This window comes from Dyella nitratireducens, assembly GCF_014642835.1.
In the GTDB taxonomy this organism is placed as follows: Bacteria; Pseudomonadota; Gammaproteobacteria; order Xanthomonadales; family Rhodanobacteraceae; genus Dyella_B; species Dyella_B nitratireducens.
Map to the genome: position 1 here is coordinate 1,535,267 of NZ_BMJA01000001.1, position 230,686 is coordinate 1,765,952.

The following is a 230,686-nucleotide window of genomic DNA, read 5'->3' on the forward strand; positions in this document are numbered from 1 at the left end:
AAGTCGCCTGCTGTGCGAATCATGCAAACGTGTTGTCCCTCAAGTGCTCGTTACTTTTTTCGCAAAATTTCCCCGGATAGCAGTGCGCGAAAGCGGGAATGACGGGCCTGAGGTGTTTGGTAACGTTTTGACATGTGCATGTAAGCAAGGTGCTCAAGGTATGCACCTACATCACGCATAGGTCCTATTTTCGTATCTGTCTGAAAGCATTGCACTGAAAACACCGAGAAAATCGACTCCACAAAACATCTTTAACTTTTGTTGGAGTTCGCAATGGAAATGCTGCACCGTTCGAGGAAGTCGCCCGCTATTCGTTTTCTAACTGCTCTGCTGGGACTCGCCGCCGCACCGGCCTTTGCTACAGACGACTCACCGTATCTGTTCGGCGACTGGAACGGCGAACGCACACGTCTCACCGAAAAAGGCATCACCTTCGACTTCGGCTACACCGGCGAAGCCGCGCACAACGCCAGCGGCGGCACGCGACAGGCCACGCGTTACGCCGATCAATGGTCATTCGGCAGCACGCTCGATCTGGACAAGCTGTGGGGTTGGCGCGGCGGCGAATTCCAGCTGGTGATTACCAACCGTAACGGTCGCAATCTCAGCGACGACGCCGGCCTCGGCGTATACCAACAAGTCCAGGAAGTGTATGGCCGCGGCCAAACCTGGCATCTGACGCTCTTCGCGCTGACGCAGACATTTTTCAACGGCAAGCTCGAATGGCGTGTGGGCCGACTGCCGGTAGGCACGGACTTCGACAGTCTTCCTTGCGACTTCCAGAACCTCACCTTCTGCGGCTCGCAGCCCGGCAACATCGTGGGCGACTACTGGATCAACTGGCCGGTCAGCCAATGGGCCACCACCGTGAAGTGGAACACCACCGACCAGACCTACGTAAAGCTGGGTGCCTATCAGCTCAACCCGAGTTATGTCGACAACACCTGGGCGCGCAGCAACGGCTGGAAGCTCGGCTTCCCCGGCGGCACCACGGGTGCGCTGCTGCCGCTTGAATTCGGCTGGACGCCAACCCTCAACGGTTTGCCGGGCCATTACAAACTGGGCGGCTGGTACAACAACGCCGGCGGCGAGCATCTTTATTACGACGTGAACAACCAGCCGATCGCACTCACCGGTGCAGCACCCTTGCAGGAAAGCGCGCGCCATGGTGGCTACGTTTCGCTTCAACAACAAGTGACCGGTGAGGCAGATGGCAAAGGCCTCAGCCTGTTCTTCAACGCCACCATGGCAGACAGCAGCACGTCGGCGGTGGATCGGCAGTTTGCGTTGGGCGCGATGTTCAACGGCCCCTTCAACCGCAGCAAAGACAGGATCGGCGTTGCCGTGGGCAGCACGCATGGCAGTAACGAACTGATCCGCTATGCACGGCTTTATAACCAGCTCCAACCCGATGCACGCATGCCAGTGGCGGATACGTACGAACTCGCCAGCGAAGCGTTCTACGACTGGCGCCCGATTCCTTCGCTCAGCCTGCGGCCGAATCTGCAGTATGTGGTCAATCCTGGCGGCATCACGCAAAACCGCAATGCCTTTGTGCTCGGCTTGAAGACCAGCATGGCGTTCTGATGAAGAAAAGGCAGGGCTGTCATCACGACAGCCCTGCCCACTTCCAACATGCTTCCCTGCACGCCCCGTTAAGCGCTATTGGGCGTTCAACTTGACCTCACCGAGCACAAACGAGGTTTCGTTGCCATTCGTGCCTTTCTGCGTACCGGTGAACTTCAAGGTGAAGGTCTTGCCGATCAGCGAACTGACGTTCACCGAATAGCCCGTGTAGGCCGAGTTGGCATTGAGGTTGGAATACGTCGCGAGCGTGGTGGTGGTACCGCCGCTGGTGGCCGTCACTTTCAACGTATCGATGGCCGATGACGACGTCTGCGTGGTATCGATGTGCAGCTGATAGGTCAAGGTCGCCGTGGTATGCCCGGACGGAACCGTCACGGACTGCGACACCGTATCCGTGTGCGCCACCGTATAGCCATCCAGCCACATGAACCAGCTGCCGGTGTAGGGATTCTCACCCGTGCAGTAATCCGCACTGCTGGAATCGCTGCTGCAGAGCACACCCGAGCTGGCCGTCCATGACGTGCCGTTGGTGAAGTCCGGGTTGGCAATCACCTGCACCGATCCACCACCGCCGCCGCTGCTCACCGTTACCGAGTGGCTGATGCTGTTGGTAGCACCGGTGTTGTCGGTCACCTTCAGCGTGACGGTATAGGTACCCGCGGTGGTATAGGTGTGGCTGGGGCTTGCACTGGCCGAGGTGCTGCCGTCACCGAAGGTCCAGGAATACGCGTTGATGGTGCCACCGCTGTCCGTGGAGGTATTGGTGAAGTTCACGGCCAGGCCGCTCACGCTGTCGGTGAAGCCGGCGACAGGATTGCCGCCCGTGCCACCGCCGCCGCCCGTGGCCAAGCTGGCCAGCTGGTTGACGATCACGCTGCCCCAGCCCGTGGTGTAGTCCCAACCGGTACCGGCGTTCTCGCCACTGTTATTGCCGGAGGTAACGTCGTGGAAAGCAGCCGCGTAGTTGCTCGATGACGACGCAACCTTGTAGATCACCGGCGCGGCAAAACCAAGGCTCGTGCCATCGGCTTGCAGCACATGTGCCCACATGCCTACGGCCAGCGGTGCGGCCAGGCTGGTGCCGCCGATCTGCTGGTTGGCCTGGCCATCCACATACACCAGCGCACCGCTGACCGGGCTGGCGTCGAAGGCGATGTCTGGCACGCCACGATAGGTCTGGTTGGTGATACCGGCGACGCCCTGCTGCCAGCTCGGTATGGGCTCGAAGGTGCTGGGGCTGCCGCCCGTGGCGCCTTCGTTCGAGCTGAGGTTGTTCCACACTGTTTCGCTTTGCCAGGTGGTGTTGGGACTGGTGTACAGCTCAGTGCCGCCCACCGATGTCACGTACTGCGAGCTGGCCGGCCAGCTCGGCGTGACGCCACCGTTGCCGCATTCATCAGCGCCGGAGTCGCCGGCCGACACGAAGAACGTCTGGCCTTGTGCAACCGCCTGCTTGAACGTGGTGTCGTTCGACGCCGCGGCACCGCTCGACTGCGCGGAGGTTTCGCATTCACCCAGCGACACATCGATCGCCTTGAGCAGGTTGTCGGATACGACGTCGTTGTAAACGGTCTGCAGATCCGCATCGCTCAGCGAATTGGCGTTGTAGAAGTAGTACTGCGATACGCCGGTAAAAGCGATGATGTCCTGGCTGTCCAAATCCCATTCGCCATCGCCGCTGGTGCTGCTGCCGGCATTGGGACCCTTGATGTTGACCGTCACGTTCGGGTAGGTCGCTTGCAAGTCGCTCTGGATGTTGCTCAAGCTACCCGACGAGACCGAGCCTACCGGCACGGAGGTGACGTTCGCCATGCCGCTGGCGCCATAGATCGCAGGGAAATCGGAAGGCGCATGGCCGACTGCCGAACCCGTCGCGAATGGCTGCACGTTATTGCCATGTACGACGTTGGGATTCAGCCGCTTGGCGAAAACATGCGAGATGCTGACGTTCTGCATGCCGAGTACGGCGTTGACGGTACCTTGCAAGTTGGCAGGAATGTGTACGGGGCTGTTGTTGGCAAACGCATCACGGCCATCATGCGTTTTCACGTGCACGAAGCTGGTATTGAAGGCCGCCTGGGCCGTATCGGCATGACCATCCGCCTCCACCTGCGCGCGATTGGCTGCGATATGCACGTTGGTGAATCCGGCACGGGTCAGGTAATCGGCTACCGCCTGTGCTTGTTCCGCGGTGGGCGCGTACAGCGCGTTGAACTGCGCGGAGGTCAACGGCTTGAAGCCGGGCTTGGCAAGGTATTGGTCCAGCTGCTGCTCATTGCGCAGTTTGAGTGTCACAACGACGTGCATCGGATGCGAAAACGCAAGGGCGCCTACGACCTGGTCATCACTACGCAAATTGACTGCAGGATGGATCGCCACCATGGCGGAACTGCTTGCCGATACCGCATTGCCAGCGGTCGGCAACGGGCTTGCTTCCACGTAGACGGCACTCATCGAAACAAGGCCCAATGCAACAAGCATGGCCTTCATACGAAAACGGCTAGACATTAGCTCACTCCCCAGGAATGTTGAGGACGCACGTACCCACTGAGGTCGCGCGTACCCCATGACAGTGAAGTCGCGCTTGCACGCGACGCCGTTTGAAACCATGGACGCCTGCGATTCCCGAGCGTCGGCGTGCTGCTGCTCCCCCTGCGCCACCATGGCAGGCAGTGCCGACTGCAGCGCTCGAACGACGCGTCCCCTTGCAGCGTGCGTCGTTAGGAATCATTCGCCGCGCCATTCCTTGCGGCGAATACATTTGAAAGTATCGGGCGCAAAAATTATCGTCAAGCAAACGACGGCGTGAAACCTCACGAAAATCGCGCACACGATAAATTCACGATGCTTAATTGGTTTTTTCAATCGTGCGGTACGCATCGTTTCGCTCAACAAGCACGATCGCTTTTTGCCGCGCCTCGCGAAACTGGCGGTGGCACGCGACTTTGCATCGTTCGCGTGGCCATGCCAGCGATGACTCGCGCATGTTTCTCCTCACGGCGAGCCATTGTTTGATAGATCGCAATGATCGCCGCACGCGCAACGTAAGCCAGTCGCAAGCAAGCGGCCATCATTCACTCACCGCAATTTCACGTTCGCACGATCCAATCATTCGTGCGTTCACGCGATAGGCGTTAACGCGTACTGACAAGCATGAATGCCAGCTGACGTGTGCTCGTATCAGTGCTCGATGCGCACACCCAGTTCGGCGAGCCGGCGCCATCCATCCGGCGTCGGCAACAAGGCACGATTGCGTTGCGCACGACGCAACCAACCAGCGTCAAGCATGGCGCTGGTGATGGCAACACCGAGCGGGCCACCCAGGTGCAGGCGGCGTTCGGTCCAATCCAGGCAACCACGTCCGCGCAGAAGCAGCAGCGAGTGCATCGATGCCGATGGCCAACCTGCATGCACCAGCGCATCCGCCGCAGCCGGCAGCAACAGCATGCCGTCGCTTTCCGCACGCAACCAGCCACGCTGCAGCCATGCTTCACAGAGTGCAACCCCCAGCTGTCCGGCCAGATGCCGGTAACAGGTGCGTGCACGGCATAGCATGGCGTCACGCGCTCCCGGCTTGGGTGTCACGCGCGTTGCGCTTGGCAAGGCCATGGATTCCAGCCATGCCGCGACGTCATCGTTGGCCAGCCGGTAGTAACGGTGCCGCCCCTGCTCGTGCAGAGCAAGCAGGCCACCGTCAAGCAGCCGCTTGAGATGAGCGCTGGCGGTGGCTGCGCTGACGCCGGCGATGGCCGCCAATTCACCCGCGGGACGCATGGTGCCATCCATCAGTGCCAGCAGAATGGCGGCACGTGCCGGCTCGGCCAGCAGGGCGCCCAGTTCGGCCAATTGGTAACGATTGATGAGGCTGGCGTCTGTCATGGATACAGTCTAGCCAGCGCGGAAAATCAACGTTTCGCCGGTGCTCGAAGCATGGGCGAGCGGTTGGGCTTTGCCTTCGGTGACGCGGTGGTGCCGGCGTACTCGCTCAAGGCCACAGCAAGATGGTCATACAGCGCACGCATCAGTGCACTGCGGCGCAGATCCTCGTGCATCACGACCCACGTCTCCATGACCAGCTGGAAGCCGTCCAGAACACGCACCAGCGCAGCATCGCGCTGCGCAACGCCGCACTGGCAGAAACAGATGCCATAACCTGCACGCAAGGCGGCCATGGCCGCGAGGTCATTATCCGTACGCAGTGCGAAATGCTCACGCGTATAAGGCACACCAGCCGGACGCATCGCGCGGATATAAGGCGTTTCATGATCGAAGCCGATCAAGGCATGCGATGCCAGATCCGCCATCGTCTTCGGATGGCCATGCGCTTTTAGATAGCGCTTGTGCGCGTACAAACCCAACGCGATGCTCCCCACGTGCCGCGCGACAAGCGCCTCCTGGGTGGGGCGCCCCATGCGGATCGCGATATCGGCATCGCGGCGCAGCAGGTTTTCCACCTGGCTGGACAACGACAGTTCGATCACCACACCCGGATGGCGTTGCCGGAACGCGGCCAGCATCGCCGGCAGAACCTCCACGCCGATCACCTCGCTGGCGGCGATGCGTACCACGCCGGACATCGCGTCGTGACGCGTGCTGGCCGCACGGCGCAAGGCCATCGAGGCCGATGCCATGGCTTGCGCATGCGGCAGCAGGGCGTGCGCCAGCTCGGTGGGTGACAGGCCCTGCGGGGAGCGAGCGAACAGGGATACGCCCAGTGTTTCCTCCAGCTCGCGGATATGCCGGCCGAGGCTCGGCTGGGTCATGCCCAGCATGCGCGCTGCGCCGGACAAGCTCCCTTCGCGCATGACGGCGAGGAAGGATCGATACAACTCCCAACCAGGTTCTTTGCTAGTCATGCATATTTGTATAGCAGATCTACGTTATTAGGCAATTTTCTTTTAGCTTGGCCGGGACCAGACTTTGTCCATCCCAACGGAGGACCCACGTCATGAGCACATCAAAAACAGCATTGGTGATCGGCGGAAACGGCGGCATTGGCCGGGAGGCCTGCCTGGCGTTGAAACGGCATGGATGGCAGGTACGCGCCCTGGTTCGTCGCGTGCCTGCCGAACGCGATGGCATCGAATGGTTCCAGGGCGACGCCATGCAGCACGCCGACGTACTCGCTGCTGCCCAAGGCGCAGACGTGATCGTGCACGCGGTCAATCCGCCTGGTTACAAGAACTGGGACACGCAGGTATTGCCGATGCTGGACAACACCATCGCTGCCGCCAAGGCAGCGGGCGCACGCATCGTTTTGCCCGGCACGGTGTACAACTTCGGCCCCGATGCTTTCCCCGTGCTGCATGAGGATTCACCGCAGCATCCGCGCACGCAAAAAGGTGAGATCCGCGCGGAGATGGAGCAGCGTCTGGCTGACGCATCACGCGAGGGCGTGCGCACATTGATCCTGCGCTGTGGCGACTTTGTTGGCCCGCATGCCGGCAACAACTGGTTTTCGCAAGGACTGCTCAGCCCGGGCAAACCGGTCACGCAGCTTCGCTATCCCGCCGATTACACGCACCAGCATGCCTGGGCTTATCTGCCGGATGTCGCCGAAACGATGGTACGCCTGCTGGAAAGCGAGCAACGGCTGGCCGATTTCGAAGTGTTCAATTTTGGCGGTTATTGGCTGGATGGCTATGCGTTGGCGGATGCCGTACGCCGCGCTGCCGGGAACCCGCAGATGACGTTGCGCCGCTTTCCCTGGTGGCTTGTAGCCGTTGCTGCACCGTTTATGGAAACGCTGCGGGAGATGCGCAAGATGCGGTATTTATGGAAGGAAACCATCCAGCTTGATGACACAAAGCTGGTAGCCCGTCTTGGCGGGAAGCCTTATACGCCGATTGATAACGCGCTACGCGAGACGCTGACGGCGCTTGGCTGCATGAAGTGACGCCGCTGCCAATCGTAGGTTGGGTTAGCGCAGCGTAACCCAACACGTTCGGTGCGACATGGTTGGGTTACGCTGCGCTAACCCAACCTACAAAACCGCCATCACGCGAATTATGTCCCCCGCGGCTTCGCGCGATGCGTCGGCGTCGCCGTCCAGGGATCATCCGGCCATGGGTGCTTCGGATAACGCCCTTTCAGTTCCTTCTTCACCTCTGGATACGTGCGCTCCCAAAAACCGTGCAGGTCCTGCGTCACCTGGATCGGACGTCCTGCAGGTGACAGCAAATGCAGCGTTACGGGAATCCGCCCTCCCGCAACGCGCGGTGTGTCAACCAAACCAAACAACTCCTGCAGCTTCACGGCCAGGACCGGCGGCTCGCCGGGACTGTATTCGAGACGGCGCGTCTGGCCGCTGGGTACGGTGAGACTATCCGGCGCCTGTGCATCCAACTGCTTGCGCTGCTCATAGTCGAACAAGGCGGCGAGCGCGTGCGAAAGATCTTCTTCGGATAGCGCATCGAGCTTGCGCTTGTTTTGCAGGTAAGGAGCAAGCCAGTCTTCCAGTGTCGCCAACAGTTGCGTGTCAGACACATCCGGCAGCCCCTGTTCCGGCATCCATTCGCGCAACGACTGCATGCGCAAACGCAGGCGGCGCGCAGACTCGCTCCATGGCAACGCATCCAGCCCACGCTGGCGAATGGCGGCGAGCAAGGCAGGAACGGCATCTTCCGATTGCACCGGCACACTGCGGCGCTCAAGCACGATGGCGCCGAAGCGACGTTCCTCGAACGCTTCCACCGCCGCACGCTCTTCGTTCCAGCGCACGTTGCGCACACGCTGGAACTGCGCCGGATAGTCTTGTTCCAGCACGCGTGGATCGAGTGGTGCCGCGGAGAGAATCAGGCTATCGCGCGATTCGTGACGCAGATCCAGCACCACCAGCCAAGGCTCGCCCATCAGCGCCGTCTGCTCGTGCAAGCGCGCACCGCGCCCATTCGCCAAGGTGTAGCGCAACGGATTGCCTTCATCCTGGCGCGCGATGCGATCAGGGAAGGCATGCAGCAGCAAATCGCCTACTGCGTGGCTGTGCGGTACGCCGCTGGCCGCGCTGCGCAGGCCCAAACGCTGGCGCCAACCTTTGCTGGCTTGTTCGATCGCCGCCAACGCGCCCGCATCGGCGCCGTAGCTGGAGCCGGTGGCGCTGCGTCGGTCGCGCCATGCGTGCAGCGCTGAAACGCGCGCACGAAAATCATCGCTGCGCGCCTGCTCGCCGCGTAGCGGGGAACGCGCTTCCATCAGGGCAAGCAGATCGGCAATCAGTGCATGCAGCGTTTCCGGTGCACGCAGCGCGGCCGCACCAAGACGTGGCGTGGCGCCGAGTTCCAGCATGCGGCGTCCCAAGGCGGTGATGCGCTGCTGCGTATCGAGTGCACCCAGGCGCGTCAGCAGTTCGCGCGCCTGGGCCAGTGCACCAGCTGGCGGCGGATCGAGCCATGGCAGTTCCGCGCTGCCCCAAGCCGCCAGTTCCAGCGCCAGGCCGGACAATTCCGCCTGCATGATTTCCGCCGTCCGCGACACATCCAGCCGGCGGCTTTGCGGCCATAACCGGTATGCCGTGCCTGCTGCCACACGACCCGCGCGGCCTGCGCGCTGATCGGCCGAGGCCTGCGAAATGTTCACCGCTTCCAGCCGTGTAAAACCCGAGTTGGGATCAAAACGCGGTTCGCGCGCAAGCCCCGTATCGATCACCGCGCGAATGCCGGGCAAGGTGACGCTGGATTCGGCCACGTTGGTGGCGAGCACGATGCGTCGCATACCCTCTTCCGCCGGCGCCAAGGCCAGCTGCTGCTCGGCGAGCGAGAGCTCGCCATGCAGCGCCACCACTTCCAGATCGTCCCGTTGCAGGGCTTGCAGCATGCCTTGCACGCGTGCGATTTCGCGGCGGCCCGGCAGGAACGTCAACAGGTCGCCAGGGTTTTCGTCCAGCGCCTGCCGCACGATACGTACCAGGTGCTGCTCCATGTTTTCCTGCGTACGCGCAGGCGGATATTCGATCCGCACCGGAAAGCTGCGACCCGGGCTGCTAAGCCGCGGCGCATCCAGCCATGGCGCGATGCGTTCGCCATCCAGCGTGGCCGACATCACCACGATGCGCAGATCCGGCCGCAAGGTGTGCTGGATGTCCAACGTCAGCGCGGCACCAAGATCGCCGGCCAGATGACGCTCGTGGAATTCGTCGAACAGGATCGCGCCGATGCCGGTGAGTTCGGGATCGTCCTGGATCAAGCGCGTGAGGATGCCTTCGGTGACCACCTCGATGCGCGTGGCGGCGCTGACTTTCGATTCGAAGCGGATGCGGTAGCCGACCGTCTGTCCGATCGGCTCGCCCAGTTGCTGCGCCATGAACTGGGCGGCAGCACGCGCGGCAATGCGGCGCGGTTCCAGCATCACGATCTTCTTGCCGTCGAGCCAGGCTTCGTCACGCAGCGCCAGCGGCACCTGCGTGGTCTTGCCGGCGCCGGGCGGCGCTTCCAGCACCAGACGCGACTGCCTGGCCAGTGCGTTGCGGATGTCGGGCAGTAAGGGGGTGATGGGAAAAGGCGGTGCGCTCATGCACGCCATGATAGTGGCAGTATCGCCCCGCTCGGCAGATCTTCGTCGCATTGCAAAAATCGCGTTCGTGCTTATTGCATCGAGAAATATTCTTTTGCAGGCGGAGGCAATTAGCGCAGCGCACCATCAAATGGTGCAGCCACGTACGCGCGTTTTGCAACGATCGCGCCCCATGCCTTGCGGCCTATATCTGCGCGTTGAACTTGCCAGGTGGAAGCTTCTCGGATAGCGTAATGATAGCGCTAACATTTTGTCTGCCCATTTGGCCTTGTCGACACGGAATGAAAAACCTCATGAGTGCTCCTTTCATTGGAAAACGCGAATACTTCCCAGGCATCGGCCGCATTCCATTCGAAGGCCGCGAGTCGGATAACCCGCTTGCGTTCAAGCACTACGAGGCTGACCGGAAGATCGGCGAGAAAACCATGGCCGAGCACCTGCGCTTCGCGGTGTGCTACTGGCACAGCTTCGGTAACGCCGGCCACGATCCATTCGGCCCTGGCACGCGCAACTATCCATGGGATGCCGGGAGTTCGCCGATCGCGCGCGCCGAAGCCAAGCTCGACGCAGCCTTCGAGTTCTTCACCAAGCTGGGTGTGCCCTATTACTGCTTCCACGACATCGACCTTGCGCCGGATGCAGACGACGTCATCGAGTACGAGAAACATCTCCAGCACATGGTGGCGTTGGCCAAGATGCGCCAGCAGGCCAGCGGCATCAAACTGCTATGGGGCACGGCCAATCTGTTCAGCCATCCACGCTACATGAATGGCGCGGCGACCAACCCCGATTTCGCCGTGGTCGCGCGCGCGGCGGTGCAGATCAAGGCTGCGCTGGAAGCCACGGTGGAGCTCGGCGGCGAGAACTACGTGTTCTGGGGTGGACGCGAAGGCTATGCGTCGCTGCACAACACCCACATGAAGCGCGAGCTGGATCACTTCGCGCGTTTCCTCACGATGGCGCGCGACTACGGCCGCAGCATCGGCTTCAAGGGCAACCTCCTGATCGAGCCCAAGCCGATGGAACCGATGAAGCATCAATACGACTTCGACTCCGCCACGGTTGCCGGTTTCTTGCACAAGCATGGCTTGGACAAGGACTTCAAACTCAACATCGAAGCCAACCACGCCACCTTGTCAGGCCATACGTTCGAACACGACCTGCAGGTGGCATCCGACCACGGCCTGCTGGGCAGCATCGACGCCAACCGCGGCAATGCACAGAACGGCTGGGATACCGATCAATTTCCGACCGATCTCTACGACACGGTCGGCGCGATGATGGTGGTGCTGCGCCAGGGCGGCCTGGCGCCCGGCGGCTTGAACTTCGACGCCAAGGTACGCCGCGAATCCACCGATGCGGATGATCTGTTCCTGGCGCATATCGGCGGCATGGACGCATTTGCGCGCGGCCTGGAGGTTGCACATGCGCTGCTGGCGCGTTCGCCCTGGGAAACCTGGCGCGCCGAGCGCTATGCCAGCTTTGACAAAGGCGCGGGGAAAGATTTCGAACAGGGCAAGTTGAGTCTTGCCGACTTGCGCGAACTCGCTGCCCAGCAAGGCGAGCCCGCCAAGCGCAGCGGCAAGCAGGAGCGTTACGAGAACCTGATCAACCAATACCTGATGCGCTGACATGCGCGATCAGCCATTCGCCTCATCGCACCGCTTCGCCGTCAAACGGCGAACGGTGGCGAGCCTAGGATTTTTTGCCCGAGGCCGTGTGAGGCGGAGCGACCGAGTCGCGCAACACCAGTTGATGCGCGGCCACTTGATGCACCACCACGCGCGGCTCGCTTTCCTTGCGGCGGATGGCGCGCAGCAGGATGTCGATGGCCGCGTCCGCCATCGCCAAAATCGGCTGGCGGATGGTGGTGAGCTCGGGCCATATCGTGGTGGCCGCCGAACTGTCGTCGAAGCCGACGACCGACAGATCGCGAGGCACATCGATGCCGCGCCGATGCGCCACCGACACCGCCGCGGCAGCCATGTCGTCGTTGCCGGCGAAGATGGCCGTGGGCGGCTTGCGCAAGGCCAGCAACTCCTCCGCCACCGGCAACCCGGAGCGGTAGGTGAAGTAACCCTGCCGAACCAACGCCGTATCCAACGGAATACCTGCTTCCTTCAAGGCGGCCTGATAGCCCTCGAAACGGCGCGTGCTGGCGCTTTGGCTGGGGTTGCCCTTGATACAGGCGATGCGGGTGTGCCCCATCTTGATGAGATAGCTGGTGATTTCCTTGCCCGCCAGGAAATCGTCGATGCGCACACTGGAAATATCGGGATCGAAACGCCCCGCTGCGATCGCTACCACGTGTACGCCCGCTTTCACCAGTTCGTCGATCACCGTCTTCGATTCGCACAAGGGCGGCGGCAGGATGACGCCGGCCACCTTGCGCGCCAGCGCACGCGCCGCCTTGCGCTCGGTACCTACGCCAAGCTCGTCCCAGTCGGCGATGACCAGCTGCGCAGCCGAGCGCGCCGCACCGTGCAACGTGCCCATCAACAGTTCGCGCAGATAGGCGCCGCTGGGATCGGTGTAGATCAGCGCGATACGCGCGTCTTGCGCCGCCGCCAGCGAGCTTGCCGCCGCGTTGGGGACGTAGCCCAGTTTGTTGACGGCCGCCATCACCTTCTCGCGCGTGGTGTCACGCACCTTGCTGTGGCCGTTGATGACGCGCGACACCGTCATCGGCGACACCTTGGCGAGCGCGGCCACTTCATCGATGGTGACGGCACCGCCCTTGCGGCGCACCGATTTCTTGTCTGTCCTCTTCAATGTCGGTTCCTTTCAGGCGAATCCACCACGGTCAACTCACCACTCTCAAAAGCAACGCAATTGGAGCTGACATCGTCGTCGGTCATTTCAAAGCGGATATGAGCGTATTTTTGCATATGTTAGCGATAACAGCAGTGCCCAGCGAAAGGGTTGCGAGGCATAAGGGAGCCGCCATGGCGCTGTTTTTCCGAACGATCGCCGGTGTCATGCTGATGCTCGCCGCGTCGCTGGGCATGGCGCCGGCGCATGCCGAAGACGGCTATGAGCTGTGGTTGCGGTATCACCCGCTCGCGGCCCAGCAGGCTCAATATGACCGAAGCCGTGCTTCGCAACTGGTCGCCGATGCCGCCACGCCGACGCGCGCCGCGGCCCGTGCAGAACTGTTGCGTGGCCTGCGCGGCTTGTTGGGTGCCGCACCGCCGCTTTCGGATACGGTAACGCGCAGCGGCGCGATCATAGCCGGCACAACGGCGTCATCCCCGCTCATCGCCGAGCTTCACCTGGATACCTCCAAGCTGGGCAAGGAAGGCTATGTCATCCGCAGCGTCACGTTGCATGGCCACGCCGCCATCGCCATCGTCGGCAATGACGATATCGGCGTGCTGTACGGCAGCTTCCATTTCCTGCGTCTGCTGCAAACCGGGCAACCTCTCGATCACCTTGCCATCACCGAGGTACCACGCGTCAAACTGCGCGTGCTCGATCACTGGGACAACCTCAATGGCAGCGTCGAGCGTGGTTATGCCGGCACCTCGATCTGGGACTGGTGGAAGCTGCCGGACTGGGTGTCGCCGCGCTACACCGACTACGCTCGCGCCAACGCTTCGATCGGCATCAACGGCGTGGTGCTCAACAACGTCAATGCGGATGCCTTGATCCTTACGCCTGCGTATTTGCAGAAAGCAGCCGCCCTGGCGGCCGTATTTCGTCCTTACGGTATCCATGTCTATCTCAGCGTTCGCTTCAGTGCACCGATCGAAATAGGCGGCTTGAAAACCGCCGATCCGCTCGATCCGGAGGTGCAACGCTGGTGGCGGCAGAAGACCGACGAGATCTACAAACTGATGCCGGATTTCGGCGGCTTCCTGGTCAAGGCCAATTCCGAAGGCCAGCCGGGTCCGCAGGATTACAAACGCACGCACGCGGACGGCGCCAATCTGTTCGCCGACGTGCTTGCGCCGCATGGCGGCGTGGTGATGTGGCGTGCGTTCGTCTATTCGCAAAGCAGTGCGGACGACCGGGCCAAGCAGGCATACAGCGAATTCAAGCCGCTCGATGGCCGCTTCCATGCGAATGTGCTGTTGCAGGTGAAGAACGGCCCGATCGATTTCCAGCCGAGGGAACCGTTCAGCCCTCTCTTCGGCGCGATGCCGAAAACGCCGTTGATGATGGAATTCCAGATCACCAAGGAATACCTGGGCTTTGCCACGCACCTGGTCTACCTCGGCCCGTTGTACGAAGAAGTGCTGTCGTCCGACACGATGGCACAAGGCAAAGGGTCCACCGTGGCAACGGTAATCGATGGTTCGCTGGATGGGCATGCGCTGAGCGGGATGGCCGGCATCGCCAACATCGGCACCGATCGCGACTGGTGCGGCTCCGATTTCAACCAGGCCAACTGGTACGTGTTTGGCCGTCTCGCCTGGAATCCAGCGCTCTCCACGCGTGCGATCGCGGAAGAATGGATCCGCATGACCTTCAGCAACGACGAAGCCTTCGTCAAACCCGTGGTCGACATGATGATGGGTTCGCGCGAAGCGGCCGTCGATTACATGACACCGCTTGGTCTGGCTCATCTGATGGGGCCTGGTCATCACTACGGCCCCGCGCCCTGGGATACAAGCCTGCCGCGTGCCGACTGGCGCCCGCCCTACTACCACCGCGCCGATCATCAGGGCATCGGTTTCGATCGCACCCGCACTGGCAGCGATGCAGCCGACCAATATGCACCGCCCATCGCAGCGTCATTCAACGACGTCAAGCAAACGCCGGAAACGCTGCTGCTGTGGTTCCACCACGTGCCGTGGGATTACCGCATGCGCTCCGGACACACGCTGTGGTACGAACTGGTGGCGCATTACACCCAGGGCGTCACCGACGTGAAACGGATGCGCGAAACCTGGCAGCACCTTGACGGCTACATCGACGCCGACCGCTACCGCAAAACCGCCGCCTTCCTCAGCATCCAGGAACGAGAAGCGCAATGGTGGCGTGACGCCTGCATCGCCTATTTCCAACAGATGTCCGGCCTTCCACTGCCGCCCGGCTTCGCGCCGCCGCAGCATCCGCTGTCGTACTACGAATCGCTTTCATTCCATAACGTGCCGGGACAATCGTCATGGTGAGCCAGTTGCCGCCGTTCAAACGACACACTGTTTTCGCAGCGCTGCTCGCGCTCCTGGGCGCGCACGCCGTGCAAGCCGCGGACGCGAGCACCCCACTGTTGAATCCGCTCTTCCAGGATCACGCCGTGCTACAGCGCGACCAGGCCGATCCGGTCTGGGGGCACGCCAAGCCTCACGAGGCGGTAACCATCTCATTCGCCGGCCAGGACATCCACGCTCAGGCCGACGCCCATGGACGCTGGGAAGCCTCCCTTCCCGCGCGCGCCGCCGGTGGACCTTATACGCTCACCGCCACGACGGCCGATGGCGCCACGCAAACCATTCATGACGTACTGGTCGGCGACGTGTGGTTGTGCTCCGGCCAATCCAACATGGTGCTCCAGGTGAAGCGCGCATTGGATGCGCGTGCCGAAGTGCAGGACGCATCGAACGACCGCATTCGCGTGCTGACGGTGGACAACGTCAGCAGCGTCGCGCTGCAGGAAAGCATTCCGGCCTCCGATCATTGGTTGAAGACGACGCCGGATACCGTGGCCGAGTTCTCGGCTACTTGCTATTTCTTTGCGCGTGAGCTGCAGAAAGACGTACCGGTGCCGATGGGCCTGATCGTTGCCGCCTGGGGCGGCTCGCGCATCGAACCCTGGATGAGCGACGCCGCGCTGCGCAAGGTCGGTGGTTACGATGCGTCGCTGGATCTGCTTGCCGAGTACCGTAAGAACCCGGCACATGCCGGCGAGCCATGGAGCCGCCTGTGGCAGGCCTGGTGGCGTTCCCGTCCTGGCATCGCGAAGAACGATGAGCCATGGAATCCCGCGGACGTCACCGACACCGGCTGGCTCACCGCACCCATCGAGCGTGGCGCGTGGCAACACTGGGGCAAGCCGGAACTCGCCAACTTCACCGGCATGCTGTGGTATCGCACCACCGTGACCTTGACCAAGGCGCAAGCGGCGCAGCACGCCACACTGAATTTTACCGCCAACGAAATCGACCAGACCTGGGTGAATGGCCGTTGGGTTGGCACCGGTTATGGCGGCGGCGATTTGCGCGCCTACGCAATACCGCCAGGCGTGCTGCACGAAGGCAAAAACCTGATCGCGGTGAATGTGCTCAATACCTATCGCGACGGCGGCATCTATGGCCCGGCATCGCAGCGTGCGCTGCACCTTGCCGACGGTTCCAGCGTGCCGCTGGACCCATGGCAATATCAGACGGTTCCTTCGGCCTATGGCGCACCGCCGAACGTGCCTTGGCAATCGACATCCGGCCTCACCATGCTCTACAACGGCATGATCGCACCGCTTGGCCACTACGCTTTCCGCGGCGAGCTTTGGTACCAGGGTGAATCGAATACCGGCGATGCAGGCAGCTATCGCAAACTGCTGGAAGCGTGGCGCACGGACGAACGCGCACGTTTCGGCGCCCATCTGCCGCTGCTGATCGCGCAACTGTCGAGTTTTGGCCCCGCGTCGACGCATCCGGGTGAAAGTGGCTGGGCCGATGTGCGCGAAGCACAGCGTTTGGTCGCGGCGGAAGATCCTCGCTCCGCACTTGCCGTGTCCGTGGATATTGGTGAACGCTACGACATTCATCCGGCCAACAAGCAGGAACTCGGACGCCGCCTTGCACGTGCGGCACGCCACGTCGTCTATGGCGAGACATTGGCACCCTCCGGTCCTACACCGGTGTCAGCACAACAAAACGGCGATACGGTCACGCTCAGCTTCGACCATGTCGATGGGCATCTGGTCGCCTACAGCGCCGACCACCCGATCGGTTTCGAACTGTGTGGCGCCAAAGCGGGCTCGTGCTATTACGCCTTGGCTGATATTCACGGCACGCAGATCGTCCTGCATGCGCACCCCTCCGCAGACAGCGTGACTCGCGTACGTTATTGCTGGGCCGACAGTCCAATCTGCACGCTTTACGACCAGGCCGGCCTGCCAGCCAGCCCGTTCCAGCTCACCATCACGCCGACACTCTCTCATCCGTGAATACCGCCATGAATGCTTCCTCTTCGTCTGAAACAACGTCGCACGGTTCCCATCGCGATCGCGAGATCGTCGACGCCCGCGTCATCGTCACCTGCCCTGGGCGCAACTTCGTCACGCTGAAGATCGAAACACGTTCCGGCATCACCGGCCTGGGCGATGCCACGCTCAACGGACGCGAGCTTGCGGTCGCCTCCTACTTGCAGGATCACGTCGTGCCGAACCTGATCGGCCGCGACGCGGGCCGCATCGAGGACATCTGGCAATTCCTCTATCGCGGTGCGTATTGGCGTCGCGGGCCGGTAACCATGACAGCCATCGCCGCGGTGGATGTGGCGCTGTGGGACATCCTCGGCAAGCTTGCCGGCATGCCGATCTATCAACTGCTCGGTGGACGTTCGCGCGAAGGTGCGCTGGTGTACGGCCATGCCAATGGGCGCGACGTCGCCGAGGCCAGCGATGCAGTGGGCCGCTTCATCGAACAGGGTTTTCTTGCGGTGCGCGCGCAATGCGGCGTGCCAGGCGTGAAGAAAGCCTATGGCATCTCCAGCGGCAAAGCCTATGAGCCTGCGGAAAGCGAGCTGCCGCTCGAAACCGTATGGTCGACGCCCCAATACCTCGATATCGTGCCGCAGCTGTTCGAACGCCTGCGCGCCGACCACGGCAACGACGTGCATCTACTGCACGACGTCCATCACCGCCTCACGCCGATCGAGGCGGCGCGGCTCGCCCGCAGCGTGGAGCCCTATCGCCTGTTCTGGCTGGAAGATGCCACACCGGCAGAAAACCAGAAATCATTCGAGCTGATTCGGCAGCATTCCACCACGCCACTGGCCGTGGGCGAGGTGTTCAACTCGATCTGGGATTGCAAGCACCTGATCGAGAACCAGCTGATTGACTACATTCGCACCACCATCGTGCATGGCGGCGGCATCACGCATCTGCGCCGCATGGCTGATTTCGCAGCCTTGCACCAGGTGCGTACCGGCTTTCATGGCGCCACCGATCTGTCACCGGTCTGCATGGGTGCTGCATTGCACTTCGATACATGGGTGCCGAATTTCGGCATCCAGGAATACATGTTCCATGCCGACGAGACCAATGAGGTATTTCCGCATGACTACGCGTTCCACGATGGCCGGCTGCATTGCGGCGAAGCGCCGGGGCATGGGGTGAGCATCGATGAAAAGCTGGCTGCGCGGTTTCCGTATTCGCCGAAGCAGTTGCCGGTTGCCAGGCTTGAAGATGGAACGATGTGGGACTGGTAATGCAAGCACCGATGTCGATGTCCACGTCCATGCCGTTTCAAAGCGCCATGTCATTCCGGCGAAAGCCGGAATCCAGTCAAGGATGACGTGCGCAGCACACGACATAAAAAGGGTTTTGCGTGCTTCGCACGACGCACTCAAACTGGATTCCGGCTTTCGCCGGAATGACGTCCGGCAGAACAATGCTTTATCGACATATGACATATGCCGACAAAAAGGTTTCCCGTGAACAAGCCACGCTTCAACGCCATCTTCGCCGCCATCATGCTGACCCTGAGCGCATCGGCATGGCCGCAGACGGATGCCTACAAGGATCCCAAACTAAGCTTCGAGCAACGCGCAGCCGATCTGGTCTCGCGCATGACACTCGAAGAAAAAGTCTCGCAAATGCAAAACGCCGCGCCCGCGATCCCGCGCCTCGGCATCCCTGCGTATGACTGGTGGAACGAAGGCCTGCATGGCGTCGCCCGTGCCGGCCAGGCGACCGTGTTTCCGCAAGCCATCGGCCTTGCCGCCACGTTCGACACGACACTGATGCACCAGGTCGCCACCACCATCAGCGACGAAGCACGCGCCAAATACAACGACTTCGAGCGGCGCGGCATGCATGCACGCTATGAAGGCCTGACGTTCTGGTCGCCCAACATCAACATCTTCCGCGATCCACGCTGGGGCCGCGGCCAGGAAACCTATGGCGAAGATCCGTTCCTGACCTCGCGCATGGGCGTGGCCTTCGTGCGCGGCATGCAAGGCGACGATCCGAAGTACCGCAAGCTCGACGCCACCGCCAAGCACTACGCCGTGCACAGCGGCCCGGAATCGGAACGCCATCGTTTCGACGTGCATCCGAGCGAACGCGACCTCTACGAGACCTACCTGCCCGCCTTCCAGGCGCTGGTGCAGGAGGGCAAGGTCGATGCGGTGATGGGCGCGTACAACCGCGTCGATGGCGAATCGGCATCCGCCAGTCCGCGTCTGCTGCAAGACATCCTGCGCAAGCAATGGGGTTTCGACGGCTACACCGTGTCCGATTGCGATGCCGTGGAAGACATCTACAAAAATCACAAGATCGTACAGTCTGCCGAACAGGCCGCCGCGCTGGCGCTGAAGAGCGGCATGGACCTCAACTGCGGCACGACCTACGCCGCACTTACCCAGGCGGTGCACGATGGCCTGGTCTCCGAAAGCGACATCGACCACGCGCTGAAGCCGTTGATGATGGCGCGCTTCCGGCTGGGCATGTTCGATCCACCGCAGCTCGTGCCCTGGTCGCGCCTGCCCTATGCGGTCAATCAATCACCGCAGCATGACGAACTGGCACGTCGCGCGGCGGACGAGTCGATGGTGTTGCTCAAGAACAACGGCGTGCTGCCCTTGTCGCCCAACCTGCATCGCATCGCCGTGATCGGGCCGACGGCCGACGATGTCGCGCCGTTGCTGGGCAACTACCACGGCACACCCAAAGCACCGGTAACGATCCTGCAAGGCATCCGCGATGCCGCGCCCAACGCGCAGGTGATCTATGTGCATGGTGCGGACCTGGTCGAAGGTATCCACGGCTCCGGCGCCGCGAGTCCGGCCGAGTCGTACAGGCAAGCACTGGATGCGGCGCAAAAGGCCGACGTCGTGATCTTCGCCGGCGGCCTCACCGCCGATCTGGAAGGCGAGGAAATGAAGGTGCATTACCCCGGCTTTGCCGGCGGCGACCGCACCGATCTGCGCTTGCCGGCCACGCAAGAAAAACTGCTGGAGTCGCTACAGGCCACCGGCAAGCCCGTGGTGCTGGTGCTCACAACGGGATCAGCGCTGGCCATCGACTGGGCCAAGCAACATCTGCCGGCCATCCTGCTGGCCTGGTATCCCGGCCAGCGCGGCGGCACGGCAGTGGCGGATGCCTTGTTCGGCCGCACCGATCCGGCCGGCCGTCTGCCCGTCACCTTCTACAAGGCCGACGAAAAGCTGCCGCCGTTCAATGATTACCGCATGGAAGGCCGCACCTATCGTTACTTCAAGGGCGAAACGCTCTATCCCTTCGGCTACGGATTGTCGTACACGCGCTTCGCCTATTCGGATCTTCAGCTTGACCGCACCAAGGTCGCCCCTGGCGACCACATCAAGATCACGCTGAAGGTGAAAAACACGGGCGAGCGCGCCGGTGACGAAGTGGTGCAGCTTTACCTGAAACCGCTGCATGCAGTGCACGCACGTGTGAACGAAGCGTTGCGCGGCTTCCAGCGCATGCCGTTGCAACCGGGCGAAGAACAAACCGTCTCCTTCGACATCTCGCCTGCAACGGATCTGAAGTATTACGACGACGTGCATCACGCATACGCCGTCGATCCAGGCAGCTACCGGGTACAGATCGGCGCATCCAGCGCGGATATTCGACTCGCGCAAGATTTCGTGGTCGGGCAATGACAAGCATGAGCAGGCCTACGCAAGCACAAACTGACGGGTGTCGCATCGTCTTCTTCGGCGAATTGCTGATGCGGCTGTCACCACCCGGCTGCGAACTACCGCTGCAATCGCCACGCTTCAACGTGCACTTCGGCGGTGCGGAGGCGAACGTGGCCGCGTCACTGGCCATTCTCGGCCATCGCAGCGTGATGATCAGCGCACTGCCGGACAACATGCTCGGCCGCGCCTGTGCCAGTGAGTTGCGCAAGCACGGCGTGGATACCGGCAGCATCCGTCATGCGGAAGGACGCATGGGCGTGTACTACCTCTCGCCGGGTGCAATGCATCGTCCTTCGGAGGTGTTGTACGACCGTGCGGATTCCGTGTTCGCCCGTATGCCAGCCGACGCCTACGATTGGCCGTCTTTGTTGGCTGGCGCGCAGTGGTTGCATCTGTCGGGCATCAATCTTGCGCTGGGTGAAACGACGGCTCGCGCTGCACTCGCTGCGGTACATGCGGCGCGCGCCGCCAATGTGTCGATCTCCTTCGATTGCAATTACCGCAGCAAGTTGTGGGGTTCGCGCGCCGCCCAAGCACCGGCGTTGCTGCGCGACATCGTCAGCGAAGCCGACCTGTTGTTCGGCAATGATCGCGATATCGCGCTGATGCTCGACATGGATTTTCCGCATGCCAGTGCCATGGATCGCTTTCGCGCCGCAGCCGAGGCTGCCTTCGCGACGTGGCCGCGCCTGCAACGTATGGCCGCGACGGAGCGCCTGCACCGCAACGTAGACGACCAGGATCTCTTTGGCCTGATGGCCACTCGCGATCGCATGCTGACCACGGCCACGCACACACTCGCCAATATCGTCGACCGCATCGGTGGCGGTGACGCCTTTGCCGCCGGCCTGGTGCATGGCTTATTCCGCAATATGCCGGACCAAACCATGCTTGATTTCGCCATCACGGCCGCGTGCCTGAAACACTCGATTCCCGGTGACGTGAATCTATTGCGCGAAGCCGACATGCTGGCGTTCCTGACGCAAGGCGGGTTTGAGGTGAGACGCTGATGAGCGGCATGGCCCACGATTCGCAACGGCTATCCACGCAGACGCTGCACGATCTGCCCGCGATCGTGACCAGGCCGGGCTACCGGCTTGATGATGCGCGCATCGGTGTCGTGCATATCGGTGCCGGCGCATTCCACCGCGCACATCAAGCCGTCTATATCGACGATCTGCTGGCGACGCATCCTGATTGGGCGATCTGCGGCGTATCTCTGCACAGCACCGAGGTACGCGACGCGCTGCGCCCGCAACAAGGCCTGTACACCTTGCTGATGCTGGGAGAGCAGACCCAGCTGCGTGTGATTGGTTCCATGCGCGAACTTCTCAGTGCGCGCGATCAATCCGCGGCCGTCCTCGCACGCCTGGCTGATCCTGCCGTGCGGCTGGTGACGTTGACCATCACCGAGAAGGGCTATTGCCTGGCCGGCCAGGATCTCGACACCGCCCATCCGGATATCGTGCACGACCTCCATGCGCCGGACGCACCGCGCAGCGCCATCGGTTACATCGTCGCCGGCCTGCGCCAGCGCTGGAAGCTCGGGCTTGTCCCCTACACCGTGCTCAGTTGCGACAACCTCGCTGACAACGGCCACCGTCTGCGCCGCGCGGTATTGCAATACGCACGGCGAGTCGATGAAGCACTGGCGCGATGGATCGAAGCCGAGGTGAGCTTTCCCTGCTCCATGGTCGACAGCATCACGCCGGCCACGGACGATGCCTTGCGCGAGCGCGTTCGTGGCGAACTGGGTTGCATGGATGCATGGCCGATTCAGCGCGAAACGTATGCGCAATGGGTGATCGAGGACCGCTTCTGCAACGAACGGCCACCGTTCGAGCTGGCCGGCGTCACCATGAGCCACGACATCGCCGGCTACGATCGCGCGAAACTGCGCCTGCTCAACGGCGCACATTCCACACTGGCCTATCTCGGCTCGCTGATGAACCTGGAGACGGTCGCCGAGGCGATGAACCAGCCGCTGCTCGCCGGCTTTGTGGAACGCCTGATGCGTGGAGCCATTGCACCGGTGATCGCGTTGCCGCAGAACCTGGACGCATCCGCGTATATCGATGCGATTCTCGCACGCTTCCGCAACCCCGCCATCCGCCATCGCCTGGCGCAAATTGCATGGGATGGTTCGCAGAAATTGCCGGTGCGGCTGCTCAGCACGATGGCCGAGGCGCTCGTTGCGAATCAATCGATCGACGCGCTGTGTCTTTCTATTGCGGCGTGGATGCAGTTCGTCCGCCGGCAAGCCCGCCTCGGCGTGGCGTTGGCCGATCCACTCAATGATGTATTGACGGCCATAGGCCGCGCTTGCACCGGCGATGCTGCCTGCGACGTGAATGCCTTCCTGCAACGGGATACGGTCTTCGCCCCACCGTTGTCGCGGGATGCGCGATTCATTCACGCCTTGCAAGCCGCGTATGCCGCGCTCGCGGACGGCTCGCCGGCATCGATCTCACAAGCATTGACCGCAGTGATGAATGGGGACACATGATGAAACGCGTTCTGGCCGCCCTGGCTTTGCTCGCACTGCTGACCGCTCCGGCCATAGCCACGGAGCTGCCGAAGATCGTGATGGAAAACGGCGCCAGCCAGCTGATCGTGCACGGCAAGCCGTATCTCATTCTTGGTGGTGAACTCGGCAATTCATCCGCAGGCACCGCTGCACAGGCGGAGTCGATCCTGCCCCGCCTGGCTGGGCTGCACGTGAACACGGTACTGATGCCGGTGGCCTGGGAGCAGATCGAACCGGCGGAAGGCCAGTTCGATTTCCATCTGCTCGATCATTGGATCGACGTGGCCAGGAAAAACCGGATGCATCTGGTCCTGCTGTGGTTTGGCAGCTGGAAGAACGGCTTTTCCGACTACGCACCGGCCTGGGTGAAAGCCGATACGCGGCGCTTTCCCCGCGCACGCGCGATCGACGGCGCGCCGCTGGATATCCTCTCGACCTTCGGTGAAGAAACCCTGCGCCTGGACAGCCGCGCGTTTGCCGGGCTGATGGCACATCTGCGAACGAAAGATCCCGAGCAGACCGTGCTGATGGTGCAAGTGGAAAACGAGGTAGGCCTGGTCGGAGATCGCAGGGATCGCTCCGCGGAAGCCGACCGCGCGTTCGCCGGCGACTTACCGCCAGCGTTGATACAGGCCCTGCTGGCGAAACGCGCGACGTTGACGCCGGAACTCGCCGCGCACTTCAATCCGCAAGGACATACCTGGAAGGACGTCTTCGGCGACGCCGCGGACGAAGCGTTCATGGTCTGGCGCTACGCCACGTATGCCGACACGGTTGCGCGTGCCGGCAAGCAACAGTACGCACTGCCCATGTACATGAACGCCCAGTTGCCGGCGCCACTCGAGCGCGCCGGCGAATATCCCAGCGGCGCCTCGTATCCCTATTACCAGCAGATCTACCAGGCGATCGCCACGCATATCGACTTCTATGCGCCGGACATCTATTGGCCCGAATTTGCGCACTGGGTGCAGCGTTACCAGGCCCTGGGCAACCCGGTGTTCGTGCCGGAAGCGAAAATCGATAGCGCGCCGTACAACGCTTTATTTCTCTACGGCGAAGCCAAGGGCTTCGGTTTCTGTCCGTTCGGTATCGACAGCCTGGTTCCGCCTAAAGACAAAGCCGATCCGATGCCATTGGTGATGCAGGTCTATGCTGCACTCGATCAACTTGGTGACCAGCTCGTTCAAGCGCAGGCGGCGGGCCGCACGCGCGGCCTGGTGCTGCATGCAACGAGTCCACGGCCGACGCAGACGGTTTCGCTAGGTGGTTATCTTTTTACGGCGACGCTGGCGCGCTCCTGGCCGGAGAAGCGCTTGTTGACCAACGATGGCGCCATGCTCGTGCTCGAATCCGGACCTGACGAGTTTTATGTCGTGGGCAGTGGGCTGACCGTCACCATGACGCGCGATCCGGATACGGATGCCCGCGTCGCCGGCATTGCAAGCATTGAAGAAGTGTCGCGGTCGAGTGGTGCGGATTGGAAGGTCGAGCGGCGCTTGAATGGGGACCAGAGCAATCAGGGCAGACAGCTCAGCATGGATGCCAGCCAGATGCACATCTATCGTGTGCGTTTGTATGCAGCGGAGCGGTAGTTTCGTCACTTGCCGTGATCAGCCCCCTCCCCTGCGGCAGTAGGGGAGGGTTGGGGTGGGGTTGCTTGTGCTTTAGCGTTTAGCCCAATGTCGCCAGGATATGTCTTATAGCGGCGTACAGTCCCCGCCGCTCGCTTCGCTCGCACCCCACCCTGCCCTCCCCTACTATCGCAGGGGAGGGGACACTCTCAAGACATCACAACTTGTACGCCCGCTTCGGCAAGTTGTACGCAAGCTCGACCGCCAACTCCGCCGCCTCATCCTCATCCAGGCGATGCTCGGCCACCAGTTTGGCAAGAAACGCGCAATCCACACGACGCGCCACGTCATGGCGGGCCGGAATCGATAGAAACGCACGCGTGTCGTCGTTGAAGCCAACCGTGTTGTAGAACCCGGCACTGCTCAACGTCCATTCGCGAAACCGCCACATGCCCTCCGGCGCATCGTGGAACCACCATGCGGGCCCCAGGTACAACGCCGGGTAATGCCCAGCCATGGGTGCCAGTTCGCGGCTATAGGTGCTCTCGTCCAGGGTGAAAAGAATCAGCTTGAAGTTCGGCTCGTTGCCGAACCGATCGAGCAAAGGCTTCAGCGCATGGACGTAATCGGTGCGCAGTGGAAGGTCCGCCCCTCTGTCGCGTCCATAGCGTTCGAACAGGCCGCGATTGTGGTTGCGGAAGCATCCAGGGTGAAGCTGCATGACAAGCCCGTCTTCCAGACTCATCGCGGCCATCTCGGTGAGCATTTGCGCGCGGAACAGCTCGGCATCGTCCGTGCTTCCCTTGCCGCGCACGATCCGATCGAACAGCTTGCCGGCCTCGGCCGCGGAAAGGTTCGCGGTCGCCGCGGTGGGATGCCCATGATCCGTAGAAGTCGCGCCGTTTTCGGCAAAAAAAGCGCGACGCTTGCGGTGCGCCCGCAGATACCCGCGCCAGTCGTACACATCCTCGCCGGTGATCTCACCGAACGTCTGCAGCGCCGACGGAAACTGTTCGTGTTCGGGGTCAATCACGAGATCGGGTCGATATGCCGTGATCACCCGCCCGCTCCATCCGCTGGCGCGAATGGCGGCGTGGTGTTGCAACGAATCGATCGGTGATTCGGTCGTTGCCAGCACCTCGATGCGGAAGCGTTCGAACAACGCGCGTGGACGGAACTCCGGCCGTCCCAGGGCGGCTGTGATGTGGTCGTAATACATATCCGCCGTTCGCCCTTCCAGCCGTATACGCAAGCCGAACACGTCGTGGAAGACATGGTTCAGCCACATGTACGACGGCGTGCCGCGAAACAGATGGAAGTTTTGTGCAAACACCCGCCACGCGGCGCGGGGATCGACGCTGGCGCGCGAGCCGTCGCGGCGCGGAATGCCCAGGGTGTCGAGCGAAATGCCCTGGCTGTAGAGCATGCGGAACACGTAGTGATCCGGCACCAGCAGCAATTCGGTGGCATTGGCGAACGGTGCGTTGTCCGCGAACCACGCCGGATCGGTATGGCCATGCGGACTGATGATCGGCAAGCCGGCGACCTGCGCATACAACTGGCGGGCGATCGCACGCTGCGTGGCATCAGACGGAAAAAGACGATCCTGATGCAGCTTGAAAGGAAGCATCGCGAGTTTCATAGCGTAGGAAAATTCCAGGAAGTGATAGGTCGAATCAGCCGGCTCATAACAATGCTCTTACTCACCAGAGTTGTCGGTATGGCTCACAGGAATAGGTGGTAATTCCAGCACCACGGGCCGCAACCGCGGCGCCAGCGCATGCACCACGGCAAGCGCGATCAGGTAAGCCGAACCCGCCAGCATGAACACCGGCACATAACTGCCAGTGGCCTGCAGCAAGAGCCCAATGACGGTAGATATCAGCATGCCGCCGACGGCCCCCGCGAACCCGCCCATACCCACTACCGAGGCAACGGCACGGCGCGGAAACATGTCCGACGCCAGCGTATAGACGTTGGCCGACCAGCCCTGATGCCCGGCCGTCGCCATGCCGATGAGCGCGACGGCTAGCCAAAGATGACTGGCTTTTGCCGCAAAGACGACCGGCATGATCAGCCATACACAGACAAACATGGCGCCTTTGCGTGCGCGGTTCGCGCTCCAGCCGAGCCTGATGAGCCGGCCGGCCAGCCAGCCTCCGGCGATGCTGCCCAGATCGGCAAGCAGAAAGATGGCGATCAGCGGCAAGCCAAGTTCCATCAAGCTCAAGCCATATCGCGCATGCAGAAATTTCGGCAACCAGAACAGGAAAAACCACCAGATCGGATCGGTGATGAATTTGGCGGCGACCAACGTCCAAGCTTGACGATGCTGCAACAGTTGCGACCACGGCACGCGTATCCCAGTGGACGGCTCATGCCCGATGTATGCCCGCTCGGCAGCGGACAGCCTGGGTTGTTCGCCCGGCGTTCGATACGTGCGCAGCCACATCACCAGCCATATGGCACTTAGCGCGCTGGTGCAAAGAAAAGCCGCCTGCCAACCCCAGCGTACTGCAACGACCGGCACCAGCATCGGCGCAACGATCGCGCCAACGTTCGAACCGGAATTGAAGATGCCGGCGGCCAGCGCACGCTCCCGCTGTGGAAACCATTCGGCCACCGCCTTGATCGCTGCCGGAAAATTGCCGGATTCCCCCAGGCCCAGCGCAAAGCGCGCCACAGCGAAACTGACGACGCCAGTAGCCAGCGAATGGCCGGCTGCGGCAAGGCTCCACATGCCAATCGACAACGCGTAGCCGATACGGGTACCGAACTTGTCGATGATCGCCCCGGCACCGAGCAGGCCAATCGCATAGGCCGCCTGGAATGCGGTGACGATGTAGCTGTACTGGAGTTCGTTCCAGCCGATTTGTTGTTGCAGGAACGGCGCCAGCACGCCCAGCACCTGGCGGTCGGTGTAGTTGATGGTGGTTGCCAGCAACAGCATGGCGCACACGCGCCAGCGGTACGTGCCGACTTTCGCAACGGGCGATGACGTTATGCTTGTTTCGCCTGGTTTATCCATGTCGGGTATAGCCCCACTCGCATTCGGCCATTTTCCAGCCCTTCATCGCACATCGGCGTGCCCGGCCCGGGGGCGCCCTTGTCGGCGCGCCGTTTCTTGTGCCCACGGCGACACCAATTGTTAGCGCTATCATTATCACAGGCAAACGCAAAAGCCACCTTGCATAGCCGCAACACGCCTTTTCCCGGATGGAATCAGGCCTTTAATCGCCGTTTTCGCGGCCATTTTCCTCAGCCACGGCGATCGAAAGCGCTTCATGCTGCCCTGCAGCGTGCCAGTCAAAAATGTTAGCGCTACCTTTCATTACCCGGAGCGACCGGCATGGCAGGCAGCCATCACGCCACAAGACTTCACCGGACGTTCGACGGCACAACCAAAGCCATAAGAATTTGGAGGGAGGGGAGTACGGTGCAAAAGCTAGTTGCAAGAACCATGTTGTCGCGTGCGTTGACGCTTGCCCTGCTTGGCGCAGCAAGTGCGGCCTATGCACAGGACACATCGACATCATCGCCGGCGCCTGCGCAAAACCAGGCACCCGCAAACACGAAGAACCAGGCGCAGCCATCGTCTTCGACGCAGCCCAAACAGCTCGCAACCGTCAACGTCAGCGGCGGCTATCGCAACAGTATCGAGTTCTCGACCAACGCCAAGCGTGATGCGACGAACGTCGTGGATACCGTGTATGCGGAAGACATCGGCAAGTTTCCCGATTTGAACATTGCCGAATCGCTGAATCGCGTACCAGGCGTGCAGCTGACGCGTGACGTCGATGGCGAAGGCAAGAACATCCAGATTCGTGGCCTTGGTACCGACTTCACCAAGATCCTGCTCAACGGCAACCAGATCTCCGTGGCATCTGCCGGCACGCTCAATGCGCAGAACCAGAACCGCGAGGTGGATCTTGACCTGCTGCCCACCGAGTTCTTCACGCAGCTGACGGTGAACAAGACGCCGCAAGCCGACATGACGGAGGGCGGCGTTGCCGGCGTGGTCGACATGCGTACGACGCGCCCGTTCGACAATCCAGGCACGCATCTGACGTATTCCGCGCAAGCCAGCTATGGCTCCGTCGGCAAGGACGTCAAACCGCGTGGCGCGATCATCGGCAGCTGGACCAATGCATCCAATACGTTCGGCGTACTGGTCGGTCTGCAAGCTTCGCAGAACGACTACGACGTACGCGGGTTCGAAACCGTCGGCTGGACCACGCCGCATCTGAGCGCGGCGCAATGCGGTATCGCATCAGGTTCTTGCAGCCCGGCAGGCAGTAGTTGGTTTGTTCCGGGCACGGTACCGGCCGGTGCCGGTGCCGGGCTGACGGCGGGCCAGACCATCGACAACGCCTGGTTGCTGGCCCACAACCCGGGCCTCAATACCGAACAGATTGCCAATGCGCTGATTCCGCGCCTGGCACGCCAGTCGTACATCCAAGGTATCGACGACCACCAGTCCGGACTGCTGTCGTTCGAGTTCCGTCCGGACGAACGCGCGCATTTCTATTTCGATTCGTTGTTCTCCAAGAAGGAAAACGACTTCAACCGCCTGGACATGGATCTGGTCGGCCGCAATGGCGCGATGATTCCCGTGAACATGCAGGTGGACAAGAACAACGTGGTGACCAGTGCCACGTTTGCGAACGCGCAGTACTTCCTGGAAGCCGAACCCTATTCGGAACACCTGAAGTTCTACAACCTCAATCCGGGTGGCGAGCTGCTATTCGGCAGCGACGAGAACATCAAGCTGGATTTTCAGGGTTACGTGCAGCGCAGCTGGTATCTGGCCCAGAAGCCGTCGTTTCTGGTGCAGACGCCGCTGGGCCAAGGCACCACGGTCAGCTACAGCGACAATGGCGGCAATTACCCGATCATTACGCCGAGCGTCAATCTCAACAACCCGAACCTCGGCTGGCAGTACTACCGTGTCAACGTGCAGAACGAAGCGCGTGTCACCACCAATAAGGGCACGCGCGAAGATCTGCAGATCGGCGAAGACGACAGCAACATCAGAGTCGGCATTGCGTACGATGACATCGCGCGCAACATCACGGCGTTCGACAACAGCACCGCTTATGGCAATGAGGTCCAGGCCAAGATTCCGAACGGTGCGTGGTCGCAGTATCTGTCGCCCGGTCCCTACGGCTTCATCCAGGCCAACTACCCGGCGCTGATGAATGCCACGAATTACGGCTATTACTACGCCACCGCACCGCTCACCACCGCCGCGGCGTCGGGCGCCAACACGTCCTTCCTGGAAGAGAGCAGCTGGGCGTGGTATCTGGAAGGCAACCACAAGTTCGATCTATGGGGTCACGACCTGCGCGCCAACGTGGGCATACGCCATGCCTACACTGACCAGACCATCGCCGGTCCCTCGTCCATCGGCGGCCAGCTGCAGTATGTGAACCTGAAGCACGATTACGGCGCGTATTTGCCGTCGTTCAACCTGGCATACAACGCTACCGACAACGTGATACTGCGTCTGGCGGGCTCGCGTTCGCTGACGCGCCCCGACCCCAGCGCGATGGTGCCGAACACCAACTTCAGTGATCCCTCGGCGGAAACCGCGACCCAGGGCAATCCGAAGCTGGCGCCCTATATTTCCACCAACCTGGATTTCGGCGGCGAGTGGTACACCGGTAGCGAGGGTTACGTCGCGCTGGATCTGTTCGGCAAGCGTATCAACGGCTTCACGGTCAACGGTGTCAACCTGATTCCCTTCACCCAGCTTGGCGTGCCGTATGCAAGCCTGACGCCGCAGCAGCAAGTCGCCATCCAACAGCGTGGCGGCCCCAATGCAGCGGTCGTGCAGGTGCAGCAGCAGGTCAACGCCGACGGCACGCTGTTCCTGAGAGGCGCCGAAGCCACCTGGGTGCAGCCGCTGGATTTCATCTACAAAGGCCTGGGAATACAGACCAACTACACGGTGGTGTCGCAGCGGAACATCGGTAGCGGCGTACCGGCGCAGGCAGTGGGTATCTCACCGCATACCTATAATCTGACCGGCTATTGGGAAGGATACGGCACGACGGTTCGCGTGTCGTATACCTGGAACTCGGATGCCATCGCCTCGACGCTGAATCAGAATGGCCTTCCATTCGGCCAGATCAAGCAGGATGCACGCGGCCAATTGGATATGTCGGCCAGTTACGAGTTCGCACACTTGCCGTCGAAGCCGATGGTGACGTTGAATTTCATCAATATGACCAAGGCTTCGTTACGCCAGACGTTTACGTACAGCAATGCCACGTATACCTACTACTCCCCGGGCTATACGATTCTGCTCGGCGTACGCGGCAGCTTCTGATCGTCACGCAGGCTCATGACGTATCGCGGCCCGTCAGGAGTCTTTCGGACTTGAGTGGTCGAGGCGAAAATTCGACTGTGCGAGGACAGATTTTCGCCGATTCGCCGACCCATAGTGGTTCTATGGGTCAAGAATCGACGGAAATATGGACCGCACAGGCGGATTTGCAGCCCGGCCAACTCAAGTCCGAAAGACTCCCGGAGCTGCCAGACGGGCTGCATCGCATCCGGAACCTTCAGGACGCATGAAAAAAACACATCCAACGCTCTCGGTGATTGAAAAAATCGGCTACAGCCTGGGCGACCTTGCTGCGAACCTGATTTTCCAGACGCTGGTGACGTTCCTCGCTTTCTTCTACACCGACGTATTCCGGATTCCTGCCGGCACGGCGGCGACCATCATTTTCATTGTCGGCATGCTCGGCGCGTTCGTGTTTACACCGGTGATGGGATTGATTGCCGACCGCACCCATACACGCTGGGGCAAGTTCCGCCCGTGGGTGCTATGGACGGCCATACCCTTCGGTGCGCTCTCTCTGCTCGCCTTCACCACGCCCTCGCTTGGCGGGCACGCAAAGGTCACTTACGCGCTGGTGACGTATTCGTTGCTGGTCGCCGTCTATGTCGCCAACAACTTGCCCTATTCCGCACTGAGCGGCGTACTGACCGGCAGCATGGCCGAGCGCAACAGTCTTTCCTCCTATCGCTTTGTGGCGGTGATGGTGGCGCAGTTCATCATCCAGGTGCTGTTGCTGCCGTTGGTGCTGATACTTGGCGGCGGCGACAAAGCGCGCGGATTTCATGGCGCGATGACGTTGTTCGCCATCGTTGGCACGGTGTTCTTCCTGATGACCTTTTTCACGACCAGGGAGCGCATCGTCCCGCACCGCGAGCAAGCATCGAGCATTCGTGAAGACCTGGTTGATCTGCTGCGCAACCGGCCGTGGCAAATCATGCTGGCCGTGACCATCCTGGTGTTCATCAATCTCGCACTGAAAGGCGGGATGTATATCTACTACTTCAAGTATTACCTCAGCGATGCGCAGCTTTCTTCATTTCTCGACGGCATCGGTTTCGACGGTTTCATCGCTGGCTTGAACCGGTTGCTTGCAGCGCTTGGCTTGACCGAATTCCGCTGGCCGAAAGATGCGCCGACGTCGGCGTTCAGCCTGTTCAATGCGCTCGGCATCATATTCATGATCGTCGGCATCGGCTTTTCCAAACGGCTGGCAGACCGGTTCGGCAAGCGCAACGTGTTCAGTGGCGCACTGTTGGCGTCCACCCTTTTCCTGCTTGCTTTCTACTTCTATCCGCCGAACGCGGTGGCCGCGGTTGTTGTTTCTTACATTTTTCACGGCTTTTTCTATGGCATCACCATACCGCTGCTGTGGGCGATGATCGCCGATGTGGCGGACTACTCCGAGTGGAAAAACCGCCGCCGCGCCACGGCCATCATCTTCTCCGCCATGTTGTGCGGATTGAAAGTGGGACTCAGTGTCGGCGGCGCCCTGGTGGCGGGCATTCTCGCTTTCTATGGTTACCACGCCGATGCGCCGGCGCAGTCCGCCGATGCCGTGACCGGCATTCGCCTGGCGGTGAGCGTGCTGTGCTGCATACCTTTCCTGGCCGCTGTGGCGCTGATGCTCCTGTACGAGATCGACAAGCCCCTGGAGCTGCGTATCGAGCGGGAGCTGGACGCGCGCCGGCTTGAGGCTGCCCAGCCGACCTGAATTCCACAACAACTTTCTCGATGGATTTGTTCGATGTCCGACGAAACGGAAAAGCGCGACTTGCCCACGCTGGCCGCCAGCGCCATCTCATCGCCACTGGTCACACACCTGTATACCGCCGATCCCTCCGCGCATGTATTCAACGGCACGCTCTACATCTATCCCTCGCACGATATCGAGGGCGGCACGCCCTTCAACGATAACGGCGATCATTTCTGCATGGAGGACTACCACGTCTTCCGCATGGATTCACCCGACAGCAAAGCCGTCGATTGCGGCGTAGCGCTGCACGTGAACGACGTGCCCTGGGCGGCGCGGCAAATGTGGGCGCCGGATGCCGCCAGCAAGGATGGGCGTTACTACCTTTATTTTCCCGCCAAGCGCGCAGACGGCATTTTCCAGATCGGCGTCGCGATGTCGGAACGTCCGGAAGGGCCATTCATCGCGGAGCCGGAACCTATTCGCGGCAGCTATTCGATCGATCCTGCGGTTTACGAAGATGACGATGGCGCCCATTACATGTATTTCGGCGGCATCTGGGGCGGGCAGCTGCAGAAGTATCGCGACAACGTGTATGCCTCGATCAACGAGGAGCCCATGGCGGACGAGCCTGCGCTGGGGCCACGTATCGCGCGGCTAAGCGATGACATGCGGCAGTTTGCCGAAGCGTCGCGCGAAGTCGTCATCGTCGATCAGAACGGACAGCCGCTGCGGGCAGGCGATCATGCTCGCCGCTTCTTCGAAGCACCGTGGCTGCACAAGCATCAGGGCACGTATTACTTCTCCTACTCCACCGGCGATACGCATTTCATCTGCTACGCCACCGGCGACAATCCCTATGGTCCATTTACCTACCAGGGACAGATCTTGAGCGAGGTCGTTGGCTGGACCACACATCACTCGATTTGCAAGTTTGCAGGCAAGTGGTATCTGTTCTACCACGACTCCATTTTGTCGGGCGGCGCGACGCATCTGCGCTCGATAAAGATGACGGAGTTGCGTCATGATGCGCAGGGACGAATCCTGCGCATTGATCCCTATGGACGCTGACCCTACTCGCATTCCTCCACATGACCCCGCCCAGGCACCCTTGGCGCCCGGCTCTCGCCTACAGATTCGCCACGGCGAATTGGTCGTCGACATGGCGCCGGAAGCCGGCGGGCGCATCGCACAGATCACCCGCAACGGCATGCCATGGCTGGTCGATTACGATGCGGAGCATGCAGCGATGATCGCCTGGGGCTCCTATCCCATGGTGCCCTGGGCTGGCCGCATTCGGCGTGGTCGGTTTCGCTTTGAGGGGCAGGATTACCAGCTGCCGATCAATCTTGGCGACCACGCCATCCATGGTGTTGCCTTAGCCATGCCATGGCAGGTCGACGTGCAGGCGTTCTCGCATGTCGAACTTTCACTTGCGCTACCCACGGATGAGCGCTGGCCGTTTGGTGGCTCTGTCCATCAACGTATTGAAGTGCACGAGGATCAGGTACGGATGACGCTAACGGTACGGGCCGGCAAGCGCGCGATGCCAGCGACGATCGGATGGCATCCATGGTTTCAAAAGCCTGATCGCGTCGATATCCATCCTGGCCAGGTCTATCCGCGCGATGCGGAAGGTATTGCCACCCTGCCCTTGGCCGAGCCACCGCCTGGGCCTTGGGACGATTGCTTTCTCAATGATCGGCCCGTGCTCATGCATAGGCTTGGTCAAAGCGTTCGACTCACGTCGGATTGCAATCATCTGGTGGTCTATGACGAACCAACGCACGCTACGTGCATCGAGCCGCAAAGCGGTCCGCCCGATGCGTTCAACCTTGCACGTGCGGCGCACTTGCCACCGCATTCGTCTCTTTCGGCATGGTTGCTGCTGGAATGGCTGAAATAGCGCGGCGCGGAGTTGGGCGTCGCAAATAACTCGCGCCCTGAAAGCAGGTGTTCCTGCTGGCCATCATTCCCGCAAAAGCGGGAATATATTTTGCTCTGACGCATCCCCGAACATGGATTCCCGCTTTCGCGGGAATGACGGCCTTGCGAGTGGAAGTTTGTAGGTTGAGATGGCAATCCCGGCATCACCATGCATCTAGCTTGCGATACTGGGATTTGCGTTGCTCATCCCAGTCTGCATTTCATCGCCGCAACGGATATTCCAGCGGAGGAGCTTTCTCGCCGCGCAACGGTGCAAGCGACTGGAATTTCTCCTCATATTCGTCAGTGATCTGCTTGGCATCGTCGCTGTTGGAGATCACGCGTGGCGTGATCAACACGACCAATTCCGTACGAGTCTTGTTCTTATCCGTCGATCCGAACAACTTGCCAAGAATGGGAATACGACTCAAGAACGGAACACCAACATCGGTATTAGTATCCTGCTGCTGGATGAGGCCACCGAGCAACACGGTCTGACCATTCTGTACGCTTAGCTGAGTAGCTATCTGGCGTTGCGCGATGGTGTAATTGCCCTGCGAATTGGCACTAGCACTGGGCGTGCTGACCTGCTGATCAATATTGAGATAAATCAGACCACCCGGGTTCACCCGCGGCTGCACATCCAGGATGACGCCGGTACTGATGTATTGCACCTCACCAACCGTGCTTCCCGTTGTCGTACCCCCCAAGCCGGTGTAGTAGGTCTGGTTTACGGGTATCTGGTCACCTACCGTGATGTGTGCAATTTGATTATTGAGCACGACCAGTGACGGTGCAGAAAGCGTCTTGGTATTGGTACTGGTTTCCAGTGCATTGAGTGCAACTTGGAACTTTCCGTTCGAGCTCAGGAATGAATAAAAGAAAGGCTGTCCCCCGTAGGTATTAGACGCAGTGCTGCCATTCCCAATGCCGCCACCTAAGCCAATCATACGGTGCGCATAAGGATTGCCAGGCGTATACGATGAAACGCCGCTGCTGTTGGTGGTGCTCTGCCCGCCAGCAAGGCCCTGCAAATACCACTGCACACCAAACTGGAAGTCGCCCGTCAACGCGACCTCAAACACCCTCGTCTCGATTTGCACCTGCAATGGCGCAACGTCGAGTTGTTTGATCACACTAAGCATTTCCAGCCACTGCGCAGGGCGCACGCGCACCAGCAGTTGATTGTTGCCGCTAACCGAACCAATACGGATGCTGCCGTCTTTCGAGCTGTAGCCTTGATCCTGGCTTTGGTTGTTGGCCAATCCACCATTCATACCGACACCACTTACGCCAGTACTACCGCCAGTGCCTCCGATCGACGAGGAACCAAAGCCACTACCACTGGAGTACGAATTGCTGCCGGTACTAGTGCTACCCAGGCCGCTGGAAAGCCCACCGGTGCCGGTGGTGGAACTACCAAAGCCACCCGCCGTACTGCCCATGCCACTGCTATTGCCACCGGCATTGTTGCCTATACCGAGAGTGGTAGCGCCACCAGCACCCGGTGCGACTGAACCACCACGGTCGGAGCTGCCGCTGGCGTTGTCGGTATAGATCTGTGCCAGATAGTGCGCCAAATCGGCGGCGGCAATGTTGCGCACGTCGTACACATACAGCTGCGGCTCGTTACCGCCGCCCAGATCGATCTTGGCAATCCAGTCGCGGATTTCGCTGAGGTAGCTCGGCTGCGTACTGATCACCACCAGCGCATTGGTGCGCTTGATCGGAATGAAGCGGAACATGCCGGCCAACGGTGTATCGCCCTTGGGACCGAACATGCCATCGAGCTGCGGCATCAATTCTTCGACGTTGGCATGCTGCAGGTTGAACACGCCGACTGACATGCCATGCAGCCAGTCCACATCGAAGGTGTGGATGGTGCGGCTGTAGTTGTCGAGTTCGTCAGGCGTACCGGAGACAACGATGACGTTGCGTGCGTTGTCGACCAGCAGGATGGAATCTGCACGCGCGAACGGCTTCAGCAGCTTTTGCATCTGATCCGCGGCAACGTAGTGCAGCGGGAACAGGCGCGCCTGCAGGCCGCCGGCGGGTGCTGCCGCGCCGAGGCTTGGTGCGACATTGCCTGCCACGGCGTCCTTGTCCGACATCACGACATAGCGGCCGTCGGTTTTCACCAGTGCGTTGTGTGTCCACGACAACAGCGTTTCCAGAATCGGCATCGCCTGGCTGCTGTCTACCGGTTCGGAGGTGGAGAAAGAGATGTTGCCTTGCACGCCTGGCACGATGGTGTAGTTCTCGTGCAGCAGATCGCCGAGGATCGCCTTGACCACCGCCTGCACGGGCTGGTTTTCGAAATTGAACGTCACCGCGCCAGCGCCCGAGGCGGGACGGCGCGGCGTGGCAAGCTCAGTCGGCCGAACGAACTGGCCAGTACCTGACTTGATGCTGGCCACGGCCGGTGCCGCCGGCGTGTTGTTGAGGTTGTTGTTCAGCGGCTCCGGCTGTGGCGCAGGCTTTTCAGTGCCGGCCACTGCTTCACGTTCCAGCTCATGGTTGTCCTGCACCATCGGCTTGTTGGCCGCACAGCCGCTCAGGAAGACCGCCAGCGCGATGGCGCCGATGCGCAAGGCATGGCGAGAGTTAAGTTGCATGCGCGTGTGTGACATGTATCAGTGTTCTCCCTGATTCCCTTGTTGCTGTTGGGAACGCTGCTTAAGGATGGCGGCCCTGAGTTTCTGCAAGCGCTCCGCCTGCGCATTGTTGGGTGGCGGCGGTGGCGGTGGGGTCTGGCGCATCATCTCGCCATTTTGTGGTTGCGGTGTTCCCGGTCCTGGTCCTGGTGGCGGGTTCATCGGCACCGCGCCCTGCGGTGCATTGGACGTACCGGCCGGCTGATCTATAGGAGCGCCGGCAGGCAGCTTCAGTTCCGTGCGTCCGCTGGGCGAGGTGAAAATGGCCGAGCGAGGTAATACCTGGAGGAGCTTCCAGTTGCTATCGGGCAAAGTCGCGCCCTCGCGTACGCTGACCTGTTTGTCGTCGTCGCCCTTGCCGTTGACGGGGCCGAGCAGGGCCATGCGCAGCTTGGGCGTCAGAATGATGCCAGTGAGCTGCAGATCGCCCAGGCTTACCCCTTCGCTGCCGCCGCCCTGGGTGACGATCGGCTTGCGATCGGCGCTGAACAAGGGGTGGTCCCAGGTTTGCGCATAGCTCGGCAGCGGTGGCGGGGTAGGTAGCGGGACGGCGCGCGCGGCAGGCAGCGGCGGCACCGGGCGTGGAGAATCCCAGCTTACGCCGCGGCCTGCGCCGATCAGCAGCGATGCCAGTGCGATGCCAAGCACCGCGACGGCAACGCCAAAAACAGGGGTGAGACGACGCTGGGCGGCGGCATTCATTCGTCGTCCCCTCCGGCGGGTTGTTCCGTCGGCCCGGATGCATTGGACGGTGCACCGGATGTATTGGACGACCGCACGTAGCCGGCCAGCGTGAACTGCACTTCCAGCGGCGCGACATTCTTTTGCTGGTTCACCAGCGGATTGCGGTACACGCTGAAATCCTGCACGAACAAATACGGCTTGCTTTTCTCGAGCGTGTACAGCAATCCGACCAGCGGTTGCATGTCGCAATGAAGGCTGATGCTGACGACGACCTTCTGATAAGGGTCGTTCGATGTCGTGCCCGGATTGTTCACCGGCATCTTCTGGCTGACTTCGCAGCTGCCTTCTTGCGCAAACTTGGCAGCATCGTCCACCACACGCTGCATCAGCCCCGCAGAGGCCGCGTTGGGATCGTTCTCCGGCAGGAAGGTGCTGCTGTCGGTCTGGTTGTGGCCGAGCTCTTCGATGCGCTTGAGCAATTGCGGCTTTTCGGCAATGGCCGCGGCATAGCGGCCTTGCGTGTCGCGCAGGTCATCCATCTGGCTGTCGATGTCGCGTAGCGGCGCAACGAACCACCAATGCAGCAGCAGGAAATACGCAAGCACCAGCACGAGCACGAGCAAGCCGATTGCGGCAATGCGGCTTTCCGCCGGTTTCATGGTGCGCATCTTCATGGCTTGCCTCCCGCGCTGCTGCTCGCGGCGGGCTTGCCGGCGGAGGGTTTGTGCAGTTGCGCATCCATGAAGAAGCGTTCTTTGTTGGTGGCCGGATCGCGCTGGATCACGCCCTGGAAGTTCGCACCGGTAAGCAGCTTGCTGCCCTGCAGGACATCGATCAACGATGCCGCTTTCGCGCTCTGACCCTGGATGCCGACGCGGCCGGAACTATCGACCGTGAAGCGCTCCAGCCAGGTGTCGTCCGGAATGCGCGCCGTGAGGTCTTGCAGCACATCCACGACTGCCACGGAATCGGTCTTGCGCTTGGCCAGGAAGCCGGCGGCGCCGGTGCTGTCCTCTAATTGCTTGCGCAGCTGCGCAATCTTCTGCGCGTCGGCGCGCATGTCGTCGACCTGGCTTTGCATGGCAGCCAGCGCTTCCTGACGGTTGTGCAGGTATTGGCCAAGGCACCACACCAGCAGCAGCACCGCGGTGACGATAAGGGAAAGATTGAGCCGGCGGCGCGGATCGCGATGCGCACGCGCCATCTCCGGCGGCAGCAGGTTCACGCCGAGTCGTGCGTCGCCATTGCACAAATCCACGGCATCGATCGCAATGCCTGCATTGCGCAGATGTTCAAGCTTGGCATCGATCGCGCCGCGCGTGACCACCACGAGTTCAGCGGCGATGCGCCCGGCGGGTGCGGGGCCTGGCAGTTCGCGCAGGTCGTAATACACCTGGTCGACGCGGAACGGGGTTTGCCGATCCATTTCGAACGCGCCGATCTGGCGCAGGTTGTCGCGCGCGGCCTCGGGCAGCATCAGGCGCCGGCGCAACACGGCTTCTTGCGGCAAGCACAACGCCAGGCGTAGATCCTGACGATCAACATCAGCTACGGCGGTATTCAACAGGGCTTGCTGCTCGGGCGCATCCAGCGTATCGCTCCACGGCGCCGACGTTTGCGGCTGGCCGCTGCGGCGCACAGACCACTCGCCATCGTGATGATGCAACAGGCACCACACGTTGCCGCCGCTGAAAAACGTCTGCCAGCGTGCGGGCAGCAGCGTGCGCAACTCGCCCCACCACCAGGTGAAAAAGGCCGGCAACGGCGAGCCGCGCCATGCACGGCGTGCACGTTCAAGCTGCGGTCGCAGTGTCTGCGTAGCGGAATTCACTCCCCATCTCCCTCTTGCCAGCGCAGCACCGCAAAAGCCTGCGAACCGGGCCGATATCCTTGCAAGCGTACCGTGACACGCAAAATCGCGCGCGTGCCGTCGGCGAGCTCGGCCTCTGAACGAATACTATGCGTGATGCCATTGTTGGCGACCAGCCCCGCGGCGGCGTTGGCACCTGCCGAAGAAGTTGGACGCGCGGCGATGATCGCTGCGGCATGTTGCAGATCCATGCCAGGAACCGAAGCCAGTGCGAGCAGCGGCGCCGTATTCGGGTCGGGACTGGCGCGGCCGGACCAAATCGTGACGTAGGGCGCAATGTTTGCGTAGATATCGGGCGTGACGCCAAGCACCATTTGCAGCTCTTCCACGCTGGCAAACGGACCGTTACGCGGACCGTAGTCGCGGCCGGCCGCCGTGTAAGCCGCCTTGCGCTGAGCGATCTGTTGCGGCGAAATCGGAAAGCTGCGCCAATCCACGATGGCCTGCGTAATCTCGCTGGCATGCGGGGCATCGACGCCTGCGTTCTGGAACAGGCGGGTAAGCACATCGGGCGACGCGGCATTCAGATCCACCTTGCCGCTTTCCGAGGTGACCGACACGCCGACCTTGGCATGCTCGAATTCGAACGGATAGACACGGCCATCGCCGATCCAACGATCGTTGACGTTGGGTGCCTGCAACGCATAGATCGCACGCATCACACCAGCCTCCGCGGCGTAATGCGCTTGTGCCTGCTGGAATTGATAGCTCGACTGCAAACCTTCCGTGTGCGCGAGCACCGCGTAGCCGCCGAGCAGGATGGCGAGCAAGGTGCATGCCCACATCACCAGCAGCAGGGCCACGCCACGTTGGTGTTTACCAAGCGTGCGCGTCATGGCCCGACTCCCGGCCCTCGCAAACCGCGCAGCAAGTTGCCCGGTCCCTGCATCGCTGCTGCATTGACGCGCAAGGGCACGCTCAACATCGGCCACGGACGATCCTGGTCGAGCGCCAGTTTGATCGTGACCAGGTTCGGCATGGTGGCGGGAGCATTCCAATCGCCCTGCCAATCCATCGGCTGGCCTTGCTGATTCAGGCCGCGATAGCTGAAGCTGCCGTCGATCACGCCATCCAGCAATACCTGCGGCTCGCCCACCGGCTTTGGCGCGCTACCGTCCGGCGGAAGTACGGCAAGACTCGCCACCAACTGCTTGCCGTGCTCACCGTTGACCAGTTTCAGCTCAATGAGCTGCGGCCCCATACGGCCGAGATAGCCCGGCAGCGGCGCGACGAAACGCATGCTGTCGCCGCTGCCGACGAAGAAGATGCCGTTGCCGTCGTTGTCATGACCCATCGGCTGCGCCATCGCCTGCGCGAGTTCGCGGCCCAGGAACTGTTGCGCGGAGCGTATTTCATCGAGTTGCTCGATCTTCACCGAACCGGCCTGCACGGTGTGCGTGGCTGAGCGCACGCCGGAATACACGCCGAGCAGCAGAAGCGCGAGCAAGGCCATGGCGCCGAGGACTTCGAGCAGGGTGAAGCCCTTGGCGGAACTTGCGAAACGTGCGTAGGTTGGGGTGCAAACCCCAACATCGATATGTATGCGTGCATAGGAAGGTTGGGGTTTGCACCCCAACCTACGTGCTTCACGGCGATGCTGGCGCATGAAGTGTGTCATTGCGCGTTGCTGCCAATTCGCAGCGTACTGAAATGCGCGGTGTGCTCGAACGGCGCCGAACCCCACATCACGTCAAGATCGAGCTTGTACATCCGGAAGGCATAGGGCGTAGTCGGCGGCGCTGAGTTCGGTACCGTCCACGGTGTCACCTGCAAGCGCCAGCGATAGCGATTGTCGAAATTCCCCTGCGTCACACCGGGCTGCAACGGCTCCAACACGAAGCGCGTATCAAGCGCCGAGCGAGCCCATAGCGCTGCTTGCGTATAGTCGGATGCTTTCTGCGTGAGCCGGATCGAACCACCCGCCACCTCCATCAACGCGCCGAAGGCGATCGCCAACAGCATGATGGCGGCAATCACTTCCAGCAGGCTGAAACCGTGTGCATGGCGAAGCGAATGATTCACGTGTGCTTCGCCGTATCGAAAATAGTGATGGCGCCCGTGAGCCACGATACGTTGACGTGCCATTCGCGCTGACCGCTGCGCAAAGTGATACGCCCGCCGGTGGAGCTGCCATCCGGAAAGAAACGAATACGTGCGATTTGACCGCTGGATTGGTCGCTGGCCGCGCTGGTGACCGAAAGCTCCAAGCCTTTCGGCAAGCGTATGTCGCGCTTGTCCGCACCACGATAGGTGCCGCCGCTGGTATCCACTTCGAACACGCTCTGTTGCGCGTGCACGATGGCCTGCGTACGCGTAGCACGCAGCGATGCGGCAAGCTCACCCGCCGCCGCATTGATACGTGCGCTGGCCAAGCCGTGCGACACCGAGATGGATACCGCTACGGCGGCGATACCGATGAGAATGATGACGGCGAGCATTTCAAGCAGCGTGAAACCGCGCGTGCTGTTTGCTCTCGTCGCCCCGGCGAACGCCGGGGCCCAGCGCCTTGATGGCCCCATAAAGTCGCCAGGTCCCGGCGTTCGCCGGGGCGACGAGGCTAGGGCTTTTCCGCAAGCTTGCCGGGGATCGGCACCAAAGCTCGCCTTGAAACTCATGAAAACATGCTTCGAACCGCTCTTATCGCAAGAGCGGCTCTTCACCCTAACCTTTCCCCGGTTGGAGAAAAGGAATCGGGCGCGTACATCTATCACTGCCAATTCCCCACATCCGCGTCATAGCCCTCCCCACCAGGCTTGCCATCGCGTCCGTAGAAAATCAGGTCGTAGTTGCCGTGCTCACCCGGATACTTGTAGCCAAAGTCGTGGCCCCACGGATCCTTGAGCTGCGACGGCTTGACGTACGGCCCCTGCCAGTTGGTGGCGTTGGAGGGCTTGCTGACCAGATCCGGCAACTGCGCAGGCGGCGAACCGTTGTCCAGGGAGTAGGCGTCGATGGCCTGGCTCAGGGTGGTGAGCTGGGCTTTGCCGGCGCCGTATTTGCCCTTGTCCACGCTGCTGCCAACCTGGCGTACCACGATCGCACCGACGATGCCGATCAGCACGATCACGGCCAGCATTTCCAGCAACGTAAAACCCGCGCTGCGATGGGGGTGGCGAAGCTGCCGGGTCCGTGGATATCTGTACTGCATAGGTTGGTTTCTCCGTATCGAAGCGTGAAATAAAAAGCTATGAAAGTCGGACAACGGCGATCATTGGATGTTGCTGGTGAGACTGAGCAGCGGCAGCAGGATGGCCGCCATGATGATGGCCACAAAGAAGGTCATCACGATGGTAAGCGTGGGCACCAGCGCGGCCAGCAGGCGATCGATGGAGCGCCGGCTTTCCAGCTCGAACGTGTCGGCGACTTTCAGCAGCATGGTGTCGAGCTGCCCGGCCTCCTCGCCCACCTGCACCATCTGGATCGCCAGGCGAGGGAAGCGCTGCGATTGACCTAGCGCAAGGCTCAGGCCATTACCGCCTTTCACCATGTCGGTGGCCTGCACCAGCGATTCATCCAGCGCGCGATTGGACGTCACCATGCGCGCAATGCTCAAAGCAGAAAGCAGTGGCACACCGTTTTTCACCAAAGTGCCCAACGTGCGCGCGAGACGTGCGGTTTCCACCTTCAACACCAGCGGACCGACCAGGCGCATCTTCAACAGACGCTCGTGCCATGCCAGGCGCAGCGCCGGATCGCGCATGCGCGAACGCCACAGCATGAAGCCCCCGATGACGATCACCAGAATCAGCCACCACCAGTTCTGCATCGTCGTACCCAGCGCAAGTACGGCGCGGGTAATCCAGGGAATCGGCACCTGCATGTCCTGGAAAATCGGCACGAACTGCGGCACGACGTAGGTGAGCAGCAACAGCAGCGAGCCAAACACGCCGACCATCAGGAACGCCGGGTAGATCAGCGCATTGATGATGCTGCCGCGCAGCTCCTGCGTGCGTTCCAGGTAATCGGCCAGACGGCGCAGCGTATCTTCCAGCGAACCACCGACTTCACCCGCGCGCACCAGCGCGATATAGAGCTTGGGGAAGACGCCGTGCTCCTCATCCATCGCTTGCGACAACGGCGTACCGCCGCGCACACGATCGCGCACGCGTTCGATCAATTTTTTGGCGTGCTCGCCTTCGGGCAGATCCATCAGAATGCCGAGCGCGCGATCCAGCGGCTGCCCTGCGCCAAGCAAGGTGGCCAGCTGATGCGTGAATTGCGCCAATTGGTCGCCGCTGAACGGACCGCGCTTGAACAGGCCGGCAAATCCGCTGCTGGCACCCTCCGCATTGGCGGGCTTGGCCTCCAGCGGCGTGTGGCCCTGATCCTGCAGGCGCACGATCACTTCATCAAGGCTTGCGGCCTCCATCTGTCCTTGCACGATTTCGCCGGAGGCACTGATGGCGCGGTAACGGAACTGGCTCATAAACCAGTCTCCTCCCCCTGCATGCAGGGGGAGGTTGGGAGGGGGTTGCGCGAGCTTGCGGCGATACACGAATTCACGGCAAAAGTGGGGACTTCACCCCACCCCGACCCGCCCCTACTGCACGTAGACGAGGGAGTAAATCGTGGAAGTTTGCAGCACCTAACCCTCCTGCGTAACACGCAACACCTCCTCGATGGTGGTGATGCCCGCTACAGCTTTGGCGATGCCGTCCTCGTACATCGTGCGCATACCTTCGGCGCGTGCCTGGCGTTCGATTTCACTGGCATCGGCACGCTGCATCACCAGGCGGCGCAGAGCATCGCTCATCACCAGAAACTCCATGATGGCGCGACGGCCACGGTAACCGGTGGGATTGGACGCGCTGCTGCCTGGTTTCCACAAGCGAATCGGTCGCTCGTTGGTGTATTTCTCCAACTCGAATTCTTTGATGACTTCCGGTGGCGGCTCGTAGGGGGTGGCGGTTTCCGGATCGAGCCGGCGCACCAGGCGCTGCGCGAGAATGCCGTTGACGGTGGAGCCGAGCAGGTAATCCTCCACCCCCATGTCGAGCAGGCGTGTGACGCCGCCCGATGCGCTGTTGGTGTGCAAGGTGGACAGCACCAAGTGGCCGGTCAGCGCGGACTGGATGGCGATGCGGCAGGTTTCCAGGTCGCGCATTTCGCCGATCATGATCACGTCCGGATCCTGGCGCATGATCGAGCGCAACGCGTTGGCGAAGTCCAGGCCGATCTGCGGCTTCACCTGGATCTGGTTGATGCCTTCGAGCTGGTATTCCACCGGGTCTTCCACGGTGATGATCTTCACGCCCGGCGTGTTGATCTTCGACAGCGCGGTGTAGAGCGTGGTGGTTTTACCCGAACCAGTCGGACCAGTAACGAGCAGGATGCCGTGCGGACGCTCCAACACGTCGATGAAACGCTGCTGAAAACTGTCGGTAAAGCCCAGCGATGCGAAATCGAACACCACCGTTTCGCGATCGAGAATACGCATCACCACCGACTCGCCGAAGCTGGTCGGCACGGTGGATACGCGCAGGTCCAATTCTTTACCTTGCACGCGCAACTGGATGCGTCCGTCCTGTGGCAGGCGGCGCTCGGCAATATTGAGCTTGGCCATGATCTTCACGCGGCTGATCACCGCCGCGGTGGAGCTGGAAGGCGGTGCTTCCACTTCGTGCAATACACCGTCGATGCGGTAACGCACTTTCAAACGATTCTCGAACGGCTCGATGTGCACGTCCGATGCGCGTTGCTCGACCGCGCGCTGCAGGATCAGGTTCACCAGGCGGATCACCGGCGCTTCGGACGCCAGATCGCGCAAGTGCTCCACGTCTTCCTCTTCCGAGCTACTGCCGTCGAGGTTCTCCACGATGGTGCCCATCGCAGAACGGCCCTGGCCGTAATAGCGCTCGATCAGATCATCGATTTCCGAGCGGATGCCGATGCACAGCGATACCGGCTTGCCCGACGCGAGTTGCACGGCGTGCAGCGGATAGGAGTCGGCAGGATCGGCAACGATCAGCGCGATGCCGTCCTCGCCTGCACGCACCGGCACCACGTGCTGCTGCTTGAGAAAACGGATGGATACATCCAGGTCGGCCGGCGGCATGTCCGGTGCGTCGCGCGCCGCCAGGAGCGGTGCATGCAGGCGCTCGGCCCAGGCTTCGGCCAGGTCGCGTTCGGATACCAGGCCCAACCGGGCGAGCAAAGCAGTAAGCGTACCCTCGGGAGCCTCCTCGTGCAGGCGTTTGGCACGTGCCAAATCGTTATCCTTCAAGCGCCCACGCGCGACCAGCAGCGCGCATACGGCTGCTTCGTGGTCTTCTTCCGTGGCTTGGATCGTCCCGAGAGACGCCGGCTTCAAGGCTGCCGACATGGTTCCACCCCGTTAGGTTTTACTCTTAAGTGTCATCGCCTGCCCACGTCCCCAACACGTCGAAAGGCGAATCCCATTGGTAACACATCCCCGAAGGGGCTGGCGAGCCTAACTTCACGACAGCGTTCACGTGCTAAGAGACTGTGAAGACGCATGCGACGGCGTGGATCAGGCCGTTCATGGATGAGACAATCGAAGTTTTGAAGGGTTCGCCATGCAGCTCGTCGATATCGGTGCCAACCTCACCCACGAATCTTTCCGGCATGACTTCGATACCGTGCTGCAGCGCGCACTGACGCATGGGGTGATTCAAATGGTGGTCACCGGTGCGTCACACAGCGGTAGTGATCACGCACTGGAACTGGCCCGACGACATCCGGGTGTGCTGTATGCCACCGCAGGTGTGCATCCGCATCATGCAGTTGATTACAGTGATTTGACTGATGCGCACCTGCGCGAACTGGCGCACATGCCGGAAGTGCGTGCGGTGGGCGAAACCGGATTGGACTACAACCGCAATTACTCGCCGCGGGACGTGCAGTTGGACGTATTCGAGCGTCAGCTGCAGATTGCCGCCGATGTCGGCAAGCCGCTGTTTCTCCACCAGCGTGATGCGCATCACGATTTCCTGGCCCTACTCAAGCGCTACCGCGACAAGGTGCCGGCCGCGGTGGTGCATTGCTTTACGGATACTCGCGAAGCGCTCCGCGACTATCTCGCACTGGATTGCCACATCGGCATCACGGGCTGGATCTGCGACGAACGGCGCGGCACGCACTTGCGCGAGTTCGTGCGCGAGATTCCAGCCAATCGCCTGCTGATTGAAACGGACGCGCCCTATCTATTGCCGCGCACGGTGCGCCCGCAGCCGAGTCATCGGCGCAATGAGCCGATGTATCTGAAGCATATCTGCGAGGAGATTGCCCGGGATCGCGGTGAGTCGGCGGAAGATACCGCGGCGAATAGCACAGCGGCGGCGCGGGCATTCTTCCGCCTTTGATGTTGGTAGGTTGGGGTGCAAACCCCAACATCGTCGTATACATGTGGATGGCAACGTTGGGGTTTGCACCCCAACCTACGAAAGCACGCGTATTTCGCCGGGCACCAATCCATCCAACGCGTAATCGCCAATCTTCACCCGTATCAACCGCAACGTCGGAAAGCCTACCGCAGCCGTCATCCTGCGCACCTGACGATTGCGTCCCTCACGTAACGTGATCGACAGCCAACTGGTGGGAATACTTTTGCGGAAGCGCACCGGCGGATCGCGCGGCCACAACCATGCCGGCTCTTGCGCATGCTCGGCCACGGCCGGCAAGGTCGGGCCGTCGTTCAACACGACGCCACGGCGCAACGCCTGCACTGCTTCATCGCTAAGCGCACCGTCCACCTGCACGAGATACGTTTTCGGCTGCTTATGTTTGGGGTCGGTAAGACGATGCGCCAGCGCGCCATCGTCCGTCAGCAGCAACAGACCTTCGCTGTCGTGATCCAGGCGACCGGCGGGATAGATATCTTTCTGTCGCACGTAATCGGCCAACGTCGGACGGCCATCGCTGGCGGTGAACTGGCACAGCACACCGTACGGCTTATTCAGTGCAATGAGCATGGTGTACGGAGTGTCGTCGGCTGGGATGACCATCCCAGCTTTGCTCATAGGTTTCCGATGCTGGGATGGTCATCCCAGCCGACTCGCTTCAATGACTGGCTGTGCTGTTCGAGGCAGGCGTTGCCGGCGCCTTGTTGACGCCGGTTTTTACGAACCGCAGCGTCATGCGGTCGGATTCGCCAATAGCCAGATACTTGTCGCGGTCTTTATCACCCAGGGTCAACGTCGGCGGCAGCGTCCACACGCCTTTGGGATAGTTCTTGGTGTCCTTGGGATTGGCGTTGATCTCGCTCTGCCCATCCAGCTTGAAGCCGGCGTCGGTGGCGAGCTTGATCACGTAGTCGGTGGGCAGATAACCGCTCTCCTTCACCGAGTCCAGTGTCGCGCCCGGGGCGGCGCGATGATCCACCACACCCAGCGTGCCACCGGTCTTCAGCACGGCATAGAACGCCTTGAACGTAGCCTCGGCATTGCCCGCCATCGTCCAGTTGTGCACGTTGCGGAAGGTCAGCACCATGTCCGCCGAACCCGGCGGGCCGAACACCGGCGCCTTGGGATTGAAGATGACGATGCCGGCCTTGCCGTATTCGGCGGGGTCGGCCTTGAACTTGGTGCGCAGCGCATCGGCGTCCTGCTTGTCCTCACCACTCTTGCCGCCGGATACCGCAGCGACGTAGTGGCCGTTGTCGCGCAGCAGCGGCGCCAGGATCTCGGTATACCAGCCGCCGCCAGGGGTGATTTCGATCACCGTCTTGTCCGGCTGCAGGCCAAAGAACTGCAGGGTGGCCTTGGGGTGGCGGTAGACGTCACGCGCCTTGTTGTGCTCGGAACGCCAGGAGCCCGCCAGCACGGCATCGAGCTGGCCCGAGGTGAAATCGCTGGCGCTGGTCGGCGGCACCAGGTCGCCGGCGGGCTGATCCTGCGCCGCTTGCTGTGCGTGGGCCACGCCGGCGAACAACAGGGCAACAGACAATCCGAAGGCGAACCGGGTCTTCATGACGACTCCTCAATTAGCGTTGCGCGGCAAGCCTGCCGCAATCCCCGTACAGCGAGCGTGGACATTTTACGATTAGTTTACGAATCGCGCACTGTCTGGTGTGTGCGGGCCGCCTGCAGGATGGTTGCCCATGCCCATGGCTGCGTCATCCCCGCAAAGGGGGATGCGTGACGGCCTCAGCCTACAGCCGCAGCGTTACACCATCTTAAAAGGGTCGCGGACACACCGACTGCAGGCCATCGATGTGCTCATGCAGATCGGGTGCAATGCCCTGCCACATCGGATCGAGAATGAAATCGATGCCTTCGTAACGAGCCAACTTCGCCGCCGGAATGAAATCGGCGTCACCCGCCACCAGGACAATCTGATCCACCTGTTTCTTGTAGGACAGCGCGGCGATGTCGATGCCGATTTTCATGTCGACCTGGGTCTGGCGCATGTCCGGCTCGAAGTGCTCGTCGGTGAGCTCGTCCCAGTACAACGATTCGTCGCGCAGTTGCTGATAGGCCTGATGCCTGAGCTTCCACTCGCCGCGGTCGGTGAGCCGGCCCAAGCGCAGCGCCATCTTGCGCTGGCGGCGCAGTTGGTCGTGCAGATCGCGGCGGAAGGCTGCGGCGCCGGTGCGCGAATAATCGATGCTTTCGCCGCTGATCGGCTTGATCAGCACTTTTTCCAGCGGCGGGCAGTCGTAGAAGAAGATGCGGTAAAGCGCTTCGCGTGGACGGTCCAGCGCCTTGAGATGTTCCAGTGCCATGCCGAACAGTGTTTTGGCGACGGTGCGTGCGTCATTGGCATCGCGATCGCCCCACACTTTGCGGTAGCGGGCAAGAAAGAAAGCGCCGTCGACGAGGATGGCGGTGCTTGGCATAGGGAATCCTTATGAGTGCCACGAGAACGGGATGTATGGCCGATCGATAATGTTCGGCGATCGCCAGTTTACGGCATGTGTAAGGATCACGTAACCATTCGCCAGGTTATTGGCTTGTCTTGAAAGGCCACCAGGCATTTGGCCGGCTATACTCGATCGCAACTTGCAAGGGGATGGCAGATGAAACGATGGATGACAGTAGTGCTGTGCATGCTGATGGCCTATGTCGCATCGGCCCATGCCGGCGATGTACGCAAGACCGCCGAAGCGACCATGCTGGTGACGGGATCGATCGAAGTCATGCCGGATGGCACCGTTCACGATTACAGCATCGATCGCCCTGAAAAGATTCCGCCGTTGGTCCTCGACCTGATTAAAAACAACGTACCGAACTGGAAATTTCGGCGCGATGATCATCTGGAAGCGATCTTCAAGGCCAAGATGAATCTGCGCATCGTTGCCAAGCGTGTCGATGACCAGCACGACTCGATTACCATCTCCAGCGCCAGCTTCGGCGATGCCGACGCCGCGCACACAGACCAGGTTTCCGCGAAAAACCCGCGCCTTCCTCATTACCCGCTCGATGCCATCAAGGCCCGAGTGAGCGGCACGGTATTCCTGTCCATGCGCGTTGGAAGAACAGGCCAGGTCGAAAACATCGCCATAGAACAAGTAAATTTGAATATGTACGGTAACGACGCGCAAATGCGTCATTACCGTGAAGTACTAGGCGATGCGGCGCTCGATGCACTCAAGACCTGGACGTTCAATCTGCCCACGACAGGCAAGCACGTCACGGATCCCTATTGGGATGTGCGCATGCCCGTCGCATTCGACCTCAACGTCCTTGGCCAATCCGCCGAAGACACTTATGGCAAGTGGAAAACCTATATCCCTGGTCCGCGCGAATCGATTCCATGGGCGAAGAGCAGCAAGCTCTCTTCGTCGTCCGATGCCATTCCCGAAGGGAGCGTCTCGCAAGTCGATCAACCGCTGCAACTGATGACTGCGCTCGATGGCGCCTGACCGATCGCTAAGCCGCAGCCTCATCCCGCTGCGGCTGCGGCATCTCACGACAGTACGCATCAGCCTCTTCATGCAACCACGCCCGGAACGTCGCCATGCCGCGATGATCTTCCGAGCGCGGCGGATATACGAGGTGATACGCCTCGGGCACCGGCAGGTAGCGATCGCCCAGCACCACCAACCGGCCCGCGTCGATCCATGACTTGGTCGTGACCATGCGTCCAAGCGCTACGCCCAGACCTTCCAGCGCAGCTTGGCGCAACGCATCGATCGTATCCACGTGTGCGATGTAGCGGTGCGGCGGCTCGCCGCCGTAGTGCGCAAACCAATCCATCCAGCGATTGGCGCGATTGGGATCGCCGATCAGCGGCCATTGCGTGAGATCCAGCGGATCGGCGCCGGCCATGCGCTCGACCAGCGAGGGTGCCGCCACCGGTGCGATCCATTCGCCGAACAGATACTCGCTACGCAAACCTTCCCACTCACCCTTGCCATAACGCACGGCGGCATCGACCGCTTCGCGCTCGAAGTTCACCAGCAAGTTGGTGGATTGCAGATTGAGTTCCAGCTCCGGATGCGCGGCCAGCAGCCGCGGCAAACGTGGCATCAGCCAGCTGGAAATGATCCCCGGGCTGGCACTCAGCGTGAGCGCATCATGGCGACGCACGCGGTAGCGTGACAGCGCATGTTCGATACCGTCGAAATGCTCGCCGACTGCTTCGAGCAGACTGCAGCCTTCCACCGTCAAGGTGACGCCGCGCGGACCACGTTCGAACAGGCGGCGCTCCAGGCGCTCCTCCAACTGGCGCATCTGATGGCTCAATGCGCTCACCGTGAGGTTCGCCTGCTCGGCAGCGCGCGAGAGATTGCCCAATCGCGCCACCTGCACGAATTGCTGCAAAAGACTGAGCGGTACCCGGCTCATGTTGAACGCCTCTCAACCCTGGCTTGTGAATATATCGCTTTTTCTTGTGGACTCACCCCATTACCTTGCGCCTATCCATTCGATCAGGAATCCGCTGCCATGCGTTCGCCATGGGTCGATTTGCTGTTCCTTCACGGCCATATCACTCCATCCAATCTGAGCTGGCACGTCGATGCGCCGCCTGGCGACTGCAAGACCAGACCCGCAGCCATCGACGTGGACGTGGCGCAGCTCCCACTGCCTGCCCAGCCGCGCGACAACGCTCCCTGCTGTGCTTGATTAACGCGCGCCCGCACCCAACTCGGCAGAGATTGCACGCCGCCGCAAGGCGGACGGTTTGTCTCTCTGCCGAGGATCGTTTTCATGCAACTGCGCCAACTGGGCCGTTCCACGCTTTCCGTCGCTCCGCTTGCCCTGGGCGGCAACGTGTTCGGATGGAGTACCGATGAGCAACGTTCGTTCGATGTGCTCGATGCGTTCGTCGATGCCGGCCTCAATCTGATCGATACCGCCGATGTGTATTCAGCGTGGGTGCCGGGCAACCGCGGCGGCGAGTCGGAAACCATCATCGGCAAGTGGCTCAAGCGCAGCGGCAAGCGCGACAAGGTGCTGATCGCCACCAAGGTTGCCAAATGGGTAGAGCATCGCGGCCTGTCGCCTATGAACATTCGCGAAGCGGTCGAAGGTTCGTTGCAGCGCCTGCAGACCGATCATATCGACCTGTACCAGGCACACGAAGACGATGCCACTGTGCCGCTTAGCGAGACCCTGGGCGCCTTCGCCAAGCTGATCGAGGAGGGCAAGGTGCGCGTGATCGGTGCTTCCAATTATGGCGCCGATCGTTTTGCCGAAGCCTTGAAGATTTCCAGTGAGCACAGGCTTCCGCGCTACGAAAGCTTGCAACCCGAATACAACCTGGTCAGCCGCGCCGGCTACGAGCGGGAACTGGAGCCGCTGATTCGCCAGGAGAACATCGGCGTGATCAACTACTACGCGCTGGCCAGCGGCTTCCTTAGCGGCAAATATCGCAGCGACGCTGATCTTGCGAAGAGCAAGGCGCGCGGCGGCGCCGTGAAGAAGTACCTCACGCCGCAAGGTTTGAAAGTGCTGGCTGCGCTGGATGAAGTCGCTGCTGCACACAAGGCGACCCCATCTCAAGTTGCATTGGCGTGGCAGATAGCGCGTCCTGGCGTTACGGCACCCATTGTCAGTGCCACATCGGTGGCGCAATGGGAAGAACTTGCTGGCGCAGTGCAGCTTTCGCTGACGGCGCAGGAAATCGCCAGCTTGAATGACGCCAGCGCGAACTATTGAGCACCGCCTTCACAGCTTGGGGTGCAAACCCTGAGATATCCCCACGTTTTTTGCGTTGTCCAAGCGAAAAAGTGGGAGTTCAGGTCAATGTTGTTTCAGAGCGAACCGTCATTCCGGCGAAGGCCCACTGCTGTCCGGGGAAATTTTGCGAAAAAAGTAACGAGCACTTGAGGGACAACACGTTTGCATGATTCGCGCAGCAAGCGACTTAAAAAAGCCTGCTCAACGCGATATCCACGAGTGAACCGGAAACGGCCCCCTCCCCTGCGTGCAGGGGAGGGTTGGGGTGGGGTAAGGCGGGCGAAGCTCGCTTCCCGCTACGCGGAAATGAGCGTGAGACATCAACGGAACCTCTCGCGAGGTTGCTTCACCCCACCCCAACCCTCCCCTACTACACGTAGGGGAGGGGGCGATCCGGCAAGCTAAAAGTTTCCCGGACAGCAGTGCGCCTTCGCCGGAATGACGACTGGCTTCGAAACAAACTTCATGCAAACCCGGGACTTCTCCGGCATAACGAGCAAAAAACGCGGGGATATCTCAGGGTGCAAACACCAATCTGTGAATCCGCCGTGTTACTCGGGCGCTTCGACGGTATACCCGCGCGCCTGCAACTGCGCCAGATAGCCATCCGACGCCAGCACCTGCTCCATCGGCAGCACGGCAAAGGTTTGCGTGTTGTTCGCCAGCGCAGCTTCCGCCGCCTGCAGCCATGCCTGCTCCATGCGCTTGGGAAGGTCGTGCAAACCCAACTGTTCGGCGAACTCCGCATTGATCACCGCGATCAGACAGGATTGATAGCGGTCGTTCACGGTAAAGCCGCGCAACGCTTGGATATCACCGGTCGACCAGGCATTGGCGCGCTGGGTCAGGCTGCCCATATCGTTCTGCACCGTATCCAGCGTCTGGTTGAAACAACTGATGTCGTGCAGATTGGTCTGCTTGATGGCATCCAGTGCTGCGCGCGGATGCTCCACCACCAGCTTGTATGTCACCGGCACCCGTTTCACGCCGTGCTTATCGGCCAGATTGAACACCAGCTGGTTGATGTCGTTGCGCTGCGTGAGGCCTGCCTTATCCAACGCTTTCCTGTACAGCTTCAACGCCACCAGGATCGGCCGCCAGGATTCAACGCTGCGATCATTGCCAAAATATTCGGGCTTCACGGTCTCCCAGCGCGCATACATTTGCGGCGGCAGAATCTGCTGCAGCGTGGCACCACCTGGATTCTTGCGCGCGCTGTAAACCGACGGCATCAGCAACAGCTTGCCGAAGAAGCCGACATCCGCTTTGACCTCGGCCTTGGGCGCCTCCAACACCTCCTGCGAGTGCGCCAAAGTGTCCTCCACCTCCGTGGAATGCCACTCCATGCCCCTGGGCAAAGGCGTCAAGGTACCGAGCACCCACATCACGTGGTCGCCCTTGCTTACTTTCCACAGGCCTGGGCCGGGTTGCTCGCCGGTGACGGTCACCGCGGGCAGTACCGTGGTATTGGCATGTGAAGCCGCACTGCCGGACGAAGCAGGCGTTGATTGAGGCGACGCTTGCGCCGCCACAACGAAAGCCAGGCACCCGACTGCCAAGGAAACACGCATGGTGAGAGTTCCCGCATTGATCATCCGCGGCGATTCTAATGCTTCATCGCGTCGGACTATGTTTCAGGTGCCCTATGAAAAAGGGGCCCGAAGGCCCCTTCCCATATCAAGCATGACTTAGAGCGCCGCCAGCGCCTGATTGAACGTCTCACTCGGCCGCATCGCCTTGCTCACCAGCGCGAGATCCGGGTGGTAGTAGCCATGGATATCCACCGCGTTACCCTGCGCTCCGTTGAGTTCGCCAACGATCTTGGCTTCGTTCTCGGTCAACGCCTTCGCCAGCGGTGCGAACTTTGCCTTGAGCGCAGCATCATCGTTCTGCTCGGCCAAGGCCTGTGCCCAGTACAGCGCAAGGTAGAAATGGCTGCCGCGATTGTCGAGCTCGCCGACTTTGCGTGCCGGTGACTTGTTGTTGTCGAGGAACTTGCCGTTGGCCTGGTCCAGCGTCTTGGCGAGCACACCGGCCGCCTTGTTGTGGTAACGGTTGCTGAGGTGTTCCAGCGACGCGGCCATGGCCAGGAATTCGCCCAGCGAATCCCAGCGCAGGCAATTCTCTTCCAGGAACTGCTGCACGTGCTTGGGTGCGGAACCGCCGGCACCGGTTTCGAACAGTCCGCCACCCGCCATCAACGGCACGATGGAGAGCATCTTCGCACTGGTGCCCAGTTCCATGATCGGGAACAGGTCGGTGAGGTAATCGCGCAGCACGTTGCCGGTCACCGAGATGGTGTCCTGGCCCTTGCGGATGCGTTCCAGCGAGAACTTGGTGGCATCCACCGGCGCGAGCGTGCGGATGTCCAGGCCGCTGAGGTCGTGATCCTTGAGGTAGCGCTCCACCTTCTTGATCAGCTGTGCATCGTGCGCGCGATTCGCATCCAGCCAGAACACGGCCGGCGTGTTGCTGAGGCGTGCGCGGGTCACGGCGAGCTTCACCCAGTCCTGGACCGGCGCATCCTTGGTCTGGCACATGCGCCAGATGTCGCCGGCTTCCACGTTGTGCTCCAGCAACACCTTGCCATTCGCATCGGTGACGCGCACCACGCCGTCACCGGCGATCTGGAAGGTCTTGTCGTGCGAACCGTATTCTTCCGCCGCCTGCGCCATCAGGCCCACGTTGGGCACGCTGCCCATGGTGGTGGGATCGTAGGCGCCATGCGCCTTGCAGTCCTCGATCACGGCCTGGTACACGCCGGCGTAGCTGCGATCCGGAATCACCGCCTTGGTATCCTGCAGCTTGCCTTCGGCATTCCACATCTTGCCGGAGTCGCGGATCATCGCCGGCATCGAGGCGTCGATGATCACGTCGCTGGGTACGTGCAGGTTGGTGATGCCCTTGTCGGAGTTCACCATCGCCATGTGCGGACGCTTGGTGTATTCGGCGTCCACGTCCGCCTTGATCTCGGCCTGCTTGTCGGCCGGCAGCGAACCCATGCGTGCGTACAGATCGCCGATGCCGTTGTTCGGATTGAAGCCGATGCTCTTGAGCGTGTCGGCGTGCTTGGCGAGCACGTCCTTGTAGAACTCGGTGACCACCTGGCCGAACATGATGGGGTCGGAGACCTTCATCATCGTGGCCTTCAGATGCAGGGAGAACAGCACGCCCTGCTTCTTGGCGTCTTCAATCTGCGCATCGATGAAACTGGCGAGCGCCTTCTTGCTCATGAGGGCGGCGTCGATGATCTCGCCGGCCGTGAGGCTGGTCTTTTCCTTCAGGACCGTCGTGCTGCCGTCCTTGCCCACCCACTCGATCTTGGCCACCGTGGCCTGCTCGAGCATGGTGGATTTTTCGCTGCCGTAGAAATCGCCGCCGCTCATGTGCGCCACGTGCGTGTTCGAATCCGCGCTCCACGCGCCCATCTTGTGCGGATGCTTGCGCGCGTAGTTTTTCACCGAGAGCGGGGCGCGGCGGTCGGAGTTGCCCTCGCGCAGCACCGGATTCACCGCACTGCCTTTCACCTTGTCGTAGCGGGCGCGGATATTCCAGTCGCTCACATCCTTGGGCTCTTCCGGATAATCGGGCAAGGCATAGCCCTGGGACTGCAATTCCTTGATCGCCGCCTTAAGCTGCGGCATCGAGGCGCTGATGTTCGGCAGCTTGATGATGTTGGCCTCCGGCGTGGTGGCCAGCTGGCCCAGCTCGGTGAGGTCGTCGGAGACTTTCTGGCCGTCTTTCAGCGTGTCCGAGAACTGCGCCAGGATGCGGCCCGCCAGCGAAATATCGCGCGTCTCCACCTCGATGCCCGCCGTGGCGGTATACGCCTTGATGATGGGCAGTAGGGACTGGGTGGCAAGGTACGGGGCTTCATCCGTCAGCGTGTAAATGATCTTCGGCGTCTGGGACATGGGTCGGGCAACCTCTCTGGCTACGGCGTAGTGCGTAAGGGGAAACGCCGCAAAGCCAGGACGGGACATGCGGCGCGCCCCACGCTAGTGGCGTCGGATCCGCCGAAATCAACCATGGTGGTGATGGCCAGATCCATGAAAGTCGCCCATTGTCGCGTTTTCCTGGTGCTTGCGGAAGCGCGAGCGCCATCCTCAATGACCGGTATCTGTGCCTCACTAAGACCAGCCGGATTGCCGCGGGGATCTCACACGCACAATCCGCTTGCCACTACCATTCGCCACCTTCATGCCCGCAGAGGATTCCGCATGGCAGGACTGAGCCAACGCATCGTCGATTACATCGCCGAACTGACGCCGCTGTACACCTTTCAGTTTGCCGATGGTCACGACTGCGCGCTGTCGCTGACGGACGGCACGTTATACGTTATATATGCCGGTCGACGAATCGGATCATGAAATGGAAGAAGGCTGGGTGGCTGTGCTTTGGCAAGGCGATGCACGCAAACGTTCGGAGCTGCCAGGCCCGCTGCTTGCGTACCAAGCTGCATTGCGTTGCGCGGAATTGCGGGGTGTGGGGCGTCCGCTTTCCGAAGTAGCGGCGTACCGGGAGATCTTGCTCGCGCGCTTGAATGCTATTTGCGGCGACCTTCCACAGGTCGAAACGATCATGCGTTCTGATAAATAATCCAAGCCCAAATCTGAAGCCGGAAACATCCAGGAGCTATACCTTCGGTTTCGTGTACAGCCCGAATTGGCTGACCGGCTTCAACATCAACGCGAACTACTACCGCATCCGCGTGGACAACGTCATCACTCTGCCAGCGGCGAACAGCATCCTCACCAACTGCTACGTATTAGGTTAAACCGACCAGTGCAACCCATTCCGGCGCAATGCCGCTGGTCAGGTCATCAACCTGCTGCAGGCGGTGACCAACGACGGAGGAGGGTTTTCTTTGCCGCATGAACCAGCTCACCGCGCACGCTCAGGGTGGCGAAAAACTGCCGTGGCAAGTTTCCATGCATCGCGCGACGTTGCTGGCGCGCTTACGGAAAATCCGCGGCAACCTTCCGCATGTGGAAAACATGCCGTGTTCCCTAGAAGTAATTCAGAATGCGCAACGCATTCATAATTTTTCGGAACTCAATGTTGTTTATATATAAGACGTCAGTTTTTATGCGCGCGCGCTTTTATGTGCACTCATCCCTGCGTTCTGAAAGCTCGTATATGTGCCATTTATGATGCCGCGCCGCAAACTGACGCATAACTGACAAATTACTGCGCACATCAATTTCGCGCAGCCGCACGAAGCATTGCGGCATGCACTGCCCATCTGTTAACAAGCAGGCCATTTTTTTGAAAAAAAGCCTGAAATTGGCGCTCGATTTCCTATGCGGACGCGGGTATGTGGCTAATCATGCATTGATCTGCGAGTGCACCGTTGATGCAAAACTTACGCACAAATTTGCGAACGTTTTTCCATTCGCAATAACACGCGCATTACGAAGGCTATATGCCGACAACACAATTTTCATCTAAGCTCGAATAGCCAAGCGTGCGGGAACCCCACTCCATTGCAGCTTAGCGGGGAAAGTCGAATACAGGCGAGGAGACGCCTGCATGAACTGGGTTCACTCATAACGACAAGGGGATTTAAACGTGAAACTGCAACATCAAAACATCGCATTGGCGATACGCATCGCTTTGGTATTGGGAAGCGGCACACTGGCAACCGTGGCTGCCGCACAAGACAACGCTACGCCACCGCCGGCAACCACAGGCCAGGCGACGCAGGGCAACACGCCGCAGTCATCGACCGCAACGCCGCAACAGAACAATTCGAAAACCTTGCAAACCGTTACGGTCACCGGCTCGCTGATTCGCAGCGTGGACGTGGAGACGGCACAGCCAGTCACTGCGATCACGCATGAAGCGCTGCAGCAACAAGGTTTCGTCAGCGTCGGCCAGATCCTGCAGAACGTTCCTTCGGTAGGCTCTTCCGGCACCAGCACCCAAAGCTCATTGGGCGGCATCGTCGGCCAATACGCCAGCTTGCGCGGCCTGGGCGCGCCCCGCACGTTGATCCTGGTTGACGGCGAGCGCTACACCACTGACATTTTCGGCCAGACCGACCTCAGCACAATCCCCAGTTCGCTGATCGACAGCGTGGATATTTTGCAGGACGGTGCATCGTCGATTTATGGCTCGGACGCCATTGCCGGTGTGATCAACATCCACACCAAAAATGTAAACGGCCTGTATCTCGATACGTACAACAGCACTTACTCCCCCGGTAACTACGGCAAGCAAAGCCAGTTCAGCCTGACCGGTGGTCATAAATTCTCGCGTGGTTCGTTCACCTTCAATATATCGATTCAGAACCTGAATCAGATCATGGCGAACCAGACTTGGTTTAGCAAAAACGGTTACTTCAGCTTTCCAGAGTATCCACAGTCCGTACAGGCATCCAACTACGGCACGATTCTGGGTGCCACGGGTCCGGCCGGCTCAGCCTATACCTTCCCGCTGACGGTCAACGCGGGCCAGAACGGCCAGAACATCGCCAACTACCACCCCAACACGTTTGGCGTGATCTATCCCACGCCCTATTACAGCAACGACTACGCGAATCAGGCGGCGTACGAAACGCTGATCCCGAACAACCGCTTGAAGTCGTACACGCTGAAGGGTGACTACAAGATCACCGACAACATCAAGGCCGTATTCACCGGGACCTATAACAGCAACGACGCCACCGATTACATCGGCGGCTATCCGCTGAGTTCGTTGACGCCAGCCAATGGCGCGAACCTGGCCAAGGCGCTCGGTTTGCCTGCAGGCAGTCTTGGTGCTGCATGGTTCCCGATGCTCTCGCCAAACAGTTACTACAACCCGCTCCCGGGCAACACCTTGGCGTTCAGTCTGCCGCTGTATGAACCCAATCGCTACACGGTCAACAACATCAAGCAGTACGGGTTCCGTACGGGCCTGGAGGGCGAGTTCACGCTGGGCGAGAACGAGTTCAACTGGAACGCGGGCTACAGTCTCTATCGCTACATCCAGGATATGGGTGGCCCAGGCAACCTGAACCTGGTGCATTTGTACAACGCCATTGGACCATCCTTCCTGGCTTCCAACGGCCAGGTTGAATGCGGCACGCCCACCAACGTGATCGCTGGCTGCGTACCGCTCAATCCATTCTCCGGTTCGGGCGGACTGACACCGGCCGAGCTCAATTACCTCAACTACAACTACTTCACGCACTCCTGGAGCCAGACGCGCAACATCGAGGCCAATTTGAGCGGCGACATGTTCACCTTGCCGCAATCGATAGGCGCCGGTGATGTGACCTTCGCCGTAGGCGGCGATCACCGCGATATCTCCGGTGGCGTCACCCCGGACTTCTATACGCAGCAAGGCATCAACACGAACCTGCAGCAGAATCCGGGCCGTGGTTCGTATGGCATCAACGAAGCGTATGCCGAAATCAACATTCCCCTGCTGAAGGATCTGCCGGGCGCGCAGCTTCTGAATTTCGACGTGTCGCATCGCTTCTCGCACTACAGCAACTTCGGCGATACCAACAACAACTCCTACAAGCTCTCCTGGCAGCCGATCACCGACTTGCTGGTCCGCGCCAGCTACGGCACCGGCTTCCGTGCACCGTCGATTTCCAATTTGTATGGCGGCACCATGCAGAGCTTCACGAATTACACGGATCCTTGCGACATCAACTTCGGCTTGACCGCCAATCCGGTGGTGGCGCAACGCTGCCTCAACGGCTTTGCCGGCCTGCCCGCCGTCGGTCCAGGCTTCACTCAGCTCACCACAACCGGCGTGCCGGTAACCGGACCGAACACCACCAGCACCACGCCTTACTACACCGGCGCCAACGCGGCGCTCAAGCCTGAGACCTCCAAGAACTACACCGCGGGCATCGTGTACAGCCCAAGCTGGCTGACGGGCTTCAACGTCACATTGGATGCGTACCGTATCCGTGTCGACAACATCATCACCCTGCCGTCTGCCGACAGCATCCTGAGCAACTGTTACCTGCTGGGCGAGACACAGCAGTGCTCGCAATTCCAGCGCTCGGCGACGAACGGCCAGGTCATCAACTTGCTGCAGGCGCTGGTCAACGAAGGCTTCGTGGATGAGCGTGGCACCGACGTGACGTTGAGCTACCTGTTCCCCGATACACCTGTCGGCAAGTTCAAGATCGACACCAGCGGTACGTATATCAGTTCGCTGAAAGAACAGGCAGTCACCGGTGGTCCGGTGGTCGGCTACAACGTCGGCACATACGATCCGATCCTTGGCCCGGTATGGCGCTTCCGCGACACCACCAACATCAACTGGTCGTGGGGCAACTTCGGTGCGACGTGGACCGTCCGCTACTTCTCGGCATTGAAGGAACCTTGCCGTCCGGACGCTACAAACCTGCAAGAGTACTTCCCCTGCAACAATCCGAACTCTTATGTGCAGGGTCAGCTCGGCGCGTATCGCCAGGGCGCATTGGCCTTCAACGATCTGCAGTTCAGCTGGAAGGCGCCGTGGCATGGCCAGATCTCCGTGGGTGCCACCAACGTCTTCAATCGTCGCGCGCCGCTCAGCTACAACGGCACGTTCAGCGTGATCGGTCCGTTGGGCCCAACCGGTACGGACGGCTATTCGCAGTTCCCGTACAACCCGCAGTATGACTTCGCTCGCGTGGTGTATCTGAAATACGAACAGAAGTTGTTCTAAGACAAGACGCTTTGGACAGTGTCTGAGCAAGCCCCTCTCTTACAGGAGAGGGGCTTTTTTATGACTGATGAACCAATAAGCGCCCTTACGCGCACGTCACGCTGCGCAGCGCCCACCGAAATAATCACCAAAATCTGTAAGCCGCCAATCTGCGCAAAATCCCTCATGCACAAGCTCTTCTATAGCCTGCAGAACTCGCGTGAAACCTGCGAATAATTGCGAACGCATTTTTATGCGCGGCAATTTATTCACATCGTCTTATCGCATCGTCACGCCGCCTACATGACCACTATGTTTCATCTAAGGCTAACAAGCCAACCAGATACGCAGGCCATCAGGTTTGCACTGGGCGGAAAAGTTTAGCGTGGGCGGAGAAGCCTGCAGGCACTGGGTCCATAGTGAGAGCGGGGATGAACGTGAACGTGCAGCATCAAAACATCGCACTGGCGATACGTATCGCATTGGCACTGGGAGGGGGCGCACTGGCAACCGTCGCCACCGCGCAAACCACCACACCGCTACCAGCATCAAGTCAGTCGGCGCCTTCCAGTCAGGCAGCACCTGTCGACACACAACCACCATCGACAGCAATGCCACAACAAAACAATGCGCCGCCGCAGTCGACAGCAGCACCACAGCAGAACAATTCGAAGACCTTGCAAACCGTCACCGTCACCGGATCGCTGATTCGCAGCGTGGACGTGGAGACGGCGCAACCGGTTACAGCCATTTCGCATGAAGCCATCCAGCAACAGGGCTTCGTCAGCGTGGGACAGATCCTGCAGAACGTTTCTTCGGTAGGCTCTCCCGGCACCAGCAATCAGAGCTCACTAGGCGATATCGTCGGCAGCTACGCCAGCTTGCGCGGCCTGGGCGCACCCCGCACGCTGATCCTGGTGGATGGACAACGCTACACCACCGATATCTTTGGCCAGACCGATCTCAGCACGATCCCAAGCTCGCTGATCGACAGCGTGGATATCCTGCAGGATGGCGCGTCGTCGATCTACGGTTCGGACGCCATTGCCGGTGTGATCAATATCCACACCAAGAATGTGGATGGTCTGTATCTCGATACGTACAACAGCACCTACGCACCCGGTAACTATGGCAAGCAAAGCCAGTTCAGCCTGACCGGCGGCCACAAGTTCTCGCGTGGTTCGTTCACCTTCAACGTGTCGATCCAAAACCAGAATCAGATCATGGCGCCGCAGACCTGGCTCAGCAGATACGGTTACGGCAGTTTTCCACAGTATCCGCAATCCGTTCAGCCCTCCAATTACGGCACGATCGTCGGTGCCACCAATGCGCTGACCGGCGCAGCCGTGAACCTTCCATTCCCGCTTACCGTGAATGCAGGCCAGGACGGCACGAATATCGCCAATTACCATCCCAATACCTTTGGCGTGGTGTATCCCACTCCTTATTTCGCGAACGATTACGCCAACCAGGCGGCATACGAAACGTTTATCCCAAACAGCCGTCTGAAGTCGTACACGTTGAAAGGTGATTTCAAGCTCACCGACCATATCAAGGCCGTGTTCACTGGCACCTATAACAGCAACAGCGCCACCGATTACATCGGCGGTTATCCGCTGAGCCAGCTGACGCCTGCCAATGGCGCGAACCTGGCCAATGCGCTCGGCCTGCCCTCCGGCAGCCTACCCGCCACGTGGTTCCCGGTGCTCTCGCCCAACGCGTATTACAACCCGCTTCCAGGCAACAACGTGCAATTCTCCTTGCCGCTGTATGAGCCCAATCGTGTTGTGAATAACAACATCAAGCAGTATGGCTTCCGCACCGGCCTGGAAGGCGATTTCTCGCTGGGACAGAACGAGTTCAACTGGAACGTGGGCTACAGCCTCTATCGCTATATCGAGGACACGGGTGGCCCCGGCAACTTGAATCTGGTGCATTTGTATAACGCGATCGGGCCGTCGTTCTTGGCTAGCAATGGTCAGGTTGAATGCGGTACGCCCACCAATGTGATCGCCGGTTGCGTACCGCTCAATCCGTTCTCCGGTTCGGGTGGGCTGACGCCGGCCGAGCTGAGTTACCTCAACTACAACTACTTCACGCACGCATGGAGTCAGACACGCAACATCGAAGCCAATTTGAGCGGCGACATGTTCACGCTGCCGCAATCGATGGGCGAAGGCGATGCAAGCTTCGCCGTGGGCGCCGACCATCGCGATATCTCCGGTGGCGTCACGCCGGATCTCTATACACAGGAAGGCCTCAACACGAACCTGCAACAGAATCCCGGCCGTGGCTCGTATGGCATCAACGAAGCCTATGCCGAAATCAACATTCCACTGCTCAAGGATCTGCCGGGCGCGCAGTTGCTGAATGTCGACGTGTCGCACCGCTTCTCGCGCTACACCAACTTTGGCGATACCAACAACAATTCCTACAAAATCGCCTACCAGCCGATCAATGACTTGTTGATCCGTGCCAGTTATGGCACTGGTTTCCGCGCGCCGTCCATCTCCGATCTGTACGGCGGCACGATGCAGAGCTTTACAAGCCTTACCGACCCCTGTGACGTCAACTTCGGCTTGACCGGCAACCCTGTGGTGGCCCAGCGTTGCCTCAACGGCTTTGCCGGCTTGCCCGCCGTCGGCCCAGGCTTCACGCAACTTACGACGACTGGGGTGCCAGTCAGCGGCCCCAACAGCGGCAGCACCACGCCCTACTACACCGGTGCCAATGCGGCACTACGGCCCGAAACCTCGAAGAACTACACCGCCGGCATCGTCTACAGCCCAAGCTGGTTGACCGGCTTCAACCTCACGCTCGACTACTACCGTATCCGCGTCGACAACATCATCACCTTGCCGTCTGCCACCAGCATTCTGGACAACTGCTATCTGCTGGGTGAAACGCAACAGTGCGCACAGTTCCAGCGCTCGCCCAGCAACGGCCAAGTCATCAATTTGCTGCAAGCCCTGGTCAACGAAGGCTTCGTGGACGAACGCGGCGCCGATGTGTCGCTGAGCTATCTGTTCCCCGAAACGCCGGTCGGCAAGTTCAAGATCGACACTACCGGTACCTATATCAATTCATTGAAGGAGCAGACCGTTGCCGGCGGCCCTGTGGTCGGCTGGAACGTGGGCGCGTACGACTCGATCCTCGGCCCGGTGTGGCGCTTCCGCGACGTCAGCAACATCAATTGGTCGTGGGGTAATTTTGGTGCGACCTGGACCGTTCGCTACTTCTCGTCGTTGAAGGAACCCTGCCGTCTGAATAACACCAGCTTGCAAGAGTACTTTCCTTGCAACGAGCCCAACTCCTTCGTGCAAGGTCAGCTGGGTGCGTATCGCCAGGGTGCGCTCGCTTTCAACGATCTGCAGTTCAGTTGGAAGGCGCCGTGGCACGGGCAGATTTCCGTGGGTGCCACCAACCTCTTCAATCGCCACGCGCCGCTTAGCTACAACGGTGTGCAGAACGTCATCGGCCCGCTGGGTCCGACCGGTACGGACGGCTTTACGCAATATGCGTACAACCCGCAGTACGACTTCGGCCGGGTGGTGTATCTGAAGTACGACCAGAAACTGTTTTGAGGGAATGTTCCCTCGCTGCTAGTGAGAGTGAAGTGCGTGTTCTCTCACGGCCGTCATTCCCGCGAAAGCGGGAATCCATTTTGCTTTGATGCAAAGGCGAACATGGATTCCCGCTTTCGCGGGAATGACGGCCTCATGGATAATTTCAAGATTCGCGTGCAAGCAAACGCCGCCTACTCATCTTTCGTTCCCGCCCACGCGCACGCCATGCTGCCCAGCGCTCGCTGAGGCAGGAGAAGATCACATACAGCGCCGGCGTACTAAGCAGTGTCAGGCTCTGCGAAATCAGCAGACCGCCGATCAGCGCGATACCTAACGGACGGCGCAAGTCAGAACCTTCGCCGAGGCCGATCGCGATCGGCAGCGCGGCGAGAATCGCCACCATCGTGGTCATCATGATCGGACGGAAGCGCACCAGGCTCGCTTCGCGCGCAGCCTCCAGAGGCGTCTTGCCGTGCTCGCGCTGCGCGACCAGTGCAAAGTCGATCATCATGATCGCATTCTTCTTCACGATACCGATCAACAGCACCAGCGCGATCTGCGCAATCACCGACATATCCGTATTGGTGAACCACAAGGCGATCAAGGCACCGACACCCGCGGCCGGCAAGGTGGAGAGAATGGTCACCGGATGGATCAGGCTTTCATAAAGAATGCCCAGCACGATGTACACCGTGAGGATGGCACCCAGGATCAGCCAAAGGCCGCCGCTCTGCGATTCCTGGAAGCGGCGGAAGTCGCCGCCTACGTCCAGCTTGATATCGCCGGGCATGCGCATGTTGTTCGCCGTGGCCTGCACGATCTGCAAGGCCTGGCCCATGCTCACATCAGGCGCGAGATTGAAGCTCAGGCTCATGGTGGTGTACTGGTTCATGTGCGACACCTGGGTCGGCGCCAGACCAGGTTCCTGATGCGCGAACGCGGACAGGCGCACCATTTTGCCATTGCTCGAACGTACCAGGATATCGTCGATGGACTGCGGCGTAGCCGTCTGCCCGGGCACTGCGTTGACCACCACCTTGTATTGGTTGAGATCCGAGTAGATGTTGCTTACCTGGCGCTGACCGAACGAGTCGTAGATGGCCGAATCGATGTTGCCGACATTCACTTGCAAGCGTGAGGCCTTGTCGCGATCGATGACGATGTTCTGTTGCAGGCCGGCATCATCCAGGTCGCTGCCCACGTCGCGCAGCTTGGGGTTCTTTCGCAACTCGTCGACCAGCTTCGGCAGCCATAGCTGCAGTTTGGCCGTATCGTCGCTTTGCAGCGAGATTTGGTATTGCGCACCCTGACTGGTGCCACCGCCACCGAAGCTGGGTAGATCCTGGATGGCGCGCAGGCGTACGTTGAGATCGGGATACCGCGCGGCTTTCTTGCTGAGCCGCGTCAACGCCGCGAACGTATCGTCTTTGCGTCCCTGCGCATGCGTCTTGAGCTCGATGTCGAACGTACCGGCCGTACCTGTGCGCGTACTGCCCAGACGCGATCCCACCACAGCCACGTCGTGATCCCGCAACAGCATGTCGATCAAGCGTTGCTGGCGCGCCACCGCGTCCTGAAAGGAGACGGTGGCGCCGGAGGTCGCGCGGCCACGAATCAGGCCTGTGTCCTGCATGGGGAACAGGCTGCTCTTGATCTGCCCGGACATCACGATCATCACCGTCAGGCCGATCAGGAACAATGGCGTGAGTGACAGCAGCAAGGCATGGCGCAGCGAGAAGTCCAGCGCGTCCTCGTACAGCTTCACCATGCGCTCATGCATGCGATCGATGGCTCGACCTAGTTTTGAACTCGCCTGCGCATCGCGATGGCCTTGCAGGAACAGTCCGCATAACGACGGTGTAAGTGTGAGCGACACCAAGGCCGAGATGACGATCGCGCCCACCAGCGTCAGCGTGAATTCCTTGAAGAACATGCCGGTAATGCCGGGCATGAAAAGCAGCGGAATGAATACAGCCACCAGCGATGCAGTGATCGAAACGATGGTGAAGCCGATTTCGCGCGCACCGGTCAAGGCCGCTTCCATGCGCGTCATGCCCTGGTCGATATGGCGGATGACGTTTTCGATCACCACGATCGCATCGTCCACCACAAAGCCAATCGCGATCACCCCGGCGAGCAAGGTGAGATTGTTCAGCGTGAATCCCATCGCGTACATGATCACGGCCGCACCGGCCAGCGAAAGCGGCACGGCCACGGCAGCGATCAGCGTTGGCGCCAGCCGGCGCAGGAACAGCGCCATCACCAGCACCACCATGGCCAGGCTGATCAGCAGCGTGACCTGCACTTCATGCAGCGAGGCACGAATGGTGGGTGTGCCGTCGAAGTACGGCACCAGCGTCGTACCCGGTTGCAGGTAGCTGCTCAGCAGCGGCACTTCCGCCTTGACGCGATCGGTGACGTCGATGATGTTGGCATTCGACTGCCGGTATACATACATCAGGATCGCCGGCTTGCCCTGGAACCACGCGGCCTGGTACGCGTCCTGCTGGCCGTCGTACACACGAGCCACATCCTTGAGCCGGACCTGCGCGCCCTTGCCGTTGTTGGAAATCACCAGATTCGCGAAATCAGCCGCTGTATGCAGGGCATCATCGGCCTCCACCGCCATGGTGGTGTTACCGTCGGAGAGAAATCCCTTCGGCTGGAACACGTTGGCGGCAGTCAGTGCATTGCGCAGCTGATCGGGCGACAGTCCCATCGCGTTGAGCGCACGCAGATTGACGTCGATGCGCACGGCCGGCGTCGCGGCACCGAGAATATCCACCTCCGACACGCCGGGCAGTTGGCGTAGGCGCTGCGCCAATAGCGAATCCGCCACGTCGTAGAGATCGCGTGCGGACTGGGTTTCAGACGTGAGTGCAAAGGCGATGATCGGGTCGTCATTCGGATTCGCTTTCTCGTAGCTCGGCGGAGCGCTAAGGCCGGAAGGCAGATCCGCTTGCGCCGCATTGATCGCCGCCTGCACGTCGCGCGCGGCATCATCGATGTTGCGGCTGCCGTCGAATATCAGGAACACCAGCGTGCTCCCAAGCGAACTCACCGAGCGCATGGTGTCGATGCCAGGCACTTGGCCCAGATGACGCTCCAGCGGTGCGGCGACCGTGGCCGCCATGTTTTCGGCGCTCGCACCGGCCTGGCTGGCGCTCACGAAAATTACCGGGAATTGCATGTTCGGCAAGGCCGCCACGCCGAGCAGTGAATAGCAGAGCGCGCCGATCACGAACACACCCATCGCCAGCAGGGAGGTACCAATGGGGCGACGGATGAAGGGAGCGGAGATGTTCATGAAGCTAGAAGCACGTGGCGAAGAGTGAAGAGCGAGAGGGATGTGACGCGATCAAAGCAGAAATGAGGAGTGAGCGATGTAAAGAAGAGCAAAGCCCAGCCGTGACATGCTCTGCTCTCATGCCTCACTCCCCTCTTCACTCACTCCTCGCTCAGGCACGCTGCGCGTTTCTGAGAGCACGCCGCTCTCTCCGCGCCTGCAGCCACTCCGAGAATCGCTCCATGTACAGATAGATCACCGGCGTGGTGTATAGCGTCACCAGTTGCGACAGCAGCAAACCGCCAACGATCGACACACCCAGCGGGCGACGCAACTCGGCGCCGATGCCGGTACCCAGCGCCAGCGGCAGCGCACCCAGCATGGCGGCGGCGGTGGTCATCATGATCGGGCGGAAACGCAAGAGACAGGCGCGGTGAATGGCTTCACGCGGCTTCATGCCGGTGCGCTGCGCCTCGATCGCGAAGTCGATCATCATGATCGCGTTCTTCTTCACGATACCGATCAGCAGCACGATGCCCACGATGCCGTCCACCGAGAGGCTCATGTTGCACAGGATCAGCGCCAGCAACGCACCCACGCCGGCCGGCGGCAGGGTGGAGATGATGGTGATCGGATGGATGTAGCTCTCGTACAGTACGCCCAGCACGATGTAGATCACGATGATCGAAGCGAGCAGCAGCAGTGCTTCATTGCCCAGCGAGGAGGAGAACTCCGCCGCCTTGCCGATGAATTGCCCGCGAACCTGCGGCGGGACATTGAGCTGCTTCTCCACGTTGTGGATGGCATCCACCGCCTCGGACAGGGAATAACCCGGCGCCAGATTGAACGAGATCGTCACCGCCGGCAGCTGTTGCTGGTGGCTGATCACCAGCGGCGAGGTGGTCACTTGCGCATTCACCAACGAAGCCAGCGGAATCGTGCCACCCGCGCCGATGATGATGCCGGTGTTGGCGACGCTGATGCCGGTAGTGGTGGAAGAATTGCTCGACGAAGCCTGGCCGAATGTAGTGGCGTTGCTGCCGGTGAGCGCACCGCTACCGTTGCTCTTCACCGTGAGCTGGTTGAGCAGCGATGTGCTGGTGCGGAACTGCGGCTCCACTTCCAGCACCACGCGGTACTGGTTCAACTGCGTGAAGATGGTGGATATCTGGCGCTGGCCGAATGAGTCGTACAGCGTGTCGTCGATGGTCTGCACCGGCACGCCCAGCGTGCTCGCCTTGTCGCGATCGATGGTGAGCTTCAGTGCCGTGCCCTGGTCGGCCAGGTTGTTGTCCACGTCCGCCAGTTCAGGCAGCTGACGCAAGGCCTGCGTCATCTGCGTGGCGTACTGCGAGAGCTCCTGCGAATTCACGTCGGACATCGAGTACTGATACTCGGTGGCCGCCACGCGCGTATCCAGCGTCACGTCCTGCACCGGCTTCAGGTACAGCGCCACACCCGGAATGTTGGCAGCATCGTTCTGCAGGCTCTGCACCACCTCATCCAGGCCGCCGCGCTTGTTGCGGTCCTTCAGCACGATGCTGAGCTGGCCCTGGTTGAGCGTGGGGTTGATCGAGCCAGCACCAATGAACGAGGCAACACCGGCCACATTGGGATTTTTCTGCAGCGCATCGGCCACGGCCTTGGTGCGCTGTTCCATCTGCGGGAAGGCGACGTTCTGATCGGCCTGTACCACGCCGGTAATCAAACCAGTGTCCTGCTCGGGCAGCAGACCCTTTGGAATCACGATGTAGAGGAACACCGTCACTGCCACGGCAACCACGGCGACCATCATGGTCATGCGCTGGTGATCAAGCACCCAGTCCAGCGTGCTTTCGTACACACCCACGGTGCGCGCCCACACCGTGCGCTTGCCGGCGGCGAGATGGCGCTCGTGTGCATCCTCACCCTCCGGCAGTGCGTCGGGTTTCAGCAGATAGGCGCACATCATCGGCGTCAGCGTCAGCGACACCAGCATGGAGATCACCACGGCCGTGGCAAGCACCCAGGCGAATTCATGGAACAGACGGCCCGTGACGCCGGGCATCAAGAGCAGCGGCAGGAATACCGCGATCAGCGACACCGTCAACGACAGCACGGTGAAGCCGATTTCCTTCGCGCCGAGTTCTGCCGCCTCCTTGCCGTCCTTGCCCTGCTCGATGTAGCGCACGATGTTTTCGATCATCACGATCGCATCGTCCACCACGAAACCGGTGGCCACGGTGAGCGCCATCAGCGAGAGGTTGTCCAGCGACATGCCGGCGAAGGACATCACGCCGAACGTGCCCAGCAAGGAGAGCGGCACCGCCACCGACGGGATCACCGTCGCCCATAGGCGGCGCAGGAAGACGAAGATCACCCCGACCACCAGGAAGATGGTGAGCACGAGCGTGAACTGCACATCTTCCACCGAGGCGCGGATGGTGATGGTGCGGTCGGCGAACACATCCAGGTGTACGTCTGCCGGCAGCACGCTGCGCAGCTGCGGCAAGATGTCGCGGATATGCTGCACCGTCTCCACGATGTTCGCGCCGGGCTGGCGGCGGATATCCAGCAGCACCGCCGGCTTGCCGTTGGCCCAGGCGGCGAGCTGGTCGTTCTCGACGCCGTCGACCACCTTCGCAACGTCGGACAAGCGCACCGGCGCGTTGTTGGTGCTGTTGTAGGAAATGATGGTGTCTTTGTATTCGGCTGCGGTCGCCAGCTGGTCGTTGGTGGAAATGGTGTACGACTGCGTGGTGCCGTTGAGCGTGCCCTTGGGCGCGTTGACGTTGGCCTCGGTCAGCGCATTGCGCACGTCTTCCATGGTGAGACCGAGGTTGGCCAGCTGCGCCGGGTTCACCTGGATGCGCACCGCCGGCCGCACGTTGCCGGCGATCGACACCAGGCCCACGCCCTGCACCTGCGACAGCTTCTGCGCGAGGATCGAATCGGCCAGATCGTTCACGTCGCGCAGCTGACGGCTGTCGGAAGTGAGCATCAGCGTCATGATCGGCGCATCCGCGGGATTCACGCGGTTGTACACCGGCGGATACGGCAGTGTGCTGGGCAGCGTGCCACGCGCCTGGTTGAGTGCTGCCTGCACGTCTTGCGCCGCGATGTCGATGTCGCGGTTCATGTTGAACTGCAACACGATGGTGGACAGACCCGCGGACGAGTCGGACGTCATCATGTCCAGGCCGGAGATCTGGCCAAGCTGACGTTCCAGCGGCGTCGTGACCAGGAAGGCCATGGTGGAAGCGCTGGCACCCGGATAGGTGGTGGTGACCACCAGGCTGGGGGCTTCGATTTCCGGTAGCGCGGAGACGGGCAGCTCGCGATAGCCGAGCACGCCGAGCAGCATCACCGCCACCATCAGAAGCGAGGTGGCGATGGGGCGGCGAATGAAGAGGGTCGAGAATCCCATAGTCGTCGGACTATCCGTGATCTAGCGTGGTGAAAGTCCCTCTCCTTCCGGGAGAGGGAAGTAAATGGCGCTTGGCTTGATCAGCCGGCGCTGGCACGGCGCTTACCACCCTGCTTGCCCTTGTTGCCGTCCGCGGTGACTTGCACCGCCGGTACTTCGCCTGGCTTCAACGCTTTTACCTTGCTGCCGGGCTTGAGGCGGAACTGGCCTTCGGTCACCACCTGGTCGCCATCGTCCAGGCCGCTGCTCACCATCACGTGACTGTCACCGACCTCGCCCGCCACATGCACCGGTTGCATCGCCACCGTTTGATCCTGTTGCAGCTTGTAGACGAAATCGCCGTCGGGACCACGCTGCACCGCCTGCGCCGGAATCACCAGACCGCCCTGCACGGTCCGCACGCGCAGGCGCACGTTCACGAACTGGCCCGGCCACAGCGTGCTGGTGGGATTGTTGAAAATCGCACGCAGCTTGAAGGTGCCCGTGGTGGTATCGATCTGGTTGTCCACCACCTGCAGCGCGCCGGTGGTATCGAGCGGATGCGCATCGGCGCGATCCAGCGCGATCACTTCCAGCTTGTCGGCGCCGTTCTGGAACGAATTGCGCACCGCTTCGAGATTCTGCTCGGGCAGATTGAAGATGATGTAGATCGGGTGGATTTGCGTGAGCGTGACGATGTTGGTGGTGGTGCTCACGATATTGCCCGGGTCGACCTGGCGAATACCCGCCACGCCGTCGATCGGCGAAATGATCTTGGTGAAATCCAACTGCACCTTGGCCGAGCGTACGGCTGCCGCGTCCGCAATCACGGTTGCCTTGAGCTGGTCGACATTGTTGCGGTAGGTGTCGATGTTCAACGCGGCTACGTAGCCATTGGCGACCAGCTTCTGGTTGCGGTCCAGCGTGCTGATGGCTGTGGCCAGCGAGGCTTCGTCCTGCTTCTGCTTGGCCACGGCCTGATCATAGGCCGCCTGGTAGGTGCGCGGATCGATTTCGGCGATCACCTCGCCCTTCTTCACCGCCTGGCCTTCCTGGAAGTTGATCGTCATCAACTGCTGGCCGCTGATCTGCGGATTGACGGTCACGGTGTTGAGCGCCGTCACCGTGCCGAGCGCCGTGAGATAGACCGGCACGTTCTGCTTGACCGTCGGCTCCACCGTCACCGGCACCGGCGAGTTGTCCTGGCCGTTGGCGCCTTGCGCACCCGGCGCCCCACCATTCTGAGCGGACTGCCTGTGATGACCACCAGCCCCAGGCTCCGCTCCGGGTTTATGCAGCAAGCGGAAGGCGACTCCACCCACCACGAGCACGGCGACCACGATCAACGCGATCTTCCAAAAACGCGACATGTAAAACTCCTGGATTGAACGGCGGAACCACCCGACTCCGCTCGATGCGAACGATGCACGCTTGACCTGACAACTTGCGAACAAGCATAGGAGCTGCCTAACGAGCTTGGACAATGCCAGTTGACACAGGTGCCTTATGACCGATGGCACGGTCCTTGGGGCACAGCGTATCAGCCGGGTTGTGACCATATGCCTGCAGGCAACAACCCACGCACTTTACTAAAGTCCTCGGACAAATCGCCGCGGCATGGCACTGACGATCCCGTGAGCTGCTATCTCAACTTGCTGCGAGCTTCGTCTATACTCCGGGCTTATTGTCCGCGGCGACCCGATCCATCTGATCTGCCACGGCATGGTCGCCAGGGGCGCCAAGGTACGTCACGGGGGAAAACGTGGCGGCTTTCCAGACTAATCATTCGATGACTGGAGTACTTGCGTGAGCGGTTCCATGAGCAAATCCGACCAGAGTTTCCTGCGTCAGTTCTCGCTGCTTATCGCCGGCCTCGGCGTACTGACCCTGGTGCTGATCTTCACCGCATGGACGATCTACGAGCACGAGCCGAAGGAAACCGATCCCAACGTCGCGCAGCAGCTTTCCGCCAGGCTTGCCCCCAACGGCTCCGTCTACGCGGGCAACACCGGCCGTGCCGCGATGCTGGCCGCGCAGGAAGCCGCCGCCAAGGCTGCTGCCGCGCAAGTCGCTTACGGCGGCACCACCGATGGCAAGACCATCTACGACAACCTTTGCCATAGCTGCCATACCGCGGGCGTGGCTGGTGCGCCGGTGTTGGGCAACAAGGCGATGTGGGCGCCACGCATTGCCGAAGGCCTGGATACGTTGGTCAAACACGCCATCGATGGCTATCACGGCCCCGACGGCAACACCATGCCGGCGAAGGGCGGCAATCCGGCGCTGACCGATGCGCAAGTGAAGGCCGCAGTGACGTGGATTGTGGATCAGGCGAAATAATTTTCGACTCAGTCTGCCCATGACGCCGCCTTCGGGCGGCGTTTTCGTTTCAGCTTCTCTCGCCTCGGGAGAGGGAGCGCGTCATCCAGCGCATGCAGAAAACGCCTGACCGCTATCATTAGCCGCATGACCCAGGCTGCCCCCTCTCCCGATCCGTCCGTTTTCCCGGACGCCCTCACTGAATTCACCCTGCAAGGTCCTGTCGGCCCTCTGGAAGCCATGAGTGACGTGGCCGAGCGCCCCGGTGCGCGCCGTGCGGTGGCGGTGATCTGCCACCCCAACTCCAAGGACGGCGGCACCATGCGCAACAAAGTGGTGACCATGCTGGAACGCAGCCTGCGCGAATGCGGGATCGACACGCTGCGCTTCAACTTCCGCAGCGCCGGTGAATCGGCGGGCGAATACGACAACGGCCGCGGCGAGAGCGACGACCTGGCTGCCGCCGTGGCATGGGCGCGCAAGATGCGTCCCGATGATCAACTGTGGCTGGCCGGCTTTTCGTTCGGCAGCTACGTCACGTTGCGCAATGCGGTGAAGCTGAAGGCTGATGCGCTGATCAGCATTGCTCCGCCGGTCGGCCGCTGGTCGCACGAGACGCTCGCTCTGCCCACGTGCCCGTGGCTGGTGGTGATGGGCGAAGAAGACGAAATCGTGGAACCGCAGGCGGTATTCGATTGGATCGACAGCCTCGAGGAGCCGCCCGAACTGGTGCGCATGCCCGAGACCGGGCATTTCTTCCACCGTCGCTTGATGGATTTGCGCGGGTCAGTGAAACATTGGGTGCAGGATTATTTGCCGCCTGTGCGTGAGTAGCCACGTAGGTTGGGGTGCAAACCCCAGCGTCGCCATGGTTTGTCATCACGCCATGTTGGGGTTTGCACCCCAACCTACGTGACTGACGTTACCGATCAACAGCTAAGCAAGATTGTTTCTTCCATGACCGAACTCTCCCCCAGCGCCCGTTACCACGAAGGTGTCGCCGCCCACCGCTGGAACACCGATCCCGCGCAGCTTGCCGTACTGCCGGAATTCGATCGCATGCAAGCTGCGTTATGCGCACGCGGCAACGGCAACGGGAACGGCCTGTTCGATCGCTTGAAATCCTTGCTCGGCGGCGAAGAGCGCCAAGCCGTACCCGGCCTTTACCTGTGGGGCAGCGTCGGTCGCGGCAAGACGTTTCTGATGGATCTGTTCGCGGCCAGTCTGCCGCATGGCGTTGCGCTGCGACGTCACTTTCATCGCTTCATGGGCGAAGTGCACGAGCATCTGCGCGACCTTGGTGAACGGCAGAATCCACTCGTCGATGTAGCCGAACGTATCGCGCAGCGCTGCCGCGTGTTGTGCCTGGACGAGTTCCTGGTCAACGACATCGGCGATGCGATGATCCTGGCCAATCTGCTGGAAGCACTGTTCGCACGCGGCGTCACGCTGGTGACGACGTCCAACACGGCGCCGGACAATCTCTACAAGGATGGCCTGCAACGCGCACGCTTTCTGCCGGCGATCGCGTCGATCACGCAGCACTGCCACGTGGTGGAAATGATCTCTCCGCACGACTGGCGCCTGCGCGCACTCACCCATGCACCGGTGTACCACACGCCGCCGGGTGCGGAAGCGGAGCGTGAACTCTCGCGCATCTTTGCCAGCCAGGCGCAGGGCGAGGTCATCGATGGTGGCGAGATCGTGATCAACGACCGCCCCATTCCGGTACGCAAACGTGCCCCCAATATTCTCTGGTTCGACTTTGCCGCGCTATGCGATGGCCCCCGCGCCGTGGCCGATTACATTGCGCTGGCGAAAACGGCGCCGGCCATCATCGTCTCCAATGTGCCGCAATTCACCCTCTACAGCGAAGATCCGGCCAAGCGCTTCGTGCAGCTGGTCGACGAGTTCTACGACCGCCACGTGAAGCTGATTCTTTCCGCCGCCGCACCGATCACCGAGTTGTACGACGGTGAACGTTTGCGTGCCGAGTTTGGACGTACCGAGTCGCGCCTGATCGAGATGCAGAGCCAGGAATATCTGGCGCTGGAGCATCGACCGTAATCCGTAGGTTGGGGTGCAAACCCCAACGTTGCCATGTCTATGTGAACGGGAATGCTGGGGTTTGCACCCCAACCTACACAACTTCACGCTCACGCATCGCCAACACTTTATCGATACGCCTTCCATCCGTATCCACCACTTCCAACCGCCATCCCTGATACACGAAAAACTCACCCACCTGCGGTATGTGCGCCATCTGCGCCAGCACGAATCCCGCTGCCGTGTGATAACCCTTCTCCGACGGTTGCCGCCATCCCAACCGCTCGAACATCTGGAATACCGGACACGCGCCGTCAATCAGCAGACTGCCATCCTCGCGCTCCACGATATCCGGTGCATCGCTTTCGCTTTCCGGCAAATGGCCAACCATCGCTTCGAGCAAATCCGTCTGCGTGACGATGCCTTCCAAGCCACCGTATTCGTCGAGCACGATGACTAGCCGCACGGGCGCGGAGCGAAAGCGTTCCAGCACCTTGAAGATCGGCGTCGATTCGTGAATTGCCGGTGGCGTCGTTAGTGCTGCCAGCGGATCCAATTCATGACCATCGAGCAGTTGGTCAAGCAGATCTTGTTTCGCCACCATGCCAAGCGGTTCGCCGATGTCGCTCCGCCCTACCAGCATATACTGATGGCGGCATTCGCGTAGCGTGCGCAGGATGTCTTCGCGCGGGTTGTCCATATCCAGCCAAACGAGATCGGTGCGCGGCGTCATGATGTCGCCGATGCGGCGATCACCAATATTGAAAACGCGCTCCACCACTTCCTGCTGCGCACGCTGCAGCAGGCCGGCCTCCTGACTGGCGGACACCAGCAGCTTGAGCTCCTCCGCCGAATGCAACATGTCTTCACCGGCGCCGGGACGCAATCCCACCACGCGCAGCACAAGATTGCCCAGGCCATTGAGCAGCACGATGGCCGGGCGGAACACGAACAGGAACACATTCAGCGGACGCACCACCCACAACGCCGTGCCTTCACTGCGCTGCAAGGCCAAGCTCTTTGGCGCCAGTTCGCCAAGCACGATATGCAAGGCCGTGATGATGCAGAAGGCGATCGCTATGGCGACGACATCCGCACCCACTCCTGCATATTTGCCGGCCCACGTTTCCAGCAACGGCTCGATCAGATGCGCCAGGGCCGGCTCTCCCACCCAGCCCAACGCCAGCGAAGACAGCGTGATGCCCAACTGTGTGGCGGCCAGGCTGGCATCGAGGCGATCGACGGTGCGCAGCAAAACGTATGCGTTACGCCGCCCCTGTGAAACCAGTTCCGCAACGCGGCTGCGGCGCACGGCGACCAGCGCGAATTCAGCCGCAACAAAAAAGCCGTTGGCGGCAACCAGAAGGAATACTGCCAATATGCCTATCCATCCCGTCATGGCGGCGCCTTACGTTAGTGCAGACATCGTATGGTAAAGGCAGCGCGCAACGCGTTGGACCCGCTTCACCAACCGCCGCATCTGCTGCTACGGTGCGCGCTCCGCTTTATCTCGGAGTTGCCGCCATGCTGACCATCATCGCTGCCGCGCTGCTTGCCGGCGCCCAACTCACGGTGGCGCCGGATACCTTCGACGCACGCGTACATCGCGCCAAGATGATCGAAGCAGGCACCACGGGGCCGGTTTATCAGAAGCAGTTCTGGGCCAAGACCGGCAATCCGATGACCGATGCACTGAAGAGCTGCCTGGCAAGCAACGCACCGGCGGACAAGTCGCCCTTCACGCTGGTTGCCGATATCTCGCCCGACGGGCATCCACTGAACGTTGAAGTTCGCGCACCCACACCGGTCGCGAAATGTCTTGCCGGGCAATTCTCGGCATGGACGTTTCCTGTTCCGCCCAAGTTGTCCGATTCGGTCAACTATCCCATCGAGATCGACATCAGCATGTAGGCGCCCTACGTTGCGCTACGATCCGCCCGTTGTCTTCGCGGAGCCTTTCGCATGCGCGCACCCACCGGCTCGGTCGTCGGGCTCTGCTCCGCCTCCGCCACGATGTCGGCGATGGGCATGGCCTTTCTCGGTTACTGGGGCGTGCACGAGCCCACCCCCTGGAACGCGCGTGACATCGTGGTGGTGTGCCTAGCCTTTCTCAGCTTCTTTGCCCTTGGCGCGACGATCTGGATCGCCACCACGCCGGTCGCGGAAGACGCCGTCGAACGGATCGCGCCCGCTCGCCGCAGCTTCGCCGCCGGGCTGGTGTTGATGTGGGTGGGGATCATCGTCGCGATCACGCGCTAGTCGAAAAAAACTGGCCCAGCCGGCAAGCCGCATGGCGGCTGGACTCGCGCCGCTTATCCACTGGCTTATCCACAAATTATTGGGTTGACCGGCAGGAGCGACCCCGATATGTTGTGCTCCGTCGGTCGCCGTCTCAGATTATTTCGAGGTGGCTCGGGAATCCGGTGCGAATCCGGAACTGCCCCGCAGCGGTAAGCGGAGACGAAAACCCAGATCGCACTGGCCTTCAAGGCCGGGAAGCGGGGCGAGTAGGCGGGTCGCCAGACCCACATCCGCAAGTCCGAAGACCTGCCGACACGGCATGGCCGGAGTGCCATGCCGCCGGTGACGGCCGGAGAGCCTGACTAATGCCTCTACATGATTCGCGCCGGGTCTGTTTGCCCGCAAAACAAGGAGGAGCGAGGGCGCGTATGCCGATACGCAACCGAGCGAGGACGCAGGATTGCGGGCAAACAGACCCGGCCCTCCGGGTTGCGTCTGAGCGGCCGCCATGCGGCAGCGCACGGCTTGATCAGACGGCCAGTCTGGCCTGCGCCGTGCACTACCACCTGACGACCGCTCAGACGCAACGCGAACCATGTAGAGGCATTAGTCAGGCTCTTCGGGAGAGGCGTACGCACGACGTGGAAGTCACACGTATCGGGCGCACGACCGCGGTACCGCCACCTCAGCCCTGCGCGCGGGAGCAGGTGGTTGAGTCCAAGGAATCTGTCCGCACGAACCGGCTCTCGCCGGCCGGACCGATTCCGCAGCCCGGAGCGTCCGACATGCAGCCTATCGATACCGAATCGCGCGAGCGCTCTGCCGACCGCGCGGAGTCCGCCGTCTTCTCTGCCGACGCCAGCGCGCCGGCCCTAGCCAACCCTGTGACGATGTCCGCAACCGCCGAAGCACCTTTCACCCTGACCCCTCCGCACAACCCGGGCCAGATGCGCGTCACCAAGCGCAGCGGCCGGCACGAAGTGGTCGACGTCAACAAGATCGTCCGCGCGGTCACGCGCAGCGCCGAAGGCCTGCATGCGGTGGACCCGCTGCGCGTCGCGCTGAAGACCATCGGCGGCCTGTATGACGGCGCCACCACGCAAGAGCTGGACCAGCTCTCCATCCGCACGGCGGCGGCGCTGACGGCTGAAGAACCGGAATACGGCCAGCTTGCCGCGCGGCTGCTCAACGCTTTCATCGACAAGGAAGTGAGCGGGCAGGAAATCCAGAGCTTCTCGCAATCCATTGCACGCGGTGCCGAACTGGGCATCGTCAATGCGCGCCTGCGCGATTTCGTGACCGAGAACGCACGCAAGCTTAACGATGCGATCGATCCGCTGGCTTCACGCCGTTTCGAATACTTCGGTCTGCGCACGGTGTACGACCGCTATCTGCTGCGTCATCCGCAGCTGCGCAAGGTGGTTGAGACGCCGCAGTATTTCTTCATGCGCATTGCTTGCGCATTGGGTGGCAACGAGATCGGTGAAACGCTGGAGCTGTATCGCCTGCTCTCCTCGCTGGAATACATCGCCAGTTCGCCGACGCTATTCAACGCCGGCACGGCGCACGAACAGCTCAGCTCCTGCTTCCTGCTCGACTCGCCACAGGATTCGCTGGAGTCCATCTACGAGAAATACGGCGACGTGGCCAAGCTCAGCAAATTCGCTGGAGGCATCGGCCTGGCTTATTCGCGCGTGCGTTCGCGCGGTTCGCTGATCAAAGGCACCAACGGTCATTCCAATGGCTTGGTGCCGTGGCTGAAAACGCTGGATGCCTCCGTCGCCGCGGTGAACCAGGGCGGCAAACGCAAAGGCGCGGCCTGCGTGTATCTGGAACCGTGGCATGCGGATATCGAGGAGTTCCTCGAACTGCGCGACAACACCGGCGACGAAGCACGCCGCACGCACAACCTCAACCTCGCCAACTGGATTCCCGACGAATTCATGCGCCGCGTGGAGCACGACGGCAACTGGTCGCTGTTCGATCCCAAGATCGTGCCGCACTTCGTCGACACCTGGGGCGAAACCTTCGAGCGCGCCTATCACAAGGCCGAAGCCGAAGGCCTGGCAGTGAAAACCGTGAAGGCACGCGAGCTGTACGCGCGCATGCTGCGTACGCTGGCGCAGACCGGCAACGGCTGGATGACCTTCAAGGACCGCAGCAACGCGACCAGCAACCAGACGGCCAAAGCGGAAAACGTCATCCACCTCTCGAACCTGTGCACCGAGATTCTGGAAGTCACCAACGCCGGCGAAACGGCCGTATGCAACCTGGGTTCGATCAACCTCGCTCGCCACGTCGTCGACGGCGCGTTCGATTTCGCAAAGCTCGCCACCACCGTGCGCACGGCGGTACGCCAGCTGGATCGCGTGATCGACCTGAACTTCTACCCGATCGACACCGCCGCCACCGCCAACCGCAAATGGCGCCCGGTGGGCCTGGGCGTGATGGGCCTGCAGGACGTTTTCTTCAAGTTGCGCCTGCCGTTTGATTCGGCGGAAGCCTTGGCGCTGTCCACGCGTATTGCCGAAGAGATCTATTACAACGCGCTGGTGCAGTCGAACGCACTGGCCGAGCAGCACGGCGCGCATCCTGGCTTTGCGGAAAGCCGTGCGTCGAATGGCGAGCTGCAATTCGACTATTGGCCGAACGCGAAACAACACGACACCGCACGCTGGGATGCACTGCGCGAGGCGATCAAGGCGAAGGGTCTTCGCAACTCGCTGCTGATCGCGATCGCGCCCACCGCGACCATCGCCTCCATCGCCGGCTGCTACGAGTGCATCGAGCCGCAGGTCAGCAACCTGTTCAAGCGTGAAACGCTTTCCGGCGACTTCCTGGTGGTGAATCGCCACTTGGTGGAAGAGCTGAAGGCACTGGGTCTGTGGACCTCGGAAATCCGTGATGCGATCAAGCTGGCGGAGGGTTCGATCCAGGGCATCACGGCCATTCCGGAACGCCTGCGCTTGATCTATCGCACGGTGTGGGAACTGCCGCAGAAGGTGCTGATCGATCTTGCCGCGGCACGCGGCGCGTACATCGACCAGAGCCAGTCGCTGAACCTGTTCATGGAGAACCCGAACATCGGGCAGCTCAGCTCCATGTACATGTATGCGTGGAAGGCGGGTGTCAAAACCACCTACTACCTGCGCTCGCGTCCGGCGACCAAGATTGCGAAGACGACGGTGACGGCGACAGCAGTTGCAGCGCCTGCACCTGACGCGCAAGAGGAAGCCACAGCTGCAGTCTTTTGCTCGCTGGAGAATCCGGAGTACTGCGAGGCTTGCCAGTAACTAGAGGTCCGTCGCCCCGGCGAAAGCCGGGGCCCAGTGTCTTTCGCTCTTCACACCCCAAAGTCGCTGGGCCCCGGCTTTCGCCGGGGCGACGGGGTTTAAAGCAAGGTTGGGTAGAGGTCGTTCCAGTAAGGATTAGTGGTCTCAACGAGTTCCAACTTCCATTGGCGGCGCCACTTCTTCAGTAATTTCTCTCGCTCTATCGCCGACTCCATGAAGTCATGCAGTTCATACCAGACAAGGTTATACGCGGCATGCTCTCTCGTGAAACTGGAAACAAAGCCGGAACGATGCTGCCAGACTCGCTGAATAAGATCCGCCGTTACACCAACATACAAAACGCCGTTACGTTTGTTGGCCAGCATGTAAACACAGGGCTGTCGAGACCTCATGATGTCGATCTTCACTCAAGCTTGGCGCTCGGCAAATCAGCCCTCATCCCTCAAACCCGTCATCCCGGCGAACGCCGGGACCCAGTGACTTTCCAGCCCCATGCTCCAAAGGCTCCAAAGGCTCCACAGTGAATACACCGGCAATCCGTTACACGCTTCACCCTGACATCCAGCTTTGTTGACACCATGTCGAGAATGAAGCCCTATCGCAATCGCACCGGCCGCTCGGGCGTGAGCGCCTATGCGATCGGCAAAGGCTTCATCCTGGTGCATTTCATTCGCCATGGTACTTACGAATACACCGATGCCAAACCCGGCCGCCTGCACGTACGCAACATGCAGGCGCTGGCCAAGGCGGGTATCGGCCTTTCCACCTATATCAGCCGTTTCGTGCGCGGCAAGTACGCGCGCAAACTCGACTAAGTACTGAGGAACATCCATGTCCGAGCACATCCTCGATCCCGGTTTCGAACTCACGCTGCGCCCGATGCGCTATCCCGAGTTCTACGAGATGTATCGCAACGCGATCAAGAACACATGGACGGTGGAGGAAGTGGATTTCTCGCTCGACGTCACCGACCTCAAGTCGAAGATGACGGACGCGGATCGACACCTGATTCATCGCCTGGTCGCTTTCTTCGCCACCGGCGACACCATCGTGGCGAACAACCTGGTGTTGAATCTGTACCAGCACATCAATGCGCCGGAAGCGCGCATGTATCTGTCGCGCCAGTTGTTCGAGGAAGCGCTGCACGTGCAGTTCTATCTCACCCTGCTCGACACCTATATTCCCGACCCGAACGAACGCAACAAAGCCTTTGCCGCGATCGAGAACATCCCTTCGATCCAGCAGAAAGGCGCCTTCTGCTTCAAGTGGATCGATTCCATCCAGAATCTGCAGAGGCTGGAAACACGGGAGCAGCGCCGGCAATTCCTGCTCAACCTGATCTGCTTCGCTGCCTGCATCGAAGGCCTGTTCTTCTTCGCGGCTTTTGCCTACGTGTACTTCCTGCGCTCGCGCGGCCTGCTGCATGGCTTGGCCTCCGGCACCAACTGGGTTTTCCGCGATGAATCCGGCCACATGGGCTTTGCCTTCGCCGTCGTGCGTACCGTGCGTGCGCAAGAGCCGGAACTGTTCGACGACGCTATGCGCGCTCAGGTGGAAGCCATGCTGGAAGAAGCCATCGCCTGCGAAACGCAATTCGCTGAAGACGTACTTTCTGGTGGTGTCGCCGGACTGTCGGTGAAGGACATGCGCCAGTATCTCGAATACTGCGCAGACCAGCGCCTGGCCCAGCTCGATCTGCCAAAGAAGTACGGCGCGAAGAACCCGTTCGACTTCATGGATCTGCAGGACGTACAGGAAGTCACCAACTTCTTCGAACGTCGCGTGTCGGCGTACCAGGTCGGCGTGGAAGGCGAAGTCGCCTTCGACATGGCGTTCTAAGCACCTGCTCGACATTGCATAATCCGCGGCTATGAACTCGCCGCCTATCGTTCTTACCGACGCCCCCACTGCCGATGAGCTGGGGGCGATTCGTCGCCCGCTCGATCAGTTCAACCTCGACGCCTGCGGTATCGCTGACCAGCGCCCGCTGGCGCTGCTGGTGCGAAATCCCATGACCCATGAAGTGGTGGGTGGCCTCAACGGACGCACGTCGCGCGGCATATTGTTCATCGACGTGTTTTTCCTGCCCGAGTCGATGCGCGGCAATGGCCTTGGCAGCAGGCTGTTGCGCATGGCTGAAGAAGAAGGTCTTCGCCGCGGTTGCCTTACCGGCATCTTGTACACGAACAATTTTCAGGCACCCGGGTTTTACAAGAAACATGGCTGGCGCGAGTTCGGCAGGTTTCCCAGTATTCCGCCAGGTACCAGTCGGATCTTTCTCACTAAAGAACTGACATAGCTTGCTTGCAAGGTACGGTAAGGTTCAAACGATCTGCGAAAGTGCTGCGCACCGATCCGGAAACGCTTGCAATAGTTTCTTGTCCATCGTTACCAGCTTTGTATTCAACTTCAAGGCAAGCGCAACGAATTCGCAGTCGTAAGCCGTACAGTTGCTGTCGCGGACCAGCTCGAGAATAGCTTGCGACGCCACGTCGTATTCGCCTCCTGCCAGGAGGCTTTCTGCTTCTTGCTGCAGCTTGCAAGCCTGATCGAAACGAATGGTTCCGCGTCGCAGATAGCCGGCAAGTATGTTGCGAAACTCGCTCCGCCACAGTGATGGCGCTACCCAATCAGGGTCTTGCTGAAACAGGGTCTCCGCCGCTGCCGTGTATTCACCAGGCAAGTGCAGGTAAGCCAGTACATTGGAGTCCACGACAATCATCGACGGCCTTCGCGTTTCATGGCGTCGATATCCCGCGCAGAAAACGCACCCTTCGGTAACGCGCCGCGTAACTCACGGACTCGCTTCAATCGCTCGGCGGGACTTACCTTTTCCGGCATCAGCGCCGCTTCCAGGCACACGATGGCTTCGCTGTTCATGCTGCGGCGATGGGCCTCGGCCGAGCGTTTCAGCTGCTCATAGACAGCATCGGGAATGTTTTTCAGGGTCAGGGTTGCAGGCATAGGAATGACACCATTTTGGAACCATTATGGTTTCAAACCATACGACCTGCCTGCAACCTAAGTCAACAAGCTGCGGCTCACACTTGCCCTCCACCCTGCCTCCCTACCCCCAAGGGAAGGGAGGCACTGCAGCAGGATTACGTCCAGCTGTTGTCGTCGTCAAAGCTGCCGCTATCGAAATTCGCATCGTCGAAATCGTTGTTGGATGCGAAATCCTGGTCTCCACCACTCGGCAAGTTGTTGTTGCCGTCGTCGTAGAAGTTGTTCTCGGTGACGTTCTCGATCACTTCCGGCTGACCACCAAAACCGCCACCGAAGAAACCGCCGCCATGATGGCCGCCGAGCAGGCTTTCGATGCCGTCGAACAGGAACATGCCACCAGCGACACCGGCCGCGGTGGTGGCTGCGTTGGCGAAGAAGCTGGAACCGCCGCTCTGCTGTGGTGCGGCCGGTGCGCTGCTGCCGAACAGACGCTCGCGCCAGGTCGGTGCAGCAGCCGGGGCTGCCTGCTGTTGCGGCGGGAACGGCGGTGGGTTCTGGCCCCACGCAGACTGCTGCGGTTGGCCGCCAAGGAAGCTGCCGCCGCCCTGCTGTTGCGCTTGCAACTGCGCAATCTGCGCCTTCGCCGCATCCAACGCGTGCTGTTGCAGCAGGCAGCGTTGCACCAGTAAATAAACCGCGTCGGGCTGGTTGGCCAGGCGCTGGTGGATCAGCGCATCGGCCTGTGCGTCCTTGTTGACGCCGCTTACGGCGGCCAGGCGCTGGAGGAAATCGTCGAGGAGGAGTTGTTCCTGGGGAGTCATGGGTTCTCCGGGGTTGCTGATGCCGGCCTGGTGCCGGCGAAGATGAAAGTATGCGCAGGATGTGTGACCTCAAGAGTGCCGGTCGTACTGCCTCTGGCCGTCGGTTCACGATTCCTTGCACATTGGCCTATTGACTACAGCTGTAGTCAGAGAGTAGCGTGACTACACGTGTAGTCATCGGTTCTACTGCCATGCCCAAGCCATCCATCGGGGACCAGGAGCTGGCGCTCCTGCACTACCTGGCCGAACACGAAAACACCACCGTAGGCGAAGTCGCCGCCGATTTCGGCGAAGCGCGCGACCTGGCGCGTTCCACCGTGCTCACCATGATGGAGCGCCTGCGCAGCAAGGGATATTTGAAGCGCCGCCACGTCGAGGGCGTGTATCGCTACCACACCGCCACCGGCCCGAACGAAGCATTGAACAACGCGGTGGGCCAGTTTGTGGAAAAGACCTTGTCCGGCTCGCTCTCGCCGTTCGTGGCGTGGATGTCGCAAAAAGCAGACGTCAGCGACAACGAGCTGGCTGAGCTGGAAGCGCTGGTGGCGAAATTGCAATCGCAGCGCAAGGAGAGCTGACATGGATACGCTGAGTACATTCGCTGATGCGCTGCTGTCGCGGCTTGCCTGGACCAGCGTTCAGGCCGTTCTGCTGATCGCAGCACTGTGGCTGATCATGCGCTACGTGCCGCGCCTTTCGCCGGCCGTGCGCTGCATGCTGTGGTGGCTGGTGAGTGCACAGCTGGTGCTGGGCATGACGCTCAGCACGCCGGTGCAGTTGCATTGGTTGAAGCCGGTCGAGCAGAAGCCATTCACGGTGCCGCATGACGTCGTCATGCACATCAGCGCCGACACGACCGCCGCCATCGTGGCGGCGCAAGCCACGGCCATCCCATCGCCGACAAGCCACTGGAACGGGTCATGGTCCGAAGCCGTACTGTTGTTGTGGCTGTCGATCATCCTGTTGCAAGTGATCTTTGCGATACGGCATTGGCTGGAAGCTCAAGCGTTGTTGCGCGAAGCACGCCCGGCCACCAGCACCACCTTGCAATCGCTGTGCATGCAGCAAGCCAGGGCATTGGGCATGCGCCGCATTCCGGTATTGCGCGTCTCCGATGCGATCGTGTCACCGCAAGTAACCGGCCTTTGGCGTCCCGTCGTGCTGATGCCGGCCGAACAAACCTTGTCGCAAGACGAACTGGCCATGGCGATCGCGCATGAACTCGCGCACATCCATCGCGGCGACCTGTGGCTGGGTTGGATTCCCGCACTGGCACAGCGGCTGTTCTTCTTCCATCCGCTAGTGAACTGGGCAATGCGCGAGTACGCCATCTACCGCGAAGCCGCCTGCGACGCGCAGGTACTGCAACGCCACGACGCCACGCCTCAGCATTACGGCCATCTGCTGGTTCGTCTGGGTGTGGTCAATCCCGTGCATTCCAGTCTTGCCGGCGCGTCCTCGACCTTCCTCCACTTGAAGAGGCGACTGATCATGTTGCAGCAAAGCGTCAACGACACCACACCAGGTTTGCGCAGCTGGCTGCTGGTCGCGGCTATTGCGTTGGTCGGCGTTCTGCCCTATCGCGTTACGGCCAGCGACGTGACGTCGCAAACCCATGCCGCGCCCGTCTCCATTGAAAGCATCCCGGCAACTCCGGCCATACCACCAGCACCGCCTGCCCCTGCCGTAGCAGCCACATCATCTGTGCCACCGATACCGCCTGCTCCCGATGCACCGCCGACACCTCCCGCACCGCCAGCAGCACTCGGCTTCAACGCCAGCCGCACGCAAATCCATACGCATGACAATGCAACGCGAAGCCTCCTGCTTTACGACGGCGACACCTTGATCGTGGACGGCAAGGACAGCGACGTCGCCGCTATCGAGCGCATGCATAAGTCAGGCTCGCCGCTGCTCTGGTTCCGCCGCAATGGCCGGGCTTACGTCAGTCACGACGCCAACCTGATACGCGAGGCCCAAGACGCCTATGTATCTTTCGATGTGCCGACACGTGGCGAACAACAGCTTGTCGCCAAACAAAGCGAACTGGCCGCGCAAGAAAGTGCCCTGGTTTCACGCGACAGCGCGCTAGCCGGCCGTGAAGCGGAACTGGCAAGCCGAAGTGTAAGCCTCGATTCGCAACGCCTTGCGCTACAGAGCCTGCCGCTGCAGGAAAAATACATCCAGGAAGCCTCTCTGCAAGGCCAGCAACAGGGCGTACGCGCAACCCAGGTGGAAATAGACCGCGAGCATCACGTGCTAAGCCAAGCAACCCAGAACTTGGCTAAGCAGGAGGCAGAGCTGGCGGCACGCGAAGCCATCATGTCGCAACAGCAAATAGCGGGCACAAGACAGGCGAATCAGCAGTTGGACAAGCTGTTGGACGAAGCCGTGGCAAGAGGACTGGCAAAGCCCGCGGATCGCTGAGTGTGACGGCATAGCCGGGTAACAAGGTTTCCTCACGTAGATCAACGAACACCCGCATGGCGGGTGTCAGGGGCTTGTGCGTCTCATTCATGCAAGGAAAGTTCATCATGTTCCGCTACTACCTTTTGCTTGCCGCCTACAGCTTCAAGCGCAGCCGCTTGCTTACTGCATTGATGATACTGGCCATCGGCCTAGGTATCGGTGCCAGCATGACCATGATCACCGTGCTGCACGTGATGTCCGGCGATCCGCTACCCGGACGCAGCGCACAACTGTATGTGCCGGTGATCGATCCGCATCCGGTCAGCAACACCAAACCCAAGAACACGATCGTCGACGGCAACATGACCTGGACGGATGCGATGTATCTGCTGCACGCTGCCCGCGCGGATCGACAGGCGGCAATGGCCGCAGGTGCCCTGCCCGTTCGGCCGGCGCAGGCATCGCTGCGGCCTTTTTTCGAGTCGGGACACTATGTCACCGCTGATTTCTTTCCCATGTTTGGCACGCCGTTTCGCACCGGTGCCGGATGGAGTGCGCAGGATGATGAAAACCATGTACGCGTAGTCGTACTCAATGCCGATTTGAATCGCAAGCTGTTCGGCAACACGCCCAGCATCGGCCGCAACGTACGTTTGAAGAACACCGATTTCCGCGTGATCGGCGTACTGGACGACTGGCAACCGCAACCCACCTTCTACGCGCAGATCGACAACGCCGCCTTCGGCAGCACCGATCAATTTTTCATACCATTGCAAACAGCGCAGGAACTGAACTTCGAGATCAGCGGCCGCATGTGGTGCTGGGGCAACGGCGGCGACGGACGCGCGAGTGGTGATTGCAGCTGGTTGCAGTTCTGGGTTGAACTGGACAGTGCCGGGAAGGCGCATGCCTACCAGAATTTTCTTGCCGACTATTGGCGCGACCAGCAGGCACACGGCCGCTTTCCGCGTCCGGTGAATGCACAGCTCTACGGCCTGATGGACTGGCTGAGCAACCAGCACGTGGTGCCTGGCGACCTGCGCCTGCAGCTGTGGTTGGCACTAGGTTTTCTGGGCGTCTGCATGCTCAACATCGTTGGCTTGCTGCTGGCCAAATTCCTGCGCCGCGGCGGCGAGATCAGTGTGCGGCGTGCATTGGGCGCACGGCGGCGCGACGTGTTTTTGCAATTGGGCATCGAAGCCGGTGCGATCGGAATTGCCGGTGGCGCGCTCGGCTTAGGTATCGCCGAGCTTGGCTTGTGGAGCGTGCGCCAGCGTCCAGATGGCTATGCACATCTGGCGCAGATGGATATCACCATGCTGCTGGGTACTTTCCTGCTGGCGATTGTCGCCGGCGTATGCGCTGGCCTGGTACCGGCCTGGCGCGCCTGCAACGTTACGCCTGCCCTGCAGCTCAAAACCCAATGAGGCGAACCATGCCACTACCACCCATCGTCGCCAGTCTTACCCGCCACAAGCTCACCGCGCTGCTGCTGATGCTGCAGGTCAGCCTGACTTGCGCCATCGTGTGCAACGTCGCCTTCATGATCGTCGATCGCGTGCAGCAACTGCACCACCCCAGCGGCGTGGCTGAAAACGAACTGGTGATGATCGAGAGCACCGACCTGGATCAAAACGCCCAACCGCTGGTTCGCCATGCCACCGACCTCACAGCTTTGCGCGCCATCCCGGGCGTGACATCGGTGGCCGTGGTGGACGCGATGCCTTTCAATCATTACGACTGGAGCAATGGTATCGCCCTGATGCAAGACGGACCCGCCCGCGCCACGGCCACTGCATTCAACGGCACACCCGGAGAACTCACCACTCTCGGCCTGCACCTGGTCGAAGGGCGCGATTTTCTACCGAACGAATACGTGCCGCTGGGCAGTGCGCATGACTGGAACGGCATCGACCAGGTACCTGTCACCATCGTCACGCGTGCCTTGGCCGACAAACTTTTTCCAGGCCAGGACCCGCTCGGCAAGGCCATCTATCCGGACGAGAAACCGGTGCGCATCGTCGGCGTGATCGATCACCTGCTGCGCCCGCAAGCGCACGAGAGCGCCGATAGCGACGATGCCACTGTGTTTCCCATGTTGCCCGACGGCAACGACGTGACGTACGTGCTGCGCACCGCCCCGCAAGACCGCGAACGTGTACTGAAGCAAGCCGCCGAGGTGCTCGATCATTTGCATGACAATCGCATCCTTCGGCATGCACAGACCTTCGAGCAGTTGCGCGCGGATTTCTTTCACCGCAGCCGCACGATGATCGCTCTATTGATGGCGGCGGCGCTGGGCCTGCTGGTCGTCACCGCGCTGGGCATTGCAGGACTGGCCAGTTTCTGGGTGCAACAGCGCAGGCGTTCCATCGGCATTCGTCGTGCGGTGGGCGCGACGCGGCGGGATATCCTGCGTTATTTCCAGTTGGAGAACTTCCTGATCGTGGGTGCTGGCGTCACGCTCGGCACCTTGCTGGCTTATGGTCTGAACATGCTATTGATGCAGCACTACGAGCAACCACGATTGCCGCTGCTTTATCTCGCTGTCGGCGCTTTGGCGCTGTGGCTGCTCGGGCAGCTTGCCGTGCTCGGTCCTGCGTTGCGCGCTGCCTCGGTGCCACCGGTGGTGGCGACACGCGGTGCATGAACGTAGCTTGCGATAATTCTGTTTCAGAGCGAGTCGTCATTCCGGCGAAGGCCGGAATCCATCGCCAATACGAAGCATGGATTCCGGCCTTCGCCGGAATGACGTCGAGGCAAGATCGACTTTCTTCGCTGCGAACGATGCTTCAATCGCCAAAAACTTTGGGAATATATAAGGCGATCTACGCGCTGATCTGCTGCAACGCCGCCATCACCTGCGCTTCGGCTTGCGCCGGCGACCACGCAGCCATCTGTGCCAGCGTATACGTGCGACGCAGGTAGCGAATCACTTGCAGGCCCAACCAATAACCGCTGCGATTGGGCAAACCTTGCTGATACGGCTTGGGCGCCGCATTGAACCAGCGCTTGAAGATTTCCGGATGTTCGGCATCGATCGCCTTGCTGCGCGCATCGGCGAGGAAGCGCCGGGCGATGTCCGGCAGCTTATTTGCGGGAATGGCGCCAAGCTCATCCTCCAGCAACAGTTCGCCATCCGTATGCCCCGGCGCAAGCTCGCCACTCACATAGGTGGCCAAGCCTTCCTCGAACAACGGCAAGGTCAGCGGCGCATCCGGCATCACGCCGTCGTTGCGAATACCTGCGTGCTGCGCGTGATAAAGGTGAAAGAGTTCGTGCGGCACCACGATGTCGAGTTGAGCGTGCTCCAGCAGCAGGGAATCGGCTGCGAATGCCAGCACGGGTTTGCCACTGGAGAGAACACCGCTCTTGGCATCGAAGTTTGGCGCAAGCAGGATGGTGATCGGCGGATGCGTGTCGGCATCAGGGAATAACATCTTGAAGCGTACCGATTGCTTGGCAACGGCATCCTGCACGGCGTGCACTTCGGCAGGAATATCCGCTGCCAGAGCCGGGTATTTCGCAAAGCGCGCCTTCAACCAAATCTGCCGGCGCGCCTGCCAATAGGGATCCTGCTGTTTTTCCCATACCACCGAATCGTAGATATCGCGACGTGTCGCTTCGATGGTGCGGTTCCACGCGTGCTCCTGCTGCAGGAAAGGCTGGCCTTTCGCTGCAGTCCAGAATTCGTTGAACGACGTGGTAATCGATGGCGCCTCTGCCCCCGACGTAGGCGCAATGCTTGCGAGCAGCAGCACCAGGCACAGTGCTTTGCTGCTGCTCACCTTCATCACATCAGCGCCACGGCCAGGGCTTGAGCGCGTATTCCTTCGGCGGCGTGTCACCGGCGAGGTTCTGCACGAAGTAATCCCAACGGCGGCGCGTGACGTACGGCGTGTCGACCGCATAGCCATGATGCATGTTGGGCAGGATCAGCATGTCGAAATCTTTGTTCGCCTTGATCAGCGCATCCACCACCAGGAAGGTGCTGTACGGCGGCACGTTGTCGTCGATCGAACCGTGTACCAGCATCAGCTTGCCCTTGAGGTTCTTGGCGAGCAGCTGATTGGCCTGGTTGTCGTAATTGGTCGTGCCGTCCTTGTTGGTGACCAGCAGGCCCTGCCACTTTTCGCCCCAATCGTCTTCGTACTCGCGGTTGTCATGGTTGCCGCTTTCGGCCCAACCCACCTTGAAGAAATCGGGATAGCGGAACATGGCATCCGCCGTGGTATTGCCACCACCGGAGTGGCCCCAGATGCCGACGCGATCGAGATCAATCCACGGATAACGCTGCGCAAGTTGCTTGATGGCCGTGACCTGGTCCGGCAACGTGTTGTCGCCCATGCTGCCGAACCACGCATCGTGGAATGCCTTGGAGCGCCACGGCGTGCCCATGCCGTCAATCGCTACGACGATAAAGCCGAGTTCTGCCAGCGACTGGTTGTCGTATTCGGAGGGCGCAAAGCCAAAGGTCCTCACCGAGCCAGTCTGCGGGCCGGGGTAGACGTAATCGACGATCGGATATTTCTTCGCCGGGTCGAAATGCGTGGGCTTGAACATCAACCCGTACAGATCCGTCTTGCCGTCGCGCGCCTTCACTACGATCTGTTCCGGCGGCTGCCAGCCGGTGGCCAGCAGGCGCTTGATGTCGGCCGTGGCCACCGTCGCAACACTGCGGCCATCATTGGCATCGCGCAGCACGGTGACGGTCGGTTTCGACGTGGTGGAATAGCTGTCGACGAAATACTTGCCGTCGTCGGACAGGGTGATGGTGTGATCGGCAGGCTCCGGCGTGAGCAGCACCGGCTCGCCGCCATCCAGGCTTACCTTCCAGAATTGCTGGTAATACGGATTGACGCCGGGTGTGCGCCCCACGCCACGGAACCAGACGGTGCGGGTCTTCGCATCAACCTTCAGCACTTCAGTGACGTTGCCCTCGCCAGTGGTGATGGCGCGCTTGGGCTGGCCGTTATTGAGATCGTAAAGATACAGATTGCCCCAGTTATTGCGCTCACTGAACCAGATCGCCTCGTTCGTCTCCGGCAGGTAGCGCCAGTTCACCGCGCCGTTGCCGCTTTCGTAATAGGTGGCGACGTCTTCATGGAACACGGTGCGCACGTTGCCGTTTGCCGCGTCGGCGATACGGAAGGTCTCGTGCTTGTGGTCACGCGACGTGGAAACGAAGGCGAGCGTCTTGCTGTCCGGCGCCCACTTCACGTCGTCCCAGCCGCCGTCCTCGCCGCAGCTCACGTCGTCGCACAAGCTGGAACGGTGCTGATCCGGCGGCATCTTCAGGCGCACGACTTTGTGTGCGGGCACGTCGATGATCACCCGCTCGATCATCGTGACGTCTTTGTCGCCTGCCAGCGGATACTTCCACGCCTGCAGTTCCGGATGGCCCAGCTTGGTGACGACCAGGTACATGTCACCGGTTTTGCGCTGGTCCTGCTGGAAGGTCGCGATATGCTTGGAATCCGGCGACCATTCGAGGATGGCGTTGTCGGTATGTTTCCAGCCGGCGTTGTCGGTGGCGTAACCGAAGTTTTCCACGCCGTCGGTGGTGAGTTGGGTTTCCTTGCCGGTGGCGACGTCACGCACCCACAAGTTCCAGTTGCGGATAAAGGCTTCCTGCTTGCGGTCGGGCGAGAGCACGCCGGGCTCTTTGCCGGTTTTCACGACGGTGGCCTTGTCCACGCATTCGCCGGCTGCTTTCAGATTGCACAGATAATGCGTGCCGCCGATCGTGATCTCGTCACGTCCATCGGCAGCGACGCGGTAATCGCTGATGCTCAGCTTGTCCGCCTTGATGTCATGCTTCCCGGCCTTGTCCAGTGCGGCGGCAAGCTTGGCCTGGTCCAGCAGTGACTCCGCCTTGCCGGTGGCGGCATCCATGCGCAGGTAATGATCGCCGCTGGCGTCGTGGTCGACGTACCAGAAATGCGTGCCGTCCAGCCAATGCACGGTGCTCACCATGTGATCGACCAACGGCATGGTGTTGTACGGCATGTAGCGCTCGGCCTGCGCATAATCCTGCGCGGTAAGCGTACGGTCCGCAGCGATCGCGCCGCCCGCGGAACCCAGGGCCAGTAGCCCACACATCAGTGCGCCATGCAGACGCGATGTGCCGAAGATTGAACGCATGTTTGCTCCCCATGAAAAAGCGGAACCAGTGGCTCCGGGCATGACTTTTCATCGTATAGGCACCTGCTGTCGCACACCCCTGCCAAAGGTCTGGGGTGCGGTGTTGTGCGACGCAACAGGCAAGATTATCGTGTAGGGCATTTCCCTCACTTGATGACACAGTCCGCTTATGTCGACTGCCCTCGAAACCGACTCGACAACGACCACGCTACCGGAAGCCCGTTTGCTGGAAATGGTGTTTCCCGATCACACCAATCACCTGCGCACCCTGTTCGGCGGCCAGGCGTTGGCCTGGATGGACAAGGCCGCCTTCATCGTCGCGTCGCGCCATGCGCGGCGCATCGTGGTCACCGCTCGCTCGGAGGAAGTGAACTTCCGCGTGCCGGTGCGCGAAGGTCAATTGGTCGAACTGGTAGCGCGACTGGTGAGCGTCGGCCGCAGCTCGATGACGGTGGAAGTAGAAATGACGGCAGAAGATCCGCTCACCGGCGACCGCCGCGTCTGCACCACGGGTCGGTTCGTTATGATCGCGCTGGATTCCAACGGCTCGCCCACGCAGGTGCCACCGTTGCACGAGGGGTAAACGCATGTCGCAGCACTACACCGTCATCGGCAACTACATTTCTCCGTACGTTCGCAAAGTGCTTGCCTGCCTGGAGCTGAAAGGGCTGGATTACGAGATCGATCCGATCACACCCTTTATCGGCAACGATGATTTCAGCCGGTTCAGCCCCTTGCGGCGCATTCCCGTGTTGATTGACGGTGAGCTGGTGCTCAACGACTCGTCGGTGATCTGCCAATACCTGGAAGACAAGCATCCGCAACCATCGCTGTATCCGGCCGATATCGCTCGCCGCGCCAAGGCGCGCTGGTTGGAAGAGTATGCCGACACGTACTTGGCGGACGTGTTGATCTGGCGCCTGTTCTATCAACTGGCGGTGCGCAAGCATGTGTTCCACGAGCCCACGGACGAGGCCGTCGTCCGGCAGGCACGCGAGGTGGAAATTCCTGCGGCGCTCGATTATCTGGAAACGCAATTGCCGGCCGAGGGCTTCATCTTTGGCCAGCTGTCGATCGCCGATATCAGCATCGCCGGGTATTTCCGCACGGCGTCGTTCGTGCGTTATGCGGTGGATGCAGCGCGGTGGCCGCGCACGGCCGCATTCGTACAACGCATGCAAGCGTTGCCGGCGTTCCAGAAACTGGCGCGGCTGGAAGATGGCGTGCTGCGCATTCCTGTTACCGAGCAGCGTGAAGCGCTGATGGCGATGGGAGCGCCGATAACGCGGGAGACGATGGGGAGTGATGTGCCGAGGCATGGGTTGCCACGCGGGTAATTGGTCGTGCATGCGGTGCTTGCGATTTCGTAGGTTGGGGTGCAAACCCCAACATCACGCTCTCGACCGACATGGCGATGTTGGGGTTTGCACCCCAACCTACGACGCAACGATCAAAGCTGCTTACCCATCACCTCTACCAGCCAATCCACAAACACGCGCAAGCGTGCCGGCATCTGCCGATGCGGCGGATACAACACGGTGATCGGCAAGGATGGCGGTGGCGTCGAAGGCAGAATGTCCCTGAGTTGTCCGCTCGCCAGCGCATCCGTCAGGTGATAACGCGGAAATTGCGCAATGCCCAACCCTGCCTCGCAACAACCCCGATAGGCTTCCACGCCACTGACGGTGATGCGCCCAGGCAGGCTTACTTCCCGCAGCTTGCGGCCCACCATGAATTCCAGCGGTTCCACGCGATGCGTGGTGGGCGATGCCCAATTCACCGCGTAGTGGCCGTCCTGCAAATCCGCCAGGTTGCGCGGCATGCCATGCCGGCGCACGTAATCGGCGCTGGCGACGGTGGCTTGCTCCAATGCACCAACACGCCGCCCGACCAGGCCGGAATCGGACAAGTTGCCGACGCGCAAGACGCAATCAACACCTTCGCGCAATAGATCCACAAAGTGATCGCCGGTGCCGATATCCAATTCCAACAAGGGATAGCGCGCGAAGAAGGCAGGCAGCGCCGGAATCACCCACAGTCTCGCCAATTGCGTCGGCAGATCCACGCGCAATCGTCCCCGCGGTTGCACCGCGGCCTGGCGAAAATCCGCTTCCACCGCATCCACATCGGCGAGCAGCCGCACGCAATGGCGGTAATACGCTTCGCCATCGCGGCTGGTGCGTACACGCCGAGTGGTTCGTTGCAGCAGTTGCGTGCCGAGGCGGGCTTCCAGCCGTTTGATGGTGTGGGTAACGGTGGCACGCGGCAGATTCAGGTCGTCGGCTGCGGCGGTAAAACTCGCCAGTTCGACGATCCGCTTGAACAGGCGCATGGCATCGAGGCGGTCCATGGATTGTTGATTCCCATGAAATAGTGAAGCTCATTATTGAGCATTTATCACGGAGCCGCATCGGCCGATGATGCTTGAGTTCCCCCTCCCCCAACCGCGAGATAACCATCATGCAGACACGTACACTCGGCAAGAACGGTCCCAAGGTTTCCGCCATCGGCCTCGGTTGCATGGGTATGAGCGAGTTCTATGGCGCAGCGGATGACGCCGAATCCATCGCCACCATCCATCACGCGCTGGACCGTGGCATGAACTTGCTGGACACCGCCAACGTCTATGGTCCGCACACCAATGAGGAACTAGTCGGCAAAGCCATCAAGGGACGCCGCGAGCAGGTGTTTCTGGCGACCAAGTTCGGCATCGTGCGCGATCCGTCGAACCCGGGCTTCCGTGATGTCAACGGCCGCCCGGAATACGTGCACGCCAGCTGCGACGCGAGCCTGAAACGTCTGGGCGTGGATCACGTCGACCTGTATTACCAGCACCGCGTGGATCCGAATGTGCCGATCGAGGAAACCGTGGGTGCCATGGCCGAGCTGGTCAAGGCCGGCAAGGTACGGTACCTGGGCTTGTCGGAAGCTGCGCCGCAAACGATCGAGCGTGCGGCCAAGGTGCACACCATCACTGCGCTGCAAAACGAACTCTCGTTGTGGACACGCGATGTGGAAGAAAACGACACGCTGGCAACCTGCCGCAAGCTGGGCATCACGCTGGTGGCGTATTCGCCGCTGGGCCGCGGTTTTCTTACCGGCGCGATCACGACGCCCGACGATTTCGAGGAAGGCGATTTCCGCCGCAATAACCCTCGCTTCCAGGGCGAAAACTTCGCACGCAACCTGCAACTGGTGAAGCAGGTGGAAACGCTCGCTGCGGAGAAAGGCTGCACACCGGCACAACTCGCCTTGGCCTGGGTGCTTGCGCAAGGACAGGACATCGTGCCGATTCCGGGTACGCGCCGGCGTTCGCGTCTGGATGAAAACATCGGTGCACTCGATGTGGCGCTGAGCAAGGAAGAGCTGGAATCGATCGATCGCATCTTCCCGCCGGAGGCCGTGGCCGGCGCACGCTACGCCCCCACCGGCATGACGCATATCGGGCGGTAAGCAGAGAATGACAACGTAGGTTGGGGTGCAACCCCAACATGCCTGCCATAGCGACATGTTGGGGTTTGCACCCCAACCTACGGCTCCCCTGACCTTGTACCCGCACGCATTACAATGTGCGCATGACCACCCCCGAACACTCCCCCCTCGGCAAGCACACCGTCTACGCCGACCGCTACGACCCTTCCCTGCTGTTCCCGATGCCTCGCCAGGCCAAGCGCGACGAAATCGGCGTGAGCGAGCCGCTGCCATTCCACGGCGTGGATATCTGGAATGCCTATGAGCTGTCCTGGCTGGACATGCACGGCAAGCCGATGGTGGGCGTGGCGGAATTCCACGTGCCGGCGCATTCGCCGAACATCATCGAATCCAAGTCGTTCAAGCTGTACCTCAACGGTTTCGCGCAGGAGCCGCTGGCGAATGTCGCGGCACTGAGCGCGCTGTTGCAGCAGGACCTCACGCGTGCAGCCGGTGCGGTGGTGACGGTGACGATTCGCCCGCCGCATGTCGCGCAACACACGTTTGCCGATCTGGAAGGCGAGTCGATCGACAACCTGCCAGTGACCATCGATCACTACGGCCCGCCCCGACCCGATTATCTGCACACCGATGCGCAGGCCGGCATCGTCGAAGAAATACTCGTTTCCGATCTGCTGCGTTCCAACTGTCCCGTCACCGGACAGCCCGACTGGGGCAGCGTGCAGATCGCCTACCGCGGCACGCCGATCGACCGCGAAGGCCTGCTGCGCTACCTGGTTTCGTTCCGCACCCACAACGAGTTCCATGAACAATGCGTGGAGCGCATCTTCATCGACCTGATGAAGCACTGCGTACCCGAGCGGCTCAGCGTGTACGCACGCTACACGCGCCGCGGCGGACTGGACATCAACCCGTTCCGCAGCACGGACAAGACCCTGCCGGGCAACGTCCGCGGAGTGCGTCAATAACGTAGACTCTGCGCCCCGGTGCCCCCGGTCATCGGCACTTCAGATCGCTGGCGCTAGCCTTGACAGTTGCCCCGATACCGCCGGTTTACCGGTAACGTTTTTTATCATTTTCGGAATCCCGCACATGAAACTTTCCGCACGTTCCGCCGCCTTTTACTGCGTGACACTGGCTGGCCTGCTGGCCCTCAGCGCCTGCGGCAAGAACGAGCAGCAGTCCGCCAACCAGCCGGCTGCCTCCAGCACTGCACCCGCCCCCGCCAGCACCGCCGCGCATCCGGCGCCGAGCACCACGGCTGCCGCGCCGGCCCATTCGGCTACCGCGCCTGCACCGGCCGCGCCGGCTCCGGCAAGCACCGCAGCTGCCGCACCGGCCGCCGCCGAGGGCTTTCAAGTAAGCACCATCACCCTGGGCGACGCCGTCAACGCCGATCACAAAGTGAAGAAGGACATGACCACCTTCTCGCCGACCCAGAAGACCATCTACGTAAGCGTCGACACCACCGGCAATACGCCGGGCGCCACGATCAACGCCAAGTGGACCTATCTGGACAAGGACCAGATGATCGTCAGCACCAGCCAGTCGATCATCGCCGACAGTCCGAGCACCACCACCTTCAGCATGAAGAACCCGGATCTGTGGCCGGAAGGCAAATACAAGGTGGATATCTCGGTGGATGGCAAGCAGGTCTCGAGCAAGACTTTCGAAGTCAAGAAGAGCTGAGGCTCGCCGACGTGATGTATCCGGGGCGCTCCCATCGGAGCGCCCTTTGTTTTGATGGGAACGTGTCGCCAACACGTCCGCGACGGCAGGCCGCAAGTTACTGCCTGTCATGCCATGTATGGCACCATCGGCGTCTGGGGAATCGAGAGGCAGTAGCGTGGAGCAGCAAGGCGGGGCCGAAGTCCTTAGCCAAGAAGACGCCCTGAACCGCACCGGTCCGGTGTGGCTGCGTCGATTCGCCGGCCCGGTATTGTCGGTACTGATGCTGTGCCTGGCGCTGTGGGCGCTGTATCGGCTGGCGGGCGAGGTGAGCTATCACCAGGTGGGCGAGTACATGCATCGCCTGCGCCGCGGACGCATCGGCCAGGCCATCGTGCTGACGGCACTCGGCTATGCGGTGATGCCGTTGTATGACTTGTTCGCGCTGAATTCGATCGGCCGCTCGTTGCCGAAACCGCGCGTAGCGCTGATCTCCTTCATCAGCTATGCCTTCAGCAACACGCTGGGCATGGCGATGCTGGTGTCCGGCTCGATCCGTTATCGCTTCTACATCCAGGCCGGCCTGTCGACGCTCGACGTGGCAAAAGTGGTGCTGTTTTGCACGATCAGCTTCTGGCTGGGCCTGTGCGCGATCACCGGCGTGACGCTGTTGCTGGTGCCGATTCCCCTGGGTTTGCCGCTGGCCCATTGGCACCTGCTGCTGGGCATCGTGCTATGCCTGATTCCCTTGCTGTGGCTGGCGGGTGGCGTGCTGTTTCGCCGGCCTATCAAGCTGTGGCGTTGGGAAGTGCGCTTGCCGCCGCTGTCGGTGGGACTGCGACAAGTGTTCGTCGGCGCGCTTGATTGGGGCTTGGCCGCAGCCGTGTTGTATGCGCTGATGCCGGATTCGCTGGCCCTGCATTTCGGCTCATTCCTGGCGATCTTCGCATTAGGGCAGATCGCCGGCTTGATCAGCCATGTGCCCGGTGGCCTGGGCGTATTTGAAGCGGTGATGCTGGCGGGCTTCGGCGCCACCGGCAACCAGGCGTTATCCGCACCGATTCTGGGTGCGCTCGCTGCCTATCGCGGCGTCTACTACTTGCTGCCGCTGTGCGCGGCCACCGTGGCAGTGGTGATCCGCGAAGCACGCGGGCTGCGTCAAGCCGCGCTGCTTACGCCATGGTTCAACGGCATCCTGCCGCCCTTCTTCGCCGGACTCACGCTGGTATCCGGCGCAGTGCTGCTGTTCTCGGGCGCCACCGCCGTGCTGCCGGGCCGATTGGAACTGTTGAGCGATCTGTTGCCGCTGCCGGTGATGGAGATCTCGCATTTCCTCAACAGCGTGATCGGCATGTCGCTGTTGATTCTGGCGCGTGGCCTGCAGCGCCGGCTCGATGCGGCGTATTGGTTGACCTTGGTACTCCTACTGGCCGGTGCCGTGGCCTCGCTGCTCAAGGGCATCGACTACGAAGAAGCGGGATTGCTGGTTTTGCTGGCAATTGCACTCGCACCTGCGCATCGTTTGTTCTATCGGCGCGCATCCCTGTTCGACATCACGTTCTCGTTCGGCTGGCTACTCGCCTGCGCGACGGTGCTGGGCTGCACCGTGTGGCTGGTGTTTTTCAGCTACCAGCACGTGGAATACCGCAACGATCTGTGGTGGCAATTCAGCTTCTACCACGGCAATGCGCCACGCGCGCTGCGTGCGCTAGTCGGCGCGACCGGCGTGGCGTTTCTGTTCGCTCTCACCACGTTGATCCGCTCGGCGCGCTCGCGCCCCACGCTGCCCGACGACGCGGAACTGGCGCGGGCCATGCCGCTGATCAAGCACTACCATTCCGCCCAGGCGCACCTCGCACTGATGTCAGACAAGAGCCTGCTGTTCGATCCGGATGGCCAGGCCTTCATCATGTACGGCATCGAAGGACGCAGTTGGGTGGCAATGGGTGATCCGGTCGGCCGCAACGATCGTGCACGGCAGGAACTGGTCTGGACCTTCCGCGAACGCTGCGAGCGTGGCGGCGGCTGGCCAGTGTTCTACCAAGTAAACCCGGACGACCTGGATCTCTATCTCGAAGTCGGCATGAGCCTGTTGAAGATCGGCGAAGAAGCACGCGTGCGATTGGAGCAGTTCAATCTCGACGGCAAATCGAAGAAGGTGCTGCGCAATACCGTGAACAAACTCGCACGTGATGGCGTGCGCTTGGAGATCGTGCCGCAGGAGCAAGTACCCGCGCTGCTGCCGCAGCTTAAGCCGATCTCCGACGCATGGCTGCGCGAAAAACGCGTACGCGAGAAGGGCTTCTCCCTCGGCGCGTTCGACGAGCGCTATCTCTCGCGCACGCCGATGGCGGTCGTGTGGCAGAACGACAAGATGGTGGCCTTCGCCAACATGCTCCTCACCGAAAGCATGGAAGAAGCCTCGGTCGACCTGATGCGCTACCTGCCCGATGCGCCACCGGGCCTGATGGATTACCTGTTCGTGGAATTGATGCAATGGTCCAAGGCGCAAGGCTACCGCTGGTTCAACCTCGGCATGGCACCGCTGTCGGGCCTGCAGAGCCGCCGCCAGGCACCGCTGTGGAATCGCTTCGGCGCGCTCATCTTCGGTCGCGGCGAGCGCTTCTATAATTTCCAGGGCCTGCACCGCTACAAGGACAAGTTTGATCCGGAATGGGAACCGCGGTACCTGGCAGCCCCGGGCGGCATTGCGTTGCCGGTGGTGCTCACCAATGTCGCCAGCCTAATCTCGGGTGGCCTTAGTGGAGTCGTGCGTCGATGAAGTTGCGTATTGCGGTGGTGGTTGTCGTGCTGGCGACCATTGCGGCCCTGGCCATCTGGAAACCTTTTCCGCATCCCAGCCTGGAAGATGCCACCGTCAAACTGATGCCCACGGCGCCAGCACCGGCCGGCCATGACGATGTGGTGGCCATCTTCTATTCCGGCGATGGCGGCTGGCGCGATCTGGACCAGGAACTTGGCAAGCGCCTGCAGGCGCACGGCGTGCCCGTGCTCGGCATCAGCTGTCTGGATTACTACTGGCGCATGCGTTCGCCGGAGGAATCGGCTCGCGATCTCGATGCACTGATCAGCCAATACACCACGCAATGGCACAAGCAGAAGGTGTGGCTGATCGGCTTCTCGTTCGGCGCCGATGTGCTGCCAACCATCGTCAACAAGCTCAGCCCGGCGAACCGTGCGCGCATCACGCAAATGGTGCTGCTCTCGCCCAGCCAGGACGTGAACTTCGAGATCGAAATGGAAGGCTACATCATGGTGCGCGAGAACTGGTTGAAGACGCACCTGCAGGAAGCCAAGCAGTGGATCAATCCGGTGCCGCACTATCCGGCCCTGCCACCCATCGTGTCGCTGCAGAACAAGCCGCCGCTGGCCTGTTATTACGGACGCGACGATGGCGACGACACGGTGTGCAACGACCCCAAGCTGCCAACCTGGGTGAAGGTGTACGTGAAGCCGGGCGACCACCACTTCGATTACAACTACGACGGGCTGGCGATGCAGATGATTGGCGATTTGCCGAAGGATTCGCCCTCGCCGTAGGTTGGGGTGCAAGCCCCAACATCGCCATGTCCATGCATACCACTATGTTGGGGTTTGCACCCCAACCTACGATGCCGACCTCAGCAGCGTCTTCTACCGCGAAAAAGTCAGTCTTGCCTCGACGTCATTCCGGCGAAAGCCCACTGCTGTCCGGGGAAGTTTCGTAGTACCTCACCGTCATTCCGGCGAAGGCCGGAATCCATGGCAAGTACGAAGCATGGATTCCGGCCTTCGCCGGAATGACAACTCGCTCTGAAACAGCATCAATGCGAACTTCGGTTGTTGCCGGAATAGCGGGAGCGCATAAGATTTGCACCAAAACCTGCGATGCTTCACTGAATAACAGCGAACCTTACACACCCTGCGCACACGCCTTAGGCATTCCCTTCATCTGCATGAATCACGCAACCGCTACGTACACCACACGTACGTACCATTCACGGTCGCATTGATCGAATCGATAACGCCGAACGCCTCATCGCGCCCGGCTACTCAATCGATCCGGATGGAGATTGCCATGCTTTACTGGGCCGCCGTATTTTTCATCATCGCCATCATCGCCGCCGTGTTCGGTTTCGGCGGCATTGCCGCTGGGGCAGCGAGTATTGCGAAGATTCTGTTCATCGTGTTCGTCATTCTGTTCGTGCTGTCGCTGATCTTTGGCGGCATACGTCGAGGACCGCGTCCGTAACAGAAAAAAACACCATCAAGCAAAGCGATTCATGCCGCAGCAGCGTGAGTGCTGCGGCATTTTTCGCTGCCGTTTTTAAACAGGCGCATAGGCTGGCGCCGCGCAAGCAAAGCTTTAGCGGCTGCGAAACAATGTGGCACATCGAGGGTCACAAGCGTCATCTGTCGCCAGCCATGGCTCTCTGCCTATCACCTCGGTGCAAGGCCCCAATGTGCACAACCGAATCGCACGGCTCTTTGCTTCACGCTCCAGCATGTTCAGCACCGTACGCAACATCGTGCCGGTGAACGGCGTATACAGATAAAACACCGTACCCTCCGACAACTGCGCCTGCCGTACGTCCTGCGCGATAAACGTCGCGTTGCGCAGATTCAACGCCTGCGCGCATTGCTTCGCAGTCGCCACATAAGCACGCTGCCATTCGATGCCCAGGCAGCGTGCCGGCGTGCAGATAGCCGTTAGCAACGTGACATGCCCCAAACCGGAGCCAAGATCGATGACGGTGTCGTGCTCATCGATCGAGGCACGCGCGATGAAGTCGAAGATATGGCGTGCCGGCGTCGGCTGGTAGAACACCATCTCCGCTTCAAGTGCGGGTACATCGCCAGGCTCAGCAAGATCGAGCACGCCACTGACCAGGGCATCGAGCGGATCGTAACTTTCTTCCTCGCCATCGTGAGGCATCGTCGTTGCCCATTGCAGCAGGCTGGCTGCTCCTCGACCTTGTCGTATGTCTTCGCGAACGGATTGGTAGAGATGCTGGTTGATCGTTTCCAACTCGAGCATCAGGGCCTCAATACGCTCTTTAAGCGCCGGCTCCCCGGCATCGCCATGATGGACAAGCCAGGTTTCGCATTGCTCCAGCATGTCGATGCGTCGACCTAGTTGATCCGGTTGATGCCACGATCGATCCTGTAGCATGCCGTCGAGCAGGTTTTGCAAGTTGATGACCATCCATCCATCCGGGAATACCGCATGACCAAGCCCTTCGCGATCAGGCCGGCAAGGAAGGCGGATTTTTCCGCATGGTTGCCGTTATGGGAAGGCTACAACGCCTTCTACGGCAGAAGTGGTTCCATCGCCCTGCCGATGCACATCACGCAAACAACATGGCAACGCTTCTTCGACGCCTACGAACCCGTACACGCGCTGGTTGCCGAACAAGACGGCAACTTGCTTGGCTTGGCGCACTACCTGTTTCATCGCAGCACCATCCAGCTCGAGCCAAGCTGCTACCTGCAGGATCTTTTTACCAACGAGTCGGCTCGTGGCAAGGGCGTGGGCCGGGCGCTGATCGAGGCGGTTTACCAAGCTGCGTCAGAGGCCGGCTGCCAACGCGTGTACTGGCAAACCCACGAAACGAATGCCACCGCCATGCAGCTGTACGACAAGGTGGCGGAGAAATCGGGCTTTATCGTTTACCGCAAATTCGTCTGAATCCTCGTCCATCCTTTTCACACGCGCGTGCGCCGCAGCCAGTCGAGCAATTGCGCCAACACCTGACGCCGCCCTGTTTCTGTTTCGTTGAACAGCTCATGGAACAAGGTATCGAAGAACCGGCTGGTAAGGTGTTTTGTTGCCCACGCATTATTTGAAAATTCGCGGCTGCCGGAAGGGTCCACCAGTCGATCGCTGCCGGCGGCCAGCAACAAGGTCGGCACGCGCAGGCGCCATCCATCGGCGATGCTCGACGCACCGGCGCGGAAAATGAAATCAGCCAGGCGCGGTGTCACCGAGCGCATGCACAGTGGATCGTTGCGGTAGGCGTCGAGCACGTTCGTATCGTGCGACAAGCCGTCCAGCGGCAAGCCGTTGCGCAGCGGCAGATTCGGCAACGTCCGCGTGAGCACGGCCGCTAGGCGATGCAGCCACGGTGCTTCATAGGAGCGCAACGCCGGTGACGAAAGCACCAGTCTGGGCGGTTCTACACGACCGTCGAGCACCGCCCGCACCGCAACCAGGCCACCCATGCTATGGCCAAGCAGCAATGGCGGCGTTCCCAGGCTAGTCGCGTAGTGCTCGTAAACCGTGGCCAGGTCACTCAGCAGATCGTCGCTACGCCGTAAAGCACCACGTTGACCCGGCGAGCGCCCATGCCCGCGCTGATCGTAGCTGCGCACCGCATAACCGTGCGCCAGAAACCACTGCGCCAACGCTTCGTAACGCCCGCTGTGCTCACCCAGCCCATGCACGATCAACACCGCATCGTGCGCACGCTGCCCTGGCCAATCGCGCAGGAAAAGCCGCTGCCCATCGGCCATGGTCAGCCATAGCGCACCATCTTCCCGCTTTTCACTGCTCGCCATCCGCTCTGCCCCTGCCTGTCGTTCCATAACAGCCCCTTGTTCGCCTGCGTACATTAGCCCTTGGCAGTCAGTATGAGAACTCCTGGAGCCTGTCCGGACATGTCCGCGCTCAAGGGGATGGAGCACGGGGACAAGTCGCATTCGGCTGCCTGGCAGCCACTCCACTCAGGGCATCCAGTTCGCCGTCCGAGGATGGGCGGCCCATACCCGCCACTTTTCGACATTCAAGCCAACAAAGGTGAGCCACAAGGCCAGCGAGCCCTCACCAGGCAGGCATGGAAAAAGCAGATAGGGCAGCAACCGCTCCTGCAGCGAGGGTGCGATGAAGCTGAGAAATCCATCGGTGAAATAACAGAATCCGGAAAGGGCGAGCAGCAGGCCGATAATCCGTGGCAAAAAGCCGGACCGGAAAATCAAATAACCGGCGAGCATTTCATCCAACCCATAAAACGCGAAGGAAATAAGCAGACCCGTGTCCTGCAGCTGCAACGACAGGTAAGACAGCGCCTGCAACTGCGCCGGATTGAATGCAAGCATGGCGCCACTCTCGGCCGCCAGCTTCAACGGCACGTACGCGTTGATCATGTCGAGACCTTCGATCGCCGTACCAATCAGGCCGCAACCCATCGCAATGGCTGCCACTACACCGTTTACCCGCCGGAACAGGATGAAGCTGATGACTTCATCCGGTACGTTGCATAACAACAGCACGATGTGGGCAGTGAAACCTAGCCGGAACAGCGTTTCGTGCGTAGCAATGTTGTGCACGGTGGCCGCAGCATCGCCAGGCACGATCAAGGCGCTGCGAACGTAGCCGATGTCGAATGCCCCGGTGACGATGCCAATCAGCGATACGACGCCGACGATTCTCGCCAGGACGAGCGGAGAAAAACGTTCCGAACCGATATTCGCCATGAAGCCCCCGAAGCTTGTGCGACAACGAACCGGAAAGCTTGCCGAGGTTCAGTATGCGCGCATGCGGTCGACGCTCCGCGTGCCGGAAGTACTTCCAGGCGCGTTATAAGGTGCCCCATCAGGGCGGGTTTTTCGGCACATAGAGATCAAGACCCTGGCCAAGCGCGTATCGCCGGGTATCCGCCGGTAAAGGCTCGGTCTGTTCGTGCACGCTTACCCGCCGATCTTTGGTCGCCACCCACAAATCGGCGTTGATGCGATAGATAAGCTCTTTCTTGGTATGCGCAGCACGGTATGCGCCAAGGCGCTTTTCAAGCGTCAATACGTGATCGACCACGGCGAGTTTCCCGCACTCCGCATAGTTGGCATGCAACAGGGTTTGTACGCGCGTGGCGATGGCATCCTGCGCCGCCATGGCGGCGGCGCCGAACGCCGGCTCAAAGGCGCCAAGCATGCATAACGCGATGACGAGGCGCTTGCCGGTGCGCATGTCAGGCACCTCTCTTGGCGTTGGCTTCGCCGAGTTTTTGCGCGCATTCCTCGCAGCACACTTCCACCACACGGCCACCGATGGTGACCTGGATGACGGTATCGTCCAGCGCGCAATCGCACGCTGCACAGGTTTTTTCGCTCATGACTTTCTCCTGGTGTGGCCCGTCAACGGGCACGCTCAGGAAATCATCCGATGTAGTTGGGCGCTGTCGAATTCTTTAGCTATTGCGACGAGCGACGGAAGTCGGCCGGCGAGTGGCCGTAGGCTTGCCGGAATGCGCTGGCGAAATGGCTATGGCTCGAAAAACCCAGCTCCAAAGCCAAGGCAGAGAGATCATCGTAGTGCTTGATGAGATCGAGCGAACGCGCCAGGCGCAACTGCAATTGATAGCGGTACAAGGGCATGCCCTCGACTTGCCGGAACACCTGCGTGAGGTAGACCGGCGAACTGCCGATTTCCTTGCCGATCTCGGCTAGCGTCCAGCGTCGCGAAAGGTCGCTGGCGAGCAACACCTTTACACGGTCGGCAAGCCGGCGGCGCGCATGTGTCGACGCCGGCTGCCGCGATGTGCGTGGCCCCAGGCTGCGGCAAACCAGGGTGAGCACCAAGGCTTCCGCTTCCAATGGCTCGATGCTGCCGTTCTCCAGGCTATGACGCAGCAGCGCCACCAGCGCCTGCGCGCGTGCATCGATGCGCTGCGATTGCGCACGGAAGGCTACGCCGGCGTGGGCTTGCAACAACGCCTTCGGCGCCAGCTCCGCCAGCAATGCCTGGTCCAGTTTCAGGGACAGGCAGGCGTCTCCGCCATCCAGCGGATGGCTGACCTGATAGCCCTCCTCCGCATTGAAGAACAGCACATGGTTGGCATCCGCCACTGCCTGGTCTTTTCCCACATGACGCAAGTAAAGGCCGCGATACGGGAAAACCAGCTGCGTGGTGGACGCACACTCCTCCGCACTGCGATGACGGCATGTGCCGGTGCAGTGGACGTTTCGCAACGTCAACGACTCCGTCGACAGCAGGACTTGGGAGCGGAGCTCCGACATGGCGGCACGCCAGTGGTGTTCTTCACAGGAGGCTTGAGCTTAGCAAGCTCGCGCCGGCTTTGGCCTGTGCCACGAGGCAACGACTAAAGATTCTGACAGCGCGGCCAGGCCTCCAAATGGTCTGCTTCACTCACCCGGTCGGCGGGTGTGGATACAGGCCAAGTGCATGAATCGCGAGCAGAAAGAACGCGCGGAATACTTTCACCAGCTGCATACCGGCCCGGCGCCGCTGGTGCTGCCCAATGCATGGGATGTCGCCAGTGCACGCGTCATTGAGAACGCTGGCAGCAAGGCCATTGCCACCACCAGCGCGGGCATGGCGTGGTCGCTGGGCTACGCCGATGGCGAGAAGATGCCCGTGCAGGAGTTGCTGGCCGCGTGCAAGCGAACCTGCCGAGCCGTGAGGGTGCCGGTCAGCGTGGATATCGAGCGCGGTTACGGCCGTGATGCACAGGATACCGGCGGCCTGGTGGGCGCACTGATCCAGCTTGGCGTGGTGGGCATCAACATTGAGGACGGTACGGTGCCGGGCACGCAAACGCTGGCGCACCCAGCTGTGCTTTGCGAACGCATCGCCTGCGTGCGAACGGTTGCACGTCACCACGACCTGCGGCTCTTCATCAATGCGCGCATTGACACGTATTGCACCAAAGAGCTGTCAGCCGCCGCGAGGCTGGAAGAAACACGCGTGCGTGCACTCGCGTATATCGATGCAGGAGCTGACGGCATTTTCGTACCCGGTCTGGCCGATCTGCAGGAAATCGCCACACTAGCCCGAGCGCTGCCCGTGCCGCTCAACATCTATGCAGGCTATCCAGGCGCGCCTGCCTCGCAGGCACTTGGCAAACTTGGGGTGCGCAGGATAAGCCTGGGCTGCGGCCCCATGCAGGCGACACTGGCCCATCTGTCGAACATGGCATCCGAAGCCATCGACGAAGGTCGCTACGACACGATGGGTAGCGCGATGCTGACGACGGCGCAGGCGAACGGTTTGTTCGCAGCTGTCGATAGCCACCGCGTACGCGATGTGCCTTATGTTGGCATGGGCGATGGCCCCGTCGCCCTGCTGCTTGCCCAGCCGAACAAGCACATGCATGACGTCGAATTGACGACACGCAATGGCACCACCGAGCACGCGCATGGGCACGAAGACCCGCCGGCATGGCGACGGCTGTTCGCTTCCGTACTTGGCGAGAACAAAGGCAGCGCAGGGGTACGCAGCCGATGACGTGCAAGCATGCGCGGTGGCCGCTTGCCGTGGTCATGTTGGCAACACTGGTTTACGTCATACCCAACCCAGTTTCGGCCTCCGATGCAGATCAACAGTCGCTTGGTGAAGCCTGGTGGACCGGACCGATGATGGCCAACTCGGCAGCCGCCTTGCCGAAAGGCCACTTCCTGATTGAACCGTATCTCTACGACGTACGCTCACCGCACGTGGATAGCTTCGGTTCCTTGACATACATGGAGTACGGTGTCACGAACCGGCTGATGCTTGGAGTCATCCCCACGTTCACCTACAACCGCGCAACGAACGGAACGAGTAGCGCAGGCGTGGGCGATGCGAGCATCCTGGCGCAGTACAGCTTGACGTCGTTCCGGGAAGGAAGCGCCATACCCGCCATGGCGCTGATGGTGCAGGAAACCCTGCCGACGGGTCGATACGATCAGTTACGCAACCCTCTGGTGGATGCACAAGGCAGTGGTGCTTACACCACGACCGTGCAGTTGAATACCCAAACCTATTTCTGGATGCCGAATGGACGCATCCTGCGTATGCGATTCAACCTGGGTGGTTCCTTCTCCCGCCAAACGCAAGTGGACAACCTCAGCATCTACGGCACGCCCGAAGGTTTCCACGGCGACGCCAAGCCTGGGCGCGCATTCAACGTCGACGCCGCCTGGGAATACAGCATCACACAGCGCTGGGTATTGGCGCTCGACCTGGCGTATCACTACGCCGAAGGTGCGCGCGTAACAGGCGTTGCAGATTCGACACGCGTGGCTTATCGCTCCCCTTCGAGCGCCTATGTCGGATTTGCGCCTGCCCTCGAATACAACTGGCGAAACAATCTCGGTGTACTGGTCGGCGTTCGCGTTTTTACGGGCGGGCACAACAGCGCAACGACTGTCACACCAGCGATTGCGTTGAATTATGTGCATTAGGGAATCTCCGATTCATTCCGCGCGACCGGGTGCCCGTGTAGGCTGGGATGAAATCCCAGCACTTGGAACTGCAAGAAAGCTGGGATTCCATCCCAGCCTACGCGTTTCAATCGACCCTGATTGAATAAATCGGAGGCTCCTTGGCTTTCCAGCACGCAGATGTTGGCGGTGACGCATGTCATCGCCAACACTCGCTGGACAACGCTGTACTCGCCCGTCAGTTCTGATACGCGCCGCGATCAATCAAGCCACTGTTGGTATCGCGTGATGAACCTGCGTAATCGTAGGCTCCCTCGCTCGCCAAGCCGAGATTCACGCCGCTACCAATGGCTGGTGATCCGGCGGAAAGCTGCAAGCTGGGCGTGGACGTGCTGATGAATAGCGGATCGGCGAGCAAACCACTGGACTCACTCTGGCTGGCCTGCTGGAAGCTGCCCAAATCGGTGTAGGACTGGTTGTTCCAAACCCAATTCGCAGACGCTCCGTCATCGCTTGTATAGAACAGATCATTTTCCAGCGTCACCGGCGCCGTACTCGATGTCACGAAACTGTTCACCAGCAAACCCTGGCCATTGGCATACAGGATGTTGTTGGCGAATACGTTATGGCTGGCGTGGTATTGGACCTGGAATTCGCCGGTGCCCGACTGCGTGGTGTCGTTCTCGAACAAGGTGTTGTTGACGATGGTGCAGTGATCCGTGCCGCCCACCGACGACGAGTAGCCGCCGATGGAGATGCCAACGACGTTACTGTAGAACACCAGGTTGTTGCGCGCGGTGACGTAGCTGGTGTCATGCCCGGAGTGTTCACTGGCCAGTTCGATCCCCAGGTCCGCCGCCTGCACGCTGTTCTGCTCGATGGTGATATGCGTACCGCCATCCACATAAATGCCATCGGCGCCCGGCTGATCGTTGTAGGCCGGATTGGTGGTAGAGGTGATGTTGTAAACCGTGTTGCCCGCGATCCATCCTTGGCGGGCCTGGTCCAGACTGGTCGTGGGCGCGGTGCCTTCGAAGCCAATCGCATCGATACCGATGTTGTCGTTATCGTGCACACGGTTATTGGTCACCTGCCAGTTCTGTACGTTGCCGTTCACCGTCAATGATTCGCTGTAGCCAGTGGTGAGATGATCCAGCTCATTGCCGTCGATGATGAGGTTGCTGATCGGCGTGGTCGCAGTGCCGTAGACCGCCAGGCCGAACGCATCGCCCGACGATGTCTTCACCGTGGTAACGATGTTGTGGATATGGTTGTTGCGTATCTCGATATGGTCGCCCGACCCCTCGATGAAAAGGCCCGCCGGCACCAGGTTCGACGAGTTGGAGGTGTAGTTCTGCAATTGCAGGCCGATCACGCGCACGTAGCTGGCGTTTTGCAGCGTGATCAAACCTTGCTGGCCTTGCGGCACGCCAAGACCCGTGCCATCGATGGTGGCGAGTTGTCCCGGCGCGGACATCAACGTGATGTAGCCGGCCGTAGCGGTGCCGGAACGGGTGATGGTCACCAGCTCGTTGTAGGTACCGCCTGCCACTTGCACCGTCGCGCCGGCAGGTACGGTATTCATGGCGTGTTGGATGGTGCGCCAAGGCGTGGTGGCGCCGCCGCTAGCACTGTCACTGCCGGTGGTTGCGACGTAGTACGTAGAGCCGCCATACGTCGACGCCGCCACTGCTACCGATGCTCTGCTGGTAGCGAGCGGCGCTGCGTCAGTCTGCGCCGTAACGGTGGCGGTAAATGATGCCGGCGCACCCGCTGGCGCGGTGTAAACGCCGCTCGCGGAAATAGTGCCAAGGCTCGGTGCACCGCCCGGCACACCATTGACCAGCCAGGTGACGTTTTGATCACTGCTGCCGGACACCGTCGCCGTGAATGGCTGCGTGCCATTGGCAGAAAGTGAAACCTGCGTGGGTGATACGGCCACCGTGACGGCAGCAGCAGAGGTTGCCGCGAAGCATGACGAAGCCATCATCACGACCAGCATGGCCGTGTGCATCTTGGGGAACGTGCGCATACTTTCCATATCCTTACGAAAGAGTCGTCAGTGACGACGGGGATGGGACAGCCCGCGAACTATGGCGCAGGCTGTTATCGCAAAAATGCGATGGCATTCGCAGGACGGTGGTAACTCAGAAAACCTTTTGCAGCATGCTGATTTTCATAAAACGAACGTCATGGATTTCATGCAGCGTTGAACGCTCAAAAAAATTTGTACCGCGCTCGCTTTGATCAATGCATGACTGCTCTAACAACGCTTCTGGTGATCTCCGCGTATAAGGCATCTCTTTCTGCCTTGTCCGCTCGAGAGGCCGTGAGGAAGGCAGCGACGATAACCGTGTGGCCGTTTGGCCAGGTCATGATGCCAATATCGTTGTAAGCAGCTGTTTCCCCTTCAAACGACACAGAGGTGCCGCATTTGTCGGCCAGACGCACACCGTTGGGCAAACCGGCTCGCAGGCGATGGGGCACAGTTTGGTCATACATGAGTTGCAACAAGTGTTGCGTGGAGACTGACGACAGCAGCTGACCTTTCCAAAGCTGCTTCAGGAGCTCTGCAGCGGCATCGGGTGTCGTCCGGTTACGTGGATCGCTCAGATAATCACGGTAACCACGACGGCGGCGCGCAAGCGTTTCCTGTGCTGTTTCGTTAGCAGGAATCTGCTCGCCATGATCCGTCCCTTGGAAGATCCGGTCAACGCCGGCCTCATCCAGATCCACGCGCATACCTTCCATGCCATGCGAACGCAAGAATGCAGTGATTACCTTGGGACCACCCACCAAACGCACCAAGGCATCAGCAGCGGTGTTGTCGCTTTCGCTTACTGCGGCGCTCAACAGTTCATTGACCGTGAACGCCATGCTATCGCCATGGAAGTGGGCGCCGATGGACGGAACGGCGGATCCATCCACGATATCAGCGCGAGTCAGGGTTACTTTTTGTTCCAGCGAGAGATGCCCAGCGTCGACCTGCGCAAGCACGGTAGCCGCAACGGAGGCCTTGAATACACTCATCATGGGATAAGCACGATCAGCACGTATCCGTACCTGTGCACCGGTATTCAGATCAAGCACGGTGATGCCAAGCAAGCCGGGACGAGCGCGTACTGCAAGCTCGGTCAATGATTGTTGAAGCGATGTTTTTTCGCTGCTATCGAGAGGAAAGGCCGGAGCGGTTTGCCACACACAAACCAAAAACAACAACGCGAAGCAAGTAAGGAAACGCCATCTGCTGATCATTCATACCATCCATTAGTTGATCTGATTAAGCGAACTAATTGTGACGTAATACCCGTCCAGATCTCGCAGCGAGAACTCCATCGTTCCAGTATTGGGATTCATGTGCGGCTCCTCTTCAAACCGGGCGGCGAGCTCACGCGCCCTCGCCAGAGCCATGTCGAAGTCATCCACCCGGAAGAACAGAAGCAAACCGTTGCCCGGCATGCCGCTATCAGGACTGGTCAACGACGGATGGTCGTGAGCGCCCCACTGATGGAGGCAGAGCAACACCGTGCCGTCCGCGTCGAGGACTTGCCCAAAATAGGTATGCGCGGGAGAGGCTATCGGCTGTCCAAACAGCGACTGGTACCAATGAAAGCTTGCGGCCACATCGCTCACCGCAATGATCGTCCACGTGCGTTTCATTTGCTCACCTTTTGCCTAGCTCGCTGTGGTTTTGACGAGCGCATCTCATGACGCACAAGGAACCATGCTGAGTCAGAGAAAATGGCGCGCCCGGAGGGATTCGAACCCCCGACCAATGGCTTCGGAAGCCACTACTCTATCCGGCTGAGCTACGGGCGCATGGTGAATGCTGGCGCGATGGATCCCAAGGGGATGGGCGCCGAGCGGACGGGAAGTATAGCGGAGGTGGGTGGGGATGCCCATCGGCTCCGGTGAGCCTTCCGCTAGATGGAGGGCTTCACCCCACCCCAGCCCTCCCCTGCTGCATGCAGGGGAGGGAGCAGGTCACGGCTTGTCGCAAGCAATCGCAATGATCACTTCGCCTTGATGAGCTGACTCAAGGTATCCGGCTTGCTGGTATCACGCTCCAGATGCGGATACTTCAGGCCGCCGTGATAGTCGATGCGCACGGTCTTGTACTGGTCGAAGTTCTTCATCAGCAACTCGATCGGCTGGCTGCTGTCTTTCGCGGCGGCAGTCACTGCATCCTTGAGCGTATCCGGGTCGTAGCTGTGGCCATTGACGGCGACGATGGTCATGCCGGGCGAGATGCCGGCATTGAAAGCGGGGCTGTCCCACAGTACGTCCATGAGGGCGCCTTCCTTGCCGACTGACATACCGAGCGAATACATGAAATCCGCCGACTTGCGGAATGCTTCGACCGCCTTGATCGCATCGGAGGGCTTGTCGTTGTAGACCAGCTTCCAGCCGTGCGATTCGAGACCGCCGATGAGCGGGCCATGGCCGTCGAGGCGCGTGCGCAGGTAGCTGCTCCAGTCATACGGCGCGATGTTGTTGAGGGTCTTCACGACATCGTCGAAGGTGTACGTATCGACATCCCACGCGCCTGGATTCACACCGAAGAAGGCCTTGCCGAAATCGTCGATGGTCTTCTTGTTGCCGGTGAGTTCGCGCAGTTTGCCGTCTACGTCCAGCCAGATCATCTGGCCGGCGGAGTAGTAATCCTCGCTACCCTGATAGTTGCGGTACGGCAGCGGGCGACGCAGGGCGATGGTGGGATCGTTGGTGGTGTCCTGCACGTTGCGCCAGCTGGCCAGGCCCGGGCGACCCTTGTCATAGTTCGCGGCGACGGCGGCGATCATTTCCTCGAACTGCTTGTCGCTCCACAAGCCGGAACGCGCAGCCATTACCTGTCCCCAGAACTGCGTCTGGCCTTCGTACACCCACAGCAGCGAATCGCCCATCGGCACGTTGAAATTCGGCGTGGCCAGATCGAAGCCGCGGCGGTACTTGCCGTCCCAGGAATGGTTGAATTCGTGCGAGAGCAGGTCGCGCATCACCCAGGTCTTGTCCCAGTCGGTGAAGTAGCCGCTGGGCGTGCCGTCTTCGCTGGAGCGGTGATGCTCCAGGCCGTTGCCGCTCATCTTGTCGCTGAGCGAGAACAGGAAGTCGTAGTGGTTGTAGTGATGCGCGCCGTACAGCTTGTACATCTGCTGCACCAGGGCCTGGTGGGCTTTCAGCTGCTCAGGCTTGATCTCCAGATACTTCGGATCATCCGCCACGAGGTCCATGTGCACGGGCGTGCTTGCGCCCGGATCGAGATCGACGCGCTTGAAGTATTTGCCGGCATAGATCGGCGAGTCGACCAGGTCGTCGTAGTTGATCGGCTTGAAGTGCACGGTGCCGCCGTCTTGCGAGGCGACTTCCAGAGCAGAACCGAACTGCCAGCCGGCCGGCAGCGTGACGCTTGGCTCGGTCTGGATCTGGCGCGCGAAATAGCCGGCTGGATAGAGCGTGACGGTGTTCCATTGCAGATCGAGCATTTCCGGCGTCATCACCACGCGGCCCTGGCGGGTGTCCTGCGGCGAGAGGAACTGGAAGTCCACCTCCACGCTGCCGGCGCCTTGGGGCACATCGACGTTGAACGCGTACACGTTGTACTCGTCACGCGTCCACGGCAGCACCTTGCCATTGGCCTTCACGGTGAGGCCGGCGAATTTGTCGATCGGGCCGGTGGGCGAGTGGTTGCCCGGAATCCACTCCGGGTACAGCAACGTCAGCTTGCCGGCCGCCGCAACCGGGATCGTTTCGTGCACGCGGAACACACGGTGGGCGATATCGGAGGCGTCCACGTCGATCTTGATCGTGCCGGCGCTGTAGGGAACGTTCTGCGGGGCGGGCACATCGTCGGCATGAACGACGAGGGCGGTGCATCCCAGCACGGTGGCAAGGATGGCGGTGGCAAGCGGGGTGCGTTTCAAGGGCGTCTCCTGGTGCGCGAGGCCGCCAACATGAACGTGAAGGCGGCGTAAGGCCACGATCCTAGCCATGTGCGCATACCCTGCTCCCCTGCCAGAGGTCACGCGCAGGCGTTGTGCCGCCTCGATTTCGGACTCGCATGAAATTGCTGCCGCGCAGCGGCAAAACTGAACAGCGCGCGCGCCGTGAAACACCCGGAAAAGCTTTGTTCAGGACTATTGTTACAAACTTGTTACGTCGTGTATCCCCGCACGGCCCCTCGCCGCGACTTCCCCATCGCGCCGACGGCACATAAGAAAGAGATGGAGTCCTCCATGAATAAGCTAGTCCTCTCGGCCGCCGTGGCCGCGCTTGCCCTGTCCCCCGTGCTGAGCCAGGCCGCTCATGCGGACGACGCCAGCACCCCTACCTACGGCGCCAACGTCAACCCCAACTGGCAAGACAACTTCTTCGTTGACGGCCAGCTTGGCCAGACCCAGGCCCGCACCAGCCTGCTCGACCACAACAACAGCGTGTTCCAGAACGTGCGCTTCGGCTGGCGCTGGAACGGCATCGTTGGTCCGGAAATCGGTTATGCCTACCTGGGTCGCCCCAAGGCTGATATCGGCGACGGCTTTGCCTCGCTTTCCACCAAGGCCCGTGCCGTCACCATCGGCGTGAACGGCAAGTACAACGTGTATGAGAACTGGTTCGTTACCGCGCACGCCGGCTACCTGCGTTCGCAGACCAAGTTCGACCTCGCCTCCGGCGGCTTCGGCACCAACTACACGACCTACAACAACGGTCTGTATGCGGGTCTGGGCGTGGGTTATGACCTGACCAGGCATTTCAGCGTCGGTCTGAACTACGACAACTACCGCATCAACACCGGCAACAGCACCAGCGAGAACTACGTTGGCGTCGGTCGTAACCGCACGAACGTGGCGGCCTATTCCGCTTCGGTGGAATACCGCTTCTGATAGATCGCCGCACGCAAGTGTGAGCTGCCCGAAAACCCCCGGCTTGCCGGGGGTTTTCTTTTGAGTCTTCGGGGAATGCAGGCGTCCCTAAAGTTTGTCCCGCCCAGGTCGATAACCCTTTCCGACTGCTGTTTCGACGTATACGCCCTTTTTCCCCCTAAGGACTCATCCATGAAGACCGTACTCGCCGCGACCCTGCTGCTGGTCGCTCCCATCGCTGCCCACGCCTGTGCCGCTGGCGATTTCGCCATCCAGGACGTCAAAGTCTCCGCAGTCGGCACGGGTGTCGCCACCCGTCTGAGCGTCAAGGGCAAGCTGGTCAACAATTGCTCCGCTGCCGCCGCTGCCCAGGTTCGCCTGGATGCGAAGGACGGCTCCGGCAACGTGCTCGCCTCCAAGGTGGGCTGGCCCGCCGGCACCACCAACGTCAGCCCCGGCCAGTCGGTGGAATTCGACCTGGGCCGCCTGCTGCATTACCAGTCGGACATGCAGAGCTACTCGCTCAGCGTGGTCGACGTGAAAGCCTGGTAAGACACGCCAGCATTACCAGTTCGTTGCGAATCTGCCGACGGCGTTTGCCGTCGGCTTTTTTTGCGACCGAAACCATCCTCGTTGTTGCAATACGCTGCATGCATGCGGCGCGCTGACGCGTGCGCGAATGGAATCCGAACGCCTCTAAAGTTTCGTCCCACTCAGGCCGATAGTGATTACAAGCCGTGCTCTTGGCGATTCGACCCTGAGGACTGACACATGAAGACCGTGCTCGCCGCGACCTTGCTGCTGGTCGCCCCCATCGCCGCCCATGCGGCCTGTGCAGCTACCGATTTCGCGATTCAGGACGTCAAAGTCACCGCGGTGGGTACGGGCATTGCCACCCGCCTCAGCGTGAAGGGCAAGCTGGTCAACAACTGCGCCGCGGCCGCGGCCGCGCAGGTGCGTGTGGATGCGAAGGACGGTTCCGGCAACGTACTCGCTACCAAGACCGGCTGGCCCGCCGGCACCACCAACATCAGCCCCGGCCAGTCGGTGGATTTCGACCTGGGCCGCCTGCTGCATTACCAGTCGGACATGCAGAGCTACTCGCTCACCGTGGTCGACGTGAAAGCCTGGTAAGACGCTTCAACAATTCAAAACTTGCGTGTGAACCTGCCGACAGTGCTAGCCCACACTGTCGGTTTTTTTGTGCGGTATGGAAAAATGCAGCCAGCTATTTCGGCGGCTTGGTGGACTTGAGCACCCAGAAGCGCACCTTGTCGAACTTCGGCCCGGCCCAGGCATCCCACACCGTCTTGTCGCCATCGCTCTTGGCGCCCGGCCAATTGATCAGCGAACGCGACATCGAACGCGCATACAGCCCATGCGAGCGCATGATCAGCGTCTTGCCGTTGTACGAGTAGGCGTAGCCGCCAGAGTCTTTCACATCCCCCGGATACACCACGAGCACGTGTCCGTTGGGATGATCTTCGCTGCCACCCACCACCAATGCTCCCGCCTTGGCGAGATCGGCCATCGTGCGGCTGTCGTTGGGATCCAGCTCTTCCCAATCCGAGCTTCGCGCAAGAAATTTCACCAGATCGTTGGCGACCATGTAGGGCTGATCCGGCACATAGCCTTGAATCGCGTGCCAAACGAAATTGCTGCACGAATGCAGCGAGTCGGGCATGTTGTACGCGGCGTCCAGTACGGCTTTCAATTCCGGCATGTCATGTCGTCCTTGGTGTATTCATCGGTCGCGTTCTGCGCGATGTATGCATGCTGCGTGGGTGTCCAGCGCAACACGGGCAAGTCGTAATCCCCACCTGCGGCTGGGTTGCTGACATGCACGCGGATTTCGCCCGGCATGCCGCCCAGCGACGATCCATAGCGCAAGCTCAGGGTGCGCGGTTCATCGAACGGAAACAGTTCCGGCAGACGCGCCAAGCAGTGGCCGTCGGCGGTGACGAGCAAAGGACGGGGAAAATTCGGCCATGCCGTTTCCCCGGGATGGTCATCCAGATAAGGCTGCGCGAATACCGTCAGCAACCACAGCTGGGCCGGCGCTTTCGCCGAAGCTCCCAGGGGGCAGGCTCTTACATAGGGTTTATAGGCATCCCAATCTGCCGCCAATGGGCCGTCATAGCCGGCTTTGGACGGCGGCGCGCATTGCGCCGGGGACAAGGTGCGAAACGAGGATGTTGCCGGATGAGGCGATGCCAGGGCGCATGCCGTCAACGCCGCTCCCCATATCGCCAAGCATCCCTTCATCGCGCCTGATCTGACAAGCTGCCAGCACATGCCATGGTCCTTCACGTTATGCAGGCCTACAACTTTATCCGATAACCCTGCCCTCCGCGCAAGATCTCGCACAACGTAAACAGCCAGTAGGTTGGTGTGCCAACCCCAACATCGCCGCGATCACAGGCGTCCCGACGTTGAGGTTTGCGCCCTGAGCTATCCCCACGTTTTCTGCTTGATGATCTGAACAAAATCAGCAAGCTGGCCAATATCTATTAAATGACCGAGCCGTCATTCCGGCGAAGGCCGAGGAGCTTTACAACAGCGAAGCTGGTCAATCCACGCTTCGCATTCACCATGGATTCCGGCCTTCGCCCATTGTTGTCCGGGGAAGATTTTTCCGAAGCTCAGAAAACTGCCGTTCCATAGGCACTTTTTGCAAAGGAATGCAGTGAGCAACTTGTTCTCACCGTAGCCTTCAACCTTACCTCACCGTCATTCCGGCGAAGGCCGGAATCCATCGCCAGTACGAAGCATGGATTCCGGCCTTCGCCGGAATGACGGTGAGGTATTACGGAACTTCCCCGGACAGCAGTGGGCCTTCGCCGGAATGACGCCGAGGTAAAAATGCTAAGGATTGGCCGCGAAAAAGCCCATCCTTGAACAGCTCGAAAAACGTGGGGATAAATCAGGGTTTTCACCCCAACCTACAGATCGACGGCTGCACGTCAGTGCAAGGTAAACAACTTATCAAACCCTGCTACGCGCAGCGTTCCACGCAACGCACTGCTCGCATTGACGATACGGATCTCCGCACGATCGCCACCGGCGTGCTCACGCAGCAGCAGCAGCATGCCCAGCGCAGAACTGTCCATGCTCTCCACTTCGCCCAGATCGATCACGTAGCTACGCGACTTGCGTTCGCCCAGGCACGCTTCATGAAAGCTTCGATGCACGCTGAAGTCGAAGCGGTTGCTGAATTGCAGGGTGAGGCAATCCTGCTCGGTGTCATGTTGAACATTGAGATTCATGACGTCGACTCCTTAGAACAATTCGATTTCGCCAGCGTCCATGCTGCTCTGCAAGGCCGGGCCGCGCGAACGGATGCGTGCTTTTTCGCGCTGCATGGCAAGGCGTTCGCGTACGCGGTCGGAATGTTGGCGCAGCACCTGCGCATCGAAGGTCTCGCAGGCCAGCGTTTCGATGTCGCGCGTGGTTTCGGAGGCAATGCCCTGCAATTCCACCAGGCGCGTACGCGTCTGATTCAGCAGCTGGCTCAGGATGTCTTCGAACTGCAGCGAGCGAATGGTGGTGGATACGTCGGAGCCCAGGCCGCGATTGATCTCGACCACCTTGTCAGCGACCGCAGTAGTACGCGCATCGCTTTCGGTCACGTGCGCCATCATGGCGTCGATGCCGCCTTTGGCGGACAACGCCACGTTCAGATCCTGCGACGCCAATTCACCGACCAGGCCGCGTACTTGCTCCATCGCAATGCGCGCACGCTCCACGTGGCTGCCGATTTGCTCGTTGAACTGGTTGGAATGGCTGGCGAGATTGCGGATTTCGCCCGCCACCACGGCGAAGCCGCGGCCCGCCTCGCCCGCACGCGCAGCTTCGATCGCCGCATTCAGCGCCAGCAAGTTGGTTTCTTCCGCGATGGTGTTGACGTTCTTCAGCAGGGCGAACACCGCATCCATTTCCTTCGACATGCCGTCGATGCGATAGACGATGCGCAGGCTTTCGCGCGAGAGCTGCACGATCAGGCCAACGAAATGCTCCAGCAGGTCACCCGTGCGCGCCGCGAAGTCCTGCACGGACACGCCGCCATTCTGCACGTCGATGATCTGTTTCAGCAGCGATTGCTGCAAACCGGTTTTCTGCGACAGTCCGTCAAAACCGCCGCCCAGTTCGGATACTGCATCACGCAGCAGATCCAGCGCCTGGTGCAGTTCGCGCGATGCATGACCGAGTTCATCGACCAGCGCGCCACGCACGTCTTCCAGTGCTTCGCGCACCGGTGCGTGGTCGGGCTCCGGCGCGACGTCCACGACAACAGAGGGAGCAGAAAGGCGGCGGCATTCGAAGATCCACACCGCGCAAACGGCGGTGACCAACACCGGCGCCATCCATACCGGATTCCAGATCAGGCACAGCAGCAGGGCGACGAGGCTCGCGCCGATGCCGACGAGAGGGCGTGGAGCGGTGGCGGAAAGAATAGCGGACATAGGCGATTCCAATACATCAGGATGCGGCGCGTCGTGCACCGGCGATGGGTTGTTGCGCCAGCACCAGGAGCCGTGCGGCGATGTCTTCGAGCGGGAGTTTTTCATCGGCGGCACCGAGCTTCCACGCGGCACCGGGCATGCCCCACACCACGGAACTTGCTTCGTCCTGCACCAGCGTCGGGGCGCCGTTTTCGCGCATCTCCAGCAGGCCACGCGCACCGTCGTCGCCCATGCCGGTAAGCAGCACACCGATGGCAGCGGCGCCGATACTGGCGGCGGTGGAGCGGAACAACACATCCACGCTGGGTTTGTGGCGATTCACTTGCGGACCGTCATGCAGACGGCAAACGTGCTTGGCGCCATCCCACATCACCAGCAGATGCTCGCCACCGGGTGCTATGTAGGCATGGCCGGGCTGGATCGGCTGGCCATCGCGCGCTTCACACACGCGCATCGCCGAACAGTTGTTCATGCGTGTGGCGAACGGGCCGCTGAAAGCCGCGGGAATGTGCTGGGTGATGACGATCGGCGGCGCATCCGGCGGCATCGCTTCCAGCAGCACACGAATCGCTTCGGTACCGCCGGTGGATGCGCCCACCGCGATGATGCGCGTGCTGCCGCGCGTGCCCGGCGATTGCGAGCGCGGCAATACCGCGTCGGCGGAAAGGCGCGGCGGCACATCGATTTTCTGCACTTGCGTGTAAGGGCGTGGACGCGTGCGCGCCGCCATTTTTACCTTGGCGCAGATTTCCTGCGCGCTTTCGGCAAAGCAGTTGGCGAGATCGCTCGACGGCTTGGTGAAGAAATCCACCGCGCCGATTTCCAGCGCACGCAGCGTCACTTCCGCGCCGCGCTCGGTCAGCGACGACACCATCACCACCGGCATCGGCCGCAGGCGCATCAGGTTTTCGAGAAAGGTCAGCCCATCCATGCGCGGCATTTCCACGTCGAGCGTGAGCACATCGGGATTGAGCTGCTTGATCTTGTCACGCGCGATCAGCGGGTCGGCGGCCACGCCGACGACCTCGATACCGGGATCGGAATCGAGCATGGCCGACAGGAGCTTGCGCACCAGTGCGGAATCGTCAACCACCAGGACACGGACTTTTTCCATTACCGCCTTCTCGCTCAATGCTTCAACCAGGGAGGAGCTTCAGAACAGCTCCACCTCTCCCTTTATCGGATCGTTCGCCAAACGCTTGAGGTAGCGCTGCTCGTTGGCGGCCAGCTCGGCATCGCGCTGGCTGCGCAGCTGCCTCACGCGAACCCGTCCGCTGTTCGGGAAAAACTGCAGCTGGCGCGGGTAGATATCGCCCACGTCTTCGGCCACGATCGGCAGATGCTCGGTTTCCAGATAGCGCTTCACGAATGCGATGTTGCGCTGGCCCACGTCGGTCATCTGCGCCAGCACGCGGCCGCCGCCGAAGATTTTCACGCTGAGCGCTTCGCGCCGGCCACCGGCTTTCAGCACGGCGTTGATCAGCTGCTCCATCGCGTCACTGCCGTAGCGTGCCGCGCGGCCTACCGCCGACGACCAGTCGTTGCGCTCGCCGCTCATCGGCTCCGGCAGCATGAAATGGTTCATGCCGCCGATGCGGCGCTCAGCATCGCGAACGCAGGCTGAAACACATGAACCGAGCACGGTGGAGATCATTTCCTCCTGCGTGCTTACGTAGTACTCGCCGGGCAGCACTTTCACGGTCATGCAGCCATGCGTGGGATCCCAGAATCGGCGCATGTGCTCGAAGCCGGGCAATACGGGCTCGCTGGTAGTAGGCGCAACGGCGACGCCTCGCACCGGTGCTGTCATGACACTTTCTTCTTATAGACCGTACGACCGACCAATTCGAACGAATCGCTGAGGCCGTACATCGATTCGGAATGACCCAGGAACAAATAGCCGCCCGGTTCGAGCAAGCCAGCGTAGCGATCGAACAGGCGCTGCTTGGTCGGCTTGTCGAAATAGATCACCACGTTGCGGCAGAAAATGGCATCGAACGGCCCATGCATGGGCCAGTCATGCAAAAGATTGAGCGGCTGGATGGTGACGAGCTCGCGCAAGCGCGGATGCACGCAGGCAGCGCCTTCATAGCGGCCCTCGCCGCGCAGGAACCAACGTCGGCGGCGTTCGTCGCTGATGCCACCCATGCGTTCCAGCGTGTACACACCGCCACGCGCATGCTCCAGCGCCTGAGGCGAGAGATCGGTCGCGAGGATGCGCGCATCGACTTTGCTGCCGGTACGCTCAAGCGCTTCGGCCAGCACCATCGCGAGAGCGTAAGGCTCTTCGCCGGTTGCGCAGCCGGCGGACCATATGCGCAGGCGTCCGCCATGTTTCTTCGCTTCCAACCAGCGCGGCAGCAGCTCGCCGACCAACAAGTCGTAATGATGCATCTCGCGGAAGAACGAGGTGACGTTCGTGCTGATCGCGCTGGCGAGTTCGCCCAGCTCGCCCTCGGGATCGCGGCGCAGCACCTCGCAATAGCCGGCAAAATCTTTCAATCCCAATGCACGCAGGCGGCGCAGCAGGCGACCCTGCACGAGCTGGCGCTTCTGTTCACTCAGCGCAATACCGCATTGCTTGTAGACAAAATCACGCAGGAACTGGAACTCGACATCACCGAGCAGCGGGCCACCCGCGCTGGTCATCGCCGCATGGAAATCGGAAACGGTTGCCGTGCTCATGACTCGGCACCTCGTCCACTCGGTTGCTGTGGCGAAGGCGGGTATGGGCTTGCAGAAGATGTCCAGTTCCCCAGAGTCACGATGACTACCTCGTCTCATTGTGTAAGCGGATGACACCGCTCGAATGTGAGTGATGCACGCTCTCCGGTTGCGCCGATGTCACTCCTTTCGCTGCCGGCTTCGTCCCCAGGAAGCCGGCACATTCAACCTGATGTCACGACTCCCGCCTCTGCATGCCGCACAGGCGGAAGCCTCATCAAAATTCCTTCCACACGTCGCTGTCGGTCGTCGCCGGTACTGGACGGCGCGATGCGGCAGCCGGCGGCGCGGACTGGCGCACGGCGGCGAAAACCGCTTCCGTTTCAGCCATGATTTCCGCCGCCTTCGGCTTGGCCGGCGCGGCGGCTGCCGCCTCCTCACCGATACGGAAGAAGCCCACCTGCCGCGACAATTCGCCGGCCTGTTCGTGCATGGCGCGAGCGGCAGCGGAAGCTTCTTCCACCAGCGCGGCGTTCTGCTGCGTCATCTCGTCCATCTGCGACACGGCGTTGTTGACCTGGTCGATGCCGGCCGATTGTTCCTGGCTGGCGGCGGCGATCTCGGCCACGATGTCGGTCACCTTCTTCACGCTGTCGACGATGTCGGCCAGCGCTTTGCCGGATTGGTCCACCAGTTCCGTACCTGCGCGCACCTTGTCGGCGCTGTCGTTGATCAGCAGCTTGATTTCCTTCGCCGCACCCGCGCTGCGCTGCGCGAGGTTGCGCACTTCCGTCGCCACCACCGCGAAGCCGCGGCCTTGTTCGCCGGCACGTGCCGCTTCCACAGCGGCGTTCAACGCGAGCAGGTTGGTCTGGAAGGCAATCTCGTCGATCAGGCTGACGATGTCGGAAATCTTGCGGCTCGACGTGTTGATCTCGCGCATCGCGGTCACCGCCTGCGCCGCCACTTCACCACCGCGCTCGGCCTGTTCGCGCGCACCGCGTGCAAGCTGGTTGGCGTGGCTGGCGTTTTCGGCGTTCTGCTTCACGGTGGAAGTCATTTCTTCCATTGACGAGGCGGTTTCTTCCAGGCTGGAGGCCTGTTCCTGCGTGCGTTGGCTCAGGTCGTCATTGCCGCGTGCGATCTGCTGCGCTGCCGTGCTGACCGCATCGGAGCCATTGCGCACTTCGGCGACGATGTCCACCAGGCGCTGGTCCATCGTGCGCAGCGCGGTGAGCAGTTGTGCCAGCTCGTCCGTGCCTTTCACGTCGATGGCGTGGCCGAGTTTGCCGCCCGCGATTTCGTTGGCCACCTTCATGGCGTAGCCCAGGGCATGCGAGATCGAACGGATCAGCAAGACCGAACGCAGCGCCGCGAACAACAGGCCGGCAAGCAGTGCGACCAACGTGATCATGCGGATGCGCTGATAGCTCTTGATCTGCGCATCGAAAATCTGGCCGGCTTCGTCGCTCTGCACCTTCACCAGCTTGGCCAACGCATCCTGGCGCTGCATCAGCAGCGGACGCAGCTCCATTTCCACCAGGTCGGAAGCGCCGTTGTCGGATTGCTTGATGGCGTCGAGCACGTCCTGCTTGGCCTGCTCATAGTCCTTGTCGCTGGAGTGCCAATCCTTGACGGCAGCCGCCACCGCGGGGCTCAGCTGGAGCTTGCTGAAGCGGCCAAGATAGTCATTCATCTCGGCCTGATAGCGCTCGAACTCCGCCATCTTCTGCTTCACCTGATCGGCTTTGCCGACCAGCGCCGCCGCTTCGCTGAGCGTGAGGAACGACTTGAGCGAGTCGCTGCGTACCTGGTCCAGGTACTGGCTGGGTACCAGACCGCTTTCGTAGATACGCTGCGTGCCGGCGTTCTGCTGCGACATGGAATACAGCCCGATGGCCGCACCAGCCAGCAACATGACGCCAAGCAGGCCGACCAGCATGACCAGCCGCGCCCGTACCGTGAGTGATTTGAACTTGAATGTCGGGAAACGCAATTTCATGGGTGTTGTCCTTCAGGCAACGGCTTTCACATCGCTGGCCGCGTTGAGGGCGGCGTCGAGCATCTGGGCATCCTGCGGCTGCAACAGCTTGTCTGCGTCGAGCAGCAGCACCATGCGGTCGCCGACGGAGGTCAGTCCTTTCAGGTATTCGGTATCCACGGTGGTGCCCATGTCAGGCACCGGGCGAAGCGCATCGCTGGCGACGTCAAGCACGTCGGATACGGCATCCACCACCACGCCGAACTGGCGGCCGGCCACGGTGATGATCACGGTGACGGTGGTGGCGTTGTATTCCTCGCGCGTGAGGCCAAAGCGCAGGCGCAGATCGATCACCGGCACGATGGCGCCGCGCAGGTTCAACACGCCGAGCACGTAGTGCGGCGATTGCGGAATGCGCGTCACGGGCGTCCACCCGCGAATCTCGCGCACGGCCAGGATGTCGATACCGTATTCCTCGTGGGCAAGGTTGACGGTGAGGTATTGCGCTTGGTCAGACATGTTTCGCCTCGTGGGTAGGAGCGTGTCCAGGCGGCGCTCCCGTTCGTAAGAGGAATCGGCGGTTGGGGGGAAAACTTGAGGTGGGAACCGGCGCCTAATGAGGCATCGGCGTGCTGAAAAACCCAGTTCCGCGCTACCTGCTCCCTCCCCTACGTGTAGTAGGGGAGGGCTGGGGTGGGGTGAAGCAACCTCGCGCTGAATTCCCGGTGTGCGGCAAGCCCACGCAACCCCACCCCGGCCCTCCCCTGCCGATGCAGGGGAGGGAGCGTGTCGGCGAGACCGAATAAAATCGGATCAATGTGTCGCCGCAGCCAGGGCACCCACCGCCGGCTTGCGCGCAGGGTTCTTCACTCCGGCATGCACCACCCCATGCACCCGGAAATACCCCATCTGCGCATTCAGCCGGTCCGCCTGTTCCTGCATGGCGCGCGCCGCGGCCGCCGCCTCTTCAACGAGTGCGGCGTTCTGCTGGGTGGCCTGGTCCATCTGCATCATGGCCCGGTTCACCTGCTCGATGCCGCCGGATTGCTCCTGGCTGGCCGCGGCGATCTCGTCCACGATGTCGACCACCTTCTTCACGCTGGTGATGATCCCGGCCAAGGCCAGGCCGGATTCATCCACCAGTTGCGCGCCAGCCTGCACCTTCTCGGTGCTGTCGCCGATCAGCGTCTTGATTTCCCTGGCGGCGCGGGCACTGCGCTGGGCCAGGTTGCGTACCTCGTCGGCGACGACCGCAAAGCCGCGGCCCTGCTCACCGGCATGCGCGGCTTCCACCGCTGCGTTCAGCGCCAGCAAGTTGGTCTGGAAGGCAATTTCATCGATCAGGCCGACGATCTCGGCGATCTGCCCGCTGGCCTGCTGGATGTCCTGCATCGCCGCGCTGGCGCGTGCGGCGACATCGCCGCCGCGCTCTGCCTGCGTGCGCATGGCGACGGCAAGCTGGCTGGCGTGCTGGGCGTTGTCCGCGCTCTGCTTTACCGTGGCGGTCATTTCCTCCATCGACGCGGCGGTTTCCTCCAAGCTGGAAGCCTGTTCCTGCGTGCGATAGCTCAGGTCGTCATTGCCATGCGCGATCTGTTGCGCGGCCGCGGTGACCGTGTGTGCGCCCTGCTGCACTTCACCCACCACGTCGGTCAGTTTGCCGCGCATGCGACCCAGGGCATCCAGCAAACTGCCTGATGCCGCGGCGGATACATCCTCATCGCGCAAATCGCCATCGGCAATGCGCGCCGCCAGGGCCAACGCAGTCCTCGGTTCGCCGCCGATGCTTTGCCGGATGCTGCGCATCGATTCCCACACCACCAGGATCACCAGCAACCCGGCCAGTCCCGCGCGCAGCAGGCTGCCTACCAGCATTTGGCGAAACTGCGCGTCGATGTCGACGAAATACGCGCCCGCGGCTACATGCAGGTCCCACGGCTTGTAGTAGGCCGTGTAGGTCATTTTCAGCTTGTTACCCTTGCTGCCCGGCATCGGCCACATGTATTCGGTCAAGCCGTGACCATCACGCTGATCAGCCGCGAGCATCTCGCGATACATGTACTTGCCGGTGGCATCGCTGTCGTCGCGGATGCTTTTGCCTACACGTTTGGGCATGACCGGATGCATGCGCATGGTCAGGTTCGAATCGAACACGTAGACGTAGCCGGTGCCGTCGTTCCAACGCAGTGCGGACAGCGCATTCAACGCGCGGCGTTGTGCTTCCGGCTCGCTGAATTCGCCTTTCGCAGCGCGGTCATGGTAGCTCTGCATCAGCGACGTTGCCGTGGCGACTTCATCGCCCAGTGCACGCTCACGCGCCTGCATCTGCAAGCTGCGGCTGTCGACGGCCGACATCACGGTCAACGCCAGCAACCCCACGACGACGATGGCGATGACCAGCCACACCCGCGCCGAGAGGCTGAGGTGTTCGAGCATTTTGAGTGGGGACATCATGACGGCAAACCTTCAGTAGCATGGAAACACGGGGCGCATGGCCCCACCGCGTCCATGCACGGCCGCGCGCTGTTCGCGCGAGTCATTCGGAAAACGGAGCCCTTCCCCCGGCTCCGCCGTTATTACGCCGCCTTGCGGCGCGATTGCAGGCGAATCAAACCGGCCACGTCGACGATCAAGGCCACTGAACCGTCGGCCAGAATGGTCGCGCCGGAAATACCATCCACGCGGCGATAATTGGCTTCCAGCGATTTGACGACCGCTTGTTGTTGACCGACCAGTTCATCGACGAACAGGCCAATTTGCGTGCCATCCGCTTCGACCACGATGACCAGGCCGTCTTCGATGTTTTGTCGTGCGTTGGCGCAACCGAACTGCTGATGCAGGCGCACGATCGGCCGGTATTCGCCGCGGAAGCGGAACAGCTCGCCGCCACCGGTCACGCTGCGCACGGCATCGGCACGCAATTGCACCGATTCCACGATCGACACCAGCGGCACGATGTAGCACTCGCCACCCACGGCCGCGCGCAGGCCGTCGATGATCGCCAGCGTCAACGGCAAGGTGATGGTGAACGTGGTGCCCTGCCCCGCGCGGCTCTTGATGGCGACGTTGCCGCCCAGATCCACCACGTTGCGGCGAACCACGTCCATGCCCACGCCACGGCCGGAAAGATCCGTGGTAACGGCAGCGGTAGAGAAACCCGGCTGGAAAATCAGTTCGCCGACCGCTTCATCACTCAGGTCGTCGCCGCTCTTGATCAAGCCCTTCTGCAACGCCTTGGCGATGATCGCATCGCGATTGAGGCCGGCACCGTCATCGGAAATTTCCACCACGATCGAGCCGCCACGATGGAACGCTTCCAGGCGCAGCGTGCCTACTTCGTTCTTGCCGGCAGCACGACGCTTTTCCGGCATTTCCAGGCCATGGTCGATCGCATTGCGCACCAGGTGCACGAGCGGATCGCCGATTTTTTCCAGCACGGTCTTGTCGAGCTCGGTGTGTTCGCCGACCAGATCCAGCTTCACCTGCTTGCCCAGCTTCTGGCTGAGGTCGCGCACCAGGCGCGGGAAGCGGTTGAACACCGAGCCGATCGGCAGCATGCGGATGCCCATCACGCTTTCCTGCAGCGAACGCGTGTGGCGGGCCAGTTGCGCCAGGCCGTGCTGCAGCATCGCCAGACGCGAAGGATCGAATTCCTCACGGAACTGATCGAGCATCGCCTGGGTGATGACCAGTTCGCCAACCAGGTCGATCAGGCCGTCGATCTTGTCGATCGCCACGCGCACGGAGCCGGCGTCGTTGCTGCTCGCCGCCGCGCGCGTCGTTCCTGCCGCGGCGCCCGCACCAGCTGCCGGTGTTGCTACGGCTTCGACGGCTGGCGCGGGCGGTGGCGCGACGGCAACGAGCGGCTCGATGGTCAGATCGCATTCGTCTTCGACCCACTCGAACACCGTCTTGATCGCGTCCTGGCTGACCGCGCCAGTCAATTCGATGCGCCAACCAAGATGGCATTCGGAAGGGTCGAGCGCGTCCAGCGTGGGCACACGATCCAACTGTGCCTCGACGACCAGCTGACCGAGCGCAGCCAGTTCACGCAATAGACGCAACGGGTCGTTGCCGCCGGCCAACATGCCAGCGTGGGGACGGAACTGAATGATCCAGCCGCTGGATGCGGCCGGTTTTGCAGCAGCCTTGTTCGCGGCGGCAGGCACGTTGTTACCGGCTGCCACAGCAAGCTGCTGCTTGAGGTTTTCACTGTCCGCATCGGCCAGCGGCTGGCCGTTCTGCGCGCGATCGAACATGCCGCGCAGGCAGTCCACCGTGCGCAGCATCAGTTCGATGATGGACTTGTCGATCGCACGGCGACCATCGCGTACCTGGTCGAGCAGCGATTCGGCTTCATGCGTCAGCGCCGCCATGTCCGGAAAACCGAACGTGGCCGAGCCGCCTTTGATCGAGTGCGCCGCGCGGAAAATGCTGTGCACCAGCTCCGCATCGCCGCCTTCGTCGAGCGCCAGCAGCGCCGCTTCCATGGCATCGAGGCCTTCCAGGCTTTCCTCGAAGAAGACTTTGTGGAATTGCGCGATGCTGATGTTGCTCATAAGAAAGAGAATCCTGGATTAACCCTGCTACCAGTCGATGCCTCACCGTCATTCCGGCGAACGCCGGAATCCAGTCTAAATACGCGTCCGAAGGACACAAAAACTAGTGCTGAGTGCTTCGCACAACGTGTTTGAACTGGATTCCGGCGTTCGCCGGAATGACGGCTGGGTAAGTTCAGCCAAGCACACGCTTCACGGTCGCCAGCAACTGCTCCGGATCGAACGGCTTCACCAGCCAACCCGTCGCGCCCGCCGCCTTGCCTTCCATCTTCTTGTCCGTATTGGACTCGGTGGTCAGCATCAGGATCGGCACGCCCTTGTATTCGGCACGCGTACGCAGCTCGCGCACCATGCTGATGCCATCCATCACCGGCATGTTCACGTCGGCGAGTACCAGATCGAACTTCGAGGATGCCGCCGTATCCAGCGCCATCTGTCCGTTCTCCGCCTCGCTCACGTCATAGCCGGCGCTGCGCAGCGTAAATGCCACCATGCCGCGCATCGACGCCGAATCGTCCACCGCAAGAATCTTCGCCATCTTCCACCTCGAGTTCAGGCCGGCTTCTTCGCCGGCAATGCCAATGCTTCCGTCAAACCCAACTGGCTCGCCGCGTCATACAGCGGCGCGCTCACGCCCGCCCACTGCAGCTGGCGCTCGCGCTGCTTTGCTTCGCGCTGGAACACCACCAGCAACTGCAGCGCGGCCGTATCGACGCGGTCCACCGTGGTGCCGTCCAGGACGATCTGCGAGGATTCCAGGGCGCCACGCAGCTGCGTGTACAGCACGCCGACCTCGGCGATACGGCAGTCCGCAGGCATGCTGACCCGCGCTTCGCTTTTGCTTTTGCCGCCCATGGTGGTCACCTCGCTGGGTTGGTCTGTTGCGAGATTTATCGGCGGGAAGTGGAACGGCTTTAGGTAGTTCGTAGGTTGGGGTGCAAACCCCAACATTGCGATGTATGCACGCACGGCAGTGTTGGGGTTTGCACCCCAACCTACGAAGCCAAGTCCCGGCGCCGGGACGGCTCTCTCTAAACTCTCCCTAAAGTTTCGCCACGAGGGGCCGATACCTACCTCGAAGGTTCGCGAACAACGTGCCCACCAGCGCGTCGCTGGCCAAGGAGCCAAGCGTGATCATCCAGCCAACCAGCGTTGCCGCACTGACCTGGCTCGGTGCCGCCGCAGGCGCCAGCTCTGAAGGCTGGCGCATTGGCAACGTGTTGTCCGCGCGTCCCCTCGGCGTCAACGAACAGGGGCTGCTGGTGCTGCAGATCGGCGCGCTTACGGTCGAGGCCGAAGCGCCGGGCACCAAGCTGCCACCGCAATTCCAGGTCCGTGTGCTCAGTGTGGGTGCGCAACCGCAGTTGGAAATTCTTGGGGTCGATACCCATCCCGACAGCACCGTCCACCAGGCGCTGCGCGAGCGTCTGCCGCAACAGAACGGTTATGCGCCGCTGCTTGCCACGGTGGGTGCACTGTCGCAGTGGTCCATCGCCAAGCAACTGCCGCCTTACGTGCGTTCGGCCCTCGCATTGCTCGAACACAGCATGAGCACGCCACGCGAACTGGCCACCGCCGATGGCTTGCGCCAGGCGGTGAATCGCAGTGGATTGTTTCTCGAAGCGCAGCTCGCGCAAGCGCCAGCCAGCGATGCCACCACCGCGCACGACGACATGAAAGGCTCGCTGCTGCGCCTGGTCGCCATCCTGAAAGGCCAGGCCATGCTCGGGGAAAGCAGCGACAGCGAAGTCGACCCGCCGTTGCTGTATCGCGGCGTGGTACCGCAAGGGCGTATACCGCTGCCACTGGAATTGGCCAATACCACGGATGCCACCGAACTGTTGCCACGCCTTTACACCGACGTGCAAGCAGCCCTGGCACGTCTGGAAGTGGCGCAGTTGCAAGCCAATCCCAATCATTGGATCGTCGAGATTCCAGTGCAGGATGAGGACGGCGCCGACGTGCTGCAGCTCTCGCTCAAGCACGAGCCGGAAGCCGAACAAGACTGGACCATGGGCTTTTCGCTGGACCTTCCGTCGCTCGGTCCCATCGTCGGCGAACTGCATTTGCGCGGCCTGCGCTTGTCGGTGCGGCTGTGGGCGCAACATCGCGATACGGTGGATCTGCTGGAAAACCAGTTCGAAGACTTGCGCCAGCGTCTCGGCGCCACTGGGTTGTTCCTGGACCAATTGAGCTGCCAGTTCGGCCTGCCGCAAGCCGGCAGCAGCATGAGCGCGGTGTTCCTGAAGGCAACGGTATGAGCACGCCTGCACTGCCCGCGCCGCAACGCAAAGTAGTGCTACGCCTTCCGGGTGCGGCCGAAGGCAACCAGGCGTCGTCCGGCGTTACGACGCATGACGTGGAGAACCTGCTCAAGCATGCGAATGCGCTTGGCTTGCCCGTGCATCACGATCCGCAGATCGCTGCGCTATTGGTGTCACTGCGCATGAGCGCGGATGTACCGCCGTTGTTGTACGCGGCGGCGGCGGCGGTGTTGGCGAGTATCTATGAGATTTCGCGCAAACCCTGAGTCTGCCTTGGCATCATGCCGGCGAAGACTGGAATTCCGTTGCGGTTAAGCGGCTTCCTTGGTGCCGCGTTCCAGCCGGCAAAGCTTCGCCACATCCAGCAACGCCACGAATCCGCCCTGCCAGCCCATCACCGCCTGCACCGGATCATCCACGCGGCCGGAACGCATCGGTGGGAGTTCGATCGCCTCGGGTTTGGGTTGCAGCAACTCGCCTACGGCATCCACACGCACGCCGACGCGATGCGTTTCATGCGTGCAGACCACGATTCGGCTGGAAGCCGAATCCACCGCCGTCGTCGTGTTCAAACCCAGCCGGCGGCGCCCATCCATCACCGGCACGATGTTGCCGCGCAGATGGCAGATGCCGAGCAGATCGCTGGCTGCACCGGGTACCGGCGTGGGGGCGCTGTCGCGGATCACCTCGCTTACGCGGCTCAGCAGTACCGCGTAATGCTGGCCGTCCAATTGGAAGGTCAGCCACGGTTCGCGGGCGATGGCTTCGGGGTTGGGAACGAGGCTCATGCGTTATCCCTTGTTGTCGGGCGTGATTGCATGCGGCGCCTCGGGCGTGGTGATCAGCGACGCAATGGGAGTGATGACTTGCGGCGCGGGCAGCGTGGCCGGCGGTGTAACGACGAGCGGTGCCGTCTGCACGGGAGCGGCCGGTTGCGCGGCAACGGACGGTGCCGGTGAAGCGGGTGCATTCGAATCGTCCGTCGCATCGCCGTTCGTATCGGCCGTCTGATTGATCTGGTCGCTATTGGTATAGAAGCGGCGCGGTGCCGCCTTGTCGCTCAACACCACCACCAGCACGCGGCGGTTCTTGTTGCGGCCATCGATGCTGGTGTTGTCTGCCGCGGGGCGATATTGCCCCCAGCCGACGATGCCCAGCCGCTCCGGATCGACGCCGTGCTCCGCAAACAGACGCGCCACGCTCGCGGCACGCGCTGCGGAAAGCTCCCAGTTGGAAGGATAGACGGCCGTATTGATCGGCATATCGTCGGTATAGCCTTCCACGCGCAAGGGATTGCCGAACGGCGCCAGGATGTCGCCGAGGCTGGTCAGGATCTGCGTGGCCGAAGGCGACAAGGTTGCTACGCCACTGGGAAACAGAATGTCCGTGCGAATCTCGATTTCCAGCCAGTTAGGCGTACGCCGCACCACTACCAGGTTCTTGTCGATCAGCGGCTGCAGTGCGTGCTCCACCTCATTGCGGATGCGCTCGAGGTTCTGCTGCTCTTCGCTGAGCTTGGTCTTGTTCTGGTCGGTCGGCGTGCCTGGCGATGCATTGGGTGCAGCGATGTGCTGCGTAAGCACCGGCAAAAGGATTTGTGCGAGCGGCGTGCGCGGAATCGGCGCCGGTTTGTTGGTCGGCACCGGCGTGCTCGATTGTGGCGAGTTCGGCGTCACCGGCTGGATCACCGCGCGCGAACCGTTGAACGCTGCCGAGATCGCCTGCGCCAGTGCGCGGTATTTGGTGGTGTTGACGCTCGACATCGCATACAGCACCACGAACAACGCCAGCAGCAACGTGAGCAGATCCGCGTACGGAATCACCCAGGCTTCGTGGTTGGCATGCTCTTCGTGCTTGTGCCGGCGTCTCATACGAGATAGCCCTGCAGTTTGCTTTCGATCTGCCGCGGGTTGTCGCCTTCCGCGATCGAGATCAAACCTTCGATCAGGATTTCACGCACCTGCGTCTGCTTGTTGATCAGCGCCTTCAGCCGTGCGCCGATCGGCAGCAACAGCAGGTTGGCCAGGCTGATGCCATAGATGGTGGCAACGAACGCCGCCGCGATGCCGTGGCCAAGCTTGGCCGGATCGGTAAGATCGCGCATCACCGCCATCAGCCCCAGCACCGCGCCGATGATGCCCATGGTCGGCGAATACACACCGCCCTGCTCATACACTTTGGCGGCCTGCAGATCCGCGTGTTCGCGCGTAGCTACTTCCAATTCCAGCGTGGTGCGAATGGCTTCAGGCTCGCTGCCGTCGACCAGCAACTGCAAACCCTTCTTCACCAGCGGATCATCTTCCGCATCGATATGCGGCTCCAGGCCGAGCAAGCCCTGGCGACGCGAGATTTCACTCCAGCCGATCACGCGGCTGATCAAGTCGGACGGATGCAGTTCCGGCGGCTGGTACACCATCTTCAACATGCCCGCCGCGCGCTTGAGCACCTTGCCCTGCGTGTGCAACAGCAAGGCGGAGATGGTGCCGATGAACACGATCACGAACGCCGCCGGATTCCACAGCGCGGAGACGTCGGTGCCCTTGAGGATCGCGCCGACAATCAGCACGACGAAGGCGAGGATGGTGCCGATGATGCTTACGACGTCCATGTTTGTGTCTCGCGGTAAATCTTCAGCCCGTCGCCCCGGCGAACGCCGGGGCCTAGTGTCTTTGTTGCAGCGAAGTCGCTGGGTCCCGGCGTGCGCCGGGACGACGAGTTCAAGGTGTCATTGAAAATTTTCATCACGCCGACACCTTCAGTGAGGGCAACAAGCGCCCGTCGTCCTGCGACAACGCTGCGAGATCCAATACCAAGGCAAGACGTCCGTCGCCGGTAACCGTCGCGCCAGCAACGCCAGGCACGCCTTCAAATAGCGGTCCCAGCGGCTTCACCATCACGTCTTCGCGACCAATGACCTCGTGCACCAAGCAACCGAGGTGCATGTGGCCGACATGCAACACCACCACGTGACGTCCACCCGGACCCGGCACAGCCGCCCAATCACCGAGATCGCCCAGCACCAGCGCACGGCCGCGATGCGCGGCGACGCGGCGGCCGTCGAGCATGTGATCGTGCTGCGGGCTGAGTTCAAATACTTCGCTGACGTTGCCCAGCGGCAGCGCGAACAGGCGATCGCCCACGCGCACCATCAGCACACGCAGAATCGCCAGCGTCAGCGGCACGGTGAGTTCCAGCGTGCTGCCGTGGCCCAGGCGCGAATACACCTGCAGCGTGCCGCCGAGTTCGGCCACGCGGGTCTTCACCACGTCCATGCCGACGCCGCGGCCGGAGATGTCGGAAATCTGCGCGGCGGTGCTGAAGCCAGGGCGGAAAATCAGTTCATAGCATTCGACTTCGGACAGGCGCGCGGCCTGCGTCGCGTCGATGACACCTTTCTCCACCGCCTTGCGGCGGAGCACTTCCGGATCCATGCCACGGCCATCGTCGCTCACGGAAATCACGATGCGTTCGCCGCGCTGGCTGGCCGAGAGCTTCACCTTGCCCTTGCGCGGTTTGCCGGCACGTTCGCGTCCCGCGGGATCTTCCAGGCCATGGTCGACCGCATTGCGCAGCAAGTGAATCAGCGGATCGGCCAGCGCTTCGACCAGGCTGCGGTCGAGGTCGGTCTCTTCGCCTTCGGTAATCAGTTCGATGTCTTTGCCGAGCTGGCGCGCGAGATCGCGCACGATGCGTGGAAAGCGCTGGAACAGCCGACCGACCGGCTGCATGCGCATGCCAAGCACGGCGTTCTGCAGATCGTCGGAGACGCGATCGAGATCGCCGGCCATGGCTGCCAGCGTTTCGTTGTCGCTGCGCGATGCCAGGCTCAGCAAGCGGTTGCGCAACAGCACCAATTCACCGGCACGGCTGACCAGGGTATCCAGGCGCGTCGTGTCGACACGCACCGTGTTTTCGGCTGTCGATGTTTTTGCAGCACCGGCCGGACGTGCCGGTTCCGCTGCAACAGGAGCCGGTACGGGTATAGGCGCAGATGATGGCACCGCCACCGCAGCAGCTTGGCCCGGGGCACTGCCTTTGCCATGCAGATTGTCCAGCAGGGCCTCGAATTCGTCGTCGCTGATTTCTTTCTTTTCCGGCTCAGCCGCTTTCGCCGCACCCGGCGCAGCACCCTTGCCATGCAAGGTATCGAGCAGGCTTTCGAATTCGTCGTCGTTGATGTCGTTGGAAACGTGTTTGGTCGCGCCCGGCGCGCCGCCCTGGCCGTACAACGTGTCGAGCAGGGCTTCGAATTCCGCTTCGATGGGATCGGCGGAACGCACAGGCTTGGCCGGTTCGGCAGCCGCTACGGCGCTTTCTGCGGCGGGCTGCAGCTTTTCGAGCAAGGCCGCAGGCGGCGGCGACATCGCGTCGCCATTCGCCAAGGCGGCCATCATCCCGTTGAGCAGGTCCAGCGCTTCCAGCAACGCATCCATATGCGTCGAGTTGAGCACCAGCCTGCCGTTGCGCGCGTCGTTGAGCAGTTCCTCGGCGCAATGGCACAGCTGCACCATCGGCTCGATACCGAGAAAGCCCGCGCCGCCCTTCACCGTGTGGAAGACGCGGAACACGGCATTGAGCAATTCGCGATCGTGCGGCGAGGCTTCCAGCTCGATCAGCTGTTCACCTAGCCGTTGCACCAATTCCCCAGCCTCGACCAGGAAATCGTCACGCAGCTCGCTGTCGAGGTTAGCGTCCATCAATGTGCATCCTCGCGAACCACAACACGATGCAGGGCTGTGCCCCCTCCCCTGCGCGCAGGGGAGGGCTGGGGTGGGGTTGTCCGAGCTTGCCGTGGAGCATAAACACGCCGCGAGGCTGGGGGCTTCACCCCACCCCGACCCTCCCCTACTGCACGTAGGGGAGGGAGTTGTTCACGGCAAGTCATCTGCAGCATGCTCAGAACCCAAACTCGCTAAGCAGACGATCCACTTCGTCCTGGCTATGCACCTTCGCCACTTCCACCGGCGCTTCGCGTCCGGCCAGCGCACCCGTCAGGCGCACCAGTTCCAGCAGCGACGATTCCACGCTTTCGATAAAGCCCACGACTTTCTTCACGCGCTGGCCGGCCAGGTCTTGCCAGGACTGCACCAGCACCATGTCGTTGAGGCCTTCGCTGCATGCATTGGCGAATACCTGCGCCTGGCGTGCGAGCACCGCGGCCGGATCGCTTTCGCCATTGTTGAAATCGAGCACGGCCTTGGCGTTGCTGGAAAGCGCGTCGGCTTCCGGTCGGATGCGATCGACGAAGTCCAGGCTGCGGTGCGCGGCCTGCGCGCTCATTTCCAGCACTTCGGCCAGATAGTTGCGCGCATCGACCATGCTGTCGGGCACGCCTTCGTTGGCCAGGTCGCTGCCGAGACGGGACACGGCGCCATGCAGGTCGCGCGCCAGCACGCCGAGTGCGCGGAACAGATGCTGTTCGCGCTGGCGCACCATCGTGTCGAGCGCCTGCTCGAACGCAGCGCCGTCCTTGCTGTTGAGCAAATCGATGACTTCGGGCGGAAGACTCTCGTTGACGGGAACGGTCACGGCATTCATGCGGAAGCTCCACTGGCGGCCAGGCGCTCGAAGATCTTGTCCAGCTTTTCCTTGAGCGTGTTCGCCGTAAAAGGTTTGACGATGTAGCCGTTCACGCCGGCCTGGGCGGCGGCGATGATCTGCTCGCGGTTGTTCTCGGCGGTGACCATCAATACCGGCAAGCCTTTCAGCTTGGGCTCGGCGCGGATCGCCTGCAGCAGCTCGATGCCGGTCATGTTCGGCATGTTCCAGTCGGTCACGACCATGTCGAAGCTGTTGGCCTTGAGCATCGCCATGGCGTTATGGCCGTCGTCGGCTTCCTGGATGAGCGGGTTGCTGAAACCCAGTTCGACCAGCAGGTTGCGAACGATTCGCCGCATGGTGGAAAAATCGTCCACCACCAGAATTTTCATGTTCTTGTCCAAACACGTTCTCCAGAGGCTTTGAAAACGAGGGGGAATTGAGAAACGAGTGAGGTGCGAACCGTCGGTGTTTCTTCTGTCCTTCGGAAGAAGGTCTCGCGGGGTTTTCGGTCAGCCAAGCCAGGACGCGCTGCCAAACCGTGTTTGCCCGGAAGCCCTCTTCCGAAGAAAGAGGCATGCACCCGCCGGTTGCGGAATGCGTGTGTTGAGGATCTGAAACTCGTTGCCTGCTCCTTCTCGTTCGTTGTTGCTAACCGCGCCAGTCGCCCATGCGTGCACGCAGCCGCACCAGTGCCTGGCCGTGGATCTGGCACACGCGCGATTCCGTCACGCCGAGCACCATGCCGATTTCTTTCAGGTTCATCTCCTGCTCGTAGTACAGGGACATCACCAGTTGTTCGCGTTCCGGCAGCGTGCCGATCGCCTCGGCCAGCGCTTCGCTCAGGTTCTCCTGCTCGAAGCTGTCCTGCGGCCCCAGGCTGTCGTGATCGACCACATCCAGCGCGCCGGCCTCGCCGCCTTCGCCGTCATCCGGCGCCGTCAGGCTCAGCAACCGCGCGCTGGTCGCGTCGGTCAGCACCTGGTGATACTCCTCGGCAGTCATGCCGAGCCGCTTCATCACCTCGGCGGTATCCGCATCGGCACCGGTTTCGTTTTCGATCTGGCGCGTCACTTCCGCGACTTCGCGCACCTTGCGATGCACCGAACGCGGGGTCCAATCGGTGCGCCGGAGTTCGTCCAGCATCGCGCCACGGATGCGGATGCCCGCATACGTTTCGAAGCTGGCCGCGCGATCGGTCGTAAAGTTTCGCGCCGCCTCCAGCAAGCCGATCATCCCCGCCTGCATCAAATCTCCTACGTCAACGCTCGGCGGCAGGCGGCCCATCAAGTGGTAGGCGATGCGCCGCACGAGCGGCGCATGCTTGCGCACCAGTTGGTCCGCGTCCTCGCGTTGCAGCTGCAGATATCCCGAAGCCACATTCATGTCACCACCCCGCAGCCGGCAGGCCCTGCCCGCTGAAAAAGGCAATTCGGCCAAGGTCCGGGTACGCGGGTTTTCCCCATGTATCGACCGCACCTGCCAATTGCTTGAATCCCACCGCTGCGCGGCTGGAAGGCCACAGGTCGACCACCGCGCCCTGGCGCCGGATCGCCTGCCGCAACCATTCGTCGTGCGGCACCATGCCCATGTAGTCGAGCGCTACGTCGAGAAAGCGCCCGCAGACACGCGCGAGTTTTTCGAACAGTTTCTTGGCGTCGCCGGCCTGGCGGACCATGTTGGCGACGATGTGGAAGCGCCGCACGCCGAACTCGTGGGCGAGAATCTTGATCAACGCATACGCATCGGTGAGCGAAGCAAGTTCATCGCACACCACGATCAACACATCATCGGAAGCAGCGGCGAACATGGCGACGTTGTCGGCCACGCCCGCCGCGGTATCCACCACCAGAAATTCCGGCGGCTGCCGCAACTCATCGAACGCGCGGATCACGGCAGCGTGTTCACCGTTGCCCATCTTGGCCAGGCGGCGCACGCCCGAACCGCCCGGCACCACTTTCAAACCATGCTGCGCTGGCATGACCAGGTCCTGCAGCGTGCACAGGCCTTCCAGCATGTGCCCCATGTGGCGGATCGGGCTGAGGCCGAGCTGTACGTCGACGTTGGCCACGCCCATGTCGGCATCCAGCAGCATCACGTCGCGACCTGCCATGGCCATGGCCATCGCCAGATTGACGGCGACCGTGGTCTTGCCCACGCCGCCCTTGCCGCCCGCTACCGCGATGGTGCGGGTGATGCGCGAGCGAGGCACGACCGGCCGCAGACTTGCCGCCTGGTGGAACACGTCGAGTTCTTCCTGCTGGCTGGTGCGAGCGGCGGAGAACAGATTGTGCAAGCCGGCTGCTTGATTCACTTCCAAAGCCTCGTTCGTAGTTGAGCCTGTCTCACCGCTCCGCGTAGCCCGCGTTGCGTCTGAGCGGTCGTCAGGTGGTAGTGCGTGGCGCAGCGCCAGACTGGTTGTCTGGTCAAGCCGCGCGCTGCCGCATGGCGGCCGCTCAGACGCAACCCGAAGGGCCAGGTCTGTATGCACGCCATTCGGCGTCCTCGTTCGGTTACGTATCGACATACGCGCCCTCTCTCCTCCTTGACTGGCGTGCATACAGACCTGGCGCGGGCCACGCGGAGCGGTGAGACAGGCTCATAGTCCTGCCACCGCCATGCCGAAACGCTCGGCCATGTCGAGGTCATCGCCCCCGAAACCGAGCTTGCGCTGCTGCTGCGCGGCGCGGCACACCAGCACGCGCGCGTCGGCGGCGCTGATGTCTTCGGGAACGCGCTGACCATCGGTGGTGCAGTCCAACGGAATGCGGTGACGGATCAATACGGAAAGCAAACCACCCAGGCTCGGTGCTTCGTCGAGCTTGGTGGCGATACAGACGCTGGGTTTCAGTGGCAGGTAGGCGCGCACCGAATCGTCCAGCGCGGACGCCTGCGCATTCGCGGCCAGCACCAGGCCGGCGCGCAAACTGGCGGCGCCATGTGCGGTGGCTTCGCGCAGCACGTCCATCTGTTGCTGCAGGCGTGGATCGTTGCCGCCGACGCCGGCGGTGTCGACCAGTACGGTGTGGTGATCGCGCAGCAAGTGCAGCGTCTGCGCCAGACCGACGGCATCGTAAGCGGGGTACACACGTACACCGAGCAGACGGCCGTAATGTTCAAGCTGCGCAGCGGCGCCGATGCGGTAGTGATCGGTGCTGACCAGCGCGACCTTATTGGGGCCGTGATGCATCACCGCACACGCGGCAAGCTTGGCAATGGTGGTGGTCTTGCCCACGCCGGTCGGGCCGACCAGCGCGGTGACACCACACACATCGGCAAGGCCACGGCCGCTGACTTTCAGGCTACGGCTGAGCAAACCCAGCGGCAGGTAGCGCGCCTGGTCGGCGTTGATTTCTTCCGGCAATTCATCGATCAGTTGGCGTGCGACGTCGGTATCGATACCGAGGCGCGACATGTCGCGCAACACGCGGGCGCGCATCGGGCTGCGGCGCTCCATGTCGTTCCACGCAAGGCTGGAAAGCTGCTGTTCGAGCAACTGGCGCAAGCCACCGAGTTCGGTGCGCATGCGCGCGGTTTCCAGCGCATGCTGTTCGATCATCGGCTGCAGTGCGGCCAGCTCGGTGGTGGGCAAAGGCATCGGCGGGGGAGGAGGCGGCGGCGGGATGGCGGCGCGCGTTTCCTTGGCCGGCTCCTTCGATGCTTCCCTGGCGATTTCTTTGAGACGTTCTTTCGGCGTTTCTTTCACCGCTTCCTTTACCGGCGGCTTGCTCGGTGCAGGCGCGGGTGCTGGAGCTGCTGTCGGCGGCGTGTTGACGCGTACCGCTTCGCGCATCAGCGCTTCGTCGTAGTCGACGGCAGCGATGATTTCGATGCCTTCTTCGAGACGGCGCGTGGAAAGGATCACGGCATCGGCACCTTGCTCCGTGCGTACGTCGCGCATCGCCTGGCGCATATCGGGGGCGAGGAAGCGTTTGATCTTCACGCTGGCATCTCCGCGCTATGTGAGTACGCGCAAATACCTAATCTTGCGTCGTCGTCATTCCGGCGAAAGCCGGAATCCAGTGCAAGCACGATGTGCGCAGCACTCAACAAAAAAAATGTCGTGTCCTTCGGACGCATGTTCGACTGGATTCCGGCTTTCGCCGGAATGACGGTGAGGCAAGAACGTACTTGCTCGTTTCCTTGCTGGCGTCCAGCAAAGAAAGAAAGCAAAGCTCGCAGCTTCAATGTCATCGCTTGCCTCACCATCTCACCCCTCTCCCATCTCTCAACGTCCAATCGCCTGCACCAATCGCACACGGCGGTTGTCCGGAACTTCGTTGTAGGCCAACACATGCAGGTTCTGAGCCACGTGGCGCGTGAAGCGCGAGAGCCACGGACGCAGTTGCGGTTGCACCAACATCACCGCGGGTTCGCCGTTCGCCTCCTGCCGCCGCGCCGCTTCAGCGACGCTTTGCTGCAGGCGATCGGCAAGCCCAGGCTCTACGGCTGCGCCAGCTGCACCGCTGCTCGAGAGTGATCCGAGCAAGATCTGTTCCAACTCCGGGGCGAGCGTCAATACCGGGATTTCTGTGCCCAAACCTGCGATCTCCTGCACAATTTGACGGCCAAGTGCGACACGCACATACGCCGTCAAAGCGCCAGGATCCTGACTTTGGCCGGCGTGCTCCGCCAAAGACTCGACAATGGTGCGCATATTGCGCACCGGCACCCGCTCGGCCAGCAGGTTTTGCAGCACTTTCACCACCACGCCCAGCGAAAGGCGCTTGGGTACCAGGTCTTCCACCAGCTTGGGCGCGGTCTGCGCCAGGCGGTCCAAGAGCTGCTGCGCGTCCTGGTGGCTGAGCAGCTCATGCGCGTGGTTCTGCAGGATGTGCGAGAGGTGCGTGGCGATCACCGTGGCCGGATCGACCACCGTGTAACCCAGCGCCTGCGCATGGTCGCGCTGGTTGTTGTCGATCCACACCGCTTCCAGCCCGAATGCCGGATCGCGCGTGGGAACGCCTTGCAGCGTGCCATGCACGCGGCCGGGATTGATGGCCAGATGGCGCTCGGTATACACCTCCGCCTCGCCCATCGGCACACCCATCAGCGAGACGCGGTAGGTATTGGGGCCCAGGTCCAGGTTGTCGCGGATATGCACGGCCGCGACGAGGAAACCCAATTCCTGCGAAAGCTTGCGCCGCACTGATTTGATGCGCGACATCAGCTCGCCGCCCTGGTTCTTGTCCACCAGCGGAATCAGTCGATAGCCCACTTCCAGGCCGACCGGGTCGACGCTGGCGACGTCTTCCCAGCCCAACTCCAGGCGCTCGGTAGCAGCCGGCGCGGGCAAGGCTTCGGTGGCCGCCTTGGCCAGGCGTTCCTTGGTTTCTTTCTCGCGCTTGACCATCAGCCACGCCGCGCCGCCGCACACGGCGCCCAGCATCAGGAAGGCGAGGTTCGGCATGCCGGGGATCAGGCCCATCGTGCCCAGCACCACACCGGCCACGGCCAGCGCGCGCGGCTGCGCGAACACCTGGCCGACCACCTGCTTGCCCATGTCGTGCGATTTGGATACGCGCGTGACGATCACCGCGGTAGCGATCGACAGCATCAGCGCCGGCACCTGCGCGACCAGGCCGTCGCCGATGGTCAGCAATGTGTACGTACGCGCTGCTTCGCCTGCGGAAAGGCCATGCTGCAACATGCCGACGAAAAAACCGCCGACGATGTTGATGAAGAGGATCAGGATGCCGGCGGTCGCGTCACCGCGCACGAATTTGGATGCACCATCCATCGAGCCGTAGAAATCCGCTTCCTCGCGCACTTCCTGGCGACGCTCGCGCGCCTGTTCCTGTGTAAGCAAGCCGGCATTGAGGTCGGCGTCGATCGCCATCTGCTTGCCGGGCATCGAATCCAAGGTGAAGCGCGCGGTCACTTCCGACACGCGTGTCGCGCCCTTGGTGACCACCACAAAGTTGATGATGGTGAGGATGGCGAACACCACCAGGCCGACCGCGAAATTGCCGCCGATCACGAACTCGCCGAACGCCTCGATCACCTTGCCCGCCGCACCGGCACCATCGTGGCCGTGCAACAGGATCACGCGGCTGGACGCGATATTGAGCGCCAGACGCAACAACGTGCCCAGCAGCACCACGGTGGGAAACGCCGCGAATTCCAGCGGACGCATCACGTACACCACCGCCAGCAGGATCACCAGCGACAACGCGATGTTGAAGCTGAAAAGAATATCCAGCACGAACGGCGGCAGCGGCAGCATCAGCATCGCCAGCATGGCGAGCATCACGATCGGCGCGGCGGCGCCACGGCGGCTGACCTGCTTGAAAGTGTCGAGAACGCTTGCGGTTGCCATGCGTGTCGCCTTGAGTATGGGTTACTGCCGGTAACGGCCTTGCAACTCCGGATCGATATCCGGGTGCGGCACATCGGGAATCGGGCCGCCGCGTTCGGTGGCCTGCTTGAGCTGGTAGACGTAGGCGAGAATCTGCGCGACCGCGACGTACAGCGCGGACGGAATCTCGTGACCGATTTCGGTGGTGGCGTACAGCGCACGCGCCAGCGGCGGCGCCTCCACCAGTGGAATGCGATGCGCGTCGGCCACCAGGCGAATCTGCATGGCGAGCACGTCCAGGCCCTTGGCGACCACACGTGGCGCGCGCATGCGCGCATCGTCGTAACGCAGGGCGACGGCAAAGTGCGTGGGGTTCACCACCACCACGTCGGCCTTGGGCACGTCCTGGATCATGCGGCGGCGCGCGATCTGCTGCTGCATCTGACGGATGCGGCCCTTCAGGTGCGGATCACCCTCGCTTTCCTTGTGCTCGTCCTTCAGCTCCTGCTTGGACATGCGATGCTTGCGGTCGTAATCGAAACGCTGCCACATCGCGTCGAGGCCGCCGATCACGCCGAGCAGCACGGCGAACAACAGCGCCGCATGCGCCACCAGCGACAGCGCATGCGCTACGCCCGCGCCAATCGCTTCATGGCCGGTTGCCATCACAGCGCTTTCGTCGTGACGCAGCAGCGCGACCAAGGCAACGCCGATAAAGGCGACTTTCAACAGCGACTTGGCCAGTTCGATCAGGCCGTTGAGCGAGACCAGCCGTCCCAATCCGGAGATCGGATCAAGCCGCTGGAAGTTCGGCACCAGCGCTTGCGAGCTGAAACTCAAGCCGCCGATCAACACGGACGAACCTACCGCGGAGATCAGCGTTGCAGCGAACACCGGCATCAGCACACCCAGCATGTCGCCCAGTGCCGCGTGCAGTGCGCGCGACATCAATTCATCGCTGAACAAGGCATCGCGCGAATAATCCAGACCCAGCGCGTAGATGTGCTGCATCCGCGCATACATGCTGGAGCCATACGAAAGCAGGATGCTCGCACCCGCCAACACCACCATGGCGCCGGAGAGATCGCGCGAGCGGGGAATATCGCCTTTTTCACGGGCTTCCTGAAGGCGTTTGTCTGACGCTCGTTCGGTGCGGTCTTCATTTTCGGTCTCGGCCATGGCCTAGCCCTCCAGCGCCATGGCGCAACTGCGACACGTAGGTTGGGGTGCAAACCCCAACATCGCCATGTTTGTAGCGCGCGCCATGTTGGGGTTTGCACCCCAACCTACGATATGTCGGCACGGGTGTGGCATATCAAAGCCCCGCCAGATGCCGCATCACATCCCAACCCGCGGACTGCAGCGCCGAATACGCGCCGGCCATGCCGCGCATGGCCAGCCACAAAGCGATGAAGCCCATGCAGATGCTGATCGGAAAACCTACCGCGAAGAGATTCATCGCGGGCGATGCACGGCTGGTCGCAGCAAAACCGATATTCACCAGCAGCAGCGCCGTCATCGCCGGCAAGGCCACGCGCAACGCGCCGGAAAACAGATCGCCGCCGGCCATCACCAGCACCCACAACGATTGGGTATCCATACCAGTCACGCCAGGTGGCAGGCTACGGAAACTATCGGCGAGCAGCTCGATCACTTGCAGATGTCCATCCATCGCCAGGAACAGCATGCTCACCATCACCATGTAGAACTGCCCCAGCACCGGCGCACTGGTGTTGCTCATCGGGCTGATCAATTCGGCGAAGCCCAGGCCCATGCTCTGGCCGATCAGAACACCGCCATACGAAACCGCCTGAAAAACCAGCTGCAGGACGAAGCCGATGCCGGCGCCGATCAGCATCTGCATAGCCATCGTCGCCACACCGGATGCACTGAGCAGATCCATTTGCGTCGGCGCCAACGGCGCCAGCACCAGCGTGAGCACGATGATGAGCGCGGCGCGAATGCGCGCCGGCATCACCGTGGCATTGAAGACCGGTGCCGCCATGCAGAAGCCGCCCACGCGACCCAGTGCCCAGAACATGCCGGACAACCAATGGATCAGCGCGGCCAGCTCGATCGTCACTTGATCGCCTCCGGCAGCCCCACAATGATGTCGTGCGTGAACTGCACCAGCGTGCGCAGCATCCACGGCCCGGCGATCAACCCCACCGCCGCCATCGCCAACAGCTTCGGAATGAAGCTGAGCGTCATTTCATGGATCTGCGTGGCGGCCTGGATCACGCCGACGAGCAGGCCGACCAGCAACGCAGTAAGCAGTAAAGGCGCGGCAACGAGCATGCCGATGTAGAGCGCATGCTGGCCGAAGTGAATGACCCACTCGGGCGTCATGCTACGTACTCCACCGGGATATTTCCGCTCGTCATTCCGGCGAACGCCGGAATCCAGTTAAATACGTCGTGCGAAGCACTCAAAACCAGTGATGTGTGCTGCGCACGCGTACCGGACTGGATTCCGGCGTTCGCCGGAATGACGATGAGGCAAGTGAACGCATTGCAGGATTTCATGTGTAGAAACTCCCCGCCAGGGTGCCTACAAGCAACGACCAGCCATCCACCATCACGAACAACATGATCTTGAACGGCAGCGAGATGATCGACGGCGACACCATCGCCATGCCCATCGACATCAACACGCTCGCCACCACCACGTCGATCACCAGGAAGGGAATGAACAGCAGAAAGCCCATCTGGAACGCGGTCTTCAATTCACTGGTGACGAAGGCCGGCATGGCCACGCGGAACGGTACGTCGTCCTTGCTGGCATAAGGCTGTTCCTTGGCCAGGCGCGTGAACAGCTGCAGGTCCGCGTCGCGCGTCTGATCCAGCATGAAATGCTTGAACGGCGCGGCGGCAGCGGGAATTGCATCCTCCGCGCTGATCTTGTGATCCATATAAGGCTTTACACCATCCTCGTAGGCGCGGTTGAGCACCGGCGACATCACGAAGAAGGTCAAGAACAACGCCAGCCCGAGCAGCACCTGGTTTGGCGGCGTGGATTGGGTGGACAGTGCCTGGCGCAGAAAACTCAGCACGATGATGATGCGCGTGAACGAGGTCATCATCAGCAGCACGGCGGGCAGCAGGGTGAGCACCGTCATCAGTGCTACCACTTGCAACGACAGGCTCCAGTTCTGGCCGCCGCCGGCATTCTGCACCGTCAGCACGGGGATGCCGGCTGATTGCGAGATCGGTGCAATGGGTGCGATCGGCGCAACCGCCGTTGTCGACGTGGTCGTTGCGGCATGCACTCCGCATGAAACCAGTGCAAACAGCAGCGTCAGCATCAAACCGACCAGGATTTTCCCTATCCCGTCGCCCCGGCGAACGCCGGGGCCCAGCGTCTTTGCTCCGGAAAAGTCACTGGGCCCCGGCGTTCGCCGGGGCGACGGTGCATGGAACTTATCGAACGCGGCACTATTCATGACTTACGCCCCAACCGGCCCAACAACTCCGCAAAGGGCGGCAGCGGTGCAGGCGCCGGCGCGGCTTCCATCGGCGCCGTGCCTTCGTACACATGCAGTGTGCGAATACCTCCGGCACCCACGCCCACCAGCAGGCGTTTGCCATCGGCTTCGATCAGCATCACGCGTTCGCGCGTGCTGATCGGCATCGTCTCGATGCAACGTAGGCGGCGTCCGCCGCCGATCTGCCGCGATTGCAGGCGGCGCGTGAGCCAGCCTGCCGCGAAGATCAGTGCCACGATCGCGCCCAGGCTCAACATCACGCGGATCAATTCGCCGGTCACGTTGATATCGGGCACGCTCGCCACCGGCGCGCGCGCCAATAGGTGCGATGCCATGTTCATCTCAGTTTGCGCACCCGTTCGGCAGGGCTGATCACGTCGGTCAGGCGGATGCCGAACTTCTCGTTGATCACGACCACTTCGCCATGCGCCACCAGGGTGCCGTTGACGAATACGTCCAGCGGCTCACCCGCCGCGCGATCCAGTTCCACCACCGAGCCCTGGTTGAGCTGCAGCAGGTTGCGAATGCTGATGCGCGTGCGGCCCACTTCCATCGCCAACGTCACCGGCACATCCAGGATCATGTCCAGGCTGACGTCGGACTTGTCGCCACCCGCGCCATTCAGCGCATCGAACTCCATGCGCTGTTCGCCGTTCTGGCCCTGTGCGGTATCGAAATTCTGGCTCATGCGATTTTTTCCGGAGCAAAGTCGAAATTGGGAATCGGCGCGCGGCGCCCCGCCGCGGTCTTGTAGCGAACGGCGTAGCGGCCATTGGTCTGGCCGTATTCGCCACGAAAAATCGGTACGTCTTCCGCAAACACGGTCGTGACGTCAGGCAGGCTGATCGGAATCACGTCGCCGATGCGCAGGCTGAGGAATTCGCCGATGCTGACCTCGGTTTCCAGCAGCAGCGAAGTGAGCTCGACCTCGGCATCCATCACTTCATCGTGCAGGCAATGGATCCAGCGTTCGTCGCGTTCACCCATGCGGTCGCTCTGCACGCCGGCATCGAGCATGGTGCGGATCGGCTCCACCATCGCGTAAGGCAAGGTGAGATGCACTTCGCCGCCACCGCCATCGAGTTCCACATGAAAGCGCGACACCACTACCGTTTCGGTGGGGCTGACGATATTGGCGAACTGCGGATTGATTTCCGAATTGATGAATTCGAACTGCACCTGCATCGCCGGTGCCCACGCCTCGGTCATCGCAACGAAGACCTCGGCGAGCAGAATCTGGATGACGCGGTTTTCGGTCGGCGTGAAATCGCGGCCTTCGATGCGCGCGTGATAACGCCCGTCGCCGCCAAAGAAATTGTCGATCACGGTGAACACCAGCCGCGGCTCCATCACCGCCAGGGCGGTGCCACGCAGCGGCTTCACCTTGATCAGGTTGAGATTGCTCGGCACGTTCAAGCCGTGCACGTATTCGCTGAACTTCTGCATCTTCACGCCGAGCACCGACACCTCGCAGGTCTTGCGCAGCACGCCGAACAGCTGGGTGCGGAAGAAGCGCGCGAAACGGTCGTTGATCATTTCCAGCGTGGGCAGGCGGCCACGCACGATGCGGTCCTGCTGGGTGAAGTCGAAATCCAGCACCGTGCCCGCCGGCGGCGGCATGTCGCTTTCGGTTTCGATCTGGCCACCGTCGACGCCGTTGAGCAGGGCGTCGATTTCTTCTTGGGTAAGCAGGTCGCTCATCGGCGCAGTCCCCTTACTGCATCACGAAACTGGTGAAATAAATGGCGTCCACATCCGGCTTGCCGATCTTGTCGGCCACGATCTTGCGCACGGCATCCAGCGCCTCGGCCTGCAGCTTTTTCTTGCCGTTGATGTCGCTCAGCCCCACGTAGGTCTGGCTGCTGAACAACATCACCAGCGCATTGCGGATGACCGGATCGCTGTCCTTCATGGCCTGCACGGCAGCCGGATCATGCGTCATCACGGTCACACCGACCTGCAGATAACGCGTGGCGTCCTGATCCTGGAAATTCACCACGAAGGCGGGATCCAGCGGCAGGAACAATTCTGGCGCCTTGGGCGGCGTGACCGCGGCTTGCGCGCCGTGACCACGCGTGTACAGGTATCCGCCACCGCCGAGCAGCAGCAGCGCCGCGATGCCGGCAAACATCATCCCGCGACCGCCTTTCTTCTTCGGCGGCGCGACAGAGACTTCATCTTCCATATCTTCGGCGTTAGCCATGAACAACCCCATTCCATACAAGACGTGATGCCGCGCTTCGAAAGCGAAGCGGGCTTGGCTACAGGGGTTTTAGCAAGCGGCGTGCCACGGTTTAAAAGCGCGTAGTGGCGCGGTTTGTGGGATTTGTGAAGACGCGGGACGGCGTTTTATTGACGCGTGTCGGGATGTAGTCGGTGGCGCGGAGTGGTGATTTCGTCAGTGCGCGCGAAGGTCGAATTTGATGCGCTCGCGGTAATCCTTTACGGCCGCCATTCCGGCAAGAATCAAAATTCGCGCTAATGCTGTTTCAGAGCGAATCGTCATTCCGGCGAAGGCCGGAATCCATGGCAAGTACAGCGCATGGATTCCGGCCTTCGCCGGAATGACGTCGAGGCAAGACTGATTTTTCGCGGCGAACGACACTTCGCCTACAGCTCAGGCGAACGCGTCAACCAAACCGATGGCAACACGCGCAGCCGTCGCAATCGGCGTATCCGCAACATCGTCGCCGGCGTTACCCGTTGCTTGCGCCTGCTGCCCCTGCTGTCCCGCAAACTGCTGCTGCCCATGCTGCCCCACGGTAGCGTGCCCGAGCGACAAACCCTGCCCGCCCAGCATCTGGTGGAGCTGGCCAAGGCTCTGTTGCACGGCTGCGGTGGTATCCGGATGTTGCGTCACGAAGCTCACGTCCACGCGGCCGTGTTCCACGCTGACTTTCACATCGAGCGGACCGAGGTTCTGCGGGTTGAGGCGAATCTGCGCCTGCTTCACATCCTGGCCGCTAAGCCAGGTGATCTGCTGGCCGAGCTCCTTGGCGAAACCGGAAGAACCGACGGGAGCATTTGCCGTCAAGCTGTGCGTACCGGTCGTGCCTGAGGGTAATGCCGGTGCAGTGGCCGTGAGATTGCCGAGCGCGGTGATATCGGCGGTGCTGCCAGGCGACGTATTGTCCGCGGTGAAGGCCGTGGCTGCTGGAAGCGCAGCATGACCGGCCGAGGCCAAACTGCCGGCGAGGGCTTGCGTGTTGTCGGTGATGCCTTGCGTCACGCTGCTGGTATCTGCAGACCCATTCGTTCCCGACGCGCTTGAGTCACTGGCTGAAAGACCATCGTCGCCCCTGAGATCCAGCGACGATTTGGACGATGAGCCGCTGGCGATGCCGCCGACTAGCGCATTGCCGGCTTGCGATGCATTCGTGTTCGATCCGGTCGTTGTCGCCACCGGCGCGATGGCAGGCAGCGGCATCGGCACGATGCCTGCGGTGACGGATGATTGCGCATCGGTCGCTTGTCGCTTCGTGCCGGTGGATGGTTTGGCGGTACCGTCGGCAGCCGGCTTGGCATCGCCGTGTGTGTCACTGGTCGCATGATCGATCAGGCTGAGCACGGCACTGGCCAGCGTACCGACGCCACCAGTGAGATCGATGCCGGGGCCGTTGTCGTTCGCCGCATTCTTCTGCGTGTCATTGGCATCGGCGCCCGGCTTGCTGGTGTTGTCCGATGCGCTGCTGGCTTGCGTGCTGGTGTTCTGCGCGTCGTTGCCGTTCTGCCCTTGATCATTGTTTTGCGAGTCAGCCTGGCTGGCGTCCTGCGACGCCTGCTGCGCGGACCGCAGATGCGAGTTGAAGCTCGTATCGCTGTGCTGGTTACGGTTGGCCGTCGACGGCGCCGGCTGCGCGGGTGTCGGGGTAACCGGAAGGGCGGGTAACGGACTGGCACTCATACTCGGATGCTCGTCGTAGAAATAAGCATGAAACAGGCAAGAAACAGGCCAGCGTAGGTGGGTGTGCAAACCCCAACGTCGGGCGTTTCGCAGACATGGCGATGTTGGGGTTTGCACCCCAACCTACACGGCGTCACGGCGGACCCGCCCGGCGGCCGCGGTGCTGCATCCGCTCATCCACTTCCGCCTGCTCCAGCCGCTGCTCACGCTGGTTTTCCTGCTTGCGCAGACGTTCCACCACGTTATCGAGGGCGTTCTCGCGCGCATGCGCCTGCAGCCAGCGTTCGCGCGCGCCGTCGAGTTGGCGTTGCAGGCGTTCGATCAACTTGCCCTGCTGCACGATGGCCTGGTCGATGCGGTCGACGAATTGTTGACGGTTGAGCAGTGCACTCACCGTCAGCCCACCGTCGCCGAGGCTGTAATCGCGCCGGTAGCGTTGCAGCTCTTCCAGCTGTTGCTCGGCCTGAGCAAGTTTCTGCTGCTGATCGGCCAGACGCTGCAGCGCATCTTTCTGGCGGCGCTGGGCCTGGTCCACGGCGGGTTGCAGTCGATCCGAACGCGATGGCATGGCTTAGTCAGGTCTCTGCTGTGATAGAGGCGAGCCGTTCCTGCGCCGCGCGCAGCTCGACCGGCTCATCGACTTCCTGCTGCAGGAACCGGGTCAGGCGCGGGTACATGGCGATAGCATGGTCGACCTGCGGATCGGAACCTTTTTGATACGCACCCACCGCAATCAGATCCTGGCGCTGGCGATAGGCGGAGTAGATCTGGCGAAAGCGTTGCGCGGCTCGCATCTGCTCTTTCGCCACCACGGCCGGCATCACGCGGCTGATCGATGCTTCGATATCGATGGCCGGGTAATGGCCCGCTTCGGCGAGATCACGCGACAGCACGATATGGCCGTCAAGAATGGCGCGCGCCGCATCGGCAATCGGATCGTGGCGATGATCGTCGCCTTCGGTAAGCACGGTGTAGAACGCGGTAATCGACCCGCGTCCTTCGGCATCGTTGCCGGCACGCTCGACCAGTGCGGGCAGCATGGCAAATACCGACGGCGGATAACCCTTGGTGGCCGGCGGCTCGCCGATCGCCAGCGCAATCTCACGCTGTGCCTGCGCATAGCGCGTCAATGAATCCATCAGCAACAGTACACGCTGGCCGCGATCGCGGAACCATTCCGCAATGGCGGTGGCGTACTGCGCACCGCGCAAGCGCTTCAAGGGCGGCGCGTCAGCGGGCGCAGCCACGATCACGGCGCGCTCGCGGCCTTCATGCCCCAGCGTCTGCTCGACGAATTCTTTCACTTCACGACCGCGTTCGCCGATCAGCCCGACCACGACGACGTCTGCGTCGGTGTAACGCGTCATCATGCCGAGCAAGGTGGATTTGCCCACGCCGGAGCCCGCAAACAAGCCGATACGCTGGCCACGCCCGACGGTCAACAAGGCGTTGATGGCGCACACCCCGGTGTCGAGCGGCATGTCGATCGGCTTGCGCGCCATGGGATTGATCGGCTCGCGCTTGAGCTCCGCGTGATGCTCCGCGTACAGCGGACCTTCGCCATCCAGCGGCAAACCATCCGCGCCCACCACGCGGCCCAGCAAAGCCTCGCCGACCGGCAAACCGCCCATGCGCGCACAAGGACGCACGCGCGCATTCGGCAGCACGCCATGCATTTCGGTCACCGGCATCAGCAGCAGGCGTTCGTCGGCAAAGCCGACTACTTCGGTATCCAGTTCACTGCCGTCGGCGGCATCCACCAGGCAGCGCGCGCCGAGCGCGGCTTCGCAGCCTTCGGCTTCCAAGGTCAATCCGACCACGCGACGCAGGCGGCCTTCCACCGTCAACATCTGCGCGGACTGCGCATAGCGTCCGCGCACCGCGAGTTGCTTGCGCCAGCGCTGATCACGACCTGGCGCAGCGCCGCTCATGCAGAGACCTCGTCCGCACCGTCGTCCAGGTCATCGCCGATGACGGCATCGACTACAGCCGCCAGGCGTGTGGCGACGCGTGCATCGAGCCGCGAGCGTTCGCTTTCCAATACGCAATCGCCACGCTGTAGCGCCGGATTCGCGCCGAAGCGCCAATGCGGCTCGGCCGCGCCAAGTTCGCGCAGCAGATCCATGTCGCCGGGGTTGACCCATACGCGCAGTTCGCGCGTGGCGGACGGCAACGCCGCCGCAGCTTCGCGCACGGCGCGTTCGATCAACGCGGGATCGAGCTGCAATTCGCGCGTGACGACGCGGCGGGCGATGACGGTCGCGAGCAACGCCAATTCACGCTCGACGGCATCATCCAGTTCGGCGAGCGGACGCGCGGCGGCGGTGCAGATGGCGTCGAGGCGAACGAGACGGTCGTCGAGTTCTTTCTTTGCCGCCGCGCGCCCTTCGGCCAGGCCCGCGGCATAGCCTTCTTCGCGTGCCTGGCGTTCGATTTCTTCCAGTTCGTAGACGGTGGGACCGGGCGGTGCGGCAGGTTCGGCGGCGGCGTGGTCAGCGCCGACCGAAGGCGGTTCCCAGCGGTCGAAGCCGGCGACGGTTTCGCGGGAAAGGATGCCGCCCATTAAGACACCTCGCGCAACAGCTCCCTCCCCTGCGTGCAGGGGAGGGTTGGGGTGGGGTTGCACGCGCTTGCCGCACAGCTTGGACCTGCCGCAAGGATGGAGACTTCACCCCACCCCGCCCCTCCCCTACTGCACGTAGGGGAGGGAGTCGATGCATCGCTTCCTGACAAGAACAAATTGCCCATCACACAAACTCATCGCCGCCAGCCGACAGACTGATCTGCCCCGCATCCGCCAACTTGCGCGCCATCTGCAGCACTTCTTTCTGCGCGGCATCGACTTCGCTGAGCTTCACAGGGCCCTTCACTTCCAGATCATCGCGCAGCATGTCAGCGGCACGCTTGGACATATTGGCGAAAATCTTTTCGCGCACTGACGGTTCCGAGCCCTTCAGCGCGACGATCAAGCGCGCGGACGGTACTTCGCGCAGCAAGGTCTGCATGCTGCGGTCGTCGATATCGGCCAGGTCGTCGAACACGAACATCAGTTCTTCGATCTTGGTACTGAGGCCGGCGTCGTGGCCGCGGATCGCGCTCATCAGTTCGGCTTCGCGCGAAGTTTCCATCGCGTTGAGAATGTCGGCGGCGGCCTTCAAACCACCCACGGTAGCCGACTTCAACTTGGTGGACGTGCCGGAGAACTGGCGCTCCATGATCTCGTCCAGTTCGTTCAACGCTTGCGGTTGCACGCCGTCGAGGTTGGCGATGCGCATCACGGCGTCACTGCGCACGCGCTGCGGCAAATAGCCGATCACTTCGGCGGCCTGGTCCGGCTCCAGATGCGCCAGCACCAGCGCGATGATCTGCGGATGCTCCATGCCGATCATCTCGGCAATGGCGCGGCTTTCCATCCACTTCAACGATTCCAGGCCCTTGGTGGAGCGGCCCAGCAAAATGCGGTCGATCAGGCTGCCGGCCTTGGTTTCGCCCAGCGCACTGACCAGCACCTTGCGTATGTATTCCTCGGTGCCGACGCCGAGCGCCGTCTGGCGGCCGATGTCGTCGTTGAGGCGATTGAGCACGTGCTCGACCTGATCGCGCGAGATGTTGCTGAGCGTGGCCATGGCGGTGCCGACCGCCTGCACGTCGCGCGCGCTCAAATGCTTGAGCACCTCGGCGGCATCTTGTTCGCCCAGGGTCAGCAGCAGGATCGCAGCGCGCTGTGCGCCGTTGACCGCGTTGTTGTGCTCAGCTGCCATCCTCACCCACCCAATTCATCACGACTTGCGCGACCTGCTTGGAGTTCTCCTGCACCAGCTTGCGTGCCAGCCCGATCTTCTGCTCGTACGCCATGTTCTGGATCTGCGGCGAGGTAATGCGCACGGGATCGTTGCGCTCGTCGCGGTCGTCATCGGCAATGCGCACGGAAACCGTGGGGATCGGTCCAGCCAAAGCAGGCACCGGTTCCGGTCCGCGCAACAATCCTTTGAGCAGCGGACGCAGCAAGCCGAAGGCAATCAGCACGGCGATAAGAATGCCGGCGCCTTGCTTGATCAGGTCCAGCATGCCGGGACGCATCCAGAACGGTTGTGCCGCCGGTGCCGTATCGCTGGCCGCTGCATCATCGGAGAACGCCTGATTGATCACGGTGACGCTGTCGCCGCGCTGCTGGTCGTAGCCCACGGCGTTCTTGGTGAGATCGGTGAGATGCTGCAGTTCCTGCGCGGTGAGCGGAATACTCTTGCCCTTGCCGTCCAGTGCCGGTTTGTTGTCGACCACCACGGCGACCGTCAATCGCGTCATCCGGCCGGCCGGGTCGGTGACATGGCTGATGGTGCGGCCGAGTTCATAGTTGCGTGTCGCACTTGACGACGTATCGGTCGGCGTCGCGTTGGTGGTATTGCTCGCTGCGGCATTCGCAGCCGGCGGTGTGCCGGCATTGGGCTTGGCAGCCGTGGGCTGCGCGACGGTGTTCGGTGGCTGATTGCTGAGTGCGCCCGCTATCTGGCCGCTGTTGTCGTCGTGCTTCGTATCGCTGCTGGTTTGCTCGCTGCGCAGCGCGGGCTTGTCGCCGTCGTAGCTTTCGCTGGCTTTCTCGGTCTCGCTGAAATCGAGCGCCACGTCGACTTGCGCGCGCACGCGGCCTGGGCCGACCAGCGGCGTCAGCAATGTTTCGATGCGCTGGGCGTAGCTGTTTTCCATGCGCGTGACGAGACGCATGTGTGCATCGCCCACGGCGCCAGGGCTGTTGGGATCAGAACCGGTGAGCAGCGTGCCCTGCTGATCCACCACGGAGACTTGCGAAGGATCCAGATCCGGCACGCTCGAGGACACCAGGTGCACGATTGCCTGCACCTGGCTGCTATCGAGCTGGCGGCCGGGATACAGCGTGAGCAGCACCGATGCGCTGGCCGGATGATTGTCGCGGATAAAGGCGGAAGGCTTCGGCAAGGCCAGATGCACACGCGCCGCACGCACGAACTGCAAGCCGGCGATGGTGTTGCCCAGATCCGTCTCCAGCATTTCGCGATAGCGCGTGCTTTCGGCCAGATCGCTCATGCCGAACGGCGAATCGCTCTGCGGCATCGTCGCACCGGCGGTACTGCCTTGCGGCAGACCCTGCGCAGCAAGTTTCAGACGCGTATCCGCCAGCACGTCGGCCGGTACCGAGATGGACGCACCATCTGCGCCGAGGCGGAATGGCGTGTTGCTGGTCTGCAAAGCCTGCGTCACCGCAGCAGCATCTTTCGGATCAAGCCCTGCATACAGCAAGGCGTAATTGGGACCGCGCGACCACAACACGATACCCACACCCAGGGCCACGGCCATGGCGACACCGACCAGCAACATCAGCAGGCGTGTCGTTGGATTGCGCAGCAGTGTTTTCAGCTGGTCTTGGCGCGCGTTGGCGGTGGCAGGAATGTTGTCGGCCATGGGTAATCAGTGAAAAGAATGCGAGTTACGCGGTTACTCCCTCTCCCCTCCGGGGAGAGGGTTGGGGTGAGGGGCTGCTCTTGCCACAACGATGAAAACTGCGATGAACTGTTGCATGTGTGTCTTGTATTCGCAGCTATCTCGCAAGATTTCCCCTCACCCCAGCCCTCTCCCCGAAGGGGAGAGGGAGCAGGATGTCAAACCGGCATGTTCATGATGGTGGTATAGGCGTCCACCAGCTTGTTGCGTACTTCCACCAGGCCGCGGAACGCGAGATCCGCTTTCTGTCCCGCGATCGACGTCTTCACGATGTCGGCACCAGGATCCCCGCGCTCGAATGCACTGACCTGTTGCTGCGCTTCATTCTGTTGCGCGGCCACCGAACCGATGGACTGCTTGAACAGCGTGCCGAAATCCACGCCAGCTCCATTCGATGCAGCAGGCAACGAAGTGGCCGGCATCGCACCTGCTGCCATCGAGCCAAGTGCACGCATCTGCGAAAGCACACTATTGACGTCAATCTGACTCATGTCGGTTTTCCAGCGCTTGAGCGGGTACTAGAGTGCTATCAAGCAACGGCCGTGCCACTGTTTTCCGGCGAGGCATCGTTGCCGCGACAAGCGGCTTGCAGGCCGTATTTGCGCAGTTTTTCCACCAACGTCGTGCGCTGCATGCGCAACAACTTTGCCGCATGTGCCACGACGCCGTCGGTGATGTCGAGTGCTTGACGGATCAGCCCCACTTCGATGTCGGCCAGGTGATCTTTCAGATCCACGCCGCCTTCGGGCAGCAGCACGTCGGTATCCATCAAGCTGCGATGTTGTGTCGTCGCGGGTTTGGCCTGGCCGTCGAGCATCGCACGCACCACGCTGCCACCGGTTTCATCGATCGGCTGCACGCCGCGGTATTTTTCCGGCAGATCGCTGGCACGTACTTCGCCGTTCGGATAGAGAATGGCGAGGCGTTCGACCAGGTTGGACAGCTCACGCACGTTGCCCGGCCAGGTGTGCTGGCGCAGCGCCTGCAGCGCACTGCCACTGAAGCGCACGCTCTGCAGGCCACGGCGTTGCAGACGCTGGTTGAATTCGGCGATCAGCTCCGGCATGTCCTCCAGACGCTCGCGCAGCGGCGGCATTTCCAGCGGGAACACGCTGAGGCGGTAATAGAGGTCTTCGCGGAAGCGGCCTTCCGACGTGGATACTTCAAGGTTGCGGTGGGTAGCGGCGATGATGCGCACGTCGCAGCGTTGGGTGCGGTTGCTGCCGACGCGCTCGTACATGCGCTCTTGCAGCACGCGCAGCAGCTTTACCTGCATCGGCAAACTCATGTCGCCGATTTCGTCCAGGAACAAGGTGCCGCCTTCGGCCATTTCAAAACGGCCTTTGCGCGTGCTGATGGCGCCGGTGAACGCGCCCTTTTCGTGGCCGAACAGTTCGCTTTCCAGAAGTTCGGCCGGAATGGCGCCGCAGTTGATCGCCACGAACGGTTTGTCGCGGCGCGGGGAGCAATCGTGGATGGCACGCGCCACCATTTCTTTACCGGTGCCGGATTCGCCCAGCACCAGCACGCTGGAATCGAACGGCGACACCTGGCGGATCAGCGCGTTGACGCGACCCATGGCGAGGGAGCTGCCGACCAGGCGCAATGGTGCCGGATTGCTGCTGACACGCACGGTCGGCGCACGGCGCACGGCTTCGGCCAGGCGCTCGTAGCGCAGCGGAAAATCCAACACTTCAATTTGTGCCGCATAGGGCGAGCCGATCTTGGTCAGCCGTTCCAGTTGCGGCGAATCAGATCCGACCAGCACCAGCAGCTGGTCCGCCGGCACCTCGAGCGAGGCCAGCAATTGTTCGCACAGTGCTTCGTCTTCAATCCCGCCTATGTATACCGCTCGCCATTCGTGCGTGATCGAATCAATCGGCAGCGATGCGTCCCAGCGCTGCGGAAAAAACCCCATGAACTGCATGGCCGACGTGATGATGTCGGCGCGTGTTCCATTGGATTCGATGATAAGTACGTTGCTATTTGGCATGAGCACGAGTCCTGCTGCGTTACTGCGACTGCTGATGAGTTGAACAACAACGCTATGGGTTCCATTCGTGTTGTCCCCTGCGTGTCAGCTATCCGTCGTGACACGTGTGCCAATCCAGCAAGAAGAACGCCAAAAATTTCGCAGCAAACTGGCCTGTGAGGTACTTCCGGTTTACGACGTGACGGAATTCGCGCACCGTACCTCGACGCATTCACATTCGTGATTTGCTAAAGAAACCGTTTACTTCAACGGTTTAGAGCAATTTGTCAGACAGGTAATACCGATGGTTCATGTGCCGGCGCGCGTCACTACTTGCGCTGTCACGGCGGGAATCCGGCATGGGCGGATGTTCTGCCGCGTGATAACCATCACACTCTGTGCTTGTGCCCTGGCACATTTTCCGGCACGCCTGACAGGCGCGCTTCAGCCACTTTGCGTCTGTGGTGACAAAAAACGAAACGTTCCAACCCATCCTCGACCGTTTCGCTCAATTCGCGAAAGCAAAGGAAAACGTTGTCATTGCCGATCGCTTTCCCACGCTGCACCGGCAGCTCCAGCGGCAAGGCGCGGCAGGCCTCGAAATGCATGCGTACAAGCAAGTGTCCGTCAGACGAAAGCAGGCTCGCCGGCACCACCAAGCCCACCGCGTTAAAGCTCACCGGCTGACGGGGCGGCAACAAGGTGGCGGGCAGCAGCAGGCGGTCGACGATATCCAGCAGGACATTCAGCTTGCTGTCCATCCGCTGCAATTCCTGCATCACCGGGTTGTCGTCGTCACCCGCATTCTCGACCCTGCGCTCGTCCAGCGAGGCGAGCGTCCGGAGCACGTGCAGGTTGCGTTCGTTAAGACGTGCGACGTCGTCGGGTGTTGGTTCGAATGGTTCGATGGCGAGATGGGGATGTCCCTGCCAGGTCACCCGTTCGGAAAACGCCTGCCATTTTTCTTCGTCTAGTGTGGATTGCATGAATTCCCTCCTGATGCCGGCTTTATGACGGAGTTCCGGCTACGAGCAATGGTTATTCATAAGGCATGCCATCGTTGCAGCCGCGGGTAGCCGATGTTTCTTGCAGAGCTTCGTCATCAGCCGTTCGTCATCAGCTGTTTGTGCCGATATCGCGTTACCACCGGCGCACCGAGCGGGCCGTTATGTTCAACGGGCCCATCCCACCTTGCCTGCTGGACCGGATCATGACCACGACCATCCCCACCGCGACGCCCTATGCCAAGCCGTCCCTCGATACATCCGAATCCGCGCCATCACCCAGCCAGGCATCCATCAGTCCCACACCGTCTCTTCCGGTATCGTCGACGTCCAATCCGTGGGAATTCGCCAGACGCAGTGCATCGCAGTCAAACCTATTCTCTGCCCAGCCTCACTCAGAGAATCCATTTCAACCCGATACTCGTACTCTGTCGCCGCCGAATACCTCTCCCCGCGCACCACGCTCGGCAGACACAAGTACCCGCGCCGCTAAAACCAGCACTAACACCCAAGACACTAGCGCCAGTGGCACTTCGACCAACAGCACCAACACCCTTGCAGCGCCACAGTCCCTCTCCCCAGCAGCCCAAAAACTCCAGCAGCTGCCCCCTGCACAGCAACAGCAGTTGGTGCAACAGAACACGGAGATCAAGCATCAGCATACGTCCTTGCTCAAAGCCTATCCCTTTCTCCCCACGCAGGCCCGCGCACGGATGCAGAAATGGGTGGACGAAACCTATGGCTCCGATCATGACGTCACCCAACTGTATCTGGTCCGCTATGGCAAAGATCCGCACGGCCATCCGTCCGGCAATAATCCGGCCTTGGATCAGGAAGGCGCGCCGGCCGTAACGATACCGCTATGGGAGGTGCTCCAGAACAACATGCCCAATAGCAGCTTGATCGGCAACGATTACAGCGCCAACCGGCGAGAGTACAAAATTATCGACGCCAGTGACCGGGGCAAAAAGTACGACGACGCAAAGAGCGTCCTGGATCCCGAAAAGCTCTATCAAACGAAGGGCAACGTGAACTTCAAGGTCGATCTCGCAAAGGACATCGACCAGTTTTACGACGTCCATAAAGTCGACGCCCCCGAGTGGGCCAAGCAGCGGGCATTGACCCAACTGGAAGTTCAACATCGTACCGGCCAGTTGTCCGAGGACCGCTACAAAGGCCTCAAAACGGTGTTGGAAACGGGCAAGGGGGGCAAGATCTATACGCTTAGCATGGGCGACAACACGACGGGGGGAAGTGGGCGTTTCGCCTTCGACTTCACGCTCGCCGGTGGCATGCGCATAGAGCTCGATTCCGGCGAGAACTTCACCTATTTACCGAAGGAAAAACAACCGTACCAAGCCTTTGACAACGCCCTGGATGCGATAGAGTCGGTTCGCAAGCACGGCCGCTCCCGCCAGGAGGCGAGGGAGTTCGTCTCCAAATACCGTTCGCTACTGGGTGATCCGTCGATGGAGAACCCGCTGGCGATCAAGGATATGCAAAACGCCACGCCCGATGCAGTGTTTAGGCGGTCGCACGGTAACTACCTTCAGTTGATGCATGGGAAAGAGCGCGATATCACGCACGATCCGTTTGGCGAATTGACCAAGGCCTCGCACGACAATGACAGTCAGGATGCCTGGGATGGCATCAAGTCGAACACGGATATCAGCCGTGCGACGTTTGAGAAATGGGGTGGTGCCGGGCTGCTTATTTTGTCAACCCTGCCGATAGGTCTCGAAGGTGTGGGTGCAGTGGGTCAAGGTGTCCGCAATACCTTGGGAAGACTTGCTGGTGAAGGGAGCGAAGAAGTGGCGGGCGCTGCGGAAACAGCGGCAACCGCGGCAGGACGCGGCGGTGCAGAAGGTGTGGCAGAAGGCGCGGCGAGTGAAGCGTCGAAAGGCGCCGCCATGGCAACGGGTGATGGCAACCTCGGCGTGATCGACGAGCTTGAGCACATCAACCATCCTCCAAGTGGCGTCGCGCCATCCAACCTGTCGTCGCTAAAGGCCGAGGTCGATCCCGGGAAGCTGGCGCTGAACAAGGAGCGGGGAGTTTATCAATTGCCTGGCGCTACAACGCTGGGCGGTGACGATCGGGAGTTTGTGATCCACGAAAAAGCCGCCTATCAGCTCGCACCAGGACAAGGAGAAAACCGGATTATAGTGGACCCTCGCTGGCCTAACCATGTTACCGGTGGTGTGCCGGTCAAGCTGGATGGCAAGGGGGGTGTCGAGCAATTCCTGCAGGGTTCGCCGGGGCTTAAAGGAGGCGCGGATGATCCGCCTCAACCCTCCACCTCTTCGCAAGCTCGACCATCCACTTCTTCAAATCAAGGAGCACAAACTCTTACCCAACGCGACATGGAGTCCGCTCGCAACTACAGAGCTGAAGATGGTAGTCGTCCATACGCCACCGGACCAAATGGAACCGTGAGCCACTGGGATCTAGAGCGCTTCCGGCAATACTGGAAAGACGAGACCTATGCCTGGTACTTCGCAGGGGAAGATGGCAGCCACCCGTTCCGACTGGCAAGTGGCAGAGGGGACGGGGCTGCCTACCAGCGATACATGAATAACGAAGCCAGGGCTCGCACGATCATGGACGAACATAGCCGTCCTCGGTTCGTAAAGGACAACGGCAGCGTAGACATGGACGCCTACCGGGACAATGAAATGAAATTGCAAGCCAGCAACTATTGGGATTACTGGGGCCGGCGCGTATACAGCGCGGAATTCAATGGCGGCATGGTAAATGTGGACGATTACAAAGCCAGAATGAACAAATTCCAACAAGCTCGTAAGTTTACGAACGAACAAGGCGAGCAACCGTTCATCAAATCGAACGGCGATACGGACGATGCGCGCTACAGAAAAACCTCAGCCAAGGAACTTGAATCCATACAACGCAATACTGGCAATATCCGGGTGGAACAACCCCAGGCAGCCGCCTCATCCGAGCCTGCTTACATGCAAGACGCACGCAAGGTTCTGGATGACAAAGGTAACCCTCGATTCGTTCGACACGATAACAGCGTGGACATGCGTGCTTACGGACAATACCGCTGGGATGAGCGCTATATCTTCAATGATAACTACGTAAGAGGTAATCAGAAATTCATGCGCGGTCGCGAGCCGGACGTGGATGGCTACCGAGAATATAAGGCGAATGAAACCCGGGCGCGCAACTTTACGGACGGGCTCGGCGAGCGACCCTTTCGCCGCGCGGATAACAGCGGAGACGTGAATCGCTACCTCCGATTCATGGGGCAGCATGACCAACAATTTCTAAAGGAACAAGCTGCCCTCAACTATACCGAAGATGGCATTTCCTATCCCTTTGATCGAGGTGGCGTGCCTGACACGCAGGGTTATGAAGAGCGCATGGCTCTTGAGACCGAGGCTCGTTTGTATACGGATATTAACGGCGAGCATCGGTTCGACCGCGGCAGCACCGTGGACATAGCGGGTTATCAATATTACCGGGATGCCGAAATAGAGGGGCGTAACCTTTATGGTGACGGAGAAGACAATCCCTTCATCCTGCAGGACGACATCGGCAGCATGGATGTGGACGCTTATATCGCTCACCGGGAATCTTCAGGGAATGCCAGTAAACAACCTTGATATAGACGATGACCTTGATTAAGCCATTTTCGGTCATTTTATCGGGCATTTTTGAAACAGATTGAGCCAACTACCGTCACCTGCTCTCTGGCTTGCAAGCATGCTTTGTTTCTTCGGTTTGTGTGGATTGCATCAATTCCCTCCCGTGTGCCGGCTTTATGACGGAGTTCCGGCTATGAGCAATGGTTATTCATGAGGCGTGTCATCGTTGCAGCCGCGGGTAGCCGACCGATGTTTCCTGCAAGGCTTCGTCATCAACTGTTTGTCATCGACTGTTTGTACCGATATCGCGTTACCACCGGCGCACCGAGCGGGCCGTTATGTTCGACAGGCCCATCCCACCCTGCCTGCTGGACCGGATCATGAGCACCACTATTCCCTCAGCAACGCCCTATGCCCCGCCGTCCCTGGAGACGTCTGAATCCGCGCCATCACCCAGCCAGACACCCGTCAGTCCCACACCGTCTCTTCCAACATCGTCGACGTCCAATCCGTGGGAATCCGCCGGACGCAATGCATCGCAGTCAAACCTATTCTCCGGCGCGCTCCGTTCAAAACGAGCCACTAGCAGCGCCAGCCCTCGCGCCAACGTGATCGGCACGACCGATGCCAAAGATGCCACGGGCACCAAGGGTACAAGCACGTCTTCTTCACTCCCCCCGGAGGCTGGGGCGTCCACGCCGCCTTCGTCGGATAAAACCGCATCGCCCAGCGGACCTGCCCCCGATCTGCCGACGTACTACAGCAACGTCATCTATGGATCACCCCGCCCGCAGCCACCCGATGCGAGCCTGACCCTCGAGCAACGGAAACAGCGTATCGATGCTTTTGTTGAGCGCTTCAAATCCATCGTGGAGCAAACGAAAGGTACGTACGTGGGCGAAGCGCAAGCCAACGCGAATTTCATATGCAATCAGTCATTCATGACGCCCAAAGGGTATATCAGCGCGGGTCTATTGGCAGGAGGGTTCGACCCTCACGAGAAAATCAAAGTGACATACACCGACACCACCCAATTCCCTGGGCAAGTGGAACATGTTTCGGGTAGTTATGATCGCACCTACGAGGCGTGGGAAATCGCGGCGGGTATGCATAAGCACGACCAGCCAGACAATTTTGGCCATATCGTGAACTTCAAATACGAAGACATTAAATCGGAAGAAGCCAAACAAAAGATCCACGATCTGGAGTCCATCGGTGAAACCCTGCAAACGTCATGGGAGAACGACATCCGGGCACCCATGAGCGACCCTGGGGGAGCACTGGCCCAACGCGCGGGCAAGGCGGATGCCTTTATGGTGAAGACCATGCTGGAAAGCTTGCGGCAAGACAAAGTGGCTTTTGGAAAACTCAGCCCCGAGGCTCAGCAGACCGTGAACCGGACACTGGACGCGAATGGGCCCGTGATCATCCCCAATCTCTATGGCTATCCGATGGAAAAGTATGCCTTTATTCCCGAGGAAACGAATGACAACGGCAGACCCAACCATGGCTTGATGCTCGATATCCGTAACGTCACGGCCAACGAAATCAAGGGTGACGACGCGGCGGCGGACTGGCTTCAAAAAAACCAGGGTATCGTGCTCGGGCGATTTAATGCCAAAGATGCACAAGGTGGAACCGACGCGCACTGGTTAAAGCCGTCCATCGTGCTCGACAACTTTATCCATAATCCGTCGGTACGTTTGGAAGGCCCGGTCTTTCATGGCAGCTTTCCGGTGAGGGAGGCCTTTAATTACACGGGTTCGGCGACGAGTGGGTATGCATTGAAATCGGCACCCCTGGATAAGATTGCCGCCGAGTACGCAACGCTCAACGCCAACAATACGTCAGCGCTCGATCAAACACAGGTATTCGGTCCGGATCAGCAAGGTTGGAAAAAGGCGGAGAATATTTGGAACGGCACCTTTGGCTATGTCCCCCTTATAGGCAACGCAGGCAACATTGTCTTTGGTATCCATGACGCCAACACCGGCATGACCGCAGAAGAGCGGCGAGGGGGCTTTGCCACAGCCTCGATTTCATCCCTGCAGCTGGCCAATGAAATTGCCGTGCGAGAGGTAGTGGGCACAGGTCCGTCACCCTTTACCTTAAAGGTGTCTTCCGCCCCCAAATGGGAATGGAAGGTGGACCCGGAAACGAATGAGTTCCGTCTCACGCCACGGCCAATGGAAGTGGGAAACAGCAAGGCCCCGGTAGAGGTTGCTGAGGGTCATGTTGCTGGCAAGCCGGGGGCGGTGAATGAGCTCAACATACCTAAGCGAGTCTTGGAGCTAAAGGCCGACGTGGATCCCCGCCAACTTGAGCTGGACAAGGGGCGCGGCCTGTATCGACATCGGGTGGACCACGATGACTATGTGCGCATCGGCGAGAACGATTACTACCGGGTGAAAAAAGAAGGCAATGGCTACGTCATCGTGAATCCCCGCAACCCCCATACGGTCACTGGTGGCGTGCCGATCAAGCTGGATGGCAAAGGGGGGGTTGAGCAATTCCTGGAAGGTTCGCCGGGGCTTAAAGGAGGCGCGGATGATCCGCCCGCGTCACTCCCCGGAATGGAGACTCATGAAACCGATCCCATAGACATGATCGTACAAGCAATGAATCAGTACGAGCAGGAACAACTGTGGGAAGAAAATATTGCGCCACTTCCGGAGGAGCAAAGAAATATGGATACAGATGCTCCCGATTCACCAGCTCAAAGTATTAGTAGTGACTCATCGTCAACGGGTAGTAGTGACTCATCACGCTCCTGGGACGCTCAAGGTATAGAACGCAAGTCCCCGCCTGCTGATGATCCCAATCCGCCTGCCAATGAATACAAGGATGAGGTAGCCCTTCCGCCAGGAGGATATTTCAATCGCCTGGGCCTCATCGAAAGGACGGACATCCCAAAACTTTATCGTGTCGAAAAGAAGACCAGGGTAAACCGGCGTGGCAGTCCAGCCCAAGTAGGATTTAGGAATTCCGTGTGGTTTGCTGGGCCGGATAAAATGATAGACGGTCCCACACTCATTACTTCCAGATCAAAACAGGCGGCAATAAATTTCGGTGAGGGCGAATTTGGTCACGGCAATTACAGTCTTTATCAAATCGATGCGCGCGGGCTAAAAGCGGCATCTCTGAGAGAAAATGTTGATATAAATTCAAAATTTACCTCAGAGAGAGAACATTACCCCTCTGACTATATTGAAACAATGCAAGCTCAAGGAAGTTCATTGGACACATTTGCAGAGAATGCTTACAAATATGATGAGGTGCATGTAGACAATAGTCAATTAACGTCTAAACGAATCCAGGAGATACCACCATATTCATACTAGAGATCCAAGCTCGGATCTATCAACAAAATTTTAGTAACCAAGGTTATAGAAAATTACCGATCAAGATAATGCAAATCCTAGTTTGGCTTCCCATACCGGGATTTCATCCCTCCTGCGTCGATCCTGCTACGAGATCAGCGCGACGACGAAACGTAACTACGCAACGCCCGATGGTTGTACTGGTGCTGGCTGAGCTGCTGCTCGATCGAATCATGCACCTGTTGCGTGCGCTCCAGTACGGCGCGGTTATATGCCTGCAGAGCCGCCAACGTGTCGCGGTGCTGGATGTCGAGGGATGCATTTTGCACGTGCTGCAGAGGAATCTGCCGCTGCGCATCGAGTTCGGCCACCAAGGTCCAGTTGCCGTCGGAAGCGGCATCGCTCATCTGAATGGTGAGTGCCAAGGCTTGTTGCAATGCGTCTTGCACGGAGCTGGTCATGGCACGGCAACGGGCGTCTTCGCTTGTGCGAGTTCCGCCAGATAGGGTTCTCGGATCGTATGCCAAGCTTCACGGATCGGTGCGATCAATCGCTCGCACTCGTCCAGCGCGCGCAAGTCGTCATTGATCTGGGCATGCAACAGGCGCCTGGTGATGTAGTCGTACAGCGCGTCGAGGCGGCCGGTAAGCGTCGGCTCCACGCTATGGTCGAGACTTCCCCGCAAGGTGTTGAGCATGGCGATGGCCTTGGCAAAAGCCTGGCCTTTGGCGGGAATATCCTTGTGCAGGATGTGGCCGCGCGCCTGGTTGATGCGGTCGACCAAGCCATCGAGCAGCATCGCCAGCAGTTGATGGCGATCCGCCCCTTCGACACTGCCTTGTGCGCGTGTTTGCGCGTACAGGGCACTTCCGTTGCGTGACATGTAACTCATGGTCACCCCTTGCTGCTACTGCTGGTACCAGTCAGCGCGTTCATTGCCTGGGTAAGGTAGGAACTGGTGTTGTTGAGCGAGGACATCAAAGTACTCAAGCTCGTGTACTGCTGAACAAGCTGCTGCTGATACACCGCCATGCGTGCATTCAGCGCGGTTTGCTGGGTTGACTGATTCGTCAGGTCGTTATTGAGATTGTTGATGCGCGACTGCAACACGCCGCTGCTGCTGTTGAAATTGGTGACCAGTGAACTCAATTGCGTGGCAACGCCGTTGGCACCCGAAAATAGCTGCTGCACGGACGACGGATTGCTGGCCAGCGTATTGGCCAGCGTGGTCGGGTTCGACGTCAACGTACCGTCGGCATTGCGCGTGATGCCAAGGCTCGCCAGATTGCCGATGCTGCTGCCGGACACATTGCTGCCCAGCACGTTGGATATCTGGCTCTGCACCGCCGACAGCGTCGCGTCGCCCAGCAGCACGCCGGCAACCTTGGTGGTGCTGTCGTAGCTGTCGAGCTGACTTACCGTGGTGGCATAGGTGTTGTACGCGGACACGAAGTCGTTCACCGCGGTGCTGATCGGCGTGGTGCTCTGTGCAACGCTGAGCTGCGAGCTGCCCGTCGACGTGAGGTTCAGCGTTACACCTGTCAACGCGCCGCTCACGCTATTGTTGGCACTGCTGACGGCAATGCCGTCGATCGTCAGCTGCGCATCGCTGGCTGCGGTGCTCGGTGTGTTGAGCGTGCTGGCCAGCGAGGACACGCCACTGCTGCTGCCACTGCCTGCGCTGACACTGAAAGCGTTGGCGGTACCGGTGCTGGTGGAAGTGAGCACCAGCTGGTTGCCGTTGACGCCCGAGACGATCGTGGCGGTCACGCCGGGGTTGCCGCTGGCGTTGTTGATGTTGGCGGCGATCGCCGAAAGCGTATCGGTGGCACCCACCGACACGCTCACACTCTTGCTGCCCACCGTGATGTTGAGCGTACCGGTACCTACCGTGGCCGTGCTGGCCTGCGCCGCGCTGACACTCTTCTGCGCCGTGGCGAGCTGGCTCACATTGATGCTGTAGGTGCCGGGCGACGCGTCAGGCAGCGTACTGGCCGTGCCGAGCGACGTGTTGGAAAGCGTGGTGGTGTAAGTGCTGTAGGTGGTGCTGGACGTCAGCTCGTTCAATGCGGACTGCAGGCCGGACAGCGAGGTTTGCAGTGCGGTGAGGCCGGCAATCTTGTTGTTGTCCAGATTGGTCTGGTTGGTGATCTGCGCCTGGGGACCGGCTTCCTGCGCGTTGACCAGCGCCTGGATGATCGAATTGACGTCCAGCCCCGTACCCAGGCCGAGCGAGCTGAGCAGGCCGGTGCCGCTGATACTGGAGCTGCCGCTGCTGCCCGTCGAGGAAGCGGAGGAGGAGCTACCGCTGATCGCGCTGGAAAGCGCGCTGCTGGTGCTGCCTACACTGGAGATGCTGCTCATGAAGGGCCTCGTCGAAAATTGCTGGCGCCGTCGAACTGCCGGCAAAGCTCACTTGCGAATCGCTGCTCGAATGAAAGCTTTACCTGCCGCTCGCGCGGGTTTTCTGACGGCCCACCGGCCGTCAGAACCCCTAGAAGCAAAATCCCGGCCATGACGGTTACCCGCCATGGCCGGCCGTACCGATTAACCCAACAACTTGAGGATCTGCTGCGGCTGGGCATTCGCGGTGGCGAGCACCGAGATACCTGCCTGTTGCAACACCTGCGCCTTGCTCAACTGTGCGGTGGTTGCCGCAAAGTCGGTGTCCTGAATCGAACTTTGCGAGGCCGTCAGGTTGGTCTGCTGCGCACTCACCGTGGCGATGGTGGACTGGAAGCGGTTCTGCACCGCGCCCAACGTGCTCTGGAACGTGCTCACCTGGGTCAGCGCCGCATCGACGCGGGAGATCAGGTTGTTGGAATCGTCCACCGTCAAAACATCGCCACCGGTCAGCGAGCCGGAGGCCGTGATCACGGAGCCATTCGTGTAGGCTGCACCCGTGGCCGCGAAGCCCGTGGCCGTCGTGCCCACACCGCTGGCGCCGAAGGCGACCGCATTGTTGGTGAAGTTGAACGCCGTGCCGGCAGCACCCGTCAACGCGGAACCCGTTACAGCCAGTTCGCCCGTCGAGTAGATGTTGATGCCGCCGCTGGCGTTCACGGCTGCGCTGACGCCCGCAATACCCGCTGCGTTGATCGCATCGGCCAAGCCCTGTGCATTGCTGGCGCTGGCACCGCTGAGGCTGTAGCTATTGCCGTCTGCACCCTCGATGGTCAGGCCGCTCAGACTGATCGACTGGCCCGACAAACCGCTGGCATTGACGAACGCACCGCTGACGTCGGCGGTGGAGATTTCCGAGATCTGACCGACCTGGGAAGTGGTGGCGCCCTGGCCGAGCTGCACGTTGATCTGCTGGCCAACGTTCGCACCGATCTGGAACGACAACTGCCCGACCGATCCATTCAACACATTGGTGCCGTTGAAGGTGGTCTGGTTGGCGATACGGGTGATTTCCGACAGGTACTGCTGCACCGAGGTGTTGATCGCGGCGCGGTCCGACGACTGGTACGTACCGTTGGCCGACTGCACGGCCAAGTCACGAATCGACTGCAGGTTGGAGGTGATCTGGCTCAGCGCGGAACCCGCGGTCTGTGCCAGGTTGATCGCATCGCTCGCGTTTTCGCTGGCCTGTCCCAGACCACCGATCTGCGTCTGGAAACGAGTGGCGATGGCGTAGCCGGCGGCGTTGTCGGCGGCGCTGTTGATCTTCAGACCCGAGGACAGATCCTGCGTGGCAGTGGACAGTGCACTGCCCGACTTGGTCAAGTTGTTCTGGGCCTGCAGCGAAGCGATGTTGGTGTTTAGAACGAGTGACATGGAATGTCTCCTGAAACCGGATAGTTGGTACTCATACCGGCGGGATCCAGTCACGTTTGCTGTGCCGACCGCCTCAGGGACTTTTTCGGCGCTGGGTGGGATTACTTGAGGCGCCTCCAAAAACTTTTTGCTGTTGGCCCAACGAGATAAGTATGAAAAGTGTGATGGAGAGCGCTAAAGGTTTGGGTGATCCTGTCGAGCTGCGCCGATCACTGTAGGTTGGGGTGCAAACCCCAACATTGCCATGCATGCATAAATGGTGATGTTGGGGTTTGCACCCCAACCTACCGCTGCCCGCCCCAATTAAGGTTCCTTGGCACCAACATTGCTCCCACCCTCGCATACCGGCTTGGAACGCGCCGGAAGCGTCAGATTTCCGACGCCAGCGCGCCCACGCCCTATCGATCAGACGAGGAAACCACATGCGTTGTGTGCTTGCGATTTGCGCGGTGTTCAAGGACGAGGCCGCCTACCTGCGCGAATGGGTCGAGTTCCACCAGCTCATGGGCGTGGAACGCTTCTACCTGTACAACAACAACAGCTCGGATCGTTACCTTGACGCGTTGCAGCCGCATATGGCTTCCGGCGCAGTGGTACTGCACGAATGGCCGCAGCATCCAGCACAGTTGCAGGCATACGAGCACTGCCTGAAGACGCACGGCAGCGAAGCGGACTGGATTGCCTTCATCGACATCGACGAATTCCTGTTCGCCCCCAACGCCAAACTTTTGCCGGACGTGCTGGCCGATTATGCGGACCACCCCGCTGTGGGCGTGAACTGGGTGATGTTTGGCTCCGGCGGCCATATAACCAAGCCGCCGGGCGGCGTACTGGGGAATTATCTGCGCCGCGGCGTGCTCGACGGCGGCATCCCCTATCGGCAACCGGATGGCAGCTATCGTCCGGAGAACACGCACATCAAGAGCATCGTGCAGCCGTCCAAGGTCGTTGCATGCACCAATCCACACTTCATGCTGTACGCCGACAACATGCGTGCCGTGGATGAAAACGGCCGCCCCATGGATGGCGCATTTACTGAAAAAGTGTCGGTGGAAAAGCTGCGCATCAACCACTACTGGAGCAAGTCGGAAGAGGAATGCCGGCTGAAATTCGCCAAACCGCTGGCCGACAGCACAGGCACCAGGGATTGGAGCTGGTTTCTGGTGCATGAAAAAGTCCTCAACGAAACGCATGACGACGTCGTACTGCGCGTCGTCGCACAACTGGGCGTACTGCCACCGACGTGGCCGCTGGATAGTTTCGTGCGTAACGAGGAAGGTGTGTGGCATTCGCCGCTGCGCGACCGTCCCGCACACAAGACCATCCATGCCCTTGCCTCGCAGTTGTATGACGTGGTGAAAGACGCCGCCGATACCAGGGTTTATTCACCGGTATTGGCAAGAGACATTCACACCCGCACCAGCGCCCTGCATCTGTCTCCCCGGCGCGCCAACCTGTTGCAGGCATTCGACGCCTTTCCTCCCGGCACCCGGGTGTTGGAGATCGGCTGTGGCGGCGGCGCACTGACACGCGCCTGGGCCGAACGCGGCTGCGTGGTGGATGCCATCGAATTCGCACCGCACTGGGCGCGTGTTGCGGCGGCGCGCGTGCGTGATTGCCCGCACGTACGCGTGTTCCAGGCGAGCCTGCGTGAACTGGCTTTGCAGGCCGAATACGACGTGGTATCGCTCGCGGTCGCGGACGATTACGCCGAAGCCTGGCCGCGCGCGGATGCCCTGGGTGAAGCGATCGTTACCGCTGCCAAAGCGTTGAAGCCCAACGGCGTTCTCATGCTGGCGCTGCCCAACCGCCAGGCATCGCGCGCACTGCGCGACATTCCCTCGCGCGTGAAGATCGAAGCTGCCTTGCGCGCAACGGGCTTCGCCGAGATCGACACCCAGCTCGCCTTCCCGGATGCCCTGCTGCCGGAAGTACTGATTTCCGCGCAAGCACAACAAGCCGCACCTGAGTTGCGCCTGGACGATCTGATCGCACAGCGCCCCTTGCTGCGCGATGCCGGCAAGGAGGCGGTGCAATGGGAAATGCACTATGAGGCGGGGACACTGGCCGAGCACGCACCAGGCCTGCTGCTGGTGGCGCGCCGCAGCGGTACGTCCTCTCCCTTGCGCACGAACGTTCTTGCACAAAGCTTTGCCGATAATCGCGTTCCCGCAGGCAATACCGTTACCGAATACGTCTTGGAGAACGGCGCCTTGCGAGTCGCGCCGCGCGCGCTGTCGCCTGAGGCGACCTGGGTAGGCTCTGCTTTCGACCCCGTACGCGAGCCGCACCCGCTCGCCACCGGACGTTCGCTGCTGGTGTTGATCCGCAAAGCCATCCACGACCAGCGCACGGACCTGCTGGTCGCACTGCTGCGCAAATGGGGAGCACTCATCTACGCGCAGGCCAACGACGAGGACAAGATTCCCGGCGAATGGCTGGATGCCCTGCCTGCGCACATTTACCTGGAACCGGATGGCGAAAGCCTCTCCTTCCACGGCGGCGAATGGCGCGCACGGCAGCCGGTAGAAAAACAGATTCCGGTGTATGTGGGCCTGTGGCAGATCGCTTATGAAGCCGGCCTGGAAACGCTGCTCGGCCTGGCCTCGCCGGCCGAGCGCGTCACCTGGCTATGCAAGCGCCTGTTGATCGACGCCTCGGCGGAATGGACCGGGCACGGCCGCAACATCAACGAAGCCTTTGCACGTGAAATCCATGAAGGTGATTGCTGGAACCGCACCGACCGCCATCTGAAGATCATTCCCGAGTGGCTGATTCCGCCGCCGCCCTCGAATCTCTACAAGCATTGGCAGACGCAACTGCAACTCAGCGCAACCGCCGTAGCGCAGGCCATGCGCCGTATCGAAGCCTACGGCGCCCCGCGCGTGCAGGTGATCGTGATCGATCGCGACAACAACGTGGAAGCCGTGCAGGCCACGCAGAACAGCCTGGAAGCACAGCATTATCCGCACTACCAGTTGAGCGTGATCGGCAGCGACGACGTCATGCAGCGCCTCAACAGCGAGATCGCCGCCAGCGACGCGGACTGGGTGCAACTGCTCCATGCCGGCGACCTGTTGCATCCGGCCGCCTTGCTGCTGTTGGCCGAGCGCGCGGTGTCGCATCCTTATCTGCGCGCCGTCTATTTCGATGAAGACGCACACATCGGCGGCATGTTCGAGCAGCCGATCTTCAAGCCGGACTTCAACCTCGACATGCTGCGCAGCTATCCCTACGTGGGCCGGGCACTGGCCTTGCAACGCCAGCGCTGCATCGAGCTGGGTGGCCTGCAGGCGCATTACGGCGACATGGCGCCGTACGACCTGCTGTTCCGGCTGATCGAAACCGACGGGCTGCAAGCCATCGGCCATATCGCCGAAGTGATGCACCGCGCTGCACTGCCGTATGGCCAATGGCTGACCTCAGAGACGGTCAAAGCACACAGCGCAGCGATCGTCGCCAACCATCTCACCCGCATCCGCGTGCCGCATCGCATGGAGCCGGGCGTCCTGCCCGGCTTCAACCGCGTGGTGTACCAGCATGCACGGCAGCCGCTGGTGTCGATCATTGTGCCGACCAAGGATCAGCTGCCGCTGCTCAACGGCCTGATCGACAGCCTGCTGTCCAAGACCAGCTACTTCAACTACGAGTTGCTGATCATCGACAACAACACCGAAGAACCGGCGGCATGCGCCTACCTCGACGGCATCGCGCGATTGAATAGCCAGCAGTTGCGTGTGTTGCGCTACCCGCATCCGTTCAATTATTCGGCCATCAACAACTTTGCGGCGGCGCAGGCACGTGGCGAATACCTGATCTTGCTCAACAACGATACAGCCGTATTGCACGCGGACTGGATCGAAGCGCTGCTCAACCATGCACAGCGCCCGGAAGTCGGCATTGTCGGCGCCAAGCTGCATTTCCCTGATGGCCGCATCCAGCACGGTGGTGTGGTGCTGGGCTTGCGCGGCCCGGCCGATCACCCGTTCATCGGCCAGCCGATGGAAGCGGACGGCTACATGCATCGCCTGCGCGTGGATCAGAACTACACCGCGGTCACGGCGGCGTGCCTGATGATCCGCAAGTCCGTCTACGACGAAGTGGGCGGCCTGGACGAGCAGGATTTCAAGGTTTCCTACAACGACATCGACTTGTGCCTGAAAGTGCACAAAGCCGGCTACCTCGCCGTATGGACGCCGTATGCGCGCCTGATGCACGTGGGCAACGTCAGCCAGAACAAGGTGGACAAAACCGCGCAGGAAGCCAAGCAGAAACGCTTCGAAGGCGAGCAGCACGCGATGTACCGCAAGTGGCTGACGCTGCTCGCGCGCGATCCCGCTTACAGCACCAACCTCAGCATCGATGGGTCGGGGTTTGAACTGGATCCTCTGCGCAGCAAAGCCTGGCAACCGTTTGCGAGTCCGCTGTTGCCGCGCATGTTCTGCGTCGCGGCGGACGAACACGGCTGTGGTCATTACCGCATCCGCCAACCGTTTGCTTCGATGCAACGCGAGGGCATGGTGGAGGGCGTCATCGCCGGTGTGCATTTGACGCCGGTGGCGATGGAACGCTTCCAGCCCACCTCATTGGTGATGCAGCGGCAGATCAACGAACACCAGATCAAGCTGCTGGAAAGCTATCGCGATTATTCCAAGGCCTTCAAAGTGTTCGAACTGGACGACCTGATCCAGCAGATCCCGGTGAAGAGCATGTTCCACGGCCTTATGCCCAAGGACGTGGTGAAGTCGCTGCGCCGCGCCCTGTCCACGGTGGACCGTTTCGTGGTTTCCACGGATACCTTGGCGGAAGAATTCAAAGGCTTCCACGGCGATATCCGCGTGGTACTGAACCGCCTACCCGTGGATTGGTGGAGCCATTTGTCATCGCAGCGCCGTGTCAGTCGCAAGCCACGCGTGGGCTGGGGCGGCGGATCCAGTCACCGTGGCGACCTGGAATTGATTGCCGACGTGGTGCGCGATCTGGCCGACGAAGTGGAATGGGTGTTCTTCGGCATGTGCCCCGACAAGCTGCGTCCCTATGTGCATGAATTCCATACCGGCGTACCGATCGAGGAATATCCGCGCAAACTCGCTTCACTGAATCTGGATCTTGCGCTGGCACCGCTGGAAGAGAATGCGTTCAATGAATGCAAGAGCAATTTGCGCCTGCTCGAATACGGTGCCTGCGGCTTTCCGGTGATCTGCACCGACATCGTGTGCTATCAGAATGATCTGCCGGCTACGCGCGTAAAGAATCGCTACAAGGATTGGATGAGCGCGATTCGTATGCACCTGGATGACCTGGATGCGACGGCGAAGACTGGCGATGCGTTGCGCGATGCGGTGCTGAAGGATTGGATGCTGGAAGGCGACAAGCTGGTGGCTTGGCGGGATGCGTGGATGCCGAACTAGCATGCCTTGCCGCTCCTCCCTGCGAGGATAAGGTTGGGGTGAGCGCCGTGCTTGCCGAAAACGTCTTTGCAAGTACTCGTAGGTTGGGGTGCAAACCCCAACATCGGAATGTATGTGGATGGCGATGTTGGGGTTTGCACCCCAACCTACGGACCACGATCTTGCTCGGTCCAAGTACTTCGTGTAGTCATGCGGCCTCTGGATGCCTGTCTCGGACGACCACGCATGCTTACAACGCTGGCGATAGCCAATTACCGTTCCTTGCGTTCACTGACCCTTCCACTGGGTCGATTGAACCTGATCACCGGCCCCAACGGCAGCGGCAAATCGAATCTTTATCGCGCCTTGCGCTTGCTCGCTGAAACCGCGCATGGCGGTGTAGTGAATGCGCTGGCGCGTGAGGGTGGCTTGTCCTCGACACTGTGGGCCGGGCCCGAACGTATATCGCGCAGGATGTTGCAGGGCGAGGTGCCGGTCCAGGGTGGGCCACGCCTGGAACCGATTGCGCTCAGGCTTGGTTTTGCCGGCGACGATTTCGGCTACGCGATCGACCTCGGTCTTCCCGCACCGGCGAATGCACCAACCGCTTTCAGCCTCGATCCGGAGATCAAGCGCGAGGCTATTTGGGCCGGGCCTTTCCTGCGTCCCTCGAATGTCCTGGTTGATCGGCAAGGCTCACTGGCAAAGGTCAAGGACGGGCGCAGCTGGCGTGTCGTGGCCAAACACCTCAACCCGTTCGAAAGCATGTTCACCCAACTTGCAGATCCCGAGCGTGCGCCAGAAGTGCTAACGATGCGCGAGGCAATTCGCGGCTGGCGTTTCTACGACCATTTCCGCTCGGACCGAGATGCACCGGCGCGATTGGCACAACTGGGCACGCGTACCCCAGTACTGAGCCACGACGGCAGCGATCTCGCAGCAGCCTGGCAGACCATTCGCGAGATTGGCGATGGACAAGCTCTGGATGAAGCCGTCGAGGACGCTTTTCCTGGCGCGTCGGTCGGGGTAGACATCAGCAATGACCGCTTCGGCCTAATCTTCAAACAACACGGCTTGTTGCGCCCGCTTTCCGCCAGCGAATTGTCGGACGGCACGCTGCGCTACCTGCTGTGGATCGCCGCGCTGCATACGCCACGGCCGCCATCCCTGATGGTGTTGAACGAGCCGGAGACCAGTCTTCATCCCGACCTGCTCCCCGCCTTGGCGCGCTTGATCGGACAAGCTGCATCGAAAAGCCAGCTATGGGTGATATCGCACGCATCCAGGCTTATTGCTGCGCTCGAAGACCTGCCTGTCTGCAACACCATCTCACTCGAAAAGGAGCTAAGCCAGACACGCATCATCGGGCAACGGGAACTGGATGAACCGGCATGGCATTGGCCTGAGCGTTAGCGATCCACCCATAGTTGACTGAGTCAACTATCTAGGCGTACCTTCTGGCCACCGGTCCCCAAGGTACGCCCATGCCCATCTCCGAGTCGCTTTCCCATCAAGCCGAAGCCGTCCGCAGCTTCAACCGCTTCTACACCCGTCAGATCGGCGTACTCGACGAAGGGCTGCTGGCCAGCCCCTTTACCTTGACGCAAGCTCGCGTGCTGTTCGAACTGGGCACGCGCAAAACCGTCACCGCGGGCGAGATCGGCGAGTTGCTGGGCCTGGACGCGGGTTATCTCAGCCGCATGGTGCAGGGTTTCATGACGCAGGGCCTGTTGACGCGGCAGCCATCCAAAGAGGACGGACGGCAATGGTTGCTGTCGCTGACGAACGAGGGACGCAAGGCGTTCCGCGAACTGGACCGCACCTCGCATCAGCTTACGGCGTCGCATTTGTCCCGCCTTTCGGAACCAGGACGACATCGTCTTTTGGCGTCGATGAAGGAAGTACAGCGATTGCTCTCGCCCGCTAACGACGCCGGCAAAGTCGTCATACGCACTCATCGCATCGGCGATATCGGCTGGGCGATTGAACGTCATGGACAGCTTTATGCCGACGAATTCCATTTGAATGAAGCATTCGAAGCCCTGGTCGCTACGCTGTTCGCCCAATTCGCCAGCAAGCACGATCCCGCCAAGGAACGCATGTGGGTCGCCGAAGTGGATGGCGAGCGCATGGGTTGCGTGTTCGTGGTGCGCAATGCGGAAGACCCAACCGTCGCGCAGCTCCGCTGCCTGCTCGTCGACCCGAAGGCGCGCGGCCTGGCCATCGGCAAGCAGCTGGTCGACGCGTGCATTGCTTTTGCCACCGAAGCCGGCTACGCCAGGATGATGCTATGGACCAACGACATCCTGGTTTCTGCCCGCCGTATCTACCAGGCGGCCGGCTTCTCGCTGGTATCGGAGGAACCGCACCATAGCTTTGGTCATGACATGGTGGGGCAGGTTTGGATGCGCGAGTTTGGAGTTAGCTCCAGCAAGCTTTGATTTGCCGGAACACCGTGCGGGAAGGCTGTCGCATGTAACGTATACGTGACATTGACGGTAAAATGTGCAATATATGGCACATGTCGTCCGCGCCTCTCACCCGCCTTGGTCACGCCATCCGCAACATGCGCCAGCACCGCGGGCTGACGCAGCAGGACCTTGCGTCCCGGGCCGGCGTCCCTCGGCGAAAAGTCATCGAAGTGGAGCAAGGCTCTCCTCGAGTGGCCATCGAAACCTATGCCAAGGTCGCTCATGCCCTGGGCGGGGAGCTATCCGTCGCTCCCGCGCGACGTCCCACGCTCGAAGAGCTGAGGGAGATATTCACCGATGAAGACTAAAGCGGTCGAGCATTTGCGGGTCAGTACCCCGCAAGGCGACTCAGGCATCCTCTCGCGCGAAGCGACCGCGTATTTCTTCCAATATCACCCTTCCATCCATCCAGCGGCCGAAGTCAGTCTGACCATGCCGCATAGGATCGAGCAGTACCGCGACGAACAGCTCTTTCCTTTGTTCGAGATGAACATGCCGGAAGGGTATGTCCTGGAGGAGTTGCGCAATCGCTTTGCCAAGGCGGGCCGATTCGATCCCATGCTGTTGCTCGCCCTTACCGGCCATGAGGCTGCTATCGGCCGCGTCATGGTCGACACACCCGAGGTGTCGCCCGATGACTCAGACAAAGGCGTATCACTCGCGCAAATTCTCGCCTGGGATGGCGCGGAAAATCTTTTCGCCGAACTCTCTCGCCGATACCTGAAGCGAAGCGGCGTATCGGGCATTCAACCGAAACTGCTCGTACCGGAAGACAACCGTGACGAGGTATACGGAAAAGGCGCACTCACAACACGCGAACTGATCGTCAAAAGTGCCGGCGACAGATATCCGGGCCTGGCGGTCAACGAGTTTATTTGCATGAGCATCGCCAAGGCGGCAGGCATTCCAGTCCCCGAGTTCCATCTGTCCGAAAACAGACAGCTGTTCGTCATGCGGCGCTTCGATCGCACGCCTGAAGGCAAGGCTCTGGGTTTCGAAGACATGGCCGTGCTCACGGGAAGATCCACGGCCGACAAATACAAAGGCAGCTATACCCAGATAGCCAACGCTCTACAAATGTTCTGCGCAGCAGAATACAGGTCACAAGCATTGACCCAGCTGTTCGATCAAGTGGCTTTGTCCTGCATCGTCGGCAATGGAGACGCGCACCTGAAGAATTTCGGTGTGCTCTACACGGACCCTGTGGTTGGTGACGTGCGCATGGCACCCGCCTACGACATCGTCAACACCACCTGTTACATACCAGAAGACGGACTTGCCTTGTCTTTAAAAGGCACGCGCAATCTGTTCGTGGCGCGTGTGGAACTCATGGCATTCGCACACGATTGCGAAGTGACTGACGCACGCGAACGCATCGGCGGCATCATGGAAGCTTGCACGGCAACGCTGGCTGCACATGCCGTGTTACTTGAGGATTTCCCTGAACTCGAATCCGCCATTCGACGCGGCCTGGCGCAGTTCCAATCCACCTATAGCTCCACCACGCGGACACATTCATTCAAATCAACTTGAACAATTTTCCCGGCACATTCTGGAAATTCACCGCACTCGCCAGCAGCGTCCCGCGCTGATACGAAAAACTCTTGTCCGTGGTCGGCTGGAAGAATTCGATGAATTCCAGGCTGCGCTTGCCGAGCACGAAGCCGCCGATCAAGGGCGGATTCACCGCATACATCATCGGCACCAGCGCCATCATCGAGCTGGCCGGCACGCCGATCAGGTGTTCTTCCAGGTCGCCGCTTTGCTGGCTGTGTTGCGGATAAAACCACAGCGGCGTGCTGATGAAGAGAAAGGAATCGTTGCCCATGCTGGTAAGCAAGGTACGTAAAAGCCACTTTGCCGTCTCGGCATTGAGATGCTCGATCACATCAAGCAGGCAGATGATGTTGTACTGGGCGAAGCGGTCGGAGGGAATGCTTTGCGCCAGGCCGTGCCAAGCGTTGCGGTAGATCTTTTGTTCGAACAAGGCCTGGTTGGCGAAGGCGCCCTCGAATCCGTCCACGCCGTCGACCGACCAATGCTGGGTGGCAGGATGACTTTTGATCAATTGGCCGAGCCCACCCATGCCGAAACCGATGTCGAGCACTTCGACGTTCGCGGCATTGTCCTGCATGATGTGGAAGATCAATTCCTTGGGCGATGCCGAATCGCCGGCAGGTAGCAGCTGCGTATCGATGGAATCGATCTGTTGATAGTCTTTGAGAACCTGCCGCAACATACGTGGCCTTCGATAGATAGGGGTCAGTAGCGTCTGTCGTTGATCAGACCGGGATGGCCTTCACGACGAACTGGAACACGTTTGCGTCCTGCACCGCCTGCTCCGGATTTCCACCGGCCACCTGGGCCATGGCGCGGATGTACGGGGCGAACTGCTCGCCGCCGGGATGGTTGAGCATGCGCGTGATGCCCGTGACGATGCCGAAGCCTGCGCGCTGGAACATCTCCAGCAACGTAACGCGCGTAAACCAGCGCAGATGGGTACGATCCAGCAGGCCGGCCGGCTCGTAGCGGAAATCGCCGCAGCTCAAGCGTGCCTGGATGCTCCAGTGCTGCACGTTGGGCACGCAAGCCAGCAAACAGCCGTCGGCGGGCATGATCTCGCGCAGGTTGGCCAGCAATTGCCAGGGATCGCGCAGATGCTCCAGCACGTCGGCAAAAACCCAGCAGTCGGCATGGAAACGGTCGCGCAGAAAATCTTTGTCTTTGGTTTCAATGTCGAACGAAAGCACTTCGTCGCAGTGGGCGGCCGCCATCTGGGTGTATTCCGGCACGATATCCACGCCCACGTAGTGCGCATGCGGATTGAGTTTCTTGTACTCGCGTGCGAGCACACCGGAGCTGCAGCCAATCTCGACGACACGGCGCCGGTCGAGCGGCATCAGGTTGAGCACGTCTTGGTTGTGGATCTGATTGACAGGTGTTTGTTGCATGATGTGAAAACTCCGGATGCGCAAAGCCCGTGCGGGTGTATCAGCGGATGTAGTCGAACAGGCTGGTGCCCTGGATCTTGGCGAACACCTGCTGCGACGCCTGCAGCGCCGTGGATTGCAGCGAGAGATTGCTGATGGCCGTCGCCATGTCGACGTCCTGCACGTCGGATAGCGCGCTCTTGTAGGTCACGCTGAGGTCGGAGTAACTGGTGCTCTGCTGTTGCAGCGTATCGATGCGGCTGCCAACGGAAACCTGCGCATTGGACACCGAATTCATCGCCTGGTTGAGCGACTCGAGCTGGCGGTTGAGCGTGTTGGCAACGGAGGTCGAGCTGCCGCCGCTCTGCAGGGCGGTGATCATGTTGTTGAGCGTGGTGAAGACGTCCTGCGTGTTGGATGCGCTGTCCGATTGCACCTTGACCGTATCGCCCGAGTTCGGCGTACCACTCATATTGATGGTGATGCCGTTGAAGCTGATGCTGCCGCCATCGGTATACGTGCCGGTAACCGGATTGCCGCTGCTGTCGGTGACGGGATTGCCCGCCGCATCCGTCACGCTGTAGGTGCCATTCGCGCCAAAAGTGATGGTGTCGTTGACCGGTCCTGATGCTGTGGCAGCGCTCCACGCGGCGGCATTGGTGACACTGTTCGAACCCACGATCAGCGTGCCGGTATTGCTGCTGCCCGCGCTGGAAACGAATGAACCGTTGCCGGCGGCGAGGTTCATGAAAATGTCGCTGCCGGAATCGCTGCTGGCCACCTGCAGACCACCGCCGACGGCGGTGAAGGATTGTTGGTCGTTGCCGGCATACGTCACCGCGCCCGTGCTGCTGTTCGTCACGAACGGCGTGTTGGTCGTGCTGGTTCCGGTAAATAGTGCCTGCCCGTTGCCGTCGGTGGTGTTGGCGAGCTGCACGAGCTGGTCGCGGTATTGCGTGAGCTGCGTGGCCATGTTGCTCAGGTCGGAAGACGACATGGCGCCGTTGATCGCACCCAAGGCGATATCGTTCACGCTGCTCAGCAGGTTGTTGACGGTCGTGAGCGTGCTCGACTCGGTGGACAGGCGCGTATTGGCAGCATTGATGTTGCTGGTGTACTGCGTGTTCTCGGCAAGAATGTGATTCAGCTGCACGACCTGCGCCGCACCCGTGGGATTGTCCGACGCCACGTTGATGGAATAGCCGGTGCTGATTTCGTTTTGCGTCTGCGCCAGCGCACTCTGCTGGTCGAGCATGGTGTTGACTTGCTGCTGGTACATCCAGGCGGTGGAGATGCGCATCGTAGAACCCTGCTCTTAACCGTATTGAATGGCGGTGATCAGACTGCTGAAGATCTGCTCGGCGGTCGTGATGACTTGCGCCGAGGCCTGGTAGGCCTGCTGGAACTGCACGAGGTTGGCCGCTTCCTGGTTCATGTTCACGCCCGCGTAGCTCTGTTGCGTGCTCATCGCCTGGTTGTAGATGTTGGTTTGCGTGGTGAGGTCGGCACTGGCCAGGCTGCCGGCGCTGCCGATCTGCGCCGTGAGATTGGCGTAGCTGGCTATCACCGACGTCTTGCCGCCGTTGGTCACGCCGGTATCCGACAGTGCCGCCAGCGACAGCGCATTGCTGTTGTCGTTGAGGCCATTGGTATTGGCCGATACCGCGAACGTGTCGCCGCTCGCCGGCGTGCCGGTCAAACTCATGCTCCAACCGTCGGCAGTGATCGGCTGGCCGGCGGTGTACGTGCCGGTGGTCGTGTTACCTGCACCGTCGACAATCGTGTAGTTGCCGCCCGCGCCGAAGGTGACGGTGGCGCCGGAAAGCAGATTGCTGTTCGCCGAGTTGGTCACGCTCACCGAGCCTGCCTTGCCCGTGCCGGTGTTGCTCGTTCCTGCCGAAGCCGTCAGCGCGGCAGCGGCGGCAATGCCATTCGGATCAGTCATGACGACCGATAGCGAGGTCGAAGCGTTGCGCGTGGGCTCGATTTCATAGCTGTCGCCGGTCTGCGCCGTGCCGGACACGCTGAAAGTGAGACCATTCGCGGACAATGTGCCATTGGCATTGGCGGTAAGCGCCACGTTCTGGCCGCTCGTCGTCGACAAGGTCCAGCCGTTGGTGCCGGTGCCCGTACCGGTGTAGCGCAGCAGGTAATCGGATGTGGTGAGCTGCGACACGTCGCTGACGGATGCCGTGATGGTCGCGCCACCGGTGGAATTCTTGTTCGACGGCAACACGGACGGCGAACCGACACTGAAAATCGCCTGGCCTTGCTGGCCATTGAGATTCAGTCCCGCGGCCTGCTGGCCGTTGACGCTGGAAGCCAACGCAATCGCCGACTGGCCCAACGCGTTTTGCGCGGGCGCCAGAACCGTGTCGCGATAGCTCAACAACGCACCAAGCGTTCCACCGCTCAGTTGCGAGGTAATGTCGTTGCCCGCGCTGTCGTACACGTCGGTACTGCCGGGATCGTATTGATTGGCGCCGCTGGACAGCGCATACGACTGCGCGCCGCTTACCAGCGTGCCACCGGCCGAGGTGTACACGCTGACCGAACCATCATTGCTGGTCGACGCGGAAATGCCGGTCAGTCCGGCCAACTGCTGCACCAGGCTATCGCGTTGGTCAAGCAATGCGTTCGGATTGCCGGTGCTGCCGGCCTGCAGGATCTGGTTGTTGAGCTTGGCGATCTGCGAAGCCAGGTTGTTGATGCTGGTGACGGTACCGCCGATCTGCTGGTTGACCTGTGTCGACTGGGTGCTGAGCTGCTGGCCGAGCGTGTTGAACACACTGGTCAGCGAGGAAGCGCTGCCCAAGGCCGCCTGACGCACCGAGGAAGAAGTCGGCGAATTCGCCACGCTGCTGAAGCTGCTGTAGAGGTTGTCCAGTGATGTCTGCAAATTGCCGCTGTTGCTCAGGAAGCCATTGAGCGCACTGGTGAGATTGTTGTTGGTGGTCGCGTTTTGCAGGCTGCTGTTGCCGCTCCACACCGCCTGTGTCAGGTATTGGCTGTAGGCGCGCTGCACCGCCGTCACGTTCACGCCGGAGCCGATCGTGTATTGGCCGTTGCTCTGCCCGATCGTTTCCGCCTGCAGCACGCTTTCCTCGCTGTAGCCGCTGCTGCTGGCATTGGCGATGTTGTTGCTGACGGTGCTTAGCGCGACCTGGGCAGCGTTGAGGCCGGAAATGCCGATGTTGAGGATGCTGGACATGAAATGGGCATTTCCTTGGTCAGTAACGGATTTGCCATGCCGTCATGCCGGCGCAAGCCGGAATCCAGTTTGAATATGCCGTGCGAAGCACACAAAACCTTTTATATCGTGTGCTTCGCACCGCATGTTTTGCCTGGATTCCGGCCTGCGCCGGAATGACGACGGCGAGAGAGGGTGGTACCCGTCGGCTAGTCATAAATTCGGCACTCCCACCGATTTCTTGAGCGCATCCAGGGCCTGCCGCATCATGCCGCTGTTGGCGATGGCCGCCACCTTGCCTGCGTATTCGGGGTCGGTGGCGTAGCCGCCTTCGACCAGCGCGCGGGCATAACCCAGCGTGTCATCGCCACGGCCAAGCGCACCAACATAGCGCGGGTCCTTGCCGATCAGGTCGGCGTAATCGGCCAGCGATTCGGCGGTGGATTTATAGGAACGGAATTGCGCCTGTTTGCGCACGGCGATACCGCCTTCGTATTCCACCGTCGGCACGTTCACACGTGAACCGTCCCAGCCACCGCCGGCCTTGATGCCGAACAGGTTGAAGCTGCTGCTGCCGTCGGCATGCGTGGGCATGTGCTTGCCCCATTGTGTTTCCAGTGCGGCCTGCGCCAGCACCGTGCGCAGCGACAGGCCCAGTTCTTTCGCCACGATGCTGGCCTGCGGCGCGAGTTCGCGCACAAAGGCTTCGGCATCCTGCGGTAGCCAGGCCATCGCCTTGCGCGCCGTGGATTGCGTGGCGTCGGCAACGGCGAACAGGCGTTGTTTCCAGTCGTCGACGAGACCCGCGGCATGCGGATCCACCGCACCTGCATTATTCGCATCGCCCTGGCCATGACCACCAAGCTGGTGGACCAGCAAGTCGGCGATGCCCAGTCCTTTGCCGTGCTGGGAAAGATTCAATGCCAGCTGCTGGTCATACATGTCCTGCCAGGAGTCGGTGGCCTGGCTTTCGAACAAGGGGTCGCCGAAGTTGGCTTCGCGCATCGACTTCAGCAGCATCTCGGTAAACATCGACTCGAACTGCTTGGCAACCGCCGGCAATGCGGCATTGCTGTCCTTATCGGCCTGGTGACGCAGCGCGCCGAACCCGGACAGATCTGTCCAGGTGCTCAGCGTTTGCGCTGCGACGTTGCCGATGTCAGCCATTAGATGACTACCAGGTCTGCATGCAAAGCGCCGGCTTGCTTGAGCGCTTCAAGAATGGAGATCAGATCCGTCGGCGTCGCGCCAACCTGATTCACCGCACGCACAATCGAATCCAGGCTCACGCCAGGACCGAACTTGAACATGTGTGCGCCTTGCTGGGTGATCGACACGGCACTGTTCGGTACCACCTGGGTGGTGCCGTTACTGAAGGGACCAGGCTGGCTGACCTGTGGCTGCTCGCTGATCGTCACCTGGATCGAACCATGCGCCACCGCGGCAGCCGTCACGCGCACGTCCGCACCGATCACCACCGTGCCGGTACGCGAATTGACGATCACGCGCGCAGGCGCTTCGCCGGGATCGACATCCAACGCTTCGATCGCGCCCAGCCACGCTACTTTCTGGCTGGGATCAACAGGCCCGCGCACGGCAACGGAACCGCCGTCGAGTGCATGCGCCGTGCCGGAACCGTACAGATGGTTGATGGCATCGACGATGTGATTGGCGGTGGCGTAGTCGGCGGTATCGAGGTTCAGCACGATATCGCCGCCACGATTGAAGGAATTGGGCACGATGCGTTCGACCGAAGCACCATTGGGAATGCGGCCACTGGCGGAAACGTTGATCTGCACGCTGGAACCGCTGCGGCCCGATGCACTGACACCACCGACCACGACGCTGCCTTGGGCGACGGCATAGACGTTGCCATCGGCACCACGCAGCGGTGACATCAATAGCTCGCCGCCACGCAGGCTCTTGGCATTGCCGATGGAAGCGACCGTTATGTCGATCGTCTGCCCTGGCTTGGCGAACGGCGGCAATTCCGCCGTGATCGTCACCGCAGCAACGTCTTTCAGCTGCGGCTGAATGCCGGTGGAAGGAATCGACACGCCGAATTGCTTCAGCATGTTCTCCAGGCTTTGCGTGGTGAACGGTGCCTGCGTGGTCTGGTCGCCGGTGCCGTCCAGGCCTACCACCAGGCCGTAACCGACGAGCTGGTTGCTGCGTACACCGGCAACTTGCACGAGGTCGCGGATCTTGTCGGCGTGGGCGGTGGGAATGAAGCCCAGCGTCGAGACAAGCAGCGCGACAACGCCGACGAGCAGACTAGGTTTACGCCACGGTGCGCTCATCAGAACGGCATCCATTTGGAGTTGAAGAACTTCGCCAGCCAACCCTGCGTGTTCGCCTCATTCAAGGTGCCGCGGCCGGTATAGGTGATGTTGGCGTCCGCCACACGCGTGGAATCGACCGAGTTGTCCTGCGCGATGTCTTCGGGACGCACGATGCCGGAGATGCGGATCAGCTCCTGGCCCTGATTGATCGTCAGCCATTTCTCGCCCTTTACCAGCAGACCGCCGTTGGACAGGCGCTTGGCCACCGTCACCGTAATTTGGCCGGTAAGCTGGTTGCTTTGCGTGCTGCTGCCGGCGCCATCGAAACTGTTGGCAGAGTTGAGTGCGGAATTGGCCGACTGTCCCGCGATCTTCAGCGACTGGCCCAGGATCTGCGGTGCACCGACATTCACCTTGTCGGTCTTGCTGGTGGTCGTTTCGGATTTCTTGCTGGCCTGCATCGCTTCGACCAGATTGATGGTCAGGATGTCGCCCACGCGATGCGCGCGTGCATCGTTGAACAGCTCCATGTTCTGCATGTCGTGATAGATCGAGCCATCGGGTGGCGGCGGCGAGGTCTCCTCGACGGGCGCCGTGGCGGCCCATTTCGCATCATCCTGCTTCTGGTGTTCCTGGATGGCACCGCAGCCGGCAAGCGCTGCAGCGAGCAGCGAGACGGAAGCAATGCGTAACCACATGGACGCATAAGACATAAATCACCCATCAAGTCTTGTTGATCACGAACTGCAACATGTCGTCCACGGCGCTGATCGACTTGGAGTTCATTTCATAGGTACGTTGCGCCTCGATCATGTTCACCATCTCCTCCACCACGTTGGTGTTGGACGATTCCAGCGAGCCTTGCGCGAGCGTGCCCATGCCGTTGACGCCGGGCTGCCCGGTCTGTGCCGTGCCGCTGGATTGGGTTTCCAGATAAAGGTTCTGGCCCATCGGCTGCAGGCCGGCGGGATTGACGAAATTGGCGAGCTGGACCACACCGAGCGTCGTCGACGCGGTGGAGCCGTTGCTGGTGGCGCTGATCGTGCCGTCGGTACCAATGGTGACGCTGTTGACGTTTGACGGCAGCGTGATCGCCGGGACCAGCGGATAGCCATCGGCGGTAACCAGCTGGCCGGTGGAATCTTCATGCAGCGAACCATCGCGCGTGTAGGCGACGGTGCCATCCGGCAGGCTTACCTGGATGAAGCCGTTGCCTTGGATCGCCACGTCCAGCGAATTGCCGGTTTGCGTGACGGCGCCCTGTGTAAACAGTTTTTCGCTGCCGACCACTTTCACACCGGTGCCGAGCAGCAAGCCAGTGGGCGATTGCGTTTGTTCCGTGGTCTGGCTGCCGGGCTGGCCTTCGTTCTGGTACATCAGATCCTGGAACGAAGCGCGCGACGTCTTGAAACCAGTGGTGCTCGCGTTCGCCAGATTGTTGGAGATCACGTCCATCTGCGTCTGCTGCGCATCCAGGCCGGTCTTGGCGATCCAGAGGGAAGAGAACATGGCTTACTCCGTGGTATGCGTTCGCCGTGTAGGTTGGGGTGCAAACCCCAACATCGCGATGTTTGGGAGGCAGGGAAGTTGGGGTTTACACCCCAACCTACGTGCCGAGTGTTCGTTATGCGGCAAGTGTCCAGTCATGGCATCAGCTCGACTGCAGCAACTTGGTGCTGTCATCCGCGTCGTCTTCCGCGGTCTTGATCGAACGCACCTGCATTTCGTACTGGCGCGACAGCGAGATCATCTTCACCAACTCGGAAGACGGATTGACGTTGCTCGCTTCGAGCGCGCCCGAGGTCACCGTCACCGTGCTGTCGGTATCGGCGGTGCTGCCGTCGTTCATGTGCATCAAGCCATCGGCACCCTCGGACATCTGCGTAGGGTCCGGATTGACCAGCTTGATCTGTCCCACCGCAGCGACGGTGTCAGGCCCCTGCCCCATCGGTACGGTGGAAATCGTGCCGTCGGCGCCGATGCTGATTTTTGCAGCGTCGGGAATGGTGATCGGACCGCCCGACCCCATCACCGGATTGCCGCGTGAATCGGTGAGGCTGCCGTCCGGGCCGAGCTGCAGATCGCCTGCACGCGTATAGGCCTCGGTGCCATCCGGCGCCTGCACCGCAATCCAGCCCGGGCCGTTCACGGCGACATCGAGCGAACGGCCAGTGCGCTGGATCGTGCCTTGCGTATCGTCCTGTCCCACGCCTTGCGCCACCGCATTGATGCGCGTGTTGGCGCCAGGACCGAGCACCGGCACGCTTTGAAACGCGCTGAGCTCGCTCTTGAAGCCGACGGTGGATGCGTTGGCCAGGTTGTGGCTTACCGCATCCTGCGCACGCATCGTCTGCGTGGCACCGGTCATGGCGATGTAGACGGAACGGTCCATGCGCTATTACCCGCCGCGTGAAACAGCCTGGAACAGCGTTTGCGACAGCGAGTTCACCGTGCCCAGCATCTGTGAGTTCGCTTCGTAGTCCTGCTGCGCCTGGATCATGTTGACCAGCTGCGCGGTGGTGTCGGACGTGTTGGAGGTTTCCAGCTGGCCCTGCTCGATGTTGCCGAACTGGCCGACGCTTGCCGTACCCAGCACCGCGGTGCCGGACGACTGCGTCGCCAGCCAGCGGTTGTTGCCCACTTGCTGCAAGCCCTGCAGGTTGGCGAAGTTGGCCACGGCGATCTGGCCGAGCTGGCTCGTCTGGTTGTTGGAGTAGACCGCCGTCACGGTGCCGTCGGTGCCGATTTCCACGTTTTCCAGTACGCCGGCCTCGTAGCCGTTCTGGTTGATCGTGCCCGGTGCGTACGCCGTGCCGAACTGCGTCGTGTTGGACACGTTCAACGTCATGGTGGCGGGGAACGAGGCGCCGTTGGTCGGCTGCGTCGGCGTAAAGCTCAGCGTGCCATTGGCCGGCGTGACCAGCGCGCCGGCGCTGTTGAACGTCATCGACGCCGTGCCGGCGCTGTTGCCGTCGATATAAAGATTCGCGTTCCAGGTGTTGTTGGCGGTCTTGACGTAATAGATCGTCGCCGAGTGCGAACCGCCCTGCGAGTCATACACGGTCAAGGTGGATGCATTGTTGTAGCTGTTCACGTCGGTCGGACTGAACGGCGTGTCCACGGGCAACGACGCACCGGCAGGCAGATTCGAGCTGGCGGTGATCGTGCTTGTCGCCGTCGCCGCGCTTTGCGCGGTATTGAGCTGCAGGTTGGTGAGTGTGCTGGTGTTGAAGCCACCGGCCGCATTCGGCGGATAGACCTGCAGTTTCGAGCCGTCCGCGGTGACGACGTCGCCATTGGCGTCTTCATGGAAAGCGCCGTCGCGCGTGTATTGATTGCCGGTGCCGTTGTTGACGATGAAGAAACCATTGCCGCTGAGCGCCATGTCCAGGCTGCCGTTGGTGGTTTCCAGGTCGCCCTGGGAGAACCCCTGCGCCACGCCGGTGAGTTCCGCGCCGCTGCCTACGGCCACCGAGCTCAGATTGAGGCCGGTTACCGCATACACCTCGGCGAATTGCGCGGTAGAACCCTTGAAGCCCACCGTACCTGCGTTGGCGATGTTGTTGGAAATGACGTTCAACTGGTCCTGGGCCGCGTTGATGCCACTGAGCGCCTGATTGAGAGCCATGCTTTTTCTACCCCCTGGATGATGACGATGCGCGCGATCGGTGCGTCGTCAGTTGATCTGTGCGACCTGGCTCAGCGGCACGCCGCCGATACCCGCCACTTGCAAATAGGTGCCTGTGCTGCTGCCGCCGTAGCCGACACCGGTCACCGAACCGGCGACGTAGGTCGTCAGTGCGGCGCTGTTGCCGCCGTTGTTGGCCGACACGGTGTAGGTGCCGTTGGCGACGGTGTTGCCGCTGCTGTCCTTGCCATCCCAGGTGAACGGGGCGAGGCCGGCTTGCTGCGTGCCGAGGTCGATGCTGTTGACGGTGTTGCCGTTGGCATCCTTGATGGTGACGACTACATCGCCCGCGGCACTGACGTTCACGCCGCCGTTGACCGAGCTGCCGCTGTACGTAAGCGCGTTCGACGGCACCAACACCTGTCGTCCAACCAGGCTGGCGGAACTGAGCACCTGCGCACTCTGCGCATTCGCGCTGATGCTGCTGCTCATACCGGTCAGGCTGGTCTCGATGTTCTGCAAGGCACCCAGCTGGCCGAACTGCGCCATCTCGGAGGCCATCTGCGAGCTGTCCATCGGCTGTGTGGGATCTTGTGCCGTCAACTGCGTGGTCAACAGCTGCAGGAAATCGGACTGCGTCATGGTCGAGCCGGTCGGCGTGCTGGTGACCGTGCTGCCGGTGAGGCTCAAGCCCGAAGTGGAGTAACTGCTGGTGCTTCCAACGGCGCTCATGCTCAGCTACCTAAATTGATGGTTTTGATCATCAGTTGCTTGGTGGTGTTCATTACTTCCACGTTGTTCTGATACGAACGCGACGCGGAAATCATGTTCACCAGCTCGTCGATCGGATTGACGTTGCTGCCGTAGACGAAACCATTCGCATCCGCCATCGGGTTGCCTGGCTCGTAATGCGATTCCACCGGCTGCTGGCTTTCGGTAACGCCCGCCATGCGCACGCCGACATTGGCGTTTGCGTCTTGCGCGGTTGCGCCGCTTTGTTGCTGCAGCACCGGCGCGAACATCAGTTCCTTCGCCTTATAAGCGGTGTTGGGACTGTTGCTGACGCTGTCGGCGTTGGCGAGATTGCTGGCGACGGTATTGAGCCGCAGCGACTCGGCGGACATGCCGGAACCGGCGGTGTCGAAAATCTTCATCAGGGACATTAGCTTTGTCCTCCACCATTGATGGCCAGGCGCAGCTGCTGAATCGTGCTGTTGATGAAGCTGAGGCTTGCCTGGTAATGCACCATGTTGCTGGCGAACGCGGACTGCTCTACCTGTGCATCGACGGTGTTGCCGTCCATGCTCGGCTGCAGCGGCACGCGGTATTTCAAGGCGTCGGTGGATTCGCTGGTAGTCGCCATCTGGCCCGGCGAAGGTGTGTTCAATGCCAGCGTTCCCGATGGCTCACCGCTCGCCTGTTGCAACACCTGGCGGAAATCGACATCGCGCGCCTGGTAATTGGGTGTGTCGGCGTTGGCGATGTTCGACGCAATCACTTCGGAACGGTGCTGCCAGACATCCAGTGCCTGGCCACTCAAACCGAACACATTGTCGAGAAGATTGCTCATGACGAAGTCCCCGCGGCGATAACGCCTGCGGAGAGGTTTGAGCAAGTTGCATGCCACGGCTTGACAACGCCGCGCAAACCGCATGGCCAAGCCATTTGTGGCGATGTGCATCGACCGCGCATGCAGCGCGGCGACGTTATACCGGCGCGGCGGGACAGAATCCCGACGGCATCGCTATGGCAAATCCAACGTCAATTTGTTGACGGGTCCATCAGCTCCAAAACGGTTTTCGCCAGCAAATCGGGCTGGAACTTGGCAATAAAGCGGTCGGCGCCGACATCGCGCACCAACGCTTCATTGAAGACGCCACTTAAAGAGCTATGCAACACCACTTTGAGCTGACGCAGCGCGGGCGTTTCGCGGATCGCGCGCGTCAAGGCATAACCATCCAGCCGGGGCATTTCGATATCCGAAATCACCAGCGTGATGCGTTCGTCATGGCCTTCCATCATGTGGGTGAGCAGTTCCAGCGCTTCCTGGCCGTCTTGTGCAATCACGCAATCGAGGTTCATCTGCTTGAACAGATGGATCAGCCGGCCGCGCGCCACCACGGAATCGTCCACCACCATGATGCGGCGCGTGGGCAGATGCCGGTGTTCGGCTTGCTGCTGCAGATGCGGCGAGACGTCCGTCACCACTTCTTCAATGCTGGCCAGCACGTGCTCCACGTCGATCACCGCCATCAGCTGGCCGTCGATGCGGGTCACTGCGTTGACACGGTTGCCGAAACCCAGCGTGACGGATGGCGCCTCCAGCGACTCACCGGTGCAATGCACGATGCGTTGGAAATCCGCCACCAGGAAACCCTGCATGGAGCGGCTGAACTCGGTTACCACCACATGTGCGGACGCCACGTCGGTCAGCGGCGGATAGCCCATGGCTAGGCCCAAGTCGATCACCGGAATGGTTTTGCCGCGGTAATCGAAACTCCCCGCCAGCCATTCGTGCATGCCCGGCAGCTTTTCCATCACCGGCTTGCGCAGTACTTCGCGCACCTTGAACACGTTGATGCCGAACAACTGCTTGTCGCCCAGGCGAAACAGCAGCATCGCCACGCGATTGTGGCCGGCGAGGCGGGTGTGGCTTTCAACGCTATCGAGCAGCGCTGTTGTGCTCATGGGATTGGCTGGTTAATGGCGATGATCGCGTATCGGCCAGCGTGGGTCGTTCTTGAGACCGCGTAGGTTGAGGTACAAACCTCAACCTACGCAGCCGCGCAACGTGGCATACCGTTTGCTTCCTCAACTTTCGACGTTTCCCGCCGATGTCTGGAAACCCATCAACGGAACTCTTTTGTCTATGAGTCTGATCCGCAGCCAGCATCTGGCCGCCCTGATCCAAGCCGCACTGGCCGGTAACGAGGCCGACGTTGCGCGGTTGAGCCGCAAGCATCCCGGCGTGGCTGCGTTGCTCGCGCCGGTGTTTGCGCGGCTGGCGCCACGTGCACCGGCGGCGGTGGCCTTGCAGTCGCTGGAACAACAAAGCCTGGTGCTGACGCATTCGCAGACCTTGCATCGCGAGCAAGCAGGCCTGGAACAATCGATCGGCGAAACCCGCGACAGCGTCGGACAGTTGACGGAGGGTAGCGCCGGCATGGCGGCGACCCTGCAGCAAGCGCAAGGCGGTGTCGAACAGGCCGCCAAGGCCGGCGAACAAAGCTCGGCCAACGTGAGCGAACTCAACGGCCAGTTGCGGCTGTTGCGCAGCGCGCTGTCGGCCATGAACCAGAGCCAGAGCCTGCTGACCGAACAAGTGGCGCAAATTCGCGCGCTCACCACCAGCGTGCAGGACATCGCCCATCAAACCAACCTGGTTGCCTTGAACGCCGCGATCGAAGCGGCGCGCGCCGGCGATGCCGGCCGCGGCTTTGCCGTGGTGGCCGATGAAGTCAAGCAACTGGCCGAGAAAACCACCGCCGCGACGGCGGAGATCGAAACCGTCACCAGTTCGATCGGCGAGTTCTCGCTACAGATGAACGGCAACGTGCAACAGAGCCTGCAGCGGTTGGAACGCGCGCAGACCGGCGTCACCGCGACGGAACGCACGCTGCAGCAAGGCAGCGAAACGCTGCAGGGCGCGGGCGATCGCCTGCGTTCGCTGCGCGACAGCCAGGATGGTTTGCAGGTGCGCGCCACCACGTTGAAAGCCACGCTGGGCGCCTTGCAGCGCCGTGCGTATGAGTCGCGCCGTCACGGCGAAGCGCTCGGCCGTGCGGCAGCACTTGCCCATCGCCTGTGCCTGAGCTGGCTGGAAGGCGAAAGCGGCAACGACACCGCCAGCCTCAGCCTCACCGTGCGCGAGTCGGTGATCGGTTTGCGCCAGAGCATGGAACTGGCGCTGCAGGAACCCACCTCGCTCGATCGGCGCTGGTTCGATACCGACGTGTTGAAGCGCAGTCTCGACCGGCTTACCGCGCGGCATGGCAGTGATTCCTCACGCACCAGCCTGCACGCATCGGCGGTGCGCTTGCGTGAGCATGGCGAAGCGTTTCTGGAATTGCTCGGCAATGGGCAGTTCGAGCAGGCGGCTCAAATGTCCGAGAAGCTGGAGAGTGAGCGCGAGGCGATCAACAGCCAGCTGGCGACGATCCTGGCTGGCGAGGGGGCATGAGGTTTCCACGCGCACCGATGCGTCATGTAGGTTGGGGTGCAAACCCCAACGTCGCCATGCGTGTGCGGGGCGCCACGTTGGGGTTTGCACCCCAACCTACTTGGGCTTTCGCGGCAGTGTTGCTGCTGGCACTCGCCAACCTCGCCCACGCCGACACCACCGCCACCGACCTGCGCGCTGCCGCCGAACAAGCTGTCCGCACGCAATTTGGCACCACCGGCAGCCGCGTGGTCATCGTGCCCACGCGACTCAACCCGCGTTTGCATCTCGCAGCCTGTGCGCATGCCCTGCAGACCCGCATTCCGGTACGCCAAGGTATCCCCTCGCGCGTCGCCGTGGCGGTGAGCTGCGCCGGCACGCCGGGCTGGACCATCCAGGTGCCGGTACAAATGCAAGTATTCCGCAACGTACTGGTCACCAGTCACCCGATGGCGCGCGGAGACATCCCCGCCCCCGGCGACGTGCACACCGAAGAACGCGACGTGGCGCGGCTGGGCTATGGCTATATCGAAAGCCTCGATCAGATCCTCGGCCATTCACTGGGCCGGCCGCTGATTGCCGGTGTGGTGCTGGAACCAGGCGACTTCAACGGCCGGGAGACCGTGCACTCGGGTGAAGAGGTGGAACTGGTGGCCCAGCTCGGCGGCATTGAAGTGCGCACCCATGGCATGGCGCTGGACGCTGGGGACACCGGCGCCCGCCTGAGGGTCCGAAATGACAATTCTGGCCGAATTATCAACGGTGTAGTGATCGGGGAAGGCCAGGTCCAGGCCCTCCCTTGAAAGGATGCTCTGACGGGTTTTGCATATGCAAAATCCGTCAGAACATCCTCGAGGACGAACCGACATACTGCAGGCGATCGGCACTTGAGGAATCGCCCTCAAGTTTTTCAGGAGGACGCCGATACTCCAAACAAGGCATATCGAGAGAACGCCAAGAACCATGAATACTACGATCTCGTCCAACGGCTTACCGCAGCTTCCGCTCGCGACCACCACCGCGGATAACAGCGCCGCCCAGACCGCTGCGGCGACGCCTTCGGCCAGTTCTTCGGCCGCGCAGACCGACGACCGCGTGAACCTGACCGATTCGGCCCGTGCCCTGCAGGAAGCCAGCAGTGCCAACGCGCCGGTCGACACCCAGAAGGTGGAGCAGATCAAGCAACAGCTGGCCGCCGGCACCTACAAGGTCAATGCGAACGCCATCGCCAACAGCCTGGTTTCGCTGGAAGGCCAGATCGGCGGCAGCAAGTAAGAATAAGAAACCCATGCCATGAGCCCTAACCTGCAGGCTGAACTCGGTGTCGCGCTGCGCGCCGTCCTGGACGAGATGAGTGCGACCACGGCACAACTCATCACCGTGCTGGACGAAGAACGCGAAGCGCTGAACGCCGCCGATGCCAAAGCGCTCAACCGCTCGGGCGAAGCCAAGCAGATGCTGATGCGCCGGCTCGAACAGCTCGACGTGGAACGCCTGCACCTGTGCAGCACGTCGGCCGAAGCCGCGCAGCAAGTCGAGACGCAATGGCAGGAATTGTTGAAGTCGCTGACGGTCTGTCGCGACAAGAATCAACGCAACGGCGCACTGGTAGGCCAGCGCCTGGCGCAGGTACGGCGTGCGCTGGCGGTACTTACCGGCAGCGATACACAAACCGGCACCTACGGCCAGAACGGCACGCTGCAGGACACGCATCGATCCGTACAACTCGCCCAGGCATGAAGCATTTTTCGGGCGTCGTGGTTCAGGCGTCCGTCTCGCAGCACTCGCTCCACCCTTACGTTCGGTAATCCATGCCATGACGACGAGTACAGTTGCTTCCCCCGCCAAGCTCTCGAGCAATGACGCCACCACCCTCAGCGACATGCTGCTGCCGGTCGTGCGCAGCCCGATGCTGGATCACGAGGAAGAACTGTTCGCCTACGAACTGGTGTTCTACCGCCAGGGTGCCGGCACCGATGCCGATACCACCTTGGTAGGTGGCGTGCTTTCCGGCATCACCGATGGTGCGATCACGCGATTGGTGCGCGGCAACCGCGCCTTCATGCGCCTGCCGCGCGCCCTGCTGCTGGAACAGACCGACATCCTGGCGCATACGCCGCGCCTGGGCGTGATCGTGCATCCGATCCATGTGCGCGACACGGCGGTACTGCAGCGCCTGCAACAGCTGGCTCTGCGCAAGTGCCCGCTGCTGCTGGACCTGGGCGATCTTGATCCCAGTTCCAGCGAGCCGCATGGCCCGCTGGAATCGCTGCTGCGTCTGACGAGTTATGTCCGCCTGGACGCCAAGACGCTCGACGCCGATACCTTGGCAAGCCGCTGCAAGCAATTGTTCGAGCGCGGCATCGGCGTGATCGCCGGCAATGTCGATGACCACCATACGTACGCGCGCTGCAAGGAACTGCCGTTCCAAGCGATCCAGGGCCGCTACTTGCTGGTGCCGCAGCAGATCGAAGTGCCGGTGCTCACACCCAGCCGCTTGAGCATGCTGCGCCTGATGGGCGCACTGCAGGACAACAACGCCGGCCCGGTGGAACTGGGCGAGATCATTCGCGACGACGCGGTGCTCAGCTACAAGCTGCTGGGCTGCGTGAACTCCGCCTACTTCGCGCTGCCGCGGCAGCTGAAGTCGATTCAGCAGGCGGCGATTTTTTTCGGCGTCGCGCGCCTGCGCAATTGGATCTACACCATGGCGCTGGCCAGCACCGACGACCGCCCGCCGGAACTGCTGCGCACGGCGCTGATCCGTGCCCACATGTGCGAAAAACTGGCGCAGGGCATGCCGGCCGGACAGCAGGAAATGGCGTTCATGGCCGGCTTGCTGTCACTGCTCGATACGCTGCTGTGCGCACCGATGGAATTCGTGTTGAGCCATCTGCCGCTGGCGCCTGAAATCCGCGATGCGCTGGTGGAAGACCGCGGCCCGTTCGCCCCGTTGCTCGAACAGGTCTATGCATGGGAAGCCGGTGATTTGAAAGGCGCGCACATGCAGCCGCAGAACATTCGCAAGATGGCCGGCGCGTATTACGCGGCGACGCAGTGGGCGGATCAGGTGTATTCGTTTGCGGAGCAGCGGCCGCATTGACGTTCGGTCGCTGACTGCAGAACGTAGGTTGGGGTGCAAACCCCAACGTCAGGATGTATGTGTGCAGGGCGATGTTGGGGTTTGCATCCCAACCTACATGTTTACCGGGGACGCCGATTCACCCTTAAATCGCATCGGCAAATCCCCGCTCATCCCTTGCGGATGATCTGCCGGTACCGCAAAGCGCCAATGCCGTGCGATCTCTATGGCATTTGTATCCAGGATGTCATCGCCGCTGGATTGTGCGACCGATGCGCCAGTCACCTGCCCTTGCCCATCCACCGTCACATGCAGCACCACGTTGCCGACATCATGGTTTTCCGTGCGTGACGTCGGCAGTGACGAGGCAGGTGTTGCGATCGGCACCAGCGACACATCAGCGCTGACGGGCGCAACCGGCGTAGCGGCGACTTCATCTTGCGCAGGTATGTAGCGCGGCCGTGCAGCGATCAACGCAGGCTTGGGATGCACGTTGCGATGGTGAGCGGCATGAGCTGCATGCAAGGGCCCTGTTTCCGGCGGCGTTGCGCGCCCTGCCGTCTGGTCACTCAGCCACTGCGTACCTGCTGCGCCGATCACCAGCGCAAGCAAACTCAAGGTAGCAGTGACGCGTAGCCGGGGCATGAAAAATCACGGTCGTTCGAGAATCGCGACGACACCCATGCCGCCAGCGGTGCAAATGGAAATCAGGCCGCGGCCGGAGCCCTTCTGTTCGAGCAATTTCGCCAGCGTGGCGACGATGCGCGCACCCGTAGCGGCGAAGGGATGTCCCACTGCAAGGCTGGAGCCATTCACATTGAGCTTGGCCGCATCGATACTGCCAAACGGCGCATCCAGGCCCAGCCGGTTCTTGCAGTAATCCGCCGACTCCCATGCACGCAGCGTGCATAGCACCTGGGCGGCGAAAGCTTCATGGATTTCGTAGAAATCGAAATCCTGCAAGGTGAGGCCGTTGCGCTTGAGCAGGCGCGGCACGGCAATGGTGGGCGCCATCAGCAGCCCTTCACCATGCACGAAATCCACCGCGGCCACTTCGGCATCGCGCAAGTAAGCCTGGATCTTCAAGCCACGCCTGGCCGCCCATGCTTCGTTGGCCAGCAACACGGCGGCGGCACCGTCGGAAAGGCCGGTGGAATTGCCGGCAGTGAGGGTGCCGTGGTTCGAGGTTTTATCGAAGGCCGGTTTCAATCCGGCCAGCTTGTCCATGCTGGTGTCGGGGCGCAGGAAGCCATCGCGCTTCAGGCCACGGAACGGAATGACCAAGTCATCGAAGAAACCCGCGTCATAGGCCACCGCCAGTTTGCGATGGCTGTCCAGCGCAAGGCGATCCTGCGCCTCACGGCCGATGTGCCATTCGCGCGCCATTTTTTCACAGTGATCGCCCATCGACATGCCGGTACGCGGTTCGGCCACGCCGGGAAAAGCCGGTTTCAGCTCACTGAAAGAAAAACCACGTACTGCGGTTTTCAACTTGTCCAGCGGCGTCCTGGCGCGATTCACGGCCAGAAGGCGCTTGCGCAGGCGCTGGCTGTAGACGATCGGCACGTCGCTGGTGGTGTCCGAGCCGCCCGCAATGCCGGCCTCGATCTGCCCGGTGGCGATCTTGTTGGCGATGATGATGGCGTTGTCCAGCGACGTACCGCAGGCGCGGGCGGTGGTGATGCCCGGGGTGGTCGGGGCCAGGCCGGAGCTGAGCAGGGCTTCGCGGGCCAGGTTCCACTCGGAGGAGTGCTTGATCACCGCTCCCATCGCCACTTCGCCCAGTTCCAGGCCATGCAGCCCAAAACGCTCGACCAGCGCGCCCAGCACCTTTACCGACATGCCGAAGTTGCCGACGTCCGCATAGGCAGTGTTGTTGCGACAGAACGGGATGCGCACACCGCCGATGACGCCAACGCGCTGCTGCGTGTTTTCCATAGCCTTGACTTGGGTCCCAATGCACCGATTCAGCAAGGCTAACCCGCGCGGCGCCCTGGCGGAACCCCGAACGGACGCTTGATCAGCGAATGTTAGACTTGCGGGCTGTTTTAAATGACAAGGGGCGAAGGAACGGCAGCCCATGCACCTCGCTGCCCAACCTTTCTCCCGAGGTATCAAGAACGTGGAATCCACCAGCTCTCTCGTCGCCCTGCCTACCGTCCTGGCCCTGGAACTGTCTCCTGGCGAACATCCTCGACGCCTGACCCTGAGCCGCGATGAAGCTGCCGAGCTGGCTGCCCTGGTGGCGGACGATCTGCACACCCTCGTACCCGACGTCGCGCAGGCGCGGCTGACCCTGGGTGGCGCCATGTTCGATGCGGTGGAACTGCTGCGCCCCGGCTTTCCGGCGTGGGTCACCCTGGACGAGCTGGCGCGCCGGGTACCTCGTGGCCAGTTGGAAAACGTGGTCGCCTTCGGCCACCACGAGGGCCGCATGCCGGCGCAGCCGCTGGAGCCGGAACTCGCTTATGCCGATGGCCCCATGCGCTTGTTGCCGCTGAGCCTGCTCGCCCCCGAGGAACTCGCCGAAGCGCTGTCCGAGCGCCTGGAAGTGGAACTGGTCGGCCGCGGCGAAGCCAGTGCGCGCACCGCGGATTGGCTGATGCGCAGCTTCGGCATCCGTTTGGAACACGCACGCTATCTCAGCCGCAACGACTTGCTTGCACTTACTTGCGTGCAATACGAGCACGTCAATCTCGCCCCTTTGTGGCAAATGCTGGAAGCAGCCATGCTGACGCCCTACCGGCCCGAAATGGCCGTGAGCGCACGCGGCCTCACGCTGCGCTATGCCGATGGCAAGGTGTGGATGCAATCGCCGGCGCAATGGCTCGCCGTGCAAGGCGGCGATATCACCGAGCGCAGCCACGCTTTTGCGGGCGCGGTGTTCGAATTGCGCCAATACGCCGCGCTGCTGCAGGCACATGGTGTAACGCTGCTGCTTGAGGGCGAATCCACCGTCGATAGTCATGGCTGGCTCGCCGAAACCCTCGCGCAGGTCGATCCCGCCTATGAAGCCCCTGCCCTGTTCGCGCATGAAGCGGCCGGCCTCGGCGTGGTAGCCGTCACCGTCGCGCAACGCGGTTCCGGGGGGCACGCCCACGTGCTTGCGCATGGCTATCCGCTGCAATCGGCAGCGCTCGGCCCGCTGGTGACCACCCTGGCCGACCGTTTCGGCGCAACCAGCGACTTGCATGCGCTGGGGAAGATTCAGCTCGACGAACACGGCGCGCTCGCAGCGCCTGCCGTTGCGTTGCATTGAAGGCAGGTGCAAACGGCGCCCCGTCCGGCGCATGATGTGGCGACTCACGGCCGCACCGGAACCGCATGCCCAAGGTGACGCACCCCGTTGAAGACGATCCGTCCGCCCCGGAACTGGGCCAGGATCTGCTCGCACACGTCGTCCAGGGCGTGCCTGCGCTCATCACGTATATCGATCTGCACGAGCACTTCGTGTTCGCCAACGAAGCGCATCGCCGCTGGTTCGATCTCGACCCGGCCCAGATCATAGGCAAGCCAGTCAGCGACGTGCTGGATCCGGAAAGCTATCTGCGCGTGCGCGCCGCGCTGCTGCAAGCATTGGGCGGCCACGATTCCAGCTATGAAGGGCCGCTGTTCAACCGCAGCCAGAGCCGCTACGTGCACGGCAGTTTCACGCCCGATCGCGATCCGCAGGGCCAGTTGCGCGGCGTGTTCACCGTCTTCACCGACATCACCGAGCGCCACGCGCTGGAAGAACAGCTGCGCGAAAGCGAACAGCGTTTCTCGCAGGCGTTCGAGCATGCTGCTGTCGGCATGGCCATGATCCTTCCTGATGGCCGCTATCAGCGCGTGAACGCCGCCCTGTGCGCCATGCTCGGCTATACCGAAGCGCAGTTGCGCACGATGACCTGGCGCGAGGTGACCCATCCGGACGATCTGCCGCTGAGCGAAGCGCTCGCCGGACAAGTCACAAGCGGCCGGCGCGAAGCGTTCCAGACTGAAAAACGCTACATCCATCGCGATGGGCACGTGGTGTATGTGCTGCTGAGCGTTGCGCAAGTGCGTAGCGAAAGCGGACAGCTCAATTACGTGGTCAGCCAGGTTCAGGACATCACCAAGCGCAAGCAATACGAAGAAGCGCTGTTCCGCGAGCGCCAGCTGGCCGAGGTGACGCTGAATTCGATCGGCGACGCAGTCATCACCACCGACGTGGCACTCAACATCACCTCGCTCAATCCCATCGCCGAAGCGATGACGGGATGGTCGAGTGCCGATGCAAAAGGCAGCCCGCTCGACGACATCTTCCGCTTGCGCGACATCGGCAACCGCCAGCCGCTCGACAATCCTTTGCGCCAGGCCATGCGACGCAACGCCATCGTGGATTTCAGCGGGCGGGCCATCCTGCTTCATCGCAACGGTTTCGAAACACCGATCGAAACCTCGTCGGCCTTGATCCACGACCACACCGGCACCGTCACCGGCGGCGTGCTGGTGTGCCACGACATCAGCGAAAACCGCACGCTCGCGCTGAAGATGATCCAGCTGGCCCAGCACGACACGCTCACCGGCCTGCCCAATCGCAGTCTGCTGTATGCGCGCATCGAACAGGCCACGACCATGGCGATGCAGCGCCATCGCCAGTGTGCGTTGCTTTATCTGGATATGGATCACTTCCGCCGCGTCAACGATACGCTTGGCCATGGCGTGGGCGACCAGGTGCTGCAAGCGTTGGCGCAGCAGATCCGCGGCGTGCTGCGCGACAGCGAGGACATGGCCTTCCGCTACAACGGCGACGAATTCGTGGTGCTGCTGCCACGCGTGGACGATGCGGACGAAGCCGCCAGCTTTGCGCGCAAACTGCTCGATGCCTGCGCCCAGACGCAGGTGCCCCACATACCGCCGCTCGAGTTGCGTGCCAGCGTCGGGATCAGCCTGTTCCCACGCGACGGCATCGAGCCGGATGCGCTGGTGCGCACCGCCGATGCCGCCATGTACGAAGTGAAAAACCAAGGCCGCGACGGCTACTGCTTCTATGCGCCGGAAATGAGCCAGCGCTCGGCCGCCAGCCAACGCATCGAGAACGTGCTGCGCCACGCGCTGATGCACGACGAACTCAGGCTGCAATACCAGCCCAAAGTGGACGCGAAGCTTGGCCACATCGTCGGTGCGGAGGCCCTGCTGCGCCTGTATGTGCAGGGCGAAGAAATGTTCACGCCGGACCAGTTCATTCCGGTGGCGGAAGATACCGGCCTGATCGTTTCCATCGGCACCTGGGCGTTACGCGAGGCCTGCATGCAGGCGCGCACCTGGCAGCGCGAGGGACATCCCATTTCGATCTCGGTGAATGTCTCGCCGCTGCAGTTCCAGTACGCCGGCTTCTACGAACGGCTCGACGGCATTCTCAACGAAACCGGCCTTGATCCAAGCCTGCTGGAACTGGAACTGACCGAACGCACCATGATGAGCGGCGGCGACGGCACGATTCGCCTGTTGCGGCGTATCCGCCAGCGCGGCGTGCGGCTGTCGCTGGATGATTTCGGCACGGGCTACAACAGTCTTTCGTATCTCAAGCATTTCCCGGTCGATGCCTTGAAGATCGAACGCGCGTTCGTGCGCGACATCGCGCAGGATGCGGAAACCGCAGCGATCACCCGCGCCATCATCGGCATGGCACGCAGCCTCAACAAGGATGTGATCGCCGAAGGTGTGGAGACGGAAGTGCAAAGCGCGTTCCTGCGCGACGCGGGTTGCTCGCACATGCAAGGCTTCTTGTTCGGTGCGCCGATGCCGCCGGAGAAGTTCGAGGAACGCCTGACGATCAATGGCAATTTGTAGGTTGGGGTGCAAACCCCAACGCCGCCATGCATGGCAATGCCGATGATCTGGATGGCACAAGTCGTTTAGATGGCGACGTTGGGGTTTGCACCCCAACCTACGTTCGGAACACTCTGCGCAACTCCTGCTGCGCACGCTCTACCAACACCTCCGGCAAGCGATCCGCACGCATAGATGCGGGCGGCGTACCACGATCGATCACATGGTTGTCGGCCAGCATCTGGACCATCGCAAGGTGATCAGCAGCCAGCAGCGCATTGCCCAGCTCGGTCACCGGCGCTTTGCCGCGCACGTCCAGCCGTTCGCGCAACGCCACGATCACGTTCGGCGGCAGCTCCCAATGCTTGGCGGCACGTAGCGTGAGATGGTTGGCCAAGTGGGTGAAACTGAGCAGGAAGGCCCGGCTGAAAACGCCAAGTGTGGGCGGCGCTTCCTGATCGAGCACACGAATCATCGCACCTACGCCCGCGTTGCAGACGATGCCGGCAAGATACGCTTCAAACGGATCGCCCTGTCCGCGAGCCAGATAGGTGCTGACATGTGCACAGCGTTCCGCGTGATCCCATAGCCGTTGGCCGGCGGCGTGGCCGAGCATGCCTGCACTAGCCTGCAGGATCGGCTTCATCACATGTTGCGTCACCATCTGGCGCAGGCCATCGTGACCGAGCAGCACGACGGCATGCTGCAAACTGGTGATCGCCCGCGCCGTGCGGTAGTGCGCACTCTGGCTGACCCGCATCACTTCGCCGACCAGCACCGGATCGCGCCCGATCAGCTTGGCGACCTTGGTGCCGTCGGAGTTGTCGCTCTTGAGCAGGCGCAGCAACTGCGGCAGCACCTCAGGCAAACGCGGCAGGGTGGTAATATCGAAGCGATCGCCACCGCATAGCTCGTCCAGCCGCCGCAGCATCACCTGCTCCTGCGGGCGCATGTCCGCCACCTCGGATCCGGGCATACCCAGCACCAGGCGATAGAACCAGTCCTGGATGTCCGCACTGCTCAGTGTCGGGATCGGTTCCTGCGGCTCTTTTTCCTCCGGCCACGGCAAGACCACGCTGAGACGCGGCCGTTCTTTTACCGGCTCGTCCCCCGCAAACAGTCGTTTCCAGAATCCGCTCATAGCCTGCCTAGGTTTGTCCCCTCGGGAGAGATATCGGCAGGGTCTAGCGGGGCTTGATGCCCCATGTCCGTCGCCCTGGCGAAGGCCAGGCCCGGCGTCTCGATCGGTGCGCTGAAAGTCACTGGCCCCGGCGTACGCCGGGACGGCCATTCAAGGTTCTTTATACAAGTCCGTAGGCTGGGTGGCATCCCAACCCACGACGTTCTGCATTACTTGCTACGCGGCTTCAGGATATCGCCGAGCAGGTCCTTGCCATCCGCGCGCACCAGGTGCGGGTAGCGCAGGCCGTCGTGGTAGTCCACCTTCACCGTGCTGTACACATCCACATTCTTCACCAGCAACTCGATCGGCGCCGATGACGTCTTGGCAGCCGTGACCGCATCCTTCAGCGCATCGCTGGAGAAGTCGCGTCCGTTGACCGCGACGATCGTCAGGTTCGGCACCAGACCCGCCTTGAATGCCGGGCCATTCCATTGCACGTCGCCGATGCGGCCTTTCTGGTCAACGATCAGGCCAAGCGAGTAGGCCATGTTCAAGCCGTGGCGGATACCTTCGTAGGCTTTTTCTTCTGCATTGGGCGTGTCGTTGAACACCAGCTTCCAGCCGCCGCGCTCGATGCCATGCTCGGGCAGTTCGTTGCCGGTGTAGTCGAGGCGATCGCGCAGGAACTTCGCCCAATCGAACGGCTGCACCTGGTTGAGCGTGTTGATCACGTCGTCGAAGTTGTAGGTCTTGGTGACGTAGCTGCCGTTGTCCATGCCGTAGAAGGCGTGCGCGAAATCATCCAGCGAATGCTTGCCGTTGCTGAGTTCGCGGATCTTGGTGTCGACATCGAGCCACAGCAGCTGGCCTTCCGGATAGAAATCGGTATCGCGGATCCAGTTGATCCAGCTTTCCGAGCCGTAATAGGTGAGCGGCGCGGCATCGGCGGTGTCCTGCAGCGAGCGCCAGGCGCGGCCGGTGCGATAGGTCATGGCGCCAGCGATGTTCGCCATGGAGTCGCGATACTGATCCGGCGTCCACAGGCCGGCACGCGCGGTGAGAATGCCGCACCAGTAATCGGTCAGGCCTTCGTACACCCACAGCAGGTCATCTTGCATCGGCACGTTGAAGTTGGGCGTCCACAGATCCGCGGGGCGGCGGAACTTGCCGTTCCACGAATGCACCATTTCATGCGGCATCAGGCTGGCAGCCACCAGGTGCATGTCATCGTCGGTGAAGAAATCTTCCGGCAGACGATCGTCACTGGACTGGTGATGTTCCAGGCCGAAGTGACCGGTGTGATCCGACAGCGTCAGCAGGAAATCATAGTGACTGTAATGATGCGCACCGAACAGGTAGTTGGTCTGCGCCACCACGTTGCGCTGCTGCTCGAGCTGTTTGTCGGTGAGCTTTACGGCCTTGGCCGAGTCGCCCACCACGTTCAAATGCACCGCCGCGCCGCCCTTGGGGGTGAGATCGACGCGATTGAAGTGCGAGCCGGCGATCAGCGGCGAGTCGACGAAATTGTTGAAGCTCAGCGGCTTGAAATGAATGGTGCTGCCCGATTGGCTATCCACTTCCATCGCGCTGCCGAACTGCCAGCCTTGCGGCAATTGCACGGTCGGCTGGATCTGGATCTGACGCGTGTAGTAGCCCGCCGGATAGAACGCCACCTGATTGAATTCCATGTCGACCAGATCGGGCGAGGTGGATACGCTCGCGCCGAAGTTGCTGCCCTCGCCTTCGCCCGGCGACAGGAACTCGAATTCTAGATCCAGCTGGTTCGCATCCTGCGGCACGTCGACATGGATCGCATACATGTCGCGCAGATCGCGGCGCCACGGCAGTTGCTTGCCGTTCGCGCGAATGATCAGACCTGAAACGTTCGATACCGGACCGGACGGTGCATGCTCACCGGGAATCCACTTCGGATAGAACAGCGTGACCGCACCCGGCTTGACCGGAATGGTTTCGTGCGAGCGGAAGATACGCTTGCCGGCATCGGTGAGGTCGACGTTGACGGTCAGCATGCCCGCATAAGGCTGATCGACCGGCGCCGGCACGTTGCCGGAAAAGTCCCCCTCCCCTTGCGCAGCGGCAGTGGCAGACAAGGCACAGGCCACCATCACGGCAGCGGCGATCAGGCTGAAACGCAGGGCTTGGGACTTCACTCGACAACTCCGGCAGGCACTGCCAAGCGGATGGCCCGCAAGGACAGCAGAATGATGATGGCCGCCATTCAGGCGGATTGCCGGCGATGGTAGAGCGAAGACCCTACAGGACTTCCCCTGCCAGAGGTCATGCTGTTGCGCTTTTTATGCGCGCAACATCCAAGGCATGTCGGTAACTTTCAAACCGCCATTCCGCCCTGGGACGGAATGACGAACGGAGCGTCACGATGCAGTGCAGTTATTGGCTATCGCGCTGCACCATGCAAAAGCTTGCGATCAACATCGCTATGTCTGCTCAACCCGGCTGTGCCGCATGCCATACCCGAAATAGATCACACACCCCAGCGCCATCCAGATGATGAAGCGCTCGAACGTGATCCATGGCAGACCACCAATGCGCTGCCAGCCATCGGCATCCGACCACGGCACGCCGAAGATCAGCAGCAGCGAAAACAACACGCCCAAGGGCGACACCACCGCCAAGGCCGGCGCACGGAAACTGCGCTCTACATTCGGCTTGCGGATGCGCAAGACCAGCACCGCCGTGCAAATGATGATGAAGGCGCTGAGCGTGCCGATATTCACCAGCTCCGCCACTTCGCCGATCGGCAGCAACCCGGCGACCACCGCGGTGAACACGCCAAGAATAATCGTGGGCCGTGCCGGCGTGCCGAAGCGTGGATGGATATGTGCAAACCAGGCTGGCAGCAGACCATCGCGCGCCAGCGCAAACCAGATGCGCGCGGCCCCGAGCATGAAAGCGAACAGCACGCTGGTCACACCGATCACCGCAGCCACCGCGATGGTCACGCTCAGCCAATGCAGGCCGATGGATTCAAACGCCTGCGACACCGAAGCATCGCCACCCAGGTTGCTGTAGTGCGTAATGCCGGTCAGCACCAGCGACACCGCGATATACAGCACCATCGCCACCGCCAGTGACAGCAGCACGGCGCGCGGAAGATCGCGTTGCGGAAACTTCGCTTCTTCCGCTGCGGTGGTCAGCGTGTCGTAACCGAACACCGCAAAGAACACCACGCTGGCGCCAGTGAGCACGCCGGCCCAACCAAAATGCGCCACGCCCTGCGCATCGACGATGCGGGCGGGAACGAACGGCTGCCAGTTCGCCGCATGCACATAGAAGGCGCCGACCAACACCACCAGCAACACACCGATCACCTTGATCGTCACCACCAGCGTATTGAAGCGTGCGCCCCATTCCGTGCGAATGGTGAGCAACGCCGCCACCAGCAGCGACACGGCGGCGGCGATCACGTTGAAGCGGTGCCCATCGCTGGGCCCCGCGATAACCTGCCCGCCGTGCACGCCGAACAGCTGCTGCAGGTAGTACTCCATGGTCTGTGCGCTCATGCTCTGCTGCGCCCATTCCGGCAGATGGATACCCACCGAACCAAGCAACACCTGCACGTAGCCGGACCAGCCGATCGCCACCACGGCCACCACCAGTGCGTACTCCAGCAACAGATCCCAGCCGATGATCCAGGCGACGAACTCTCCCAGCACGGCGTAGCCATAGGTATAGGCGCTGCCGGTCACGGGAATCAGCCCGGCAAATTCGGCATAGCACAGCGCGGCGCATGCGCTACCGAGGCCCGCGATGATGAAGCTCAACGCCACCGCGGGGCCTGCATTTGCTGCCGCCTGCTGCCCCGCCAGCACGAAGATGCCGACGCCGATGATGCCGCCGATGCCGATGGCGGTGAGCTGCCACAACCCCAGCACGCGGCGAAAATCCCCACGCCGGCCGGCTTCCGACTGCAATTGCTCGACGGATTTGTGGCGCAGCATCCTGCTCAGGACACTCATCGGCGGCTCTCCAAAACGAAAGCGCCGATCATAGCGAAAGCAGGCGGCCGGAACGGCTACCGGACGAAATATCCGACACACCTTTTCTTGCTGCAGCGCAACGGCAGGTTGGGGCGCAAACCCCAACATTCCCTGCGCACATGCATCTCGATGTTGGGGTTTGCACCCCAACCTACCGCAGCGTCAGCGACGATCCATCGAATACTTGCCCGGCCCGGTCAGGCATAGCAGCAACAATCCACCCGCAATGCTCATGTTTTTGTAAAAGTGGATCATAGTGTCCAAGCGCAACCCACCGGTCAGTGCCCAGAACCGGTGACCGAGCAACGCTGTGATCAAGGTGTACAAGCAAAGCGCCAAGGCCAGCGGCCGTGTATAGAAGCCGAGCAATATGGCCACGCCAACCACCAGCTCCATGACGAGTGCAATCAACGTGGCAAGTGTGGCAAATGGCAGCCCCACCGATTCCATATAGTCGACCGTGCCCGAAAAATTCAGGAACTTGTCCCAACCGAAGATCACGAACAAGGCCATCAGCAGTACGCGGGAAATCAGCAGCAGGACGTCCCTGTAGCGTTCGAACAACTGCGTGTATCGCATGATCATTCTCCCGTGGAGAACAACACGCGCCCGGCCTGGGCAACGCCAAGCCAGGCGGACCCTCTGGTGCACACTATGGAACAAACCGTTGCGGGTTCCAACTCATTGGTAAGCAGATTTCATGACCCATTTCGCATGCGTGCATGCACAGCCGCAGGCCAGGAGACAAATCGTAGGTTGGGGTGAGCGTATGCGGACCTCGACGCAGACATCTCGTTTTGCCGTGCTGCGTTGAATAAAACGCATTTACTCCAGCACCGGCCGAACCGGGGTCCCATGGCGGCGCTCGTAGCTGGCCAGCAACCATAACGCGACAGTACTTATCCCAAATAACGCCACCAGTGCCACTACGATGCGCGCATCCAGATGCGCCATGCCGAACCAGCGGCCGCTGATCGCTACCAACGCTGCTGTCCCCGCCGTACGCAGCAGCTCCAGCCACATCCCCATGCGGCGTCCTTCCAGCAGAAGGCCGATCGCCCAAAGGCTATACAGCAGATACATGCCATAGCCAGCTGCCGGTGCCCATGCCATCTTCGGCGCAACATCCAGAAAGTTCACACCGATGAAGAGCAGCAACGTGAACTGCACGATGCAATACGTTCGCAGCGCCTTCGATAGCGGTGGGTCATACCGCTCGTGGCACATATCGAATTCGGCCTTCGGGAAACGCGCCGCCACGTCTGCAGGCCGCCAACCCGGAGGCTTGATCCACACGCGCAGCTTGTCCGGCCAATGGCGCGCATGCCAGCTGTCCTTGAGCATGGCCCCATACACTTCCACGTTCGCCCACAGCGGATTCCAGCTTTGCAGCGGCGCACGCGTGCCATACACCGGCGGGTCGTCTTCGTTTTCTTCAACGAAGCTGCCGAACAGGCGATCCCAGATAATCAAGATGCCGCCGTAGTTGCGATCGAGATAGCGATCGTTCACGGCATGATGCGCGCGATGATTGGACGGCGAGCAGAACACGCGATCGAACCAGCCCAATCGACCGATCACTTCGGTGTGCACCCAGAACTGGTAAAGCAAGTCGATCAGCGCGATGACCGCAAACACTTCGGTGGGATAGCCGAGCAGCGCCATCGGCAAATAAGCGATCCACCCCAGCAGGAAGCCGCTGCCGGTCTGGCGCAAGGCGGTGGTGAGGTTGTAGCTCTCGCTCTGGTGATGCACCACGTGCGCGGCCCACAGCACATTCACCTCGTGGCCCAAGCGATGCAACCAATAATAAAGCAGGTCGTAGAGCAGCAGGCCGCTGATCCATACCCAGGTACGGTTGGCCGGCAAAGTCCACATGGCCAGATGCACCGCGCACCAGCCGTAGATGCCGATGTTGAACAGCTTGGTGAAGACGCCGACGATCTGCGACATCATGCCCAGCCCCAGGCTGTTGATCGCATCATTGGCGTAATAGACATCGCGCTTGCGCCACTTCGCGATCAGCAACTCGATGCCGATCAGCACGAAGAAACCCGGTATGGCCCAGGCCATGATGCGTTCCGGCGTGATCATCTCGGCCGCGTGCCTCCCCAAGGCGTGAAGCGCTTGGGTGGCAGTATATCGAGGGTGTTACGGCCCTTGTGCTGCTATGCAGCGCCTGCAGAGCAAGCAGGCGCTACGACGGCACGCTCACGGTTTGGACTTGTCCCCATCGGACGGCACCAGCGACACGCGGTCGAAGGCGTACAAAGGCCCGTCGGTCGGCGCGGTGAATATCAGGCACAAGGTGTGCTCACCGTGTTGCACGGGCACGGTTGCGTCGAGCGCGAACCGGCGGGGACTGGTCGACGGATTCGGCAATGGCGCCGTCGCTATGACCGATCCATCGCAACGATCTAGATGCACGACAAATTCGCCGTACGGCGTGCTGTGCGGTCGCGACACTACCAGCTTGATGTCATGCGCGAGAGCGTAGTTGCGCTCCAGCCGCGCCGCCTCGACGTGAATCGACGCGATGCCGTCGAGGGGCGCAGTTGGATATTGCTGACACGTATCGAAGACATTGATGGCATATACCGGCGACATGCTGGTGGCATCTGGCATCGGTTGCACGTGGAGGCGGAAATCGCTGCCGGCGCAATTGGCAAGTTCAATCCCGGCGCGCGACAGCAAGTGATCGCGATCGATCACGCGTGTACGAGCGGCAGCCAGTACGCTACCGTCATCCGCGTACGTTGCCGCCTTGATCGTGACGGGCCATGCCGCGGTAAAGGGCTGGACATAGAGCGTTGAATGAATGTTGGGAACGCTGCCGTCTGTCGTGTAACGAATGTCGCCATAAGCGGCTTGATCGGAAAGCGTCACCCGTGCTTTTCCGCTCTTCAGCGTGGCGTTGGCATCGACTTGGATGACCGGCGTAAAAGCACTGTCGGCGTAGTCGATCTGCTGCGCGGCATAGCGCTGGAATTGCGCCGGCAGACGCGCAAGAAAATCCTTCCAATGACGCGTGGATGCTGGCGACCATACGATTTCGCTCAATGCATCCAGGCGTGGGAACGCGGCGTGTTCCACATGCTGCATGCTCGGCATGTGCTCGGTCCATGCGTTTGCCTGCGCACCCAGCACGTGCGCGGCCTGAGCTGCATTCAATACGGCGGGAACGGGATTGAAGCGATAGACGTCTTCCAGGCTGCGCACTGGATCGCGGCCAGCGATTTCATCGGGGAGATTGCTTTGCAGGCTGTCCAGGTAGAGGTCCGGTGCGGGCGACATCACCACGTCATGGCCCAGCTTGGCAGCTTTGATTGCTCCATCCGTGCCGCGCCAGGACATCACCGTGGCATCGGGCGGCACGCCACCATCGAGGATTTCATCCCAACCGATCAGTCGCCGGCCGTGCGCAGACAGATAGTTGCCGATGCGGCCGATGAACCAGCCCTGCAAGGCGTCCTCGTCCTTGAGATGCAACGCGTGGATCTTGGCTTGGATGGCGGCGGAAGCCTTCCACTGATCCTTGATCGCTTCGTCACCGCCGACATGGATGTAATGCGAGGGAAACAGCGCCATCACCTCATCGAGCACGTTGTCGATGAACTGGAAGGTCGCGTCGTCCACGTTGTAGAGATAGGGATTCACACCCCAATCGACCGACACTTGCGGACGTTTGCCGGTGACACCGAATTTCGGATACGACGCCACCGCAGCCTGGGCGTGGCCGGGCATATCGATTTCCGGAACGACAGTGATGTGTCGAGCAGCCGCATACGCCACGACGTCACGAATCTGGTCTTGCGTGTAGAAACCGCCGTAGCGCTGCGGCTCGCCATCATGTCCGGCATCCGGCGGCGTGCGCCAGGCGCCGGTGCGCGTGAGTTCCGGATAACGTTTGATCTCGATGCGCCAACCCTGGTCGTCGGTGAGATGCCAATGCAGCACGTTGAGCTTGTGCTGGGCCATCTGCTCGAGCAGTGCTTTGACGTCGTCAACAGATTGGAAATGGCGGGCGGAATCCAGCATCACGCCACGCCAGGCGAAGCGGGGCCAGTCGCTGATATGCAGTGCCGGAACTTGCACGCCGCCTTGTTGCGCGTTTGGCGTCAGCAGTTGATAGAGGGTGACGGCGCCATAGAACAGGCCGGCGTCGTCATGGGCTTCGATGCGAATGCCTTGTGGCGTGACGTCGAGCGTGTAGCCTTCAGCGTGCGATGCTGGGGGGCTGCGCTGGAAGACAATCGTATGACTGGCCTCCCCCTCCTTCACTTCGAGATGTATACCTCGAATGTGCGCCACGAGATCAGCAAGATACTGAGCCGATGCATGCGCAGCTTGGTCGTTCGCCGGCACGACAATGGACGTGCCGTTATCGACCTCGAAGGAGCCCTTTGTCTGCTGTAACTGCGCGGGCAGCGGGATCAGCGAGACAGGAGTGGCTTGGACGAGACCACATAAAGTCAGGCAAAGGAGTAAAGCGGCGAATCGCATGCATTTTCCTTTTAGTCGGGATGTGCACGTTGCTCAGTCGTCATTCCGGCGAAGGTTGAACGTAGGTTGGGGTGCAAACCCCAACATTGGGTTGCATAGGTGCACAGAAATGTTGGGGTTCGCACCCCAACCTACGCGTTTCGATGAAATTTGCATATACCCAGCATGCCGTTCCCACTCAATCATGCGGCAAGCTCACCGCATACAAATACCACGCATCGTGCGGCAACCATTGTTCGGTCCAACGCCAGTCGTCGTCACGGCCGGTCTGGGCGTAGCCCAGGTCAAAGGCAATCCCGTCTTCGTCGTCCAATCCGGCCGTGATGCCATTGATGATCGCGCCCGGCGCGCTGGTGTATTCGTAGGAACGGAAGAACATGTATGGCGCATTGCGCTGGCCGCTGCCCATCAACATGCTGGTGTCGTAGGGGTTGCGGCCTAGAATCCAGTGCAGCTGGTTCCAGGCGTAATCTTCCAGCTTGGCCTGGAACGCGGGATCGCCAGAGAACAGGGGCTCTGCCATGCGCGCTGCGGCGGCCAGGGAGGCGATGCGCGCGTTCTCACCCTGCCACCAGGGCGCAGCTTCCGAATCGTGCGGAAAGAAGAAGGCTGTGCGCAGCCTGCCGTTGCCCATGCGCACGAACTGTCGCGCGTAACCGAACGGGTTGTTTACTGCACCGGTCACATGCAACTCGTAGCTCAGCGAGCGACGCACCGTGTCGCGCACTGCCGATTGCTGCACAGGCGTCGCGATCAGGTCGTACTCCATCAGAGCGACCACTGGCAAACCGGCGTCGGTTGGGTGGAAGAAAGGGCGCGTGCCGGCATCGGCGCGCCAGTAATCTTTTTGCGCGTCATGGGTGACCAGACGCGCCATCAGGCTTTGCGAACGACGATCGGCGGCCTGGCGCCAGGTCTCGTCATGCGTGGCACGGTAGAGTTCGGTTGCCGCGAGCAACGCGCAGTAGTCGTCGACGATGTTCTCCACACCGTCGTTGAGCAACTCTTTGTTGTGCGCATCTAGGAACCGATAGGCGTCTTCAGCGGTGCGCAAATAGTCCTGGCGGGTGAAATCGCCATCGATATTCATGGTGCTGGCCAGCGCCAACGCCGCAATCGCCATGCCGCCGCCAGCGCGAAAGCTCGCTTCATAAGCATGAGGCCCTCGCGGCGGCTGCTCTATCTGAGCGCCGACATCGCCAGCATTGCGTTTGATCTGCGTGCGCCAGTTGGGATCGCCAATGCGGCGGTCCTGTGCCAGTTTGTCCTTGCCTGGTGCATCGATCGATTCATAGAAAGAACCGTCGGGCCGCTTGTCGCGCACCAGAAAATCCGCGCCAAACAGACCTTCATCAAGCAGACGGCGCAGATACTGCTTGAAATTCGGATCGTGTCGCGCATCAAGCTGCTGATAGCTGCGCAGCAGGCCCCACACCACCAAAGGCAGTTGCTGCGTATTGAAATACGACGTGAGGTTCTGGTGCGACAAATGAATGCCGTAATCACCCGTCGCGTCGTACCAACCACCGTGAATATCCAAGGTACCGGACTGTCCGTCCGGATGCGGCAGGTGGCGATCTGCCTTGTCCATCTCGCCGCTGGCGCGCTGGCCCTTGAAGTAATAAATGATGTTGGAGAGCGTATTGCGCTCCAGCACATCATCCTGCACAAGGAATTCGTCGGAACGTACACAGGCATCATGGTCCTTCAACTGAAGGACATAGCGGCCTGGTGCTTTCATGGAGGAGAAGTCGGCACGCCAATAGTGCTGTTTGCCCCAGTTATCGATGGAGCCGGTGTCTTGCAGCGTGCCCGAATACACCGGCTTGCCGGTGCTGGTATCGATGATCTCGAAGTCGTGCAGGGGTTGGCCGGCATCCGCCGAAACAATCGCCTGTTTGTCTGCGGTCCGTTCGTAGCCGACCTGGTCAACCAGAATCGTCGGCCCGGCTGCCCATCCGTGCACAGACCACAAACCGAAGCATGCCAAGGCAAATCGCATGACCGACTTCATTCCGCCACTCCTGAAAGACAGCTTCGCAACGCACACGGCGCTGAAAGTATTTCTTGGCATCAAGCGCTTCCCGTAAAAAAAATCGGACCTGGCAAACCATCACCAGGTCCTTGGCGGGGAAGAAGAAAACGGCCTGGTTACATCTTGAAGTGCGCTTCGAGCATGAACTCGCGACCGCTGACGTACTCGTTAAGCGGCATCGCGGTGGTCGGCCCGAGGTATTGCTTGTAGACGGAGTTGAGCAGATTCAGCATGTCGAAGGACACGGAGAAGTGCTTGTTGAAGGCATACGCCGCCGAGGCATCCAGTTCCTTGTAGCTACCGGTATAGGAGTCCGGCGCACCGGCTACGTAACCGCCGGCCAAGTACTTGCTGCGGTAGTTGTAGGAGATGCTCGCGCTATACGGCCCCATTTCGAAGTACGGCGCCAGCGTGTAGGAGTTCCTGGAGTTGTACGGCAGGTCGCCACCCGAGGCGGTACGCGCAAGGGAGTAGGTGTAGTTGGCACGAACGCCAAAGCCGCTATCGCCAAAGGCTTGCTGATAGGTGATCGCGCCACCCCTGACCTTGGCCCGGCCGCCGTTGATAGGAGCCGATACGCTGTAGGTACACATGCCCGCCGTATTACATGATCCATTGTTGACCAGCATCTGGCCAATCGGGCCTGGATAGAACGTACCCCACGAGCCGTTCTCACGCTGCTCGAACGACGACGCGTTGACGACGTAGTTCAGCACGTTCTTGTAGAAGGCGGATACCGCGACGAGCGAGTGCGGATTGAAATACCACTCGGCGGAGAGATCAGCGTTGAGCGAACGGTAAGGCTTGAGGTTCGGGTTGCCGCCGGTGGCGGTGAGCGTGGTGTCGTTGGCTTCGAAGTAGGGCGCCAACTGGTTGTAAGGTGCGTAGGCGATGGTTTCCGACGCCGCGCCGCGCAGGATGACATCCGGCGTCAGGTTGTACGCGATATTGAACGCAGGCAGCCAGTTGTTATGCGTGGAGGTCTGACCGACGTAACCGGTACCCGGTCCGAAATTGCAATTCCACGAAACATTGCCGTCCGCACCTGGCACCAGGCAACTGCTGGGAATGTAATAGCCGTACGAGGTGATCTTGGTCCGCACCCAACGCACACCGAAGTTGCCGTGCAGATCGTCATTGCCAAAGTTCAACTGGCCATAGACGGCGGTGTTCTGCTGCTGCACGTTGAAGGTGTTGTCCCAGTAGTCCACCGGGTCGTTTGCGACGAGCGGGCCGTTGTCGAGCACGGCGTTGTAGATGCAGGTATAGCCGCAGGTCTGAACGTGCTGTACCGAGCTGCCCGTCAAGCCGATCGCTGATGCACCCTGCAGATTGGTAAGACCGCCGTAGCCGATCTGATTCAGCGTCATATTGGGCACGCCACGGTAGATCAGCAGACTCTGGCTTTCCCAGTGCGAAGCGTAGCGGGCACCCACCAGCAACTCGTTGAAGAAGCCGTCGAAATCCTTGCTGAAATCAAGTTGACCGTATTCGTCGCGCGCCTTGTACAGCTTGTAGCCGATGTTGCCGCCGAAATCATTGTCGGCCCAGTAGTTCGGATTGTTGGCCGTGGACGGATCCGTATACGTAAAGCCGTTCGGAATGCTCCAGTTGAAGCCGCCGCCGTAGAACAGCTCCTTGAAGGCCTGGCTGATGTGATTTTCGGATGTGCTTACGCCAGCCTGCCCACCAAGGCGCCAGCCGTCACCATAGTAGTTCGCACGCAGGTCGATACCCTTGGTGCGGATGAATGAATGACGCGCATCGTTGTCCTGGAAGCTCTCGGCAGTGCTCGTGCAAGAGGTTGCCTGGTAGCACGGCGTACCGACCTGGGTACCGGAAGTGACAATGCCGTTGGGACCGGCAGTCAGGTGCGAGATGCCGGCGAAGTTGAAACCGGCAATCGGATACAACGACGTGTTGAGGTTGTTCAGATTGTCGTTCATGTACATCAAGCTGAGCGTGCTATCGAAATGCTCGTTCGGCTTGTACTGCAGATTGACCAGGATGCTGTTGCGCTTTTCGATCTGCTGGAAGTTGGCGGAGTTGATTTCCGTCGGCATCTGATCTGAGCCCTTGAGCTGACCGGACGCAACTTCAGCCGCAATGGCGGGATTCACCGCCGCGATCGACGACACGGGCGTGTAGCTGAAAATTTCCTGGCCCTGGCGCGAGGTGTCCTGCTCATAGTGCTGCGCGGAAACATCGACGCCGAAGGTCTTGGAATCGTTGTGCCAGCTGTAGAACACCGAACCGTTCGGACGGTTCTTGTCGGTCATGTCGTTGTAGTTCGTACCAAACGAACCGCTGAGTGTGTTGGCCGGCACGTCGAGCGGCTGCACCGTGTGCATGAACACCGAGCCACCAAGGCTGCCTTCCGGCAGACGTGCTTCAGGGCTCTTGTAGACTTCCAGCTTGCCCAGGATTTCCGCCGGCAGCAGCGAATAGTTGAAGCCGCGATTCGGGCTGTCGCCATACAACCAAAGCGCTTGCGCCACCGGGTGGCCGTCGAGGTAAGTGAGGTTCAAGCTCGGGTCGATGCCATCGATGCTCACGCGCTGGGTCGCGGCGAGTGAATGGTCGAGCGTGACGCCAGGCACTTCTTCCAGCGCTTCAGCCACGTTGGTGGCGGGGAACTTGCCAATGTCCGTGGCGGTAATCGCATCGACGATGGCATCGGCATTGCGCTTCGTATCCATCGATGCCTGCAAGCTGGCGCGGATACCCGTGACCGTCACCGTCGAGAGCTGGGTGACCTGGGCTTTTTTGGCACGTTCGGCTTGCTGCTCCGTCTGACCGTTGTTGGTGCTGCTGGTGCCGGTCGTTGCGGTTTGACTCGTATCCTGTGCATGCAACGCACCGGACAGACAACATAGGCCGGCGATAATGCTCGCGGCGAGCAGGGACTTGCGATGTGACATGGCTTCCTCCCCTCAGAGGCGTTTTTTCAGCACGGAATATGTTCGCGGCATGTCCGTACTGCGTGGCGTATGGGCTTTCGCCCGGTTCGTTTCAGAACACTTCCTCAACCCTTTACATCTCTCACGCACACATCAGTGCGCGTGCTGACCATCCAGATACAAACCAGCAGCGCCGATCACGCCGAGCTGGCCATGCTCCATCAGTCGAACAGGTACTTGCTGCAGAAAAGGGCGCATGACGCCCTTGTTGAAATAGCGCTCGGCGAACGTGCTCGACAGCAACAAGTCGCGTATCTGCGGCAGGATGCCGCCCGCGAGGTATACCCCGCCGCGCGCGCCGTAGAGCATCACGAGATCGCCGACAAAGCTGCCGAGCAATCCGCAGAACACGTTCAAGGCTTCAACCGCGGCAGCATCCGTGCGCTCCACGGCGTTGCGCGTGACGTCGGACGGCAGTTGCAGGTTTGACGTTACGCCACGCAAGGCGCAGATGGCGTTGTACAGATTCAGCAGGCCGGGGCCGGACAACACGTGCTCGAAAGAAACGTAAGAGCGATTGCGCGCCAGCCAGCGCAGTATTTCGATTTCCAATTCGTTGCCGGGCGCCAATGAAACCTGCCCTGCTTCGGTGGCCAGCACGGTGGCGTGCGGCTTGCCTGGCAACAGCACAGCCGAACCCATACCCGTGCCCGGCCCCATCACCAGCACCGGACCGGGCACCTGCGGCGCACTGGTTTCGATCACCGGCACGGTATCGGCCTGGGTCATGAACTGCGTGGCGTAGGCAACCGCCTCAAAATCGTTGATGACGGCAAGACGGGAAATGCCCAGGCTTTCGCGGATATCGCGTATCGATACAGGCCACGGCAGGTTGTCGTTGACGATGGCATCGCCGAGCACATAACCGGCACTGGCGACGGCGCAATGCTCGACATGCGTATCTGCGCTGAGCTGTGCGACGAAATCCTTCAACACCGCGGTGAGGCTTGGCCATTCGGCGCAGGCATAGCGGCGGTATTCCAGCACCGTCACGGGGCGACGGCCATCCGGATGCGGGCTGACCAGCCCGATGCGGGCGTGCGTACCGCCGACATCGGCGGCCAGAAACGCCGGTTCCGGTGATAACGCCGATTGCGCCTTGCCATGTACCACAGCCTGAGCCACGCCCCCTCCTCACGCTTTTTTTCGCACCTCCCCTACAGAACTTGCAGGGCAACCCTCTAGGTACGTTTCGGTGACGGAGTCTGGTCAGGAATGACAACGCTGTCAACAGGTGGAAACACAAGCACGCTAGCGACCTGTGCCGCAGTGCGAAATGCCATGCCGCATGGTTACATCTGCAAGTTTTTAACCCTTTGACAGATGGTCATTTTTAGATCAATCATGTAGGCCAAATGGCCTATCCTTGCAACTGCTGCGACGCACCACGTCGAGGCGCTCGTTGGAGCCAAATGACGCACGTTGTCGGTGCTGCAAAAAGCCTTTGATTGACAACGTTGTGCCTTGAGGACAATAAAGGTCGTTACGGTGATGTCGGTTGTCGGCATCGGGTTCTGTCACGGGGAAAGCGCTACATGTCGTCCACCACTTACACCGCCGACGCGCCACGCACGTCGACCTTGTTGCCGATGATGATCATCGGCGTGTTGTTCTTCATCATGGGCTTTTTCACCTGGCTCAACGGGCCGCTGATTTCGTTCGTCAAAGTGGCTTTCACGCTGGACGACATCAACGCGTTTCTAGTCCCCTTTGCGTTCTACGTTTCCTATTTCGTACTCGCGTTACCCGCTGGCGCAGTGCTTAAACGCACAGGCATGAAAAAAGGCATGGTGCTGGGTCTTTTCATCATGGCGATCGGTGCGGCGCTGTTCGGCGAGTTCGTGCGCATTCGCATCTACCCGGGTGCACTCGCCGGTTTGTTCGTGATCGGCGCAGGCTTGTCGCTGCTGCAGACCGCCTCCAACCCCTACATCAGCATTCTTGGTCCCATCGACAGTGCTGCGCAGCGCATTGCCCTGATGGGCATCTGCAACAAAGTGGCCGGCGCACTGGCGCCGCTGGCATTCGGCGCGCTGGTCATGAAGGGTATTGATACCTTTCTGGGCCAGGTGACCGGCATGGCCGAAGGTCCGGCGCGCGAAGGCCTGCTCAATGACTTTGCCGCACGCGTGTTCTGGCCCTATATGAGCCTGGCCGGCATGCTGGTGGTGTTGGCCATCTGGATCCTGCTTTCCTCGCTGCCGGAGATCAAACCTTCCGGCGCCAACAGCGAACGCTCGATCGGGCATGGCAAAGGCGGCATTTTCAGCTTCCCGCACCTGTGGCTGGGTGTGCTTTGCCTATTCCTCTACGTCGGTGTGGAAGTGATGGCAGGCGATGCCATCAACACCTACGGCCAAGGCTTCGGCCTGCCGCTGGCAGTGACCTCGCACTTCACCACCTACACCATGGCGGCGATGCTGGCGGGTTATCTGCTCGGCTCCGCATTGATTCCGCGCGTCATCTCGCAACAGAGCTATCTGGCTGTGTCGGCGGTGCTCGGCGTGCTGTTCGCCATCGGCGCCTACGTCACGCACGGCTATGTATCGGTGGCCTTTGTTGCCGCACTCGGCTTTGCCAACGCCATGATGTGGCCGGCCATTTTCCCTCTGGCGATCAAGGGGTTGGGCAGCCATACCGAGCTGGGTTCGGCGGTGCTGATCATGGGCATCGTCGGCGGGGCGCTGCTGCCGCAGGCGTTCGTGCACCTGAAGCAATACATCGACTTCCAGCTCGCGTTCGTGATTGTCATCGTGCCGTGCTATCTCTACATCCTTTACTACGGAATGCGCGGCCACAACGTGGGCACTCACGCTGGTTAAGGCGGCTTCGTGAAGTCAGGCGCACACCCTTTCACCACCAATAAGCCGGGTCACTGGGCTACGATGCCCACCCGATACCCGGGAGGATCTCTCGTTGCACAGCCCCACCATCAAGGACGTCGCCAAACACGCCGGCGTTTCGTTGAAGACGGTTTCCCGCGTCATCAACCACGAGGCGGCCGTACGACCCGAGACCCGCGAGAAGGTGGAACGGGCGATCGAGCAGCTTGGTTACCATCCGGATCCTTCCGCACGCAGCTTGCGCAGCAGTTCGCATGCGTATGCGATCGGCCTGGTGTACGACAACCCGAACGCGCACTACGTGATCGACATGCAGAACGGCGTGCTGTCGGCCTGCCGCGAGCGCGGTTTCGGCTTGCAGATCTATCCCTGCGATTCGACCGCGCCGGGCCTGGCGGAGGAACTGGTCTCGCTGGTGCAGCGCGCACGCCTGGCCGGACTGATCCTGGCGCCGCCGATGTCGGAGCAATCCGCCCTGCTCGCCACGCTGAAGGCGAACGATGTGGATTTCGTGCGCATCATCGCCGCACGCGAAGACCCCAAGGACAGCATGCCCTGCGTATACGTGGACGACCACGACGCGGCCTATGCGATTACCGAGCATTTGATCCAACTCGGGCATACGCGCATCGGTTTTTTGTGGGGCGAACCGCATCACCGCTCCAGTCCGGAGCGCTACCAGGGCTACGCGGATGCGCTGAAGGATTACGGTATTCCGCTCAATCGCAAGCTGATTCTGCCGGGACGCTACGCCTTCGACGACGGCTTTCGCGGCGCACGCAAATTGCTGGCGCTGAAAGAGCCGCCCACCGCGATCTTCGGCTGCAACGACGAGATTGCCGCAGGCGTGCTGGCCGCGGCGCGTTCGGCGGGCCTGGATGTGCCGTGGGATCTTTCCATTGCCGGGTTCGAGGACAGCCCGTTCTCCAAGCAGGCGTGGCCGGCGCTGACCACGGCGCGGCAATCGACCAGCGAGATCGGGCGGCATGCGGCGCTGCGCTTGATCAGCGGTTTGCAGCACGAAAACAGCAACGAGTTGGCCAACGAAGGTTTCATGCCGGAACTGGTGGTGCGCGGATCGACGGCGCCGCCGCGGCAGACCTGATCGTCCAGTCTTATCTCTCACCTGAATCCTTTCCCCCGACAGGGAGAGGAAAGGCTTACTGCGTCTTATCTTTTCCGGAGTTTCCATGAAATCCGCTCGTGACACCCTGATGTACAACGAGGCGCAGGAAAGCGCCGCTACCGTCGAACGGCAGCTCACGCAAAACGCAGCGATCCTCAAAGCGCTCGGCGAACGACTGCGCGCGAATCCGCCGCGCTTCATCGTCACCTGCGCGCGCGGCAGCTCCGATCACGCTGCGGCGTATGCGAAATACGTCTTCGAAACACGGCTCAACCTGGTCACCGCCTCCGCGTCGCCATCCATCGCGTCCATCTACGATGCGAACCTCAAGCTCGATGGCGCGCTGTTCGTGGCGATTTCGCAATCGGGCAAGAGCCCCGATCTGCTGCGCAGCGCAGAAGCAGCAAAGCAGGCCGGTGCTTACGTGATTGCGCTGGTGAACGTTGAAGATTCACCGCTCGCAGCCCTGGCCGACACGGTGGTTCCGCTGCGCGCCGGCCCCGAACGCAGCGTGGCGGCGACCAAGAGCTATCTCGCCACGCTCGCTGCCGTGCTGCAGCTGACGGCGCATTGGTCCAATGACGACAAACTGCATGCCGCGATCGCGCGTCTGCCCGACGATCTGCGCCGCGGCTGGGATGGCGACTGGAGCGCGCTGGAGCAAGGGCTGGTCGGCGTGCACAACCTGTTCGTCGTCGGCCGTGGCTACGGTTTCGGCGCCGCGTTGGAAGCGGCACTCAAGCTCAAGGAAACCTGTGGTCTGCATGCCGAGGCATTCAGCGCCGCTGAAGTGAAGCATGGCCCGATGGCGCTGGTGGGCGAAGGCTTTCCGGTGCTGTTCCTCGCACAGGACGATGGCACGCTGGAAAACACGCTCGCCGTCGCCAACGAATTCCGTTCGCGCGGTGCACGCGTGTGGGTGGCGGCGCCTGGTGCACAAGGCCCTGATGCACTGCCGCTGCCTGGCGGCATCGATCCGATCGTCACGCCGCTGCTGGCCGTGCAAAGTTTCTATCGCGCCGCCAGCGCCTTGTCGCTGGCACGCGGCTACGATCCGGACGTACCACCGCATCTGCGCAAGGTCACGGAGACGGTGTGATGCCTCCGAATCCGCTTATCGCCCTCGTCAACGGCCGCGTGCTCGGCGACCACGGCCCCCGCGAAGGCCTGGCTGTGCTGGTACGCGGCAAGCGCATCGTCGCGATCGTTGCGCATGACGATCCACGCCTTGCCGATGCGCAGAAACACGATCTGCATGGCCATCTTTTGCTGCCTGGCTTTATCGACGTGCAGGTGAACGGCGGCGGTGGCTTGCTGTTCAACGATGATCCCAGCGTGGATACCTTGCGCGGCATCGTCGAAGCGCATCGCCAGTTCGGCACCACCGGCATGCTGCCTACGCTGATCACCGATACGGCAGACATCATGCGCGCCGCGTTGCAGGCCGTAGACGATGCGATCGAGCAGCGCGTGCCGGGCATTCTCGGCATCCACGTGGAAGGGCCCTTCCTCGCCAATGCGCGCAAGGGCATTCACAACGCCGACCTGTTCCGGCTGCCAGATGATGACGATGTCGAAGCGCTGATCGCTCCGCACAAAGGTCCGGTGATGCTGACGTTGGCACCGGACCAGGTACCGCTGCCGGTCATCGCACGCCTGGCTGGCGCCGGCGTGGTCGTCGTCGCCGGCCATACCGCCGCCGATTACGCCACCACACGCGCCGCGCTGGATGCCGGGGTGTGCGGCTTCACCCATCTCTACAACGCCATGACGCCACTCGCCAGCCGCGATCCGGGTGTCGTGGGTGCCGCGCTGGACGATCCATATAGCTGGTGCGGTTTGATCGTAGACGGCCACCATGTGCATCCCGCGACGCTGCGCGTCGCCATCGCAGCCAAGCAGCGCGGCAAATGCGTACTGGTCACCGACGCCATGCCGCCCGTCGGCAGCGCCCGCCCCGACTACGTGCTCAACGGCCAGACCATCATCATGCGCGACGGCATTTGCCAAAACGAAGCCGGCGTGCTGGCGGGTTCCGGCTTGGACATGGCGAGCGCCGTGCGCCATACCGTGCAGATGCTTGGCTTGCCGCTTGCGGAAGCATCACGGATGGCTAGCGGCTATCCGGCAGCGTGGATTGGGCTGGAACGCACGCATGGCCGGATAGCAGCCGGGTATCAAGCGGATTTTGCGGTGATGGATGACGCGCTGGTAGTGCGCGAGACGTGGGTAAACGGCGTCGCTTATCCGGCTACCGCGTAGGTTGGGGTGCAAACCCCAACATCGCTTCAAGTGGGCGGCGTTGTTGGGTTACGCTGCGCTAACCCAACCTACAACGGCATCTTCTTCGCTGTCTGTGCATAGGATGTACCATGCACCACCTCGACCAGGACACCCAGCAAGCCATCCAGCGCTTTCTAGCGCTGATCGCGTCACACTATTCGGTGGCCGGAGCCATTCTTTATGGCAGTCGGGCTCGCGGCACTCACCATCGCGATAGCAATGCGGACCTGGCCATTCTCCTTCAAGGTGAACACCAGCGTTTCCTCACCACCAAGCTGGCGATGGCTGATACGGCGTTCGATGTCCTGCTGGAGACCGGTATCAATATCTCGCCATTACCCATCTGGCTGGACGAGTGGGAACATCCCGAAAATTTCTCAAATCCAGAATTGCTTTGGAATATCGCTAAGGAAGGTATTCGTTTGTGAGCAAGCTTACACCGGCAGCGTTGATGGCAATTGAGGCCAGTTGAAAAATCTTCCCTGACCTCACTGATAAACACGCAGCCGATTAAAAACCCACCCGTAATACGACTTCACCAGCGCCTTGTCCGCACAATCGGCATACAAGCCGTTGCAACGCTCTCGCAATGACGTCAGCGCAGAAAAGTACGCATCCATCGGCAGGTCGGCAGCCTTCAACACCATGCCCGGCAGATGCGCAATATCCAGCATCGGATACGTCGGCAACGCTGCGCCGGGCACGTTGCTCTTGATCATGTAGTAGGTCAAGTAATCCTGATATGGCACCAGCGACGGCGGCAGGTTGCGCGGTAATGTGCGCATCAAATCGTCGAAGGAAGGCTGGTGATCGCCAAAATGCACCAGCACCGTCGGCTGCTCGCGATCCAGGAAATCGTGCTCCAACCCTTTCATCGCCACGTCGGAGTCGTGCACGCGCTGCAGGTAGGTATCGAAGTTCAACGCGGTAGCCGGCGGCAAGCCTTGCAGCAAATTCTGGAACTGCTTGGGCAAGGTCGACATCGGATCATCATGCGGGCCGTGCTGGTTGATGGTGAGGATCATCATGAAGATCGGCTGGCCCGGCTTCTTCAGCTTGTCGTAGACGCGCTTGGCGGCATCGAACATCTGGGCATCCGTTTCATCCCAATCGTCCAGGCCAAGCTCGCCGGCACCGTAGAAATGGTCTACGCCGTACGCCTTGTAGGCATCGCGCCCGTTGAGGAATTCGCCGTGCGTCGGGTAGATGGCCACCGTGAGATAACCGAGCTTTTTCAGCAGCCGCGGCAGCGAATCCTGCACGTGCGGGGCGAGCACATAAGGCGCATACATGCCGCCGGGCCCGAAGATGTCCTGCGGCATGCCGGTCAGTGCCGCAAACTCGCTGACCCAGGTGCCGCCGCCGAAGGTATGCACACGCATCACGCCGGTGCCGCGCGTGCGTGCATCGGGTTTGAACATGTCCAGGTGGCACTCAGGCACGGTGCAATGCGTAAAGGGCGCGGGATCGAAGGTGCTTTCTTCCAGCACCTGCACGATATCGGGATAGTGGCTGGGATCGACGGTCGACGGTACGTCGGTGGCGGTCGACTGCCAATCACGTGCCGCCGTTGCAGTATCGGATGTGGCCGGCACGTGTACGCTGGAATCACGCAGATTCACGAAGAAATTGGTGAGATCCGCATCATCGGACATCTTTTCCCACGTGCCGCGCGCATGCACTCGTTCGAAGGGACCGGTGGGCAGCAGGCAGATCCAGAACGCCAGCACACTCAACACTATCCCGGCCACACGCAGCAAAGCACGCGGCGCCTTGCGCCAATGTTGCAACAATGCCCGATCGCAATACCACGCCAGCCACAACACGATCGGTACGGCGATGACGACGCACAGGCCAACGCTGTAGATGTCCGGATAGCGCCGCAAGGTTTCGAACAAGCTGGAACGCACGTAGTACACGAAATCCGCCGGCATCAGCGGCGATTCCAGGTACTCCTCTTTCAACACGGTGATGGCACGCAGCAGCAGGAACAGTCCGCCGCTGAACACCAGCGCGAAAGCCATGCGTGCAAACACAAACAGCGACACGCCGAACACGCACAGCATCAGCGTGAATACGAACGCACGCTGCTCCAGCAACGGCTCCTGCCACGCGGTAAACCACACGCAGACGGCAAAAAAGCCCCAAGCGCAAACAGCAGCTATGCGGTTTCGCGAGGCGCGAAACGGAATCAACGGCATGGGTGTCCCCTGGATCGGCAGCGCCGGGAAAGGCGCTTTCTTCTGGTTGTCAAAGTCGCGTCATTTTAGTGTCTTTTGACCGCCACATAGAGGACACGGCAGACGCGAACTGTCACCCATATCTGCTAGGTTCATGCATTTGACGCTCCCGAACCTGCCCCATGCGCCAACGTTCCCGCCTCACCGCCCTTGCCGCTGCCCTCCTCCTGGCCGGATGCGCCAGCCAGCCACACTCCGCACAACCCCAGGCCCAGCCGCTGCCGGATGGTCTGCGTGCCGATATCGCCGTGCTGGAAACCACCGACCTTCACTCCAACATCCTCAGCTATGACTACTACAAGCAGAAAGCCGACCCGACGCTGGGCTTCGAGCGCACCGTCACCCTGATCCGCAAGGCACGCGAGCAGTACACCAACAGCATGCTGTTCGACGCCGGCGACACCATCCAGGGCAGCGTGCTGGCCGATTACCAGGCCCAGGTGCAAAAGGTCGGATGCGGAGAGGAACTCGCGATCTACAAGGCCATGGACGCGGTGGGCTACGACGGCGGCACCATCGGCAACCACGAATTCAACTATGGCCTGCCCTTCCTCTCGCAGGTCACCGGCACACCGATGAATGTGGATGGCGGCGCCGCCCAACACTGCGCCGGCCCGCACTATCCGCTGGTGCTGGCGAACGTGAACAGCGTCCGCGACGGCAAGCCGATCTTCCAGCCGTGGACCATCGTGAAGCGCAAGATCGCCGCCTTCACACCGGATGGCAGCAAGCTCAGCGTGCCGTTGAAGATCGCCATCATCGGCTTTACGCCGCCGCCGATCATGCAGTGGGACAAGCAGAACCTGCAGGGCAAGGTGACCGTCACCGGCGTGGTGGAAGCGGCGCAGAAATACATGCCTGAGATCCAGGCGCAGCATCCCGACCTGGTGATCGCCATCCTGCACGGCGGGATGAATACCTCGGCATATACCGCCGATATGGAAAACGGCGGCTGGTATCTGGCAGGCGTGCCTGGCATCGATGTGCTGCTGATGGGACATGAGCACACCGACTTCCCCGGCCCACGTTTCGCCAACATGCCGGAGGTCGACGACGAGCACGGCTTCGTGCGCGGCGTGCCGGCCGTGATGGGCGGGTTCTTCGGCAAGGACCTGGGCGTGATCCGGCTGGCCATGATGCGCCAGCAAGGCCATTGGGTGATCGACAAGAGCAAGACCTTCAGCCAGGTGTGGCCGATCTGTCCGCCCATGCTGATCGCGGGCAAGCCCACGATTTCCGCATCGAACTGCGTGCCGGCCGATCCGCAGATTTCGCTGGTGGTGGGCAAGACCCAGCAAGCCGCGATCGATTACGTCAACACACCGATCGGCCAGGGCGCGGTGCGCATGAGCAGCTATTTCGCCGACGAAGGCGACATGAGCGCGCTGGCTCCCGTGAATGCAGCGCAGATCGATGATGTGCGGCATGAACTGCCTGCCACGCATCCGGAACTGGCAAACGCGCCAGTGCTAGCCGCAGCGGCAGCATTCCGCAATGGCTTTGGCGGACCTGACGACTACACCGACGTGCAACCCGGCCCACTCACGCTACGTAGCGCGGCGGATCTGTACTTCTATCCGAACACGCTGTCGGCCGTGAAAATCGATGGCGCCGCACTCAAGGCCTGGCTGGAAAAATCCGCCGAGCGTTTCAACCGCATCGATCCCAAGGCGGAAGGCGAACAACAACTCGTCAACGCGAAATACCCTGGCTTCAATTTCGACCAGATCCAGGGCGGCATCCGCTACGTCATCGACGTATCCAAACCGGTGGGGCAGCGCATCGAAAAGCTGAGCTATCAAGGCAAACCCGTGACGCCATCGCAAACCTTCGTTGTCGTCACCAACAACTATCGCGCAAGTGGCGGCGGACGCTTCCCAGGCCTGGATGGCAGCAACATCGTGTTCGCTTCGCCGGATGGCACGCGCGAGATTCTTGCGCAATGGTTGAAGTCACATCCGACACTTAGCGTAGACGATCTACCGCACGCGTCGTGGCATTTCGCACGGCTGAAAACGAAAGGCACGGTGGTGTTCACGTCCGCCAGCGACAAACAATCGTTGGCGGAGGCCGATGGTTTGCACAACATCCGCCAGCTGCGCGACAACGGTGATGGTACGGCGGTATATGTTATCGACCTTTCGCACTGAGGCGGCAGAGCCCGTTCTTCGTAAATTGAGATGCAAACCCTGAGGTATTCCTACGTTTTTGAGCTACTCAAAAATGGGCTTTTCGCCGCCAATATCCACCATTTTTGCCTCAACGTCATTCCGGCGAAGGCCGGAATCCATGCTTCGCATTCACCATGGATTCCGGCCTTCGCCGGAATGACGGCTCGGTAATTTTGTAGCTCAAGGTTAGCTTGGTGACTTTTTTCAGATCATCGAGCAGAAAACGTAGGGATAACTCCGGGCGAAAACCTCAACCTGCATAGGCTGTCAGCAATGCGGGTGTTGCGTCCGCACCAATCGCTTCCACCGTCGCCTTCACCACGTAAAGATTAGCTGGGACGATTCTTCTCCCCGATTAAAGCATTCGAGAACATTCGACCCACTCTTGGGTCGATCGCGGAGGTGAACCTGTCCCCGTTTTTGGAAGTGAACCTGATCCCGTTTTTGTAGCAACTCCCCGCTTTACACATCCATTTTATTGCCTGAATGCAACGCTTCAGGTGCGGTCGCCATTCCGCGTGTCCTTCAACAAGGAGACCAAGTTATGAACGACGATATTGTGGCAAAACTCCAGCAGTACGCCGGAACCAATACAGCGGTAACGGTCGGTGGAAATTTCCCCGGCGCGATAAATGCCACCACCTACCAGGGAACCG

At 61.1% G+C, this 230,686-nt stretch carries 191 protein-coding genes, 1 tRNA gene and 1 riboswitch (1 of these 193 only partly in view); of the genes, 73 read left to right on the top strand and 119 right to left on the bottom strand.

The genetic code is table 11. The features are described 5' to 3' along the window. Positions 1-273 precede the first annotated feature (273 nt). Positions 274-1,587 (top strand): carbohydrate porin, encoded by a 1,314-nt coding sequence (locus tag IEX75_RS07065; RefSeq protein ID WP_229720682.1) that lies wholly within the window; start codon positions 274-276, stop codon positions 1,585-1,587. 75 nt (positions 1,588-1,662) lie between these two features. On the opposite strand, the gene IEX75_RS07070 is transcribed toward IEX75_RS07065, so the two are convergent. The 3 genes from IEX75_RS07070 to IEX75_RS07080 form a co-directional block, all read right to left on the bottom strand. Then, positions 1,663-4,095 carry a protease pro-enzyme activation domain-containing protein gene (locus tag IEX75_RS07070; protein WP_188793521.1) on the bottom strand — a complete coding sequence of 811 codons (2,433 nt, stop codon included), beginning with the start codon at positions 4,093-4,095 and terminating at the stop codon, positions 1,663-1,665. Positions 4,096-4,767: 672 nt separating this feature from the next. Continuing rightward, positions 4,768-5,466: an ArsR/SmtB family transcription factor gene (locus IEX75_RS07075; RefSeq protein WP_188793522.1), complete on the bottom strand. Its 699-nt coding sequence runs from the start codon at positions 5,464-5,466 to the stop codon at positions 4,768-4,770. Positions 5,467-5,492: 26 nt separating this feature from the next. Then, positions 5,493-6,443 carry a LysR family transcriptional regulator gene (locus tag IEX75_RS07080; RefSeq protein WP_188793523.1) on the bottom strand — a complete coding sequence of 317 codons (951 nt, stop codon included), beginning with the start codon at positions 6,441-6,443 and terminating at the stop codon, positions 5,493-5,495. Positions 6,444-6,535: 92 nt separating this feature from the next. Between IEX75_RS07080 and IEX75_RS07085 the strand changes: the two genes are divergently transcribed. Beyond that, positions 6,536-7,483: an NAD-dependent epimerase/dehydratase family protein gene (locus IEX75_RS07085; RefSeq protein WP_188793524.1), complete on the top strand. Its 948-nt coding sequence runs from the start codon at positions 6,536-6,538 to the stop codon at positions 7,481-7,483. 110 nt (positions 7,484-7,593) lie between these two features. Here IEX75_RS07085 and hrpB read toward each other — a convergent pair whose 3' ends face one another. After that, positions 7,594-10,095: an ATP-dependent helicase HrpB gene (hrpB, locus tag IEX75_RS07090; protein WP_188793525.1), complete on the bottom strand. Its 2,502-nt coding sequence runs from the start codon at positions 10,093-10,095 to the stop codon at positions 7,594-7,596. A 293-nt stretch (positions 10,096-10,388) separates the two neighbouring features. Between hrpB and xylA the strand changes: the two genes are divergently transcribed. Continuing rightward, on the top strand, positions 10,389-11,726 hold the full coding sequence (xylA, locus tag IEX75_RS07095) for a xylose isomerase (RefSeq protein ID WP_188793526.1): 1,338 nt from the start codon (positions 10,389-10,391) through the stop codon (positions 11,724-11,726). Positions 11,727-11,790: 64 nt separating this feature from the next. Here the strand turns inward: xylA and IEX75_RS07100 are convergent, their stop codons facing one another. Next, a complete protein-coding gene (locus IEX75_RS07100) occupies positions 11,791-12,780 on the bottom strand; it encodes a LacI family DNA-binding transcriptional regulator (RefSeq protein WP_308422126.1) in 990 nt (329 codons plus the stop codon). A 260-nt stretch (positions 12,781-13,040) separates the two neighbouring features. On the opposite strand from IEX75_RS07100, the gene IEX75_RS07105 reads away from it, so the two are divergent. The 7 genes from IEX75_RS07105 to IEX75_RS07135 all read left to right on the top strand — a co-directional run bounded on the left by IEX75_RS07105 (position 13,041) and on the right by IEX75_RS07135 (position 25,047). Further along, entirely contained in the window at positions 13,041-15,212 is a 2,172-nt protein-coding gene (locus IEX75_RS07105; RefSeq protein WP_423373116.1) for an alpha-glucuronidase family glycosyl hydrolase, read from the top strand. After that, on the top strand, positions 15,206-17,206 hold the full coding sequence (locus tag IEX75_RS07110; protein ID WP_188793528.1) for a sialate O-acetylesterase: 2,001 nt from the start codon (positions 15,206-15,208) through the stop codon (positions 17,204-17,206). Before IEX75_RS07105 ends, IEX75_RS07110 begins: the two co-directional genes overlap by 7 nt. Before the next feature lie 8 nt (positions 17,207-17,214). Continuing rightward, on the top strand, positions 17,215-18,471 hold the full coding sequence (gene manD, locus IEX75_RS07115) for a D-mannonate dehydratase ManD (protein ID WP_188793529.1): 1,257 nt from the start codon (positions 17,215-17,217) through the stop codon (positions 18,469-18,471). Between the two features lie 204 nt (positions 18,472-18,675). Further along, positions 18,676-20,889, top strand: a complete 2,214-nt coding sequence (locus tag IEX75_RS07120) for a glycoside hydrolase family 3 C-terminal domain-containing protein (RefSeq protein WP_188793530.1) — start codon at positions 18,676-18,678, stop codon at positions 20,887-20,889. A 5-nt stretch (positions 20,890-20,894) separates the two neighbouring features. After that, entirely contained in the window at positions 20,895-21,938 is a 1,044-nt protein-coding gene (locus IEX75_RS07125; protein WP_188793531.1) for a sugar kinase, read from the top strand. A gap of 8 nt (positions 21,939-21,946) precedes the next feature. Then, positions 21,947-23,434, top strand: coding sequence for a mannitol dehydrogenase family protein (locus IEX75_RS07130; protein WP_188794369.1), 1,488 nt, complete (start codon positions 21,947-21,949; stop codon positions 23,432-23,434). Continuing rightward, on the top strand, positions 23,431-25,047 hold the full coding sequence (locus IEX75_RS07135; protein WP_188793532.1) for a GH35 family beta-galactosidase: 1,617 nt from the start codon (positions 23,431-23,433) through the stop codon (positions 25,045-25,047). The genes IEX75_RS07130 and IEX75_RS07135 overlap by 4 nt, the downstream gene beginning before the upstream one ends. 196 nt (positions 25,048-25,243) lie before the next feature. Here the strand turns inward: IEX75_RS07135 and uxaC are convergent, their stop codons facing one another. Both uxaC and IEX75_RS07145 read right to left on the bottom strand, forming a co-directional pair. After that, complete coding sequence (uxaC, locus tag IEX75_RS07140; protein WP_423373114.1) at positions 25,244-26,656, bottom strand: glucuronate isomerase; 1,413 nt, start codon at positions 26,654-26,656, stop codon at positions 25,244-25,246. A 69-nt stretch (positions 26,657-26,725) separates the two neighbouring features. Further along, positions 26,726-28,054 carry an MFS transporter gene (locus tag IEX75_RS07145; RefSeq protein WP_188793534.1) on the bottom strand — a complete coding sequence of 443 codons (1,329 nt, stop codon included), beginning with the start codon at positions 28,052-28,054 and terminating at the stop codon, positions 26,726-26,728. Positions 28,055-28,462: 408 nt separating this feature from the next. On the opposite strand from IEX75_RS07145, the gene IEX75_RS07150 reads away from it, so the two are divergent. From IEX75_RS07150 to IEX75_RS07165, 4 genes are all read left to right on the top strand, one after another. Continuing rightward, positions 28,463-31,357 carry a TonB-dependent receptor gene (locus tag IEX75_RS07150; RefSeq protein WP_188793535.1) on the top strand — a complete coding sequence of 965 codons (2,895 nt, stop codon included), beginning with the start codon at positions 28,463-28,465 and terminating at the stop codon, positions 31,355-31,357. Between the two features lie 244 nt (positions 31,358-31,601). After that, positions 31,602-33,086, top strand: a complete 1,485-nt coding sequence (locus IEX75_RS07155; protein WP_188793536.1) for an MFS transporter — start codon at positions 31,602-31,604, stop codon at positions 33,084-33,086. A 33-nt stretch (positions 33,087-33,119) separates the two neighbouring features. Next, positions 33,120-34,136, top strand: coding sequence for a glycoside hydrolase family 43 protein (locus IEX75_RS07160; protein ID WP_188793537.1), 1,017 nt, complete (start codon positions 33,120-33,122; stop codon positions 34,134-34,136). Then, positions 34,126-34,971, top strand: coding sequence for an aldose 1-epimerase (locus tag IEX75_RS07165; protein WP_188793538.1), 846 nt, complete (start codon positions 34,126-34,128; stop codon positions 34,969-34,971). Before IEX75_RS07160 ends, IEX75_RS07165 begins: the two co-directional genes overlap by 11 nt. Before the next feature lie 241 nt (positions 34,972-35,212). On the opposite strand, the gene gspD is transcribed toward IEX75_RS07165, so the two are convergent. The 11 genes from gspD to gspE all read right to left on the bottom strand — a co-directional run bounded on the left by gspD (position 35,213) and on the right by gspE (position 46,521). Continuing rightward, positions 35,213-37,621, bottom strand: coding sequence for a type II secretion system secretin GspD (gspD, locus tag IEX75_RS07170; protein ID WP_229720683.1), 2,409 nt, complete (start codon positions 37,619-37,621; stop codon positions 35,213-35,215). 3 nt (positions 37,622-37,624) lie between these two features. Next, positions 37,625-38,347, bottom strand: coding sequence for a general secretion pathway protein GspN (locus IEX75_RS07175; RefSeq protein ID WP_188793539.1), 723 nt, complete (start codon positions 38,345-38,347; stop codon positions 37,625-37,627). Beyond that, complete coding sequence (gspM, locus tag IEX75_RS07180; RefSeq protein ID WP_188793540.1) at positions 38,344-39,003, bottom strand: type II secretion system protein GspM; 660 nt, start codon at positions 39,001-39,003, stop codon at positions 38,344-38,346. Before gspM ends, IEX75_RS07175 begins: the two co-directional genes overlap by 4 nt. Then, a complete protein-coding gene (locus tag IEX75_RS07185) occupies positions 39,000-40,160 on the bottom strand; it encodes a PilN domain-containing protein (RefSeq protein ID WP_188793541.1) in 1,161 nt (386 codons plus the stop codon). The genes gspM and IEX75_RS07185 overlap by 4 nt, the downstream gene beginning before the upstream one ends. Next, complete coding sequence (locus IEX75_RS07190) at positions 40,157-41,035, bottom strand: type II secretion system minor pseudopilin (RefSeq protein ID WP_188793542.1); 879 nt, start codon at positions 41,033-41,035, stop codon at positions 40,157-40,159. Before IEX75_RS07190 ends, IEX75_RS07185 begins: the two co-directional genes overlap by 4 nt. Then, positions 41,032-41,805, bottom strand: coding sequence for a prepilin-type N-terminal cleavage/methylation domain-containing protein (locus IEX75_RS07195; protein ID WP_188793543.1), 774 nt, complete (start codon positions 41,803-41,805; stop codon positions 41,032-41,034). Before IEX75_RS07195 ends, IEX75_RS07190 begins: the two co-directional genes overlap by 4 nt. A gap of 8 nt (positions 41,806-41,813) precedes the next feature. Next, positions 41,814-42,221 carry a type IV pilus modification PilV family protein gene (locus IEX75_RS07200; protein ID WP_229720684.1) on the bottom strand — a complete coding sequence of 136 codons (408 nt, stop codon included), beginning with the start codon at positions 42,219-42,221 and terminating at the stop codon, positions 41,814-41,816. Continuing rightward, positions 42,218-42,718 carry a GspH/FimT family pseudopilin gene (locus IEX75_RS07205; protein WP_188793545.1) on the bottom strand — a complete coding sequence of 167 codons (501 nt, stop codon included), beginning with the start codon at positions 42,716-42,718 and terminating at the stop codon, positions 42,218-42,220. Before IEX75_RS07205 ends, IEX75_RS07200 begins: the two co-directional genes overlap by 4 nt. Before the next feature lie 188 nt (positions 42,719-42,906). Further along, positions 42,907-43,347 (bottom strand): type II secretion system major pseudopilin GspG, encoded by a 441-nt coding sequence (gspG, locus tag IEX75_RS07210; RefSeq protein WP_188793546.1) that lies wholly within the window; start codon positions 43,345-43,347, stop codon positions 42,907-42,909. 60 nt (positions 43,348-43,407) lie between these two features. After that, a complete protein-coding gene (gspF, locus tag IEX75_RS07215) occupies positions 43,408-44,625 on the bottom strand; it encodes a type II secretion system inner membrane protein GspF (RefSeq protein ID WP_188793547.1) in 1,218 nt (405 codons plus the stop codon). A gap of 159 nt (positions 44,626-44,784) precedes the next feature. After that, positions 44,785-46,521: a type II secretion system ATPase GspE gene (gspE, locus tag IEX75_RS07220; RefSeq protein ID WP_188793548.1), complete on the bottom strand. Its 1,737-nt coding sequence runs from the start codon at positions 46,519-46,521 to the stop codon at positions 44,785-44,787. Positions 46,522-46,735: 214 nt separating this feature from the next. Between gspE and IEX75_RS07225 the strand changes: the two genes are divergently transcribed. Further along, positions 46,736-47,521: a TatD family hydrolase gene (locus IEX75_RS07225; protein ID WP_188793549.1), complete on the top strand. Its 786-nt coding sequence runs from the start codon at positions 46,736-46,738 to the stop codon at positions 47,519-47,521. A 75-nt stretch (positions 47,522-47,596) separates the two neighbouring features. Here IEX75_RS07225 and IEX75_RS07230 read toward each other — a convergent pair whose 3' ends face one another. The 3 genes from IEX75_RS07230 to IEX75_RS07240 form a co-directional block, all read right to left on the bottom strand. Then, a complete protein-coding gene (locus IEX75_RS07230; RefSeq protein ID WP_188794371.1) occupies positions 47,597-48,130 on the bottom strand; it encodes a pseudouridine synthase in 534 nt (177 codons plus the stop codon). Positions 48,131-48,218: 88 nt separating this feature from the next. Continuing rightward, entirely contained in the window at positions 48,219-49,127 is a 909-nt protein-coding gene (locus IEX75_RS07235) for a class I SAM-dependent methyltransferase (protein WP_188793550.1), read from the bottom strand. 205 nt (positions 49,128-49,332) lie between these two features. After that, positions 49,333-49,995 carry an NYN domain-containing protein gene (locus IEX75_RS07240; RefSeq protein ID WP_188793551.1) on the bottom strand — a complete coding sequence of 221 codons (663 nt, stop codon included), beginning with the start codon at positions 49,993-49,995 and terminating at the stop codon, positions 49,333-49,335. A gap of 180 nt (positions 49,996-50,175) precedes the next feature. Here IEX75_RS07240 and IEX75_RS07245 point away from each other — a divergent pair, with 180 nt between their 5' ends. Continuing rightward, positions 50,176-51,021, top strand: coding sequence for a TonB family protein (locus IEX75_RS07245; RefSeq protein WP_188793552.1), 846 nt, complete (start codon positions 50,176-50,178; stop codon positions 51,019-51,021). A 7-nt stretch (positions 51,022-51,028) separates the two neighbouring features. On the opposite strand, the gene IEX75_RS07250 is transcribed toward IEX75_RS07245, so the two are convergent. After that, a complete protein-coding gene (locus IEX75_RS07250; protein ID WP_188793553.1) occupies positions 51,029-51,946 on the bottom strand; it encodes a LysR substrate-binding domain-containing protein in 918 nt (305 codons plus the stop codon). A 99-nt stretch (positions 51,947-52,045) separates the two neighbouring features. Here IEX75_RS07250 and IEX75_RS07255 point away from each other — a divergent pair, with 99 nt between their 5' ends. Both IEX75_RS07255 and IEX75_RS07260 read left to right on the top strand, forming a co-directional pair. Beyond that, entirely contained in the window at positions 52,046-52,225 is a 180-nt protein-coding gene (locus IEX75_RS07255; RefSeq protein ID WP_188793554.1) for a hypothetical protein, read from the top strand. An 84-nt stretch (positions 52,226-52,309) separates the two neighbouring features. Next, positions 52,310-53,260, top strand: a complete 951-nt coding sequence (locus tag IEX75_RS07260; protein WP_188793555.1) for an aldo/keto reductase — start codon at positions 52,310-52,312, stop codon at positions 53,258-53,260. A gap of 572 nt (positions 53,261-53,832) precedes the next feature. On the opposite strand, the gene IEX75_RS07265 is transcribed toward IEX75_RS07260, so the two are convergent. Continuing rightward, complete coding sequence (locus IEX75_RS07265) at positions 53,833-54,852, bottom strand: TraB/GumN family protein (protein ID WP_188793556.1); 1,020 nt, start codon at positions 54,850-54,852, stop codon at positions 53,833-53,835. Between the two features lie 117 nt (positions 54,853-54,969). Next, entirely contained in the window at positions 54,970-57,195 is a 2,226-nt protein-coding gene (locus tag IEX75_RS07270; RefSeq protein ID WP_188793557.1) for an NADP-dependent isocitrate dehydrogenase, read from the bottom strand. A 306-nt stretch (positions 57,196-57,501) separates the two neighbouring features. Between IEX75_RS07270 and IEX75_RS07275 the strand changes: the two genes are divergently transcribed. The 5 genes from IEX75_RS07275 (at position 57,502) to IEX75_RS07295 (ending at position 65,502) form a co-directional block, all read left to right on the top strand. After that, the gene (locus tag IEX75_RS07275; RefSeq protein ID WP_188793558.1) at positions 57,502-57,651 is read left to right on the top strand and encodes a hypothetical protein; all 150 of its coding nucleotides are present in this window, start codon (positions 57,502-57,504) and stop codon (positions 57,649-57,651) included. A gap of 173 nt (positions 57,652-57,824) precedes the next feature. Next, on the top strand, positions 57,825-58,058 hold the full coding sequence (locus tag IEX75_RS24300) for a TonB-dependent receptor domain-containing protein (RefSeq protein WP_188793559.1): 234 nt from the start codon (positions 57,825-57,827) through the stop codon (positions 58,056-58,058). 97 nt (positions 58,059-58,155) lie between these two features. Further along, entirely contained in the window at positions 58,156-58,356 is a 201-nt protein-coding gene (locus IEX75_RS07285; protein ID WP_188793560.1) for a hypothetical protein, read from the top strand. A 496-nt stretch (positions 58,357-58,852) separates the two neighbouring features. Continuing rightward, on the top strand, positions 58,853-61,939 hold the full coding sequence (locus IEX75_RS07290; RefSeq protein ID WP_188793561.1) for a TonB-dependent receptor plug domain-containing protein: 3,087 nt from the start codon (positions 58,853-58,855) through the stop codon (positions 61,937-61,939). A 416-nt stretch (positions 61,940-62,355) separates the two neighbouring features. After that, positions 62,356-65,502 (top strand): TonB-dependent receptor plug domain-containing protein, encoded by a 3,147-nt coding sequence (locus IEX75_RS07295; RefSeq protein ID WP_229720687.1) that lies wholly within the window; start codon positions 62,356-62,358, stop codon positions 65,500-65,502. 145 nt (positions 65,503-65,647) lie between these two features. Here IEX75_RS07295 and IEX75_RS07300 read toward each other — a convergent pair whose 3' ends face one another. From IEX75_RS07300 to IEX75_RS07310, 3 genes are all read right to left on the bottom strand, one after another. Beyond that, positions 65,648-68,791, bottom strand: a complete 3,144-nt coding sequence (locus IEX75_RS07300; protein WP_188793563.1) for an efflux RND transporter permease subunit — start codon at positions 68,789-68,791, stop codon at positions 65,648-65,650. 151 nt (positions 68,792-68,942) lie between these two features. Further along, a complete protein-coding gene (locus tag IEX75_RS07305) occupies positions 68,943-72,176 on the bottom strand; it encodes an efflux RND transporter permease subunit (protein ID WP_188793564.1) in 3,234 nt (1,077 codons plus the stop codon). Between the two features lie 80 nt (positions 72,177-72,256). Further along, positions 72,257-73,525, bottom strand: coding sequence for an efflux RND transporter periplasmic adaptor subunit (locus IEX75_RS07310; RefSeq protein WP_188793565.1), 1,269 nt, complete (start codon positions 73,523-73,525; stop codon positions 72,257-72,259). A gap of 448 nt (positions 73,526-73,973) precedes the next feature. On the opposite strand from IEX75_RS07310, the gene IEX75_RS07315 reads away from it, so the two are divergent. The 3 genes from IEX75_RS07315 to zapE all read left to right on the top strand — a co-directional run bounded on the left by IEX75_RS07315 (position 73,974) and on the right by zapE (position 76,541). After that, positions 73,974-74,495: a c-type cytochrome gene (locus IEX75_RS07315; protein WP_188793566.1), complete on the top strand. Its 522-nt coding sequence runs from the start codon at positions 73,974-73,976 to the stop codon at positions 74,493-74,495. A 126-nt stretch (positions 74,496-74,621) separates the two neighbouring features. After that, positions 74,622-75,308 carry an alpha/beta hydrolase gene (locus IEX75_RS07320; RefSeq protein WP_188793567.1) on the top strand — a complete coding sequence of 229 codons (687 nt, stop codon included), beginning with the start codon at positions 74,622-74,624 and terminating at the stop codon, positions 75,306-75,308. Positions 75,309-75,431: 123 nt separating this feature from the next. Further along, positions 75,432-76,541 (top strand): cell division protein ZapE, encoded by a 1,110-nt coding sequence (gene zapE, locus IEX75_RS07325; protein WP_188793568.1) that lies wholly within the window; start codon positions 75,432-75,434, stop codon positions 76,539-76,541. Positions 76,542-76,614: 73 nt separating this feature from the next. Here zapE and IEX75_RS07330 read toward each other — a convergent pair whose 3' ends face one another. Then, the gene (locus tag IEX75_RS07330) at positions 76,615-77,919 is read right to left on the bottom strand and encodes a hemolysin family protein (RefSeq protein WP_188793569.1); all 1,305 of its coding nucleotides are present in this window, start codon (positions 77,917-77,919) and stop codon (positions 76,615-76,617) included. Positions 77,920-78,044: 125 nt separating this feature from the next. Here IEX75_RS07330 and IEX75_RS07335 point away from each other — a divergent pair, with 125 nt between their 5' ends. The 3 genes from IEX75_RS07335 (at position 78,045) to IEX75_RS07345 (ending at position 82,054) form a co-directional block, all read left to right on the top strand. Next, positions 78,045-78,431 (top strand): peptidase C13, encoded by a 387-nt coding sequence (locus IEX75_RS07335; protein ID WP_188793570.1) that lies wholly within the window; start codon positions 78,045-78,047, stop codon positions 78,429-78,431. Positions 78,432-78,482: 51 nt separating this feature from the next. Next, a complete protein-coding gene (locus tag IEX75_RS07340; RefSeq protein WP_188793571.1) occupies positions 78,483-78,779 on the top strand; it encodes a hypothetical protein in 297 nt (98 codons plus the stop codon). 105 nt (positions 78,780-78,884) lie between these two features. Next, positions 78,885-79,089, top strand: a riboswitch (cobalamin riboswitch). A gap of 562 nt (positions 79,090-79,651) precedes the next feature. Continuing rightward, positions 79,652-82,054, top strand: a complete 2,403-nt coding sequence (locus IEX75_RS07345) for a ribonucleoside-diphosphate reductase subunit alpha (RefSeq protein WP_423373314.1) — start codon at positions 79,652-79,654, stop codon at positions 82,052-82,054. Positions 82,055-82,152: 98 nt separating this feature from the next. Here IEX75_RS07345 and IEX75_RS07350 read toward each other — a convergent pair whose 3' ends face one another. Continuing rightward, positions 82,153-82,419, bottom strand: coding sequence for a GIY-YIG nuclease family protein (locus IEX75_RS07350; RefSeq protein WP_308422107.1), 267 nt, complete (start codon positions 82,417-82,419; stop codon positions 82,153-82,155). A 222-nt stretch (positions 82,420-82,641) separates the two neighbouring features. Between IEX75_RS07350 and IEX75_RS07355 the strand changes: the two genes are divergently transcribed. Genes IEX75_RS07355 through IEX75_RS07365 form a run of 3 tightly spaced genes read left to right on the top strand, consistent with a single transcriptional unit; the run spans position 82,642 to position 84,353 of the window. After that, on the top strand, positions 82,642-82,869 hold the full coding sequence (locus IEX75_RS07355; protein WP_188793573.1) for a hypothetical protein: 228 nt from the start codon (positions 82,642-82,644) through the stop codon (positions 82,867-82,869). Between the two features lie 16 nt (positions 82,870-82,885). Continuing rightward, positions 82,886-83,893 (top strand): ribonucleotide-diphosphate reductase subunit beta, encoded by a 1,008-nt coding sequence (locus IEX75_RS07360; protein ID WP_188793574.1) that lies wholly within the window; start codon positions 82,886-82,888, stop codon positions 83,891-83,893. A gap of 31 nt (positions 83,894-83,924) precedes the next feature. After that, positions 83,925-84,353: a GNAT family N-acetyltransferase gene (locus IEX75_RS07365; RefSeq protein ID WP_188793575.1), complete on the top strand. Its 429-nt coding sequence runs from the start codon at positions 83,925-83,927 to the stop codon at positions 84,351-84,353. Between the two features lie 24 nt (positions 84,354-84,377). Here the strand turns inward: IEX75_RS07365 and IEX75_RS07370 are convergent, their stop codons facing one another. The 3 genes from IEX75_RS07370 to IEX75_RS07380 form a co-directional block, all read right to left on the bottom strand. Next, a complete protein-coding gene (locus IEX75_RS07370; RefSeq protein WP_188793576.1) occupies positions 84,378-84,776 on the bottom strand; it encodes a type II toxin-antitoxin system VapC family toxin in 399 nt (132 codons plus the stop codon). Continuing rightward, a complete protein-coding gene (locus IEX75_RS07375) occupies positions 84,773-85,018 on the bottom strand; it encodes a FitA-like ribbon-helix-helix domain-containing protein (RefSeq protein WP_188793577.1) in 246 nt (81 codons plus the stop codon). The genes IEX75_RS07370 and IEX75_RS07375 overlap by 4 nt, the downstream gene beginning before the upstream one ends. Positions 85,019-85,155: 137 nt before the next feature. Then, positions 85,156-85,821: a DUF2076 family protein gene (locus IEX75_RS07380; protein WP_188793578.1), complete on the bottom strand. Its 666-nt coding sequence runs from the start codon at positions 85,819-85,821 to the stop codon at positions 85,156-85,158. 191 nt (positions 85,822-86,012) lie between these two features. On the opposite strand from IEX75_RS07380, the gene IEX75_RS07385 reads away from it, so the two are divergent. From IEX75_RS07385 to IEX75_RS07400, 4 genes are all read left to right on the top strand, one after another. Beyond that, positions 86,013-86,399 (top strand): BlaI/MecI/CopY family transcriptional regulator, encoded by a 387-nt coding sequence (locus IEX75_RS07385; protein ID WP_188794373.1) that lies wholly within the window; start codon positions 86,013-86,015, stop codon positions 86,397-86,399. 1 nt (position 86,400) lies between these two features. After that, the gene (locus IEX75_RS07390) at positions 86,401-88,248 is read left to right on the top strand and encodes a M56 family metallopeptidase (RefSeq protein WP_188793579.1); all 1,848 of its coding nucleotides are present in this window, start codon (positions 86,401-86,403) and stop codon (positions 88,246-88,248) included. A 107-nt stretch (positions 88,249-88,355) separates the two neighbouring features. Beyond that, the gene (locus tag IEX75_RS07395) at positions 88,356-89,657 is read left to right on the top strand and encodes an ABC transporter permease (protein WP_188793580.1); all 1,302 of its coding nucleotides are present in this window, start codon (positions 88,356-88,358) and stop codon (positions 89,655-89,657) included. An 8-nt stretch (positions 89,658-89,665) separates the two neighbouring features. Then, the gene (locus tag IEX75_RS07400) at positions 89,666-90,880 is read left to right on the top strand and encodes an ABC transporter permease (RefSeq protein ID WP_188793581.1); all 1,215 of its coding nucleotides are present in this window, start codon (positions 89,666-89,668) and stop codon (positions 90,878-90,880) included. 178 nt (positions 90,881-91,058) lie between these two features. On the opposite strand, the gene IEX75_RS07405 is transcribed toward IEX75_RS07400, so the two are convergent. Both IEX75_RS07405 and IEX75_RS07410 read right to left on the bottom strand, forming a co-directional pair. Continuing rightward, a complete protein-coding gene (locus tag IEX75_RS07405; protein ID WP_188793582.1) occupies positions 91,059-92,018 on the bottom strand; it encodes a DUF2268 domain-containing putative Zn-dependent protease in 960 nt (319 codons plus the stop codon). A 10-nt stretch (positions 92,019-92,028) separates the two neighbouring features. Beyond that, positions 92,029-94,374: a S9 family peptidase gene (locus IEX75_RS07410; RefSeq protein ID WP_188793583.1), complete on the bottom strand. Its 2,346-nt coding sequence runs from the start codon at positions 94,372-94,374 to the stop codon at positions 92,029-92,031. Positions 94,375-94,543: 169 nt separating this feature from the next. Between IEX75_RS07410 and IEX75_RS07415 the strand changes: the two genes are divergently transcribed. Further along, positions 94,544-94,957 carry an acyl-CoA thioesterase gene (locus IEX75_RS07415; protein ID WP_188793584.1) on the top strand — a complete coding sequence of 138 codons (414 nt, stop codon included), beginning with the start codon at positions 94,544-94,546 and terminating at the stop codon, positions 94,955-94,957. Between the two features lie 4 nt (positions 94,958-94,961). Further along, the gene (locus tag IEX75_RS07420; RefSeq protein ID WP_188793585.1) at positions 94,962-95,711 is read left to right on the top strand and encodes a glutathione S-transferase family protein; all 750 of its coding nucleotides are present in this window, start codon (positions 94,962-94,964) and stop codon (positions 95,709-95,711) included. A 113-nt stretch (positions 95,712-95,824) separates the two neighbouring features. On the opposite strand, the gene IEX75_RS07425 is transcribed toward IEX75_RS07420, so the two are convergent. After that, positions 95,825-96,724, bottom strand: coding sequence for a LysR family transcriptional regulator (locus IEX75_RS07425; RefSeq protein WP_188793586.1), 900 nt, complete (start codon positions 96,722-96,724; stop codon positions 95,825-95,827). 110 nt (positions 96,725-96,834) lie between these two features. Here IEX75_RS07425 and IEX75_RS07430 point away from each other — a divergent pair, with 110 nt between their 5' ends. From IEX75_RS07430 to IEX75_RS07455, 6 genes are all read left to right on the top strand, one after another. Then, positions 96,835-97,827 (top strand): aldo/keto reductase, encoded by a 993-nt coding sequence (locus IEX75_RS07430; protein WP_188793587.1) that lies wholly within the window; start codon positions 96,835-96,837, stop codon positions 97,825-97,827. 122 nt (positions 97,828-97,949) lie between these two features. After that, entirely contained in the window at positions 97,950-98,774 is an 825-nt protein-coding gene (gene queF / locus IEX75_RS07435) for an NADPH-dependent 7-cyano-7-deazaguanine reductase QueF (RefSeq protein ID WP_188793588.1), read from the top strand. A 124-nt stretch (positions 98,775-98,898) separates the two neighbouring features. Beyond that, positions 98,899-99,495, top strand: coding sequence for a hypothetical protein (locus tag IEX75_RS07440; protein ID WP_188793589.1), 597 nt, complete (start codon positions 98,899-98,901; stop codon positions 99,493-99,495). 157 nt (positions 99,496-99,652) lie between these two features. Further along, positions 99,653-102,256 (top strand): bifunctional lysylphosphatidylglycerol flippase/synthetase MprF, encoded by a 2,604-nt coding sequence (gene mprF / locus IEX75_RS07445; RefSeq protein WP_229720688.1) that lies wholly within the window; start codon positions 99,653-99,655, stop codon positions 102,254-102,256. Further along, the gene (locus IEX75_RS07450) at positions 102,253-103,035 is read left to right on the top strand and encodes an AcvB/VirJ family lysyl-phosphatidylglycerol hydrolase (protein WP_188793591.1); all 783 of its coding nucleotides are present in this window, start codon (positions 102,253-102,255) and stop codon (positions 103,033-103,035) included. Before mprF ends, IEX75_RS07450 begins: the two co-directional genes overlap by 4 nt. Positions 103,036-103,552: 517 nt before the next feature. Then, a complete protein-coding gene (locus IEX75_RS07455) occupies positions 103,553-103,726 on the top strand; it encodes a DUF1328 domain-containing protein (protein WP_188793592.1) in 174 nt (57 codons plus the stop codon). Positions 103,727-103,840: 114 nt separating this feature from the next. Here the strand turns inward: IEX75_RS07455 and IEX75_RS07460 are convergent, their stop codons facing one another. Then, the gene (locus tag IEX75_RS07460; RefSeq protein WP_188793593.1) at positions 103,841-104,680 is read right to left on the bottom strand and encodes a methyltransferase domain-containing protein; all 840 of its coding nucleotides are present in this window, start codon (positions 104,678-104,680) and stop codon (positions 103,841-103,843) included. Between the two features lie 21 nt (positions 104,681-104,701). Here IEX75_RS07460 and IEX75_RS07465 point away from each other — a divergent pair, with 21 nt between their 5' ends. Further along, positions 104,702-105,163, top strand: a complete 462-nt coding sequence (locus IEX75_RS07465) for a GNAT family N-acetyltransferase (RefSeq protein ID WP_188793594.1) — start codon at positions 104,702-104,704, stop codon at positions 105,161-105,163. Positions 105,164-105,180: 17 nt separating this feature from the next. On the opposite strand, the gene IEX75_RS07470 is transcribed toward IEX75_RS07465, so the two are convergent. From IEX75_RS07470 to IEX75_RS07490, 5 genes are all read right to left on the bottom strand, one after another. After that, positions 105,181-106,059: an alpha/beta hydrolase gene (locus IEX75_RS07470; protein ID WP_308422109.1), complete on the bottom strand. Its 879-nt coding sequence runs from the start codon at positions 106,057-106,059 to the stop codon at positions 105,181-105,183. 138 nt (positions 106,060-106,197) lie between these two features. Further along, complete coding sequence (locus IEX75_RS07475) at positions 106,198-106,947, bottom strand: DUF4386 domain-containing protein (RefSeq protein WP_188793595.1); 750 nt, start codon at positions 106,945-106,947, stop codon at positions 106,198-106,200. A 118-nt stretch (positions 106,948-107,065) separates the two neighbouring features. Further along, entirely contained in the window at positions 107,066-107,437 is a 372-nt protein-coding gene (locus IEX75_RS07480) for a hypothetical protein (protein WP_188793596.1), read from the bottom strand. Between the two features lies 1 nt (position 107,438). Further along, positions 107,439-107,582, bottom strand: a complete 144-nt coding sequence (locus IEX75_RS07485) for a hypothetical protein (protein WP_188793597.1) — start codon at positions 107,580-107,582, stop codon at positions 107,439-107,441. Positions 107,583-107,661: 79 nt separating this feature from the next. Next, positions 107,662-108,486 (bottom strand): helix-turn-helix transcriptional regulator, encoded by an 825-nt coding sequence (locus tag IEX75_RS07490; protein WP_188793598.1) that lies wholly within the window; start codon positions 108,484-108,486, stop codon positions 107,662-107,664. Between the two features lie 166 nt (positions 108,487-108,652). Between IEX75_RS07490 and IEX75_RS07495 the strand changes: the two genes are divergently transcribed. Together IEX75_RS07495 and IEX75_RS07500 are read left to right on the top strand one after the other, a co-directional pair. Continuing rightward, on the top strand, positions 108,653-109,714 hold the full coding sequence (locus IEX75_RS07495; protein WP_188793599.1) for an isocitrate lyase/PEP mutase family protein: 1,062 nt from the start codon (positions 108,653-108,655) through the stop codon (positions 109,712-109,714). Further along, a complete protein-coding gene (locus IEX75_RS07500; protein WP_188793600.1) occupies positions 109,711-110,652 on the top strand; it encodes a transporter in 942 nt (313 codons plus the stop codon). The genes IEX75_RS07495 and IEX75_RS07500 overlap by 4 nt, the downstream gene beginning before the upstream one ends. Positions 110,653-110,869: 217 nt before the next feature. On the opposite strand, the gene IEX75_RS07505 is transcribed toward IEX75_RS07500, so the two are convergent. The 5 genes from IEX75_RS07505 to IEX75_RS07525 all read right to left on the bottom strand — a co-directional run bounded on the left by IEX75_RS07505 (position 110,870) and on the right by IEX75_RS07525 (position 116,552). Further along, on the bottom strand, positions 110,870-112,663 hold the full coding sequence (locus IEX75_RS07505) for a right-handed parallel beta-helix repeat-containing protein (RefSeq protein ID WP_188793601.1): 1,794 nt from the start codon (positions 112,661-112,663) through the stop codon (positions 110,870-110,872). A 215-nt stretch (positions 112,664-112,878) separates the two neighbouring features. Continuing rightward, positions 112,879-113,886 (bottom strand): class A beta-lactamase, encoded by a 1,008-nt coding sequence (gene bla, locus IEX75_RS07510; RefSeq protein WP_188793602.1) that lies wholly within the window; start codon positions 113,884-113,886, stop codon positions 112,879-112,881. Between the two features lie 12 nt (positions 113,887-113,898). Beyond that, positions 113,899-114,291 carry a VOC family protein gene (locus IEX75_RS07515; RefSeq protein WP_188793603.1) on the bottom strand — a complete coding sequence of 131 codons (393 nt, stop codon included), beginning with the start codon at positions 114,289-114,291 and terminating at the stop codon, positions 113,899-113,901. Between the two features lie 82 nt (positions 114,292-114,373). Continuing rightward, positions 114,374-114,450, bottom strand: a tRNA-Arg gene (locus IEX75_RS07520). A 194-nt stretch (positions 114,451-114,644) separates the two neighbouring features. After that, positions 114,645-116,552, bottom strand: a complete 1,908-nt coding sequence (locus IEX75_RS07525) for a M61 family metallopeptidase (protein ID WP_423373110.1) — start codon at positions 116,550-116,552, stop codon at positions 114,645-114,647. Between the two features lie 312 nt (positions 116,553-116,864). Here IEX75_RS07525 and IEX75_RS07530 point away from each other — a divergent pair, with 312 nt between their 5' ends. The 3 genes from IEX75_RS07530 (at position 116,865) to IEX75_RS07540 (ending at position 118,622) form a co-directional block, all read left to right on the top strand. Then, entirely contained in the window at positions 116,865-117,509 is a 645-nt protein-coding gene (locus tag IEX75_RS07530) for an outer membrane protein (RefSeq protein ID WP_188793605.1), read from the top strand. Between the two features lie 171 nt (positions 117,510-117,680). Continuing rightward, positions 117,681-118,040 (top strand): hypothetical protein, encoded by a 360-nt coding sequence (locus IEX75_RS07535; protein WP_188793606.1) that lies wholly within the window; start codon positions 117,681-117,683, stop codon positions 118,038-118,040. A gap of 219 nt (positions 118,041-118,259) precedes the next feature. Beyond that, a complete protein-coding gene (locus tag IEX75_RS07540) occupies positions 118,260-118,622 on the top strand; it encodes a hypothetical protein (RefSeq protein ID WP_188793607.1) in 363 nt (120 codons plus the stop codon). Positions 118,623-118,716: 94 nt separating this feature from the next. Here the strand turns inward: IEX75_RS07540 and IEX75_RS07545 are convergent, their stop codons facing one another. The 13 genes from IEX75_RS07545 to IEX75_RS07605 form a co-directional block, all read right to left on the bottom strand. Continuing rightward, positions 118,717-119,211 carry a hypothetical protein gene (locus IEX75_RS07545; RefSeq protein WP_188793608.1) on the bottom strand — a complete coding sequence of 165 codons (495 nt, stop codon included), beginning with the start codon at positions 119,209-119,211 and terminating at the stop codon, positions 118,717-118,719. After that, positions 119,199-119,783 (bottom strand): hypothetical protein, encoded by a 585-nt coding sequence (locus IEX75_RS07550; RefSeq protein ID WP_188793609.1) that lies wholly within the window; start codon positions 119,781-119,783, stop codon positions 119,199-119,201. The genes IEX75_RS07545 and IEX75_RS07550 overlap by 13 nt, the downstream gene beginning before the upstream one ends. Positions 119,784-120,451: 668 nt before the next feature. Next, entirely contained in the window at positions 120,452-120,754 is a 303-nt protein-coding gene (locus IEX75_RS07555; protein ID WP_188793610.1) for an STAS domain-containing protein, read from the bottom strand. A 12-nt stretch (positions 120,755-120,766) separates the two neighbouring features. After that, entirely contained in the window at positions 120,767-121,951 is a 1,185-nt protein-coding gene (locus tag IEX75_RS07560; RefSeq protein ID WP_188794375.1) for a methyl-accepting chemotaxis protein, read from the bottom strand. A gap of 16 nt (positions 121,952-121,967) precedes the next feature. Further along, the gene (locus IEX75_RS07565; RefSeq protein WP_188793611.1) at positions 121,968-123,065 is read right to left on the bottom strand and encodes a protein-glutamate methylesterase/protein-glutamine glutaminase; all 1,098 of its coding nucleotides are present in this window, start codon (positions 123,063-123,065) and stop codon (positions 121,968-121,970) included. Positions 123,066-123,104: 39 nt separating this feature from the next. Beyond that, the gene (gene cheD / locus IEX75_RS07570; RefSeq protein ID WP_188793612.1) at positions 123,105-123,761 is read right to left on the bottom strand and encodes a chemoreceptor glutamine deamidase CheD; all 657 of its coding nucleotides are present in this window, start codon (positions 123,759-123,761) and stop codon (positions 123,105-123,107) included. Next, positions 123,758-124,636 (bottom strand): CheR family methyltransferase, encoded by an 879-nt coding sequence (locus IEX75_RS07575; protein WP_188793613.1) that lies wholly within the window; start codon positions 124,634-124,636, stop codon positions 123,758-123,760. The genes cheD and IEX75_RS07575 overlap by 4 nt, the downstream gene beginning before the upstream one ends. Positions 124,637-124,892: 256 nt before the next feature. Next, on the bottom strand, positions 124,893-126,617 hold the full coding sequence (locus IEX75_RS07580; RefSeq protein ID WP_188793614.1) for a methyl-accepting chemotaxis protein: 1,725 nt from the start codon (positions 126,615-126,617) through the stop codon (positions 124,893-124,895). 12 nt (positions 126,618-126,629) lie between these two features. Beyond that, positions 126,630-127,115: a chemotaxis protein CheW gene (locus tag IEX75_RS07585; protein ID WP_188793615.1), complete on the bottom strand. Its 486-nt coding sequence runs from the start codon at positions 127,113-127,115 to the stop codon at positions 126,630-126,632. Between the two features lie 294 nt (positions 127,116-127,409). Beyond that, on the bottom strand, positions 127,410-129,047 hold the full coding sequence (locus IEX75_RS07590) for a methyl-accepting chemotaxis protein (protein ID WP_423373311.1): 1,638 nt from the start codon (positions 129,045-129,047) through the stop codon (positions 127,410-127,412). Positions 129,048-129,172: 125 nt separating this feature from the next. Continuing rightward, the gene (locus tag IEX75_RS07595) at positions 129,173-131,155 is read right to left on the bottom strand and encodes a chemotaxis protein CheA (RefSeq protein WP_188793617.1); all 1,983 of its coding nucleotides are present in this window, start codon (positions 131,153-131,155) and stop codon (positions 129,173-129,175) included. A gap of 175 nt (positions 131,156-131,330) precedes the next feature. Next, a complete protein-coding gene (locus IEX75_RS07600; protein ID WP_188793618.1) occupies positions 131,331-131,693 on the bottom strand; it encodes a response regulator in 363 nt (120 codons plus the stop codon). 14 nt (positions 131,694-131,707) lie between these two features. Next, complete coding sequence (locus IEX75_RS07605) at positions 131,708-132,010, bottom strand: STAS domain-containing protein (protein ID WP_188793619.1); 303 nt, start codon at positions 132,008-132,010, stop codon at positions 131,708-131,710. Positions 132,011-132,285: 275 nt separating this feature from the next. On the opposite strand from IEX75_RS07605, the gene fliK reads away from it, so the two are divergent. Together fliK and IEX75_RS07615 are read left to right on the top strand one after the other, a co-directional pair. After that, complete coding sequence (gene fliK, locus IEX75_RS07610) at positions 132,286-133,416, top strand: flagellar hook-length control protein FliK (RefSeq protein ID WP_188793620.1); 1,131 nt, start codon at positions 132,286-132,288, stop codon at positions 133,414-133,416. Continuing rightward, complete coding sequence (locus IEX75_RS07615; RefSeq protein ID WP_188793621.1) at positions 133,413-133,685, top strand: flagellar biosynthesis protein; 273 nt, start codon at positions 133,413-133,415, stop codon at positions 133,683-133,685. The genes fliK and IEX75_RS07615 overlap by 4 nt, the downstream gene beginning before the upstream one ends. 45 nt (positions 133,686-133,730) lie before the next feature. Here IEX75_RS07615 and IEX75_RS07620 read toward each other — a convergent pair whose 3' ends face one another. The 30 genes from IEX75_RS07620 to IEX75_RS07765 all read right to left on the bottom strand — a co-directional run bounded on the left by IEX75_RS07620 (position 133,731) and on the right by IEX75_RS07765 (position 161,076). After that, complete coding sequence (locus tag IEX75_RS07620; protein ID WP_188793622.1) at positions 133,731-134,207, bottom strand: chemotaxis protein CheW; 477 nt, start codon at positions 134,205-134,207, stop codon at positions 133,731-133,733. A gap of 3 nt (positions 134,208-134,210) precedes the next feature. After that, positions 134,211-135,290, bottom strand: coding sequence for a flagellar motor protein MotD (gene motD / locus IEX75_RS07625; protein ID WP_188793623.1), 1,080 nt, complete (start codon positions 135,288-135,290; stop codon positions 134,211-134,213). Next, positions 135,287-136,027: a flagellar motor protein gene (locus IEX75_RS07630; RefSeq protein ID WP_188793624.1), complete on the bottom strand. Its 741-nt coding sequence runs from the start codon at positions 136,025-136,027 to the stop codon at positions 135,287-135,289. Before IEX75_RS07630 ends, motD begins: the two co-directional genes overlap by 4 nt. 133 nt (positions 136,028-136,160) lie before the next feature. After that, positions 136,161-138,116: a chemotaxis protein CheA gene (locus tag IEX75_RS07635; RefSeq protein ID WP_188793625.1), complete on the bottom strand. Its 1,956-nt coding sequence runs from the start codon at positions 138,114-138,116 to the stop codon at positions 136,161-136,163. Between the two features lie 199 nt (positions 138,117-138,315). Further along, positions 138,316-138,957, bottom strand: a complete 642-nt coding sequence (locus IEX75_RS07640) for a protein phosphatase CheZ (protein WP_188793626.1) — start codon at positions 138,955-138,957, stop codon at positions 138,316-138,318. Next, a complete protein-coding gene (gene cheY, locus IEX75_RS07645; protein ID WP_188793627.1) occupies positions 138,954-139,361 on the bottom strand; it encodes a chemotaxis response regulator CheY in 408 nt (135 codons plus the stop codon). Before cheY ends, IEX75_RS07640 begins: the two co-directional genes overlap by 4 nt. 247 nt (positions 139,362-139,608) lie before the next feature. After that, positions 139,609-140,343, bottom strand: a complete 735-nt coding sequence (locus IEX75_RS07650; RefSeq protein WP_188793628.1) for an RNA polymerase sigma factor FliA — start codon at positions 140,341-140,343, stop codon at positions 139,609-139,611. Between the two features lies 1 nt (position 140,344). Further along, positions 140,345-141,271 carry a MinD/ParA family ATP-binding protein gene (locus IEX75_RS07655; protein ID WP_229720689.1) on the bottom strand — a complete coding sequence of 309 codons (927 nt, stop codon included), beginning with the start codon at positions 141,269-141,271 and terminating at the stop codon, positions 140,345-140,347. A 285-nt stretch (positions 141,272-141,556) separates the two neighbouring features. After that, positions 141,557-142,900, bottom strand: coding sequence for a flagellar biosynthesis GTPase FlhF (gene flhF / locus IEX75_RS07660; protein WP_188793630.1), 1,344 nt, complete (start codon positions 142,898-142,900; stop codon positions 141,557-141,559). Next, positions 142,897-143,151: a hypothetical protein gene (locus IEX75_RS07665; protein WP_188793631.1), complete on the bottom strand. Its 255-nt coding sequence runs from the start codon at positions 143,149-143,151 to the stop codon at positions 142,897-142,899. Before IEX75_RS07665 ends, flhF begins: the two co-directional genes overlap by 4 nt. Before the next feature lie 34 nt (positions 143,152-143,185). Then, entirely contained in the window at positions 143,186-145,276 is a 2,091-nt protein-coding gene (gene flhA / locus IEX75_RS07670) for a flagellar biosynthesis protein FlhA (RefSeq protein WP_188793632.1), read from the bottom strand. 21 nt (positions 145,277-145,297) lie between these two features. Further along, positions 145,298-146,434, bottom strand: a complete 1,137-nt coding sequence (flhB, locus tag IEX75_RS07675; protein ID WP_188793633.1) for a flagellar biosynthesis protein FlhB — start codon at positions 146,432-146,434, stop codon at positions 145,298-145,300. Positions 146,435-146,570: 136 nt separating this feature from the next. Then, positions 146,571-147,338, bottom strand: coding sequence for a flagellar biosynthetic protein FliR (gene fliR, locus IEX75_RS07680; protein ID WP_229720690.1), 768 nt, complete (start codon positions 147,336-147,338; stop codon positions 146,571-146,573). Beyond that, the gene (gene fliQ / locus IEX75_RS07685; protein WP_188793634.1) at positions 147,335-147,604 is read right to left on the bottom strand and encodes a flagellar biosynthesis protein FliQ; all 270 of its coding nucleotides are present in this window, start codon (positions 147,602-147,604) and stop codon (positions 147,335-147,337) included. Before fliQ ends, fliR begins: the two co-directional genes overlap by 4 nt. Next, positions 147,601-147,780: a hypothetical protein gene (locus IEX75_RS07690; protein ID WP_188793635.1), complete on the bottom strand. Its 180-nt coding sequence runs from the start codon at positions 147,778-147,780 to the stop codon at positions 147,601-147,603. Before IEX75_RS07690 ends, fliQ begins: the two co-directional genes overlap by 4 nt. Continuing rightward, on the bottom strand, positions 147,777-148,559 hold the full coding sequence (gene fliP / locus IEX75_RS07695) for a flagellar type III secretion system pore protein FliP (RefSeq protein ID WP_188794377.1): 783 nt from the start codon (positions 148,557-148,559) through the stop codon (positions 147,777-147,779). Before fliP ends, IEX75_RS07690 begins: the two co-directional genes overlap by 4 nt. Positions 148,560-148,693: 134 nt before the next feature. Next, entirely contained in the window at positions 148,694-149,074 is a 381-nt protein-coding gene (gene fliO, locus IEX75_RS07700; protein ID WP_229720692.1) for a flagellar biosynthetic protein FliO, read from the bottom strand. Between the two features lie 2 nt (positions 149,075-149,076). Continuing rightward, entirely contained in the window at positions 149,077-149,379 is a 303-nt protein-coding gene (gene fliN, locus IEX75_RS07705) for a flagellar motor switch protein FliN (protein WP_229720770.1), read from the bottom strand. 44 nt (positions 149,380-149,423) lie between these two features. After that, complete coding sequence (fliM, locus tag IEX75_RS07710; protein WP_188793638.1) at positions 149,424-150,440, bottom strand: flagellar motor switch protein FliM; 1,017 nt, start codon at positions 150,438-150,440, stop codon at positions 149,424-149,426. A gap of 13 nt (positions 150,441-150,453) precedes the next feature. After that, on the bottom strand, positions 150,454-150,942 hold the full coding sequence (locus IEX75_RS07715) for a flagellar basal body-associated FliL family protein (RefSeq protein WP_188793639.1): 489 nt from the start codon (positions 150,940-150,942) through the stop codon (positions 150,454-150,456). A 195-nt stretch (positions 150,943-151,137) separates the two neighbouring features. Further along, entirely contained in the window at positions 151,138-151,344 is a 207-nt protein-coding gene (locus IEX75_RS07720; RefSeq protein ID WP_188793640.1) for a hypothetical protein, read from the bottom strand. Positions 151,345-151,356: 12 nt separating this feature from the next. After that, complete coding sequence (locus tag IEX75_RS07725; protein ID WP_188793641.1) at positions 151,357-152,643, bottom strand: flagellar hook-length control protein FliK; 1,287 nt, start codon at positions 152,641-152,643, stop codon at positions 151,357-151,359. 133 nt (positions 152,644-152,776) lie between these two features. Beyond that, positions 152,777-153,211 (bottom strand): flagellar export protein FliJ, encoded by a 435-nt coding sequence (gene fliJ / locus IEX75_RS07730; protein ID WP_188793642.1) that lies wholly within the window; start codon positions 153,209-153,211, stop codon positions 152,777-152,779. Between the two features lie 7 nt (positions 153,212-153,218). Further along, positions 153,219-154,574, bottom strand: a complete 1,356-nt coding sequence (fliI, locus tag IEX75_RS07735) for a flagellar protein export ATPase FliI (protein ID WP_188793643.1) — start codon at positions 154,572-154,574, stop codon at positions 153,219-153,221. Beyond that, entirely contained in the window at positions 154,571-155,206 is a 636-nt protein-coding gene (locus tag IEX75_RS07740) for a FliH/SctL family protein (RefSeq protein ID WP_188793644.1), read from the bottom strand. Before IEX75_RS07740 ends, fliI begins: the two co-directional genes overlap by 4 nt. Before the next feature lie 184 nt (positions 155,207-155,390). Beyond that, positions 155,391-156,404: a flagellar motor switch protein FliG gene (fliG, locus tag IEX75_RS07745; protein WP_188793645.1), complete on the bottom strand. Its 1,014-nt coding sequence runs from the start codon at positions 156,402-156,404 to the stop codon at positions 155,391-155,393. Further along, complete coding sequence (fliF, locus tag IEX75_RS07750; protein ID WP_188793646.1) at positions 156,394-158,079, bottom strand: flagellar basal-body MS-ring/collar protein FliF; 1,686 nt, start codon at positions 158,077-158,079, stop codon at positions 156,394-156,396. Before fliF ends, fliG begins: the two co-directional genes overlap by 11 nt. A 197-nt stretch (positions 158,080-158,276) precedes the next feature. Beyond that, the gene (fliE, locus tag IEX75_RS07755; protein WP_188793647.1) at positions 158,277-158,609 is read right to left on the bottom strand and encodes a flagellar hook-basal body complex protein FliE; all 333 of its coding nucleotides are present in this window, start codon (positions 158,607-158,609) and stop codon (positions 158,277-158,279) included. A gap of 38 nt (positions 158,610-158,647) precedes the next feature. After that, positions 158,648-160,111: a sigma-54 dependent transcriptional regulator gene (locus IEX75_RS07760; RefSeq protein WP_188793648.1), complete on the bottom strand. Its 1,464-nt coding sequence runs from the start codon at positions 160,109-160,111 to the stop codon at positions 158,648-158,650. A gap of 368 nt (positions 160,112-160,479) precedes the next feature. Then, complete coding sequence (locus IEX75_RS07765; RefSeq protein ID WP_188793649.1) at positions 160,480-161,076, bottom strand: PilZ domain-containing protein; 597 nt, start codon at positions 161,074-161,076, stop codon at positions 160,480-160,482. Positions 161,077-161,300: 224 nt separating this feature from the next. On the opposite strand from IEX75_RS07765, the gene IEX75_RS07770 reads away from it, so the two are divergent. Continuing rightward, positions 161,301-164,720: a dermonecrotic toxin domain-containing protein gene (locus IEX75_RS07770; RefSeq protein WP_188793650.1), complete on the top strand. Its 3,420-nt coding sequence runs from the start codon at positions 161,301-161,303 to the stop codon at positions 164,718-164,720. Between the two features lie 590 nt (positions 164,721-165,310). After that, positions 165,311-168,043, top strand: a complete 2,733-nt coding sequence (locus IEX75_RS07775; RefSeq protein ID WP_188793651.1) for a hypothetical protein — start codon at positions 165,311-165,313, stop codon at positions 168,041-168,043. 134 nt (positions 168,044-168,177) lie between these two features. Here the strand turns inward: IEX75_RS07775 and fliT are convergent, their stop codons facing one another. The 4 genes from fliT to IEX75_RS07795 all read right to left on the bottom strand — a co-directional run bounded on the left by fliT (position 168,178) and on the right by IEX75_RS07795 (position 171,802). Next, positions 168,178-168,483 (bottom strand): flagellar protein FliT, encoded by a 306-nt coding sequence (fliT, locus tag IEX75_RS07780; protein ID WP_188793652.1) that lies wholly within the window; start codon positions 168,481-168,483, stop codon positions 168,178-168,180. Beyond that, complete coding sequence (gene fliS, locus IEX75_RS07785) at positions 168,480-168,914, bottom strand: flagellar export chaperone FliS (protein ID WP_188793653.1); 435 nt, start codon at positions 168,912-168,914, stop codon at positions 168,480-168,482. Before fliS ends, fliT begins: the two co-directional genes overlap by 4 nt. A gap of 2 nt (positions 168,915-168,916) precedes the next feature. Beyond that, positions 168,917-170,386, bottom strand: a complete 1,470-nt coding sequence (gene fliD, locus IEX75_RS07790; RefSeq protein ID WP_188793654.1) for a flagellar filament capping protein FliD — start codon at positions 170,384-170,386, stop codon at positions 168,917-168,919. Positions 170,387-170,569: 183 nt separating this feature from the next. Next, entirely contained in the window at positions 170,570-171,802 is a 1,233-nt protein-coding gene (locus IEX75_RS07795) for a flagellin N-terminal helical domain-containing protein (protein ID WP_188793655.1), read from the bottom strand. A 422-nt stretch (positions 171,803-172,224) separates the two neighbouring features. Here IEX75_RS07795 and IEX75_RS07800 point away from each other — a divergent pair, with 422 nt between their 5' ends. From IEX75_RS07800 to IEX75_RS07820, 5 genes are all read left to right on the top strand, one after another. Next, on the top strand, positions 172,225-177,213 hold the full coding sequence (locus IEX75_RS07800) for a glycosyltransferase family 92 protein (RefSeq protein ID WP_188793656.1): 4,989 nt from the start codon (positions 172,225-172,227) through the stop codon (positions 177,211-177,213). A gap of 225 nt (positions 177,214-177,438) precedes the next feature. Next, positions 177,439-178,605 carry an AAA family ATPase gene (locus tag IEX75_RS07805; RefSeq protein WP_188793657.1) on the top strand — a complete coding sequence of 389 codons (1,167 nt, stop codon included), beginning with the start codon at positions 177,439-177,441 and terminating at the stop codon, positions 178,603-178,605. A 71-nt stretch (positions 178,606-178,676) separates the two neighbouring features. Then, complete coding sequence (locus IEX75_RS07810) at positions 178,677-179,633, top strand: bifunctional helix-turn-helix transcriptional regulator/GNAT family N-acetyltransferase (protein ID WP_188793658.1); 957 nt, start codon at positions 178,677-178,679, stop codon at positions 179,631-179,633. Positions 179,634-179,713: 80 nt separating this feature from the next. Then, positions 179,714-179,971, top strand: a complete 258-nt coding sequence (locus IEX75_RS24430; protein WP_188793659.1) for a helix-turn-helix domain-containing protein — start codon at positions 179,714-179,716, stop codon at positions 179,969-179,971. Next, positions 179,961-181,196 (top strand): type II toxin-antitoxin system HipA family toxin, encoded by a 1,236-nt coding sequence (locus IEX75_RS07820; RefSeq protein WP_188793660.1) that lies wholly within the window; start codon positions 179,961-179,963, stop codon positions 181,194-181,196. Before IEX75_RS24430 ends, IEX75_RS07820 begins: the two co-directional genes overlap by 11 nt. Here IEX75_RS07820 and IEX75_RS07825 read toward each other — a convergent pair. The 14 genes from IEX75_RS07825 to IEX75_RS07890 form a co-directional block, all read right to left on the bottom strand. Further along, entirely contained in the window at positions 181,183-181,902 is a 720-nt protein-coding gene (locus IEX75_RS07825) for a class I SAM-dependent methyltransferase (protein ID WP_188793661.1), read from the bottom strand. The two genes, IEX75_RS07820 and IEX75_RS07825, sit on opposite strands and share 14 nt — an antisense overlap. Before the next feature lie 43 nt (positions 181,903-181,945). Continuing rightward, positions 181,946-182,614 (bottom strand): class I SAM-dependent methyltransferase, encoded by a 669-nt coding sequence (locus tag IEX75_RS07830; RefSeq protein WP_188793662.1) that lies wholly within the window; start codon positions 182,612-182,614, stop codon positions 181,946-181,948. Positions 182,615-182,654: 40 nt separating this feature from the next. Continuing rightward, complete coding sequence (gene flgL / locus IEX75_RS07835; RefSeq protein ID WP_188793663.1) at positions 182,655-183,893, bottom strand: flagellar hook-associated protein FlgL; 1,239 nt, start codon at positions 183,891-183,893, stop codon at positions 182,655-182,657. Positions 183,894-183,908: 15 nt separating this feature from the next. Further along, entirely contained in the window at positions 183,909-185,804 is a 1,896-nt protein-coding gene (flgK, locus tag IEX75_RS07840; RefSeq protein WP_188793664.1) for a flagellar hook-associated protein FlgK, read from the bottom strand. Positions 185,805-185,996: 192 nt separating this feature from the next. Further along, the gene (flgJ, locus tag IEX75_RS07845) at positions 185,997-186,950 is read right to left on the bottom strand and encodes a flagellar assembly peptidoglycan hydrolase FlgJ (protein ID WP_188793665.1); all 954 of its coding nucleotides are present in this window, start codon (positions 186,948-186,950) and stop codon (positions 185,997-185,999) included. Continuing rightward, the gene (locus tag IEX75_RS07850) at positions 186,950-188,083 is read right to left on the bottom strand and encodes a flagellar basal body P-ring protein FlgI (protein ID WP_188793666.1); all 1,134 of its coding nucleotides are present in this window, start codon (positions 188,081-188,083) and stop codon (positions 186,950-186,952) included. The genes flgJ and IEX75_RS07850 overlap by 1 nt, the downstream gene beginning before the upstream one ends. Next, the gene (flgH, locus tag IEX75_RS07855) at positions 188,083-188,778 is read right to left on the bottom strand and encodes a flagellar basal body L-ring protein FlgH (protein ID WP_229720693.1); all 696 of its coding nucleotides are present in this window, start codon (positions 188,776-188,778) and stop codon (positions 188,083-188,085) included. Before flgH ends, IEX75_RS07850 begins: the two co-directional genes overlap by 1 nt. 10 nt (positions 188,779-188,788) lie before the next feature. Continuing rightward, positions 188,789-189,574 carry a flagellar basal-body rod protein FlgG gene (flgG, locus tag IEX75_RS07860; RefSeq protein WP_188793667.1) on the bottom strand — a complete coding sequence of 262 codons (786 nt, stop codon included), beginning with the start codon at positions 189,572-189,574 and terminating at the stop codon, positions 188,789-188,791. Between the two features lie 142 nt (positions 189,575-189,716). Continuing rightward, complete coding sequence (gene flgF, locus IEX75_RS07865) at positions 189,717-190,457, bottom strand: flagellar basal-body rod protein FlgF (RefSeq protein ID WP_188793668.1); 741 nt, start codon at positions 190,455-190,457, stop codon at positions 189,717-189,719. Between the two features lie 6 nt (positions 190,458-190,463). Then, the gene (locus IEX75_RS07870) at positions 190,464-191,693 is read right to left on the bottom strand and encodes a flagellar hook protein FlgE (protein ID WP_188793669.1); all 1,230 of its coding nucleotides are present in this window, start codon (positions 191,691-191,693) and stop codon (positions 190,464-190,466) included. Between the two features lie 48 nt (positions 191,694-191,741). Beyond that, positions 191,742-192,425, bottom strand: coding sequence for a flagellar hook assembly protein FlgD (locus tag IEX75_RS07875; RefSeq protein ID WP_188793670.1), 684 nt, complete (start codon positions 192,423-192,425; stop codon positions 191,742-191,744). 2 nt (positions 192,426-192,427) lie between these two features. Continuing rightward, positions 192,428-192,856: a flagellar basal body rod protein FlgC gene (gene flgC, locus IEX75_RS07880; RefSeq protein WP_188793671.1), complete on the bottom strand. Its 429-nt coding sequence runs from the start codon at positions 192,854-192,856 to the stop codon at positions 192,428-192,430. After that, positions 192,856-193,263 (bottom strand): flagellar basal body rod protein FlgB, encoded by a 408-nt coding sequence (gene flgB, locus IEX75_RS07885; RefSeq protein ID WP_188793672.1) that lies wholly within the window; start codon positions 193,261-193,263, stop codon positions 192,856-192,858. Before flgB ends, flgC begins: the two co-directional genes overlap by 1 nt. Before the next feature lie 191 nt (positions 193,264-193,454). Beyond that, positions 193,455-194,381 carry a chemotaxis protein gene (locus IEX75_RS07890; RefSeq protein WP_188793673.1) on the bottom strand — a complete coding sequence of 309 codons (927 nt, stop codon included), beginning with the start codon at positions 194,379-194,381 and terminating at the stop codon, positions 193,455-193,457. 181 nt (positions 194,382-194,562) lie between these two features. Between IEX75_RS07890 and IEX75_RS07895 the strand changes: the two genes are divergently transcribed. The 5 genes from IEX75_RS07895 to IEX75_RS07915 all read left to right on the top strand — a co-directional run bounded on the left by IEX75_RS07895 (position 194,563) and on the right by IEX75_RS07915 (position 198,955). Next, positions 194,563-195,873, top strand: a complete 1,311-nt coding sequence (locus IEX75_RS07895) for a methyl-accepting chemotaxis protein (RefSeq protein WP_188793674.1) — start codon at positions 194,563-194,565, stop codon at positions 195,871-195,873. Next, positions 195,870-196,655 carry a flagellar basal body P-ring formation chaperone FlgA gene (flgA, locus tag IEX75_RS07900; protein WP_188793675.1) on the top strand — a complete coding sequence of 262 codons (786 nt, stop codon included), beginning with the start codon at positions 195,870-195,872 and terminating at the stop codon, positions 196,653-196,655. Before IEX75_RS07895 ends, flgA begins: the two co-directional genes overlap by 4 nt. Positions 196,656-196,815: 160 nt before the next feature. Continuing rightward, positions 196,816-197,127 carry a flagellar biosynthesis anti-sigma factor FlgM gene (gene flgM, locus IEX75_RS07905; RefSeq protein WP_188793676.1) on the top strand — a complete coding sequence of 104 codons (312 nt, stop codon included), beginning with the start codon at positions 196,816-196,818 and terminating at the stop codon, positions 197,125-197,127. An 18-nt stretch (positions 197,128-197,145) separates the two neighbouring features. Beyond that, the gene (locus tag IEX75_RS07910) at positions 197,146-197,592 is read left to right on the top strand and encodes a flagella synthesis protein FlgN (protein ID WP_188793677.1); all 447 of its coding nucleotides are present in this window, start codon (positions 197,146-197,148) and stop codon (positions 197,590-197,592) included. A 76-nt stretch (positions 197,593-197,668) separates the two neighbouring features. Beyond that, a complete protein-coding gene (locus tag IEX75_RS07915) occupies positions 197,669-198,955 on the top strand; it encodes an EAL and HDOD domain-containing protein (protein WP_188793678.1) in 1,287 nt (428 codons plus the stop codon). Positions 198,956-199,048: 93 nt separating this feature from the next. Here the strand turns inward: IEX75_RS07915 and IEX75_RS07920 are convergent, their stop codons facing one another. Both IEX75_RS07920 and IEX75_RS07925 read right to left on the bottom strand, forming a co-directional pair. Continuing rightward, a complete protein-coding gene (locus IEX75_RS07920) occupies positions 199,049-199,579 on the bottom strand; it encodes an energy transducer TonB family protein (RefSeq protein ID WP_188793679.1) in 531 nt (176 codons plus the stop codon). A 6-nt stretch (positions 199,580-199,585) separates the two neighbouring features. Continuing rightward, positions 199,586-200,872, bottom strand: coding sequence for an acetyl-CoA C-acetyltransferase (locus tag IEX75_RS07925; protein ID WP_188793680.1), 1,287 nt, complete (start codon positions 200,870-200,872; stop codon positions 199,586-199,588). A gap of 142 nt (positions 200,873-201,014) precedes the next feature. Between IEX75_RS07925 and IEX75_RS07930 the strand changes: the two genes are divergently transcribed. Continuing rightward, positions 201,015-202,193 (top strand): hypothetical protein, encoded by a 1,179-nt coding sequence (locus IEX75_RS07930; protein ID WP_188793681.1) that lies wholly within the window; start codon positions 201,015-201,017, stop codon positions 202,191-202,193. A 65-nt stretch (positions 202,194-202,258) separates the two neighbouring features. Further along, positions 202,259-204,748, top strand: a complete 2,490-nt coding sequence (locus IEX75_RS07935) for a sensor domain-containing protein (RefSeq protein ID WP_188793682.1) — start codon at positions 202,259-202,261, stop codon at positions 204,746-204,748. Positions 204,749-204,845: 97 nt separating this feature from the next. Here IEX75_RS07935 and IEX75_RS07940 read toward each other — a convergent pair whose 3' ends face one another. From IEX75_RS07940 to glk, 9 genes are all read right to left on the bottom strand, one after another. Further along, on the bottom strand, positions 204,846-205,868 hold the full coding sequence (locus IEX75_RS07940) for an HDOD domain-containing protein (RefSeq protein ID WP_188793683.1): 1,023 nt from the start codon (positions 205,866-205,868) through the stop codon (positions 204,846-204,848). A gap of 209 nt (positions 205,869-206,077) precedes the next feature. After that, positions 206,078-208,021, bottom strand: coding sequence for a M61 family metallopeptidase (locus tag IEX75_RS07945; RefSeq protein WP_308422110.1), 1,944 nt, complete (start codon positions 208,019-208,021; stop codon positions 206,078-206,080). Between the two features lie 285 nt (positions 208,022-208,306). Next, on the bottom strand, positions 208,307-209,848 hold the full coding sequence (locus tag IEX75_RS07950; protein WP_188793684.1) for an amino acid permease: 1,542 nt from the start codon (positions 209,846-209,848) through the stop codon (positions 208,307-208,309). A gap of 183 nt (positions 209,849-210,031) precedes the next feature. After that, on the bottom strand, positions 210,032-210,448 hold the full coding sequence (locus IEX75_RS07955; RefSeq protein WP_188793685.1) for a DoxX family protein: 417 nt from the start codon (positions 210,446-210,448) through the stop codon (positions 210,032-210,034). Between the two features lie 246 nt (positions 210,449-210,694). Further along, a complete protein-coding gene (locus IEX75_RS07960) occupies positions 210,695-211,942 on the bottom strand; it encodes a sterol desaturase family protein (protein ID WP_308422111.1) in 1,248 nt (415 codons plus the stop codon). Positions 211,943-212,080: 138 nt separating this feature from the next. After that, the gene (locus IEX75_RS07965) at positions 212,081-214,372 is read right to left on the bottom strand and encodes a beta-N-acetylhexosaminidase (RefSeq protein ID WP_188793687.1); all 2,292 of its coding nucleotides are present in this window, start codon (positions 214,370-214,372) and stop codon (positions 212,081-212,083) included. Between the two features lie 178 nt (positions 214,373-214,550). After that, positions 214,551-216,374, bottom strand: a complete 1,824-nt coding sequence (locus IEX75_RS07970; RefSeq protein ID WP_229720694.1) for a glycoside hydrolase family 9 protein — start codon at positions 216,372-216,374, stop codon at positions 214,551-214,553. Between the two features lie 149 nt (positions 216,375-216,523). Then, on the bottom strand, positions 216,524-219,328 hold the full coding sequence (locus tag IEX75_RS07975) for a TonB-dependent receptor (protein ID WP_188793689.1): 2,805 nt from the start codon (positions 219,326-219,328) through the stop codon (positions 216,524-216,526). Positions 219,329-219,460: 132 nt separating this feature from the next. Next, the gene (gene glk / locus IEX75_RS07980) at positions 219,461-220,492 is read right to left on the bottom strand and encodes a glucokinase (protein WP_188793690.1); all 1,032 of its coding nucleotides are present in this window, start codon (positions 220,490-220,492) and stop codon (positions 219,461-219,463) included. Between the two features lie 410 nt (positions 220,493-220,902). Here glk and IEX75_RS07985 point away from each other — a divergent pair, with 410 nt between their 5' ends. The 5 genes from IEX75_RS07985 to IEX75_RS08005 all read left to right on the top strand — a co-directional run bounded on the left by IEX75_RS07985 (position 220,903) and on the right by IEX75_RS08005 (position 226,047). Beyond that, a complete protein-coding gene (locus IEX75_RS07985) occupies positions 220,903-222,189 on the top strand; it encodes a sugar MFS transporter (RefSeq protein ID WP_188793691.1) in 1,287 nt (428 codons plus the stop codon). 94 nt (positions 222,190-222,283) lie between these two features. Beyond that, positions 222,284-223,315, top strand: coding sequence for a LacI family DNA-binding transcriptional regulator (locus tag IEX75_RS07990; RefSeq protein ID WP_188793692.1), 1,032 nt, complete (start codon positions 222,284-222,286; stop codon positions 223,313-223,315). Between the two features lie 85 nt (positions 223,316-223,400). Next, on the top strand, positions 223,401-224,435 hold the full coding sequence (locus tag IEX75_RS07995; protein ID WP_188793693.1) for an SIS domain-containing protein: 1,035 nt from the start codon (positions 223,401-223,403) through the stop codon (positions 224,433-224,435). After that, complete coding sequence (gene nagA / locus IEX75_RS08000; RefSeq protein WP_188793694.1) at positions 224,435-225,598, top strand: N-acetylglucosamine-6-phosphate deacetylase; 1,164 nt, start codon at positions 224,435-224,437, stop codon at positions 225,596-225,598. Before IEX75_RS07995 ends, nagA begins: the two co-directional genes overlap by 1 nt. A gap of 110 nt (positions 225,599-225,708) precedes the next feature. Continuing rightward, a complete protein-coding gene (locus IEX75_RS08005; protein WP_188793695.1) occupies positions 225,709-226,047 on the top strand; it encodes a nucleotidyltransferase domain-containing protein in 339 nt (112 codons plus the stop codon). A gap of 60 nt (positions 226,048-226,107) precedes the next feature. Here the strand turns inward: IEX75_RS08005 and IEX75_RS08010 are convergent, their stop codons facing one another. Continuing rightward, the gene (locus IEX75_RS08010) at positions 226,108-227,820 is read right to left on the bottom strand and encodes an LTA synthase family protein (protein WP_188793696.1); all 1,713 of its coding nucleotides are present in this window, start codon (positions 227,818-227,820) and stop codon (positions 226,108-226,110) included. 161 nt (positions 227,821-227,981) lie between these two features. Between IEX75_RS08010 and IEX75_RS08015 the strand changes: the two genes are divergently transcribed. Together IEX75_RS08015 and IEX75_RS08020 are read left to right on the top strand one after the other, a co-directional pair. Beyond that, positions 227,982-230,009 carry a bifunctional 2',3'-cyclic-nucleotide 2'-phosphodiesterase/3'-nucleotidase gene (locus IEX75_RS08015; protein ID WP_188793697.1) on the top strand — a complete coding sequence of 676 codons (2,028 nt, stop codon included), beginning with the start codon at positions 227,982-227,984 and terminating at the stop codon, positions 230,007-230,009. A 565-nt stretch (positions 230,010-230,574) separates the two neighbouring features. Next, positions 230,575-230,686: the 5' end (the start) of a hypothetical protein gene (locus IEX75_RS08020; RefSeq protein ID WP_188793698.1), read on the top strand. It continues 134 nt past the right edge of the window; 112 of the gene's 246 nt are visible here — the first part of the coding sequence; it begins with the start codon at positions 230,575-230,577; its stop codon lies beyond the right edge, outside the window.

Bases quoted from the DNA above. Each gene is read 5' to 3' on its own strand.
- IEX75_RS07110 (WP_188793528.1), top strand. From the start codon at position 15,206: ATGGTGAGCCAGTTGCCGCCGTTCAAACGACACACTGTTTTCGCAGCG.
- IEX75_RS07585 (WP_188793615.1), bottom strand. From the start codon at position 127,115: ATGTCTGACCAAGCGCAATACCTCACCGTCAACCTTGCCCACGAGGAA.
- IEX75_RS07065 (WP_229720682.1), top strand. From the start codon at position 274: ATGGAAATGCTGCACCGTTCGAGGAAGTCGCCCGCTATTCGTTTTCTA.
- IEX75_RS07820 (WP_188793660.1), top strand. From the start codon at position 179,961: ATGAAGACTAAAGCGGTCGAGCATTTGCGGGTCAGTACCCCGCAAGGC.
- IEX75_RS07145 (WP_188793534.1), bottom strand. From the start codon at position 28,054: ATGGATAAACCAGGCGAAACAAGCATAACGTCATCGCCCGTTGCGAAA.
- IEX75_RS07550 (WP_188793609.1), bottom strand. From the start codon at position 119,783: ATGTGCTGGCAGCTTGTCAGATCAGGCGCGATGAAGGGATGCTTGGCG.
- IEX75_RS07530 (WP_188793605.1), top strand. From the start codon at position 116,865: ATGAATAAGCTAGTCCTCTCGGCCGCCGTGGCCGCGCTTGCCCTGTCC.
- IEX75_RS08005 (WP_188793695.1), top strand. From the start codon at position 225,709: ATGCACCACCTCGACCAGGACACCCAGCAAGCCATCCAGCGCTTTCTA.
- IEX75_RS07590 (WP_423373311.1), bottom strand. From the start codon at position 129,047: ATGTCCCCACTCAAAATGCTCGAACACCTCAGCCTCTCGGCGCGGGTG.
- IEX75_RS07160 (WP_188793537.1), top strand. From the start codon at position 33,120: ATGTCCGACGAAACGGAAAAGCGCGACTTGCCCACGCTGGCCGCCAGC.
- IEX75_RS24430 (WP_188793659.1), top strand. From the start codon at position 179,714: ATGTCGTCCGCGCCTCTCACCCGCCTTGGTCACGCCATCCGCAACATG.
- IEX75_RS07240 (WP_188793551.1), bottom strand. From the start codon at position 49,995: ATGCCAAGCACCGCCATCCTCGTCGACGGCGCTTTCTTTCTTGCCCGC.
- IEX75_RS07985 (WP_188793691.1), top strand. From the start codon at position 220,903: ATGTCGTCCACCACTTACACCGCCGACGCGCCACGCACGTCGACCTTG.
- flhA (WP_188793632.1), bottom strand. From the start codon at position 145,276: ATGGCAACCGCAAGCGTTCTCGACACTTTCAAGCAGGTCAGCCGCCGT.
- IEX75_RS07950 (WP_188793684.1), bottom strand. From the start codon at position 209,848: ATGAGTGTCCTGAGCAGGATGCTGCGCCACAAATCCGTCGAGCAATTG.
- IEX75_RS07455 (WP_188793592.1), top strand. From the start codon at position 103,553: ATGCTTTACTGGGCCGCCGTATTTTTCATCATCGCCATCATCGCCGCC.
- IEX75_RS07560 (WP_188794375.1), bottom strand. From the start codon at position 121,951: ATGTCCGCTATTCTTTCCGCCACCGCTCCACGCCCTCTCGTCGGCATC.
- IEX75_RS07275 (WP_188793558.1), top strand. From the start codon at position 57,502: ATGGCAGGACTGAGCCAACGCATCGTCGATTACATCGCCGAACTGACG.
- IEX75_RS07875 (WP_188793670.1), bottom strand. From the start codon at position 192,425: ATGAGCGCCGTTGGAAGCACCAGCAGTTACTCCACTTCGGGCTTGAGC.
- IEX75_RS07335 (WP_188793570.1), top strand. From the start codon at position 78,045: ATGCTGACCATCATCGCTGCCGCGCTGCTTGCCGGCGCCCAACTCACG.
- uxaC (WP_423373114.1), bottom strand. From the start codon at position 26,656: ATGCTTCCTTTCAAGCTGCATCAGGATCGTCTTTTTCCGTCTGATGCC.
- xylA (WP_188793526.1), top strand. From the start codon at position 10,389: ATGAGTGCTCCTTTCATTGGAAAACGCGAATACTTCCCAGGCATCGGC.
- IEX75_RS07320 (WP_188793567.1), top strand. From the start codon at position 74,622: ATGACCCAGGCTGCCCCCTCTCCCGATCCGTCCGTTTTCCCGGACGCC.
- IEX75_RS07615 (WP_188793621.1), top strand. From the start codon at position 133,413: ATGAGCACGCCTGCACTGCCCGCGCCGCAACGCAAAGTAGTGCTACGC.
- IEX75_RS07765 (WP_188793649.1), bottom strand. From the start codon at position 161,076: ATGCAATCCACACTAGACGAAGAAAAATGGCAGGCGTTTTCCGAACGG.
- IEX75_RS07235 (WP_188793550.1), bottom strand. From the start codon at position 49,127: ATGAAGACCCGGTTCGCCTTCGGATTGTCTGTTGCCCTGTTGTTCGCC.
- IEX75_RS07305 (WP_188793564.1), bottom strand. From the start codon at position 72,176: ATGGGATTCTCGACCCTCTTCATTCGCCGCCCCATCGCCACCTCGCTT.
- IEX75_RS07075 (WP_188793522.1), bottom strand. From the start codon at position 5,466: ATGACAGACGCCAGCCTCATCAATCGTTACCAATTGGCCGAACTGGGC.
- IEX75_RS07175 (WP_188793539.1), bottom strand. From the start codon at position 38,347: ATGAATGCCGCCGCCCAGCGTCGTCTCACCCCTGTTTTTGGCGTTGCC.
- IEX75_RS07715 (WP_188793639.1), bottom strand. From the start codon at position 150,942: ATGGCTAACGCCGAAGATATGGAAGATGAAGTCTCTGTCGCGCCGCCG.
- flgG (WP_188793667.1), bottom strand. From the start codon at position 189,574: ATGTTCTCTTCCCTCTGGATCGCCAAGACCGGCCTGGATGCGCAGCAG.
- fliT (WP_188793652.1), bottom strand. From the start codon at position 168,483: ATGACCAGCTCCGTGCAAGACGCATTGCAACAAGCCTTGGCACTCACC.
- IEX75_RS07070 (WP_188793521.1), bottom strand. From the start codon at position 4,095: ATGTCTAGCCGTTTTCGTATGAAGGCCATGCTTGTTGCATTGGGCCTT.
- fliO (WP_229720692.1), bottom strand. From the start codon at position 149,074: ATGGCATCGCACCTATTGGCGCGCGCGCCGGTGGCGAGCGTGCCCGAT.
- IEX75_RS07760 (WP_188793648.1), bottom strand. From the start codon at position 160,111: ATGCCAAATAGCAACGTACTTATCATCGAATCCAATGGAACACGCGCC.
- flgB (WP_188793672.1), bottom strand. From the start codon at position 193,263: ATGAGCAATCTTCTCGACAATGTGTTCGGTTTGAGTGGCCAGGCACTG.
- IEX75_RS07135 (WP_188793532.1), top strand. From the start codon at position 23,431: ATGATGAAACGCGTTCTGGCCGCCCTGGCTTTGCTCGCACTGCTGACC.
- IEX75_RS07870 (WP_188793669.1), bottom strand. From the start codon at position 191,693: ATGGCTCTCAATCAGGCGCTCAGTGGCATCAACGCGGCCCAGGACCAG.
- IEX75_RS07105 (WP_423373116.1), top strand. From the start codon at position 13,041: ATGGCGCTGTTTTTCCGAACGATCGCCGGTGTCATGCTGATGCTCGCC.
- IEX75_RS07230 (WP_188794371.1), bottom strand. From the start codon at position 48,130: ATGCTCATTGCACTGAATAAGCCGTACGGTGTGCTGTGCCAGTTCACC.
- motD (WP_188793623.1), bottom strand. From the start codon at position 135,290: ATGAGACGCCGGCACAAGCACGAAGAGCATGCCAACCACGAAGCCTGG.
- fliG (WP_188793645.1), bottom strand. From the start codon at position 156,404: ATGGCAGCTGAGCACAACAACGCGGTCAACGGCGCACAGCGCGCTGCG.
- IEX75_RS07465 (WP_188793594.1), top strand. From the start codon at position 104,702: ATGACCAAGCCCTTCGCGATCAGGCCGGCAAGGAAGGCGGATTTTTCC.
- IEX75_RS07270 (WP_188793557.1), bottom strand. From the start codon at position 57,195: ATGTCCCAGACGCCGAAGATCATTTACACGCTGACGGATGAAGCCCCG.
- fliN (WP_229720770.1), bottom strand. From the start codon at position 149,379: ATGGAGTTCGATGCGCTGAATGGCGCGGGTGGCGACAAGTCCGACGTC.
- fliS (WP_188793653.1), bottom strand. From the start codon at position 168,914: ATGAGTTACATGTCACGCAACGGAAGTGCCCTGTACGCGCAAACACGC.
- IEX75_RS07955 (WP_188793685.1), bottom strand. From the start codon at position 210,448: ATGCGATACACGCAGTTGTTCGAACGCTACAGGGACGTCCTGCTGCTG.
- IEX75_RS07630 (WP_188793624.1), bottom strand. From the start codon at position 136,027: ATGGACGTCGTAAGCATCATCGGCACCATCCTCGCCTTCGTCGTGCTG.
- IEX75_RS08010 (WP_188793696.1), bottom strand. From the start codon at position 227,820: ATGCCGTTGATTCCGTTTCGCGCCTCGCGAAACCGCATAGCTGCTGTT.
- IEX75_RS07940 (WP_188793683.1), bottom strand. From the start codon at position 205,868: ATGAGCGGATTCTGGAAACGACTGTTTGCGGGGGACGAGCCGGTAAAA.
- IEX75_RS07385 (WP_188794373.1), top strand. From the start codon at position 86,013: ATGCCCAAGCCATCCATCGGGGACCAGGAGCTGGCGCTCCTGCACTAC.
- IEX75_RS07580 (WP_188793614.1), bottom strand. From the start codon at position 126,617: ATGAAATTGCGTTTCCCGACATTCAAGTTCAAATCACTCACGGTACGG.
- IEX75_RS07965 (WP_188793687.1), bottom strand. From the start codon at position 214,372: ATGCGATTCGCCGCTTTACTCCTTTGCCTGACTTTATGTGGTCTCGTC.
- IEX75_RS07515 (WP_188793603.1), bottom strand. From the start codon at position 114,291: ATGAAACGCACGTGGACGATCATTGCGGTGAGCGATGTGGCCGCAAGC.
- IEX75_RS07555 (WP_188793610.1), bottom strand. From the start codon at position 120,754: ATGAATCTCAATGTTCAACATGACACCGAGCAGGATTGCCTCACCCTG.
- IEX75_RS07930 (WP_188793681.1), top strand. From the start codon at position 201,015: ATGCACCTCGCTGCCCAACCTTTCTCCCGAGGTATCAAGAACGTGGAA.
- IEX75_RS07460 (WP_188793593.1), bottom strand. From the start codon at position 104,680: ATGGTCATCAACTTGCAAAACCTGCTCGACGGCATGCTACAGGATCGA.
- IEX75_RS07345 (WP_423373314.1), top strand. From the start codon at position 79,652: ATGTCCGCAACCGCCGAAGCACCTTTCACCCTGACCCCTCCGCACAAC.
- IEX75_RS07085 (WP_188793524.1), top strand. From the start codon at position 6,536: ATGAGCACATCAAAAACAGCATTGGTGATCGGCGGAAACGGCGGCATT.
- IEX75_RS07545 (WP_188793608.1), bottom strand. From the start codon at position 119,211: ATGCCGGAATTGAAAGCCGTACTGGACGCCGCGTACAACATGCCCGAC.
- IEX75_RS07960 (WP_308422111.1), bottom strand. From the start codon at position 211,942: ATGGCCTGGGCCATACCGGGTTTCTTCGTGCTGATCGGCATCGAGTTG.
- IEX75_RS07690 (WP_188793635.1), bottom strand. From the start codon at position 147,780: ATGAAATCCTGCAATGCGTTCACTTGCCTCATCGTCATTCCGGCGAAC.
- IEX75_RS07495 (WP_188793599.1), top strand. From the start codon at position 108,653: ATGAATCGCGAGCAGAAAGAACGCGCGGAATACTTTCACCAGCTGCAT.
- IEX75_RS07850 (WP_188793666.1), bottom strand. From the start codon at position 188,083: ATGAGCGCACCGTGGCGTAAACCTAGTCTGCTCGTCGGCGTTGTCGCG.
- IEX75_RS07665 (WP_188793631.1), bottom strand. From the start codon at position 143,151: ATGACATTGAAGCTGCGAGCTTTGCTTTCTTTCTTTGCTGGACGCCAG.
- zapE (WP_188793568.1), top strand. From the start codon at position 75,432: ATGACCGAACTCTCCCCCAGCGCCCGTTACCACGAAGGTGTCGCCGCC.
- IEX75_RS07300 (WP_188793563.1), bottom strand. From the start codon at position 68,791: ATGAACATCTCCGCTCCCTTCATCCGTCGCCCCATTGGTACCTCCCTG.
- IEX75_RS07470 (WP_308422109.1), bottom strand. From the start codon at position 106,059: ATGGAACGACAGGCAGGGGCAGAGCGGATGGCGAGCAGTGAAAAGCGG.
- fliE (WP_188793647.1), bottom strand. From the start codon at position 158,609: ATGAGTCAGATTGACGTCAATAGTGTGCTTTCGCAGATGCGTGCACTT.
- IEX75_RS07415 (WP_188793584.1), top strand. From the start codon at position 94,544: ATGTCGACTGCCCTCGAAACCGACTCGACAACGACCACGCTACCGGAA.
- IEX75_RS07825 (WP_188793661.1), bottom strand. From the start codon at position 181,902: ATGTTGCGGCAGGTTCTCAAAGACTATCAACAGATCGATTCCATCGAT.
- IEX75_RS07535 (WP_188793606.1), top strand. From the start codon at position 117,681: ATGAAGACCGTACTCGCCGCGACCCTGCTGCTGGTCGCTCCCATCGCT.
- IEX75_RS07375 (WP_188793577.1), bottom strand. From the start codon at position 85,018: ATGCCTGCAACCCTGACCCTGAAAAACATTCCCGATGCTGTCTATGAG.
- IEX75_RS07640 (WP_188793626.1), bottom strand. From the start codon at position 138,957: ATGAATGCCGTGACCGTTCCCGTCAACGAGAGTCTTCCGCCCGAAGTC.
- IEX75_RS07505 (WP_188793601.1), bottom strand. From the start codon at position 112,663: ATGCGCACGTTCCCCAAGATGCACACGGCCATGCTGGTCGTGATGATG.
- IEX75_RS07400 (WP_188793581.1), top strand. From the start codon at position 89,666: ATGCCACTACCACCCATCGTCGCCAGTCTTACCCGCCACAAGCTCACC.
- IEX75_RS07925 (WP_188793680.1), bottom strand. From the start codon at position 200,872: ATGGAAAACACGCAGCAGCGCGTTGGCGTCATCGGCGGTGTGCGCATC.
- flgJ (WP_188793665.1), bottom strand. From the start codon at position 186,950: ATGGCTGACATCGGCAACGTCGCAGCGCAAACGCTGAGCACCTGGACA.
- IEX75_RS07650 (WP_188793628.1), bottom strand. From the start codon at position 140,343: ATGAATGTGGCTTCGGGATATCTGCAGCTGCAACGCGAGGACGCGGAC.
- manD (WP_188793529.1), top strand. From the start codon at position 17,215: ATGAATGCTTCCTCTTCGTCTGAAACAACGTCGCACGGTTCCCATCGC.
- fliP (WP_188794377.1), bottom strand. From the start codon at position 148,559: ATGCTGACGCTGCTGTTTGCACTGGTTTCATGCGGAGTGCATGCCGCA.
- IEX75_RS07380 (WP_188793578.1), bottom strand. From the start codon at position 85,821: ATGACTCCCCAGGAACAACTCCTCCTCGACGATTTCCTCCAGCGCCTG.
- hrpB (WP_188793525.1), bottom strand. From the start codon at position 10,095: ATGAGCGCACCGCCTTTTCCCATCACCCCCTTACTGCCCGACATCCGC.
- IEX75_RS07340 (WP_188793571.1), top strand. From the start codon at position 78,483: ATGCGCGCACCCACCGGCTCGGTCGTCGGGCTCTGCTCCGCCTCCGCC.
- IEX75_RS07565 (WP_188793611.1), bottom strand. From the start codon at position 123,065: ATGGAAAAAGTCCGTGTCCTGGTGGTTGACGATTCCGCACTGGTGCGC.
- IEX75_RS07125 (WP_188793531.1), top strand. From the start codon at position 20,895: ATGAGCAGGCCTACGCAAGCACAAACTGACGGGTGTCGCATCGTCTTC.
- fliF (WP_188793646.1), bottom strand. From the start codon at position 158,079: ATGGCCGACAACATTCCTGCCACCGCCAACGCGCGCCAAGACCAGCTG.
- IEX75_RS07600 (WP_188793618.1), bottom strand. From the start codon at position 131,693: ATGGCGAAGATTCTTGCGGTGGACGATTCGGCGTCGATGCGCGGCATG.
- fliM (WP_188793638.1), bottom strand. From the start codon at position 150,440: ATGAGCGACCTGCTTACCCAAGAAGAAATCGACGCCCTGCTCAACGGC.
- IEX75_RS07770 (WP_188793650.1), top strand. From the start codon at position 161,301: ATGACCACGACCATCCCCACCGCGACGCCCTATGCCAAGCCGTCCCTC.
- IEX75_RS07910 (WP_188793677.1), top strand. From the start codon at position 197,146: ATGAGCCCTAACCTGCAGGCTGAACTCGGTGTCGCGCTGCGCGCCGTC.
- IEX75_RS07480 (WP_188793596.1), bottom strand. From the start codon at position 107,437: ATGCGCACCGGCAAGCGCCTCGTCATCGCGTTATGCATGCTTGGCGCC.
- IEX75_RS07285 (WP_188793560.1), top strand. From the start codon at position 58,156: ATGAACCAGCTCACCGCGCACGCTCAGGGTGGCGAAAAACTGCCGTGG.
- flgA (WP_188793675.1), top strand. From the start codon at position 195,870: ATGAGGTTTCCACGCGCACCGATGCGTCATGTAGGTTGGGGTGCAAAC.
- IEX75_RS07130 (WP_188794369.1), top strand. From the start codon at position 21,947: ATGGCCCACGATTCGCAACGGCTATCCACGCAGACGCTGCACGATCTG.
- IEX75_RS07485 (WP_188793597.1), bottom strand. From the start codon at position 107,582: ATGAGCGAAAAAACCTGTGCAGCGTGCGATTGCGCGCTGGACGATACC.
- IEX75_RS07975 (WP_188793689.1), bottom strand. From the start codon at position 219,328: ATGTCACATCGCAAGTCCCTGCTCGCCGCGAGCATTATCGCCGGCCTA.
- gspG (WP_188793546.1), bottom strand. From the start codon at position 43,347: ATGCAGTACAGATATCCACGGACCCGGCAGCTTCGCCACCCCCATCGC.
- IEX75_RS08015 (WP_188793697.1), top strand. From the start codon at position 227,982: ATGCGCCAACGTTCCCGCCTCACCGCCCTTGCCGCTGCCCTCCTCCTG.
- flgK (WP_188793664.1), bottom strand. From the start codon at position 185,804: ATGTCCAGCATCCTCAACATCGGCATTTCCGGCCTCAACGCTGCCCAG.
- IEX75_RS07155 (WP_188793536.1), top strand. From the start codon at position 31,602: ATGAAAAAAACACATCCAACGCTCTCGGTGATTGAAAAAATCGGCTAC.
- IEX75_RS07120 (WP_188793530.1), top strand. From the start codon at position 18,676: ATGCCGACAAAAAGGTTTCCCGTGAACAAGCCACGCTTCAACGCCATC.
- IEX75_RS07595 (WP_188793617.1), bottom strand. From the start codon at position 131,155: ATGAGCAACATCAGCATCGCGCAATTCCACAAAGTCTTCTTCGAGGAA.
- IEX75_RS07620 (WP_188793622.1), bottom strand. From the start codon at position 134,207: ATGAGCCTCGTTCCCAACCCCGAAGCCATCGCCCGCGAACCGTGGCTG.
- gspF (WP_188793547.1), bottom strand. From the start codon at position 44,625: ATGAGCCAGTTCCGTTACCGCGCCATCAGTGCCTCCGGCGAAATCGTG.
- fliI (WP_188793643.1), bottom strand. From the start codon at position 154,574: ATGAGCGGCGCTGCGCCAGGTCGTGATCAGCGCTGGCGCAAGCAACTC.
- IEX75_RS07315 (WP_188793566.1), top strand. From the start codon at position 73,974: ATGAGCAAATCCGACCAGAGTTTCCTGCGTCAGTTCTCGCTGCTTATC.
- IEX75_RS07205 (WP_188793545.1), bottom strand. From the start codon at position 42,718: ATGGGGCCATCAAGGCGCTGGGCCCCGGCGTTCGCCGGGGCGACGAGA.
- IEX75_RS07365 (WP_188793575.1), top strand. From the start codon at position 83,925: ATGAACTCGCCGCCTATCGTTCTTACCGACGCCCCCACTGCCGATGAG.
- IEX75_RS24300 (WP_188793559.1), top strand. From the start codon at position 57,825: ATGCTATTTGCGGCGACCTTCCACAGGTCGAAACGATCATGCGTTCTG.
- IEX75_RS07355 (WP_188793573.1), top strand. From the start codon at position 82,642: ATGAAGCCCTATCGCAATCGCACCGGCCGCTCGGGCGTGAGCGCCTAT.
- IEX75_RS07260 (WP_188793555.1), top strand. From the start codon at position 52,310: ATGCAACTGCGCCAACTGGGCCGTTCCACGCTTTCCGTCGCTCCGCTT.
- IEX75_RS07795 (WP_188793655.1), bottom strand. From the start codon at position 171,802: ATGTCACTCGTTCTAAACACCAACATCGCTTCGCTGCAGGCCCAGAAC.
- nagA (WP_188793694.1), top strand. From the start codon at position 224,435: ATGCCTCCGAATCCGCTTATCGCCCTCGTCAACGGCCGCGTGCTCGGC.
- fliQ (WP_188793634.1), bottom strand. From the start codon at position 147,604: ATGACGCCCGAGTGGGTCATTCACTTCGGCCAGCATGCGCTCTACATC.
- IEX75_RS07935 (WP_188793682.1), top strand. From the start codon at position 202,259: ATGCCCAAGGTGACGCACCCCGTTGAAGACGATCCGTCCGCCCCGGAA.
- IEX75_RS07540 (WP_188793607.1), top strand. From the start codon at position 118,260: ATGAAGACCGTGCTCGCCGCGACCTTGCTGCTGGTCGCCCCCATCGCC.
- IEX75_RS07915 (WP_188793678.1), top strand. From the start codon at position 197,669: ATGACGACGAGTACAGTTGCTTCCCCCGCCAAGCTCTCGAGCAATGAC.
- IEX75_RS07890 (WP_188793673.1), bottom strand. From the start codon at position 194,381: ATGAGCACAACAGCGCTGCTCGATAGCGTTGAAAGCCACACCCGCCTC.
- gspD (WP_229720683.1), bottom strand. From the start codon at position 37,621: ATGTCACACACGCGCATGCAACTTAACTCTCGCCATGCCTTGCGCATC.
- IEX75_RS07395 (WP_188793580.1), top strand. From the start codon at position 88,356: ATGTTCCGCTACTACCTTTTGCTTGCCGCCTACAGCTTCAAGCGCAGC.
- IEX75_RS07330 (WP_188793569.1), bottom strand. From the start codon at position 77,919: ATGACGGGATGGATAGGCATATTGGCAGTATTCCTTCTGGTTGCCGCC.
- flgC (WP_188793671.1), bottom strand. From the start codon at position 192,856: ATGTCCCTGATGAAGATTTTCGACACCGCCGGTTCCGGCATGTCCGCC.
- IEX75_RS07360 (WP_188793574.1), top strand. From the start codon at position 82,886: ATGTCCGAGCACATCCTCGATCCCGGTTTCGAACTCACGCTGCGCCCG.
- IEX75_RS07195 (WP_188793543.1), bottom strand. From the start codon at position 41,805: ATGCGCCAGCATCGCCGTGAAGCACGTAGGTTGGGGTGCAAACCCCAA.
- IEX75_RS07575 (WP_188793613.1), bottom strand. From the start codon at position 124,636: ATGAGCACGGCAACCGTTTCCGATTTCCATGCGGCGATGACCAGCGCG.
- IEX75_RS07390 (WP_188793579.1), top strand. From the start codon at position 86,401: ATGGATACGCTGAGTACATTCGCTGATGCGCTGCTGTCGCGGCTTGCC.
- IEX75_RS07475 (WP_188793595.1), bottom strand. From the start codon at position 106,947: ATGGCGAATATCGGTTCGGAACGTTTTTCTCCGCTCGTCCTGGCGAGA.
- IEX75_RS07490 (WP_188793598.1), bottom strand. From the start codon at position 108,486: ATGTCGGAGCTCCGCTCCCAAGTCCTGCTGTCGACGGAGTCGTTGACG.
- IEX75_RS07420 (WP_188793585.1), top strand. From the start codon at position 94,962: ATGTCGCAGCACTACACCGTCATCGGCAACTACATTTCTCCGTACGTT.
- gspM (WP_188793540.1), bottom strand. From the start codon at position 39,003: ATGAAGATGCGCACCATGAAACCGGCGGAAAGCCGCATTGCCGCAATC.
- IEX75_RS07245 (WP_188793552.1), top strand. From the start codon at position 50,176: ATGAAACGATGGATGACAGTAGTGCTGTGCATGCTGATGGCCTATGTC.
- IEX75_RS07800 (WP_188793656.1), top strand. From the start codon at position 172,225: ATGCGTTGTGTGCTTGCGATTTGCGCGGTGTTCAAGGACGAGGCCGCC.
- IEX75_RS07225 (WP_188793549.1), top strand. From the start codon at position 46,736: ATGCAGCTCGTCGATATCGGTGCCAACCTCACCCACGAATCTTTCCGG.
- IEX75_RS07165 (WP_188793538.1), top strand. From the start codon at position 34,126: ATGGACGCTGACCCTACTCGCATTCCTCCACATGACCCCGCCCAGGCA.
- IEX75_RS07250 (WP_188793553.1), bottom strand. From the start codon at position 51,946: ATGAGCCGGGTACCGCTCAGTCTTTTGCAGCAATTCGTGCAGGTGGCG.
- IEX75_RS07830 (WP_188793662.1), bottom strand. From the start codon at position 182,614: ATGCAACAAACACCTGTCAATCAGATCCACAACCAAGACGTGCTCAAC.
- IEX75_RS07255 (WP_188793554.1), top strand. From the start codon at position 52,046: ATGCGTTCGCCATGGGTCGATTTGCTGTTCCTTCACGGCCATATCACT.
- flhB (WP_188793633.1), bottom strand. From the start codon at position 146,434: ATGGCCGAGACCGAAAATGAAGACCGCACCGAACGAGCGTCAGACAAA.
- IEX75_RS07100 (WP_308422126.1), bottom strand. From the start codon at position 12,780: ATGACGGTGTCGCGCGTCATCAACGGCCACAGCAAGGTGCGTGACACC.
- fliJ (WP_188793642.1), bottom strand. From the start codon at position 153,211: ATGCCATCGCGTTCGGATCGACTGCAACCCGCCGTGGACCAGGCCCAG.
- IEX75_RS07310 (WP_188793565.1), bottom strand. From the start codon at position 73,525: ATGTCGCGTTTTTGGAAGATCGCGTTGATCGTGGTCGCCGTGCTCGTG.
- IEX75_RS07895 (WP_188793674.1), top strand. From the start codon at position 194,563: ATGAGTCTGATCCGCAGCCAGCATCTGGCCGCCCTGATCCAAGCCGCA.
- queF (WP_188793588.1), top strand. From the start codon at position 97,950: ATGACCACCCCCGAACACTCCCCCCTCGGCAAGCACACCGTCTACGCC.
- IEX75_RS07265 (WP_188793556.1), bottom strand. From the start codon at position 54,852: ATGCGTGTTTCCTTGGCAGTCGGGTGCCTGGCTTTCGTTGTGGCGGCG.
- flgH (WP_229720693.1), bottom strand. From the start codon at position 188,778: ATGTCTTATGCGTCCATGTGGTTACGCATTGCTTCCGTCTCGCTGCTC.
- IEX75_RS07410 (WP_188793583.1), bottom strand. From the start codon at position 94,374: ATGCGTTCAATCTTCGGCACATCGCGTCTGCATGGCGCACTGATGTGT.
- fliD (WP_188793654.1), bottom strand. From the start codon at position 170,386: ATGAGCAGCATCTCCAGTGTAGGCAGCACCAGCAGCGCGCTTTCCAGC.
- flgM (WP_188793676.1), top strand. From the start codon at position 196,816: ATGAATACTACGATCTCGTCCAACGGCTTACCGCAGCTTCCGCTCGCG.
- bla (WP_188793602.1), bottom strand. From the start codon at position 113,886: ATGATCAGCAGATGGCGTTTCCTTACTTGCTTCGCGTTGTTGTTTTTG.
- IEX75_RS07810 (WP_188793658.1), top strand. From the start codon at position 178,677: ATGCCCATCTCCGAGTCGCTTTCCCATCAAGCCGAAGCCGTCCGCAGC.
- IEX75_RS07080 (WP_188793523.1), bottom strand. From the start codon at position 6,443: ATGACTAGCAAAGAACCTGGTTGGGAGTTGTATCGATCCTTCCTCGCC.
- IEX75_RS07450 (WP_188793591.1), top strand. From the start codon at position 102,253: ATGAAGTTGCGTATTGCGGTGGTGGTTGTCGTGCTGGCGACCATTGCG.
- IEX75_RS07370 (WP_188793576.1), bottom strand. From the start codon at position 84,776: ATGATTGTCGTGGACTCCAATGTACTGGCTTACCTGCACTTGCCTGGT.
- IEX75_RS07920 (WP_188793679.1), bottom strand. From the start codon at position 199,579: ATGCCCCGGCTACGCGTCACTGCTACCTTGAGTTTGCTTGCGCTGGTG.
- IEX75_RS07725 (WP_188793641.1), bottom strand. From the start codon at position 152,643: ATGAGTGCCAGTCCGTTACCCGCCCTTCCGGTTACCCCGACACCCGCG.
- IEX75_RS07500 (WP_188793600.1), top strand. From the start codon at position 109,711: ATGACGTGCAAGCATGCGCGGTGGCCGCTTGCCGTGGTCATGTTGGCA.
- IEX75_RS07995 (WP_188793693.1), top strand. From the start codon at position 223,401: ATGAAATCCGCTCGTGACACCCTGATGTACAACGAGGCGCAGGAAAGC.
- cheD (WP_188793612.1), bottom strand. From the start codon at position 123,761: ATGACAGCACCGGTGCGAGGCGTCGCCGTTGCGCCTACTACCAGCGAG.
- flgF (WP_188793668.1), bottom strand. From the start codon at position 190,457: ATGGACCGTTCCGTCTACATCGCCATGACCGGTGCCACGCAGACGATG.
- IEX75_RS07635 (WP_188793625.1), bottom strand. From the start codon at position 138,116: ATGGACGCTAACCTCGACAGCGAGCTGCGTGACGATTTCCTGGTCGAG.
- IEX75_RS07605 (WP_188793619.1), bottom strand. From the start codon at position 132,010: ATGGGCGGCAAAAGCAAAAGCGAAGCGCGGGTCAGCATGCCTGCGGAC.
- flgL (WP_188793663.1), bottom strand. From the start codon at position 183,893: ATGCGCATCTCCACCGCCTGGATGTACCAGCAGCAAGTCAACACCATG.
- IEX75_RS07740 (WP_188793644.1), bottom strand. From the start codon at position 155,206: ATGGGCGGCATCCTTTCCCGCGAAACCGTCGCCGGCTTCGACCGCTGG.
- gspE (WP_188793548.1), bottom strand. From the start codon at position 46,521: ATGTCGGCAGCCTTGAAGCCGGCGTCTCTCGGGACGATCCAAGCCACG.
- IEX75_RS07805 (WP_188793657.1), top strand. From the start codon at position 177,439: ATGCTTACAACGCTGGCGATAGCCAATTACCGTTCCTTGCGTTCACTG.
- IEX75_RS07430 (WP_188793587.1), top strand. From the start codon at position 96,835: ATGCAGACACGTACACTCGGCAAGAACGGTCCCAAGGTTTCCGCCATC.
- IEX75_RS07440 (WP_188793589.1), top strand. From the start codon at position 98,899: ATGAAACTTTCCGCACGTTCCGCCGCCTTTTACTGCGTGACACTGGCT.
- IEX75_RS07350 (WP_308422107.1), bottom strand. From the start codon at position 82,419: ATGCTGGCCAACAAACGTAACGGCGTTTTGTATGTTGGTGTAACGGCG.
- IEX75_RS07425 (WP_188793586.1), bottom strand. From the start codon at position 96,724: ATGGACCGCCTCGATGCCATGCGCCTGTTCAAGCGGATCGTCGAACTG.
- IEX75_RS07190 (WP_188793542.1), bottom strand. From the start codon at position 41,035: ATGACGCGCACGCTTGGTAAACACCAACGTGGCGTGGCCCTGCTGCTG.
- IEX75_RS07970 (WP_229720694.1), bottom strand. From the start codon at position 216,374: ATGCGATTTGCCTTGGCATGCTTCGGTTTGTGGTCTGTGCACGGATGG.